227 protein-coding genes, 1 tRNA gene and 5 pseudogenes are annotated in these 230686 nt (G+C 41.6%); 148 read left to right on the top strand and 85 right to left on the bottom strand.

The annotated features are described in order from the left end of the window. Positions 1–14: 14 nt before the first annotated feature. The gene (locus tag HWQ39_RS24100) at positions 15–1256 is read right to left on the bottom strand and encodes a hypothetical protein (protein WP_292850541.1); all 1242 of its coding nucleotides are present in this window, start codon (positions 1254–1256) and stop codon (positions 15–17) included. 18 nt (positions 1257–1274) lie between these two features. Further along, positions 1275–2270, bottom strand: coding sequence for a DNA-processing protein DprA (locus HWQ39_RS24095; RefSeq protein ID WP_292850538.1), 996 nt, complete (start codon positions 2268–2270; stop codon positions 1275–1277). A 639-nt stretch (positions 2271–2909) separates the two neighbouring features. Here HWQ39_RS24095 and HWQ39_RS24090 point away from each other — a divergent pair. Further along, complete coding sequence (locus tag HWQ39_RS24090; RefSeq protein WP_292850535.1) at positions 2910–5150, top strand: ATP-dependent RecD-like DNA helicase; 2241 nt, start codon at positions 2910–2912, stop codon at positions 5148–5150. Between the two features lie 65 nt (positions 5151–5215). On the opposite strand, the gene HWQ39_RS24085 is transcribed toward HWQ39_RS24090, so the two are convergent. Then, a complete protein-coding gene (locus tag HWQ39_RS24085; protein WP_292850532.1) occupies positions 5216–5638 on the bottom strand; it encodes a hypothetical protein in 423 nt (140 codons plus the stop codon). Between the two features lie 72 nt (positions 5639–5710). Here HWQ39_RS24085 and HWQ39_RS24080 point away from each other — a divergent pair, with 72 nt between their 5' ends. Continuing rightward, positions 5711–6061 (top strand): hypothetical protein, encoded by a 351-nt coding sequence (locus HWQ39_RS24080; RefSeq protein WP_292850528.1) that lies wholly within the window; start codon positions 5711–5713, stop codon positions 6059–6061. Positions 6062–6128: 67 nt separating this feature from the next. Then, positions 6129–6536, top strand: coding sequence for a nuclease A inhibitor family protein (locus HWQ39_RS24075; RefSeq protein ID WP_292850525.1), 408 nt, complete (start codon positions 6129–6131; stop codon positions 6534–6536). 6 nt (positions 6537–6542) lie between these two features. On the opposite strand, the gene HWQ39_RS24070 is transcribed toward HWQ39_RS24075, so the two are convergent. Together HWQ39_RS24070 and HWQ39_RS24065 are read right to left on the bottom strand one after the other, a co-directional pair. Continuing rightward, positions 6543–7382, bottom strand: a complete 840-nt coding sequence (locus HWQ39_RS24070) for a DNA/RNA non-specific endonuclease (protein WP_292850522.1) — start codon at positions 7380–7382, stop codon at positions 6543–6545. Between the two features lie 80 nt (positions 7383–7462). Further along, positions 7463–7615, bottom strand: a complete 153-nt coding sequence (locus HWQ39_RS24065) for a hypothetical protein (RefSeq protein WP_292850518.1) — start codon at positions 7613–7615, stop codon at positions 7463–7465. 52 nt (positions 7616–7667) lie between these two features. Between HWQ39_RS24065 and HWQ39_RS24060 the strand changes: the two genes are divergently transcribed. Next, positions 7668–8513: a GIY-YIG nuclease family protein gene (locus HWQ39_RS24060; RefSeq protein WP_292850515.1), complete on the top strand. Its 846-nt coding sequence runs from the start codon at positions 7668–7670 to the stop codon at positions 8511–8513. 509 nt (positions 8514–9022) lie between these two features. On the opposite strand, the gene HWQ39_RS24055 is transcribed toward HWQ39_RS24060, so the two are convergent. Beyond that, positions 9023–9235, bottom strand: a complete 213-nt coding sequence (locus HWQ39_RS24055) for a hypothetical protein (protein WP_292850512.1) — start codon at positions 9233–9235, stop codon at positions 9023–9025. 1022 nt (positions 9236–10257) lie between these two features. On the opposite strand from HWQ39_RS24055, the gene HWQ39_RS24050 reads away from it, so the two are divergent. Continuing rightward, positions 10258–10803, top strand: a complete 546-nt coding sequence (locus tag HWQ39_RS24050) for a hypothetical protein (RefSeq protein WP_292850509.1) — start codon at positions 10258–10260, stop codon at positions 10801–10803. Positions 10804–10855: 52 nt separating this feature from the next. Here HWQ39_RS24050 and HWQ39_RS24045 read toward each other — a convergent pair whose 3' ends face one another. From HWQ39_RS24045 to HWQ39_RS24035, 3 genes are all read right to left on the bottom strand, one after another. After that, positions 10856–10996 carry a hypothetical protein gene (locus tag HWQ39_RS24045; protein ID WP_292850506.1) on the bottom strand — a complete coding sequence of 47 codons (141 nt, stop codon included), beginning with the start codon at positions 10994–10996 and terminating at the stop codon, positions 10856–10858. Between the two features lie 89 nt (positions 10997–11085). Continuing rightward, positions 11086–11469 (bottom strand): ribonuclease H, encoded by a 384-nt coding sequence (locus HWQ39_RS24040; RefSeq protein WP_292850503.1) that lies wholly within the window; start codon positions 11467–11469, stop codon positions 11086–11088. Between the two features lie 40 nt (positions 11470–11509). Next, on the bottom strand, positions 11510–12373 hold the full coding sequence (locus HWQ39_RS24035; RefSeq protein WP_292850500.1) for a DNA cytosine methyltransferase: 864 nt from the start codon (positions 12371–12373) through the stop codon (positions 11510–11512). Between the two features lie 18 nt (positions 12374–12391). On the opposite strand from HWQ39_RS24035, the gene HWQ39_RS24030 reads away from it, so the two are divergent. The 20 genes from HWQ39_RS24030 (at position 12392) to HWQ39_RS23935 (ending at position 22494) form a co-directional block, all read left to right on the top strand. Continuing rightward, positions 12392–12559 (top strand): hypothetical protein, encoded by a 168-nt coding sequence (locus HWQ39_RS24030; protein ID WP_292850497.1) that lies wholly within the window; start codon positions 12392–12394, stop codon positions 12557–12559. A gap of 79 nt (positions 12560–12638) precedes the next feature. Next, positions 12639–12998, top strand: coding sequence for a hypothetical protein (locus tag HWQ39_RS24025; RefSeq protein ID WP_292850494.1), 360 nt, complete (start codon positions 12639–12641; stop codon positions 12996–12998). A gap of 83 nt (positions 12999–13081) precedes the next feature. Then, positions 13082–13423 (top strand): hypothetical protein, encoded by a 342-nt coding sequence (locus HWQ39_RS24020; RefSeq protein ID WP_292850492.1) that lies wholly within the window; start codon positions 13082–13084, stop codon positions 13421–13423. Positions 13424–13575: 152 nt separating this feature from the next. Further along, positions 13576–13986 (top strand): hypothetical protein, encoded by a 411-nt coding sequence (locus HWQ39_RS24015; protein ID WP_292850490.1) that lies wholly within the window; start codon positions 13576–13578, stop codon positions 13984–13986. Between the two features lie 103 nt (positions 13987–14089). After that, positions 14090–14485 carry a DUF4326 domain-containing protein gene (locus tag HWQ39_RS24010; RefSeq protein WP_292850487.1) on the top strand — a complete coding sequence of 132 codons (396 nt, stop codon included), beginning with the start codon at positions 14090–14092 and terminating at the stop codon, positions 14483–14485. Between the two features lie 43 nt (positions 14486–14528). Further along, on the top strand, positions 14529–14912 hold the full coding sequence (locus HWQ39_RS24005; protein ID WP_292850484.1) for a hypothetical protein: 384 nt from the start codon (positions 14529–14531) through the stop codon (positions 14910–14912). Positions 14913–15033: 121 nt separating this feature from the next. Beyond that, complete coding sequence (locus HWQ39_RS24000) at positions 15034–15435, top strand: zinc-finger-containing protein (RefSeq protein ID WP_292850481.1); 402 nt, start codon at positions 15034–15036, stop codon at positions 15433–15435. A 138-nt stretch (positions 15436–15573) separates the two neighbouring features. Next, complete coding sequence (locus HWQ39_RS23995; protein WP_196509801.1) at positions 15574–15915, top strand: hypothetical protein; 342 nt, start codon at positions 15574–15576, stop codon at positions 15913–15915. 95 nt (positions 15916–16010) lie between these two features. Then, positions 16011–16280: a hypothetical protein gene (locus HWQ39_RS23990; RefSeq protein WP_292850477.1), complete on the top strand. Its 270-nt coding sequence runs from the start codon at positions 16011–16013 to the stop codon at positions 16278–16280. A gap of 161 nt (positions 16281–16441) precedes the next feature. Further along, the gene (locus HWQ39_RS23985) at positions 16442–16966 is read left to right on the top strand and encodes a hypothetical protein (RefSeq protein ID WP_292850474.1); all 525 of its coding nucleotides are present in this window, start codon (positions 16442–16444) and stop codon (positions 16964–16966) included. 206 nt (positions 16967–17172) lie between these two features. After that, positions 17173–17427 carry a hypothetical protein gene (locus tag HWQ39_RS23980; protein ID WP_292850471.1) on the top strand — a complete coding sequence of 85 codons (255 nt, stop codon included), beginning with the start codon at positions 17173–17175 and terminating at the stop codon, positions 17425–17427. Positions 17428–17501: 74 nt separating this feature from the next. Then, positions 17502–17984, top strand: a complete 483-nt coding sequence (locus HWQ39_RS23975; protein ID WP_292850468.1) for an SLOG family protein — start codon at positions 17502–17504, stop codon at positions 17982–17984. 40 nt (positions 17985–18024) lie between these two features. After that, the gene (locus HWQ39_RS23970) at positions 18025–18366 is read left to right on the top strand and encodes a hypothetical protein (protein WP_292850465.1); all 342 of its coding nucleotides are present in this window, start codon (positions 18025–18027) and stop codon (positions 18364–18366) included. Positions 18367–18485: 119 nt separating this feature from the next. Beyond that, entirely contained in the window at positions 18486–18827 is a 342-nt protein-coding gene (locus HWQ39_RS23965) for a hypothetical protein (RefSeq protein WP_292850462.1), read from the top strand. A gap of 29 nt (positions 18828–18856) precedes the next feature. Beyond that, positions 18857–19303, top strand: a complete 447-nt coding sequence (locus tag HWQ39_RS23960; RefSeq protein WP_292850460.1) for a hypothetical protein — start codon at positions 18857–18859, stop codon at positions 19301–19303. An 84-nt stretch (positions 19304–19387) separates the two neighbouring features. Next, positions 19388–19564: a hypothetical protein gene (locus HWQ39_RS23955; protein WP_292850457.1), complete on the top strand. Its 177-nt coding sequence runs from the start codon at positions 19388–19390 to the stop codon at positions 19562–19564. 58 nt (positions 19565–19622) lie between these two features. After that, the gene (locus HWQ39_RS23950; RefSeq protein WP_196509808.1) at positions 19623–20279 is read left to right on the top strand and encodes a hypothetical protein; all 657 of its coding nucleotides are present in this window, start codon (positions 19623–19625) and stop codon (positions 20277–20279) included. Between the two features lie 206 nt (positions 20280–20485). Then, complete coding sequence (locus HWQ39_RS23945; protein WP_292850450.1) at positions 20486–21025, top strand: hypothetical protein; 540 nt, start codon at positions 20486–20488, stop codon at positions 21023–21025. After that, the gene (locus HWQ39_RS23940; protein WP_292850448.1) at positions 21022–21330 is read left to right on the top strand and encodes a hypothetical protein; all 309 of its coding nucleotides are present in this window, start codon (positions 21022–21024) and stop codon (positions 21328–21330) included. Before HWQ39_RS23945 ends, HWQ39_RS23940 begins: the two co-directional genes overlap by 4 nt. A gap of 84 nt (positions 21331–21414) precedes the next feature. After that, positions 21415–22494: a DUF5131 family protein gene (locus HWQ39_RS23935; protein WP_292850446.1), complete on the top strand. Its 1080-nt coding sequence runs from the start codon at positions 21415–21417 to the stop codon at positions 22492–22494. 91 nt (positions 22495–22585) lie between these two features. Here the strand turns inward: HWQ39_RS23935 and HWQ39_RS23930 are convergent, their stop codons facing one another. The 6 genes and pseudogenes from HWQ39_RS23930 to HWQ39_RS23900 form a co-directional block, all read right to left on the bottom strand. Further along, entirely contained in the window at positions 22586–23032 is a 447-nt protein-coding gene (locus HWQ39_RS23930; RefSeq protein ID WP_292850444.1) for a thermonuclease family protein, read from the bottom strand. 54 nt (positions 23033–23086) lie between these two features. After that, positions 23087–23887: a hypothetical protein gene (locus HWQ39_RS23925; RefSeq protein ID WP_292850442.1), complete on the bottom strand. Its 801-nt coding sequence runs from the start codon at positions 23885–23887 to the stop codon at positions 23087–23089. Positions 23888–24178: 291 nt separating this feature from the next. Continuing rightward, positions 24179–25570, bottom strand: a pseudogene (locus HWQ39_RS23915) (YifB family Mg chelatase-like AAA ATPase); the annotation flags it as partial. 108 nt (positions 25571–25678) lie between these two features. Then, a complete protein-coding gene (locus HWQ39_RS23910) occupies positions 25679–26905 on the bottom strand; it encodes a pentapeptide repeat-containing protein (RefSeq protein ID WP_292850440.1) in 1227 nt (408 codons plus the stop codon). Positions 26906–27649: 744 nt separating this feature from the next. Beyond that, positions 27650–29125, bottom strand: coding sequence for a pentapeptide repeat-containing protein (locus HWQ39_RS23905; RefSeq protein ID WP_292850438.1), 1476 nt, complete (start codon positions 29123–29125; stop codon positions 27650–27652). A gap of 273 nt (positions 29126–29398) precedes the next feature. Then, positions 29399–30109, bottom strand: a complete 711-nt coding sequence (locus HWQ39_RS23900) for a pentapeptide repeat-containing protein (protein ID WP_292850436.1) — start codon at positions 30107–30109, stop codon at positions 29399–29401. Between the two features lie 262 nt (positions 30110–30371). On the opposite strand from HWQ39_RS23900, the gene HWQ39_RS23895 reads away from it, so the two are divergent. After that, positions 30372–31562 carry an FAD-dependent oxidoreductase gene (locus HWQ39_RS23895; RefSeq protein WP_292850434.1) on the top strand — a complete coding sequence of 397 codons (1191 nt, stop codon included), beginning with the start codon at positions 30372–30374 and terminating at the stop codon, positions 31560–31562. Between the two features lie 98 nt (positions 31563–31660). Here HWQ39_RS23895 and HWQ39_RS23890 read toward each other — a convergent pair whose 3' ends face one another. Then, positions 31661–33478, bottom strand: coding sequence for a tetratricopeptide repeat protein (locus HWQ39_RS23890; RefSeq protein ID WP_292850432.1), 1818 nt, complete (start codon positions 33476–33478; stop codon positions 31661–31663). A 165-nt stretch (positions 33479–33643) separates the two neighbouring features. Here HWQ39_RS23890 and HWQ39_RS23885 point away from each other — a divergent pair, with 165 nt between their 5' ends. Beyond that, positions 33644–33958, top strand: a complete 315-nt coding sequence (locus HWQ39_RS23885) for a hypothetical protein (RefSeq protein ID WP_292850430.1) — start codon at positions 33644–33646, stop codon at positions 33956–33958. Positions 33959–34041: 83 nt separating this feature from the next. Here HWQ39_RS23885 and HWQ39_RS23880 read toward each other — a convergent pair whose 3' ends face one another. The 3 genes from HWQ39_RS23880 to HWQ39_RS23870 form a co-directional block, all read right to left on the bottom strand. Further along, complete coding sequence (locus HWQ39_RS23880) at positions 34042–37203, bottom strand: plasmid replication protein, CyRepA1 family (protein WP_292850428.1); 3162 nt, start codon at positions 37201–37203, stop codon at positions 34042–34044. Between the two features lie 356 nt (positions 37204–37559). Then, positions 37560–37760, bottom strand: coding sequence for a hypothetical protein (locus tag HWQ39_RS23875; protein ID WP_292850426.1), 201 nt, complete (start codon positions 37758–37760; stop codon positions 37560–37562). 122 nt (positions 37761–37882) lie between these two features. Beyond that, on the bottom strand, positions 37883–38710 hold the full coding sequence (locus HWQ39_RS23870) for a carbohydrate ABC transporter permease (protein ID WP_292850423.1): 828 nt from the start codon (positions 38708–38710) through the stop codon (positions 37883–37885). Positions 38711–38894: 184 nt separating this feature from the next. Here HWQ39_RS23870 and HWQ39_RS23865 point away from each other — a divergent pair, with 184 nt between their 5' ends. The 5 genes from HWQ39_RS23865 to folE all read left to right on the top strand — a co-directional run bounded on the left by HWQ39_RS23865 (position 38895) and on the right by folE (position 43714). Next, the gene (locus HWQ39_RS23865; RefSeq protein WP_292850420.1) at positions 38895–39593 is read left to right on the top strand and encodes an aldehyde oxygenase (deformylating); all 699 of its coding nucleotides are present in this window, start codon (positions 38895–38897) and stop codon (positions 39591–39593) included. A 124-nt stretch (positions 39594–39717) separates the two neighbouring features. After that, on the top strand, positions 39718–40737 hold the full coding sequence (locus HWQ39_RS23860) for a long-chain acyl-[acyl-carrier-protein] reductase (RefSeq protein WP_292850417.1): 1020 nt from the start codon (positions 39718–39720) through the stop codon (positions 40735–40737). Between the two features lie 112 nt (positions 40738–40849). After that, positions 40850–41830, top strand: a complete 981-nt coding sequence (locus tag HWQ39_RS23855; protein WP_292850414.1) for an acetyl-CoA carboxylase carboxyltransferase subunit alpha — start codon at positions 40850–40852, stop codon at positions 41828–41830. 357 nt (positions 41831–42187) lie between these two features. Beyond that, positions 42188–42913, top strand: coding sequence for an SDR family oxidoreductase (locus HWQ39_RS23850; protein WP_292850411.1), 726 nt, complete (start codon positions 42188–42190; stop codon positions 42911–42913). Positions 42914–43006: 93 nt separating this feature from the next. Continuing rightward, positions 43007–43714 (top strand): GTP cyclohydrolase I FolE, encoded by a 708-nt coding sequence (gene folE / locus HWQ39_RS23845; RefSeq protein WP_292850408.1) that lies wholly within the window; start codon positions 43007–43009, stop codon positions 43712–43714. Positions 43715–43771: 57 nt separating this feature from the next. Here the strand turns inward: folE and HWQ39_RS23840 are convergent, their stop codons facing one another. Further along, positions 43772–44416 (bottom strand): phosphoribosylanthranilate isomerase, encoded by a 645-nt coding sequence (locus HWQ39_RS23840; RefSeq protein ID WP_292850405.1) that lies wholly within the window; start codon positions 44414–44416, stop codon positions 43772–43774. Between the two features lie 120 nt (positions 44417–44536). On the opposite strand from HWQ39_RS23840, the gene psaK reads away from it, so the two are divergent. From psaK to HWQ39_RS23820, 4 genes are all read left to right on the top strand, one after another. Next, positions 44537–44791: a photosystem I reaction center subunit PsaK gene (gene psaK, locus HWQ39_RS23835; RefSeq protein WP_292850402.1), complete on the top strand. Its 255-nt coding sequence runs from the start codon at positions 44537–44539 to the stop codon at positions 44789–44791. 276 nt (positions 44792–45067) lie between these two features. Further along, the gene (locus HWQ39_RS23830) at positions 45068–46264 is read left to right on the top strand and encodes a site-2 protease family protein (RefSeq protein ID WP_292850399.1); all 1197 of its coding nucleotides are present in this window, start codon (positions 45068–45070) and stop codon (positions 46262–46264) included. A 256-nt stretch (positions 46265–46520) separates the two neighbouring features. After that, positions 46521–47891: a ribosome biogenesis GTPase Der gene (gene der, locus HWQ39_RS23825; RefSeq protein WP_094349751.1), complete on the top strand. Its 1371-nt coding sequence runs from the start codon at positions 46521–46523 to the stop codon at positions 47889–47891. Positions 47892–48057: 166 nt separating this feature from the next. Next, a complete protein-coding gene (locus tag HWQ39_RS23820; RefSeq protein ID WP_292850396.1) occupies positions 48058–48975 on the top strand; it encodes an energy-coupling factor transporter transmembrane protein EcfT in 918 nt (305 codons plus the stop codon). Positions 48976–49238: 263 nt separating this feature from the next. On the opposite strand, the gene HWQ39_RS23815 is transcribed toward HWQ39_RS23820, so the two are convergent. Then, a complete protein-coding gene (locus HWQ39_RS23815) occupies positions 49239–49466 on the bottom strand; it encodes a hypothetical protein (RefSeq protein ID WP_292850393.1) in 228 nt (75 codons plus the stop codon). Between the two features lie 384 nt (positions 49467–49850). Here HWQ39_RS23815 and pipX point away from each other — a divergent pair, with 384 nt between their 5' ends. From pipX to HWQ39_RS23790, 5 genes are all read left to right on the top strand, one after another. After that, entirely contained in the window at positions 49851–50129 is a 279-nt protein-coding gene (gene pipX / locus HWQ39_RS23810) for a transcriptional coactivator PipX (RefSeq protein ID WP_069068710.1), read from the top strand. Then, positions 50126–50794 (top strand): YggS family pyridoxal phosphate-dependent enzyme, encoded by a 669-nt coding sequence (locus HWQ39_RS23805; protein WP_292850390.1) that lies wholly within the window; start codon positions 50126–50128, stop codon positions 50792–50794. The genes pipX and HWQ39_RS23805 overlap by 4 nt, the downstream gene beginning before the upstream one ends. Positions 50795–51161: 367 nt before the next feature. Then, positions 51162–51767 (top strand): cell division protein SepF, encoded by a 606-nt coding sequence (locus tag HWQ39_RS23800; protein WP_292850387.1) that lies wholly within the window; start codon positions 51162–51164, stop codon positions 51765–51767. 106 nt (positions 51768–51873) lie between these two features. Beyond that, complete coding sequence (gene proC, locus HWQ39_RS23795; RefSeq protein ID WP_292850384.1) at positions 51874–52692, top strand: pyrroline-5-carboxylate reductase; 819 nt, start codon at positions 51874–51876, stop codon at positions 52690–52692. A 127-nt stretch (positions 52693–52819) separates the two neighbouring features. Continuing rightward, positions 52820–55495, top strand: coding sequence for an RNA helicase (locus HWQ39_RS23790; protein ID WP_292850381.1), 2676 nt, complete (start codon positions 52820–52822; stop codon positions 55493–55495). A gap of 241 nt (positions 55496–55736) precedes the next feature. Here HWQ39_RS23790 and HWQ39_RS23785 read toward each other — a convergent pair whose 3' ends face one another. Continuing rightward, positions 55737–56117, bottom strand: coding sequence for a hypothetical protein (locus HWQ39_RS23785; RefSeq protein ID WP_292850378.1), 381 nt, complete (start codon positions 56115–56117; stop codon positions 55737–55739). 1095 nt (positions 56118–57212) lie between these two features. Between HWQ39_RS23785 and HWQ39_RS23780 the strand changes: the two genes are divergently transcribed. The 8 genes from HWQ39_RS23780 (at position 57213) to HWQ39_RS23745 (ending at position 65742) form a co-directional block, all read left to right on the top strand. Continuing rightward, positions 57213–57344: a hypothetical protein gene (locus HWQ39_RS23780; RefSeq protein WP_292850375.1), complete on the top strand. Its 132-nt coding sequence runs from the start codon at positions 57213–57215 to the stop codon at positions 57342–57344. Between the two features lie 22 nt (positions 57345–57366). Further along, positions 57367–58893, top strand: a complete 1527-nt coding sequence (gene bchB, locus HWQ39_RS23775; RefSeq protein ID WP_179065187.1) for a ferredoxin:protochlorophyllide reductase (ATP-dependent) subunit B — start codon at positions 57367–57369, stop codon at positions 58891–58893. Between the two features lie 423 nt (positions 58894–59316). After that, positions 59317–59637 carry a hypothetical protein gene (locus HWQ39_RS23770; RefSeq protein ID WP_292850370.1) on the top strand — a complete coding sequence of 107 codons (321 nt, stop codon included), beginning with the start codon at positions 59317–59319 and terminating at the stop codon, positions 59635–59637. Between the two features lie 502 nt (positions 59638–60139). Continuing rightward, a complete protein-coding gene (locus HWQ39_RS23765) occupies positions 60140–62485 on the top strand; it encodes a filamentous hemagglutinin N-terminal domain-containing protein (protein WP_292850367.1) in 2346 nt (781 codons plus the stop codon). Between the two features lie 643 nt (positions 62486–63128). Further along, a complete protein-coding gene (locus HWQ39_RS23760; protein ID WP_292850364.1) occupies positions 63129–63488 on the top strand; it encodes a Mo-dependent nitrogenase C-terminal domain-containing protein in 360 nt (119 codons plus the stop codon). Between the two features lie 22 nt (positions 63489–63510). Next, positions 63511–63783: a cupin domain-containing protein gene (locus HWQ39_RS23755; RefSeq protein ID WP_292850361.1), complete on the top strand. Its 273-nt coding sequence runs from the start codon at positions 63511–63513 to the stop codon at positions 63781–63783. A 740-nt stretch (positions 63784–64523) separates the two neighbouring features. Further along, complete coding sequence (locus tag HWQ39_RS23750; RefSeq protein ID WP_292716925.1) at positions 64524–64730, top strand: glycogen debranching protein; 207 nt, start codon at positions 64524–64526, stop codon at positions 64728–64730. Between the two features lie 454 nt (positions 64731–65184). Beyond that, positions 65185–65742, top strand: coding sequence for a methylmalonic aciduria and homocystinuria type D protein (locus HWQ39_RS23745; protein ID WP_292850358.1), 558 nt, complete (start codon positions 65185–65187; stop codon positions 65740–65742). 259 nt (positions 65743–66001) lie between these two features. Here the strand turns inward: HWQ39_RS23745 and HWQ39_RS23740 are convergent, their stop codons facing one another. Next, a complete protein-coding gene (locus HWQ39_RS23740; protein WP_292850355.1) occupies positions 66002–67018 on the bottom strand; it encodes a TrkA family potassium uptake protein in 1017 nt (338 codons plus the stop codon). 293 nt (positions 67019–67311) lie between these two features. Between HWQ39_RS23740 and HWQ39_RS23735 the strand changes: the two genes are divergently transcribed. Continuing rightward, positions 67312–68058, top strand: coding sequence for a creatininase family protein (locus HWQ39_RS23735; RefSeq protein WP_292850352.1), 747 nt, complete (start codon positions 67312–67314; stop codon positions 68056–68058). A gap of 140 nt (positions 68059–68198) precedes the next feature. Further along, entirely contained in the window at positions 68199–69236 is a 1038-nt protein-coding gene (locus tag HWQ39_RS23730) for a PDDEXK nuclease domain-containing protein (RefSeq protein WP_292850349.1), read from the top strand. Positions 69237–69255: 19 nt separating this feature from the next. Here the strand turns inward: HWQ39_RS23730 and HWQ39_RS23725 are convergent, their stop codons facing one another. The 3 genes from HWQ39_RS23725 to HWQ39_RS23715 form a co-directional block, all read right to left on the bottom strand. After that, complete coding sequence (locus HWQ39_RS23725) at positions 69256–69906, bottom strand: Uma2 family endonuclease (RefSeq protein WP_292850346.1); 651 nt, start codon at positions 69904–69906, stop codon at positions 69256–69258. Continuing rightward, complete coding sequence (locus HWQ39_RS23720; protein ID WP_292850343.1) at positions 69899–70150, bottom strand: hypothetical protein; 252 nt, start codon at positions 70148–70150, stop codon at positions 69899–69901. The genes HWQ39_RS23725 and HWQ39_RS23720 overlap by 8 nt, the downstream gene beginning before the upstream one ends. Before the next feature lie 102 nt (positions 70151–70252). After that, the gene (locus HWQ39_RS23715; protein WP_292850340.1) at positions 70253–74464 is read right to left on the bottom strand and encodes a CHAT domain-containing protein; all 4212 of its coding nucleotides are present in this window, start codon (positions 74462–74464) and stop codon (positions 70253–70255) included. On the opposite strand from HWQ39_RS23715, the gene HWQ39_RS23710 reads away from it, so the two are divergent. Beyond that, positions 74444–74947 (top strand): hypothetical protein, encoded by a 504-nt coding sequence (locus HWQ39_RS23710; protein ID WP_292850337.1) that lies wholly within the window; start codon positions 74444–74446, stop codon positions 74945–74947. The two genes, HWQ39_RS23715 and HWQ39_RS23710, sit on opposite strands and share 21 nt — an antisense overlap. Before the next feature lie 8 nt (positions 74948–74955). On the opposite strand, the gene HWQ39_RS23705 is transcribed toward HWQ39_RS23710, so the two are convergent. From HWQ39_RS23705 to HWQ39_RS23680, 6 genes and pseudogenes are all read right to left on the bottom strand, one after another. Further along, the gene (locus HWQ39_RS23705; protein WP_099101751.1) at positions 74956–75429 is read right to left on the bottom strand and encodes a hypothetical protein; all 474 of its coding nucleotides are present in this window, start codon (positions 75427–75429) and stop codon (positions 74956–74958) included. Between the two features lie 301 nt (positions 75430–75730). Beyond that, a complete protein-coding gene (locus HWQ39_RS23700) occupies positions 75731–78016 on the bottom strand; it encodes a PhoD-like phosphatase (protein ID WP_292850334.1) in 2286 nt (761 codons plus the stop codon). A 96-nt stretch (positions 78017–78112) separates the two neighbouring features. Then, the gene (locus HWQ39_RS23695; RefSeq protein ID WP_292850331.1) at positions 78113–79504 is read right to left on the bottom strand and encodes a malic enzyme-like NAD(P)-binding protein; all 1392 of its coding nucleotides are present in this window, start codon (positions 79502–79504) and stop codon (positions 78113–78115) included. A gap of 188 nt (positions 79505–79692) precedes the next feature. After that, positions 79693–79833, bottom strand: a pseudogene (locus HWQ39_RS23690) (Uma2 family endonuclease); the annotation flags it as partial. Positions 79834–79845: 12 nt separating this feature from the next. Next, positions 79846–82014 (bottom strand): PAS domain S-box protein, encoded by a 2169-nt coding sequence (locus HWQ39_RS23685; protein ID WP_292850329.1) that lies wholly within the window; start codon positions 82012–82014, stop codon positions 79846–79848. A 562-nt stretch (positions 82015–82576) separates the two neighbouring features. After that, a complete protein-coding gene (locus HWQ39_RS23680; protein ID WP_292850326.1) occupies positions 82577–83545 on the bottom strand; it encodes an AraC family transcriptional regulator in 969 nt (322 codons plus the stop codon). A 277-nt stretch (positions 83546–83822) separates the two neighbouring features. Here HWQ39_RS23680 and HWQ39_RS23675 point away from each other — a divergent pair, with 277 nt between their 5' ends. The 11 genes from HWQ39_RS23675 to HWQ39_RS23625 all read left to right on the top strand — a co-directional run bounded on the left by HWQ39_RS23675 (position 83823) and on the right by HWQ39_RS23625 (position 93038). Continuing rightward, a complete protein-coding gene (locus tag HWQ39_RS23675; protein WP_366932296.1) occupies positions 83823–84251 on the top strand; it encodes a cupin domain-containing protein in 429 nt (142 codons plus the stop codon). Further along, on the top strand, positions 84235–84372 hold the full coding sequence (locus tag HWQ39_RS23670; protein ID WP_236556818.1) for a hypothetical protein: 138 nt from the start codon (positions 84235–84237) through the stop codon (positions 84370–84372). The genes HWQ39_RS23675 and HWQ39_RS23670 overlap by 17 nt, the downstream gene beginning before the upstream one ends. After that, the gene (locus HWQ39_RS23665; RefSeq protein ID WP_292850321.1) at positions 84365–84781 is read left to right on the top strand and encodes a cyclophilin-like fold protein; all 417 of its coding nucleotides are present in this window, start codon (positions 84365–84367) and stop codon (positions 84779–84781) included. Before HWQ39_RS23670 ends, HWQ39_RS23665 begins: the two co-directional genes overlap by 8 nt. Positions 84782–84924: 143 nt before the next feature. After that, positions 84925–85422 (top strand): cupin domain-containing protein, encoded by a 498-nt coding sequence (locus HWQ39_RS23660; protein WP_292850319.1) that lies wholly within the window; start codon positions 84925–84927, stop codon positions 85420–85422. A 57-nt stretch (positions 85423–85479) separates the two neighbouring features. Continuing rightward, positions 85480–86253: an SDR family oxidoreductase gene (locus tag HWQ39_RS23655; protein ID WP_292850316.1), complete on the top strand. Its 774-nt coding sequence runs from the start codon at positions 85480–85482 to the stop codon at positions 86251–86253. Between the two features lie 146 nt (positions 86254–86399). After that, complete coding sequence (locus HWQ39_RS23650; RefSeq protein WP_292850313.1) at positions 86400–87491, top strand: alpha/beta hydrolase; 1092 nt, start codon at positions 86400–86402, stop codon at positions 87489–87491. An 83-nt stretch (positions 87492–87574) separates the two neighbouring features. Further along, positions 87575–88300: an SDR family oxidoreductase gene (locus HWQ39_RS23645; RefSeq protein WP_292850310.1), complete on the top strand. Its 726-nt coding sequence runs from the start codon at positions 87575–87577 to the stop codon at positions 88298–88300. A 145-nt stretch (positions 88301–88445) separates the two neighbouring features. Next, complete coding sequence (locus tag HWQ39_RS23640; protein ID WP_292850307.1) at positions 88446–89441, top strand: aldo/keto reductase; 996 nt, start codon at positions 88446–88448, stop codon at positions 89439–89441. Positions 89442–89525: 84 nt separating this feature from the next. After that, positions 89526–90326 carry a carboxymuconolactone decarboxylase family protein gene (locus HWQ39_RS23635; protein WP_292850304.1) on the top strand — a complete coding sequence of 267 codons (801 nt, stop codon included), beginning with the start codon at positions 89526–89528 and terminating at the stop codon, positions 90324–90326. A 31-nt stretch (positions 90327–90357) separates the two neighbouring features. Next, complete coding sequence (locus tag HWQ39_RS23630) at positions 90358–91977, top strand: Na+/H+ antiporter (protein WP_292850301.1); 1620 nt, start codon at positions 90358–90360, stop codon at positions 91975–91977. A gap of 53 nt (positions 91978–92030) precedes the next feature. Further along, positions 92031–93038, top strand: coding sequence for an aldo/keto reductase (locus tag HWQ39_RS23625; protein ID WP_292850298.1), 1008 nt, complete (start codon positions 92031–92033; stop codon positions 93036–93038). 501 nt (positions 93039–93539) lie between these two features. Here the strand turns inward: HWQ39_RS23625 and HWQ39_RS23620 are convergent. The 4 genes from HWQ39_RS23620 to HWQ39_RS23605 form a co-directional block, all read right to left on the bottom strand. Continuing rightward, on the bottom strand, positions 93540–93980 hold the full coding sequence (locus tag HWQ39_RS23620) for a hypothetical protein (RefSeq protein WP_292850796.1): 441 nt from the start codon (positions 93978–93980) through the stop codon (positions 93540–93542). Between the two features lie 83 nt (positions 93981–94063). Beyond that, complete coding sequence (locus tag HWQ39_RS23615) at positions 94064–94918, bottom strand: DUF72 domain-containing protein (protein ID WP_292850295.1); 855 nt, start codon at positions 94916–94918, stop codon at positions 94064–94066. 229 nt (positions 94919–95147) lie between these two features. Further along, a complete protein-coding gene (locus HWQ39_RS23610) occupies positions 95148–95795 on the bottom strand; it encodes a pentapeptide repeat-containing protein (RefSeq protein WP_292850292.1) in 648 nt (215 codons plus the stop codon). A 147-nt stretch (positions 95796–95942) separates the two neighbouring features. Then, on the bottom strand, positions 95943–96437 hold the full coding sequence (locus HWQ39_RS23605) for a hypothetical protein (protein ID WP_292850289.1): 495 nt from the start codon (positions 96435–96437) through the stop codon (positions 95943–95945). Positions 96438–97418: 981 nt separating this feature from the next. On the opposite strand from HWQ39_RS23605, the gene aroF reads away from it, so the two are divergent. From aroF to HWQ39_RS23575, 6 genes are all read left to right on the top strand, one after another. After that, positions 97419–98288, top strand: coding sequence for a 3-deoxy-7-phosphoheptulonate synthase (gene aroF, locus HWQ39_RS23600; RefSeq protein WP_292850286.1), 870 nt, complete (start codon positions 97419–97421; stop codon positions 98286–98288). 133 nt (positions 98289–98421) lie between these two features. After that, positions 98422–98676, top strand: a complete 255-nt coding sequence (locus HWQ39_RS23595) for a TIGR02450 family Trp-rich protein (RefSeq protein ID WP_292850793.1) — start codon at positions 98422–98424, stop codon at positions 98674–98676. 867 nt (positions 98677–99543) lie between these two features. Then, positions 99544–100410, top strand: a complete 867-nt coding sequence (gene bchL / locus HWQ39_RS23590; protein WP_196528135.1) for a ferredoxin:protochlorophyllide reductase (ATP-dependent) iron-sulfur ATP-binding protein — start codon at positions 99544–99546, stop codon at positions 100408–100410. Between the two features lie 32 nt (positions 100411–100442). Further along, a complete protein-coding gene (locus tag HWQ39_RS23585; RefSeq protein ID WP_292850283.1) occupies positions 100443–101228 on the top strand; it encodes a DUF5331 domain-containing protein in 786 nt (261 codons plus the stop codon). 177 nt (positions 101229–101405) lie between these two features. Next, positions 101406–102809, top strand: coding sequence for a ferredoxin:protochlorophyllide reductase (ATP-dependent) subunit N (locus HWQ39_RS23580; RefSeq protein ID WP_292850280.1), 1404 nt, complete (start codon positions 101406–101408; stop codon positions 102807–102809). 162 nt (positions 102810–102971) lie between these two features. Further along, the gene (locus HWQ39_RS23575; RefSeq protein ID WP_292850277.1) at positions 102972–103886 is read left to right on the top strand and encodes a nucleotidyl transferase AbiEii/AbiGii toxin family protein; all 915 of its coding nucleotides are present in this window, start codon (positions 102972–102974) and stop codon (positions 103884–103886) included. A gap of 87 nt (positions 103887–103973) precedes the next feature. Here HWQ39_RS23575 and HWQ39_RS23570 read toward each other — a convergent pair whose 3' ends face one another. Next, entirely contained in the window at positions 103974–105371 is a 1398-nt protein-coding gene (locus HWQ39_RS23570) for a hypothetical protein (protein WP_292850274.1), read from the bottom strand. Positions 105372–105553: 182 nt separating this feature from the next. Here HWQ39_RS23570 and HWQ39_RS23565 point away from each other — a divergent pair, with 182 nt between their 5' ends. The 3 genes from HWQ39_RS23565 (at position 105554) to HWQ39_RS23555 (ending at position 106359) form a co-directional block, all read left to right on the top strand. Beyond that, entirely contained in the window at positions 105554–105688 is a 135-nt protein-coding gene (locus HWQ39_RS23565; protein ID WP_292850271.1) for a hypothetical protein, read from the top strand. A 178-nt stretch (positions 105689–105866) separates the two neighbouring features. Continuing rightward, positions 105867–106118 carry a hypothetical protein gene (locus HWQ39_RS23560; protein WP_292850269.1) on the top strand — a complete coding sequence of 84 codons (252 nt, stop codon included), beginning with the start codon at positions 105867–105869 and terminating at the stop codon, positions 106116–106118. Next, positions 106099–106359 carry a Txe/YoeB family addiction module toxin gene (locus tag HWQ39_RS23555; protein WP_292850266.1) on the top strand — a complete coding sequence of 87 codons (261 nt, stop codon included), beginning with the start codon at positions 106099–106101 and terminating at the stop codon, positions 106357–106359. Before HWQ39_RS23560 ends, HWQ39_RS23555 begins: the two co-directional genes overlap by 20 nt. Positions 106360–106537: 178 nt before the next feature. Here HWQ39_RS23555 and pyrE read toward each other — a convergent pair whose 3' ends face one another. Then, the gene (pyrE, locus tag HWQ39_RS23550) at positions 106538–107161 is read right to left on the bottom strand and encodes an orotate phosphoribosyltransferase (RefSeq protein WP_292850263.1); all 624 of its coding nucleotides are present in this window, start codon (positions 107159–107161) and stop codon (positions 106538–106540) included. Positions 107162–107261: 100 nt separating this feature from the next. Here pyrE and HWQ39_RS23545 point away from each other — a divergent pair, with 100 nt between their 5' ends. After that, complete coding sequence (locus HWQ39_RS23545; protein ID WP_292850260.1) at positions 107262–107696, top strand: hypothetical protein; 435 nt, start codon at positions 107262–107264, stop codon at positions 107694–107696. 116 nt (positions 107697–107812) lie between these two features. Here the strand turns inward: HWQ39_RS23545 and HWQ39_RS23540 are convergent. Further along, positions 107813–107885: transfer RNA gene (locus HWQ39_RS23540), tRNA-Ile, on the bottom strand. 297 nt (positions 107886–108182) lie between these two features. On the opposite strand from HWQ39_RS23540, the gene HWQ39_RS23535 reads away from it, so the two are divergent. Together HWQ39_RS23535 and HWQ39_RS23530 are read left to right on the top strand one after the other, a co-directional pair. Further along, a complete protein-coding gene (locus HWQ39_RS23535; protein ID WP_292850257.1) occupies positions 108183–108884 on the top strand; it encodes a hypothetical protein in 702 nt (233 codons plus the stop codon). 125 nt (positions 108885–109009) lie between these two features. Continuing rightward, positions 109010–110404, top strand: a complete 1395-nt coding sequence (locus tag HWQ39_RS23530) for a hemolysin family protein (RefSeq protein ID WP_292850254.1) — start codon at positions 109010–109012, stop codon at positions 110402–110404. A 34-nt stretch (positions 110405–110438) separates the two neighbouring features. Here HWQ39_RS23530 and queC read toward each other — a convergent pair whose 3' ends face one another. Continuing rightward, positions 110439–111116, bottom strand: a complete 678-nt coding sequence (queC, locus tag HWQ39_RS23525; RefSeq protein ID WP_292850251.1) for a 7-cyano-7-deazaguanine synthase QueC — start codon at positions 111114–111116, stop codon at positions 110439–110441. Positions 111117–111453: 337 nt separating this feature from the next. Between queC and HWQ39_RS23520 the strand changes: the two genes are divergently transcribed. The 6 genes from HWQ39_RS23520 (at position 111454) to rdgB (ending at position 118381) form a co-directional block, all read left to right on the top strand. Beyond that, positions 111454–112536 carry a Gfo/Idh/MocA family oxidoreductase gene (locus HWQ39_RS23520; RefSeq protein WP_292850248.1) on the top strand — a complete coding sequence of 361 codons (1083 nt, stop codon included), beginning with the start codon at positions 111454–111456 and terminating at the stop codon, positions 112534–112536. Positions 112537–113132: 596 nt separating this feature from the next. Beyond that, on the top strand, positions 113133–113756 hold the full coding sequence (locus HWQ39_RS23515; RefSeq protein ID WP_292850245.1) for a DedA family protein: 624 nt from the start codon (positions 113133–113135) through the stop codon (positions 113754–113756). 239 nt (positions 113757–113995) lie between these two features. Beyond that, positions 113996–115150 carry a ParM/StbA family protein gene (locus HWQ39_RS23510; protein WP_292850242.1) on the top strand — a complete coding sequence of 385 codons (1155 nt, stop codon included), beginning with the start codon at positions 113996–113998 and terminating at the stop codon, positions 115148–115150. 5 nt (positions 115151–115155) lie between these two features. Next, a complete protein-coding gene (locus tag HWQ39_RS23505) occupies positions 115156–115635 on the top strand; it encodes a plasmid segregation centromere-binding protein ParR (RefSeq protein WP_179065455.1) in 480 nt (159 codons plus the stop codon). 650 nt (positions 115636–116285) lie between these two features. Then, on the top strand, positions 116286–117722 hold the full coding sequence (locus tag HWQ39_RS23500; RefSeq protein ID WP_292850238.1) for a phosphoglucomutase/phosphomannomutase family protein: 1437 nt from the start codon (positions 116286–116288) through the stop codon (positions 117720–117722). Between the two features lie 80 nt (positions 117723–117802). After that, positions 117803–118381: an RdgB/HAM1 family non-canonical purine NTP pyrophosphatase gene (gene rdgB, locus HWQ39_RS23495; protein WP_292850235.1), complete on the top strand. Its 579-nt coding sequence runs from the start codon at positions 117803–117805 to the stop codon at positions 118379–118381. A gap of 152 nt (positions 118382–118533) precedes the next feature. Here rdgB and HWQ39_RS23490 read toward each other — a convergent pair whose 3' ends face one another. The 4 genes from HWQ39_RS23490 to HWQ39_RS23475 form a co-directional block, all read right to left on the bottom strand. Further along, on the bottom strand, positions 118534–118872 hold the full coding sequence (locus tag HWQ39_RS23490) for a P-II family nitrogen regulator (RefSeq protein WP_012410794.1): 339 nt from the start codon (positions 118870–118872) through the stop codon (positions 118534–118536). A gap of 356 nt (positions 118873–119228) precedes the next feature. Further along, positions 119229–119837 carry a hypothetical protein gene (locus HWQ39_RS23485; protein ID WP_292850232.1) on the bottom strand — a complete coding sequence of 203 codons (609 nt, stop codon included), beginning with the start codon at positions 119835–119837 and terminating at the stop codon, positions 119229–119231. A gap of 206 nt (positions 119838–120043) precedes the next feature. Beyond that, positions 120044–120877 (bottom strand): bifunctional hydroxymethylpyrimidine kinase/phosphomethylpyrimidine kinase, encoded by an 834-nt coding sequence (thiD, locus tag HWQ39_RS23480; protein ID WP_292850230.1) that lies wholly within the window; start codon positions 120875–120877, stop codon positions 120044–120046. 96 nt (positions 120878–120973) lie between these two features. Further along, positions 120974–121138, bottom strand: a complete 165-nt coding sequence (locus tag HWQ39_RS23475) for a hypothetical protein (RefSeq protein WP_292850227.1) — start codon at positions 121136–121138, stop codon at positions 120974–120976. Positions 121139–121748: 610 nt separating this feature from the next. Between HWQ39_RS23475 and HWQ39_RS23470 the strand changes: the two genes are divergently transcribed. From HWQ39_RS23470 to HWQ39_RS23460, 3 genes are all read left to right on the top strand, one after another. Then, positions 121749–121970, top strand: a complete 222-nt coding sequence (locus HWQ39_RS23470; RefSeq protein WP_292850224.1) for a hypothetical protein — start codon at positions 121749–121751, stop codon at positions 121968–121970. Between the two features lie 71 nt (positions 121971–122041). Then, positions 122042–123577 (top strand): hypothetical protein, encoded by a 1536-nt coding sequence (locus HWQ39_RS23465; RefSeq protein ID WP_292850221.1) that lies wholly within the window; start codon positions 122042–122044, stop codon positions 123575–123577. A gap of 412 nt (positions 123578–123989) precedes the next feature. Beyond that, complete coding sequence (locus HWQ39_RS23460; RefSeq protein WP_292850218.1) at positions 123990–126515, top strand: choice-of-anchor D domain-containing protein; 2526 nt, start codon at positions 123990–123992, stop codon at positions 126513–126515. Between the two features lie 172 nt (positions 126516–126687). Here HWQ39_RS23460 and HWQ39_RS23455 read toward each other — a convergent pair whose 3' ends face one another. Both HWQ39_RS23455 and HWQ39_RS23450 read right to left on the bottom strand, forming a co-directional pair. Then, positions 126688–127512 (bottom strand): M90 family metallopeptidase, encoded by an 825-nt coding sequence (locus HWQ39_RS23455; RefSeq protein WP_292850215.1) that lies wholly within the window; start codon positions 127510–127512, stop codon positions 126688–126690. 174 nt (positions 127513–127686) lie between these two features. Continuing rightward, the gene (locus tag HWQ39_RS23450) at positions 127687–128304 is read right to left on the bottom strand and encodes a hypothetical protein (protein WP_292850212.1); all 618 of its coding nucleotides are present in this window, start codon (positions 128302–128304) and stop codon (positions 127687–127689) included. A 155-nt stretch (positions 128305–128459) separates the two neighbouring features. Here HWQ39_RS23450 and HWQ39_RS23445 point away from each other — a divergent pair, with 155 nt between their 5' ends. The 4 genes from HWQ39_RS23445 to HWQ39_RS23430 all read left to right on the top strand — a co-directional run bounded on the left by HWQ39_RS23445 (position 128460) and on the right by HWQ39_RS23430 (position 130874). Next, positions 128460–129215 (top strand): TspO/MBR family protein, encoded by a 756-nt coding sequence (locus tag HWQ39_RS23445; RefSeq protein ID WP_292850209.1) that lies wholly within the window; start codon positions 128460–128462, stop codon positions 129213–129215. A gap of 309 nt (positions 129216–129524) precedes the next feature. After that, on the top strand, positions 129525–129893 hold the full coding sequence (locus tag HWQ39_RS23440) for a Crp/Fnr family transcriptional regulator (protein ID WP_292850206.1): 369 nt from the start codon (positions 129525–129527) through the stop codon (positions 129891–129893). Between the two features lie 186 nt (positions 129894–130079). After that, positions 130080–130445, top strand: a complete 366-nt coding sequence (locus tag HWQ39_RS23435; RefSeq protein WP_292850790.1) for a Lin0512 family protein — start codon at positions 130080–130082, stop codon at positions 130443–130445. Between the two features lie 90 nt (positions 130446–130535). Further along, a complete protein-coding gene (locus tag HWQ39_RS23430; RefSeq protein WP_292850203.1) occupies positions 130536–130874 on the top strand; it encodes a hypothetical protein in 339 nt (112 codons plus the stop codon). A gap of 144 nt (positions 130875–131018) precedes the next feature. Here the strand turns inward: HWQ39_RS23430 and HWQ39_RS23425 are convergent, their stop codons facing one another. Both HWQ39_RS23425 and HWQ39_RS34465 read right to left on the bottom strand, forming a co-directional pair. Beyond that, on the bottom strand, positions 131019–131363 hold the full coding sequence (locus HWQ39_RS23425; RefSeq protein ID WP_292850200.1) for a hypothetical protein: 345 nt from the start codon (positions 131361–131363) through the stop codon (positions 131019–131021). A gap of 228 nt (positions 131364–131591) precedes the next feature. Next, entirely contained in the window at positions 131592–131840 is a 249-nt protein-coding gene (locus HWQ39_RS34465) for a transposase (RefSeq protein WP_366932295.1), read from the bottom strand. A 212-nt stretch (positions 131841–132052) separates the two neighbouring features. Between HWQ39_RS34465 and HWQ39_RS23420 the strand changes: the two genes are divergently transcribed. The 4 genes from HWQ39_RS23420 to HWQ39_RS23405 all read left to right on the top strand — a co-directional run bounded on the left by HWQ39_RS23420 (position 132053) and on the right by HWQ39_RS23405 (position 135275). Then, the gene (locus tag HWQ39_RS23420; RefSeq protein ID WP_292850197.1) at positions 132053–133237 is read left to right on the top strand and encodes an AbrB family transcriptional regulator; all 1185 of its coding nucleotides are present in this window, start codon (positions 132053–132055) and stop codon (positions 133235–133237) included. A 100-nt stretch (positions 133238–133337) separates the two neighbouring features. Next, positions 133338–133616, top strand: coding sequence for a hypothetical protein (locus tag HWQ39_RS23415; RefSeq protein WP_292850787.1), 279 nt, complete (start codon positions 133338–133340; stop codon positions 133614–133616). Positions 133617–133706: 90 nt separating this feature from the next. Next, entirely contained in the window at positions 133707–134366 is a 660-nt protein-coding gene (locus HWQ39_RS23410; protein ID WP_292850194.1) for a phosphoribosylanthranilate isomerase, read from the top strand. A gap of 93 nt (positions 134367–134459) precedes the next feature. Then, positions 134460–135275 carry a DUF1838 domain-containing protein gene (locus tag HWQ39_RS23405; RefSeq protein WP_292850191.1) on the top strand — a complete coding sequence of 272 codons (816 nt, stop codon included), beginning with the start codon at positions 134460–134462 and terminating at the stop codon, positions 135273–135275. A gap of 181 nt (positions 135276–135456) precedes the next feature. On the opposite strand, the gene HWQ39_RS23400 is transcribed toward HWQ39_RS23405, so the two are convergent. Further along, on the bottom strand, positions 135457–136086 hold the full coding sequence (locus HWQ39_RS23400) for a retropepsin-like domain-containing protein (protein WP_292850188.1): 630 nt from the start codon (positions 136084–136086) through the stop codon (positions 135457–135459). Between the two features lie 435 nt (positions 136087–136521). Here HWQ39_RS23400 and HWQ39_RS23395 point away from each other — a divergent pair, with 435 nt between their 5' ends. Further along, positions 136522–136662, top strand: a complete 141-nt coding sequence (locus tag HWQ39_RS23395; RefSeq protein WP_292850185.1) for a hypothetical protein — start codon at positions 136522–136524, stop codon at positions 136660–136662. A 43-nt stretch (positions 136663–136705) separates the two neighbouring features. Here HWQ39_RS23395 and HWQ39_RS23390 read toward each other — a convergent pair whose 3' ends face one another. Further along, positions 136706–137644 carry an NAD-dependent epimerase/dehydratase family protein gene (locus tag HWQ39_RS23390; protein WP_292850182.1) on the bottom strand — a complete coding sequence of 313 codons (939 nt, stop codon included), beginning with the start codon at positions 137642–137644 and terminating at the stop codon, positions 136706–136708. 291 nt (positions 137645–137935) lie between these two features. On the opposite strand from HWQ39_RS23390, the gene HWQ39_RS23385 reads away from it, so the two are divergent. From HWQ39_RS23385 to HWQ39_RS23350, 8 genes are all read left to right on the top strand, one after another. Further along, complete coding sequence (locus tag HWQ39_RS23385) at positions 137936–139078, top strand: glycosyltransferase (protein WP_292850179.1); 1143 nt, start codon at positions 137936–137938, stop codon at positions 139076–139078. 111 nt (positions 139079–139189) lie between these two features. After that, positions 139190–139948, top strand: coding sequence for a sugar transferase (locus tag HWQ39_RS23380; RefSeq protein WP_292850784.1), 759 nt, complete (start codon positions 139190–139192; stop codon positions 139946–139948). 482 nt (positions 139949–140430) lie between these two features. Continuing rightward, the gene (gmd, locus tag HWQ39_RS23375; protein WP_292850176.1) at positions 140431–141510 is read left to right on the top strand and encodes a GDP-mannose 4,6-dehydratase; all 1080 of its coding nucleotides are present in this window, start codon (positions 140431–140433) and stop codon (positions 141508–141510) included. Between the two features lie 23 nt (positions 141511–141533). After that, positions 141534–142478: a GDP-L-fucose synthase gene (locus tag HWQ39_RS23370; protein ID WP_292850173.1), complete on the top strand. Its 945-nt coding sequence runs from the start codon at positions 141534–141536 to the stop codon at positions 142476–142478. Positions 142479–142550: 72 nt separating this feature from the next. Further along, positions 142551–143126, top strand: coding sequence for a 5-formyltetrahydrofolate cyclo-ligase (locus HWQ39_RS23365; RefSeq protein WP_292850170.1), 576 nt, complete (start codon positions 142551–142553; stop codon positions 143124–143126). A 38-nt stretch (positions 143127–143164) separates the two neighbouring features. Beyond that, positions 143165–144175: a catalase family protein gene (locus HWQ39_RS23360; protein ID WP_292850167.1), complete on the top strand. Its 1011-nt coding sequence runs from the start codon at positions 143165–143167 to the stop codon at positions 144173–144175. 372 nt (positions 144176–144547) lie between these two features. Beyond that, positions 144548–144769 (top strand): hypothetical protein, encoded by a 222-nt coding sequence (locus HWQ39_RS23355; RefSeq protein ID WP_292850164.1) that lies wholly within the window; start codon positions 144548–144550, stop codon positions 144767–144769. 48 nt (positions 144770–144817) lie between these two features. Then, positions 144818–145654 carry a carbohydrate ABC transporter permease gene (locus HWQ39_RS23350; RefSeq protein WP_292850161.1) on the top strand — a complete coding sequence of 279 codons (837 nt, stop codon included), beginning with the start codon at positions 144818–144820 and terminating at the stop codon, positions 145652–145654. Between the two features lie 80 nt (positions 145655–145734). Here the strand turns inward: HWQ39_RS23350 and HWQ39_RS23345 are convergent, their stop codons facing one another. Further along, positions 145735–146388: a sugar transferase gene (locus HWQ39_RS23345; RefSeq protein WP_292850158.1), complete on the bottom strand. Its 654-nt coding sequence runs from the start codon at positions 146386–146388 to the stop codon at positions 145735–145737. Between the two features lie 450 nt (positions 146389–146838). After that, positions 146839–150891 (bottom strand): hypothetical protein, encoded by a 4053-nt coding sequence (locus HWQ39_RS23340; protein ID WP_292850155.1) that lies wholly within the window; start codon positions 150889–150891, stop codon positions 146839–146841. 529 nt (positions 150892–151420) lie between these two features. Here HWQ39_RS23340 and HWQ39_RS23335 point away from each other — a divergent pair. The 3 genes from HWQ39_RS23335 to cobT all read left to right on the top strand — a co-directional run bounded on the left by HWQ39_RS23335 (position 151421) and on the right by cobT (position 154497). Further along, the gene (locus tag HWQ39_RS23335; RefSeq protein WP_179065484.1) at positions 151421–152122 is read left to right on the top strand and encodes a Crp/Fnr family transcriptional regulator; all 702 of its coding nucleotides are present in this window, start codon (positions 151421–151423) and stop codon (positions 152120–152122) included. Between the two features lie 374 nt (positions 152123–152496). Beyond that, a complete protein-coding gene (locus tag HWQ39_RS23330) occupies positions 152497–153237 on the top strand; it encodes a DUF2232 domain-containing protein (protein WP_292850152.1) in 741 nt (246 codons plus the stop codon). Positions 153238–153306: 69 nt separating this feature from the next. After that, complete coding sequence (cobT, locus tag HWQ39_RS23325) at positions 153307–154497, top strand: nicotinate mononucleotide-dependent phosphoribosyltransferase CobT (protein ID WP_292850149.1); 1191 nt, start codon at positions 153307–153309, stop codon at positions 154495–154497. A gap of 447 nt (positions 154498–154944) precedes the next feature. Here the strand turns inward: cobT and HWQ39_RS23320 are convergent, their stop codons facing one another. Further along, entirely contained in the window at positions 154945–155316 is a 372-nt protein-coding gene (locus HWQ39_RS23320; RefSeq protein WP_292850146.1) for a hypothetical protein, read from the bottom strand. A 336-nt stretch (positions 155317–155652) separates the two neighbouring features. On the opposite strand from HWQ39_RS23320, the gene HWQ39_RS23315 reads away from it, so the two are divergent. Then, positions 155653–156810 (top strand): extracellular solute-binding protein, encoded by a 1158-nt coding sequence (locus tag HWQ39_RS23315; RefSeq protein ID WP_292850143.1) that lies wholly within the window; start codon positions 155653–155655, stop codon positions 156808–156810. 285 nt (positions 156811–157095) lie between these two features. Here HWQ39_RS23315 and HWQ39_RS23310 read toward each other — a convergent pair whose 3' ends face one another. Beyond that, positions 157096–157290, bottom strand: coding sequence for a hypothetical protein (locus tag HWQ39_RS23310; protein WP_179065434.1), 195 nt, complete (start codon positions 157288–157290; stop codon positions 157096–157098). 422 nt (positions 157291–157712) lie between these two features. Between HWQ39_RS23310 and HWQ39_RS23305 the strand changes: the two genes are divergently transcribed. Then, complete coding sequence (locus tag HWQ39_RS23305) at positions 157713–158270, top strand: SRPBCC family protein (RefSeq protein ID WP_292850140.1); 558 nt, start codon at positions 157713–157715, stop codon at positions 158268–158270. A 181-nt stretch (positions 158271–158451) separates the two neighbouring features. On the opposite strand, the gene HWQ39_RS23300 is transcribed toward HWQ39_RS23305, so the two are convergent. The 4 genes from HWQ39_RS23300 to nagA form a co-directional block, all read right to left on the bottom strand. Then, entirely contained in the window at positions 158452–159447 is a 996-nt protein-coding gene (locus tag HWQ39_RS23300; protein WP_292850137.1) for a glycosyltransferase family 2 protein, read from the bottom strand. 273 nt (positions 159448–159720) lie between these two features. Further along, positions 159721–162339 (bottom strand): ATP-dependent chaperone ClpB, encoded by a 2619-nt coding sequence (gene clpB / locus HWQ39_RS23295; protein ID WP_292850134.1) that lies wholly within the window; start codon positions 162337–162339, stop codon positions 159721–159723. Between the two features lie 585 nt (positions 162340–162924). After that, the gene (locus HWQ39_RS23290; protein ID WP_292850131.1) at positions 162925–163932 is read right to left on the bottom strand and encodes a class I SAM-dependent methyltransferase; all 1008 of its coding nucleotides are present in this window, start codon (positions 163930–163932) and stop codon (positions 162925–162927) included. A 99-nt stretch (positions 163933–164031) separates the two neighbouring features. Next, positions 164032–165195 carry an N-acetylglucosamine-6-phosphate deacetylase gene (gene nagA, locus HWQ39_RS23285; protein WP_292850781.1) on the bottom strand — a complete coding sequence of 388 codons (1164 nt, stop codon included), beginning with the start codon at positions 165193–165195 and terminating at the stop codon, positions 164032–164034. 92 nt (positions 165196–165287) lie between these two features. Here nagA and purE point away from each other — a divergent pair, with 92 nt between their 5' ends. The 4 genes from purE to HWQ39_RS23265 all read left to right on the top strand — a co-directional run bounded on the left by purE (position 165288) and on the right by HWQ39_RS23265 (position 168352). Beyond that, entirely contained in the window at positions 165288–165806 is a 519-nt protein-coding gene (purE, locus tag HWQ39_RS23280) for a 5-(carboxyamino)imidazole ribonucleotide mutase (RefSeq protein ID WP_104905015.1), read from the top strand. A 96-nt stretch (positions 165807–165902) separates the two neighbouring features. Then, entirely contained in the window at positions 165903–166202 is a 300-nt protein-coding gene (locus HWQ39_RS23275; RefSeq protein ID WP_292850128.1) for a putative quinol monooxygenase, read from the top strand. 161 nt (positions 166203–166363) lie between these two features. Next, positions 166364–167143 carry a class II glutamine amidotransferase gene (locus tag HWQ39_RS23270; RefSeq protein WP_292850125.1) on the top strand — a complete coding sequence of 260 codons (780 nt, stop codon included), beginning with the start codon at positions 166364–166366 and terminating at the stop codon, positions 167141–167143. Between the two features lie 435 nt (positions 167144–167578). Continuing rightward, complete coding sequence (locus tag HWQ39_RS23265) at positions 167579–168352, top strand: sulfite exporter TauE/SafE family protein (RefSeq protein WP_292850123.1); 774 nt, start codon at positions 167579–167581, stop codon at positions 168350–168352. A 75-nt stretch (positions 168353–168427) separates the two neighbouring features. On the opposite strand, the gene HWQ39_RS23260 is transcribed toward HWQ39_RS23265, so the two are convergent. Further along, a complete protein-coding gene (locus HWQ39_RS23260) occupies positions 168428–169567 on the bottom strand; it encodes a sulfate ABC transporter substrate-binding protein (protein ID WP_292850778.1) in 1140 nt (379 codons plus the stop codon). 782 nt (positions 169568–170349) lie between these two features. Between HWQ39_RS23260 and HWQ39_RS23255 the strand changes: the two genes are divergently transcribed. The 6 genes from HWQ39_RS23255 (at position 170350) to HWQ39_RS23230 (ending at position 175709) form a co-directional block, all read left to right on the top strand. Further along, on the top strand, positions 170350–171504 hold the full coding sequence (locus HWQ39_RS23255; protein ID WP_292850120.1) for a sulfate ABC transporter substrate-binding protein: 1155 nt from the start codon (positions 170350–170352) through the stop codon (positions 171502–171504). A 93-nt stretch (positions 171505–171597) separates the two neighbouring features. Further along, positions 171598–172458 carry a sulfate ABC transporter permease subunit CysT gene (gene cysT / locus HWQ39_RS23250; RefSeq protein ID WP_292850117.1) on the top strand — a complete coding sequence of 287 codons (861 nt, stop codon included), beginning with the start codon at positions 171598–171600 and terminating at the stop codon, positions 172456–172458. Then, positions 172445–173320, top strand: coding sequence for a sulfate ABC transporter permease subunit CysW (cysW, locus tag HWQ39_RS23245; RefSeq protein ID WP_292850114.1), 876 nt, complete (start codon positions 172445–172447; stop codon positions 173318–173320). The genes cysT and cysW overlap by 14 nt, the downstream gene beginning before the upstream one ends. Before the next feature lie 149 nt (positions 173321–173469). After that, on the top strand, positions 173470–173736 hold the full coding sequence (locus HWQ39_RS23240) for an NIL domain-containing protein (RefSeq protein WP_292850111.1): 267 nt from the start codon (positions 173470–173472) through the stop codon (positions 173734–173736). Positions 173737–174617: 881 nt separating this feature from the next. Further along, entirely contained in the window at positions 174618–175262 is a 645-nt protein-coding gene (locus HWQ39_RS23235; protein WP_292850108.1) for an NIL domain-containing protein, read from the top strand. A gap of 195 nt (positions 175263–175457) precedes the next feature. Next, entirely contained in the window at positions 175458–175709 is a 252-nt protein-coding gene (locus HWQ39_RS23230; protein ID WP_292850775.1) for an NIL domain-containing protein, read from the top strand. A gap of 6 nt (positions 175710–175715) precedes the next feature. Here the strand turns inward: HWQ39_RS23230 and HWQ39_RS23225 are convergent, their stop codons facing one another. Both HWQ39_RS23225 and cysE read right to left on the bottom strand, forming a co-directional pair. Then, positions 175716–176306: a Crp/Fnr family transcriptional regulator gene (locus HWQ39_RS23225; RefSeq protein ID WP_292850105.1), complete on the bottom strand. Its 591-nt coding sequence runs from the start codon at positions 176304–176306 to the stop codon at positions 175716–175718. A 129-nt stretch (positions 176307–176435) separates the two neighbouring features. Beyond that, complete coding sequence (cysE, locus tag HWQ39_RS23220; RefSeq protein WP_366932297.1) at positions 176436–177164, bottom strand: serine O-acetyltransferase; 729 nt, start codon at positions 177162–177164, stop codon at positions 176436–176438. A gap of 241 nt (positions 177165–177405) precedes the next feature. Here cysE and HWQ39_RS23215 point away from each other — a divergent pair, with 241 nt between their 5' ends. After that, complete coding sequence (locus tag HWQ39_RS23215; protein WP_292850102.1) at positions 177406–177861, top strand: Rrf2 family transcriptional regulator; 456 nt, start codon at positions 177406–177408, stop codon at positions 177859–177861. A gap of 18 nt (positions 177862–177879) precedes the next feature. Next, positions 177880–178842 (top strand): cysteine synthase A, encoded by a 963-nt coding sequence (gene cysK / locus HWQ39_RS23210; protein WP_292850099.1) that lies wholly within the window; start codon positions 177880–177882, stop codon positions 178840–178842. 364 nt (positions 178843–179206) lie between these two features. Here the strand turns inward: cysK and HWQ39_RS23205 are convergent, their stop codons facing one another. Next, positions 179207–179917 carry a cadmium resistance transporter gene (locus tag HWQ39_RS23205; RefSeq protein WP_292850096.1) on the bottom strand — a complete coding sequence of 237 codons (711 nt, stop codon included), beginning with the start codon at positions 179915–179917 and terminating at the stop codon, positions 179207–179209. Between the two features lie 200 nt (positions 179918–180117). Between HWQ39_RS23205 and HWQ39_RS23200 the strand changes: the two genes are divergently transcribed. Further along, complete coding sequence (locus HWQ39_RS23200; RefSeq protein WP_292850070.1) at positions 180118–180780, top strand: cadmium resistance transporter; 663 nt, start codon at positions 180118–180120, stop codon at positions 180778–180780. Positions 180781–180853: 73 nt separating this feature from the next. Here the strand turns inward: HWQ39_RS23200 and HWQ39_RS23195 are convergent, their stop codons facing one another. The 3 genes from HWQ39_RS23195 to HWQ39_RS23185 all read right to left on the bottom strand — a co-directional run bounded on the left by HWQ39_RS23195 (position 180854) and on the right by HWQ39_RS23185 (position 183648). Beyond that, positions 180854–181636, bottom strand: coding sequence for a pentapeptide repeat-containing protein (locus HWQ39_RS23195; RefSeq protein ID WP_292850067.1), 783 nt, complete (start codon positions 181634–181636; stop codon positions 180854–180856). Continuing rightward, positions 181587–182195, bottom strand: a complete 609-nt coding sequence (locus HWQ39_RS23190; protein ID WP_292850064.1) for a histidine phosphatase family protein — start codon at positions 182193–182195, stop codon at positions 181587–181589. The genes HWQ39_RS23195 and HWQ39_RS23190 overlap by 50 nt, the downstream gene beginning before the upstream one ends. Positions 182196–182850: 655 nt before the next feature. Continuing rightward, a complete protein-coding gene (locus HWQ39_RS23185; protein WP_292850062.1) occupies positions 182851–183648 on the bottom strand; it encodes a sulfite exporter TauE/SafE family protein in 798 nt (265 codons plus the stop codon). 741 nt (positions 183649–184389) lie between these two features. On the opposite strand from HWQ39_RS23185, the pseudogene HWQ39_RS34460 reads away from it, so the two are divergent. From HWQ39_RS34460 to HWQ39_RS23145, 7 genes and pseudogenes are all read left to right on the top strand, one after another. Continuing rightward, a pseudogene (locus HWQ39_RS34460) lies at positions 184390–184957 on the top strand (iron-containing alcohol dehydrogenase); the annotation flags it as partial. A gap of 168 nt (positions 184958–185125) precedes the next feature. After that, positions 185126–185731 (top strand): TetR/AcrR family transcriptional regulator, encoded by a 606-nt coding sequence (locus HWQ39_RS23170; protein ID WP_292850059.1) that lies wholly within the window; start codon positions 185126–185128, stop codon positions 185729–185731. Positions 185732–185742: 11 nt separating this feature from the next. Continuing rightward, the gene (locus HWQ39_RS23165) at positions 185743–186132 is read left to right on the top strand and encodes a tautomerase family protein (RefSeq protein WP_292850057.1); all 390 of its coding nucleotides are present in this window, start codon (positions 185743–185745) and stop codon (positions 186130–186132) included. 114 nt (positions 186133–186246) lie between these two features. Then, on the top strand, positions 186247–186690 hold the full coding sequence (locus tag HWQ39_RS23160) for a thioesterase family protein (protein ID WP_292850055.1): 444 nt from the start codon (positions 186247–186249) through the stop codon (positions 186688–186690). A 92-nt stretch (positions 186691–186782) separates the two neighbouring features. Continuing rightward, a complete protein-coding gene (locus tag HWQ39_RS23155) occupies positions 186783–187706 on the top strand; it encodes an NmrA family NAD(P)-binding protein (protein WP_292850053.1) in 924 nt (307 codons plus the stop codon). Positions 187707–187844: 138 nt separating this feature from the next. Then, on the top strand, positions 187845–190199 hold the full coding sequence (locus HWQ39_RS23150; protein ID WP_292850766.1) for a CHASE2 domain-containing protein: 2355 nt from the start codon (positions 187845–187847) through the stop codon (positions 190197–190199). Between the two features lie 77 nt (positions 190200–190276). Further along, entirely contained in the window at positions 190277–191227 is a 951-nt protein-coding gene (locus tag HWQ39_RS23145) for a DUF928 domain-containing protein (RefSeq protein ID WP_292850050.1), read from the top strand. 103 nt (positions 191228–191330) lie between these two features. Here the strand turns inward: HWQ39_RS23145 and HWQ39_RS23140 are convergent, their stop codons facing one another. The 3 genes from HWQ39_RS23140 to HWQ39_RS23130 form a co-directional block, all read right to left on the bottom strand. After that, positions 191331–192896: a serine hydrolase gene (locus HWQ39_RS23140; protein ID WP_292850047.1), complete on the bottom strand. Its 1566-nt coding sequence runs from the start codon at positions 192894–192896 to the stop codon at positions 191331–191333. 316 nt (positions 192897–193212) lie between these two features. Beyond that, complete coding sequence (locus HWQ39_RS23135; RefSeq protein WP_292850044.1) at positions 193213–193953, bottom strand: RNA methyltransferase; 741 nt, start codon at positions 193951–193953, stop codon at positions 193213–193215. A gap of 164 nt (positions 193954–194117) precedes the next feature. After that, complete coding sequence (locus HWQ39_RS23130; protein ID WP_292850041.1) at positions 194118–194471, bottom strand: hypothetical protein; 354 nt, start codon at positions 194469–194471, stop codon at positions 194118–194120. A gap of 171 nt (positions 194472–194642) precedes the next feature. Between HWQ39_RS23130 and HWQ39_RS23120 the strand changes: the two genes are divergently transcribed. The 5 genes from HWQ39_RS23120 to HWQ39_RS23100 all read left to right on the top strand — a co-directional run bounded on the left by HWQ39_RS23120 (position 194643) and on the right by HWQ39_RS23100 (position 198326). After that, positions 194643–195635: an ATP-binding cassette domain-containing protein gene (locus tag HWQ39_RS23120; RefSeq protein WP_292850039.1), complete on the top strand. Its 993-nt coding sequence runs from the start codon at positions 194643–194645 to the stop codon at positions 195633–195635. Beyond that, entirely contained in the window at positions 195632–196450 is an 819-nt protein-coding gene (locus HWQ39_RS23115) for an ABC-2 family transporter protein (protein WP_292850036.1), read from the top strand. Before HWQ39_RS23120 ends, HWQ39_RS23115 begins: the two co-directional genes overlap by 4 nt. 206 nt (positions 196451–196656) lie before the next feature. Then, positions 196657–197403: an ABC-2 family transporter protein gene (locus HWQ39_RS23110; protein WP_292850034.1), complete on the top strand. Its 747-nt coding sequence runs from the start codon at positions 196657–196659 to the stop codon at positions 197401–197403. A gap of 16 nt (positions 197404–197419) precedes the next feature. After that, positions 197420–197656, top strand: a complete 237-nt coding sequence (locus HWQ39_RS23105) for a penicillin acylase family protein (RefSeq protein WP_292850763.1) — start codon at positions 197420–197422, stop codon at positions 197654–197656. A 226-nt stretch (positions 197657–197882) separates the two neighbouring features. Continuing rightward, complete coding sequence (locus HWQ39_RS23100) at positions 197883–198326, top strand: hypothetical protein (RefSeq protein ID WP_292850031.1); 444 nt, start codon at positions 197883–197885, stop codon at positions 198324–198326. 174 nt (positions 198327–198500) lie between these two features. On the opposite strand, the gene HWQ39_RS23095 is transcribed toward HWQ39_RS23100, so the two are convergent. The 3 genes and pseudogenes from HWQ39_RS23095 to HWQ39_RS23085 form a co-directional block, all read right to left on the bottom strand. After that, positions 198501–199184, bottom strand: a complete 684-nt coding sequence (locus HWQ39_RS23095) for a class I SAM-dependent methyltransferase (RefSeq protein ID WP_292850028.1) — start codon at positions 199182–199184, stop codon at positions 198501–198503. Then, positions 199181–199402: pseudogene (locus tag HWQ39_RS23090) on the bottom strand (phosphotyrosine protein phosphatase); the annotation flags it as partial. The gene HWQ39_RS23095 and the pseudogene HWQ39_RS23090, both read right to left, overlap by 4 nt. Positions 199403–199571: 169 nt before the next feature. Next, positions 199572–199679: pseudogene (locus HWQ39_RS23085) on the bottom strand (phosphotyrosine protein phosphatase); the annotation flags it as partial. Positions 199680–199843: 164 nt separating this feature from the next. On the opposite strand from HWQ39_RS23085, the gene HWQ39_RS23080 reads away from it, so the two are divergent. Beyond that, entirely contained in the window at positions 199844–202450 is a 2607-nt protein-coding gene (locus tag HWQ39_RS23080; protein ID WP_292850025.1) for a U32 family peptidase, read from the top strand. Here HWQ39_RS23080 and HWQ39_RS23075 read toward each other — a convergent pair. Next, complete coding sequence (locus HWQ39_RS23075) at positions 202445–203068, bottom strand: Uma2 family endonuclease (protein WP_292850022.1); 624 nt, start codon at positions 203066–203068, stop codon at positions 202445–202447. The genes HWQ39_RS23080 and HWQ39_RS23075 overlap by 6 nt on opposite strands. 83 nt (positions 203069–203151) lie before the next feature. Then, positions 203152–204063, bottom strand: a complete 912-nt coding sequence (locus HWQ39_RS23070; RefSeq protein WP_292850019.1) for a LysR family transcriptional regulator — start codon at positions 204061–204063, stop codon at positions 203152–203154. 155 nt (positions 204064–204218) lie between these two features. On the opposite strand from HWQ39_RS23070, the gene HWQ39_RS23065 reads away from it, so the two are divergent. The 4 genes from HWQ39_RS23065 (at position 204219) to HWQ39_RS23050 (ending at position 207263) form a co-directional block, all read left to right on the top strand. Then, positions 204219–204998 (top strand): trans-aconitate 2-methyltransferase, encoded by a 780-nt coding sequence (locus tag HWQ39_RS23065; protein ID WP_292850016.1) that lies wholly within the window; start codon positions 204219–204221, stop codon positions 204996–204998. A 54-nt stretch (positions 204999–205052) separates the two neighbouring features. After that, positions 205053–205622, top strand: a complete 570-nt coding sequence (locus HWQ39_RS23060) for a hypothetical protein (RefSeq protein WP_292850014.1) — start codon at positions 205053–205055, stop codon at positions 205620–205622. Positions 205623–205813: 191 nt separating this feature from the next. Continuing rightward, a complete protein-coding gene (gene rd, locus HWQ39_RS23055; RefSeq protein ID WP_292850012.1) occupies positions 205814–205978 on the top strand; it encodes a rubredoxin in 165 nt (54 codons plus the stop codon). 49 nt (positions 205979–206027) lie between these two features. Then, the gene (locus HWQ39_RS23050; RefSeq protein WP_292850009.1) at positions 206028–207263 is read left to right on the top strand and encodes an NAD(P)/FAD-dependent oxidoreductase; all 1236 of its coding nucleotides are present in this window, start codon (positions 206028–206030) and stop codon (positions 207261–207263) included. 169 nt (positions 207264–207432) lie between these two features. Here the strand turns inward: HWQ39_RS23050 and HWQ39_RS23045 are convergent, their stop codons facing one another. Further along, complete coding sequence (locus tag HWQ39_RS23045; RefSeq protein ID WP_292850006.1) at positions 207433–207918, bottom strand: SMI1/KNR4 family protein; 486 nt, start codon at positions 207916–207918, stop codon at positions 207433–207435. Between the two features lie 401 nt (positions 207919–208319). On the opposite strand from HWQ39_RS23045, the gene HWQ39_RS23040 reads away from it, so the two are divergent. Together HWQ39_RS23040 and lpxD are read left to right on the top strand one after the other, a co-directional pair. Beyond that, positions 208320–209411, top strand: coding sequence for a hypothetical protein (locus tag HWQ39_RS23040; RefSeq protein WP_292850003.1), 1092 nt, complete (start codon positions 208320–208322; stop codon positions 209409–209411). Between the two features lie 229 nt (positions 209412–209640). Next, the gene (gene lpxD, locus HWQ39_RS23035) at positions 209641–210693 is read left to right on the top strand and encodes a UDP-3-O-(3-hydroxymyristoyl)glucosamine N-acyltransferase (protein ID WP_292850000.1); all 1053 of its coding nucleotides are present in this window, start codon (positions 209641–209643) and stop codon (positions 210691–210693) included. 200 nt (positions 210694–210893) lie between these two features. Here the strand turns inward: lpxD and HWQ39_RS23030 are convergent, their stop codons facing one another. Continuing rightward, positions 210894–211799, bottom strand: a complete 906-nt coding sequence (locus HWQ39_RS23030) for a CoB--CoM heterodisulfide reductase iron-sulfur subunit B family protein (RefSeq protein ID WP_292849997.1) — start codon at positions 211797–211799, stop codon at positions 210894–210896. Positions 211800–212219: 420 nt separating this feature from the next. On the opposite strand from HWQ39_RS23030, the gene acpP reads away from it, so the two are divergent. From acpP to HWQ39_RS23005, 5 genes are all read left to right on the top strand, one after another. Continuing rightward, positions 212220–212474 (top strand): acyl carrier protein, encoded by a 255-nt coding sequence (gene acpP, locus HWQ39_RS23025; RefSeq protein WP_292849994.1) that lies wholly within the window; start codon positions 212220–212222, stop codon positions 212472–212474. A 253-nt stretch (positions 212475–212727) separates the two neighbouring features. After that, positions 212728–213978 carry a beta-ketoacyl-ACP synthase II gene (gene fabF, locus HWQ39_RS23020; protein ID WP_292849992.1) on the top strand — a complete coding sequence of 417 codons (1251 nt, stop codon included), beginning with the start codon at positions 212728–212730 and terminating at the stop codon, positions 213976–213978. 318 nt (positions 213979–214296) lie between these two features. Then, the gene (tkt, locus tag HWQ39_RS23015; RefSeq protein WP_292849990.1) at positions 214297–216324 is read left to right on the top strand and encodes a transketolase; all 2028 of its coding nucleotides are present in this window, start codon (positions 214297–214299) and stop codon (positions 216322–216324) included. A 124-nt stretch (positions 216325–216448) separates the two neighbouring features. Next, a complete protein-coding gene (locus tag HWQ39_RS23010) occupies positions 216449–216742 on the top strand; it encodes a hypothetical protein (RefSeq protein WP_292849988.1) in 294 nt (97 codons plus the stop codon). Positions 216743–216752: 10 nt separating this feature from the next. Then, positions 216753–217163: a type II toxin-antitoxin system VapC family toxin gene (locus tag HWQ39_RS23005; protein WP_292849986.1), complete on the top strand. Its 411-nt coding sequence runs from the start codon at positions 216753–216755 to the stop codon at positions 217161–217163. A gap of 92 nt (positions 217164–217255) precedes the next feature. Here the strand turns inward: HWQ39_RS23005 and HWQ39_RS23000 are convergent, their stop codons facing one another. Together HWQ39_RS23000 and HWQ39_RS22995 are read right to left on the bottom strand one after the other, a co-directional pair. Beyond that, positions 217256–217597, bottom strand: coding sequence for a hypothetical protein (locus HWQ39_RS23000; RefSeq protein WP_292849984.1), 342 nt, complete (start codon positions 217595–217597; stop codon positions 217256–217258). Between the two features lie 64 nt (positions 217598–217661). Then, positions 217662–217853 carry a hypothetical protein gene (locus tag HWQ39_RS22995; RefSeq protein WP_292849982.1) on the bottom strand — a complete coding sequence of 64 codons (192 nt, stop codon included), beginning with the start codon at positions 217851–217853 and terminating at the stop codon, positions 217662–217664. Between the two features lie 157 nt (positions 217854–218010). On the opposite strand from HWQ39_RS22995, the gene HWQ39_RS22990 reads away from it, so the two are divergent. Together HWQ39_RS22990 and HWQ39_RS22985 are read left to right on the top strand one after the other, a co-directional pair. After that, positions 218011–218133 (top strand): hypothetical protein, encoded by a 123-nt coding sequence (locus HWQ39_RS22990; protein WP_292850814.1) that lies wholly within the window; start codon positions 218011–218013, stop codon positions 218131–218133. Between the two features lie 496 nt (positions 218134–218629). Next, positions 218630–219034 carry a hypothetical protein gene (locus HWQ39_RS22985; protein WP_292849980.1) on the top strand — a complete coding sequence of 135 codons (405 nt, stop codon included), beginning with the start codon at positions 218630–218632 and terminating at the stop codon, positions 219032–219034. A gap of 190 nt (positions 219035–219224) precedes the next feature. Here HWQ39_RS22985 and HWQ39_RS22980 read toward each other — a convergent pair whose 3' ends face one another. After that, complete coding sequence (locus HWQ39_RS22980) at positions 219225–219422, bottom strand: hypothetical protein (RefSeq protein ID WP_292849978.1); 198 nt, start codon at positions 219420–219422, stop codon at positions 219225–219227. Between the two features lie 367 nt (positions 219423–219789). Then, positions 219790–220395 carry a DUF3318 domain-containing protein gene (locus HWQ39_RS22975; protein ID WP_292849976.1) on the bottom strand — a complete coding sequence of 202 codons (606 nt, stop codon included), beginning with the start codon at positions 220393–220395 and terminating at the stop codon, positions 219790–219792. A gap of 232 nt (positions 220396–220627) precedes the next feature. On the opposite strand from HWQ39_RS22975, the gene HWQ39_RS22970 reads away from it, so the two are divergent. Beyond that, on the top strand, positions 220628–220888 hold the full coding sequence (locus tag HWQ39_RS22970; RefSeq protein ID WP_292850760.1) for a hypothetical protein: 261 nt from the start codon (positions 220628–220630) through the stop codon (positions 220886–220888). 82 nt (positions 220889–220970) lie between these two features. Here HWQ39_RS22970 and HWQ39_RS22965 read toward each other — a convergent pair whose 3' ends face one another. The 5 genes from HWQ39_RS22965 to HWQ39_RS22945 form a co-directional block, all read right to left on the bottom strand. Beyond that, positions 220971–222626 (bottom strand): iron uptake porin, encoded by a 1656-nt coding sequence (locus HWQ39_RS22965; protein WP_292849974.1) that lies wholly within the window; start codon positions 222624–222626, stop codon positions 220971–220973. 127 nt (positions 222627–222753) lie between these two features. Next, a complete protein-coding gene (locus HWQ39_RS22960) occupies positions 222754–223383 on the bottom strand; it encodes a Crp/Fnr family transcriptional regulator (protein WP_292849972.1) in 630 nt (209 codons plus the stop codon). A 371-nt stretch (positions 223384–223754) separates the two neighbouring features. Continuing rightward, positions 223755–224423 carry a phosphate signaling complex protein PhoU gene (gene phoU / locus HWQ39_RS22955; RefSeq protein WP_292849970.1) on the bottom strand — a complete coding sequence of 223 codons (669 nt, stop codon included), beginning with the start codon at positions 224421–224423 and terminating at the stop codon, positions 223755–223757. 28 nt (positions 224424–224451) lie between these two features. Then, positions 224452–225777 (bottom strand): ATP-binding protein, encoded by a 1326-nt coding sequence (locus HWQ39_RS22950; RefSeq protein ID WP_292849968.1) that lies wholly within the window; start codon positions 225775–225777, stop codon positions 224452–224454. Positions 225778–225830: 53 nt separating this feature from the next. After that, a complete protein-coding gene (locus tag HWQ39_RS22945) occupies positions 225831–226583 on the bottom strand; it encodes a response regulator transcription factor (protein ID WP_292849966.1) in 753 nt (250 codons plus the stop codon). A 445-nt stretch (positions 226584–227028) separates the two neighbouring features. On the opposite strand from HWQ39_RS22945, the gene HWQ39_RS22940 reads away from it, so the two are divergent. Continuing rightward, positions 227029–228012 carry a hypothetical protein gene (locus tag HWQ39_RS22940; protein ID WP_292849964.1) on the top strand — a complete coding sequence of 328 codons (984 nt, stop codon included), beginning with the start codon at positions 227029–227031 and terminating at the stop codon, positions 228010–228012. Positions 228013–228065: 53 nt separating this feature from the next. Then, a complete protein-coding gene (locus tag HWQ39_RS22935) occupies positions 228066–229145 on the top strand; it encodes a hypothetical protein (protein ID WP_292849962.1) in 1080 nt (359 codons plus the stop codon). A 703-nt stretch (positions 229146–229848) separates the two neighbouring features. On the opposite strand, the gene HWQ39_RS22930 is transcribed toward HWQ39_RS22935, so the two are convergent. Next, positions 229849–230331, bottom strand: coding sequence for a hypothetical protein (locus HWQ39_RS22930; protein ID WP_292849960.1), 483 nt, complete (start codon positions 230329–230331; stop codon positions 229849–229851). Positions 230332–230686 lie beyond the last annotated feature (355 nt).

Below are 230686 nucleotides of genomic sequence, written 5' to 3'. Positions count from 1 at the left end.
GCGATCGCAATGCCTCAAATACCATTAGGCCACTGCCAATCATCATAAGCTTGCAGCTTAGAGCCTATCTCTTCATAGGCAGAAGGACTTAAAACACAGTTTTTATAAGGATGTCTAACAATTGAACCAGGTAATGAGAATTGATTGGGCTGGAATGGATTAAAATTTTCTATACTAACAATTTGCTCATAGTCTTTAATAATTGTCTTCAGTAACGATAAGCAGATTACATTAGCTCCTGTTTTTTCTATGAAAATACGAGCAGCTTCTAAGGAATAACCTTGTGTACAAAAATCGTCAATAAGTAAAACTGTCTTACCTTTTTTCAAAGGAGGATTTGTATAAATTTTATTATCCCCATAAGAAGGTAGTTTATTAATATAAATAGTATTCAATTGATTTAAATGATCAATTGTTTCACCCGAACTTCTTGCATAAGCTGATTTCCTCGAAGTAGTATGTCTAAAAATTAAGTCTTTTAAATATTTTTTTCTAAAGCATTTAGCAAAAGCTACTAAAGTTTCTTCCATTACAGTAGGTGTAGAACCCTTTTGATGACCAGGGTAAGGAGCAATATAGTCTATTCGTTCGTGTAAACCAGAAAAGTATACAGCAGAAAGTAAATACTTTATCCAAAAATCGGGGTGGCCTCTGCCAAATTTTGCAGCCTCTCGTGCATCATTAGAATAAATAGAATATTTTTCTTCACGAGTACCATAAATTCCTAGAGCATAGTATTCTAAATTTTGATGATTGATGGCGAAATTCCAAAATTGTTTACGCAAACAAAATATATCAATAAATCTAGCAACGTCTTTTGGTGAATCAAACTCAAAACCATAGTAATTTGTTTGTGAATACCATATAGCATTTAAAAATAATAAACCGCCATTAACTGCGGTCTTCATATCAGCATCTGTATTCCCCAAATAAATAGTTTCATTCTTATTCCAACCCATGACATTTAAAACGTGGTTAATAGAATCTTTTAAAGGTTTACGAGGTGTACTATGAATATTTGCAATAAACCATTGAAATTGCCCCCATTGACTTGTTAGAAAATCTTCTAGTCTTTGACCATTGATAAACCAATCACGATTTGCTAATACAACTGGTTGAATATCATTTTGATGTAGGAAATTAATTAGACGACCTGTTTCATTTAAAATCAATGGGTCAATTTGTGCATCATCTTCCCTGCCAGTCGCTAGGATATTGTCAATTCCTAAAATAATTCCTTTCAATATCTGAACCATATTTATTGAGTTTAGTTTTTAGTTGAAATCAAAAAGGGATAATTGCTGAGGGTGATTATCAAGGGCTTGTTTATTCTTAAACTCTGGAGTTTCATTCTTAGCTTCCTGACCATTTATACTACTCTGCAATTCTTCTTCTGCTTCTTGGGAGTGACCTGCAAAACAATTCTTTTTAGTTAAAGATTCATGGAGAGCAGTTATAAATTTTGGTTCTTCACCTGGAATGGTAAAAATATCCGCACCTAATTTTTTAGCAAGTAACAATTCACTGTGAGAATCAGACCAATCAGGTAATTTAAGGCACACTATTCGCTTTTGAGCTTTGTGTGCAAATCTAACTGTGTGTGATGTTCCGCCTTTTTCTTTCCACTCCACTGGTATAATAACGTCACTCAAGCCTGCTTGCAAGCGATTACGATGCACAAAGTTTTCAGCACTATAGCTTTGGTGTGGTAAATACTCTGAGACTATTGCACCGCCATTCTTGCAAATTTCCTGGCGCAATTTTTCAGAACCAGCAGGATAGTTTTGAAGTATACCAGTTCCAATAAATGCAATTGTAGGAACTTTTGCTCTGATAGATTTTTTGTGAATTATTTGGTCAATACCCAATGCTAATCCGCTAACTGTAACCGCATTAAAGTACTGAAGACAGGCTCCAACGTAATTAGCAAGAAATAACCCATCTTCCGAAGGGTTTCTTGTGCCTACAATAGCTAAAGCTGGTCGATGCAAGATAGAAATATTCCCTTGAACAAACAGCCATTTTGGAGGGTCAGATATTTCATGCAGAGATTCAGGAAAATTCTCTTGCCCAAAATGAATAACCTTTATGCCTTGAGCATCAAGTTGATGATAAAGTTTAACGCCTTGTTTCCATAATTCATCACGCTTTTTTAGCCAGTCTTCGCCTATTTGGTTGGCGATTTGGCTAGTATTTTTACATTTAGCTTGCACCAAATAATTTATAAATTCAGCGCTTGATTCTGCCCTAAGTACCTGCTTAAATCCCAATCCCGATAGAGCAATACTTCTAACAGTCCAATATCCCACACCATGTAGCAATGACAAAGTAAGTAGAGATATTGTCTCACTTACCCAAAAATCTATCTTGCCATTGCCATTACCATTCGTCATAACAAAATAACCGGATTAGTCAGCCTTTGAACTGCTTAACTTCAGCCTAAATATTTTAACTCCTATAGTAAAGCACTAAGTTTAAGTTACACTTAATTATTACATAAGTACTACAATTGTAGAGCATAGCTCATACGTTGTGTGATCTCCTACTTTCCCCTAGAACCAAAGCAGTTAACAAGTTATTCTCGTGGAGATGCGATCGCACTCCTACAACTACTCCATCTTAATCCCCGCCACTTCCATCATCACTAATCGCCCCACAATCCTTTAGAAGATACAAGCAAGTCAAAGTTGCTAAACAGCAATGATACAGAGTACCTAATCTAAGCGATCGCTTAGGTGAGTTGAATAAACTAGTGCTATACCGAAAATTCCCAACCGGGTAGGCTTCTTGAACCGTAGGCATCGCTATTCCCTATACTATTTTAGTACATAAATACTATAAAAAGCTCACCCTATGACTTTTCCAACAGTGAGTATCGAGTATAATAGCTGCGCCGTTTCCTAAAAGTGATGTCCACTACGCCCCTGCCAAACCAGCAACAAGTCAACGCAACTCTCAAACATGAATCAATTACCGGAGTAGTAGAACGCCTGACCTATTACAGTCAAGAGTCAGGTTATACTGTGGCACGTTTGCAACGCTCTGGTGCTAAGGAACTAACTACAATTACTGGTAGCTTTGCAGATATCCAGCCAGGACAAACGCTGCAATTAACTGGTTTTTGGCGCGAACATCCCCAATATGGTTTGCAGTTTCAAGTTGTTAATTATAAAGAAACCAAACCTGCAACTCTCACAGGAATTGAGAAGTATTTAGGTAGCGGTCTAATTAAAGGTGTGGGGCCTGTTACTGCGAAACGGATTGTTGCTCATTTTGGGATAGAGACTCTAGATATTATTGAAAACCAAATTGAGCGCTTGAGCGAAGTCAACGGCATCGCCAAAAAGCGTATTGCCATGATTCAAAGAGCCTGGAATGAGCAAAAAGCCATTAAAGAAGTGATGGTATTTCTGCAAGGTCACGGCGTTAGCACCACTTACGCAGTCAAAATTTACAAGCAATATGGTGATAAGTCCATAGATACAGTTACCCATAATCCTTACCAGTTAGCGACTGATATCTATGGCATTGGTTTTTTAACTGCTGATAAAATTGCCCGTAATTTAGGCGTTCCCGCAGATTCCGAGTTTCGCTACTGTGCTGGACTTGTTCATGCTTTAAGTGAAGCAGCAGAAGACGGACATTGCTACTTACCTCAAACAGAATTAATTGAATCGGTGACTAAACTGCTTACGACTGCTGACCATCAACCAACAGAAGATGCAATCACACAGTCTATCAAAGATATGGCTTTGAAAGATGAGCTAATTAGAGAACGTGATGCTGATAAAACACTCAATTGCTACAAACCTACTTACTTTTACACTGAACAAAACCTAGCCCAATTGGTACGAGAACGCCTCACCTACCCCATCAGTTCTGATATTCCTCGCGTCCGCATTTGGTTGGAGCGTTTTAGCCACGCAGTAAAAGTTTCACTATCACCTGAACAGCAACAAGCAGTAGAGACGGCTGCTTACTCTCGATTCACCGTCATTACAGGTGGCCCTGGTGTCGGTAAAACATTCTGCACTAGCACCATAGTCAGTTTGTGGAAGGCAATGGGTAAATCAATTGCCCTGGCTGCACCAACTGGACGCGCTGCCCAAAGATTAGGCGAGATGACGGGACTGGAAGCTAAAACCATTCACCGTCTGCTGGAATTTGACCCCAAGACTAGGAGTTTTAAACGCGATCGCACTAACTCGTTACCCCATAGTGCAATTATTGTAGACGAAGCTAGTATGCTCGACTTGTTTCTAGCGTATTCTTTGGTTCAAGCTGTGGCAGACAATGCCCAACTGCTGTTAGTGGGAGATATTGACCAATTGCCATCGGTAGGTGCGGGTAACGTGCTGGCTGACTTAATTAATTCGAGAAAAGTACCTGTGGTGCGCCTCACTCAAGTATTTCGCCAAGCTGCTACTAGCAAAATCATTACTGCATCGCATCTAATTAACCGGGGGCAATATCCCAATATCGAATCAATTTCTGACACACCTCAATCTGATTGTCTTTGGCACGGTGGAGGATTACAACCAGAACATGGGGTACAGGCAATTAGCGAATTGATTACTGATTTGGTTCCTCGGCTTGGTTTTAACCCGGCGACTGATGTACAAGTGCTTGCACCAATGTCACGGGGATTAGTCGGTACACGCAATCTCAATAATGTACTGCAACAGTTAATTAATCCACCTAGCCCTGAAAAAATTGAAATTACCAGGGGTGGGACTATTTTTAGAGTTGGTGATAGGGTTATTCAATTAACCAACGATTACCAACGCGAAGTTTTTAACGGCGATGTGGGATTTATCACCACAATAGATACCGAGGAACAGGAAGTAATTGTCCAGTATCAAGAGCGCGAAGTTACTTATGATTATGCTGACATGAATGAGCTTGCTTTAGCCTGGAGCGTTAGCATACATAAGTCGCAAGGTTCTGAATACCCAGTAGTGATTTTGCCTTTGTACACCCAACATTACATGATGCTGACTCGGAATTTACTTTATACAGGGTTAACCCGTGCCAAGAAACTGGCGATTATTATTGGCAGCAAGAAGGCAATCAGTATGTGCGTTCGTTCTACAAAGTCCCAAGAGCGATATACCCAATTGCAGCAGAGGTTACAAGCAGCATTACAATGATTGCGCTCCCACTCTTGACAAACTGTAACTATAGAAACATAAAACCAAGAACCAATGTGAATCAATTAATTCAGCCAAAATCCACCTATTTTTCCATCTTTGAGGCTAAGTTTAGCTAAAACATCATCACTGCCATCTTTAAATGTCAGTTTCCATAAATAAACTTGATACCCTTGCTGATTCAGATTTCCCAAGAAAACTGCTGAATACCCTTTTTTGATGCGAGGAGCCAACTGTCCACTAACTTGTGTAAATGTTTGCCTTGTAATGCCTTCCTTGAAAGCAGCATTTCCTTGAGATATAAACTGAGTATAGTTGTTTTGTTCAACAGCATTTATCAGGCTTGTAAAAGTTATTTGCACAGACTGTTCTGGTTGATTACTATGAGTTGGTTTTACTTGCTCGTTCACAGCTTGCACGTTTTTTACAGCTAAAGTCAAAGGTGACATGATAACAACTGCTGCAACTACCAATCCAATCTTATTCATTTATTTTGTTTACCTCCTTGAAAACTTATTTAGTTAAATATATTCGTAAAAGCAGGGTATTAAACTGGTATTATGCCAAAAATCCCAGAGTGCGATCGCTGTCTCCTTTACGCCCAGAACCCCCACATCATCTGTGTCGTACATCCGACGGGGGTAGATGGTAACAGTTGCCTAGACTTTCGAGAAGACCCTAACGCCGAATCGGTAGAACTGTGGGAGCCAGAAGGGGCAACCTACTATAATGGCGAGTTGATTTTGCAACCCAATCAGCGATGGACTAGAGAGGAACAGTTAGAACTCATCAACACTCACCCAATGTTTACTGGCAAATGCCCCCAGTGCGGTGCATCCTTTGATCGCAACTGGTCAGCACGGGTGCATTGGGATTGCTCGGAATGTGGTTGGATGGATGATAGCGTGTAGAGGTTGTTGCAGCAGCTTCAACTTTTAGGATGATACTTTGTGAGGTGCGATCGCTCTATTATGGCTTATGACTAAAACTAATTCAGAAATCCTAGACCAGCTTCGTACAGCAGCTGATGGTTTACTCATGATGAGTGAATCTGAGTACCCGTTTGAGATTATTTTATGGGAAGGAGTTGCACCCCCCATAACACCTGAAATAGTTTTGCAGCAAACAGATCATGACCAAGATACGCCAGTTGAAATTGTGCCAATTGACGACTTTTTTAGTACTGCAACTACTCCCCAAGATTGGCATGAGGATGAAGAAAAGGCTACAGTTGCTAGGTTCCAAACGCTTGTGCAAACAATTAAATTGAGCTTAAAAAACCCGCAGGTGTATCGCGTGGGAAGCATCGAAATTGATGCTTACATCGTTGGCGAAACTCCAACAGGTAATCTGGCTGGTCTTGCTACTAAAGTTGTAGAAACTTAACTTGACTTACTGATTATCAACTGTACTTTCAATAGTTGCTTGAATATTTGGGGCTACACTAGACAAGAAATCGTAACCCGTTAACTTTTCTAATTCATCAACACTGACTCTGTAAGTTCTCCAGTCATTGTTAATTTCTTGTTCATTTGGTATGTTCACCGCAATGACGCGGGTGTTGGCGGTAATACCTTCAAGCCCAGAGCCAGGGCTGTCTAATACAACAACGACTTTCCAAGTGGATTGAGGAACTGTCACCTTACCCTTAAGAGGTTCGCCTTGACTACCAAAAGGCCCTGCAACAATGTAAAGTTCTTTTCCAAGGCTTACCAGTCCTCGACAATAATCTTCTAAATTCCCCCAAGTGTTCCGGTTGTTGTCCGGTGTCTGGGGCATCATGTTGCTCATTAAAAAGGTGGCGGTGTTATCCTCTACTGTTCGGGTGCGATCGCCCGATGGTGCAATGTGACCCTTATCGTATCCTGAACCTGTGTAAGCACTGGGAGTTATCCGTACCCAACCAGCAGGTAGTGTGCTGTCAGGGCGGAAGTTGTTTTGGCGTTCTGCATCACCCAGCCATGATTTATTTAACTGCCAAGCTACCCAGTTGGCAGTTCCCTTGCTTTGGTTGTAGGAAAGTGCATACTGAAGCTTCACCATTAAGTAATTATCTGGAGTAATGCTCGTTGGAGTTGCACCGCTAGGATTTCCCAGGAGCAAATGAATGCTTATTGATGGTATTGATGGTGTGCTAGTTGTATTAGGCAGTGGTATCTGGGTTTGTGCTGGCGAACACCCAATTAAAAGTGCAAGTAAAGCAGCTACACTCCAAAAATGACGGTTCAGCATAAATTTTCGTACTCTTAAAGATTTATTTCACTTTCTGATTGTATTTCCAGAGTTCTACTTAGTTTTGGTATGACCTGTACTTAACGCAAGCGATCGCCTATGGTGCGTTCGTGTTTCCTCTCTACATGCTGAACACGAAGGCTTATAAATCTGCGATCGCTCAAATGGCGCTTATTGCGATTCTCTTTGAAACCTACGCGATGGCACAGAGTCACTACCGGAGGCGATCGCATACAGGGGTTCCAGTGGGAATCCTAAGAATAAAGGGATTGCTGGTCAAGCTGTATGGAATGGAAAGATTGGTTAAGCGTTGCATTTACTGAACGGTATTGTCTACCATCATGTTCGGGAATCTATGTGATTGTAGATGCAAATGACTATGTTTGGTATGTTGGGCAAGCTGCCAATATTAAGGCTCGTTGGGCGGGGAAAACACATCATCGTTATCCACAATTGATTCGCTCAAACAAAAAACGCTCTTACAGAATCTATTGGAAAGAACTTTCAGTTGATTTGTTAACTGAAAAAGAGAAGTATTATATTCAAATGTTTAAGCCGGAACTCAATGGTTGTAAAGTCAAAAAATATTTGCCTAAACAGCCACAAGTTGAGCGTGAAATAAAAGGTTTATTAAAAATATTAAATAATCCCACATACTTGTTTCCGGTGGTTCGTTCCGTAGTTGCTGGTGGGTATGAAGATAATGGTATTCACTGCATAATTATATTAATCAATGCCAATGATACAAGGCTATTGTTTCAATCGATGCAAAAAAGACATCCTCCCCAAGTAAAGAATGCTTGGGGCTTGTATAAGTCATACTGTGGCAAAAACGAGCAACTTTATCAATCCAGTTCGGTAAGAGCGTATAGTTTTTTTAACTATAGATTTGAATTTCTTGAATTACCAAATATCATATTCTACTTAGAAGAAAATTTAAGCATCTCCGAACGTTATGTAGGTATTATCGAAATGCTTGGGGTACAATTGAAAGCCTTTAAGTATTTAGATATATTCAACGAATTACCAATTGAAGATGAATATATATGTACTAATTCTGAAGGGAAGAAATGCCTGACAAATTTAGATTACCTAAAATACCGCCACCGTGCAATCAAGCGCTTACAGTAGAATGCTTAACCTGCATATTATAGCTTAAGATTGATTTTTATAACAGAAAAGTATTAAAATTTTAAGAACTTCCAGAACTTGAACTGACGATGACGTTTAACCATTCTCTGTATTCAGGTAATTGGTCAGAAATTGCCACTGGAATTAAGCTTGAAGCTGGGTGGCGTATTTTATATCATTAGGGTGCTAAATCAAATGTTTCACTAGGGCAGTTGTCTTGGTTGTAGGTAAGTATGGACGATGTTCAAGAACTAATCGCTATCAAAGAAGAACTGGAGCAAATTAGCGATCGCCCTTAAAAAATTCTTACAGAAAAAAACGTATCTCAAGAGACTTTGGCATCGTTTTGATTTATTAGTATATCTCGGTTTTAGACTTATTTATTCCTCAAAAATGTTTAAGTCTCGTTAACAGGTTTTTCTAAAACATTGGTACTTTTATCTTTAAAAAAAACTGACGAGAAAACTTAGTTTCTCATCAGCCGTGTGCAATTATTTGAGCAAGTCAGGCTACGATTTGCACGCTTCTACTAACAGTCGAATTTCACGAAGCAACAAGGCGAGGCAAACCATTGTTCCAATTGCAATTCCACCCATTGACAACTGCTGTTGTATACCAGGGTAAAGAATCGAGTTAGTTGATTCCGCCGATTGCTCGGTGTAAGTTGTGTTTTTTGAAACGGAGTTCTCTAAGTCTATCTGTGTTGTTTGAGTTTTATTCATGTGTTTTTATTCCACAATTCAAAGTTCTTATCGAACGTACTCTATCAAGCTGCCAAGCTTAATAATTGAATTGTAAAGCTATAAATTGCATTTTTATAAAAATAAATAGGTCTATTAAGATGGTCACATTTCTAATGAAAATCGACCATCTTAACAGACCTAAAGTGATATTTTTTAGATTTGACTAATCTTTAAGTGAACCTTCAAAATTTACTAAAGTAAATCGCTTTTGCTAAGTCTTAGCATGAAGTGAGCATTTAGCTAAATAGTTCACCAATGAAATTTGAAATATGAAAAGAGAGTGCCAGTATTCGTTGAATGAATTCTCAGAGTTATTTACATCTAATACTGTAAGTTTGGCAGCTTGATAAGTATTGGATTTCAAACACTAGAATGATAAAAATTGCACTCTCCAAGGCTTAGAGGTTATTTGAGAAGTATTTTCCTTGTTACTTTAGGCACTATCCTATCCCCCTTTTTAAGGTGGGAAGCGAGTTAAACTACCCTTTTTTAAGGGTGATTTAGAGTAATCTAAAACTTTTGATACCAACAAGAATACTTTTAAAATATTGTCTTAGAGCAAACACTCTGTTGTTCTTGAGTGATGGTTTATAGTTATGTGACGCAAGTAGTTAACAAAGCGATAAACTAAGCTAAAAGCTTGTGTGTTTTTAGGAGAGATGATCAACGAAGAGAGAGCCAATTCCCATTTGTCATATACAAATATATAGTTAAAAGTCTTGTTAAAAGCAAGACTATAAAACCGGAAAAGAATAAAGAAAAGGGAATTAAGATTAGATTTCATCTTTTTTTTCATCTCTTTATTTTGTTGAATCACAACTCAATAAGCTTAATAACGATATTAAAGTAAGTCATATTTTAAGTCAAGCTCATTTAAAGCTCATTTTATAAGTTCACTTTAGATGGTTCTAATTTGACCTCAATTTAACATTTCGTAAGTGGTACAATCAAGCGTAAGCTTGGCAGCTTGATTTGTATAGTAAGCATTGAATGATAATTCGATGACAAATAAACGTAATCGCAACACTATTGCACTATCGAAAGATGGTATAACAGTTGTTCGCAATGCAGTAAATAGAAAAGGTTGGACTCAAGAAATATTGTCTGGGATGGCGGCAACATCTATCTCGACAATTAAGCGTCTTCTTGCTGGAAAAGCAGTTGAGCAAGCTTGTCTTTTGAGCTTATTGCGCTCTCTAAGTCTAGAACTTCAGGAAGATTACATTGTTAGAAAAACTAACTCTGTACACTCTCTTTTACTGACAACAGTTACTCCAGAAGAATTACTTTTTCAACTGGATAACGCATTTAATAACTCTCAATCTCGATTTCTGATGACTGGAAGATTTACCGAAGATAAACGGCCCCAAATCGAGCTAGCACTACGCCACTTACAAAGTCTCTTACTCGACACCGAAATAATTTTTGGTGAAGATAACGGATCAGTTGTAGTTACTGGAAACTTTTCTGAGGAGAACGAAGCACATATTAAGATGACGATATCTTACCTAGAAAATCTGTTTACCTCTTGCAAGGTAACTTGGTAACAGTTAGCTGCTATGCTCAAGCTCTTTGAGGTGCTGTAATGTGTCCATGAAGCTAGGTGGAGCGATCGCTCTGCTCTGGTGTCAGCGCTGTTGAAATTGCCCCTTTTAATCCCCGTTGTAGGGTGTCAGTGTAGAAAAAGTTACGATAGCATCTTTGATGACAATAACAAGCGTGAATTTTGGCAGTAGTCATAGTGCTAGTGACTAAAAATTAGTGATTGAAAACTAGAAAGAATCTTAATATAAAAAAACCACCCACTAGGGTGGCATAAATCACTTTAACTAGTTCGTGTGAGATTTAGCGATCGCGTCGCACTCCTCAAGTTGAGGTAACGAGTTTCGCTTAACCCAAGTCCAGGTTATGTTGTGAATATCGGCGGCTACATCAATTTCTTGCCATAGGTCGAGATTGACTTTCCGTTTCCAGCCTTTAGACATGGTGTTGACCAAGTACTGGGAATCAGAAATTATCTCGACATCACAAGCGCATTTGAGAGCGCGTAGTCCAGCCAAAGCCGCCATTATTTCCATGCGGTTGTTAGTAGTTTCCTCAACACGACCACTAACGGTTTTAGGTGGATATTTCTCTGAAGTTAGAATAGCGGCATAACCACCAACGCCAGGATTACCCGCACAAGCACCATCACAGTAAATAGTGATTTTCATTTCCTTGAGACACAACAACACCACCTACAAGCGACAGCACTTAGCCTAATAACTCTGCCAAAAACTTCACTCTCATCAATGCGATCGCTGCTTGAAGTGGAACTATGGAACGTCCGACTAAATTTATTATTTCTCTTCTACCTCGGCTCATCGGTTGAACTCCAGACTCAACTGGTGGTGAATTTTCTTTCCACCATCCTGAATAAGACAATCCAGCCAAGTAGCTGGAAACGCCATCATCCAGAGGCACAGATAAGGGCTGAGTTTGAGGGTATTTGATAATCTGCCTTGCGATCGCAATGTGTTCTCTAACTTGTTCGTCCCAGCATCGCCACCCTTGCCGTTGCTGCAAGGATAAGTAGTTGGCGTGGGCAACAACAAATACTCGGTTTCGCCTGTGTGGTGCGCCAAGCTCCGCCGCCGAGATAAGCTCAATTTCTGTTTGATAACCTGCCATTGTGAATCCGGCAATAGCCGCTCGAAGTCCTCTGTAGATAAATCCTTCAGGCTGCTCCACAACCACGAACTTTGGCCGCCCGAAGCAGATGCACCGCAGAGATTCATACCACAGGCTTGATTCTGGGTGTTCAAGTCCTGTTCGTTTTCCGGCATTGCTTGTCCCGGTACAGGGAAATGAGATGAAGTAGACATCAGCTTGTTCTGGAGTTGGTTGATAAGTTTTGATGTCTGAGTGAATGGGAATATTCGGGTAGTGCGATCGCAATACTTTCTGTGCAGTACCTCTAATTTCTACAAACTCAAACGTATTAAAGCAATTAAAAGCATAAATATCACTGACGATTTCCGCCGCTAACTCCCATGCCCCAATACCTGCAAAAAAATCAATACAAGTCAAAGGAAATGATAATAAACGCTGTCGCTTTGAGGGAGTGATTTCTATCATTTCGTGAGGTTTACTATCATGCAAACTCAGCAAACATTGAGTAAGTCTGATTTGTTGGAACTAGTAGCAAAGATTAACTTACTTGCAAGTTTAGAACAAGATGAAAATCTTTCTTTAATCTTGTCCGGTGCTAGTCTGTCAATCCAAGACTACTTGTTCCTCAAATCAAAACAGAACATTAACTAATTAGCGCCAACTAATTAAGTGGGGAGAGAAGCAGAACTCCCCACAGTTTTAGAATACAGGGTGTTAGGCTAATTTTAACATGAACAAAATAAAATTTTCAGGCATTGAATGTCAAGTTTTAGAATCTTCACCACATGGTAATTATATTTTGATTAAATTGAGTAAACGCATTGCAATATGTGGAACTTATAGCAATCAATTTAACTGGGAAGAGTCACCAGATTTAGATTCTGGATTTACTAGCTTTATCACTTATATTGGATTAAGGAATGAGCTAGAGTTTCCAAGATTTAGAGACTTGGCGATCGCTCACAATGGCTACTTTGACAAAGATGATGGCAAACCCAGAAAAGCAAAGCGAGTACCAGGGTTTTTACTTGAAATTAAGATACGTGGTTTCCAGCCAGAATCAATTGTTGAGTTAGTGAAATTAGGATAACAAATGGCAATAGCGTTATTGAACAAGCAGTAATGCTATTGCTGTCGCTTTTAGGTTTTGATTAAATTTAAGAGGTCAAGACAATGATTGGAGAATTATTTACTACTGGAGTTAGCATCAAACAGCAGTACCCTGGTGATGAAAACAAATGGATTGCAGTTATTAGATATGAAGATGAAAGCCATGCTAACTTGCATGGTGTACAAGGAACCTTACAGAACAAATACGGTGATGATCTGCTGAATGCTATAAAAACTGTTTTGGCGGATAGCGAAAAGATGGGAATTAAAATGATGACTTTACCTAACAGCAATCCTAGCCTATATGTCAAAAACTTATTTGTAAACAATCAAGAGACTTGGGAACAGATTAATTTAGCTGCTGATGCACTGAACTTTGAGGTTATGAACTGCCTCGATAAATAACAAACAAGCATATAGCGTTATTAGTGAATCAATAACGCTAACTGTTTTGATTTTGACAAATGCTTTATATATTATTGATTTGTAATCAGTGATTACTTGGTGCTGAGGCGCTGTCGCGTAGAGGTGTCGATTTAATTTGGAGATTAATTAATATGACTGCTACTGAAACTATCACAGTTATTCTTGAGCAATTCGACCCCAATAAATTCAGATTAGAGAAAGTTGGTTTTAGACTTTCAGACAAATGCTTTAATGTCTGCGGTGGATGGGGCGATGACGATGATTTACGGTATTCCCGTCTCTACAGAGGTCAATGGACTACTGAACAAGTTCGTCAACAACTTTGGCAAGAAATCAAGCAATATCTACCACGTTACAAAGCTGGAGAATTGAAGCTCTATGGCGAAGAACCAAGGTGGTATCGAGGCAAGTGGTTCAAAGCAATTATGTTCTTAGTTGAAGCTGCTAAAGAGCATGGTTATGTCAAGCTAATTTATGCTAGCGATCGCCCCCACGCAGAAATGATTAAACGCTGTGTTGAGTGGTTATTGACTCAGGTTTAGTGCTTGATACTTGCTGATGAATGTCATGGATACGCTAAACAAATAGTTACAGTTGCCCCTATGTTGGGGCGCTGTAACTATAAATTATTAAACTAGGTGAATTATGAATCTCATCAAAGTTGTAAATGGCAAAACTCACGGCTTTGTCGGTGAAAGTAAAATCTACATTGGTAGAAAAAGCCAACCTTATTCACTACCCCAAAGTCCGTTACACAATCCCTACATAATGGGCAAAGATGGCGATCGCCGCGAGGTCTGCCAAAAGTTTGATTTGTACCTTTGGAAGAAGGTTAAGCTCTGGTCTGAAACTGGTGAATGTGACGACACTGTGATGGAAATTAAAGATATTGCTTGTCAGGTTAAAGAACGTCGTGCCAATAAAAACAACGGCGAGGATGTTGAGGATATTGAACTAACTTGTTATTGTCATCCTTGGCAGTGTCACGGCGACGGAATTATCAGATGTGTGAATTGGATTTTGCAGCAAGGTTTGGTGTAATTGGCTGTCGCTAGAAAAAGTTGATTTGATTTGGTATAACCTAATGACTATAGTAATGATTTCTGGTAGTCGGTCTATTAGAAGCTTGCCCAAAGAAGCGATCGCCTCTATCGACAAAATCATCGAGCTTGGCTTTGAGATAATTATCGGTGATGCCCCAGGTGTTGATGCTTTAATTCAGCAATATCTCAGACTCAAAGATTATGAGAAAGTGACGGTTTATTATGCAATGTTCAACGGTTTGGGATGTCCCAGAAATAGTAACGATTACTCGACTATTGGTGTTGCTGGTAATTACGTCGATAGAGATACTCAACTTTGTGCGATCGCTAATTACGGTTTAGCAATATGGGACGGACGTAGTAAAGGTACTCGTGACAATATTGCTAAAGTCAAGCGCACTAAGGTAATTGCTGTAATTGTCTGATTTAATAGCTTCAACTTCCTGTGGTGTTGGAGCTTTTTATTTTTAGAGATCGCAATGCTTAAGTCAATTAGGTTGCTATCGCTTAAGGAGTATGGTTTTATTTTAAATTTAGGTGAAAATAATGAAGGAAATAATTCAGGGTAAAATTTGTCCTTACTGTAACAAACAAACTGAATTTGTTGATAGCTCTGTAATCTACGGCAAGTCTTACGGAATGATTTACCTTTGTCGTGATTGTGATGCTTATGTCGGATCTCACAAAGGTACAAACATAGCTTTAGGAAGCCTTGCAAATAGTGAATTAAGAATGCTAAGAAATCAAGCTCACGCTCTTTTTGATCCGATGTGGAAAGCGAAAATGAAGCGCGATCGCTGTAGTAAAACTGAAGCTAGAAAGTCTGGTTACAAATGGTTAGCTCAACAAATGAGAATCGATAGAAAAATTACACATATTGGAATGTTTGACGAAGAACAATGTAAACTTGTAATTGAGATTTGTTTGCCATACTACACTAGTAAATGATTTTGTGATAATCCTAATTTAATTTATAGAGCTTAGATAGTTAACGATCGCCCAGATAATACATATACCTAGAGTTTTTCGGTGAGGGCGCTGTCGCGCAAGGGAAGTGACGTTTTTCTCTTTTTGGAGATTTTCATTATGGCTATCAACATTCTTTCTAAATCAGTTAAAAGACTTTCTCAACTCAAAGATGCTATTCGTATCCTTGCTTGGGAACAGTACAAGATTGAGAATAAAGAAGTTAAAGGCTTAGAAGGTTATCAATTATTTGCTGAAGAATGGCAAGCTCACGAGATTCATGATATGAGTCAAATTGAGTTTGATAAGTTCATTGCAAATTTAGGTTATACCGAGGCTGATTTAGTCGCAGAAAGAAGTAGGTATTACAACAAGCGTAACCAAATCAATGGTACAGCTAGTGTTCCTGCGACTCCTCAAGATATTGAAATGGATAATAGTGATAATTATCCTCCATACTAATATCTGCTTTATTAGTTTGATTTGAAAGTCCTAGTTCCCCTTGTGGGAATTAGGTCTTTTTTTTATTCAATTGCAGCAACTATTGAGGATTTATCATGGCAATCAAAATACCAGCAAAGTTTGGTTCTAAATTACCTCCTGAAGAACCTGGATCTGGCGGTGTTAACTTCAATAAACTTAACCAAAAGCGTAGGCTTGAAAGAGAACATATTAAGCCAGTTCTCGAAGAGAATTTATTTGCTCTGTATCATCATCATTGTGAAATATTTATCAGTAGCAAGTACGTAGGTGCTGGTTACGGCATCTACAGCGATCATAGAGATGCTGACTATGATGAAATTGGCAAGATTCTAGTAAAACTGTAGTTAAGAGAGCCTCTAATTTCCTATGTGGAAATTAGGGCTTTTTTTATTCGATTTATTGGTGGCGTTCGCCCAGAATTAATACTATTCAGCTTGCTATTTTTTTAAGTTTATCACTAAGGCTGCTGTCGCAGATGGAATTTGATTTAGTATATGAGGCTTTTATGAACTGTAAACCCAGCGCTCTCAAGTTAGTTAGCAGAGTTAAATCTGAAACTTTAACTGATTTAAAAAGCTTTTGTAGAAGAAGTATTGAGCTAATGTCTTGTGATGTTTCTAGTTATGCTAAAGGTAGATACCGACTTTGGTTGTTTCATGAGTGTAATCTCAAGACTGGTAAAATTACCAAAGGCTATTATGACGATCGCCTATGGAATTTCTGTCAGAGAGTTTATTCTGGAACTAACATCGGGTTACTGACTTTCGGTGGTAAAGTTGGTAATATCCAAAGTACAGGATTGATTCAACTACATCGAGATCATTCTTATAGTCAAGTAATTGCTAGAACTGTAAATCTTGGTAGTTGTATATTTAACTATGATGGTAAAGATTATCAACTTAATGATGGTGATATCATTGAGTTTAATTGTAAGAAGCTTCATGGAGTAACTAAAATCTTGAGTGAAGAAAGATTTAGTATTAATCTCTGGAAGTTGAATGAAGTTAAAGGTTATAAACCAGTAGTTTAGTTTGAGTATATCCAGATCCTATTATGGATTTGGATATATTTACAGTGAAGAATATGGCATAATTGGCCCGGAATTTTATTTACCTAAATTTTTAGTAAATGACAACAGTCTAAATAGATTGTTTTTTTAACGCTATCGCCTATTGACGATGGTGTTTTTGTAATATCATTATGTCACAATATACTGAATATCATGAAGCTCATGGAATGCCAGTAACACAAACCAAATATGAACCTGAGTATTGGGAATTAGAAGATGTTCAGGAATATGAAAAGCGAGATAATCAAATGCAAACAAACTTATCAATGGCTCTTAATAGTGCTTTATCTGCAAAGTTCCAAATCGAAAATCTGAATAATCCAACGACACCTTATAAAGTAAGGATTGAGTTAATTAACAGACTTCTTGACAGCACTATTAAATCTATTCAGCAAGTTCAAGGATTATATGACATAGAATAAACCCACTAGTCCCTAGCTAGGGACTTTTTTTTAGTGCTATCGCTTATTTGTAGTGTTGTCTACTTTCAAGCACTATGAAAGCATTTTTCACTGGACATCGAGATATTTATGATATCAAAGATGGAATTAATCAATTGATTGATTTTGCTTTGGATAAGGGAATAACTGAATTTTTCAATGGTATGGCTATCGGGATTGACCAATTAATTGCTCAAGTTTTGATTGAACGAGAATTAAATTGGACTGCTGTTATTCCTTGCCAAAACCAAGACAGATTGTGGAATCTTCAACAGAAAGTTAAATACAAAAAACTGCTGAAGTCTGCATCAGAACAGATTGTACTTTATCCAGAATATACACCGGGTGTCATGCAAGCCCGTAATCAATGGATGGTCAAGCATTCTGATATCTGTCTGGCTGTTTATGATGGACGGCTGACTGGGGGTACTGCATTAAGTGTGAATATGGCGATCGCTCACAACCTCCCAATCATTAATTTGAATCCCAAAACCTTGGAAATTACGCTAATTGAACCCAGACAACTAAGTTTATTCTGATGCTATCGCTTCCCGATTCCGTTGTGTTTTGGGAAGCAAGTTGGAAAATACTTCTTGTTTTAATTGGATTGTCAGAAATAATTTTGTAGACGCTGATTTTTGGTTAGTTAATAAGGGTAGTTTAAAAGATTTAGGAAAACCCATCAATGAATTTAAACCATATTATACAGGGCTAAAGTGTCCGGTCTTGATATTACCTGATTATGGATATTATCTCTGCGTTTATTTCCAGACAATTGGTTTTTGGCAACAATACGGTATTGGAACAACTAACTACAAAAATCTGAGAATTGCAGATATTCGTAGGGTTTTTAATGAATTATCTAAACAACATTCAATGAATAAAAAAATAGTGAACATCCCTTCATCACTACTGGCGTGATTTTACTGCATTTATTGAAGATAGTGTAACGCTACTCTAATGTTATTTCACAGTATCAGAGCAAGTTACTTGTTATTGATGCTGTCGCTTTTTGATGTTGATTTTTTGGAGTGACTTGCATGGTTTATCTAGAAACTCTCTGTACTTTTACCCAGACTTGCAAGAAGTACAAGAGTTTCATTAATCCCGCAGAATTCCAAAAGTATCAAAGCAGTTCTTCTACTTCAACAATATTAATTATGACAACTCAAGATTTTCTAACCGCTCTATCTTCTGCCTACTGGGAAATTGATTATTACAAATTCCTAAAAATGACTGGATTTGTTGATAGTCAATACTCGCTTGAAAAATTCAAGCTATTTCAACAAAGTGCTAAAGGCTTAACTCAATTTGACGCAAAAACTTTGGAGTCTTTAATTAATACTGAAACAAAAAAGACTGCCGAAGCAGCCTCTGTGTAAAGAATTGTTTTTTTCGATACTATTCTACCATGCAAATTCTACAACATTTATTGACCCTGCGTTCAAAAATTAATGCAATTCAGCATGAAATTGACGCATTAATGCCCGATGCGATTGTCGAAGCTTTGCAAGTTGCTAACGATAACAAAAATCAGACAGTGTATCGAGAAGAGAATAACGGGAAAATTGTTTTGGTATTCAAGAAACAGTTTCCCACTGCCAAGGATGACTTGAAATTGAGTCGATTGGAATCCGATATTACTGGAGCGATAACCAAGCTCAATGAAAAGCATTCGGCTGAGATTCAACAAATTGATTCTGAGATTGGGCAGTTGCAAGAAGCGATCGTCCAGTTGGAGAGCAAAAAGCAAAAACTGTTATCCAGTCGTTATGTTTCTCGGCTTAAAAATGAGTACGAAAAATATCGTCAGCAAACTGCTTTTTTGTCTCCAAATTTGTCAGTTTATTTGAATTAAAATGTAAGCATAATGTAGAGGTGAATTCCTCTACAATTGCATCAATGCTGTCGCTTTGTGGTTTTGATGTTTTAATTATTGAACATGGAAACAACGCAACTCAATGATGTTATTGCAACATTGATTAACCATTACAGCATTGCCGAAGTGCTTAACGAAATAATCAAAGTCTGTGAAATAGCTAACGCTAATAATCCTGGCTTTGGTTGGGATTCAGATAGAGAAGCGATCGCTGGAATATTACCAGTGATTAAAAACTAATTTGTTGATTTTGTTGATTTTGTGAATTTTGAAGTGATGTAGTTTTTGAGGAAATTAGATGACATTCTCAGTATTTGGAACGAAACCGAGTGATTCGATTTGCTTGCCTGAAATTCCCTACTCAGCACGTTTAAACTGTAAGCTTGGCGGTATTTTTGTCGGGGGTCAAGAGGACATTCATCGTAGAACTAGCTCGAATGAAACGGTTGACATTGCAATTATAAAAGTCAGCAAGTATTTTGGTAGTTTAGGTTTGGAATACGTTGGACAATGGATGCAGATATTCTTTATCCCGGCTCCGAATGTAAGTCCCAAAGTTTTACCGACTAACACTGTTTGCGTTGCTTATATCAAAAAGCAAAACATTTCAAATTTATTCGCCAAAGTTCAAGAAGTGATTGGTGAGGAAGACCCAGGTACAGGAATCTTTACTATTGGCTTTGAAAAACAAGCTGGTAAAGATAATTCAACTTACTACACTATTAACTTTGGCTGGCGCAAGCGGGAAGGTGAAGAGGAAAATAAGCAATTGCAGCAAATTGCTGGTTTTCTGCAAAGTAATCCAACATTAATTGACCTTGAAGGGACTCGCACTATGCAATGTTTAGATGGGCTTTCTACGACAGAAGTAGCTGCGATTGTGGGCGGAGTTGAAGAACTAGAACAGTTGCCATCTACGCCTAGTAAAAAGCAATTGAAAGGTACTAAAGGTTAGTATTAGCTACTTATAGTGCTGGGCTGGGAGCAATCCCGGCTCATTTTTTAATGCTGTTACTTGTGAAAAACAATTTTTAAATTAGGAAATATGGTTATAAAGATCGGTTAATTAACCGTTATCGCATTTCGTAGAGATCCTGATGCGATCGCAGTCTTTTTTTAATGCTGTCGCCTATCAGTGATGATTATTTATAAATTACTGCAATGGAAATAGATTTTAGTTGTCTAGATTGCAAACATCACGAGCATTCTTATAACACTCCAACTATGGGAGAAGGCGAACCAGAGTTGGAATTTTACTGTAATCATCCAAAAATATCCGAATTGGAGGTTGATGAGGAATCTGAACTTTTTAAAATTGCTCAGAACTGTTCTTGCTTTGAACCTACTGAGCTATTAAAGGCTGAATTAGATGATACTCATGAACCAACTAAATCATGCTTTCAATGTAAATGGATTTTCGCTAATCTTCCGGCTGAATTATTAGAACAGGAAAACTTTGATGATTCAGAATTTGAATGGCGGTGTGAACATCCTGAATGTGGAGAGGAAAACTCAGGGATACCAATCTCACCAGAGGATCTTGCACCCGATCCAAACTGCAAAGAATGTTACGGACGTGGAATAACTTATGCCGGAAGTGAAGGTTCTTTCTTTTGTGAATGTTTTCCTGATGAAACCAACCATTTACACGTAGCCGAATATCTTGCTAATCATTGTTCAAAATATGACGTTAAATTATGAAATTACTAACAGGATTTATACCAAAAGCATTGTTGACTGCAAACAAGTCTTATCGTCATAAGCTACCAAAGCAACGCTTGTTAGAGGTCATTGAGTTATTAGATGCTCATGGGGAACTGACAGATTATAACGCGCGGTTACTTGAAGCGATCGCACTATCACTGTTCTGGGATGAAAAAGCCTACCTCAAGTTTGAAGCTCTGGGTTCGGAACTGGCTGAAGAACAGTTTAATTTAGCCTTTATCAATTGTGAACATGATGAAGCTATAGCCTCACCAGAAAACCCTAGAAATTGGAAGAAGTAATAGTTAATGGGTTGGGAGCAGCAATCCCAACCTAATTATTAAATGCTATCGCTTGGTGAAATTAGTTATTATGGAGCGCAATAAATGAGTAAAGGTTCTGCTATCCAGTGGACTAAAGACACATGGCCAATTGTAACTGGCTGTGAGTTTGCAAGTAAAGGTTGCATAAATTGCTATGCCTTAAAGGATAGTTGGCGACTCGCGCACAATCCTAATCCCAAGGTTTCAGAACCTTACAAAGATACAGTTGTAAAAACGGCTAACGGCAAGCTGCAATGGTCAGGATTGGTAAAATGCCATCCTGATAGATTGGGCTGGATTCTGAACTGGGGAAGTTGGCAAGATTCTCATTTAGTATTTGTCTGCAACATGGCAGACTTGTTTCATAAGGATGTTCCGTTTGAGTTTGTAGACCGAGCGATCGCCTACATGATTTTGGGTGCTTGGAACAAATACCAAATCCTGACCAAACGCCCACAACGAATGATGGAATACTTCACCGCTCCTGATCGTATAGAGAAAATCCAAAATGCTCTAATTCTGGCTTGGGATACAGTTATGAACAATCCCAGCAGAAAAGTAAAGGCAATGCTTGAAAGTTCACTGCATAGTGACTGGTTGTTAAAACAAACCAAAAATCTCAAGCTACCGCTAGAGCATATTTGGCTGGGTCATTCTGTTTGCACACAAGAGGATGCCCAAGACATTGATTATTTGCTAAAAACTCCCGCAGCAGTACACTTTCTCAGTTGCGAACCTTTACTGGAGGAGGTTGATTTGTCGGAATGGTTAGGCGAGTTTATTGGTGAAGGTATATGTGATGGTTGTGGTGAACAAGGTAAACTCTATGCTATTAACGTTGCGCCCGTAGCTGGGGCGGCAATCTGTACTGAATGTGCGCCGCGTCCTGATTGGGTTATTGTTGGCGGAGAGTCAGGCGCAAAAGCTAGACCAACTTATCTTGAGCATTTACGATCGCTGGTCAAACAAGCTAACTTCGCTGAAGTCCCGGTATTTGTTAAACAACTTGGCGCTAAACCTGTGGCTCATTGGGATGAAGAAAACCAAGTTCTCACCATGCACAAGATTAGCGATCGCAAAGGTGGAATCTTAGAAGAGTTCCCCGCAGAATTGCAAATCAGACAATTTCCCGAAGCCCTATAAGAATTCAAAACGCATTTGGATTCAACCTGTTTTAGTCAATAGTTTTACTAAATGGCTAGGTTTATGGCTCTCTCCATTGGAGTGAGTCTTTTTATTTCCAAACCCCAAGACGTTTTTCTTTAGCAATTTGTTCAGCAAGTTTTAGAGAATCACTATTAGGGCAATTGTCCTGAGCGTTGAACTTAGCAAGTCCCTTAACCAATAATTCTTCTGATAGCATTTTTTCTTCCTCGGAAGCAGTAGGGACAAAGATTTCTGCTGCATTGCCAGAAAATATAGCTGATACAGATTTATTTTCTATTAAGGAATAAATTAGTTTTTTAGCTTCTGCTTGGTTTGCAGTTGCCACGACCACACCGCACAATTTCACCTGCCGAGTTTGATTGTTACAGACGAGAACCAGAGAATCCCCACTTATTACTTGCGTTGCTTCACACAATTTGCTGTTAGGTAGTTCATCTCTGGACAACAGGAACAATATCATTAACCCTAATAACCCTAAACCAAGTAGACACGCAACAATAGCAAGTTTTTTCATCTCTATCTCAATAAAACTGACTTATTTTTAACAATTTTTCATAAAGAATTAATTTCACTTATTAATTCTTTCGATAGGTATAACTTCTTCAAGGTTAAATACCCTAACTCCCAAATCAATACACAATATACCTAGCATTTGCAAGACAATGAAGATAATTAACCAACTTTTCAAACCACCAGGAATATTGTTAATAATTGCAGATACTCTAGATAAACTTTCGATTTTTTCTATATCCTTCCACTTTTCATTATCACCCTCTTGGTAAATCTCTACAGCTTTTAATCTGTTTAAAAACGAATTATGATCTGTGTAGATGATTTTTTCCATTTGTCTTAATTTTACAGACGCTTCTCTTAACTCTACTTCCAGTGTAATTAATGTTTCAATAGACTTACGCTGGTCAACTATAGGGTTTTCCACCAAAGCTTTGACTAACCATTCCAGTTGTTCAGTGCTACGTCGTTCTTCAACAAATTTCACTGCATCAGGAATAGCCTTTAATAAAATTTTATTTCGTTCGCTAGAAGCTTTTAAGTTTTCCTCTATAAGTTTGCGCTCAGTGATATCAATGGCTTGGCTAAAAATCAAGCTCTCCTGCCTCTTAGAACACACAAATAAACAAACTTCGTTATAGTAACATTCCCAATTTAGCTCTGTTCCCAAAGGCGAATCTACAAGATTTTTTATAATTTGTATTTGACTGTCGCATTTACTCCCAGCTGGCATACCCGGAACAGATTCTTTGTTCAAGTTAAATAAATCAGCTAGTTTTTGATTTACAGCAAAATATTTAAGATTCAAATCAATAATTGAGATGAATCCAGGCATTGAATCTAACTCAAAATTATTCATAATTCTAAAAAGATAAAAATTCATTTTATCCTATCAGAATCGTTATCTTTCACAACCAATTCCATCACCATCACGGTCAAACCCATGCGGGTCATTACCGACAACGCGGAAATTACGATATTCTATTTCTCCACAGTCTATGTCAGGCGCACCCACTGGAATACATAAATCAGGATATGACGGGTCACAATTGGAGGATTGCGATACTGGCTTAGGCGATGAATTTGGTTTTGGTTTGCTGTTCTGTCTGCGAAAATCCCAAGGCATCACAGGCTTAGTCTGGTTCCAGAATCCGAGTTTTTTGCTTTTGGCATCTGCCTCCGCAGACAACAAACTGTTTTGGCTAGTAGGACAATTTTTCAAGTATTGCCGATACACAACTGCTTGTCCTTCCTGAACCATAACAAGATTGATGTTGCGATTCTCTACAAATATCTCAGCAACAAACCTGCCATACCTATCTTTTTCCTTGATCGAGAATTTAGCTGGTTTTCCAACTGGTAGTAGCTGCTTGAGCCTATCCCGCGATCGCTCACCCCAAGGAGCCTGTTTCATCTCAGCAGCATCAATACAAGCTAGCCGAATAGTTGCTTTTTTGCTACCAAATTGGGCTGTTACCGTGTCGCCATCACCAACACTGATGATTTTCGCGGTGATTGGCCCAGATTGAGCCAGCACTGGCATTGACACCAAAAATAATGCAGCCGACATAGCAGCTGCAACAACAGTTTTTTTGTTCGTGATTAAACTTGGTATTGTGATATCGTTTAGGAAAAGTACACCTCTGTGAGATAGTGAAATTTCTCCAGGACGAGGAAAGCTACCACCGCCAACTAGAGAAGGCCCGGATGCCGAGTGGTGGGGACTGCGAAAAGGGCGATCGCGTACTAATGAACCACGATTTTTCAATAAACCAGCTACCGAATGAATGCGAGTCACTTCTAAAGATTCGGCAAAGGTTAAGGGCGGTAAAATTCCCGGTAAGCGTCTTGCTAGCATAGTTTTACCACTACCAGGCGGCCCGACAAAAATTAAATTATGCCCACCAGCCGCAGCAATTTCTAAAGCACGACGCCCATGAGCCTGTCCTTTTACATCATGCAAATCTGCGCCAAGGTATGATGCTTTTGCTATCTCCACTGTACTATCAAGCTGCACAGGTTTATAACGCCCCGGATTATTTAAAAAATCCACCACCTCAGATAGATGTTTGTACCCATAAACAGCCAAGCCTTCAACCACTACCGCTTCTTGGGCATTATCAGTAGGGAGAACTAAACCTGCGATTCCCATTTTTTGGGCTGCGGCGGCGATGGGTAAGACACCAGCCACCGGACGCAAACTGCCATCTAGAGAGACTTCGCCCAAAAATAGATAATCCCCCAACAAATCGGCGCTAACTTGCTCAGAAGCCGCTAAAATTCCGACACTAATGGGTAAGTCGAAACAGGGGCCTTCTTTGCGTAAATCTGCCGGAGTTAAATTAATAACTATTTTTCGCATCGGAAAGGCAAAGCCAGTATTTTTCAAAGTTGCTTTGACTCTTTCTCTCGATTCTTGAATTGCTGAATCTGGTAGTCCCAAGACAACAATTCCCGGTAATCCCCCTGACACATCGACTTCTACGCCTACTTTGACGGCATCGATGCCCACAATTGATGCACTCCAGACTCTAGCAAGCATTTCTTATATAACAATAAACCAATAGACATCTCTAGCAGATGAGTTAGTTGGTTGGCATTAGTGAAAGCACATAGATGATTTTGGGCAATTCATCAATTGCCCATCACATTATCGCCAGTGCTGGGGTATTTTCAGATTTTCCGGTAGGATGGTTGTGCGATCGCCAATTGCTTGTTCAATCTGCTGCGATTCTACATTTTCCGAACCGCTTAAGTTTGCTCCACAGAGGTTAGCTTCTTGGAAATTAGCTTCTTGGAGGTTAGCTGTACTCAGTAATACACTGTCTAAATTAGCTCCAGCCAGTTTTGCCCTTTGCAAGTTACTGCCAATCAAGTTTGCATCTTGGAGATTGCTACCCTCAAGGTTGGCTTCTTCTAAGTTAGCATCACAAAGAATTGCTCCTTCCAAGTTAGCATCACAAAGAACTGCACCTGCCAAATTGGCATCACAAAGAACTGCACCTTCCAAATTGGCATCATAAAGAATTGCTTGAGAAAGGTTCGCTTTTCTGAGGACTACGCCTTGGAGATTGGCTTCTGGGAGGATGGCTTTTTGCAGGTTGGCTTCGTAGAGGACTGAACCACAAAGATAGGTTACTGATAAATCTGCTTCCGAGAGATTGACTCGTGTAAAATTGACCCATTGCAAGTTAGCTCCGACAAACATCGCCCTTGAGAGGTTAGCTTCCGTTAAGTCTGCATTACTCAAGTCTGTATTGCGTAAATCAAGTTTCTGATTGATTGGATCTTTGTATGAATCGCGTCGTCCAATGACAGTTAAGGCTGTTTGAATATCTGTAGGAAGTTTGGATGATTGCCTTGACTCGTCCTCATATTCCTGATTCGCCGAGGCATTTTCGCGGATAAAAGCAGCGAGAATTTCCATGATTGTCCAATGGTCTTTTGGAGAATCTTTGGCAATTCGTTCTAAAGCATAAATTGCCGCAAATCGCGTCTCAATCTTTTCATTTCCCAATTGTTCAATTGCTTTAGAAAAGCGTTCGGGAACAATTTCTTGTGGAGTTACTTGGGTATGATTGATGCCATTTCCGATATTTTTATCCCAAGCTAGTGTTCCAGCCAGAAGTTGGGTTAACAGACTGTGATTCTCATCTAGAGAGAGTCTAGAGGTATAGTAAGCATTAATAATTAATGCCAATCCTCCAATAATTATGGCAATAGTTGTTAATGCTTGAGTAATGTATTCGATTTTTTCTTGAGTTGAAAATTCTTGAATGTTTTCAAAAAATGAGAAAATTAGAGTGAATGATAAAATAAATATAATTGAGATAAATGCCAACAAAGTCGTGTGCCCATTGGTCTTTATGAAAGACATGTCATAAGTCTTCATATCCGACTCCTTACGGAAATAAATTTAGGTTGATTCTAAGAGTATCCGTAAAGTTATGATAGAGTAAAAACACGGATAAAATTGACCACCTATTAAATCTACGACATAAAAATTATCCATATACAGTCATCCTCAATCATTCGCGCTCGACAAGATCCTAAACTTTCTAAAGAAGTCAGGGATCGCATTATTCACGAACGATTAGCAGTTGGGACACAACATTTTTCTCTATGAACTGGAGTATTTCAGGCAATTAGAAAAACGATATTACTTGTGAGAAATAGTTTAAAATCTGTAACATTAACCAGGTTTATTTAATTACTCAGGTTGATCGCAAACCCCAAGTAGATTGGACTAAGTTAGAAATCACTGTGAGTAATTCTTCTGCTGCCCACAGGTTAAACGATGTGCTATTGAAACCCTGCTCTTATTGCGTATTGCTGATTGCATGGTTTCTCTCTCAACATTTCTTAAATACTATAGGCAAGATTGCTCTCTTCTATATTCTCCTACAAGCCATAGATAGCAGCAGTATTCTCATCTATTTCTTGTTTTTCGATAAATGAATAAATAATCCAATAAACAAATTTCTCAGTATGTCTGTGTTGTTATCAGACATAGCTTTCATCTTCCTCATTTCCAGAATTGTTACGGAGACTTTTGGTAAAAACTATAGCATTAAGTAAAACTGGTAGAATACGCCCAAATAACTAATGATGCTCTGATAACTTAACCAGACTGCCGCCAATGTGTCGGTGCTTCGATATAATCAGGTAGACGAGTGGTGCGATCGCCAAGTGCATCTCTAATCTGCTGCAATTCTAAGTTTTTTGCTCCTGTCAAAATTGTTCCTTCCAGCTTGACATCACTTAGATTAGTCTGTGAAAAGTTAGCTCCCATCAGGTTTGCCTGAGTTAGATTAGCTTGATAAAAGGTTGCCCTATATAAGTTTGCTCCAATCAGGTTAGCCTGATACAAGTCAGCTTCCGTTAAACTGGCTTCTGAGAGGTTGGCAAAATAGACTTCTGTTTGGTGGAGTTTAGCTGCATTCAAATTAGCCCCAGAAAGGTTAGCTCCATTTAAGTTCGCCCCACAGAGGTTAGCACCAATCAAACCCGTTTGCTGTAGGTTGGCTTTACCCAATTTTGCTCCTTGCAAGTTAGCTAAAAACAACTTTGCTCCAGAGAGATTAGCGACTTTTAAAGTCGCTTGTTGCAAGTTAGCTTTATAAAGGTTCGCTCCCTGTAAATTCGCTGCACGCAGACTTGCTCCAGAGAGATTAGCTGAACGTAGATTTGCTCCAGAGAGGTTGGTACGATTGAGGTTAGCCCAACAAAGGTTAGCTCCGTATAAGCTAGCTTTTAGTAATTTGGTTTCATAAAGAATCGACTTAATAAGTTTAGCGCCACTCAGGTCAGCCCCACTCAAGTCAGCCCCACGCAGGTCAGCCCCACTCAAGTCAGCCCCACGCAGGTCAGCTTGTTGCAGGTTAGTTTTTAGTAGGTCTGCTTGTCTAATGTCGGTATTACGTAAATCAAGTTTCTGATCTTTTGGGTCTTCGAGTAGATTACGTCTGCCGATAACACTCAGGGCTGCTTGAATATCGGTGCGTATTTTTGGCAATTCTTCATGAAGATTTTGATCTACCTGCGGTGTCGGACGCGACCCACCTCTACGCCTACTTGAATAAACTGCTCCTTGATATTCGGGGTTTTGTTGCTCACCTTTTACGTGGTGGATAGGTGCATTCTCTCGCACAAAGGCAGTGAGAATTTCCATAATTGTCCAGTGTTCTTGAGGAAAATCCTGAGCAACTCTTTCTAGGGCATAAATTGCACCTGTGCGGGTTTCAACCTTTTCATGACCAAGCTGGGCAATTGCGCCCATAAAGCGCTCTGCAATCAATCTGTCTTGATTGAGTTTGGCATTTTGCAGGCCAATTTCTAAGCTTTTCTCAGATGCGATCGCACTCTTTTGCATCGCTTGGGCACGCCTTGCTGCATAATAGGTATTAAACATTGCTGCCGATGCGAGAAAAACTATTGCAGTAGTTGTTAAAGCTTGGTTTCTATACTGAATTTTTTCTTGAATTGACAATTCTTTAATACTTGACAAGACAAAGAAAATTACAGTCAATGAGAAACCAAATATAAGTGTTATAGCGATCAACCAATTCAACAGAGGGTCTGTCTTTTTAGAAGACATGGTAAAAATTTTCCTTACAACCTAGAATTATTACTTAGATGTTGGGGAAAAATAGTATAGCATCTAGCAGAAAATTATAATAGGTGTCAAGACACTCGTTGAACTACGGAATAATATCGAATATACTTATAGATTACGGCATAAATAAACCACCCATTCCAAATCAATGGAACCCTTGCAGTACAATAATTACGGATTACACTGAAAATAAGAAATGGTGAGTTGGGAGTATGGAGTTAGGAAAATTAATCAAGCGGATATGATATTAGTATTTTAGTTAGAGAATTTGGTTTCTCTGAGGTTTGCCGCATCAAGTATGGCATCATTTAAAATTGCCCCATCCAATCTAGCTAGATATAAACTGGCACGATGCAGGTTAGCTCTAGAAAAGTTAGCTCTCTCTAGATTGGCTGCACTGAGGATTGCTCCTTCTAAGTTGGCTAGATATAAGTTAGCTCCTTCTAGATTCGCTGCACTCAGTATTGCTCCCGCTAGATTAGCTTCTCTAAGATTTGCCCCAGCAAGATTAGCTTGATAGAGATTTGTCTGTTGTAGATTCGCCCCATTTAAATTTGCTCCTCTCATGTCTGTGAAGCTCAAATCAAGTTGCTCATTTTCTGGGTCTTTGTTTACATCTCTTTTGGCAATAACAGTCAATGCTGCTTGAATATCTACACGAACTTTTGTTGATAGATTGCTTGTTACTTTCTCTTGGGGTATGTAAGGAGCATTTTTTCTTACAAAATTACTCAGAATGTCTATGATTATCCAGTGGTACTGTGGATGATTATGGGCAATTTGCTCTAAATCATTAATTACAGCTAGACTGTTTTCTATTGTGTTATTTCCTAGCTGTTCGCTTGCTATTCTTAAACGTTGTTTTGGCGACTGATGCCGAGTTTTTTTTACTTGCTTCTGGAAAATCGGTATCCACAAGAATATTTTTGATATTTGAATGTTATTTTTTGATAAAATATTTTTCATGATATGAGAAACATTAATAATTACTGAAAATCTCCACAAGGGCTAACAGCCTTTTTTACAATCTGAATATGCTAATTCAATAAACAAAATGAAAAATCTAACTATTGAGCGAATATAGGGAACTCTAAGAAATAAATTATCCAATATTGTGGGGTGGGTAACATGAGCGCCCAGTCTGTATGGCTCTCGTGTCGCCCACCCCACAAGAGTTAATTGCATATTTTTTTATTTGTCAGTCCCTTAACTAAAAATGAGTATTAAAATGCAGCAAAATACACAGCCAATAGTTAAAAAACTGGTGTTAATTGGTGGCGGTCATAGCCATGCTATTGTTATGAAAATGTTTGGAACAAAACCGTTACCAGGAATACATTTAACATTGATTAGTGCAGCATCAAAGACAGCTTATTCTGGAATGTTACCAGGACACATTGCCGGATTTTATAGCCACGATGAATGCCATATTGACTTGCAACCCTTGGCGAACTTTGCTCAAGCACAGTTATGTATTGACACGGTAGTTGCCCTAGACTTGAAAAATAACAAAGTTCTTTGTGCTAGCGGACTAGCGGTAGATTTCGATGTGCTGTCTATTGATATTGGCAGCACTCCCGCCACAATATCTGTATCAGGTGCGGCAGAATATGCGATCGCAGCTAAACCAGTATCGCAGCTATTAGAGCATTGGCGTGAATTAATTGAAGCTGTAGGTAAAAATCCTCAAGAACCAATTAGCATTGCGATCGCAGGTGGAGGCGCAGGTGGTGTAGAATTAGCGCTATCGATGCGATCGCGTTTACACCAGATTTTACATCAAGCTCAACAACCTATTCAAAACCTGGAAATTCATTTATTCCAGCGTGGACAAGAACTGATGCCCAATTATCATCAGTCAGTACGGCATCAACTTCAGCAAACTTTAATTGAGCAAGGCATTAAAGTCCATCTTGGTGAAACTGTGTGTAAAATTGCACCCATAACATCTAAGGAAACTAAAGAAGTATTTGAAATTAAATGTGAATCTGGGTTGAAAGTAGAGTGCAATAAAATCTTTTGGGTAACACAAGCATCAGCACCCGAATGGTTAAAAAACGCTGGACTAGGAACTAATAAACAAGGTTTTATTTTGGTAGAAGATACGTTGCAATCTCAAACGCATCCGCAGGTATTTGCATCTGGTGACATTGCCACAATGGTAAACCATCCCCGTCCAAAAGCTGGGGTATTTGCTGTTAGACAAGGCAAACCTTTATTTGAGAATTTGCAGCGAATTCTATTAGGTAAGTCGCTTAAACCTTATAAGCCACAGAAACAATATTTAAGTTTAATTGGTACAGGAGATAAACGAGCCATAGCCACACGAGGTATCATCACTTTACCACCCCACAAACTATTGTGGCATTACAAAGATTGGATTGACCGCCGTTTTATGGAACGCTTTCGCTTGGAATAATATCATGTCTAGAGACGCGATGAATCGCCGTCTCTACAAACGACTGATTATTGTAGAGATGGCGATTTATCGCGTCTTTGTGATTAGCGGCGTGTCATTCAAAGCTGTTCAATTAGCTCAATAATTTGCTGATAATACTGGATATTTCCTTCTTGGTAATACAAGTCTGCGGATTTCCAGAAATCCGCAATTGCTCTTTGAGAGTCTCCTAGATTGCGGTAGACATCTGCCCGAAGAATGTAAGCGGAAGCCCAATTAGGCTGACGCTGTAAGGCTTGGTTTAAGTCTGCAAGCGCTCCTTGTAAATCTCCCAGCAGAGAACGGCTACGACCCCGATTATACCAGTCTTCGGCAAAGCTGGGGTCGATCGCGATCGCCCGACTGTAATCTTCTATTGCCCCTTGATAATCTTCTAGGGCATAGCGAGCATTGGCGCGATCGCTGTAAAATGCAGCAGATTGGGGATTTATTTGCAATGCTTGGGTGTAATCTGCGATCGCACTTTCATAAGCTTCTAAAGCATAGTGGGTAGAACCTCGGTTGTAATATGCTTCAATTAAATTAGGATTAATTTTTAATGCTTGATTATAATCGGCGATCGCTCCTTGTTCATCTCCTAAAAGACGACGAGCATTTCCCCGATTGCAATAGGCTTGAGAAAAATCAGGAACAAGTTCTATGGCTTGAGTGTTATCGTCAATTGCTCCTTGTAAATCTTGCAAGGCTTCACGGGCAATACTCCGACCATAATAAGCTGCGGCTAATTTATCATTAATTTCTAATGCTCGATCGTAATCTTTAATTGCGCCTTTATGATCACCTAAAGAACGACGAGCTGCGGCGCGATCGCAATATCCTTCTGCTAAATTAGGATTGAGTTGTAATAAACGATTGCTATCTTCAATTGCACCTTGATAATCTCCCAATCGGCGAAGAGCATTAGCCCGAAAGCCGTATACTAAAGCTAGAGTCGGATTTTCTTGTAACGCTTGCTTATAATCTGCGATCGCACCCTGATAGTCTTCAAGAGTACTACGAACTAGACCACGCTCACAATAAGCTTGCACATCATCAGGATTCAGCTTTAATGCTTGGTTAAAGTCTGCAATTGCTTCATGATAGTTTTTGAGGTGAGCTAGCACAAGACCCCGATTATAGTACGCTCCGGCAAAGCTGGGATTGATTTTTAGGGCGTGGTTGTAATCTGCGATCGCACTTTGATAATCTGCTAAAGCGTAGTGGGCATTACCTCGGTTATGATAAGCTTCCGCCAAGTTAGGATCTAATTCTAATGCCTGGTTATGGTCAGCGATCGCTTCTTGATAATTGCCTAAAATCTGGTGGATGTTACCGCGATTGCTGTAAGCTGCGGCAAAATGGGGATGCCATTGTAAAGCTTGCTGAAAATCTGCGATTGCTCCTTGACGATCGCCACGTTCAAAACGAGTTACGCCCCGATTATGATAAGCGTTGGCAATATCAATATTGATGTTATCAGCTAATTGGGTACTCATTTCGATTGTTTGGATATAATCTGCGATCGCCTTATCGTAGTTTTCCAAAGCAAAGTAGGCATTTCCCCGGCTGTGGTAAGATTGCGCCAGATTGGGATCTAATTGTAGTGCTTGATTATGGTCAGCGATGGCACCTTGATAATCGGCTAAAAAGTAACGAGCATTAGCGCGGTTGTAATAGGCTATGGCAAAATTGGGATTGATTTCGATGGCGCGATTGAAGTTAGCGATCGCACTACGATAATCTTTGAGTTGACCAGTTAAAATCAGCCCGCGATTATGGTAAGCTTCGCCATAGTCAGGATTTAGCTTGATTGCTTGGGTGTAAGCTGCGATCGCGGCTTGATAGTCCCCTTGTAGATTGTGGTTTAATCCTTGGTTAAAAAAATCTTCAGCATTCATATAACTTTTTTGGCTTTTGACATTCTCTAGCCTAAAGCATCAGGATTGTTAGCGATATGTTTTCAAAATTATTCCAACTACTATTGTGACTGTTTCGAGGATGTTTCGTTTCAATCCTGCGAACAGGTTTCATTTATTTGAAAGTCTAATTAAAGCTTAACAGTTATGAACAGCATTATTCACCCCATTAGCTTTCGAGTCATTGAGCGCAAAATCACACCCGAAAGGTCTTACTGGCATTTTAGAAAAGGTAAAACTTTTTACAACCCATTAAATTTACCAGATGGTGATATTGAATTCATGTTTGGCACAACTAAAAAGAAAGTTGTTGTTGAGTTATTTCGGATTAATGGCGGAAAAGCCGGCTACTATCTAGCAGACTTACGCCAAAAAAAATACTACTACTGCGGGCAAGATTGGGATAGTGTGAGAGTGCAGTTGCGATCGCTTGGCATTGGCAGAGACGATCCAATGGAGTAGGCTATTACAAAACCCCTCTTGAAAAGTTCTTCAGGAGGGGTTTTAGTTAGTTCTATTTGCTTCTTAATGAAAACCGCTATATCTTAAAATAACGGCACAGTCGGCGCAGATAATCTATCGTCTACCTTTCCAGACTGAGTTTGCATAATTTCAAACTTCCAGTCTGAAGAATAATCAGGCAACTCATAGCCAAAACTTTTAACATGGGCTAACATCAACTCATCTCGTTGATGCCAAACAGCAAATATTTGCCCCCTACTATCATATAGTGTTTCTAAGTCAATTTTATAAACCTCATTTACTCGCTTCAACTTTAAACCCAACAAATTTAACAGTCGGCTAAGTATTTTTATTGCTGAAACCTGCTCTTTCTCCCCAACTAAATTAATCCCAAGCGCTCTTTTAATATGCTTACTATGCTGAAAAGCAACATTTTTTAGTAATATCAAATCTGGCTCATTCTCAATAAATTGTCGTTTTACTTCGAGAAACTGAAGCATTCCTAAAGCTCTCATCGCTTCCACTTTGAGCGTGTAAGTTTTTAAATCTGGGAGAAAAACTTTCCCTTCACCCCAAGACAATTGCTGATGCCATTCTTGCTCGTCTCTAACGTGAAAATATTCGCTTTCGTGAGTTAAATAATAGTGAATTAACAGTTGACGATAATATCCTTGCTCATCCTGCAATTTCAGCCACGGAGTAACTTCTACACCATACCTTTGTCTGAGAATATATTTGTTGATTTGATTACGCTCTCTATCAGTTAGAGAATGCTTCACTAACAATTGCTCATATTCGACATAATCAATATCTTTAGCATTGGCTACAGCAGTTGCTACTGATAATTGATTTTGCTGCTTAATATCTTTGATTTTACGTTTAATTTCTTTAGCTTTTTGACGGCTTTGTGTCCAATCTTTTTGAACTTTGACAATTTCTAAAACTAATCTTCTGCGGGTAGCTAAATCATCGGCGTCAGTAGCCAAAAATGCCAGGCGCAAATCTCGAATAATATTATTGTGAACTGCATTACTCCGCATCTGAATTTGATGCCCATCAGCAACTAAACCATCTTGCATAGATTGCCGATAGAGACGAATAGAAGCATTTACCCTTGCAGATAACTTCGCCCAAGTTCGCAAATGAATCGGGTCATAAACCAAAGGTAAATCCACATCTATTTTATGTAACGGACTCAGCAAAGCTAAGTTTTCTTTTTGATTTTCCTGATACCAATCAGATAGCAAGCGATAATTTGTACTCCCACTACCAATTAGACCAATACCTCGTTTAGCGCACCAGACAACACGCGGCACATCATCTCTGACTCTTGCTAAAGCTTGTCTTGCTTCCGAGTCAGCAATTACCCCTTGAAAAATGCCATAAACTCGGTCGAAATGTTGGACATCAATACTAATTCCTGTACCAAGGCTAGGGGTAACAAAAACGCCATCATATTCCGATATTTTTTGATTAATTGCAGCAATAAAATCAACTGCTGCGTGACCAGGTGTATTTGTAGTGTGACTACTAACTACCAGAGTTTTAGGAAATTGTCGCCGTAATTTTTGTAGTCGCTCTTTTAAATAACGTTCAATTGTTTCACAACTATAACGCCCAGCCCGACTATCGGTAGTAACATAACATTTACGTCCAGCAAGTAAATCTAATTCTAATTGATGAATTAACGGTGTTGGATTCGGCGAATCATAAAAAGTCACATCCCAGCCATGCTGAGGCTTCCATTGGTTGAGAACTACCCAAGGTGTTAATTTAATTCCTGCCAATCCCTGTAAATATTCCAGCGAAACATCTGATAAATCAGCATCTTGGGCAATTACTAACCCTCCAGTTGTTAAAACTGTAGCAATTAGTTGCTGGAATAACTTTAATATTTTTACACGTTTGTGCTTACAAGTATTACTGTTTAACAGATGCCATAGAGATTGCTCTACTTCATCTAAAATTACTATTGCCCCACGCCAGTTTTCTGGGTTAAGTTTCCAAATCGAATCCACACACAAGCCGAGAGATTGCTGAGGAAAAGGAGAGCGGAGGATAGGAGGAGCGGGGGTAAGTGTTTGAGCAATTTTTTTATCCCCATTTTCTTTATTTCTTCCCCATTGGATACCAATCTTTTCACACAAAAATCGTCCAAGTAGGATTCTATGAGTAATTAATAAAACTGGTTGTTTTCTACTTTTCGCTTGCTGAACAACGCTTTGCAATGCGGTAGTTTTTCCCGTTCCTTTGGCTGATTTTACTCCTACTAATCCAGAAGTTGGGAAAGGAATTTCACCTATATAAGGACGGTTGAAGGTGAGTGCAGCCGGAATGCTTAACTCGGTGTGTGGTTTGGTTTGAGCAAGATAAATTTCTAAATCAACACTTTGGCGATAAACTTTCTCGAAACTACTTGCACCTTTAGCAATAATAAATTCATCAACCCCTTTTTCCATTCCTGGAAGTTCGACGACTTTAACAGGGCAATTTTTTTGCTGGAATAAACAACCAAGTTGAGAAATAGCATTATTTACAGCAGCAATTGTCTTCGGTTGAGTTTCAAAATCAAAGCAGATGTAAAAGCTGCGTTTTGTAATTGCAAAGGCTGCTAAATCTGGAATTAGCTGACGACGGGTGACTTTACCAAACTCATCTTTAACAACCCGATAACCACTGGTAATTCCGGGAATGGCAATAGCTATATATCCTTGCGTCAACAAGGTAGCTGCTTTCTTTACACCCTCGCAGATAACCAGGGGAATATTCTGCTGCATTACCCATTGCCAAAAGCCTCCAGCTTCACCATCAGCATTAATGGAGATATTGTCAGGCATCGCCAGATTGTAACGTTCAGCGACTTGCTGCCACACTTGCAACGTTACCCGCAAACAAAACACCCGCGTTGGTGTGCTGGGAGGATGCTCGTATTTGATGGACTTGCCATTGTGATTTTGTCGGGGTTGATTTGGCTTAAAACATCCCCATTCCATCATTTGCCAATTATTCAGAGGGTCTAGTCCCGAACACCACCAACCACCTTCAGTGATATGAGCATAACGCTGCAACCATCCAGCTTTCAACATTCCGGTATTGGTGCGGGGGAGTAGCTCAGAAATCAATAGGTACTCATAAGCTGTTACGCCTTGGAGTGACTTAAAATTGAGTTGCACTAAGTGTAAGTCTATACTACTACTCTTGACTAATTCTTCAAGGTGTTGGGGGTGTAAATAGTGCAGATGCATAGGGAAAGGCTCGGAGGGAAAGTCAATGAGATTAAAACACTAACATGCATCTGCTTTTTTTTTATAAGAGAGATTGCGAGGCTTTAATGATGCTTTTTTTACTTCGTTACAGGAAACACATCGGTTAAAACTCTAATAGGTTATTCTGCCTATTAGATCCCCAAAGTAATATTTTTGTATTGTGATATTTGTGCGATTTTAATTTTGATTTATCAGTAAATTTTTGTGTAAAGGAATGCGATCGCCAGAGGCTAGCTACAGGTATCGGTATGATGAGCAAGGGATACACAATTAATACAATTTCTGGTATTCAAACTCTTGGAGTCACTGCCAATAATGCATTGGGCCACTGTTTATCAACTAGCATCATCAGATTCGAGTTGATTTTGGTCGAAATCACACTGCCAATGAATTCTCAATACTCTATCCTCGAATATGCCGTACTTCTCAAGTACTGAGTGTAAGTCAGCCTTTTGTAAGCTTTCACTCAATTTCTGCTGAATCTCTTGTTGTAACTGCTGTAATATTTGAGGGTCTATGACTGGTTGAGAACTCATAACTGTTTTCTTTCGTGAGGAGTGTACAGTTATTGCTCCAGTTTAGCTAGTCTGGATTACGCTAAATGTCACAAAAATTCATGTTTTCCTGCCAGACTTCTTTATTATGCCCAGTTTCACCACTAATTTTTAATGCCTGTTGCAGCAATACCCTGAATAAACTGACGCTGACCGATGAGAAATAGTACCATTACTGGAACTGTCGCGATCGTCACCGCCGCCATCATCAAGGGCCAATTATTTGTAAATTGCTCTTGAAACTCAGCCAACGCTAGTTGTACAGTCCTTAATTCTGGTCGTGTTGTAAACACTAAAGGCTTAAACAAATCATTCCACTCACCGATGAAGGTGAACAAAAACAACGTCACTAATGCCGGACGGGCCAAAGGTAACATTACCCGCCACAAAATTTGCAGTCGGTTCGCCCCATCTATAGCTGCGGCTTCCTCTAACTCCACAGGAATTGTCTGGAAATACTGACGTAATAAGAAAATCCCAAATCCGTTGACCGCAGTGGGTAAAATGAGTGCCCCATAAGTATTTATCAAGTGTCCCCACTTCAAAACCAAAAAGATGGGAATCACCAATAACTGAAAGGGAATCACTAAAGTTGCTAAAACGACTAATAGCAGTGCTTGGCGTCCCCGAAACTTCAATCGGGCTAGGGCATAACCAGCCAAAGCAGAAGTGACAATCTGAAACGCCGTCACCGCGATCGCTACCAAGGTAGAATTAGCAAACGCCAGTAAAAATTTTCCCTGTTGCCACGCAATGCGGTAATTTGCTAAAGACCAGTTATTTTTGGATAAATTTTCGGGGCTGGCGGCGGTTGGTGCAAAGGAGGTGAGAAAAACCACAAAGAGCGGTAGTAGAACCATAAATGCCCCTAGCAGTAAGACTACTAGGCTCAAAAAATCCCCAGATTTCAGATTCAGGTTTGGTTTAAACATAACTTGAGCCGCAAAGCATTTATATCGCTAGTACTAGAGCATTGCCCCCAGCAACAATTAATCTATAAAGATAGTCTACTTACTTGTTAAGTTAAATTAAACCACAGAGATTGTTACCCTCAGTTCATAGGGTAAATTGAATCCTGGCGTCAAATAATTCAGGTTTACAGGAGTAAACATAACCATGCCGCAGCTTACAGACGAATTTAAAGAATTAGATTTCAAGAGCGAAACATACAAAGATGCTTATAGCCGGATTAATGCGATCGTAATTGAAGGGGAACAAGAAGCCCATGATAATTACATCACATTAGCGGGACTGTTGCCGGAATCTCATGATGATTTGATTCGCCTCTCCAAGATGGAAAGCCGCCACAAGAAAGGATTTGAAGCTTGTGGACGCAATTTAGATGTCACCCCAGATTTGCAATTCGCCAAGGAATTTTTCTCTGGACTACACCAGAATTTCCAAACAGCAGCCGCAGAAGGAAAGGTAGTCACTTGTCTGTTGATTCAGTCTTTGATTATCGAATGTTTTGCGATCGCCGCATATAACATTTACATTCCCGTCGCCGATGCTTTCGCGCGCAAAATCACTGAAGGAGTAGTAAAAGAGGAGTACAGCCATCTCAACTTTGGAGAAGTTTGGTTGAAAGAACATTTCACAGAAGCTAAAGCTGAACTTGAACTCGCAAATCGCCATAACCTACCCATCGTCTGGAAAATGCTCAACAAAGTAGAAGGTGATGCCCACACAATGGCAATGGAAAAAGATGCTTTAGTAGAAGACTTTATGATTCAATACGGTGAAGCATTGAGTAACATAGGTTTTACGACTCGCGATATCATGCGCTTGTCAGCCTACGGACTTATAGCCGCTTAAAAAAGTTAGGAGTGAGGAATGATTCAGTGAGAAATTATGAGTCGTACTCCTAACTCCCAACTCCTAAATCCTAACTCTCCGAAATTTCCACGCTTCAAGACAGCATAAGCTTAATAATCACTACATGTTTGGTCTAATTGGACATCTGACTAGTTTAGAACACGCTCAAGCGGTAGCTCAAGAATTGGGATACCCAGAATATGCCGATCAAGGCCTAGACTTTTGGTGCAGCGCCCCGCCGCAAATTGTTGATACCATTATTGTCACCAGTGTAACTGGGCAACAAATTGAAGGACGGTATGTAGAATCTTGCTTTTTGCCGGAAATGCTAGCTAGTCGCCGCATCAAAGCCGCAACACGCAAAATCCTCAATGCCATGGCCCATGCACAGAAGCATGGCATTAACATCACAGCTTTAGGCGGATTTTCCTCAATTATTTTTGAAAACTTTAAGTTAGAACAGTTTAGCCAAGTCCGCAACATTAAACTAGAGTTTGAACGCTTCACCACCGGAAACACACATACTGCCTACATTATTTGTAAGCAGGTGGAAGAAGCCTCGAAACAACTGGGAATTGAAATGTCAAATGCGACTGTTGCAATCTGTGGTGCAACTGGGGATATTGGCAGTGCAGTGACACGCTGGCTAGATACAAAAACAGATGTCAAAGAACTTTTGTTGATCGCCCGCGATCAAGAACGTCTCAAAGCCTTGCAAGACGAACTAGGACGCGGGAAAATCATGGGTTTGACAGAAGCACTGCCCCAAGCTGATGTTGTCGTTTGGGTTGCCAGTATGCCCAGAGGCGTGGAAATTGACCCTACCACTTTGAAACAACCATGTTTGTTAATTGATGGTGGCTATCCTAAAAACTTAGCGACGAAAATTCAGCATCCTGGTGTACACGTGTTAAATGGTGGAATTGTGGAGCATTCTCTGGATATTGACTGGAAAATCATGAAAATCGTCAATATGGATGTTCCAGCCCGCCAGTTGTTTGCTTGTTTTGCCGAATCAATGCTGCTGGAATTTGAGAAGTTATACACGAACTTTTCGTGGGGACGGAATCAGATTACCGTAGACAAAATGGAGCAGATTGGTAAGGTGTCAGTAAAACATGGATTTAGACCACTGTTGGTTTAGTCATTGGTCATTAGTTATTGGTCATTAGTCATTTGTTATTTGCAAAGGACAAAGGACAACTGACTAAGGACAAAGGATAGATACTCATAACTCGTAATTCATAACCCCTACGATGGCAACTACTGAGCGTAAACCGCTACTGTTAGATTTTGAAAAACCCCTGGCAGAACTCGCAAACCGAATCGATCAGATTCGGCAACTTGCAGAAGAAAATGGCGTCGATGTTTCTGGTGAAATTCGCAAACTAGAGGCACGCGCTATGCAACTGCGTGAGGAGATTTTCAGTACTCTATCCCCATCTCAGCGATTGCAAGTCGCTCGTCATCCGCGTCGCCCCAGTACTCTCGATTACATTCAAGCTATTAGTGATGAATGGATGGAACTGCATGGCGATCGCTGTGGTGGTGACGATCCGGCTTTAGTTGGTGGTGTCGGCCGTCTGAGTGGACAACCTGTGGTGATGTTGGGTCATCAAAAGGGCCGCGATACTAAAGACAATATTGCCCGTAACTTTGGAATGCCTTACCCGGGTGGCTACCGCAAAGCCATGCGATTGATGGAACACGCCAATAAGTTTAGTATGCCCATACTAACTTTTATTGACACGCCAGGAGCTTGGTCTGGGGTAGAAGCAGAACACCAAGGTCAAGGAGAAGCGATCGCTTACAACTTACGGGAAATGTTTTGCCTGGATGTGCCAATTATCTGCACAGTGATTGGTGAAGGTGGTTCCGGTGGGGCACTCGGTATTGGCGTAGGCGATCGCCTACTCATGTTTGAACACTCCGTTTACACCGTCGCCACCCCCGAAGCCTGCGCCGCTATTTTGTGGAAAGATGCTGGTAAGGCTCCCCAAGCCGCCGTCGCTCTAAAAATTATTTCCCACGACTTGAAAAAGTTGGGAATTATCGACCAGATACTACCTGAACCCACTGGTGGCGCTCATTCTGACCCATTAAAAGCCGCGACCACTCTCAAGCAAGTGCTGATGGAAAATTTGGACGAACTCAATCGTTTAACCGCTCCAGAACGCCGCCAACTGCGCTACGAAAAATTCCGCAAAATCGGGATTTTTACAGAGGTTGCCCACTAAAAACACTGCATAATTATTGATTAGTAAAGCAGCAATGCTATAATTGCCTATGTGCTTAAAGATTTTTAACAATCTAGCCATAGGCATTTGCATGTTTGGCAAATCTACTCAATTTGATTGAGTGGGTTTCGTATTGTGTAAATAATCTAATTTAAATGTACGGCGTGGTTTTCCAGACAATGGTTTGTTGTGTTCACTGGTAAAACCCAACAATATGGGTACTATATGTTATGCATCATAGCATCTGCCTAATGAAAATCATCAGATTTTTAGATTCCTTTAATCTATCCAAATCGAGAAATGTAAATAATTGGATGGTAATAGGTTTTGGGAACTGCCAAAAAATTGGGAGACACCATGAGTGTTGAGCAAAGACGACGCGCCCTGATTACTGGGGCAAGTAGTGGAATCGGGAAAGCAACGGCTTTAGCGTTTGCAAAAGCGGGAATAGATATTGCCTTAGTCAGCCGTTCTTTAGATAAGTTGGAGGCGGTAAGAGAAGCCGTAGAGCATACTGGGGTGGAAGCGAAAGCTTACGCCGTAGATTTAGCGCGGATCTCCGAAGTCAAAGACAAGATCCAAGCGATCGCCCTTGACTTTGGTGATCTAGATATTCTGGTAAACAATGCTGGCATCGCCTATACAGGTACTTTGAGCGAAACTCCCCTAGAAGACTGGCAGCAGGTAATTAACTTGAATCTTACCAGCGTGTTTCAGTGCATTGTGGGGATTTTACCTTCAATGCGCGATCGCGGCACAGGCACAATTATTAACGTCGCCTCAATTGCCGCCAAGCAACCCTTTCCTGGTTGGGGAGCATACAGCGTCAGCAAAGCTGGTTTGATAGCCCTCTCTCAAACCCTGGCACAAGAAGAACGCACCCACGGCATTCGTGTCACAGCTATCTGTCCCGGCGCAGTCAATACTGAACTTTGGGATACAGAAACAGTCCACGTCAACTTAGACCGTTCCAAAATGTTAACCCCCGAAATTGTGGCCCAATCAATTCTTTACACTGTTCTTTTACCACAACAAGCAGTTATTGATGAATTGACCTTGATGCCCAGCGCTGGCGCACTCTAATTGCGAAGTTAGGAGTTAGGAGTTAGGAATTATAATTTTTAACTCATAACTCATAACTCATAACTAAATTCAAACCATAACCAAGACTGAATCATGACTATTGCTAGTTCCAACGGTTCCAATTGCTCTCAATCACCCCTGATTCCCGACTTGGCAGAAGCCATAACTCCTAGACCCGATCGCAATACTCATAACGGGCGACAAGCGGATGTGTTCCCGCCAAACGAGGAACAACTTGAGGAAATGAAGGATGCCGTGCGAGCAATCATATTGGGCGTTGGCGAAGATCCTGAACGCGAAGGACTCCTGAAAACACCCAAACGAGTAGCCGAGGCAATGCGGTTTCTTACCAGTGGCTACAACCAATCCCTTGAAGAACTCGTTAACGATGCCATCTTTGATGAAGGACATAGCGAGATGGTACTGGTTAGAGATATTAATTTCTTTAGTTTGTGCGAACACCACATGCTGCCATTTATGGGTAGAGCGCACGTTGCTTATATCCCCAACCAAAAAGTTGTTGGACTGAGTAAGCTAGCCCGGATTGTTGAGATGTATTCTCGCCGCTTGCAAGTGCAGGAGAGGTTAACCCGCCAAATTGCCGAAGCAATCCAGACCGTTCTAGAACCTCAAGGCGTAGCCGTTGTGATGGAAGCTAGCCACATGTGCATGGTGATGCGGGGCGTCCAAAAACCAGGTTCTTGGACTGTCACTAGCGCAATGGTTGGTGTATTCCAAGAGGATCACAAAACGCGCGAAGAATTTTTTAACTTAATTCGCCACCAAGCGGCATTTTTTTGAGTGCTGAGTTAGGGGTTAGGGGTTAGGAGTTAGGAGTTAATTCACAAATTATCACTCCTAACTTCTGAGTAACTCAATGTTCTTTAGACTCTGAAATAGAAGTGCGACTTTATCTAAATCCTTATCTCCTGGTGTCCGTTCCACACTACTAGATAAATCAATGCCGCTAGGATTAAGCTGAATTAGGGCTTCCACAATATTATCGGCTGTTAGTCCTCCTGCTAGAAACCAAGGGCAACTAGGGCTAAATTGTTCTAGCATCGTCCAATCTAAAGTTTTGCCTGTACCACCCAGTTGTTGCGGATGGTAAGCATCAAGTAATAAAGTATCTACGTATTTTGTGTAATTAGCTGCTGTCTCTAGATGCTCAAAACTGCGAATTCTCAGTGCTTTAATAATTTCGACATTGGGCAAAGCTTGACGTACTTGGTTGCAAAAAGTTGCTGATTCATCCCCGTGTAACTGCACACCAGTCAACCTAGAATCAGCAACTACCTGAATAATTTCAGAGATACTAGCGTTGGCAAAAACCCCAATTGTGTCAATATTTGCCGGTAGTTCTGCCACTGCTGCCCGAATTTGGGATGTAGTCACGTAACGAGGTGAGGTGGGCACACAAATAAATCCTAATGCCGTTGCGCCCAGAGAGGCGATCGCTATAGACTGTTGTGGTTGAGTAATGCCGCAAATCTTAACGCGCATGAAATCTAACAAATTTAAACTAATTATCAAAAAAGTCTAAACTATCTAAAAAACTTTTGGGCCTTGTAATTTTATAATCTTGTAGGTCTACGTTCACTTTTCTATTCAGGAGACAAAAGCTTGATTTCCTCTATTTTATTAGCAGTAGTTGCATCTGTTCCCCCTACACCTGTGTGGAATCCCACAGTAGGAATCATTATCAGCATCAGTAGCTTAGTAGTTGTTTTGCTAAGTACTAAGATCGAAAAACCCCTAGTTGGCCCCAAGTTTCCTATCCTGCCAATTAGTATTCCCACATTCGTTGCTGCTATGGCTTTTGGCCATATTATTGGCGTTGGCATCGTTTTAGGATTGACTAACATCGGTCGTCTATAGTTTTGTGATGACAGAGGTGTTACTTGTAACCCCGCTATCAATGCAAAACTCCTAAAAATGATTTTGGGCAGGGGCAGTAGGAAAGAAATAACTTATGACCCATGCCCAATTCCCAATTCCAGAGTTTTGCTCACAGGCGTTAATTGTCTATTCTAGAAATAAGAGCATTTCGTCACTTGTTAATACCGAATTGATGCTCAATATAAATGTGTATACAAATATGCATAGTATCTAGGTATAAGAAGTACTGGCGATATCTAGTTTTAGGGCAGTGCAATGCAAACAAATTGGAAAATTGGGTCATTATTTGGAATTCCCCTGTTTTTAGACCCGTTATGGTTTGTAATTTTAGGGTTGGCAACTCTTAACTTTGGGGTAGCTTATCAAGAATGGGGGCCTGTTATAGCTTGGAGTGCTGGAATAGTTATGGCACTGCTGCTATTTGGTTCGGTGTTGTTACATGAGTTGGGTCATAGCTTAGTAGCCCGATCGCAAGGCATTAGAGTTAATTCAATTACCTTATTTATGTTTGGCGGGATTGCTGCAATTGAAGAAGAATCTAAAACTCCTTTCAAAGCTTTTCAAGTAGCGATCGCTGGCCCTTTGGTGAGTATCATCCTATTTGTCCTACTCCGTCTAACAGCTATTGTGATTCCTGATACTAATCCTCTCAGTGTGATGGTTGGAGACTTGGCGAGAATTAACTTAGTGGTAGCTCTATTTAACCTGATTCCTGGCTTACCTCTAGATGGGGGGCAAGTGTTAAAAGCAGCACTATGGCAAATCACAGGTAATCGTTTTCAAGCCGTACACTGGGCTGCAAAGGCGGGGCAAATATTGGGTTATGGTGCGATCGCTTTAGGGTTTGTTGTAGATTTTGTCACCAGAGAGTTAGTAGTTGGTTTATGGATTGCGTTGTTAGGTTGGTTTGCTGTCCGCAACGCTAACACCTATGACAATATGACTACCTTGCAAGAAAGCCTACTCAAAGTCGTGGCGGCCGATGCAATGACTCGTGATTTTCGCGTCATTGATGCTGACCAGACTTTGCGTTCCTTTGCCGATTTATATCTCTTAGAAACCGCTCCCTCACAGGTTTATTTTGCTGCTTCTGATGGACGTTACCGGGGTCTAGTGTCCATTGACGATTTCCGTTTAACCCAAAGGGGTGAATGGGAAACCCAAACCTTACACAGCATAGTGCATCCGCTGACAGAAATACCTACCGTTGCAGAATCAACAACAATCGCGGAGGTCATTAACAAGCTAGAAAATGAGCAGTTACCGAGAATTACCGTCCTTTCTCCCGCTGGTACCGTAGCTGGTGTCATTGATCGGGGGGATATTGTGCGATCGCTAGCACAAAAGTTAAATTTGCAGATAACCGATGCTGAAATTAAGCGCATCAAGGAAGAAGGTAGCTATCCGCCTGGGTTGCAACTGGGAGTAATCGCGAAGTCGACTACAAATTAAACGTCACATCCTCGTCATAGGTTTGCAATAGATACGTCAAAAGCGTGTGTGATATTTAATTTGGTATTTGGTTACAAAATGCTTTTTTTGGGTAAAAGGTAGGTTTTCCTACCTTTTTTATTTTTCAAAGTATGGCACTACCAAACAGCCCATCGTAGACATCGCCTCAGATGATGGGAAATTATTAAAACTTCAAGTTTAAAGCGAGTAAAATGGAGGAACGTGATATACTACACCTCTCACTTACCCTGGTTTTATGGCACTGCCAATTGTTGCAATTATCGGACGCCCAAATGTGGGCAAATCCACCCTGGTTAATCGACTCGCCGGGGAACAAACGGCGATTGTCCATGATGAACCGGGAGTGACACGCGATCGCACTTATCTTCCAGCTTTCTGGAATGGTCGTGAATTTTTGGTGGTAGACACCGGTGGTTTAGTTTTTAATGATGATACCGAATTTTTACCACTGATTCGCCAACAGGCAATGACAGCCCTTGCAGAAGCTTGTGGCGCTATTTTTGTAGTCGATGGTCAAACAGGCCCCACATCGGCAGATTTAGAAATCGCTGAATGGATGCGCCAACAACCCGTCCCTGTACTACTAGCTGTAAATAAATGTGAATCGCCAGAACAAGGCTTAATGCAAGCTGCCGAATTTTGGGAATTGGGATTGGGCGAACCTTACCCCATCTCCGCGATTCATGGCAGTGGCACAGGAGAGTTACTCGACGAGTTAGTTAATCACATCCCTGCGATTGAAGACATTCCAGACACGAATGAAATCAAAGTAGCAATTGTGGGACGCCCGAATGTGGGCAAATCGAGCTTACTCAATTCTTTTGTCGGGGAAGAAAGGGCAATTGTCAGCCCTATTTCCGGCACTACCCGCGATGCTATTGATACTGTCATTGAACGAGAGGGACAAACCTACCGTTTGATTGACACCGCCGGCATTCGCAAAAAGAAACACATAGAATACGGCACAGAATTCTTTAGTATTAACCGTGCTTTCAAAGCGATTCGCCGCGCTGACGTGGTTTTATTAGTAATAGATGCCGTAGATGGAGTAACCGAGCAAGACCAAAAATTAGCTGGGCGGATTATCGAAGAAGGTCGAGCTTGCATCATCGTTGTTAATAAGTGGGATGCTGTCGAAAAAGACTCTTACACAATCTACGACTACGAAAAAACTCTGCAATCACGGTTACATTTTACCGAATGGGCAGAAACAATTTTTGTGAGTGCCTTGTCAGGACAACGGGTAGAAAAGATTTTAGAATTGGTGAAAACGGCGGCGGAATCACACAAACGCCGTGTCAGCACATCAGTGATTAATGAAGTTTTAACAGATGCCGTCAGTTGGCATTCACCGCCAGCATCCCGTGGTGGGCGTCAAGGGAAGATTTATTATGGTACACAAGTCAGTAGCCAACCACCAACGATCGCACTATTTGTCAACGACTCGAAACGCTTCAACGACAACTACCGCCGCTACATTGAACGGCAATTTCGTCAACAGCTAGGATTTAAAGGCACACCAATTATTTTGCTGTGGCGGAGCAAAAAAGTCCGTGATGCCGAAAGTGGTAATGTTAATAGAGCAACTCGCGTCAAAATAAGTTAGGAGTTAAGAGTTATGAGTTAAGAGTTAAGAGTTATGAGTTAAAGTCAAAATTGCTAACTATAGAACCCTATCGACTTGAGTTTGATAGCGGCAGAAGGTGAAAGTTATGAGTTAAAGTCAAAACTCCTAACTCCTCACTCCTAACTCCTAACTCTATAACTCTAAAATGGATTTATTGCGATCGCTGCCACTTGGACTTTATTTAGAACAACCCCAAACTTGGCTACATAAAATCGATCCGCGAGTCAAGTTCGCCTGGTTGATGAGCTTTTTAACAAGCTATGTTTTAGCCAACAACTTTTGGCGGGTGCTGCTGGTGGTAGTATTGATTCTTGCTACCTTGATTGCGAGAATTCCTCGACGCGTATGGCAGCAGCAAATGGGTTGGTTATTAATGCTATCGTTTTTTGTGCTAGCGATCGCAGCTATCAGTCCTGATGGACTGGGTGTAGATTATCAGTCACGCTTGCCAGCTAATGAACAAATCTTAACCCAGCCCGCAAACTCTAATAATATTAAAGAGCCACCAGCCGAGAAAAAAGCATACAGCTATGTGCTATTTCACAAAGGCCCGGTTAAAGTGACTCGCTACTCATTGAGTTTGGCGGTACGTCTGAGTACACTTATATTTACGGTTATTTACAGCACCAACCTCTATCTGCTGACAACTGCACCAGAAGAAATTACATCTGGGATAGAAAGCTTAATGCAACCCTTACGACGCTTCAAGTTGCCTGTCACAGAAATTGCTTTAACTTTAACCTTGTCCTTGCGCTTTATTCCCTTGGTTTTAGAAGAAGTGCAAAATTTATTTCGTTCCGTGATGACAAGGGCAATTAATTGGAAAAAGCTGGGATTAAAAGGAGCATTCAAGGTTTGGATGACAGTCGCAGAGAGACTTTTAGAAAATCTCCTTTTACGAGCCGATCAAATGGCGAATGCCATGATGGTAAGGGGTTTTACCAGTCCTAATGAGCATCGAGTGCAGTGGCACGACTTACGATTAAAAGGGCGTGACTGGCTGGCGATCGCAATTTTAATCTTATTCTGGGGAATCCGTCTAGCTATAGGAACTCAGGCGTAATTTTGCACCGAGAAAATAGTAAGAGGTAATACAGCAGAATTCAGGAGTCCGAAGTAAAACATTAAATCGCCGTCTCTACCAAATACTGATTATTGTAGAGACGGCGATTCATCGCGTCTCTTGCCTTAACCGAACAGTATTGAGATGTAGGTAACGATATGGTAGGGTAATTTGAACAGCTATCCAGCCATAAAATTGATCCCCTATCATTTCCTGTAGATTTTAGATATTAACCAGCCTTACTCGAACACTACAAACTAATCTTAAGATTTTTGACTGATACCCTTACGAATCTCTGCACAATGCTCAGGCACAAATTCCACCACTGAAAATACTGGATAATCAATAGACCTTTTGCATAAATGGTAGTTTTCTTTCCAGTACCCAATCCCCAATCCCCAATCCCCAATCCCAATTTTGTGCCATTGGGCGACAGTTGTGGCAGTATGGAAAGAAGTTGAAAAATTCGTCGTTGCCGTTGGGAACTTCAAAGGGTGTTTTTCCTTCCTACGTCGAGCTTTCAACAAGAGGATCGGGAATATTTTGTGCCTTGTCCTTACAGATTGGTAAATCGAACTCACCAAAGCAGATGGTGATATTTGTCGAACAGCCTCTACTCTTGGAATCTACGCTTCGCGGCTTCTGTTCCTCTACTCTTTGAATCTACGCTTCGCGGCTTCTGTTGTACTATTGCGCTTCACTACCACTAGCTTCATCTGCCCATTAGGAACTAGATCAAGGTCTTCGTAACCGCAGTTTCGCATTTTAACCAAATATTCTGACGAATGTTGGTATTATCGTCTGAATGTTTGGAATTTACTGCGAAAAGATATATATACTTCCAACTTCCACCTTGACTACACCTTGACTCTTAAATGAATCCAGAAAACGCAGAAACTTACATAAACCATCCAACTTGGGGTTTACTCTACAAAATCTGTATGGTTGATGAAAACCAGGATTTGTTCACCACACTTTATGCCCAGCGCTTATTTTTTTTGGTGGCAAATGACGTTAAAGGTGTCAAATTCCAGTCTCTAGGACGTACTGAGGCAAGAATGATGTTGGAAAATCGCTTACGTACCCTACGGCGTAGTGGGCATTCTCAGGAGTACGATCAGCTTCAGAGTGTTTTCCAGCGCACCTTCCAATGAACAGTTCGATTTCCGAACGTATTGTTACTATTCGCTCCTCACTACCAACGTCAGTCAAACTGATTGCTGTTAGCAAGCAAGTTTCTGCCGAGGCTATTCGGTCTGCATACAACGCCGGAATTCGTGATTTCGGGGAAAGTCGTATCCAAGAAGCTGCCAGCAAACAAGCCGAGTTGCAAGACTTACCGGATATTACCTGGCACTTTATTGGACATTTGCAAGGCAATAAAGCCAAAAAAGCCATTGAGCAATTCCCTTGGATTCACTCCGTTGATAATTTGAAGCTGGCACAGCGCTTAGACCAATTGGCGCAACAGCTAGGAGTGAGTCCCCAAGTTTGCCTGCAAGTGAAAATTCTCCCCGATCCCAGCAAGTCTGGTTGGAGTGTGCCAGAACTTTTAGCTGATTTACCCACACTGAATCAATACAAAAGTTTACAAATTCAAGGTTTGATGACAATTCCACCTTCAGGATTAAAAGATTCCGAAATTCTCAGTGTGTTTAATCGCAATCGTGAGCTAGCCAAAGAAATCCAAGAGCAAAATTGGTCGCATATTAAAATGCAGCACCTATCTATGGGTATGTCAGGCGACTACAAACTGGCAGTGCAAGCAGGCGCAACGATGGTACGATTAGGAACAATCTTGTTTGGCGATCGCTATTAGCCAATTAATCATCAGCCTTACAGGGCAGTATTAATAGAAGCTAAGGATTTGTTGACAAGAATTTTCTTACAGACTGGTGCAATCCGAAACAAAGGATATAGTATTGACAAGAGCAATCGCCAGGGGAAAATGGGGTATAAAGAAGTTTCCTTCGGATAAACCTTAGGATATAATTTTGACTCGTTATTATGTTTAGGCGATGCACAGACCTTTCCAATAAGTGTCGGTTCATCGCCAAAACCCGTAGTATGGGCTACAACTAGCAATACACTTGCTGAAGTATCCACCGATGTAGCGGTCGCTCCTATCTCAACTAATCCTCAGCCAAGTCAATACAGGCTATTCGCACCAGGAGAGTACACACACAATGAACAACATTTTTTCTAAACTCAGAGACTTTGTAGGTCTAAATGAGCAAGTGGAATACGAGTATTACGAAGAAGAACCAGAAACAGAGAATAATAATTACCAAAATCTGTATCAGCAAGAAAATCCCCAACCAGCACCACAAGAAAGCACAGCCGCTCAAAATCGACGCTGGCGGGAACCAGTGCCTACAATGGGAGATGATATGACAGCAGGTCAAAAGCCAATGGGGAATGTGATTGGTATGCCAGGAGCAATTAACGGGATTTCGGAAGTTTTAGTACTCGAACCACGCACCTTTGAAGAAATGCCCCAGGCAATTCAAGCGTTGCGCGAACGCAAGTCAGTGGTATTAAATCTGACAATCATGGACCCAGATCAAGCTCAACGAGCAGTAGATTTTGTTGCAGGTGGTACTTACGCACTAGATGGACATCAAGAGCGCATCGGTGAGAGCATCTTTTTGTTTACACCAAGTTGTGTCCAAGTTAGTACCCAAGGTGGCGTTCTTCATGAAGTACCACAACCACCAGTACGTCCTTCCCGTCCGACAACAGGTACTCCAAATCAAAGCTGGGGCAACGAAACTAACCGGATGGCACAATAAAGTTAAATTAGTAGTTAGTCCTTTGTCCTTTGTCATTTGTCCTGGGTTTTGCTCATGGTGACAAATGACAAACGACTAATGACCAATGACTAATGACCAATGATTAATGACTATAAAATTTGGCTTAATTGGTGGTGGGGTAATGGGAGAAGCGCTCTTATCCCGCCTTATCGCGCGTGGAATTTATCAATCATCAGAAGTCATAGTTAGCGAACCGCTACCTTCACGCTTAGATTTTTTAAAACAGCAATATGGTGTTGCTGTGACTACAGATAATAGCCAGGTTTTCACGGAAGCAAAAGAAGTTCTATTTTTGGCAGTGAAGCCCCAGGTATTTAGTGCGATCGCTCAACAATTAGCAGATATTGATATTCTTAATAGAAAACATTCACCTCTAATCATTTCTATTTTGGCGGGTGTGCCCTTAAATCAGCTAGAAGCTGCATTTGTGCAATTGCCAGTGATTAGAGCAATGCCCAACACCCCGGCCACTGTGGGAGCAGGAGTTACTGCAATTTGTTCAGGTGCATATACCAATGCCAAGCATCACCAAATAGCACAGCAAGTTTTTTCTGCTGTAGGCGAGGTGGTGGAAGTGTCAGAAGGGCTGATGGATGCAGTTACAGGCCTATCTGGTAGCGGCCCCGCTTACGTGGCACTGTTAGTAGAAGCACTTGCAGATGGGGGAGTCGCCGCAGGTTTACCTAGAGCGATTGCCAATCAACTAGCCTTGCAAACCGTACTAGGAACAGCGAAACTGTTGCAAGAAACCAAAATGCACCCAGCAGAACTCAAAGATCGTGTTACCAGCCCCGGCGGTACAACCATTGCTGGGATTGCCAAGCTAGAACAGGCAGGATTTCGTTCCGCTTTAATTGAAGCGGTCAAAGCTGCCACAGAGCGATCGCAAGAGCTGGGAAAATAATTAAGAGTCCTTTGTCATTTGTCCTTTATCCTTTGTGAAAAACTAATGACAAATGACAAATGACTATTAACGAAGTTGACAAAAGACTCGTTAGTATAGTAAACAATCTGGTTGCAAATGTGATTGAGTGAATTATCCTGCACCGTCTCCAGAACTTGACTTAGGGTCTATATTCCCCTTTGATCTGGATCAGTTTCAAAAAGAAGCGATCGCGTCCCTAAACGCCGGACGCTCCGTTGTTGTATGTGCCCCTACAGGTTCGGGCAAAACATTAGTCGGGGAATACGCTATTTACCGCGCCTTGGCGCGAGGAAAACGTGTATTTTATACCACTCCCCTAAAAGCGCTATCGAATCAAAAATTACGTGACTTTCGAGAAAAATTCGGGTTTGATCGAGTCGGTCTGTTAACTGGAGATGCCTCCATTCACAGGGATGCACCGATTTTGGTGATGACCACAGAAATTTTCCGAAATATGCTCTACGGTACACCCATTGGGCAAGTAGGCATCTCATTGGTAGACGTGGAAGCGGTAATCCTTGATGAATGCCACTACATGAATGATCGCCAGCGCGGTACTGTTTGGGAAGAATCAATCATCTATTGTCCCCGTGAAGTGCAACTAGCAGCCTTATCAGCAACGGTTGCCAATAGCGATCAACTCACAGACTGGCTAAATCGCGTTCACGGCCCAACAGACCTGATTTACTCCGATTTTCGCCCAGTTCCCTTAGAATTTCACTTTTGCAATCCTAAAGGGTTATTTCCCCTCCTGAATGATAGCAAAACCAAAATTAACCCCCGGCTTCAAAAGAAGAAGGGGAAAGGGGGAGAAAGGGATAGAGGGAGAAGTGGTAGACCAGAAGCTCCGGGTATAATTTTTACCCTCAGCCAGTTAGAGCAACGGGATATGCTACCAGCGATTTACTTTATCTTCAGCCGTCGGGGATGTGATAAAGCGGTGGCGGAAGTGGGGGATTTATGGCTGGTAAATAGTGAAGAATCCCAAATTTTACGGGAACAAATTGATGACTTTTTAGCCCGTAATCCTGAAGCTGGGCGTTCTGGACAAATTGCACCCCTATACCGGGGAATTGCTGCCCACCACGCCGGGATTTTGCCTGCTTGGAAAGCATTGGTAGAAGAACTATTTCAGCAAGGGCTGATTAAAGTAGTGTTTGCCACTGAGACACTAGCGGCGGGAATTAATATGCCTGCTCGGACAACGGTAATTTCTACCCTTTCCAAGCGTACCGACACTGGGCATCGCCTATTAAACGCTTCAGAATTCCTGCAAATGGCGGGACGAGCCGGGCGACGGGGGATGGATAAACAAGGTCATGTGGTGACAGTCCAAACTCCCTTTGAAGGAGCTAAAGAAGCTGCGTATTTGGGAACATCCAAGCCAGACCCCTTAGTAAGCCAGTTTACGCCCAGTTACGGCATGGTACTCAACTTGCTGCAAACCCACACTCTAGAGCAAACCAGGGAACTGATAGAGCGCAGTTTTGGGCAGTACATGGCCACCTTGCATTTAAGACCGGAATATGATGAGATTGCCGAATTACAAACCCAATTAGCTCAACTACACGAGCAAATCGCCGCAGTTGATGAAAATGAACTGGCTATTTATGAAAAATTGCGGCAACGGCTGAAAGTGGAACGCCAGATATTGAAAACCTTACAAGAGCAAGCACAAGAAGATCGCCAAGAAGAATTGGTGATGATGTTGGGCTTTGCGGTGTCAGGAACTCTGTTGAGTCTCAAAGGCAAAAATATCACCGTGTCTTCACCCGTAACCGCAGTGTTAGTCGGAAAATCGCCTGGTTCTGGTCAAGCTCCTTACTTGGTATGCTTGGGGCATGATAACCGTTGGTATGTGGCAACTACAGGGGATGTAGTTGATTTGTATGCCGAACTGCCGCGAATTGAGGTGCCGCCTGATATGCTACCACCGCCAGAGATGCCCTTGAAGCCAGGACAGTCGCGCCGTGGTAATCAAGAAACATTTGCGATCGCTGCTCATATCCCCAATCCGCTAGAATCTTTGCATCTGGCCCCAGAAGTAGCAGAACAACTCAGTCGCACTACCGCCGTCCAAGAGCAATTAGAAGCTCATCCCCTACATCAATCAGGCAATGCTGCCACGCTTTTCAAGCGCCGCGCCCGCTATGTCGAACTAGAAGCCGAACTCGAACAGTTGCAAGGGCAAGTCGAGCAACACTCACAACGTCATTGGGAAGAGTTTCTGAATTTAATCGCAATTCTGCAACACTTTGGCGCTTTAGATAACTTAGTTCCCACAGTATTAGGGCGAATCGCTGCTGCCATTCGAGGCGAGAATGAATTGTGGCTGGGTTTAGTATTCGCTAGTGGCGAATTGGATAACTTAGATCCACATCATTTAGCAGCAGCAGCAGCAGCTCTAGTGATGGAAACGCCCCGTCCAGATAGTAAGGTTAACTTTGACCTTAGCAATGAAGTGGCAGAAGCCTTAGCAAAATTGCGGGGAATTCGCCGTCAAATGTTCCAACTACAACGGCGGTATAACGTAGCGCTGCCTATATGGTTGGAATTTGAATTAATTGCCATAGTGGAACAATGGGCGCTAGGAATCGAGTGGACAGAACTTTGTGAGAACACCACTTTAGATGAAGGCGATGTGGTGAGAATTTTACGCCGGACGTTGGATTTATTGTCGCAGATACCCCATGTCCCCCATTTGCCAGACTCTTTCCAACGCAATGCCTATCGAGCAATGCAGCTGATTGATCGATTCCCGGTGAATGAAGTGGTTGAATAAACAAGACGCTCTGACGCACACAGACTACTTGAGAATTTATGCGTCTTTTTCTCTCAGGACTTAAGCAAAATTAGACGCTGTAGAGGCAATTAATGAATTGCCCCTACAATGAATTTACATTTAACCAAATAATAGTAGTGGTACTTCGTTAAAAATGCTTTTTTGGTTTTGTATATCTTCTATACGTGATTAATCACGTGTATCTAACAAAAGTTATAGTCGCTATCAACGCTATTCAATCTTAGTACACCAAGTTTCCAGTACCCTGCAACTGACGCAAAGAATTTATACATAATGGGCAGTCGCAGCCAAATACCCTAATTGCAGCATCGCTTTCCTCTTCAGTAAAGTTCAACATGGCAACATTTCGATCTGATACTGATGTGACAATAGTTGAGGAACGTGTAGAGGTATACGGTTGCTTTCTCTCTGAATCTCGAATGCACACAAAATCGTTTCCACCATGTGGGTTAGTGATACAGGTACGACCGTCTTGTGTGTGCATCAATCGCTGCGTAATACTACCACTGGCATGGGCAGGATGAAATGCCACCAGCGTAGACATCATCGACACAAAAATTGAGGAAGTGGAAAGCAAATTCAGAAGAATTTTTTTGTTCATAGATTTCATTGAAAAAATTGTCTACTAGCTTAGGGTATTCGATTCACTTTCAAACTTCAAGTGAATTTTTCCTGAGAATATTTTGCTTGACACTTATTACCTAAGAAAGTTCCATATTTACACAGTTTGATCGCTAATTAGGTAGGTATAAATAAACAATAATACTCATAAGCAAGACTTTTCGCCAGAGGTCACGCTTATATGTACTCAGCGATTAGCTTCATGAAGCTAGTAGGCACTTAATCGATAAACTGGTCTAGCTAAATATTATTACCTTAGTTATTGGCAAAAATGATAAATAGAAGCCAGAAATTGCTATATTTGATGTGAATAATCGAAGTTTTGTATAAGTACTTGCGGCAACCAGGGAAGGAGCTGTTCCTGTTAGGTATGTATTGAAATTAACTAAGAACTGGTATTATAAACAAAGTTACCGGAACATTAAGATTTTTTTACATAAACAACAGGAATATTGTTTATAAAAACACTCGTTGAAAACCCTTGAGTAACAAGTAAGTAACAAGCGGTACACGCCATATTACGTAGTTTCGGCTGCGTGATGAAAACGGGTTGAGTTGTTCACGCCTCAGTCACATTCTGGTAAAATTAGGTTTAACAGGAACGGTAATCAACCTGTATAAAAACCTAAATGCCTAACAGCAATCTGTACCTTGACAATTGAAGATATGGGGTTCTATTCCATAGTTCTAGTTCCTACCCAGGAATAGGTAAAATCTTCATGGGGACTAGGCGATACAGAATTTAAACAAACAAAATTTGGAATTAACCAACTACCGAGGGGCACTCGGAAAGTTAACGCTTGAGGAGAAAACCACCTCTGGTTTAGATACCGCAAGGGGTCTAATCTAAGTGGACTCGTTAGAATCAAGAATCCCCGTACCTTTAGGTCTAGGAGTGTCAAATAGATAGCCTCATCCCAAGCATTAACTGAGTTTTAGCCATATCACCGCCCCGAAAACCCGCAACAAACCTTATTTTTTCTTAGCCAGTAGGTTTGAGAAAATCAGAAACGATTTAATAATCAAGCACTTATAAGTAGATGGGCTGAATTAAATATAATAAGACCCCCTCCCCTTGGCTTTAATCTTACTCCCCTTCTTTGCCAACGGCACGCGACGCGATGCCTACGGCGGTAAACTACGCACTGAAGGGGTTGGCGATCGGGTCTATCGGATATTTTTTACGCCCACTTACTTAGTTATTTGAGTTGACAAGGGAAAACATAAACATGAAATTGGCTTACTGGATGTATGCTGGCCCAGCCCACATCGGCACTCTCCGAATCGCTAGTTCTTTTAAAAATGTTCATGCGATCATGCACGCTCCCATTGGCGATGACTACTTTAACGTCATGCGCTCCATGTTATCGCGGGAGAGAGATTTCACTCCGGTGACAACCAGTGTTGTCGATCGCAACGTTTTGGCACGCGGTTCCCAAGAGAAGGTGGTAGATAACATTGTCCGTAAGGATGCCGAGGAACACCCAGATTTGATTGTGTTAACTCCCACCTGCACCTCTAGCATTTTGCAAGAGGATCTGCACAACTTTGTCGAACGAGCGCAGCTGGAAGCAAAGGGAGATGTAATGCTGGCGGATGTAAACCACTACCGTTACAACGAACTGCAAGCCGCCGATCGCACTTTGGATCAAATCGTCCAATATTACATTGAAAAAGCCCGCAAGCGCGGCGAGTTGCCTGAGGGCAAAACAGCAAAACCCTCAGTTAACATTATCGGTACTACCACCCTTGGTTTCCACAATAATCACGACTGCACCGAACTCAAACGGCTGATGGCTGACTTGGGGATTGAAGTAAATACTTTAATTCCCGAAGGTGCTTCGGTGAATGACTTGAAAAAGATGTCCCAAGCCTGGTTTAACCTGGTGCCTTACCGTGAACTCGGTTTGACTACAGCCCGTTACCTGGAAGAACAATTTGGCACACCTTATATAGACATTACTCCAATGGGTGTAGTGGAAACTGCCCGTTGTATTCGCAAGATTCAACAGGTAATTAACGCTCAAGGTGCAGAAGTTGACTATGAAAACTTCATCAATGAGCAAACCCTGTATGTATCTCAAGCTGCTTGGTTCTCCCGTTCCATTGACTGTCAGAACTTGACTGGCAAAAAAGCTGTGGTCTTTGGTGACAACACCCACGCCGCCGCCATTACCAAGATTCTGGCGCGAGAAATGGGGATTCACGTTGTTTGGGCTGGTACCTACTGTAAATATGATGCAGATTGGTTCCGCGAACAGGTTAGCGAGTATTGCGATGAAGTGTTAATCTCCGAAGATCATGGTGAAATTGGGGATGCGATCGCTCGTGTCGAACCCTCCGCGATTTTCGGCACTCAAATGGAACGCCATGTTGGTAAGCGCTTAGATATTCCTTGCGGTGTAATTGCTGCACCAATCCACGTCCAAAATTTCCCCATCGGTTACAAACCATTTATGGGTTATGAAGGGACAAATCAGATTACAGATTTGATCTACAATTCCTTCACTTTGGGAATGGAAGATCACCTGTTAGAAATCTTCGGCGGTCATGATACTAAAGAAGTGATTACTAGAGGGATTTCTGCTGATTCTGACCTCAACTGGACAAAAGATGGTCAAGCAGAATTGAATAAGATTCCGGGATTTGTTCGCGGTAAAGTGAAGCGAAATACTGAGAAATTTGCCCGCGATCGCGGTTTCAAGGAAATTAACGCTGAAGTGTTATACGCCGCCAAGGAAGCTGTCGGAGCCTAGTTTAGAGTTGAATTGAGAAGATTCAGGGGTGAGGAGTTATATATACTCTTTACCCCAATTTTTTGGAAATAATCCCGCCTCATTACCATAACAGCACTTACGCAGGGAAACACTACGCGATACGCGATCGCTTGCAATGACAAAAAACCTTTCCTTTGCGTAAGTAAATCCTGAATGTTTTCAAGAAATTCAACAAAAATAGATGAAGTTTTGTAACAAAGTGCGTAATTATTACTAGCCAAGCTGATTTTATAATTACGAGAGTTCGCAAGAGCGTTAGAGGCCTAATGCTTTCGTGCCATTCTAAACTCTGTCTGTATCGTTGATTTCTTTATTGCCAAACTGTACTAATTGAAGTCAATTGAAATTAGTACATACAAGATATGTTCACACATTTATCATTCTGCAAGGAAAGTAAAATTCATGGAATCTCAAACTTCACAGCAAGCAGTTATTGATCCTCAAAAATTACAGCAGTTACAAGACGAAATTCAGCAGGAATTTCATGAAATTCTGAAGAATACTAAATTCAGTCAGATACTCAAAGATTACGGTATATCAGCACAAGAAGTTCTACAATTTCAGTACACACTCGATTTAACTAAACTCCAATCTAGTGATACTGGTGGAGACGCGCAAGTTCAGAAATCTTTACTAGCAATTCCAGGTAAACATATCAAATTAGCGGGTTGTACTTGTTGGTCAAACGATCTAGATAGATTTGTTGATTGCCCGTGCCATTAATACTTAACAGTTTTGTAAACTTAAATACCAAAGTAAGCACCTCTAAAATTAATTAGCAATATTCCCAGTAATTAAGTTGGTAATAATGCTACCTACTAATGAGCAAGCTTATTAATATTTAAGTTAAAAATATTGCTCTTAATAGGGGAATTAAAAAAATTTCGTAGAGGCGCAATAATTTTGTGCCTCTAACCTGATATTATTTGGAACGACCAATATTTTCATATTTAAAAAAATACCAAAACGTATATTAACGATTTGAATATCATAGTTTATTGAGATAGATATAGTTATATAGTTAATTTATTAAATATAGTTGCTAATATGTTTAGATTAAGATTTTTTGATAAAATTTTAGATTGAAAATATCCGATAAATCACCGTCAAGACAAAAGACTAATTATTGTAGAGACGGCGATTCATCGCGTCTTTTGCCTGAACCGAGCAGTATTGATAGAGGCACAGCGTCACCATCATTTTTTAGAGGAGTTTATTATTCATCATGAGTATTTTGTGTGGCAGGTTTAAAGGGTTAGGAATTTTAATAAGTGGGTCAATAGCTTTCTCTGGAACTTCTGCTATTGCCCAAATCACCCCAGATGCTACTCTACCTAATAATTCTCAAGTTACAACACAGGGCAATCTCACAAATATTGAAGGTGGAACCCGCTTAGGAAGCAATTTATTCCACAGTTTTAAAGAGTTCTCTGTACTCAACGGGACTACGGCTGAGTTTAAAAATACTGAGGGGATTCAGAATATTATTAGCCGAGTAACAGGTAATTCAATTTCTAATATTGATGGCATCCTTAAAGTTAACAGCGCAGCTAACCTGTTTTTAATTAATCCCAATGGGATTATTTTTGGTACTCATGCTTCTTTAAACATCGGTGGTTCCTTTATTGCAAGTACAGCGAGTAGTCTCAACTTTTCCGATGGTACAAAGTTTAGTACCATAAATCCCCAAGCCACGCCCTTGCTGACAGTAAGTGTTCCCATTGGTTTGCAATTTGGAGCAACTGCGGCTCCCATCCGCAATCAATCCCAGGCAGCTAGTCCTGATGGCAAAATTAATATCTTTCGGCAACCAGTTGGTCTAAGAGTGCTGCCAGGCAAAACCTTGGCACTTGTGGGTGGTGATATCACATTCGAGGGCGGCAATTTAACAGCAGCGTCAGGACGAATTGAGCTAGGCAGTGTAGCTAATAATAGTCTGGTCAGTCTCAAACCAATGAACCAAGGTTGGGTCTTTGGATATGAAGGTGTAAAGAATTTCCAAGATATTAAATTAATTCAACGGGTGACTGTTGACGGGCTTAAAATTCCATCTCAGGTAGATACTAGTAATAGACTTGGTAGCGGCGGTAGTATCCAGGTACAGGGCAGGACAGTAGAACTAAGTGGCAATCTTGTGAGCTTGATAAGTCAAACCAGGGGTAACAGAAATGGAGAAGATATAACCATTAATACTAGGAAATTAATTGTTCAGGATGGCGCACAAGTAAGTACTTCTACTTTAAGTAGCGGTGGAGCGGGAAATTTGATAGTGAATGCCTCTGAGTCCGTGGAGTTAATTGGTAGCACCTTACCAAATACTATTACTGGGTTTCTTGGTATAACGGCTGGTACAGGAAAGGCGGGTGACATTAAAATCAACACTGGGAGATTGCTGATTAAAGATGGGGCAAGAGTAACAGCAGAGTCTAGTGGAATAATAGATAATTCACAAGTGATTCCATCTGAAGGAAGAGGAGGAAACATAATTGTTAACGCCTTGGATTCAGTAGAGATAGCTGGAACCTCAGTGACAGATAACGCCAGTGGTTTGTTTGCTTCGACTCTAAGTTATGGAAATGCGGGACAAGTAAATATCACCACAGGGAAATTGATTATCCGCGATGGAGCTGAAATAAATGTGAGTGTTAAAGTTCCAAATACTGCAATTCCTACAGGAAATGCAAGTAATCCAGGCATACCAGGCGCACTCAACGTAGCTGCTAACTCCATATTTCTGGATCAAGGGACACTCACATCTAAAAGTGATTCAGGTAGGGGCGGTAACATTACACTACAGGTGCGGGACTTGTTACTGATGCGCCGCAACAGCCAAATATCCACTAATGCAGGGGGTGATAAAACTGGCGGTAATATCACCATCTATGCACCAAACGGCTTCCTTGTGGCCACTCCCTTTGGAAATAACGATATCACTGCCAACGCCAACCTTGGACCTGGTGGTAAAATCACAATCACTGCTAAGAACATATTTGGTTTTGTGCCGCGTACCCGTACAGACCTAGAGAGGCTGTTAAACCCTAAAGAGCCACTAGACCCAAATAGGCTGCCAACAAGTGATATCACTGCATTTTCTCAGCAAAACCCTTCATTAAATGGCACTGTACAAATCAACTCACCAGATGCTGACCCCAGTAAAGGATTAGTAGAATTGCCCGTAAATCTAGTTGATGTTTCGGAGCAAATTGTTGCTGGTTGTAATTCTAGTAGAGCAATAGGAAGGAGTTCATTTATTACTACTGGGCGTGGAGGACTAGTAGCCGATCCCACAGAGCCATTGATCGCTGATGATGCCGTGTTGGCAGATTGGATCACACTCTCCCCAGAACCTCAGAATCGTGCTGAAGGTATTCAGAAAAAAGTGGTTGCTCAGGCGCAGCGAAATACAGAAGAGAAATCACAGAAAGTGAAGTCTGTCAATGAACCTACTCAAATTGTAGAAGCCCAAGGGTGGATTATAGATGCTAATGGGAACGTAGTTCTGGTTTCTCAAGTACCCACAGCAATGCCCCATAACTCCTCGCTCACCGCTACATCTTGTGCTGCTCGTTAAAATATTAGTTTGGATGAGTTTGGACTTAGGGACTGACAAATAAAAAAGTATCCAATTAACTCCTGTGGGGTGAGCATCTTGCCATTAGCGTTAAGATGCCCACCCCACAATATTGGATAATTTATTTCTTGGAGTTCCCTTATCAAACGATTTATAGCTACTTATTAGATAATATCTAGGTTGGCTTGTGTAGTATATAAGACAAAAATATAGATATTCAATGCCCTAAAATCGAGAGATGTTAAAGGTTAATTCTACCGAAGTGTATAGGGGGTAAGAATAAAACTATATTTGCCTGCCATAAATTACATCTCTAGATACTAGGCAGTTTCAAAACCAAGCATTTACATCTAATATATAAGATTACTATCTTACAGATTAGAAATTCATAAGTTAAAGAAATGCCATTTTTATATTTTCTTTGTTATTTTGTATTTAACGGGACAGTTCTTCATGATTTGGTGGGTTTAAATAACAATTAGTTAAACAATTTCCCCTCCAAAAGATGGATGTAAATTGTTTGCATTGTGCTTACTTTGCTTCTGAATCTACAAGCACAATCTAAATTGTCCAGACAGATTACATGGTAATATTTTGAATCGGCAAATAGTTCATCTACACAAGGAAAACCTTGCCTAAAGCTATGCTTAAAACAAATAATCAGCGTATTTTTCTGACTGCTTTTATTAAACCTTTAGAAGAAAATAATCAAACACTTAGCAAAAAGCAGTTTACTCAACCTAAATTAGATTTACTGCAACCATTACGTCAATGGCTGGATCAAATTCAGATTCAGAATCGGAAATTAGCCAAATTTATTGCTAAACTAATACCTGCTCAGTGTCCATTCGAGCGTGATATCATACTTTTTGGTCGCAAAATAGGACACATTCCACCAATGTGCAAACTAAATCCACTTTATAATGAACTTGTTTACTTGCGTTTTCGGGCTTTGTGTTATCTAGTAGATCAGTGTGGAGAGGATATTCAATCCTACTGTTGAACATAACTAGAGAAAACACGATATGGAAATTAAAATCGAGCATCAACCTAGACTTGAATATCTCAATGAATTGAGTGTATTTAAATGGGGAATTTGGAAACTTCCTTTTTCCAAATTCCCTTGGACTTATGATTCTCAAGAAACTTGCTACTTTTTGGAAGGTGACGTAGTTGTGACTCCTGATGGTGGACAGCCAGTGCAAATGGGTAAAGGTGATCTAGTTATTTTTCCCGTTGGTATGTCCTGCACATGGGAAATTACAAGGGACGTGAAAAAACATTATTATTTTGATTAGCGATCCCTTATGCTTTTTGATTATTCATAAAACTAAGATTTGATAACTCAATTTTGATTTTTATTAGAGAGAGGCTCGCAACGAGTATCATCAGATAAAGTTGTAGAATCAGTAATTTGCATCTATCAATATCTGTCAAAACTCGTTACAACTCTATCCCTTAAATAATATTGCAGTAGTTATAGAGTCCCGAATTTTCAAAAGAGACAGTTGGCGAATATAGTATTTCACAATCTAGTAAGGGACATCCGCAGGGGCACGGCAATGCCTCTGCGGGTATCAACTTTGAAATTTCTTTAAAACCCAATAGGTTCAGTTAAGGATAATTGGTCTTTGAAGACGCGATTTATCGCGTTTCGACATGAGGGTTTTAGGCTTATTTGAACTGTATTGCTTTAAAACCTCGTTTCTAGCCTCCGGCTGGAAATGCTTCTCCTGGCGGCTCTGCTGCTAGCAAGAGAGGCGGAGCCTCTAGACGGCATTCTCAGTCTCCGACTGGGAACGAGATAATATCTAAAAGCTGGTTCTAGGCTTGCTTTTATGTTAAGTTGACACCTATTGATTTTTGAACAGATACGTAGGGTGCGTTAGCGACAGCGTAACGCACCCTACGTATCTGTTCAAAAATCAAACCTGATTACTATAGTAATTGGGATTAGTTTACTATAAATAGTTTTGATTTTAATAGTATTCTAAAATTACAAATGGCTTTTTTGCTAAAGTTTTTGAGGTAATATTCTATGACTATTTGGGTAAATGAGCAAATCGATCCGTCTGGGATGATTCATGCCTGTATTGCCACTTGTAATGAATCTCAAGCTAAAGATTGTCATGATTCTTTTGAGAATAATTTGACGGAGACGCAAAAGGCCGCAGGTTGGGTAGCGCGTTTGCGGACAGTCGATTCTTGGGATGAAGTTCCAGTGAATTCTTTAAAACTTAATTAATTGGGTGTTATGCAAAGTAGGCTGCATAGCTGAATGCCTTTATTTTTTCTGCTTGCCTTTGGCAAAAGTCTCACAGGCTTTGCTTAACTAGATATCTGTCTAATCAAGTTTTGCTGACAGCTATATCATTTTGGTTTTGACTGCAAATTATATGGGATGGAGGTTATTTTTTGGGATTTTGATTGACCATTTTTCAGGCGCGTAGGCGTAGCTCGCCATAGGCATCGCTTGTCTATGACATCTGCACCTATGCCAACGCTTACAGCGATCGCAGCAAATCCCATTAAAACAGGTTAATAAAGGTTAAAATTCGGATTAAAATTCTCAAATTATTAGTAACTACTTTGAAAAAAAGCAGCATATTAGAGAAAAATGATGATTTTTTGGAACTTTTAAGAGTTATTATCAATACCAGAGATTAAATTAAAAATTTTGTATAAACCGAATCAATTTAGTGAACTATCCCAAGGTTTACACTTCGGAGCAAGCCTGTCCGATTAATTTAGTTGGTGAAGCGGGACAAGCGGTTCAAATTTCAATTCATCCTCCCAGTCAATATATCTGTGCCAACTGCGAACGGATATTACCAGATTGGAAACGACAGCCATTTTTACGGGTAGTGATTGTTTTACAACAATCGCGTTATCAATTAGTTGAAAAGACAGCAGAGGTAGAGATAGAGAAAGAACGCTTGCGAGAAAAGTTTATGATATTTGGCTGCGATTTAGCATTTAATCTGCGCGATCGCAGCTACTTAACTGACTTAATCGACCCTCGTACAGGCTACCCTTTACTCTCCCATCCCGGAGCAATCCCCCACGATGACACAGCAGTTGTCAAAGCTTTGCTTAACTATCCAGTGATCAAAAATCAATGCCGTGTACTAATTCATCCCGATTGGGGTGCAGCAGTTTATCCTAGCATTTTGATATCAGAAGCTCCCCCAATTGTGATCGAATGGGTTACAAAAGGCATAGCAGCTAGGCATGGGTGGAGAGAAATTGATTGTTAGTCATTTGTAATTTGTCGTTGAGCATTGGTTAGGAAAGCCATTGATTTTCAGTGTTTGAGTTAAATATAATGTATCAAAAGATGTGTTATTTAGTAATGACTAAAACACAGCCTAATCACATCAAAATTTGTCTAGCCCAACCGCAAGATAGAAATCAGATTTTTGCAGTGGATATTAACTGGTAAGTGAACTACAAAATAAAGCACCAGATAGAAGAATAAAACTACTTATTAATGAAATATTTACCAGCTTACCCAACTCAACTATTTTTCGGTCGCCGCAGTTTCTTGGAATTAATGGGGCCGAGAATTTGATTCAGACTCCGTAACTGTTCTGCTGTACCCATACCAATTAGCCGATCGCCTGGCATTAACAACGTGTCACCAGTGGGGCCACCGATGAGAGTCCCGTCAAGACGGCGAATTGCCAGGACTAATGCCCCAGATTGCGATCGCAATCTCGCTTTTTGCAAACTCTGACCCACAAAAGGACAAAAAGCCGGGTCGAGTAAAAATTCTTCCATATACAACTGACGGTCTGCACCTGTCAAAATTCCATCTACAAAGTCTAAGACTTGGGGTCTGAGAGCCGCAGCAGCCATACGTTTTCCACCAGTGATATAGGGGGATATGACTTCATCTGCACCACCGCGTCTTAATTTCTGCAAAGCTTCTTCTGTACTTGCCCGGGCGATCGCCCGAACTCCCGAATTCAGTGTTTTAGCCGATAAAACAATGTATAGATTTTCGGCATCCGAAGGGAGTGCTGCAACGATACAAATCGCCCGTTCAACGCCAACTTCTAAGAGTGTGTCATCTAATGTAGCATCACCTTGGTATGCTGTATAACCTTCAGTCTGCGCCCTTTGTACCGATTCCATCTCCGAATCAATCACCACAAAAGGTACACCTTCTGCCCGAAATTCCTTGGCAATTTGACGACCAGTCCGACTAAATCCACAGATGATGTAATGTTCTGATAGGGATTCCATTAACCGCCTCTGTTGCTGTAGCCGAATTCCTTCTTGAAAGTAGCCTTGAATGATCGCTTCTGTAAATCTGTTGACAATGTAACCGATATTGACTACACCCAATAAAATCAAGGCAATTGTAAACAACCGTCCTCGGCTACCGAGTGGGTGAGTTTCTCCATATCCCACAGTCGCTAAGGTGATGACTGTCATGTAAGCCGCATCTTCCCATGACCAGCCTTCCACTAACCAGTACCATAAAGTGCCAATAATGAAAACACCGCCGAGAGCGATCGCCCCAGCCATTAACTCCTTTTGGATACGTTGATATTTTTGCTCAAGTGTTGAGAATGAGGTAACAATAGTACTTTTAACCTACTTTTTCTAGTTTTCTGCTAGCATTCGTCCTTTTTAGTATATTTAAAGTAACTAAGTGGACAAGAGTAAATCAGGCGCATCAGAGATTATTTTATTTTTAATTGAGAAATTTATTTTAGAATATACCCGGCTAAAACTACCTTATGGCTGCCCTAAAACAGTATGGGTAAAACCATTTGAAAGTTAATCTGCTTATTTACCAGCAAAGGAAATCGTCAAAAATGTTACTGCATTTAAGTACTTGGCAAGAAGTCGAAGCTTATTTACAGCAGTCAAAGGGGATTATTTTTCCTATTGGTTCCACAGAACAACATGGGCCAACGGGGTTAATTGGTACTGATGCTATTTGTGCAGAAGCGATCGCAGCTGGTGTAGGTGATGCAACCCAAGCGATCGTTGGCCCTACAATCAATGTGGGCATGGCACTGCACCATACTGCTTTTCCTGGCTCAATCAGTCTGCGTCCCAGCACTTTGATTCAAGTAGTACGAGATTATGTAACTTGTTTAGCCAAAGCTGGTTTTAGCAAGTTCTACTTTATTAACGGACATGGTGGGAATATCGCCACCCTGAAAGCGGCTTTCTCAGAAACTTACGCGCACTTAGAAGATTTGCAGATTCCCAATGCTCAACAGGTGCAATGTCAAGTGGCAAACTGGTTTATGTGCGGTTCGGTATATAAGCTAGCTAAAGAATTATATGGGGATCAAGAAGGCTCTCATGCAACGCCAAGTGAAGTAGCGCTCACTCAGTATGTTTATCCAGAAGCGATTAAGCAAGCATACCTTTCACCAGAAGTTGCAAGGGGACATCGGATTTATAGCGCTGCTGACTTTCGAGTGCGTTATCCAGATGGACGTATGGGTTCAAATCCGGCTTTAGCAACGCCCGAACACGGTAAGCAATTTTATGACTTGGCGGTGAAAGAACTTAGCAGTGGGTATTGGGAATTTGTGAACGCTGAGTAAAAGTCATGGAAAGAGATTGTAGAGATGCGAGTCAAATTGCGTCTCTGCACAACATCTTATGAAAAAAGTTATTTGATAAATCGTAAAATAACACAATGCAGTAATTCTTAAAACACAAAAACGCAGTTGAGAAGGATATCGTGATTAACGGCTACGAAAACACTCTCGCTGATTTAATTGAACTTCTAGAATCATCTCGTCGTGCAGCTGCTCGTTCAGTAAATGCAATCATGACGGCTACTTACTGGCAACTTGGGCGACGGATTGTAGAACTTGAGCAGGGTGGAGAGAAGCGAGCAGAATACGGAGCAGCAGTTATAAAAAGGCTTTCAGGAGATTTAACAGCCAGATTTACCAAAGGTTTTTCTGAGCGTAATTTAGAGTTAATGCGTCGTTTTTATCTGGAATGGCAAATTTCGCAAACACTGTCTGCTGAATCTAATTTATCAACTTTAGCTCAAGGATTTCCTTTACCTTGGTCACATTATGTTCGTCTTCTTTCAGTTCATGACTTGAAAGCTAGAGAATTTTATGAAACTGAAGCACTACGCGCAGGCTGGAGCGAAAGACAACTAAAAAGACAGATAGAAAGTAAATTTTATGAACGAGTAGCCCTGTCAAAAAATAAAACTGCGTCGCTGAAAAAAGGTGAAGAAAAGCAGGTAGAAGATATCTTAACCCCTGAACAAGAACTTAAAGATTCATTTGTCTTAGAATTTTTAGGATTGAAGGATGAATATTCAGAAAGTGATTTAGAACAAGCATTAATCGATAAGCTGGAATACTTTTTATTAGAATTAGGAAGTGAATTTGCTTTTGTAGCTCGTCAGAAACGTTTGCGCGTTGGCGATGAATGGTATCGGGTAGATTTATTATTTTTTCATCGGCTGCTGAGATGTCTGATAGTAATTGATTTGAAGCTGGGGAAGTTAACGCCGGCTGACACTGGACAAATGAATTTTTATGTAAATTATGCTAAAGAACATTGGACATACCCTGGAGAGAATCCGCCTGTTGGGTTGATATTGTGCAGTCAAAAGGATGAAGCTGTGGCACATTATGCATTAGAAAATTTACCCAATATTTTAGCCAGGGAATATCAGCTAAAATTACCTGATGAAGAAAAGCTGGCTGCACAGATAGAAGAAGCCAGAAAGTCTATAGAAGACAAAATGTAACTTTGTCAATTGCCAACGATCAATCCTCCTTTTGCTGAAACTGGCTCAATAACCAAGCTCCAACTTCAGATTGACTCATTTCACGACTTTGGCGTAAAGCTTCTTCTAAAATAGACATCGCCAATCCAGGCAATACCTGTGATTCTTGAATACGTTTACTGCCTTGATCTGCGATCGCATAGGCAATGATTTCGGCATTTTGAACATCCACTACCCAATATTCAGCAACGCCTAATTCTTCGTAGAGCGATCGCTTTGTACCCAAGTCATCCAACAGAGATGTTTTCGCAATCTCAATCACTAAATCCGGTGCTGGGTAGCGATCGAGGTTGACAATTCCTGTACCTGCTGGGATAGTTTGGGCGCGTTCTCTGAGATAATACGCCACATCAGGCTGACAATCCCGAACACCAGTTTTACGAAAGGTGGTTGTGTCTAAACCTGTGGCTGCAATGCTTTTAAGTGCTGCAAATAGAGTCACTGCAAAAATAATTACAACATGGTCTTTACCATGATCAAAACTAACTGGTGGCATTTCCAGCCTCATGTGTCCTTTGTAGTAATAGCTTTTTCCCTTCTCGTTGAGCAAGTTAGCTATCGCTTCCTGATACTCCTGCCAAGAAGCACAAATCCATGTATCTGTCGGTAACTGGGTTTGAGTTTCACTCATTGTCTAACCCTTCTGCGTTCTGTTTCTGATAGTAATCAAATCTCCTAGCTAAATCAGTAGGTAGTTTTTGCCATTCTTCATCAGGGACTTGGGCAGAGATTTCAGCTACCAGTTCCCAAATAGGCATAGCGTCTGGGTCAAAAGACTTGGATATCTCGCTGAAGTTGATGGTAGTTGACAGGTTTTTAGAAACATCTGACGGAGATATCGGCGTATGTTCCGGTTGAAAATTTTGTTTTACCATTGTATTATTTTTACCTGCTTCTTCCATATCTGAGTTTGGATGAGCAGGGTTAGAAGGCGATCGCCCGTTAGTAAAAAAGACATAAGTAAAAAAGACATAAAGCTATTGTTTCTTCTTAAATTTTGGAGTCAGATGCTCTGGAATGTTCTCTAACTGAATTGCATTACAACCAAATTTATAGGCCATTTCAATAGACCTTCCTGCTCCAAGAGCATCATAAAATCCGGTAGCAAACTTGATTGCAGCTGTATCTCCAATTGCGTCACCCATCCCAATTACATAGTCAATATGTTGAACAATTGCCTCTGCTTGCACTTCCGAATAGCAAGCATTGAGGAGAACGCATTCGACGTGTTCAGTACACAGTTCAAATAAATTTGCTAGAGCAGTTGTACTCACTAGCTTTGATTTTCCAGCTTCGTCTTCTATCACTAGTCCTTCATCGCCTGATCCATGTCCACAGAAATGGACAATTTGTGGTTCAGTCTCTAATAAGGCTCGACGTAAATCATCAGTCCGAACAGCCCATCTCTGCTCTAGTTTAAATTGGTCACCCTTCTGAGATCGACGTAATCCCTCATTAATTTCACGCACTTCCTTATCCAGGCGTAATTTTGCCTGATTAACCGGACTTGATGCCACAATCAGAATTGTTTTCATACTCTTTGATTCCTTCTTGCTCACAATTTGAAGAATCTGTTCTGGTTGAGGTGGTTGCCAATCTTTGCACCGCTTAACATTCTGAGCGTTTCGCAACGTTCTTTTAAGCCACATTAGTTTAGGGAACTGGTCAGCAATACGCTCAATCTCAATACACGCCTGAGATGTCCCAGTTTCCCTAAGTTGTGTCAAAACACTTTCTCTTAAGTTAGCAATGCTCTCTTTAACGCCCATATCGTCAGCAAGAACCTCATTGCTGTGATCAGGATCTTCAGCATGAGGATACTGACAAACTAGCCAGATGTATAAATCTGCTAGCTGTGTTTCAGTCAGCTTTAAATGGAAACCATGCACGTAGCGATTAGCAACTGTTTCAAATACTGTCCTTCCAAAGTTTGTATCTTGCTGGATAGCTGACCAAACAATCACCCAGCTATTAGGTTCTGAACATTCGACTAATACCCTACCTGCAACTACAGCTTTATGGTGTGCTTCTTCTTCTAAAGGTAGAGGAATAGAAACAAGAGACTTAGCAAACTCTCTAGCTCCAATCGATTTATGCTTTAAAAGTTCTTTAAATAACTGTTCCAGACATTTATATTTAATTGCGGTATCCTTAGCCTTTTCTAGAAGAACCGCTTGGAAACTATCATCCCAGCATTTTTCAAATTTATTAAGAATGAGTATAGGATTATCTTCCCCGTTTTTCTTGTCAATAATTGATACCAGCGTATTTAAGGTTTCAATAGGAGCTTTCAGATATGCCTGCTTTACTAGCTCTTGATAGTCTTTATAGTATTGTTCTCGTTGAGTGTTGTAAGGAAAGCCAACGATAATAGATGCCCATCTTTGCCAGACAGTAGATAGTAGGGTATCTAAAATTTCTGGAGTTTCCTGCAAAAGCAACAAGAAAGCTTGAAAGCCTGCTGATTCTGGTTCATTAAACAAGTTTGTTTCTATGCAGTCCTTTGCTACTTGACTGTATTCTTCAATATACTTTTTACCACCATTAATGATTCTGTCACGAGTTTTTAGATCAGCTTCTTGCCATCCGGGAAGTTTTGTTAAATCTGATTCAAACCCTTCTTCAGAAAATTGGCTATCTGAATTGAGAGTCATCACTGTCGTAATTTGCAACCAAGCTGATAGATTTCCTGACTCTAGCTGCTCTAGAAATAAAAGGACTCGCTCTTTAGGTAGTGAAGCTATAACAAGGTTTTGTCTAGATTCCTCTTGATCTTGCATACTTTGATACTCCAACTCCAGTATCTCAGCTTGATCTGAGTTTAGATCACTTGTTGCAAAATAAGGTGCAAATTCTTCATGCAAGATATTATTAGTTTGGCTAGCTGTAAAAATAGCATCTTTCTGCTTTACATCTTGACAATTAAATTTCCACTTAATTAGTCTTGCCCAAATTCGCTCTTCTTGAGAATGAATATTTTGAAGTTTTCCGAGCATCCAAAAAACATCTTCTGTTAAAAGAATATTTCTTGTTAATGAACTCCATAAAAAATATATATTTTCTCCTGTTTTAGAGACTATCAGCACTGCCTGTTCGATTAGTTTGCGCCGTTTATTGATATCATTGATAAACGAAGATTCAAATTTTGTTTGAAGTTCGTTGTCGCGAGTGATGACTCTCTGATGTTCTCTCCACTGTATTAGAGCGACTTTAGTAAAACTTTCTGCTATATCAGGCAAGTCAAAATTTTCCCAAGCTTTTAGGAGTATGGCATTGCCAAGTCTTTCAAATGGGTGTCCAAAGCCTCTAATACCTTGTTTTTCTACCCAATTAAGAGCAACTAGCAAATCAGATGGCTGTAGTTTTGGTACTAGTTCAAAGTCAACAAATACTCCATACGAGCTTAAAAAGTTTCTCTTCTTCCGTGGAGTTAAGACATTAAACAATTCCTCTACTAGCAGATGATCTGACCAAATTGCTCTCAAAGCATATCCTTTAAGTTGGTCATCCTCATCTTCTGGAAGTTGTCCACAAGCCAGTGGTTTTAATTGCAATTTTGCACTTGCATTACCAACTGTACAGATTGCGTTTGCAGCACTAACTCTGAGGTAAATTGATTGGGATGAATCAAGTGCTAGGTTTACTAAATCTCCCTGAAGTTCATCTACCTTACAAGCCTCAATAATGTCTATTGCTATACGAGATGCATCAATTTGGTTGCTATAATCCTGAATATAGGGACGTAATTGTTCAGTAAGCCCAGAATGTTTAAGCTTCTCGTATCTTCGGTAATTATCACCGCTTGAATACAATAGCTTTCCCTGCTCGTACTGTTTTAGTAAGTTATCAACTATTGCAGCTTGAAGATTTGCATCTGTGGGTATGTCGCTTCGCAACAGTACATCAGGATCAGTCTTCATTATTTCCTGAAGTACGTCAGTCCTCATACTAGCTAGCCATGCTGCTGTTTCATGAAGTTGTGGAATTAATTTATGTTCAGGATCTTTATATGAAACAATTAGACTCATTACCCGCTCTAAAGGTGTTTGATGCTGAATCAAGTACCATGCAGCCAGAAACTCAGCATAGGTTTGGTGTGCCCATCCCATAAGACTTAATTCGCCACGAGATGAGAATAAACCAGTATCTAAAACTTCTTCAACAGCTTCTTCATTAATTTCAAACTCTCTACCTTCAACGCTTTCGATTCCTTGGCACATCTTCTCAATAAGCACGTAATTGTCATCATCTGGAACATCTCTCTGAATACCAGTCTTGATAACAGATTTCTCGCCAAAAATCATGATCGCTGCAATCCTAGCCGCAACAATCAAACGTTGTTGTCGAAGAAGATTGCCTTTTAGTTTTGATGCAATACGACTGTCATTTCGTTCTTCACATAGCCAGCTACATCCTTCAAGATAAAGTTCATGCAGGCTTTGACTAGGAGGAAATTGACCATTATGACGATGATAAATTTTGAGAAGAAATTTTAATGTAATTGGCTTAATAGCCAAAGGCACAACATTTTTATTTTGAATTTCTTCTAGAAATGCTTCAGCATCGTTGATGCCTTCAATCTTTGCTGCTTTACTAACATCCACACGTCGAAGTGGAGCTAGTTTATAAATCCCTACACCATCCTCACCCCAAATTTTCTTCAGTCCTTTCTCTAAAACAGGTTGCCAAACTGCTGTCCTACAGGCAATCCTAAGATATAAACGCTCCGCCTGACTGCGAATATCTCTTCGATTAAACTTGTCAACCAATAGTGTTGCTAGGGTATCTATCCGTAGCAGACACTCATCAAGACTATCTAGAAAAATATACAACTGATGCGTACCCTTTAGCCAGTCAGTAAACTCTAAACTTTTAAATAATTCTTCAACTAAAAAATCTTCTGTTCTATATGAGCGGAGGTTTAACAGAATAACTTGATTACCTGCTGCTTCAATCTTGCTTATGATTTTTTCTTGTTCTGACTCTACGGCACAGGTTTTACCAATACCTGGTTCACCCAAGAGCGCTAAACATCGTAAGTCTGATATAGCCTCAAAGGTTACTAAATGTGGATTGTATATTTTGCCCCATTTTTCTTCTGGGTCGCACAGATAACCACCATCAGCTAGATTAATAGGACGTGACCGAGGACACCAGAATCGCTTCCATTGGTAATCTTGATTTGGCATTTTCACCGACAAGAGGCTGAAAATATTTTTACTATATTAACCTCACTAACCCTTAATAATGTCACTTCAGATATGAGTGTTCGGGGTAAATGCTTGTGCGATCGCTTTCAAAATCTCAACTTTCAACCTCTGAACTCGGAAGTTGCACCTTTTTGCTCGAACGTTGCGCCTCTGAACTCGGAAGTTGCACCTTTTTGCTCGAACGTTGCGCCTCTGAACTCGGAAGTTGCACCTTTTTGCTCGAACGTTGCGCCTCTGAACTCGGAAGTTGCACCTTTTTGCTCGAACGTTGCGCCTCTGAACTCGGAAGTTGCACCTTTTTGCTTGAACGTTGCGCCTTTGAACTCGGAAGTTGCACCTTTTTGCTTGAACGTTGCGCCTTTGAACTCAAAAAATGAAGCTCAGAACTCGAAATGTCGTGCTTTTAACTTTAACATCCAAATTCTGAACTTCAACGTTGCACGTTTTAAATGCAAGTACTGAGCTATTTTCTACAACGCTGCTTTTTGAGACTTGGATTTTGCAGGTTTACGAGCAAATCGTTGCCCCATTTCCACAACTACTGCATCTAAACCCGCGCCCTGTCCACTGGCTTTTGCATAGTTATACACCTGCAACGCGGCTGCATAAGCTTCACTACCGACTGCAAGAGATGTATCATCGACCAACTCTTGTAACTGCGTCAACGACAATAACACCGGATACAACGCTTCAAATAATTGCACATCCTTCCGCATCTCTTCTAAGTCAAACGATCGCGGTAAAAACTCTGGATTCTGCGCCGCCACCTCTAATGCTTTACTCACAAACGCCCGACTCTTATCTCCCATCTTGGGTAAAGTCTTGCGATCGTCGGCACTCAAATCAACCAAAAATGGTAGCTTTTCTTTAATGGTGGTAATGGCTTGCAACACAGCATCTCTGTCTGTTTGTGCCAATGTTGCACTAATTGGGGTCGTAGACATAGAAATCACTCTCCAGTAAGTTTCTTTCATCTAGAGTGCCCAGATATACAACCAAAATCAATACGCTTGCTTTGCTTAAGACTTGATCCTCCCTATCCCTCCTTAAAAAGGAGGGAATTAGAGCAAGCCTTTATAAGCTGTTGCGCCTGCAAATTGCATCACAAGCATGACTAGGCAAAACCTGTAAATCCTCTCCCTTGCTCCCTGCACCCTGCTCCCCTGCCGCCTCAATGTGCAAACTATAATCACAACAGCTTATTAAGCCCCACTTTTTAAGGAGGTTTGGGGGGATCTTCCGAGTTCATCGTAACAATGACTGATTCGGCATTAACTCGCTCTCAAAACGGCTGTAAACAATTTGGATTGGATACCAAGAAGAAAACCAGTACAAATCTTGAATAACTTTGCCAGAACTACTCTCATCTGCTAACTCAAAGTGAACCAGAGCTAAATTATTTAATCCAACTACTTCTCGTCCTTCCTGAAACCAACGAAATTTCCAAAACATCAGGGGTTGTAACCATTTCCATTTAGCATGTTCGGCTCGTTTCCAGGGAGCTATCAACGATAATATATCTGCTGTGCAATCATATCTCTGAACACTGTTTCGAGGTACCCATTCCAGCACACAATGCCAGTCAGAGTTGGTCAACATCTGGCGATTATGGTGTAATTCTTTCTCTGAAATTTCTACCATATTGGGTGGGTTGTTCCACCCGATCCAATGTCGCACCTTTTCTGGTAGCAGCCAATCTTTCAATCGTGTATGAATCAGCCGCGTCGAAATCTCTTCATTTTTCAAGGCACTAGCGGTTAACTGCACTAATACAGACTGCAATTTGGAATGGGTGTGTGCATAAGACAAGTGAGCAACAGAACTGTAGTGGATATCCCCGGATAAAATAACTACTTGTTGACGTTCCTCAAACAAGGTGGTTAGAAATTTTGCCAGTGCTTCAACATTAATGTTCCAGGCATCTCCAACATCAGTTGAAAACACTTTCTCCTGTTTTAAATGCCAATGATGAATCCAATCAATCACTTGCAATCCAAATACATTGGTGGGTGCAATCACGAATGTGGTTTTAATCTGAGTTTGTTCAGCGATTTCTTGTAAAGGCAAAACTAGTTGTTGTTCAAAGGCTTTTGGACACAACAGCATCGGCGGCGCAATTGGTTTTTGATCGGCTGGATAACCCCGCCAAGTACGTGTATCCAGCACAATTACTTCATGGCGATCGCTCCTGACTGTGTAATGCCAAGTTAGTGCTTCAGGATGTCGATCTAGAATGAATACAGGGCCGTCTCGGACTAAAACAGGTAAGTCTGTGTGGGGATCGTTAGCCGGCATACCTACATAACGCGCGATCGCTTCATCAGCCTTTGCATCTCTCCCTTGGGAAGCTGACCAAGCTTGGGCAGCCGCCAACAGCTTTTCACCTGATTTCCCTTCTACAAATTGCCCTGGTGTATTGCCCCACCCTTGAAACACCGTATAAGCTAACAAGGCATTTTGGACTATTCGTCGCCCCAAGGGACGCCCCAATACTCGCAAACACCAAGCTTGGTTTAAATTCCAGTCATCAGTAACATCATGGTCATCAAAGATGCTGTACATGGGAATATTGGCAAGGGCGCGACGCACTTTCCAAAGCGTATAAATGAATTGTCGCAAATGCTTGACTGCCCGATTCCAGTCTTTGATAGCATGGCGATCGCGCATTACTTGCTGTCCTTTGGGAAATGTTAGCGGCCAGCACACTGGCGACCAAGCTAGTAAATAAGTAGCGTAAAACTCGCCCAGGCTGAAAAGATGACTGGTAACTTTCTCAGCTTTATTATGTAATCCTGCCGTCAAGCCAGCTTGATTTGTCGCTACATCAGCCCGTTCTCCAGGGGGTAGTTGCTGGGGAGTACAATACACTCCATGCACCGGAAGTTGTTCTTCCCAACCCAAAAGGGCATCGCCAAGAGTACTAGCAACCCACAACGATGGATCGGCGATATCATCTCCGTAAATTTGATCTCCCGTGAGGAACAACTGGTGGGGGCGGTTTTGGGGTTGATTTGCTGATGCTTGAATTAAACTGTCGAGAATCGGCAGTGCATCAAACCCATGACCATGAGGTTTACGGCAGGAAGCATGGACAATTTGCAAATCTTGCAGATGGTTTGGCGGCAGAGTAAAAGTTGGTTTTTGATGATCGAAGTAGCTAATGCTGACTTTCGGATGAGAGTTTGAGCATAATCCTTGTTGCATTTGCAGGGTTTGGTCAGCAATAGTAAATCGGAGGTCGTATGCATAGATGTGACCTCCCGTGAGGCAATCTCCAATTTTAGACCGAGCCGCGATCGCAACTACATGAAGATGCTTACCCAGAGCAACGGTAGAGCGTTCTCCCTCAAATAAACAATTTCCTAGTGCTTCACCATCATTTGTTGTGTCATAAACCTTAAGTTCTACCTGACAAGACTGTTTCACTGCTACCCATACCGTCACTGACTCTGGCTCAGTATGTTTGAGGATTGGCCCCGCTAAAATCAGTGGCAGTTGTTGTAAAAACTCGTCCCCAACTTGATACTTCATTGCAAACAGTTGACAGAATGGTGGTGTTTTGGATGATTATGCTTTATTTATAATCCAATCACCAAATGGGGACGAGTGTATTTGGAAGTCCCTTAATTAGTTCCGAGCAATACCTTCTTCCCGCGCTGCACGTTGCACAGCAGCAGCAACAGCAGTGACGACACGCTCATCAAATACTGAAGGAATAATGTGTTCCCGATCCAAGTCTGAGGGCTTGACTAAGGAGGCGATCGCACTTGCGGCTTCTAAGTACATTTTGATGGTAATTGTCTGTGCCCGACAATCTAAAGCACCACGGAATACGCCAGGAAAAGCGAGGACATTATTGATTTGATTTGGGTAATCACTGCGACCGGTCGCAATGATAGCAACATCTTGACTGATTAATTCTGGCTGAATCTCTGGAATCGGATTTGCCATTGCAAACACAATTGGATCTTTGGCCATCGATTGCACCATTTCTGGTGTCAAAACTCCCGGTGCGCTGACTCCAATAAACACATCTGCCCCTTGCATTGCACCCGCTAATGTGCCCTGACCTTTCACCGCAAATTCGAGTTTTTCCTCTGTCAAATCGGTGCGACTGGTAGAGAGAATCCCTTTAGAGTCACACATCCAGATTTTTTCTGCCCCAGCTTTACGAAGTAACCGAGCGATCGCTACTCCCGCCGCCCCAGCACCATTAATCACAATCTTGATTTCTGCTAAGGATTTATGTACCAGTTTCAGCGAATTAAACAACGCTGCCAAGGTGACAATTGCTGTACCGTGCTGGTCATCGTGAAAAACTGGGATATCTAATTCTTGGCGTAATCTCTTTTCAATTTCAAAGCAGCGAGGTGCAGCAATATCCTCTAAATTCACTCCCCCAAACACCGGAGCGATATTCTTAACTGCTTGGATAATTTCTTCTGTATCTTGGGTAGCGAGACAGATGGGAAAAGCATCTAGCCCGGCAAATTCCTTGAACAGCATTGCTTTACCTTCCATTACTGGTAGGGCGGCGGCGGGGCCGAGATTTCCCAAACCCAAAACGGCACTACCATCGGTGACAATGGCAACAGTATTTTGTTTGATGGTTAAGTTGTAAACTTCTTCTGGATCTTGAGCGATCGCTGTACAAATGCGACCGACTCCGGGCGTGTAAGCCATTGCCAAATCGGAAACACTCTTCAGGGGAATTCTGCTGGTAATGCTGATTTTGCCACCACGATGCAAATTAAAGGTGCGATCGTAGACACTGAGTAACTTGATGTCTGGCAATGCTTTGACTGCTTGCACAATGGTTTCAGCGTGTTCAGTACTCGCAGCATCCACAGTCAGATCGCGGGTAGATTCTTTGCGGGTTTGCTCGATTAAATCAATTTGACCGAGATTACCGCCAGTGGTGGCGATCGCCTGTGTCACCGATGCCAACATCCCTATACGATTGGGAATCTGCAAGCGCAGTGTCAAACTAAAACTAGAATTCGGTGTGAGGTTTGCCATATTGATTTATGATTTTAAGTTTTAAATTTTATATTGAATTGAGACGAAAACTAAAATCTGAGCTTTCTAGTCAGTGGAAACAATTTTTATTTATACCAACGCGTCTACTAATATAAATGAGTAACAATTTAGTAATTGTACCCAAATACACCAGATATTTTTTAAAAATTTTATTGTCCCTTAGCTGGTTTATTTATCAACAGTAAAACATCAGACTGTGGTTCATTGTCTAAATCTAAGCGCACAGTAGGATTATCGCCTAGAGCTACGCCTGGGGTGAAAACTTGATACACTCCCAGCCAAGTAATTAACTGTCCATGAGGTTGACCGAGGTGTTTTAACTAGCCATCTCCCATAACTGATTTCAGTTCTTGAGACAGGGAATGTGTGTCTCTGAATGTAGAGGCAGGCAAGTACACTGTAAATTGAGTACCTCTGCCTACTTGACTATAAACATTGACAAAACCACCGTGATTTTTAATAATACCCAATGCCGTAGAAAGTCCTAAACCTGTACCTTTGCCTATCTCTTTAGTGGTGAAAAATGGTTCAAAAATCCGTTGCTGGACTTCCGACGACATCCCCATACCAGTATCCGTCACCACGATCGCAATATAAGAACCTACTTTCGCATTGATGTTTATCTGGGTAGAATGTTCGCCAATCACCAGATTTTCCGCCGCAATCCTTAAAATACCGCCATTGGGCATAGCATCGCGGGCGTTGATTACCAAGTTTATTAGCACCTGATGCAGTTGAGTAATGTCTCCACGAACATACCAGAGATTTTTCGGGATATCTATCTGGCAAACAATGGATTTGGGGAATGTTTGAGCGATAATTTGCTCAATTTCTGCCATCAATGGCTCAATTTGCACAATTATCCGTTTATCTTCAATACCCCGTGCAAAAGATAAGACTTGCTTGAGCAAATTAGCACCGCGTTTCACATTATTTTCTAAAGTTTGCAGTATTTGCTGACTCTGCGAATCGGGCAATTTCCTCTGCAACAGTTGAACTGACATTAAAATTGGAGATAGTATATTGTTGAGGTCATGGGCGATACCACCAGCTAGAGTACCGATACTCTCCAAACGTTGCGATCGCAGAAGTTGAGCTTCCAGTTGTTTTTGCTGCGTAATTTCGGTGTTCACACTCAAAATGGATTTGGGTTGTCCATTATGATGTCGGATCAGTGTCCACCGACTTTCAACGATAATTATTTTGCCTTCCCTGGTTAGTTGATGCAACTCACCCCGCCACTCACCTGTATTTATCACCCTCAAGTAAGCATCTTCTAACTCTGGTGAAATCTCTATATACAAAACTTGTAAAACATTTTCCCCCATAACTTCCTCAGCCTTCCAGCCATATAGACGTTCAGCACCTTGATTCCAAAATAAAATTTGGTTGTGGATATTTCGCACCAGAATCGCGTCAGTTGATACATCCAGCAGCGCTGCTTGTTCGCGGATTTTCTGTTCTGCCTGTTTTTGCTGGGTTATATCTCGCGTCAGTGCCAAATAGATGAACGTGCCATCAGATTCGTTACGCAGTGGTACAGCATGAGTTTCCATGTAGCGATGAGTACCTTGAAATCCCACGATTTCAAACTCCAAAGTCCCCTTATTACCTTGGCAGACACTTTTATGCAGGTCGGCAAAGGCGGCTTTATACTCTGGTAAAATTACAGCATCAATTGGTTTACCAATTAATACATCAGCACTTTCCACTTCCATTATTGCCAACCCTTCTGCATTAATTTCTAAAAGGGTGCCATCTCTGGCAATTAACTGGATGCATTCTGGTTCTGCATCTATCATCGCTCGTAAACGATTTTCGCTTTGGCGTAAGGCCAGTTCCGTTTGCTGAAGTTGCCTGATATAACGCCACAACAAATCATATAGCAGCGCCACCAGCACCAAATCCACAATAGCAGCGATAAAAAATGTCACTATTGCCTTTTGAGAACTTGCTTGTGACTGCTGCATCTCTTGGTGTAACAACTTTTGCTCTGCTTTTAAAGAGTCGTGAATCAGTTGTTGGATTTCTTTACCGATTTGCCGATCTCGATCGGATAAGATTAGTTGCCGAACTGCTTCTAATTCCTGGTTTTGTCTGAGGTAAATTTCTTGTTGGAGAATTTTCAGCCTGGTGGTAATTTTTGGTTCCAGCAAAGAAATCCACTGCTGCTTTTGATGATTTTTAGCAGTTAGCTTAGTGAGAATCTGAATATTGCTATTAGTTTGTTGATCAGCTGCAAGATAGGTTTTTAGATCATCTGCATCTGCTGTAATTAGATAATTACGTTGTGCAGTTTCAGTATCTTTAAGTGCAAATTGGATACTTTCAACTTGGGTAATAAATTGATATGAGTCTGTTACCCGTTGCTGATTGTGAATCAGCTTCACAGTGTTGCTATATGAAACTACAGCATTAGTAAATATAACTGCCAATGCTAGGACAAATATTGCTTTTAGCTTTTGGACTCGATACCATTTTTTGCTCATGCGATCGCCCCTTCTGCCGCAGATTACCTCCATTAGTTAAGATTAAAGATTAAAAACAAATACTGAGAATATTTTAAAGATTCTGATAACATTGGTAGCAAAATACAATCTAATATAGTTGTAAATATCTGGATTTTTTGGGATGATGATTTATACATAATAGTCACAAATAAATCCGCTAATTTTTAATATAAATTCATTGAAAGCGACGGGAAACTCCATCCCGCAAGTGGCGCGGAGAGGGATAGTCGCCCCGTCGTTTGGGGCAAACAGGGCATTGAAAGAGGCAGAGGGGCGGGGTGCGGGGGGCGGAGGGGAAAACTCTTATCCCCTGCTCCCAGCAAGAATTGCCTTATCCCAACGATAATTATTTACGCCGACCTACTTAATAGACATCTCGAGAAATTAAATATGCGTTACCCATAACCCTTGTAGAGACAGCGATTCATTGCATCTCTTGACTTCGAACGTTGAGACTGTTGGGAAATGGTGCAATTGCGATCGCAACAAGTCGTTTTCTCCATGATGCGGCAAAAAGGTACGCAACAGTTTTCTGAATTCTTCAATATATTGAACTAGCAGTCTCCCTAGCAGCTTCTCGCAGCCGCTCCACATCGCGCATTGGTGGCGCACCAAAGAGCCGCTTGTACTCTCGGTTGAAGTGCGAGGCATCATCATACCCTACTCGATAAGCAGCACTGGTAGCGTCAAGGTTTTCCCCCAGCATCAGACGGCGAGCCTCCTGGAGCCGCAGTTGCTTCTGGAACTGCAAGGGACTCATTGCCGTGACAGACTTGAAGTGATGGTGAAAGCCCGAAACACTCATTCCCATTTCTCGGGCGATGTTTTCAATCTTGATCGGCTCGTTAAAGTCTTTACGAAGTCGCTCGACGGCTCTGGCGATGTGGTAAGTATAGCCACCGAGAACTGCAATATGACGGAGCCGATTACCTTGCTCTCCCATCAGGAGTCGGTAAATGATTTCCCGCTTAATCAGTGGTGCGAGAACATGAGCTTCCGCAGGGGAATCTAAAAGCCTGACAAGCCGCACCACAGCGTCCAACAGATTTGCATTCAACGGACTTACGTTGATCGCTTTCACATCACCAGAGTTGCGCGATGAGGGATACCCTGCCTCAACCATCACTGAACCAACAAGGGTGGGGTCGAGATCGAGGCGCAGGCTAAGATACGGTTGCGCCTGGGACGCTTCCAGAATTTGGCTGGCAATCGGTAGTTCGACCGTACCCAGCAGATAATGCATCGGGTCGTACTGATAGCGATCGCTACCCAGAAGAACTTCTTTGCTGCCCTGAGCGATCGCACAAAAGGCAGGGATAGAGACACTATGAAGGCATTCCGAAGGCGAGGAGGCGCGATTGAAGTGCAAACCTTTCATTGGCTCAATCGTCCCATCATGACGAATCGCCTGGGCAATCCGCTCAGTCAGTTCGTCTCTGTAGGCTTGCGCTCTGTCTGCCTCGCGCTTTGCCTGCGGGTTGTTCATTAAATTGATATTGGCAGTGTTCATTTCTAAGTTTGCAGGATTGTACAACAATCTTAGACGATCGTCCTATTGCTTGCCCTTGAAAATGCTTAATATGAAGCTAAAGCAAGGAAAAATGATTTCAGCTTCTTATAGGCACTCTGCATTTTTATTCAAGATAAAACTCAGTTTTGATTGGGCAAGAGACTTGCCTACTAGCCATCAAAATGGCATCAAGGCTAACCTTGCTACTTAAAAAATCCATCCCTATTGATAGAGAAGCGATAAGTGCTCAATCTCTACGATTGGGACAGCCGCCCAAATGGCATCAAGTGAAGGAATTAAGAAAATGGACATTAAACGAAGTGGCTCGCAGCCTTCCGCCAAAGGGCAGGCTGAGTATTTTACCGGCACTGTCCGCGTTGACCCCCTGTTCGAGGCACACGAGCCAGCACGCACGTCTGGTGCCAGTGTCACGTTTGAGCCTGGTGCTAGGACAGCATGGCACACCCACCCATTGGGACAAACCCTAATCGTGACGGCTGGCTGTGGACTTATACAGCGATGGGGCGGTGCGATCGAGGAAATTCGACCGGGAGACGCGATCTGGATCTCGTCGGGTGAGAAGCATTGGCACGGTGCTACAGCAACCACGTCCATGACGCACATCGCCATTCAGGAATGGCTCGACGGCAAGCCTGTGGACTGGCTGGAGCATGTCAGCGACGAGCAGTATGAAGGAATATCTTAATGCTTTTGAGATGGTTTTCCATCAAGGGGAAAAACTGCCAGCAGAGAATGCTGATTTTGGTTCTCGCCCTAGTGATGTCCCTGAGTTACTCAGCCTGCCGTGCCGACAACAGTATGACTAGCAGTGCCTCGTTGAAGATGCCGACTGAAATATCAACCAAGCAGGCAGACAGGATGAAAATAAACATCAAGGCCAAAGATAAAGTAGTTACAGCCACTTTAATCGACAGCAAAACTACTCAGGATTTTATTTCCCTGCTGCCATTAACGCTGACGTTAGAAGATCACGCGAGAACCGAAAAAGTCAGCGATCTGCCAAAAAAATTATCTACAGAAGATGCACCCCCAGGCAGCGATCCTGCTGTTGGAGATATTGCTTATTACGCTCCTTGGGGAAATTTAGCGATATATTATCGAGATTTTGAATACTCAAACGGACTCGCGATCCTCGGAAAAATAGACGGTGGCATCGAGGCATTGAATGTTCCTGGCTCTGTAGAAGTGACAATCGAGCTTGTCCAATCGCAATAAAGAGGGCGACAGGCAGATCACCCTCCTGAGGCGATGGGTCAAGGAACTCAGAACATTTCGCCCCATACCCAATGCAAGTGATATCCAGGTCAGTCCATCTTCCCTAGAGATTGTTTAGTAAAAACTGAAAGTTGGAGACGGAAATGAAACTCCTTGCGACAACTATCGTGTCATTTTCCCTGCTTACTTTGGCGTTTAATAGTGCGGGTCAGACACAAGTCTCATCAGACAATGGCACACGGATAGTGGAGATTACTCGGAAAGGTTCGCAGCCTTCTACTAGAGGATCAACCGAATATTTCACAGGTTCCGTCCGCATCGATTCCCTGTTTTCAGCACGCGACCCGTCACGCACGGCTGGCGCTAGTGTAACCTTCGAGCCTGGTGCTAGGACAGCATGGCACACCCATCCATTAGGACAGACCCTGATTGTGACTGCTGGGTCTGGTTATGTCCAGCAATGGGGCGGACAAATTCAGGAAATCAGACCAGGTGATGTTGTCCGAATTGCGCCCGGACTGAAACACTGGCACGGAGCTACAGCCACCACAGCCATGACGCACATTGCCATTCACGAAGAACTCAATGGCAAACCTGTGGACTGGCTGGAGCATGTCAGCGACGAGCAATATCCCAACTGATCTCCGCATCTAGTGGTTTTAAGACCTTGTTAGGTAAAGAATTGAAGGAAAAAAATTATGACAACGAACGAAAATGGAAAGTACACAGGAAAAGTTGCGTTTGTGACTGGAGCCGCGAACGGCATTGGTAGAGCTACGGCGCTGGCATTTGCCCGTGAGGGCGCTAATGTAGTGGTCGCTGACATTTCAGAACAGGGCAATCAAGAAACGGCCCGCACGATCGAAGAACTCGGCGGACGAGTGCTTGCCGTCAAGTGCGATGTGACGCGAACCGAGGACGTGAAGGCGGCTCTTTCCAAGACCATTGAGACCTTCGGGCGGCTGGACTTTGCCTTCAACAACGCCGGTGTGGAGCAGAAGAATGTAGCAACAGCGGAAATCAAAGAGGAAGAATGGGATCGGATCGTAGACATCGACCTGCGCGGCGTTTTTCTGTGCATGAAGTATGAAATTCCGCTGCTACTCAAGCAAGGGGGTGGCGCGATCGTGAACACATCATCGGGTGCCGGGGTCATAGGCATTAAGGGCGGAGCCGCATACACCGCCGCAAAACACGCCGTGATTGGACTCACTAAGTCGGCGGCTCTCGACTACGCCTCGCAGAACATCCGCGTCAATGCCGTTGCCCCCGGTTACATTGACACACCGATGATGGTTCGCTTCACTGGTGGCACTGCTGAAGGAAAGGAGAAGGTGATTGCGGAGGAGCCGGTCGGAAGGATGGGTCAGCCTGAAGAGATCGCCAATGCCGTCCTCTGGCTGTGTTCGGATGCGGCTGCCTTCGTCGTCGGACACACCTTAGTCGTCGATGGCGGTCAAACGGTGCAGTGAGCTTCGTCGCCAACCGTGACGCCGTTGTGGGGAAAGCTTGAACAAGGATGTGCGCTACGGCTTCGTCATCGACATGGCCCCGCTGAAGGCAGACGCACCAAACCGAAGCTAACCCGCTAAATAAACCCACACATACGGAGAACTCAATGAAACACCTCGTTCTAATACCAACCCTCTTGATTGGTGCAACCTACGCAACGGTGGCATTTGGGCTCGACAAAACACACGTCTCGCGTCAAAGTCCCCAAGCACCTGTACAGCAGTCCTCTGTGGTCGCGGGAGCGGACAACTTCTATAAGAGCGACAAGGTTACTGTGCAGAAAGTTACGTTCAAAAACCAATACAATATGCAGGTTGCCGGGAATCTCTTCATTCCCAAAACTTTGAATCAGAACGCCAAGAATCCGGCAATCATTGTCGGGCACCCAATGGGCGCAGTCAAAGAACAGAGCGCAAATCTGTATGCCCAAAAGCTGGCTGACCAGGGATTTGTCACCTTGTCCCTCGATTTGTCCTTCTGGGGCGAAAGTGAAGGGCAGCCCCGCAACGTTGTTTCGCCGGATATTTATGCCGAGGATTTTAGTGCTGCGGTCGATTTTCTAGGCACTCGGCCATTCGTTGACAGAAACCGGATTGGCGTTCTTGGGATTTGCGGCAGTGGGAGCTTCGTGATCAGCGCCGCCAAGATTGACCCGCGGATGAAGGCCATTGCAACGGTAAGCATGTACGACATGGGTGCGGCCAGCCGTAACGGGCTTGGGCATTCTACGACCCTCGAACAGAGAAAGAAAGCGATCGCAGAGGCGGTTGACCAACGCTATGCCCAGTTCACGGGCGGCGAAACCAAATACACTGGCGGGACGGTGCATGAACTGAACGAGAACTCCACCGCCATTGAGCGTGAGTTTTACGACTTCTACCGCACTTCCAGAGGCGAACACACCCCCAAAGGTTCGTCGCCGAAGCTGACAACGCACCCGACGCTTACCAGCAACGTCAAATTCATGAACTTTTACCCGTTCGATGATATTGAGACGATTTCGCCTCGTCCCATGCTGTTCATCACGGGTGACAATGCACATTCCAGGGAGTTCAGCGAAGATGCCTACAAGCGCGCAGCCGAGCCAAAGGATCTCTACATCGTTCCGAGTGCGGGACATGTCGATTTGTATGACCGGGTGAACCTTATCCCCTGGGACAAGCTTCAGTCCTTCTTCAATCAGCATCTCAGTCGGTAAGCGAGCAACTGGGCAAGTCCGAAGAAAGCGGAACTCAGTAGTTACTCAACAAAAAGAGGAATAAGATGATTAAAGACAAAGTTGTGATTATTACCGGCGCATCATCAGGGATTGGTGAAGCAAGTGCAAAATTGCTTGCAAGCAAAGGCGCTAAAGTCGTATTGGGCGCACGACGCGAGCAACAATTGAGACAACTGGTTGATGAAATTCAAACAGCTGGCGGTCAAGCAGTCTATCAAGTGATGGATGTGGTTAACCCATCTGATAACGCCCAGATCGTCAAGCTTGCCAAGGAAACATTTGGAGGCGTCGATGTTATTTTCTTGAACGCTGGCATCATGCCCACTTCTCCACTTTCTGCACTGAAAACTGATGAATGGAATCAAACGGTTGATATCAATATCAAGGGTGTACTCAATGGTATTGCTGCTGTGTTGCCAACATTTGTTAGCCAAAAGTCTGGGCATGTTATCGCAACTTCATCGGTTGCTGGATTAAAAGCTTATCCAGGTGGTGCGATCTACGGTGGGACGAAATGGTTTGTACGCAATTTCATGGAAGTTCTACGCATGGAGTCTGCCCAAGAAAGGACTAACATTCGTACTGCGACAATTTACCCTGCCGCAATTAACACTGAGTTGTTAGATCAGATTACTGACCAAGATGCGGCTGAAAAAATGACAGCGTTGTATAAGCAATATGGCATCTCACCGGATCGAGTAGCCAATGTTGTGGCGTTTGCGATTGACCAGCCAGAAGACACAAACGTGAACGAATTTACGATTGGCCCAACCACGCAGCCTTGGTAAGGATAGTGCTGGTGGTTAGACTGAGTGCGATCGCGTGCCGGAGGCATATCGCCTGCTCAAGTCCGATGTGAAGTACCGCTTCGCGATCGATATGTCTTCCCTTAGATATAAATAACCGAGGTGAAACCTCAAAGGAGAAATCAAAATGCAAACGCGCAAACTTGGAAACAGCAATTTAGAAGTCTCGGCGATCGGGCTGGGCTGCATGGGAATGAGCTTTAGCTATGGTCCGGCTATGGACAAGCAGGAAGCAATTGCCCTAATCCGAGCGGCTGTTGCTCGCGGTGTAACATTTTTCGATACTGCTGAAGTTTATGGTCCATTTACAAACGAAGAACTCGTCGGCGAAGCCCTTGCTCCCGTCCGCGACCGAGTGGTAATTGCTACTAAGTTCGGGTTCAAACCCGCTGCCAACGGCGAATCGAGGTGGAGTGAGTTGGATAGCCGACCGGAACACATCAAGGAAGCCGTCGAGGGTTCGCTCAAACGACTCAAAGTTGAGGCGATCGACCTGCTATATCAACATCGGGTTGACCCAAACGTGCCAATTGAAGATGTAGCCGGAGCGGTGAAGGAGCTAATTCAAGAAGGTAAGGTTAAGCACTTTGGTCTTTCGGAAGCAGGTGTACAAACCATTCGTCGTGCCCACGCCGTTCAGACTGTAACAGCACTCCAGAGCGAATACTCGTTGTGGTGGAGGGAGCCTGAAGCGGAAGTGATACCGACCCTGGAGGAACTCGGAATTGGGTTTGTTCCTTTTAGTCCTTTGGGTAAGGGCTTCCTCACGGGGAAGATCGACGAGAACACCAAGCTGGATGAGTCCGACTTCCGCAACACCATCCCTCGCTTCACGTCCGAGGCCCGGAAGGCGAACCAAGCACTGGTCGATCTGCTCGGCAGCATGGCAGAACCAAAGCAGGCGACACCGGCTCAGATCGCACTTGCTTGGCTACTGGCTCAGAAGCCGTGGATTGTGCCGATTCCGGGTACCACGAAGCTACATCGCCTAGAAGAGAACATTGGGGCAGCCTCAGTCGAACTCACACCCGCCGATCTGCGTGACATTGATGACGCTGCCTCCCAGATCGCGGTGCAAGGGGCGCGGTATCCCGAAAAGATGGAGCAAATGACGGGTCGCTAAAACGCTGTCCAGAAGAGTTGGAAAAAAGAACGGGTTTGTAAACGGAATCGTTAACCACAGAACTTTGGCTCAAAGGAGTTAAGTATGACTAATACACCGCAAAAGGACAGAACTCAATCCTCACAGAAGATCAGTGAAGCAGCCCACAAAAATCACGAAGAACTGTTTCCAAACTACAAATCGACCCTGAAAGTAACTGACCCTGAACTGATCGAAGTGTTTGATAACTTCGCCTTCGATGAAGTGATTGCTCATAGTAAGCTGGATACAAAGACAAGAGTGATGCTGATTCTGGCATCTATCATTGGCTCTCAGGCTGTGAGCGAATTCAAAGTAATGGTGGGCGCTGCACTCAATGTCGGAGTAACGCCTATCGAAATCAAAGAGATTGTGTATCAGGCGGTGCCTTATGTGGGTATGGCAAAAGCATTTGACTTTATCCATACCACGAATGAAGTGCTGACGAGTCGGGGCATTCAATTACCTTTAGAAGGGCAATCGACCACCAGCCCGGAAACCCGCTACGACAAAGGGCTGGCAGTACAGAAAGCCATATTCGGCGAGGCGATCGATCGAATGTATGAGCGATCGCCTAAAGACCAGCTACACATTCAAAGGTTTCTGTCTGCCAATTGCTTTGGCGATTATTACACCCGCAATGGCGTAGACATCAAAGTTAGGGAGCTGATTACACTGTCCATTCTCATTGCCCTGGGCGGGGTTGAATCACAAATCAAGGGGCACATTCAAGGCAATCTGAATGTCGGAAACGGCAAAGACATACTACTGGATCTAATTACACAATTGTTGCCTTGGGTGGGATATCCTCGAACACTGAATGCTTTGCAATGCTTAAATGAAGTCGTGAATAAACCCAACTCTTAATCACGTTACTCCTCTCTTCAACACCGGCTTCATGCAAGACATCTTCATTCAATATATTTGCCTGATCTTGATCATTCTCGGATTGGTCATGATTGCGAATAAGCTGCGACTGGCTTATCCGATCGTGCTTGTACTGGGCGGACTCGCGCTGAGTTTCATCGCTCCGTTTTCAAATATCACCATTAACCCAGAGCTAGTTTTCCTGATCTTTCTTCCACCCTTGCTGTATGAAGCAGCGTGGCAAGTCTCGTGGAAAGAATTCTGGAAATGGCGAGGGCTAATCATCGGGTTTGCTTTTCCGATCGTCATCTTAACGTCATGCGTAATTGCAGTGGTCTCCAATGCGCTGATTCCCGGTTTTACTCTAGCGATGGGCTTTCTGTTGGGTGGCATTATCTCACCGCCTGATGCCGTTTCTGCGACGACGATTATGCGGCGGGTCAACGTGCCGAAATCCCTGGTCAGCCTTGTCGAAGGCGAAAGCTTGCTTAACGATGCCTCGTCGCTGATTGTGTTTCGTTTCGCGTTGGCGGCAGTTCTCACCGGACAGTTTCAATTTCAAGCAGCAGCCGTCAACTTCGTTTTCGTGATTTTAACGGGAATCGCGATCGGTCTGGTTGTGGGATTGATTTTCTATGGCATTCATCGTTTATTACCCACAACGTCCAGCATCGAAATTGTCCTAACCCTGGTTACGCCTTACTGTATGTATTATGCTGCTGAACACTTTCACTGTTCAGGCGTGCTAGCGGTCGTAAGTGGTGGATTGCTCTTATCCAGCAAGCGCGATCGTTTTCTGAGTTACCAAAGCCGGATTGAAAGCGTAAATGTATGGGCGAATCTGGTCTTTGTTTTGAACGGGCTGATTTTTTTGCTCATCGGACTCGAATTGCCGTTTGTCGTCCGGCAGCTTGGAAACATTAGTTTAGGCAGTGCCGTTGGGTATGGATTAATCATCGCGATCGTGCTGATCGGAACAAGGCTGCTTTGCACACTAGGAACTTCTGTTTTGATGAGAGTCATGAGCCGCTTTATCACGGTGTCAGACCCGAATCCAGGATGGAGAGGCCCGCTGATTTTCGGTTGGGTGGGAATGCGCGGTGTGGTATCGCTAGCATCCGCACTTTCCGTCCCGCTCCTCACTCAAGCCGGACAGCCATTTCCCTACCGTGAGCTAATTCTCTTCATCACGTTTATCGTCATTCTAATCACCCTGGTTTTTCAAGGGTTAACGCTTCCCTGGCTGATCCGCACAGTAAACCTCAAAGATAGGTTCACCCTCATCCCTGAGCAACACCAGCAGATCATCATTCAAAAGAAATTAGCACTGGCTTCGCTTCGATTTTTGGAAGAAAAATACAGCGAAGAGCGGGCGCGAAACGAACACTTGGATAATCTGTTCTCGAAGCTTGAAATCGATCTGAAGGTTTTTGATCGCGAACTCTCTGAATCAAATCTCGCTTGGCAAAACTCATTAAAAGACTATCAATCCATTTACCTGGAAGTGCTGGAGCGACGACGAGATTTACTGAACAAAATGAATCGCCGTGCCGAGTTTGATGAAGCGTTGCTCAGGAAGTATCTTTTATTGACCGACGTGGAAGAATTCAGAGTCCGGGAGATAGGTGCACAAGAATCCGGCACCGAGTGAGAGGAAACGATCAACGGTAAACAATATCAGTTATACATTAAAGGAAAAAAACAATGCAAAAGCGCAAACTGGGGAACAGCAATCTAGAAGTCTCGGCCATTGGACTGGGCTGTATGGGAATGAGCTTTTCTTATGGCCCACCCAAAGACATACAGGAAATGACCGCCCTTTTGGGAGCCGCCATCGATCGCGGCATTACATTCTTTGACACCGCCGAAGTCTACGGCCCGTTCACCAACGAAGAGCTTGTGGGCGAAGCCCTTGCTCCCTTCCGTGGACAAGTGGTGATTGCCACCAAATTCGGGTTTGATATTAATCCTAATTCCGATCCGCGCGGAATGACGGGTGCGCCCGGATTGAATAGCCGACCGGAGCATATCAAGGAAGCCGTGGAGGGTTCGCTCAAGCGACTCAAGGTCGAGACAATCGACCTGCTCTATCAGCACCGAGTTGACCCGAACGTGCCGATCGAAGACGTAGCAGGAGCGGTGAAGGAACTGATTCAGTCAGGTAAGGTGAAGCACTTTGGACTCTCGGAAGCAGGAGTGCAAACGATCCGTCGCGCCCACGCGGTTCAGCCTGTGACGGCACTCCAGAGCGAATACTCGCTGTGGACGAGAACTCCTGAAAAGGAAGTGATACCGACCCTTGAGGAACTCGGAATCGGCTTTGTCCCTTACAGCCCGTTGGGTAAGGGCTTTCTCACTGGCAAGATCGACGAAAGCACGACCTTCGACAGTTCCGATTTTCGCAGCACCTTGCCTCGCTTCACGCCAGAAGCTCTCAAGACGAATCAAGCGCTGATTAATCTGCTCGGCAGCATCGCAGAACAGAAGCAGGCGACACCTGCTCAGATTGCGATCGCCTGGCTGCTGGCCCAGAAGCCGTGGATTGTTCCGATCCCAGGCACCACAAAACTGCATCGCTTGGACGAAAACATCGGCGCAGTCTCAGTCGAGCTCACGCCCGACGATCTGCGTGATATCGATGACGCCGCCTCCAAAATCGCGGTGCAAGGAGCTAGATACCCCGAAAAGCTGGAGCAAATGACTGGTCGTTGAACGGTAAAAAATGTGTTCTATAGTTCAATACAGTTCAGAATGAGCAACAAAACTCTTGTAGAGAATGCGATTTATCGCGTCTCGAAAACCCAAAATTGTTGCCAGTAGCCCTTAACCCAAGCGTATTGTTCTTAGCTAAGAAATCTAGAATAATCAAGTTTTCTCTCAGCCAAAGCCTGCTGCAAACACAACCCGGTTCGTTATTATGCTGACAATTGCGGAAATGGCATTCTTGCGCCAAGGTTTCGATGTCTGCAAAAGTTTCTTGCAAACCTAGTTTTCATGTATTTGAACCACATCTGTCGTCAGGGCACAGCAATGCTGTGCCCCTACCGTGTGGTCTATTTACCTGAAAATAGCTGTGAATTCAGGACTTACAGCAGATTTCAGGTAAATCAGGTACAAAGTTTACTAAAAAAGTCATATACCAAAAGATTTTCAACCCAGTTAAGAGTTCCCTGTCCCCTGCTGTATACCATGTCTGACTCACTTCTACCTTTTTCAAATAGCTCTTTGCCCCACATGTCGCCCATCAAACCCCTGCTTAATCCAACTCAAACATTCATATTCGGATTTGAATAACTTTGGAGCTGCAATATTATTCAATAACTCTGGTGGGTAATGGTCATAAAAATATTTGTCTTCTTCTTGAAAAATAATAATCAAATTATTTCGATAAATATAGCGAGACTTAAAACTATCTCCCCGATGAACAAACTCCGAATTTTGATCGATATGCTCTTTAGCAATATCAATGATGTTACTAATACTGCTTCCATAAAGACCTACTGGGTTTTCTACTTTATGAAATTTGCTCCTGTGAGCAATTTCAGATATTAAGTTATACGAATAAATCTCGTAATTATCTGCTTTGCTAAAAACAAATGGAATGATGAGATATCCTTTATATGAGACTGATTTTTCATAAAGAAGACGACTCATCTCAACCTCCTTTGCTAAAACTGATTTTAAAAAATTCGCTTTCACAGAAAAGTGTTACAACACCAATTATCTACTAAATATACTCACCATAAACTGAGTTGATTAGGGGGATGCTCAAGGTTATTCCAAGGTAGGGGTGGAACTGATGTCCCACTTTGTTCCAATAGCTGTTGGAAGTGACGGGCTGTGCTGGGCGATCGCGCTTCTATTGGACAATGGACAAAGAAATAAATTCGCACTCCCATCTCTAACCATTGCTGAATCTGTCTTACCCACTCTTCCATAAATGGCTGATTCACTGATAAATTCGGATGAGAAATAAACCGAATCAGAGTAAAAGGTGCTGTCACACTCAATTGCAACGGTAATTTAGGTTTACGTCGTTCCGATTGCAATTGTGGGTCATCATCTCCACTATAAATGGGGCGCGAATCTAATAATACTCGTCCTACACTTAACTTTTCTAAAAGTGCCGTCAAATTACTAGCATGGGGTTCCTGGAACCAGTCGGGATGCCGAACTTCCAGCGCTAGGGGTACTTCTGTATGCGGCCAAGCTTCCAGAAAGTTGGTCAAATCGTCAAGTAATGCAGGTGCATAACTGGGTGGTAACTGAGCAAAGATTGGGCCAAGATGCTTACCTAAAGGGCGCATCCCCTCCAGAAATTTTAAAGCAGCCGGAATATAAGGTTGTAGCAAACCTTGATGGGTAATATCTCGTGGTAATTTTAGACAAAATTCAAAACCTGCTGGTGTTTCGGCAGCCCAACGGGTTACAGTTTCTTGGTTAGGCACGGCATAAAAGGTAGTGTTACCTTCTACAGTGGTGAAGCGACGACTGTAGAGATGGAGAAAATCGGCAGTGCGAGTGCCTTGGGGATAGAGTTCGCCCACCCAACCTTTATATGCCCAAACAGCACAACCGATAAAAAAGTTCACAGTGCTTAAAAGCCTTGATGTATCATCACATTCAATTTTACAGGTAGGTTGTAGGCATAGATCAGACTAGTACCGCAAGGCGGAAGTCATGCATTCAAAAGGTTCATATATCAAGGCTTGTATCTATTTGAAATGGTATATTTATTTACGCCGTGCTGTACTAGGTTAGATTTTCAACTTCAAAATGCTTGAGTAATTCATACACTCTATGTCATAGCGCTGCCTTAGCTTATTGATATATTGAACCATCAGGCATAATTGCTCCTGCCAAGTTAGTGCCAACTAATTTAACTAGAAGACGCTCACCAGAGCGAATCCGCGCTCCCGTCAAGTCGGCTCCTCGCAAGTCAGCTCCACTGAGATCCGCTCCAATCAAATTAGCAGCGCGTAAATTCGCCTCCCTGAGATCCGCTAAAAGTAGGTTTGCTCGAAATAAATTTGCTTCAGATAAATTCGCACCTCTGAGATTGACTTTGTGCATAAAAGTATCGCTAAGATTAGCACCGCTCAAATTGGCATAACTCAGATTTCTGCCAGATAAGTCTTTATTGCTCAAATTTGCCCGACTGTAATCTTTGCCACTCAAGTCTGAGTTTTGCTTCGGAGGTTTCTGGGTTGTTGGAGATGGTTTTTCCTGTTGAGGTGGCGGTGAATTATGTGTGTTTTGATGTTTGGTTTTTAGAGAACGCAACTTTTCACGAGCTTCATTTATGGCTTTCAGCTTGTCTTGTGCTTTCTGCTGTAAACGGAGATTTTCTTTAGGAATGCGATCGGGATGCCAAACAAAGACTAAATCTTTGTAAGCCTGGTTCACTTCTTCAAGTGTTGCTCCAGGCTCTAATTCCAAAACTCTATAGTACCGCTCCAGATCGCTCATACGATATTTTGGTGGACAATCAACTTAATTATGAGTGATGGAGCCATCTATCCGCTGCATCTTTTGTTATTGTTTATGGGCATTGGGCATTGGGGGCTGGGAAAGAGGAGGCAGAAGTTCTTTAATTTTGAATTTTGAATTGATTTCTCATCTCCCCATCTCCCCATTCCTCCATCGTGCGATCGCTCTCAAATATGCTGCAACTGGAATCTGATAGACTTCAATAAAAATCCAAACAATAATTGATAGATGTGATAAAAAAGTTAATATCGTCCAAATATATGGCATCCAGGTTATAGGTTCCTTGAGATTAGCAGGAAAATAGTAAGCGACTATACCAATTAGAGTCGTGGGCAAAATTACAAAAACTGCTGCTGCTAGTCCATAACCCCAACCTAATTCCACACCTTCTAACTGGCCTTCTGTCCAATTTAACCCATTCCAACGCCAAGTTAAGGGTGGTTGCCTAGAAGGCATCTTGATTTGCTGTAATTCTAAGTTGACTGTAAAAATTTCTTGACAAAAGTCACAAGCCATAGCTTCCATCAATGGCATGTGAGAAATCTTACCTATCCGACAGACTGGGCAGGGGTAAGCTCCATAATAGTCGAAAGATTGGGCTAAGATTTTGGAACTAGGCATAATGAAATTGATGATCCTAAAAATTTGATCTGGTCAATGAGGACTTTGGTAAGAATAATGTATGGCGATTGTCAATTGTCTGCAATAAGCTTTCAGAAGATGAGGTCATAAGTCAGGAGAATTATATATTTTAACTTTTCAATCTTGGCTCTTTTAACTTCTGGTGGTTCGGAAATATCGAGGGTTGATGTTGGGTTACACTACGTACCTCTACGAGAAAGCAAGCTACCACCCAACATACGAATGATTAAATTTCATACTCTTTTTGTGGCGGACTGTACTTAGAGTCCTTGCTGATTTACTTGAGTTGGCTGTATTCTATCCATTAGAGAAAGTCTTTACATTCTTTTTCACCAGATGTCTAATGACAAGCCGCTTTCTTCGTCTACGCAAACAAGCAATTAGTACTTGACTATATAATTAGTACAGAGCGTGATTTGGAATTTTGCAAAGCTTTACTAGTCTTGATCCCCACAGTTGTACTGAGTCTATCGCTTTTTTATAGTTTGTGGAGGTGTTGACACCGCTTGTTCTTCCTGATAATGTTACATTAGATAGGTATAGTTTTTAGAATTTCCAGCAAAAGCCCCACAAATGCTTAACACAAATTCCTACTTTTATTTTTGGTTTAGGGTGGTTCACCGGGAGTGAATTAAGTTTCCTAATGGAAACCCCCCGGTGAACCGCAGAGCGAACTCTGCGGTTTTTGTTTTTTTAAGGAGAATTTCATTGTCATGACTTATTTCACTAGCTGGTTTTATAGCTTTTACTTTTGGCCCAAACTAAATTCCGGGTAAATAGCGTCATGCCAATGAATCAGAACGCGCCCGGAACTCTTAAAGGTTTCGGGCTTTTTTATTGTTATCGGGGACTGGGGAAGAAGCAAGGGTGCAGGGAGCAAGGGAGAAAAGTTTTCCCCCCTGCTCCCCGCCCCCTGCCTCTTTTCAATCCCCAATCCCTCACTTTTCAGGAGATAAAACCATGATTAACGCTAGACTTGCCGCACAATCTCATCCTAATCACCAGACGATCGTTAAAATTTCAGAAAAAGTCGCTTTTGGCGGTGAAGAACTCGTAATTATCGGCGGGCCTTGCACTGTTGAAACTTTAGAGCAAATGGAGATAGTCGCCCAAAAGCTATCTACTGCATCAGTACAGGGGTTGCGTGGCGGTGTCTACAAACCCCGCACATCTCCTTACGCTTTCCAGGGTATGGGTGAAGCAGGATTAGAGATTTTGGCAAGGGTGCGATCGCATTACAATATGCCGGTTGTCACTGAGGTGATGTCAATTTCCCAAATTGAAGTAGTCGCCGCCCACGCTGATATGCTTCAGGTTGGTAGCCGCAATATGCAAAACTTCGACTTGCTCAAAGCTTTAGGACAAGCTGGTAAACCAATATTACTCAAGCGTGGTTTAGCAGCAACTATTGAAGAATTCGTTATGGCTGCTGAATATATTCTCAGCCACGGAAATCCTGATGTGGTGTTGTGCGAAAGAGGTATCCGCAGTTTCGATGATTACACCCGTAATGTCCTAGATTTAGGGGCAGTGGCAGCACTCAAGCAAATCACTCATCTGCCTGTAATTGTAGATCCTTCCCATGCTGTCGGTAAACGAGAGTTGGTAGCACCTGTGGCTAGGGCTGCGATCGCTTGCGGTGCTGATGGATTAATTATTGAATGTCACCCGGAACCTGAAAAATCTGTTTCTGATGCCCGTCAAGCACTTTCTCTAGAAGATATGGTGCATTTAGTTAATAGCTTAAAGCTTGTGGCAACAGCCGTAGGACGCAGTATATCAGATGTTGGGGCAGGCTTGAAACCTGCCCCGATTTTTTGTGCGGCTTAGATTTCAGTTGGGGCGATTGCTTGGATCTGTGAGTCAAAAAATTTCTTTTGGCTTAAAGACAAACAGCGATCGCTTTCGTGAACTACCTACACTTTTAGTAAATTGTTCAATTTATTTTTACATAATGCCTTTAATGACTAAAAAACAAAAATTTCCTTACCTAGTTGGTTCTAAGTGGACAGCACAGCAAAAAGTTGATGGCTGGAGACACTTCCAAGTTGTCAATCGTAAAAATCAGGCTAAGTGGGTTTACGCCGAAATGGTTGCTGCTTGCGATCCGAAAGTCCGTTTTTGGATAAATGCCAAATTATTACAAGATAACTCTCAATGGCAAGCTGGCTGGCAAACATTACAGGAAATCCACAGACTTGAAACTGAGGTGTCCTGATTACCTTAAATAGTCCGACTGAAAGAAATTTTAGGACTTACGCACACTCTAAAATTGTTCTCTTAGCCCACCTCCGTGGGCTTTGCTTTGTGTAGCCGCGAATTCTATGAGACTTTTGGCGAATTAATAGGGGGTCTAACCCATCATTCCTCATTAGTCTGATTTAAGTCCGTTGAAACGGACTTAAGCTATTAGCCCGAAATTTATTTCAGGGCGGGAAAGCAATGCCAAACCAATGTTTTAGGGGTAAGGGGTCAAACCCGCCGTGAATTGACCAACAGTTTCATAGAATTGCCTTGGCTTTTGGAAAACATTTGGCAAATTAATAATTTTTTACAAAATCAGCCTAACTTACTCTCAAGCAGCAATTAAATGGTCTTGGCTACTATCTGAAAACTAGCGATTTATCTGCGATACCTTCTCTACGAGAGGCTTCGCTAACGCAAATTCCGGTAATATTTCCAGCATCAGGCTGCCTATACTTCTCTTTCACCTCGTCCCTGAGCCCCAATGCCTTGAAAACACGTTGTCATAACATCAGCTAATTCTATGAAAAGCATTCAAAAAAGCCAGTTTTATATTTTTGTATTTTGTAACTATTTTTATAAAAATAATTAATAAAAAGTTTTTTTGAGCTATTTTTAGAGTTTTTAAAGTCTTTAGGGTTCATAAAAACCTAAATAAACTTAATTAAGCTTTAATTCATCGAATAAGACCGTTTTACAGATTATGACCCACTTTCTTTTCTAGGTAATTTGCCCAATAATGAAATGACATCAACAAACCTCACGCATCGCCATCTCAGGAAAGGTGAAGGCAAATGTTTGAGCCACAAGTTTGACAAGAAGCTATAAGAGGGAAACAACAGTGAAACTAGCAGTCTACGGAAAAGGTGGTATCGGTAAATCCACAACTAGCTGTAATATATCCGTCGCCCTAGCTAAACGTGGCAAAAAAGTGCTGCAAATTGGTTGCGACCCCAAACATGACAGTACCTTTACCCTGACTGGGTTTTTGATTCCGACAATTATCGACACCCTCCAAGAAAAGGACTATCACTACGAAGATGTCTGGCCAGAAGATGTGATTTATAAAGGCTACGGCGGTGTTGATTGCGTAGAAGCGGGTGGGCCACCAGCTGGTGCTGGATGTGGCGGATACGTAGTTGGCGAAACCGTAAAATTACTTAAAGAACTCAACGCCTTTGATGAGTACGATATAATTCTTTTCGACGTTCTGGGTGACGTAGTTTGCGGTGGTTTTGCAGCACCACTCAACTATGCAGATTACTGCCTGATTGTTACAGACAACGGCTTTGATGCTTTATTTGCTGCCAATCGGATTGCTGCTTCCGTCCGCGAAAAGGCAAGAACTCACCCACTACGTTTAGCTGGGTTAATTGGTAATCGCACCTCCAAGCGCGACTTGATTGAAAAATATATAGAAGCTGTGCCCATGCCAGTTTTGGAAGTTTTACCTTTGATTGAAGATATCCGTGTTTCTCGTGTGAAAGGGAAAACTTTGTTCGAGATGGCAGAGCAAGATCCTTCCCTAGACTACGTTTGCGACTACTATCTCAACATCGCCGACCAAATTCTGGCGCGTCCCGAAGGTGTTGTACCTAACGATACACCAGATCGGGAGTTGTTCTCTTTGTTGTCCGATTTTTATCTAAATCCGGGTAAACCCCAGGTTCCTAATTCAGAAGAGGAACTAGACTTGATGATTGTATAAATCACCAAGTTCTCAGGATGGGGGACAATAATATGGCTTTCTTTCACAGTTTTACAGATTCAATAAAGCAAAAGTGGTTGCAATTTTTCCAGAATAATCGAGACTGGATTACCCTGCACATGGAAGTAGAATCAGTGTACACCCCTGACGGTGGGAAGCGACCACCTTCTTACCTCATCCTGGGAGTTCTTAACGCCCTAGAGCCAAAGCTAGCGCAGTTAATGTTGCCCTTTGCCAAGCTCAATCCTGACGCCGATACCCTAATTGAAGTGCTGGATTTGCATTTTGACCCAGATTTAGCTCTCGGTAATCGCTTCGTTGGCAACCCAGATGTTGAGAGATACGTAGAAGAAGCGGCAGCTATCGTTTACGAAAAGCCTCAAGATGAAACATTGACACATTCTCATACAAATGGCTTTGCGGCGGCGGTAGTTCCAGAATTCGCAATCCTGGATTCCGATAATGAAAGTCTGGGGATTGGCGAGTTGGAGGAAACTGAAAATGCCTTTGGCGATATTTCCTTAACCAACGGACACGGCTCAAAAAATGAGTCTCTCCAAATCTCTAGTTTAGAAGCAGATGAGTTTGGGGAAATTGCTTTCGATTCAACAGCTGGAATCGAAGTAAAGCTGGATGAAGAAGAGGCGCTTGAAGATAGTCCACTAGATGAGAATGCGTTTAAAGACGTGTTATCAGATGTCTGGGGTGATGAAACAGCTTTACAAAAGGCTGAAGAAAATAACGATTTTTTGGGGGAAGAACTGCCAGCAGGCGTTTTTGATGAATCAGAAATTGCCCGCCTCTTCCCCAATGCTTAATTATTGCCGTTCTTCGCAATTTTAAGTTTTAGATTTGGGGTTTTGGATGAGGAATTAGGGAAATTGTCGTTAGACAGCGGATACTTTTGTTGTCCCAGCCTTCAATCCAAAATTATCAATCTAAAATACTGAAATTGGTTGAACTGCCATTAAATATCAAGGGGAGAAAAAACCAAAATGACTGTCGCTCAACAACCAGAAGCTTTAAGCTTTGAATGTGAAACTGGAAATTACCATACCTTTTGTCCAATTAGCTGCGTGGCGTGGTTATATCAAAAAATTGAAGATAGCTTCTTTTTGGTGATTGGGACAAAAACTTGTGGCTACTTCCTGCAAAATGCGATGGGGGTGATGATTTTTGCTGAACCCCGCTATGCAATGGCAGAGTTGGAAGAAGGCGATATTTCCGCACAACTGAGTGATTATGAAGAGTTAAAGCGGTTGTGTTTGCAGATAAAACGCGATCGCAATCCGAGTGTAATTGTCTGGATTGGCACTTGCACCACCGAAATTATCAAAACAGATTTGGAAGGTTTAGCACCGAAGCTAGAATCCGAAATTGGGATTCCCATCGTTGTAGCGCGGGCAAATGGTCTAGATTACGCCTTCACCCAAGGGGAAGACACAGTATTGGCTGCTATGGCAAACCGTTGTCCTGATAAGGCTCCGGTGGCGGAAACAGAGAAAATTGAACGGAATGCGATCGCTAAATTGCTCAACTTCGGTAAGAAAAAAGAAGATGTCGCCCAAGATGAATCTGAGTACGTGGATCACCCACCCTTAGTTCTCTTTGGCTCCCTTCCCGACCCCGTAGTTACTCAGTTAACCTTGGAACTGAAGAAACAAGGCATCAAAGTTTCCGGCTGGCTACCCGCAAAGCGCTTCACCGAACTGCCAGTATTGGAAGAAGGGTATTATGTCGCTGGTGTCAACCCATTCCTCAGCCGCACAGCTACCACCTTAATGCGCCGCCGCAAGTGTAAACTCATTGGCGCACCCTTCCCCATTGGCCCCGATGGTACTCGCGCTTGGATTGAGAAAATCTGTTCGGTGTTTGGTATTACTCCCAAGGGTTTGGATGAACGGGAAGCACAAATTTGGGCAGGGTTGGAAGATTATGTGAAACTGATTCGCGGGAAGTCTGTATTCTTCATGGGTGATAACTTGTTGGAAATTTCCCAAGCAAGATTCTTAATCCGTTGTGGGATGACTGTTCACGAAATCGGCATTCCCTACATGGATAAGCGCTATCAAGCTGCTGAGTTGGCATTGCTGGAGAAAACTTGTCAGGAAATGAATTCACCTCTGCCAAGGATTGTAGAGAAGCCGGATAATTACAATCAACTTCAGCGAATTTATGCGTTGAAACCAGACTTGGTAATTACAGGTATGGCTCACGCTAATCCGTTGGAAGCACGGGGTATTAATACAAAGTGGTCTGTGGAGTTCACTTTTGCTCAAATTCACGGCTTTACGAATGCGCGTGACATGTTAGAGTTGGTGACTCGTCCGTTACGTCGGAATAATAATTTGAAAGACTTGGGTTGGGATAAGTTGGTTAGAGAAGAGGCGAAGATTTAAGTTTGGATTTGGATTTAGCAACAGTATATGATAAAGGCGAACTTTTTGAGTTCGCCTTTTTTGTCTCACAAAGGCGCAAAGGAAGATCGCCTAAAAATAGTTACAATCAGGTGGATATCGCTAAATCATAACTTAGATAAAATTTAACCATTAGAGTTAATTATGCTTAAGCTAAATCCACAAAAGTTACCATTTCTAGAGTCTATTGGTTGGCAGCTAAAAAATGTATATCAAATGAGTGAGAAAGAGATTGTTCAATTGTATCAACGTAATTGGCATCATCAAACTACCTTCAACAATTTAAAACAAGAAGAAAAGGATTTTGTTCATTATTTAGCAAAAAAATATAACTCTTGGATATTACCGGATTTTGAAATGTTTCATCTTGCTCATCATAATAATATACTTAAAATAGTTAATGCTTTCAATCCAGAAGTTTTCAAAAAAGCTTCTGCATACTTTGGCGGTGGTACACTTTTGGCATTAGAATATGATGAATACAGGCTTAGTAAAGATATTGATTTTCTCTTCCCTTATGCAACTGAAAATTATAGGTATTTAAGAAATTTGATTTACAATGAAGGAATTGTAGCATTATTTCAAAGTACAACAGATATCGAATTAGGTGACAGTACAATAAATCAATATGGTATTCGTTTCCCTATTGTAGTTAATGAAACAACTATTAAAGTAGAAATTGTAGCTAATGGTATTTTTACTTTAGACTCTCCTATTTATCCCAAATGGACAAAAATACCTTGTCTGAGTATAAGCGATAGATTTACATCAAAACTAATGGCTAATGCTGACCGATGGAACGATTCAAGTACACAATCTAGAGATTTGATTGACTTAGCAATATTGCGTGTAAATAACGAAATCCCCGCACGTGCGATCGCTAAAGCTGAAGAAAGCTACGAAGTAAAAAAGCCATTAATTAAAGCCATCACTAATTTCAATGAAAAAGAAAGATATAGAGAGAAATGTTTTCAGGAGTTAAACATACTTGAAGAAAAATTTCCCATAATAATGGATGGAATAAATTGGCTTCTTGTTGACTTTGAATCTATGAATTAAGAGGAATTGTAGCGTTTTTAAACGCAGAGGGACGCTGAGTCTTACTAGATTTAATTTGCTACGAATAAATGAAATGCTGTATTTAGTTCACATGGAAGGCTGTAACTTTAGAGATTTGCATGGAATTATATACATTAATTCTGCACCGTCTGGTTTAATCTCTGTAGACGGAGTTAATTTAAGCCAGTCATGAAAACTGATTCCTAATTGGGATATTGCTTGTACTTCTGTTTGGTAAGATTCAAAGCGGCGATTGGTTTCAATCATAGATTCCATTACTTCAAATACTTGGGGAAGACGTTTGTAAGCTTCTTGCTTCAAATCATCCTGACTAGGCCCGAACCAACCTGCTTGAACCTCAACGCGAGTTAAAATTGCTGCTGGCAATGAATCTAACCATTTGTTAGGGTCTTGTGCCATTTTAAATAAATTCTCTCGTTGCAGATCAAACACAGCATTTTCATCTAAAGTTGGGTCAATCCATTGGTAAATTCGTGTTAGTCTTCGCAAATCAATCTGACCTTTGAACTGAGGTTGTAAATATGCTCCTGGGTTAGAAGTGAGCAAAAGGTCAACATATTTTTGAATACGAGAACGGATAACTCTAGCACCTTCTTGGAACCGACGAAGTGCTGTATCATGTTCCTCTAATTCTAAATAACAACGTGCTTCAGCTAGGTAGGCTAAAGATAAAGTTAGCAAATACTCATCAGCAATTTGGCTTTTTTGCTCAATTTCGATATCTGTATATTCAGTATAAATATGCTCTGCTTCTAGGAAACGATTAATAGCTTGCAAAGCGCTACTTCTACGATTTTCAGGTTTAGTCATCGTGAAGGCATTAACTGCCAAATCAATTGCAGCACGAAAATTAGCATAGAAACTAAGGTCTATTTTACGGTTGACTTTGTTCAATAGTTCTTCCGCTTGTTTTAGGCGTTTTTCTAACTCATTGAGACGCTGTGCTATTACAGCAAAGCCCATTACTGAAACACCTAGATTAAGCATGCTAGCAGCAGTAGTTACTTGCAAAATTCCTTGAATTAATTGCAGATTCTGTCCAATTTCCCCTAACTGATTTTCAATCCCGCCTAAACGTCCATTGACATCGGCGAAGCCTTTCCCAGAAATAGCTGCATTAGCGACTGTTCCAATCAGATTTACCCCTGAAACAGCTATATTACCTAAACTTGTTTGTTCAACTCCGCCTAAGCGTCCACTAACATCAGCTAATCCTTGTCTTGTAGCAACAGCATTTGCCCCAGACGCAACAAGATTTGCACCGGAGAAAACAAGGTTGAGTAAATTGTTAGGGGAAGAACTTAGTGCTGGAATTGGAGAGTTATTGGGTTCCCTTAACCAGGTAACAATATGTTTACTTGTTGCGTCTATAATTACACCCCCAACCCTTACAAAAGTTCCATCTTGCAGTCCTTTGGCAATCCAACTAGCAAGTGTAAAAGTTACTGTCAATGGTATAGTCATAATCTTCTCTTAATTACTAAAATATTTACACTTTACTCAGTATTCCCCTATTGATATGTTGTCTAACAATTCAGCTAATACTAATGCGAGTTCTATTATGTCTAATAGCGATCGCTCTTTTTAACTAGAAGATGCAGAGCGATCGCAGATACAATCATAAGTAAAAGGCAAGCAGGTAGAAAATGGCTGAAATTGACTGCGCTATCACTGAACTAGCTATCGATTCATTACCAGATGAGAAGGTTTTAGCTTTGTGCGATACGCAGATGGAAACTCAGCAGCAAGAGGTTTTCAGTGAGTTGCAAGCGCGTCACTGAGAGGGACAGCTTAATGATGCAGAAGTTCATCTAGTTGATGAACTGAACTTCTGCAAGTCTACCGACGTGGCTTAATAAGTAAAGCAAGAGCTTTAAAAGTGGCTGTCGAATGCGGCTTGAAACCAGCCCTCAATTAAAAGTTACAATAAGGTGGTAAATATCGGAGTAAATAAGAATTATGCTTAGTGGGATTAAACAAAAAGCTGTTGTTGGAAAAGACGGCAGGATTGAACTTTTAACAACGGAACTACCAGAAGGAACAGTCGTAGAAGTCATTGTCCTAGTTGAACCATCAACTGAAGAAGATGAAACTAACTATCTTTTGAAATCAGAGACTAACAAAAAACATCTGCTCAAAGCTTTGGAGAATGTAGAAAAAGGAAATCTTATTTATGTAGATTTAGATGAATATGAAAAAAATTACCTTTGAACCAGAAGCTTTTGAGCAATTAGGTCAGTGGGCAACAGAAGACAAGAAAATTTTCAAGAAAATATTGGAACTGATTAGAGATATACAAAGAGATCCTTTTGCGGGGATAGGGAAGCCAGAACCATTAAAATATGAACTACAAGGTTACTGGTCAAGGCGGATAACAGATGAACATAGATTAGTTTACAAAATCGAAGAAAATTTATTGATTATTTTGACTTGCAAATATCATTATGAGTAATAAAAATTATTGAGGCTGGGATATTATTTTAGTTCAGGCGATCGCTCTTTTTTAACTAAAGTATGTTTGCTAAACAATTAAAACCAAATAGATTTACTAAAATCGATAACTAAAACGAATATTTTATGTTCAGAAATTATACCAATTCGTAATTACGAATTGGTATAATTCCCTTTATTTATAAATTCGCAAGTTGTCGGTAGCGTTTCTGAACTTCCTGAATCGAAAACAAAGTTTCAAACTTCAACCCAGCTGACTGATACAACTCACCTCCCCCTTGCTCTCTGTCTACTAGTGAAATTACTTGATTTACGGTATAACCTGCATCCTTAAGACGCTCAACCGCTTTCAGAGCAGATTGCCCAGTTGTCACCACATCTTCCAAAACTACTACTTTTGCACCTTCAGGTAAACTAGGGCCTTCTATATAAGCTTTCGTCCCGTAACCCTTGGCTTCCTTGCGAATAATCAGCGCTGGTATCGGTCGGTTTTCATAAACCGAAACTACACTCACTGCTGTCACCATTGGATCAGCGCCCATTGTTAAACCACCTACAGCCTGTGTATCTATAGGTAGCAAAGGAAACAGTAAACGTCCGACAGCCAAAGCGCCTTGAGGGTGAAGTGTTACCTGCATCTTATTGACATAATAAGAACTACGTAGGCCAGAAGCGAGAACAAAATCACCTTCTTGATAAGCTAGTTGAGAAAATAAATCTAGTAGCTTGTGGCGCAAAATAGTCAAATCAGGAGTGGTTGCCCAAATATCTGAGTGGGTAAGAGTTTCAGTAGGATACGTCATTACAAAACATTAAAAATTGTGCTACACCAAAGGTTGAACTTATCAGAGTTCTGAACTTAAGCATAAATTAAGATTGCCCAAAAATTGAGGAGTCAGAAACGTGGGTATAAAATTCAAAACCTTTGGTGGTTTATTAGTGCTGCTTGCTGCTGGTATCGCTTTTCCCTCTGTTGCATCTGCCCAAACGGCAACACCCAATTATGAAACGACGAGTGATGTCTTTGAACGAGCTTATTTTAGTCACGATCGCAATTTCTACGAAAATGGCAGCCTCAAGCGTCAGCTAGACTCATTACTCGGATCTGGTTCCAGTTTCGGTGGTTCCTTCCCAGAAAATGAAATTGCTCACGATGCTGAATTGGTTAACACTTTATATCATGATGTCCTGACTCAGCAAGTTGGCAATGATCCTTATATTCGCACTCCTGATTTACCAAATCCTTATGACACATCCCTGATGATGTCTCCTCGTTTGAATAACAACAAACTCAAACTAGGAACTGAATTTAGGTTTGAAACTTTACCATCTCGGTAAGATTAGGGAGCGGGGAGGATGGCAGAATAATTACTAACCAACATTTCAGCAACGCTCACTACAAGTGCCCGTGCCCAATGCCCTATACCTTCTATTACTAATTTTCGATGATTCAGTGCGCCCTGCTGGAATCGAACCAGCCTTAAGGCGAATTATGAGTTCGCTGCCTCCCCAATCGGCCAAAGGCGCATGTTTTGCTGGGTTTCAGGTTGCTATGAGTAAATTGCTTTAACTCTTAGGTCAACTTTTTTTGCTAATTATTAGGGTGAGGAAAATAACTCACGCACTGAGTTTAGCCAATTCCATGATTATATCACAATTTTCCTGCTTGTGAAGAGTGGACAATAATTTCCCAGCTTTTTATACTACATAATTTGATCATAGATATAGTGCAAACTAATATTGATTAAGTTCCTTTAAGGATTGAGGTCAAAAGCTTCACTATTCTTAAATAGACCAGCATTCTATTGTGATAGCTTGTCAGCGATGAAAATAAATTCTACTGTACTTCTTACTTTGATTTTGCTAATTCTGATGATGGGAGCCGGCTCTGTGAGCGCGTTTTTGGGCTTTGAACTAGGGAGTTCAGCACTTAAAGGCGTTACTACACCAGATGGGCGTCCCGCAACCAAATTTGCTAGCAATAAGGCAAATAGCTCCCAACAAGGGGGGCTAGTACTATTAAAAGAGGAAGAGATTCTGAAAATTGTCAAGGCACGAGTTGAGGGTAAGACCAAAGCAGCTAAATCTGAAAAGCTAGAGGAAGATGATGAAGAAACCAATAGCAGCAAGCAGAAGCCAGAGGAAAAACCCCCAGAAGTGGTTGAAGAAAAACCCCTACCAGGTTTTCCCGTTACTGCCCAAAGTCAGGGTGTAACCATGATTGTGCAATCTGCTCACTACTCTGGTGGTGATTTGCTACTAAAAGTGAAAATGCAGAACAAAGGTAAGGATTCTGTGCGCTTCCTATATAGTTTTTTAGATGTTACCGATGACAAAGGACGAACCCTAAGTGCGAGTACAGAGGGCTTACCAACAGAATTGCCTGTAAATGGGCCAGCGTTTTCAGGTACAGTGAGCATTCCCACAGCTTTACTTGATGATGTCAAGAAAATATCACTTGCTCTTACCGATTATCCTGCTCAACAATTGAAGCTAGAGGCATCGAATATTCCGGTAGGAAGGTAGATTGGGCAAGTGGAGATTTTAGATTTTAGATTTTAGATTTTAAATTGGGGACTTGGTACTAAGCAATTTACCTAGATACCCAAAACTAAATCCAAAATCCAAAATCCAAAATCCAAAATCCAAGAATGGGGGACGTGAGTTTTACACGAGCTTTGGCAGTGAGTGGTTTTCCTAATTTAATTTGGACAGACGTGGCGCTGCGGTTGTTATCAGTGCTACTACTGATTGCCATAAATGCCTTTTTTGTGACGGCGGAATTTTCGATGGTCAGCGTGCGGCGATCGCGTATTCACCAGCTAGTTAAGGCTGGGGATATTCCTGCGATCGCAGTAGAAATGCTACAACGCAGTATTGACCGACTGTTATCTACCACCCAGTTAGGTATTACCCTCTCTAGTTTGGCGCTGGGATGGATTGGCGAAAGTACGATTGTGGTGCTGGTGAATGCCTGGTTGAGATCCTGGCCGTTACCAGTTAGCATGACCATCTTCCTGGCACATTCCCTATCAATTCCCATCGCCTTTTTCTTAATTGCCTATTTGCAAATTGTGATCGGAGAACTATGCCCCAAATCCTTAGCCATGTTGTACTCAGAGCAGCTAGCGAGGTTTTTGGGGCCTTCAGTAAAAGCGATCGTGCGTTTTTTTGGCCCCTTCATCTGGATTCTCAACCAATCAACTCGTTTTTTATTGCGGATTTTTGGCATCCAATACACAGGTCAAGGCTGGAGGCCGCCTGTGACTCCCGAAGAATTGCAACTAATTATCTCTACAGAATGGGGATCTACTGGGTTACAGCGTGCAGAGCGAGAATTGCTCAATAATGTTTTTGAGTTTGGCGATGTCATGGCCCAAGATGTGATGATCCCCCGCACCAGTATTATTACCCTGCCAAAAGATGCGACTTTCCAAATATTACTTAGGGAAATGGCTTCTACTGGTTACTCTCGCTATCCTGTCATTGGCGAATCTTTAGATGATGTTCGCGGCATTGTTTATTTTAAAGATTTGGCACAACCTTTAGCTGTAGGAAAACTCAGTTTAGAGACACAGATTCAACCTTGGATGCGTCCCGCCCGGTTTGTTCCAGAACACACACCTTTGAGTGAACTTTTGCCCATGATGCAGCAAGAGAAACCCGCTATGGTCATGGTAGTGAATGAATTTGGCGGTACTGTGGGATTGGTGACAATCAAAGATGTCATTGCCGAAATTATTGGCGACGCAAGCGAACCTGAAAACAGCGACGACTTATTGATTCAGATGTTAGATGAGCAGAAATTTTTGGTGCAAGCACAAATCAACCTCGAAGACCTCAACGAAGTTTTGCATCTCAATTTGCCCCTGACCAGAGAATACCAAACACTAGGGGGCTTTTTGCTGTACGAGTTACAGAAAATTCCGGCCATTGGCGAAATATTCTATTATCAAAATCTCGAATTCACTGTGATATCAATTGTTGGGCCACGCCTACATCAAATTCAACTGCAACGGTTAGAAGAGTTAGGAGTTGAGAGTTAGGAGTTATGAATTTTAACTCCTCACTCCTCACTTTTCAAGAAGCATACGTCAGTGGATCAATAAGTCCCAATTCGGCAAAAGCTGCTAGCCGCAAGCGACAAGAATCACATACACCACAGGCGACATCTCCAGCAGCATAGCAAGACCAAGTTAGCTCCCAAGGAACTCCCAGTTGGTTCCCCAGTTGGATGATTTCGGTTTTTTTCAGGTTGATTAGGGGTGCGACAATCTTAATTGGTTGTCCCTCACGCCCTTGTTTAGTTCCCAGGCGAAAAACTTCTTGCATTGCTTCGATATAGTCGGGGCGACAATCAGGATATCCTGAATAATCGAGGGCATTAACGCCGATATAGACACGCTCTGCTGCGATCGCTTCGGCGTAACCAAGAGCAAAGCTTAAAAAGATGGTATTACGAGCCGGAACGTATGTGACAGGAATATTTTGAGACATTTCATCCAGCGATCGCGACTGGGGTAAATCAATGGTGTCATCGGTAAGCGCCGAACCGCCCCATTGTCGTAAGTCAAAATTAACAACTTGATGTTTTGCGATCGCAGCTTTTTGAGCAACAGCAAGGGCTGACTTTAACTCTTGTCGGTGTCGCTGCTGGTAATCAAAGGAAATAGCATGACATTCACAGCCATCAGCTTGGGCTTTATACAAAATTGTGGAAGAGTCCAATCCCCCAGATAACAGAATTACAGCTTTCATCTCAGTTGCAAATTTTGGATTTCAAATCGCCAAATCAAACCTTAACAAAATGCCAGAAAGCAATGCCAAGAAGAATTTACACTTAGGTCTTACGAATTTTTTACAGTTAATCAAAAGACATATTTTTTTGGAGAAAGTGGAAAATCCCAAACAAACCCGAAATATCTATACAAAAGATATTTGGATTACGGGAACCGATCACAAACTTTGAAATTCTTCATAAACATAGGCTCTATGTTACCATCTGGATGGTTTTAGACGGATCGTAACTGGCTTTCGAGTATAAACGCCAACGGCCGTAGCGTCTCTAAATTTGGTGGTTGAGGAGAGAATAATAGTGCAAGATAGCATGTCAGTGGCAGAACCGAATCCATACACACAGCGAAACCAGCCACGACCAATCCGCATAGGCGTGATTGGAGTGGGTAACATGGGACAACACCACGCTCGCGTACTGAGTTCAATGAAAGATGTTGAACTAGTCGGAGTGGCAGATATTAACGTCGAGCGAGGATTAGAAACTGCCAGTAAGTATAAGGTGCGTTTTTTTGAAGATTACTGTGACCTGCTACCCCTTGTGGAAGCAGTTTGTGTAGCTGTTCCCACCCGTCTGCACTATGCTGTGGGCATCAGCTGTCTGTTAGCGGGAATTCATGTTTTGATTGAAAAACCGATCGCAGCCAGTATTTCAGAGGCAGAGTCTTTAGTCAATGCTGCGGCAGAGTCTCAGTGTATCCTGCAAGTGGGTCATATTGAGCGTTTCAACCCAGCTTTTAAAGAACTGAGCCAAGTACTGAAAACAGAGGAATTGCTGGCGCTAGAAGCCCACAGAATGAGTCCTTACTCAGATCGGGCAAATGATGTTTCGGTTGTGCTGGATTTAATGATCCATGACATCGACCTACTTCTGGAATTAGCTGCTTCCCCAGTCACAAAATTGACTGCTAGCGGTACTCGCTCCTTAGACTCTGGTTATTTAGATTATGTAACCGCCACCTTGGGGTTTGCCAATGGTATTGTTGCTACTCTGACTGCCAGTAAAGTCACCCACCGAAAAATTCGCCGGATTGTCGCCCATTGCAAAAATTCATTTACTGAGGCAGATTTCCTCAAGAATGAAATTTTGATTCATCGGCAAACCACTGCCAATTCTCTCACCGACCACCGACAAGTACTTTACAGGCAAGACGGTGTAATTGAAAAAGTCTACACCAGCAATATTCAACCTCTAAGTGCAGAATTAGAGCATTTTGTCAACTGTGTACATGGTGGCAATCAGCCCTCAGTAGGCGGTGAACAAGCTCTCAAAGCCCTTAGACTAGCAAGTTTGATTGAACAGATGGCACTGGAAGATCGAGTTTGGAATCCCTTAGACTGGCAATCGGAACCAAGAGTACAATCATTGACTCCGACAGCCTAGAAGAAGAGGGGATGAGGGGGATGAAAGGGATGAAAAGGACAAGGTAAAACTTTTTTCCTTCTCTGTTCCTGCTTCCCCACAGCATCAACTCAGAAAAAAACCCTAAAGTATGTTTTGAAATTTGTCATCAAAATCTTTAGATCCTCCCTAGTCTTTCAAAAAAATGACTAAGGGGGATCTAAAAAATTAGAAAATAAAACCTAGTGGTTCATGTCATTAATTAAATTGTGATAAATAAGGGTGAGTAGATCCCCGACTTATTGAAGAAGTCGGGGATCTACTCACCCCGCAAAATTAATGAAACACTTAACTTCCGCTTGTCTGACTCTGTTTTTCAGTTCAAACTGGTTCCCAGCCTCCAGACTGGGAAACCTTCGCTGAGGCTGCGCCTCCTCTTTTTTGGCAAGAGGCAGAGCCTCTCAAAATACGTTACCAGCCTGGAGGCTGGTAACGAGGCTACATAAGTATTTGGGCTTTTCTTAGTGCCATTCAGCCAAGTTACCTTGACTCTAATAATCCAGAACAATTACCTTTTAAAAAAGCTAAGGCGGAATCTCAGTAACAGAACTAGTACAGTAATTTCAGGAATTGACTTAATGCTTGAATGGATAACTAATACTATCAACTATTTTGGCCATTGGGGAATTGCCCTACTAATGTTCTTAGAGAACCTTTTTCCCCCCATTCCTTCAGAATTGATCATGCCACTAGCTGGATTTACAGCAAGTCCATATCAACCAGGAGGTCCAAAGCTGAATATCATTGGTGTGTTTTTTGCAGGACTTTTGGGTTCTGTATTGGGCGCACTTGTTTGGTACTATCCAGGTAAGTTTTTGGGCGAAACCCGTTTGAAAGCTTGGGCTGATAAATATGGCAAATGGCTGGCTATTTCTAGTAAAGATATCACCAAGGCCAAAGTGTGGTTTGATCGACAAGGTAGAAAAGCAGTATTAATTGGTCGTCTTGTACCAGGAATCCGCACCTTGATTTCTGTTCCCGCAGGGATCAGCAATATGCCTTTGCTACCATTTTTGTTTTACACAACATTAGGTAGCGCAGCTTGGGTGGGTTTGCTAACATACTCAGGATACGCGTTGGGTAGTCAGTATGAACTTGTGGACAAGTATCTTGCTCCTGTATCCAAAATCGTACTTGGGGGTTTGGTTTTGGCATTTATTTTCTGGATATCCAAGCGCCAGTTAAGACGTACTAGAAGATGAAACACGGACGCTTTTGGTTTGAAAGCAGTGAAAGCAGGGGTTACATCTGGCCAAAATTCGCCTACACTATGCCAAATAATACTAGATGTGCGTTGGCAGAGCTTACCGGAGATATCGCCGCAATTAATTTTTGGCGTATTTCTAGCTACACTTGACGCAACCTAGAATTTCTGGTTGCTCGCATTTTTGTAAGATGAGCATGACAACTTTTTACAGTTAAGTTTGAACTAGGAGCTTTCATGACAGACCAACCTTCCGCCGCTACCCCTATTAATGCCGCTGCTATACCGATGAATAGAGTGTCGGCATCCACTCCCATAAATGCTGTTAATAATCCTAACCCAAGCACAGGAACGGTTTCAGGAAAAACCATTCTCAGTGTTGATTTAGGCAGAACTTCCACAAAAACTTGTGTGAGTCGCGAACCTGGTAATGTGGTGTTCGTACCTGCCAACGTCAAGCAGATGTCAATAGAGCAAGTACGCGGCGGTGTTTTTGAAGCCCGCGCTACTGACCCCCTAATGGATTTGTGGCTGGAGTATCAAGGCAATGGATATGCCGTTGGTCAACTGGCGGCAGATTTTGGGGCGAATTTAGGAGTCGGACAATCTAAGGTAGAGGCTGCACTGGTAAAAGTGTTAGCAAGTGCTGGCTACTTTAAACTCAAAAATGATATCTCAGTCGTGCTAGGTCTGCCTTTTCTTTCTTTAGAGCAATTTGAAAAGGAAAAAGCACAGTTGATTAGCCAAGTAGGTGGCCCTCATGTGTTGAACTTCCGAGGCGAATCTGTGACGCTGAACGTCAATAAAGTTTGGGTCATGCCAGAAGGCTACGGCAGTTTGCTGTGGTCTGAAGCTCAACCCAAGAAAAACCCTGGCAGTCCTGATTTTACAAAAATATCGGTGGCGATCGTCGATATTGGACATCAAACCGTCGATCTTTTGATGGTAGATAACTTCCGTTTTGCTAGAGGTGCTTCTAAGAGCGAAGACTTCGGGATGAATAAGTTTTATGAATTGGTATCCGCCGAAATTGAGGGAGCCGATAGTCAATCTCTAGCGCTGATTTCCGCTGTTAACAAACCCAGAGGTGAACGCTATTACCGTCCTAAAGGCGCTAGCAAGCCCACCAACCTAGATGATTTTCTTCCTAACCTTACGGAGATGTTTTCTCGCGAAATCTGTAGCCGTGTGCTAGCGTGGTTGCCAGAACGCGTCACCGATGTGATTCTTACTGGCGGTGGTGGTGAGTTCTTCTGGGACGACGTTCAACGTCTGCTCAAAGAAGCAAAGATTAATGCTCATTTAGCAGCACCTTCCCGTCAGGCGAATGCTTTGGGGCAGTATATTTATGGAGAGGCACAATTATCCTCCAATCGCGCTGCTAGGGCATAAAGCTGATGTTCCAATGGTCAAAAAAGGTAGTTAAATCCGTCACGTTCAACCCAGAGCTTGCTGATGAAAGCTTGTTAGCGCAAGTAGAAAGTTATTTGGAAAAACAACCAGACAAGACTTTCAGCGACCTCTGTAAAGAAGCCTTATGGCAATCTTTATGTGTACCGGAACCTGTACAACCTGCTCCACAAACGGCAGTAACAACACCGATTGATCAACAAATCGGTGAACTGCAACGTCAAGTGGCTGGACTTGAGGAACGTTTTTTTGCCAAGGGATCTAATCGTTTGGAGGCGATGGAACATCATCTACTGCAACTTTCTCAACAAGTTGCACAACTGGCGCTCATAGTCAACGATCGATCGTTCATTCCGTCTCCAAGTCAATTAGAAGTAGTAAATAATACTTCTTATACTGTTGCTACCCCTCCTCAAGAGGTTGACCCCGTAATCAGTCGCCTTAGTCAGTTTCTCGATGATTTTTAAGGAACAATCAGGTTTGTGAGCAGTTTTTGCTCATATTAGCAATCCTTAATAGTATTAACTATTAAGGATTATTAATGTTTATATCTAGAAATAGATTTGTGTAGGTAGGGCGATCGCTCATATTAGTGAATCATCATAAAAATCTCAGTTTATCTATTCTGGTATTCTTGTTATGTGATGCCAAAACCTAATTTACAAACAAATTTTGGTTAACTCTTACTTAGATAGCATCATGGCTAATTCTTACACTACTTTCCTCAGAACGCCATAAGAAATTAATTAAGGCACTTAAAATTCCTTTTTTCTGGGCAACCGAGAGCGTAGGAGGATATATTTATATTCAGAAAGCCGCTATTACCCCCATGAGAGAGAAAGAGGCTACACCAGAATTTGCCCTCTCTATGTTGAAAAAAACTAAAAGTGTGAATAGTCAAAATACTTTTCAGATCGAAGCCAAATCTCCGTTAGAAACTCTCTTAAAGATTAAATAATACAATTCCCTACTGCCCAAGCTTCACCAGCAGCTATAATACGCAAATTTGCTGGACTTTGTATTGAATATTATTAGTACATATTATTACTAGATTCTTTTTTTACTCTGCACACTGTATAAATGCTAGAATCCTCAAGTAGACAGTTAGGATACTTAGATGCCAGTTGTAACTAACTCAATCAAGTTTGGTACAGACGGCTGGCGGGGCATTATTGGTGATGAGTTCACCTTTGAACGCCTAGCCCTGGTCGCGCCAGTTGCCGCAAAAGTATTATATGATACGTATTTTTCCACGGTTGGTAGCCGGACAATAATTGTCGGTTACGATCGCCGATTCATGGCTGAAGACTTTGCTCGTGCTGTTGCCGATACTGTCAGTGCTGTGGGATTTGATGTGCTACTAAGCGAGAGCTATGCCCCAACCCCAGCTTATAGTTGGGCGGCAAAAGAACTCAATGCTTTAGGGGCACTGGTAATTACAGCCAGCCATAATCCTGGTAAATATTTGGGTTTAAAAGTCAAGGGTTATTTTGGTGGATCGGTACCGCCAGAAGTCACAAAAGAGATCGAAGAGCAGTTATTGGTGGGAGTACCACTAGCAGCTACCCCAGGTAAGCAAGAAAAATTCGATCCTTGGCCTAGTTATACCCAAGCGTTAGAACGTAAAGTTGATATTGCCAAACTTAGAGAAGCGATCGCATCTGGTAAATTGACATTATTTGCCGATGTCATGCATGGCGCTGCTGCTACTGGATTGGCAAGACTACTAGGCAATCAGGTTAAAGAAATCAACAGCGATCGCGATCCCCTATTTGGCGGCGGTGCGCCGGAACCCTTGCCTAAATACCTTTCAAAGCTATTTGAAGTCATCAAGACTCATAGAGAAACCGATAAATCAGGTTTAACGGTGGGGTTGGTATTTGATGGTGATTGCGATCGCATTGCAGCAGTGGATGGAGAAGCAAACTTCCTAAGTTCCCAAGTCTTAATCCCGATATTAATCGACCATTTAACCCTGCGGCGCGGTTTTACTGGAGAAATAGTCAAAACTGTTAGTGGTTCCGACTTGATGCCCCTTGTAGCGGCACTACATAACCTCTCAGTATTTGAAACAGCAGTTGGTTATAAATATATTGCTGACAGAATGTTAGCAGCAAAAGTGTTATTGGGTGGCGAAGAGTCGGGAGGAATTGGCTATGGCAGCCATATTCCCGAACGTGATGCACTGCTGTCAGCCTTGTACGTGTTAGAGGCGATCGTCGAATCTGGTTTGGATTTAGGTGAGTATTATCGATACTTACAGAAACAAACCGGGTTCACCTCAGCTTACGATCGCATTGATTTACCCCTAGCAAATATGCAAGTGCGATCGCGTCTTTTGCAACAACTGCAAACCCAACCCTTAACGGAAATTGCAGGGAAAGCAGTGATTGATTGCCAGACAATTGACGGCTATAAATATCGTCTAGCTGATAAAAGCTGGTTAATGATTCGCTTTAGCGGGACTGAGCCAGTTTTACGCCTCTACTGCGAAGCCTCGACAATTGAGCAAGTGCATCAAACTCTTGCTTGGGCGAAACAGTGGGCGGGGTAAAATTTATTATTAGTCATTTGTCCTTTGTCCTTGGTAAATGACCAATGACTAATATACCAATGACCAATGACTAATTACCAATGACCAAATTACTTGTAGTAGCCACAGGAAATCCAGGTAAGCTGCGAGAAATGCAAGCTTACCTGGAAAATTCTGGTTGGGAATTAACCCTCAAACCTGAAGAATTGGAAATTGAAGAGACGGGCGAAACCTTTGCCGCCAACGCTTGTCTAAAAGCGTCACAAATTGCTAAAGCTACGGGAAATTGGGCAATTGCCGATGATTCAGGCTTGCAAGTAGATGCCCTAAATGGCGCACCAGGGGTTTATTCTGCACGTTACGCCAAAACCGACTCAGAACGCATTGCTAGGATATTGAGCGAATTAGGCAATGAGGTAAATCGGCAAGCTCAATTTGTCTGTGCAGTAGCGATCGCTCGTCCTGATGGTGCGATCGTATTACAATCTGAAGGTGTTTGCCACGGCGAAATTCTCCATGCCCCTCGTGGGGATAGTGGTTTTGGCTACGATCCAATTTTTTATGTGCAAGAGTTGCAATTGACTTTTGCCGAGATGACGCGGGAGTTAAAGAGGTCAATTAGCCATCGAGGCAAGGCTTTTACAGCTTTACTTCCACAGTTGGAGAGAGTTAATAATTAGGAGAGACGCGATTAATCGCGTCTGTACAAGAGTTAGGAGAGATGCGATTAATCGCATCTGTACAAGAGTTAGGAGTTATGAATTTTGCTAAATCTTGATTCATTATTCCTGACTTATAACTTTTAACTCTTAACTCTTAACTCCTAACTTTTTTAAACTGCTTCTGTGTTCTTTTCGCCAGTACGAATCCGAATCACCTGCTCAACAGGCGAGATGAAAATTTTCCCATCGCCGATTTCACCAGTGCGGGCAGCAGCAATAATTTTGTCTACCACCATATCAACCTGATTATCGTCAACTACAATTTCCACTTTGAGTTTTTGCAGAAACTCAACGGTGTACTCAGAACCGCGATACCGTTCAGTTTGACCTTTCTGCCGTCCGAACCCCCGAACTTCAGAAACAGTCATGCCAACAATACCAGCGTTAACTAAAGCGATTTTTACCTCATCTAGCTTAAATGGGCGGATAATAGCTTCTACTTTTTTCATCTTTTTAACTCCTGACTTCTACTAGCTTCGTTTATATATCTAACCAGATCCACTGTCTGAAGCTGTAACCAGCAGTGCTTTTCCTAAAAGATATGTAATAATTACCACTTTTTAAAAATGTAGATACTTTGCTTAGGGTTTGGGACATGAGAACCAGTAAGGATTTATTTGGATAATCTTTGAAGTTCTAGCATAAGTAAGTTGCTGTAAACTTAGCATTTTATGTAGCTTTTATAACTCAATAATATATCAACTCCGCCATTTAGCAAATTTGGTCGGATATTTAGAGAGTGATTGCAGACAAATTGCACGGTAGCCCGAAAGCGTGCTAATGCTGCTGACTGTGGGAATGTCAACTAACGTTTCTGATGTTCAAACAAGGGACGCACAACGAAATATCCAGCACTAAAGGCAGTCAGCATAATTAACAAGATGGTAATAATTAACCACCAGCCATTGATTCCCTTGGTATCTGGCTCAGTAGTGGAATAATAATAACTTACTTGTTGCTCTTCTATAAAAACTGGTTCTGGTATGGGGAAATTTGTTTCCGTTGCAGGTGTAGAAAAGTCTTGGCGGCGACTTTTTTCGGGTGGGGCTTTGGGTACAGATGGACGCGAACGAGAAACCTGCTGACGTGGACGCGCTGATGCTACTGGTTGTTTGGCAGCACTTTGAAAGTCACCAGAAGCTTGGTTAGCTTGATGATAACTGGATGTAGTATGGGAATCAACAAAATTTTGCAAACGGGAAAAAGATTCAACTACTTTGGTAATTTCTTGGCGCAATAGTTGATTTTCTTGTGCCAAATGCTGATTTTGGGTGGTGAGTGCATTTAGCCTCGCCTGTGCTGCTTGCAACTCTGTTGACAATTCCCTATATACAGATAGTGGTACAGAGGGAGGGTAGGCTTGAGTAGTCGGTATTGGCGAATTTCTGTGAACAGAACCTATGGTTGTTCGCATTGGGGGGTTGGTATTAAAAATCAAGGTAATTAGATCGTACAGAGATGCTAACAGAGATAGTCAGCCCTCAAACTATGCCCAAGAATAATAGAAAAATGCCGAAAGGGCAAAGATTTCTTATTGGGGATTGGGTATTAGGGATTAGGGATTGGGGATTGGGTATTAGGTACTAAGAAAACTTTTCTCTAATTCCCAGTCCCTAGTCCCTAGTCCCCAGCCCTCAGTCCCAATAATGGAAAGAAGTGTCCCACAGGGCCTTGCCCTTCACCAATATCTAGGGCGTAAGTAAGTGCAGTAGTTACATACTCCTTTGCCTGTTGTACTGCTTGCCACAAGTCTTTTCCCTTAGCTAGATTAGCAGCGATCGCAGCCGATAGTGTACAACCAGTACCGTGGGTATTTTTTGTTTCTACTTGCTCGCAAGTCAAAACTTCCAACTTGTCCCCATCAAACCAGATATCAACACCACGCAAGTCTCCCTGCATACCTCCACCCTTGACTAAAACAGCCTTCGTCCTTAAAGTCTTGTGAATAATTTCAGCAGCCTTCTGCATATCCTCCAAAGAATTAATTTGTAAACCGCTCAAAATCTGGGCTTCATAGCGATTAGGCGTGATTATAACCGCTTTAGGAATCAGCGTATGGCACAGAGTCTTCACTGCATCATCATCAATCAATTGTGCCCCTGTACGTGACACCATTACTGGATCAACAACTAGATTCTTGATTTGTAAAGCTTCCACTTGTTGGGCCACAGCAAAGATAATTTCCTGATTAAGCAACATACCCGTTTTGGCAGCTTGTACGCCAATATCCTCAACTACTGCCTGAATTTGCGCCACAACAGCCTCCCTTGGCATGGCATCAACCCTCCTCACTCCCAAAGTATTTTGTGCCGTGACACAAGTTATGGCACTAGTACCGTGGACACAGTGAAAAGCAAAGGTGCGTAAATCAGCTTGAATTCCTGCACCCCCACCGCTATCTGAACCAGCAATGGTTAAAGCAACAGGTATTCTGGACTTGATATCAGTGTTCATATTATGAAGATTAGGTAAATTGGCGTCACGTCGCTTTTCTACGAGACGCCAAGGGCGAACGTTCCGAATTCAAAATTCTTGCATTATTGATCCCCTTCAAGGAGGCAGTTCTTGCTGGAGGGAGGAGGCAGAAGGAACAATTAGGTGGGGATTCAGACCCCCCATGCCAGTTCCTTTATGCAGGGTTTCCCGTCCACCGGACTGGCTCCAAATTGCGCTGTGTAGACGGCGGGGTTTTAGACCCAAGTTCGCTACGGTCACGGGCTGTTCTTGCTGGAGTTAGTATTCCCTCCAGCAAGAACAGCCCTCTACCTCTCCTGATAAATAAATTTATGGGCTTGAAAAAGGCATCGCTTTCTTTAAAAATATTTAGCTCAACTTCATCAAATCCTCGCACAAAGCGCTTTCTATTCTGATATCACTCTGGAAATTAACAGGACTCCACCAAATATTTCCATAGTTTTTTGGATTTTGTTGTAAGAAATCTTACTATGTTCCGGGCATTTACTGATAACAAGTGCTATTTGTAAAGGTTACTTTTAACTAAGTTCACAAGGCTCAGTTACACCGCTTATAACAGGTTCGACTAAGTTGTTACATTAGTTCCCCTAAGTTAAGGGATCAACCTACTAAAGTTTCAACCAATTTAACTTTGACCACTATAACTTTAAGTCCCCAGTTATCAGTTAGGGGTGCATTTTACCATGCCAATTTGGCAACCTCCTGATCTAAAACAACGGATAAAGTTTAGAAGAATTATTATGCCAAATATCATCGCCATATCAAATATAGCAGATGGTAAAACTGGCTTGCAAACAGATGAAGATCCGATTCAATTTTACTCGAGCCAGCCTTGTTAATCAGGCGATGTTTGACAACAACCCTAGAGACGAAGCATCTACCTACTAATCGTCCGATTACCCTCAACAAAACCCTGGCGATTGACGGTATTAATACCCCTGGTTCAAGCATCAAGGTAGACAGCAAAAAAATTCAATTTTACAACAGTGTTTCTAGAACTGATGCAATCTTAAGTTGCGATCGGACAACTATGACTGTCTTTAAAAGTTCGATAGATGACCTATTCAAATAACTACTTAGCAACTGAAAAAAGTTGTTGAGAGTGTACTACCAATTCACCTTATACACATTTGAAGTAAACAGATGGCTGGCACAACATACTACATTTCTGGAACAGGCAATGATAATAGCAATGGCTTGACTACAACAACTCCCTTCCGCACAATAGCCAAAGCGCTTTACCTTCCCCAGTTGAAAGCAGGCGATACAATCCTTGTCATGAATGGGACTTACGGTAGCGTAGGGATGATATTTAATAAAAATGGCTCACCAAACAACTGGACAACAATCAAAGCCTATGCAGGAGCTACGCCTAAGATAAAAACGACGGCAAGTGGGATGAATATATTTAGTTCATCATACGTTAGGGTTGAAGGACTTGTCTTTGAAGGCAATCGGCAAAATATTACTCTAGACTACGCCTTACAACAGAAAAATAATCTCAGCAACCCCTTAACTAATGCCAATGGAATTTATGTAGCATCTTGGAAAAATAGTCAGGGAGTGGGTGGTAGTAATCCTCATCACATTGTCATCACTGGTAACACAGTTAGTAACTTTTCAGGTGCGGGTATTGCAATCAGTGATGCAGACTACATCACAGTTGAGAAAAATATTGTGTCAGGAAATGCTTGGTATTCGCCTTATGGTAATCAGGGAATTACTGCTCTTCGTAGTTTTAATTTGGATAACAATACTACTGACTACAGAATGATTTTTGGAGGTAACATTGTCTACGATAATCAAAGTCTGGTTCCGTGGTACGCAGCTGGTAAAATAACTGAAGGCCACGGTATCATGCTTGATACTACTATTCAAGCTAAAGGCGGTGTACCTTATACAGGGAAAGCTTTGATTACGAATAACATAACTTACCATAATGGTAGTTCTGGTATTAATGTTTTCAAGGCTAACCATGTAGATGTCATTAACAACACAGCCTATAAGAATAGCCGTGTTCTCACAAATAATGGAGAAATTGGTGTTTCTTACTCAGATAGTGTACGTGTCTACAACAACATTTTGTATGCAGGCAACAATCAAAATGCCAATTCCATCAAGTACGCTACAAATGTAACCTTTGATCACAACCTTGTTTATAACTCCAACATATTTCAAGCTTCAGATAATTTAAAGGCCACAGGGTTGGTGAATATTTTGGGTAAAGATCCCCAATTTGTTAATGCGGTTCAAAGTAATTTTGCGCTCAAACCTGGAAGTCCTGCGATCAATGCTGGCTCAAATGCTTTCAATAGCATCACTGGTAATGGTACTGGCATTGCAGCGGTTGATCTTGGTGCATACCTTCATATTGGTACATACCAAGTTCCTACCCCAGGAATTCAAGCTCTCAATGGCATAGTTGAGATTGCAGATGGCAGTACTACCGGGATTAATTTTGGTGACACCATACTTGGCAACACCCTAATAAATAAAGCCTTTGCCATCAATAATACTACTACACCTGCACTCAACCTGAATAATCTTCAGCTTATCGAAGAATTTAGTTTGGTTGGTACTCTTCCGACGAGTCCCGCATTGCTCGCAAGTTCCGCGATTTTTGTCCTCATCATCCTTGCCCGAAATGTATTTCGGGCATTTTTGAAAGATTATTTTTGATGCAGTGTGAAAAACCGGAATCTAGGTTTTATAGAGAATAGCGATCGCAGCTACTACAGATGAAGATACGATTCCATTCGACCTCCAGTTTTGCTAATCAGACAATATCTGATAACCAATCTATAAATCATCAAATAACTACGCGCTAATCGTCCGATTACCCTCAACAAAACCCTGACGATTGACGTTATCAATATCCTTGCTTCAACCATCATCGGTTGACAAGAGAAAATTTTTCAGTTTTACAACAGTGTTTCTATAACTGATGCGATTTTAAGTCGCGATCGGATAACTGTGACTGTCTTTAACAGTCCAAATAGATGACCTATTCAAATAACTACTTAGCAAGCAAAGAAAGTTGCTGAGAGTGTATTACCAATCAATTTAACTTACACACATTCGGAGAAAACAAATGGCTGGCAAAACATACTACGTTTCTGGAACAGGCAATGATAGAAGTAATGGTTTAAATGAACAAAACGCGTTTCGCACTCTGACAAAAGCCGTGTCTCAACTGCAAACAGGTGACACACTCTATGTCATGAACGGAACTTATGACAAAGGATTTACGCTTTTTAACAAAAATGGCTCATCAGACAACTGGACAACAATCAAAGCCTATCCAGGAGCTACGCCTAAGATAAAAACGACGGGAGGTGGGATGAATATATTTAGTTCATCATACGTTAGGGTTGAAGGACTTGTCTTTGAGGGCAATCGGGAAAACATCACTCTAGAATATGCCCTACAACAGAAAAATAATCTCAGTAACCCCTTAACTACTGCCAATGGAATTTATGTAGCACCTTGGAAAAATAGCCAGGGAGTAGGTGGTACTAATTCTCATCACATTGTCATCACTGGTAACACAGTTAGTAACTTCCCAGGTGCAGGTATTGCCTTGAGTGATACAGACTACATCACAGTTGAGAAAAATGTTGTCTCAGGAAACGCTTGGTATTCGCCTTATGGTAATCAGGGAATTACCGCTCTTCGCAGTTTTAATTGGGATAACAATACTACTGACTACAGGATGATTTTTCGAGATAACATTGTCTACGATAATAAAAGTCTTGTTCCGTGGCATGTAGCTGGTAAAATCACTGAAGGACACGGTATTATGCTTGACACCACTATGCAGTCTAAAAGTGGTGTAGCTTATACAGGCAAGGCATTAATTGCAAATAACATAGTCTACAACAATGGTAGTTCTGGCATTGACGTTTTTAAAGCGGTTAATGTAGACGTTGTTAATAACACGGCTTACCAAAATAGCCGTGTTCTCACAAATGATGGAGAAATTGGTGTTTCTTACTCAGACAATGTACGTGTCAACAACAATATTCTGTATGCAAGCGACGGTCAAAAAGCTAATGTAATCAAATACGCTACAAATATAAATTTTGATCGCAACCTTGTTTATAACTCTAATGTCTTCCAAGCTTCAAGTAATCCAAACGCTACAGGGTTACAGAATATTTTGGGTAAAGATCCTCAATTTGTGAATGCTGCTGGAAAGAATTTTGCACTTAAACCTGGAAGTCCTGCTATCGATGCTGGTTCCAATGCCTTGAATGCCATTACTGGAAATATTCCTCTGGATGGTGATGGCAATGGCACTGCATTGGTTGACATTGGTGCATACGAAGCTCCACGCATCATCATTACTGCTCCAGAAATTCAAGTTCTCAACGGTACAGTTGATATTGCAGATGGCAGCACTACAGCGATTAACTTTGGTGATGTCACCGTTGGTAATACCCTGACCAAAACCTTTACTATCAAGAACACCGGTACAGCTGCACTCAACCTGAGTAATCTTCAACTTCCCAATGGATTTAGTTTAGTTGGGACTCTTCCGACGAGTGTGGCTGCTAATGCTTCTACGACTATATCGGTGGCACTCAACACCACTACACCCGGCACCTATAGTGGCACTCTGATTTTAGGCAACAACGATAGTAACGAAAGCCCCTTTGACTTTGTTATTAGTGGCATAGTTAAACCCAGAGTTATTAATGGTACATCTGGCAATGACATCTTTATTACCCGAAAAAACAATGGCAATGACATCATCACCGATTTTGGTGGTGTAGGTACTAGCTCAAACCCCTCATCTGTGGTGATTACCAAAGTAGATACCTTGCAATTTATTGGGGCTGGCTTGACTGCAAGAAATCTGCAATTAACTCAAAATGGCGATAATTTAGAAGTCACCTTTGAAGATGTGGCTAATACCAAAGTCAGTTTACAAAACTTTCAATTAGAAAACCTGGAGAACTTAGCCGCATCGACAACACAATCCGCCATCGGTAATATCCAATTTGACGGACAAGCCAGTGTTAGCGACAGCTTTGATATAATTAGCGCCAACTCTAATCCAACTAGCATTTTCAACACAAATACCGTTACTTTCCTTAATGACTTGAACAATAACATCGTCGGTTTTGACAACTCAAATGATGTGATTAATGGTCAAGGGGGCAATGACATCATCGATGGGAAAAGTGGTGATGATCTGCTGCGGGGTGGTGCTGGCAATGATCTTCTCACTGGTGGACAAGGCAATGATACTCTTGTGGGTGGTATAGGTGCTGACTCTTTCATCTACAACACCAATGCTGCTTTTATTAGCGCTGCTGTGGGTATTGATGCGATCGCAGACTTCAATCACTCTGAAGGTGATAAGATTGTTCTAGATAAGACCACCTTTAATGCCATTACTTCTGTTGGTGGAACGGGTTTTAGTAACGCCAGTGATTTTCAAATCACTAGTTTAGGGGCAGTTAGTAATGCTGTAATTATCTACGACTCTACAACTGGGCAATTACTATACAATCAAAATGGTAGTGCTGCTGGTTTCGGCAGTGGTGGTCAATTTGCACAACTGACTGGTAAGCCTACTCTTACTGCTTCCGATTTCATCATTCAAGCATAATCCAATACGGTTTAATTAAGGGTTATTGATGTAGATAATTGGTTTTTGAAGACGCGATAAATCGCATCTCTACATCAGGGTTTTGTTGCTCTATCTGAACTGTATTGACTTATAGGGGACGCAATAAACATATTGCGTCCCTACAATTTATTGACTTGCAATCTGCTGTAGTTTAAACCCATTGCACAGGATTTAATTTATAGTAACGTTGTAATTGCTCATAAAGTGCCGGATGCTTGGACAACAATTGGTGAGGTTTTTCAAAGAATGTCTCAGTCGCCACGGCAAAAAATTCTGCGGGATTTGTTGCGCCATAGCTATCCATTACCGTCTTTACGCCTTGTAGAAGATCGTTACAAAGTTGCTGATATGCTTCTGTCATCACCTTTGACCAAATAGGATAGTCTGAGTTATGTTGCAGTATAGGAACTCCCTCAGCTTTACCATCTTCTTGATCCAACTGATGGGCGAATTCATGAAGTACAACGTTACGTCCATCCCTCCAGTTAGCAGTGTCTTGTTTCACTTGTTCCCAAGATACTACTACTTGATCAGTTGTCCACGATTCGCCTAATCTTGCCACACGCCTTTCTTCAACAACATAATTTCCAATAGCAGTCGTTTCCTCTACAAAATAAGCATTGGGATATATCAGAATTGAACGAAGTCTAGGAAAGTACTGCCCACGTTCATTAAGTAGGAGTAAACAGGCAACAGCCGCAAGAGTTAGTTTCATTTCTTCTGTAACTTGTAATCCTCTACAGCCAATAAATTGCTTTTCTGCTAAAAACACTTGAATATGTCCCTGAAGTCGTCTGATCTCATCAGTAGAAAGACAAGGATAAATAGGAAGATTATTCTCAATAATGGCACTCCAAAGGAGAGGAAAAGGACGATGCTTAAGACGGTTTCTTCGCCTTTTAACTAGAATGGGATTGACTAAAATCCCAACAATAATTAGCCCAATTGTGAAAAAGATAACTATTGTTTTAATCATTAATTTTTGAACAGGTTACAAGTGGTGAGCCGAAAGATCGTCATAAAGGCACTTGTTTTGTATTGTCGGTAGCAAATACTGAAAAATGTTAAGGCTATTGCTGTGCAGTCAAAGGCACAAATAAAGTGCATGGAAAAACTCTTGCCAGTTGGAGACATTGAGCAAAATAAGCTACTAGCTACAATAAGCTAGATTGCTTAATCCGGGAGTATTTACTAAGTCAGTATTGGCTATCCAACCATTACCAGATAACTCTCCAGGGAAACTTCTGGAAAGGTCGATTTCTACCCAAATGTAATTTTCAGATTTGTATGACTTAACTATATTACCTGTAACCAAGTTTACAAACACGACTGCGTTGGGATTAAGTGTTGTAATAAAAGCTCCTTTTGTACTTGGTTGGCGAAGTAAAGTTACAGGTTGTACAATTTGCCGACATGCACTACCAATGGTAGGTTTAGTCCACAGGGTTTGAGCGTTGTTCTTCGTCTGACAAAATGTAAGCACAGCAGTTTGAATAAATCCTGAAGTAGGAGATTTGATTCTGACAAATCTATCTCCACTAGCTGGTATATATGCTAAATTAATCTTTGTTTTTGCCGACAATATTCTGATAGCCTTCGATGATGTTGAAGGTTCTTGAAAAATTGGAGTATCTACTTTAGTTGCACGACAACTCGACTGTGAAGAATTGGAGGTAGTCTGTGTGATTTGAGCAAATACAGGTACACCCAGAGGGAACGTAGCAATCTTTACTAGAGTAAAAATATACAATAACTTCTGAAATTCCACGTTGTTTCCTAAATATCACTTATAAAAAACTCTACATTAGATTCGCAACTTATAAACTCGGACGTTAAAAGAGTCTAAAAAAATTATTTTTAGCTATTAGACATCATATAATGACTGATTACTACTAATTACCAACTAGGCCCAATCTCTTAATTATGAATAAATCCAATAATACGGGAATACTTGAAAAGTTGGTCAATACAGTGATGGGAGTAAAAAGTCTTAATCAACAACGGTCTTCAAATACATTAATAGCTACTACACAAGAATTAGATATCAGAGCAGTTTTAGTTTATACACTAGGAACTATCTTACAAATATTAGTGATGATTGTTGTGTTACTGTTTATGGAAAAATTAGTAATGCTGATTGATAACAATTCTTATTTTCCTAATTGGTTAAGTACTATATTGACTGGATTATTTTTGGCGCTATTGAGTATCCGTTCCCGAATTTTTTCTCTTTTAGATAATACCCGTTCTCGTCAGACTTATGACCAGGTAATCAGACCAAGATGGTCTCCTCCACCTTTAGCATTTCCTATAGTTTGGATGATAATTGCGGTTTTACGGGTAATTTCTTCTGTATTAGTTTGGCAGCAAATGAATCACCAATTTTTAGTGCTACCTTTAATTTTGTTTGTGGTACATCTGGCTTTAGGAGATACTTGGAACACGATTTTTACTGTAGAACGGAGATTAGGTGCAGCTGTTCCTGTCGTTATTTTAGGCCCTTGGTTATCTGCTGTAATGGTGACGGCAATTTATTGGCGAACTAATTATGTGGCGGGAATGACTTTATCATTTTCTTGTGTATGGCTAACTTTAGCGGCTGTATTGGTATTTAGAATTTGGCAATTAAATGGCTCTGAGCCACTGTATCCTTTAAAACTAACGCTTTTGGAGAAATAAATCCTCAAAATTCACCAGGACAAGAAAGCAAGCAAGGAAAAATATCACTTGACTTTTGAGTATGTGCCCAGAGTCTCGCTTGAACAGAAATATCTTCCGCGATCGCACTGCTTACTATACCAGTCCTTAATCACTTGTGAATTTTCACAAATCAGATGAGATTGCTAGATGACGTGAAAAGTCAGGGGACTAAATCAGGAATTTTGCGGAGGTTGAAAGTTAATCAACAGAAAGTAGTATACTTCTCTGGGTTCGCCTAAAGCTATCTAAAAGTTTCGTTTAAAAACAAAGAATTTTGGGGTTGCTCTAATGCTAAGTCCTGTGGTAACAGTCAGTATCTTTCAAAAACAACCCGATCCTAAAGCATTTTCGGCAGGCCAAGTCATCTTTGAAGAAGGACAGCCTGGTGATGAAATGTACGGCATTCTCGAAGGAGAGGTGGATATATTAGTCAATGGCAAGATTGTAGAAACCATTGAAACAAGCGAAGTTTTTGGTGCCGGGGTACTTGTAGGAGTAAAAAATAGAACTTACTCAGCTATTGCCAAGGTAGATAGCAAGCTAGGTTTCCTCGATCGCGAAGGGTTTCTCTTTGCCGTTCAGGAAACACCCGTGTTTGCTCTACAGGTGATGAAAAGTTACTCAGAACGTCTGAGTCGCTTGCAGCATATCATCTAAAGCACCTTAAAAGGTAGGAGTAAGAGGTGCTGACAAGTGTATGTTTCCCACTGGGAAGCGTCCAGTAGAGAGCGGTTTGCAGGACACCAAACCTCTGATTTTGTCAGATAGTGCGGTGTTCTCCCAAGTGGCTTCTCTGGCTTCTGCCTATTTTGGTGAAAAATGCGGAATTTACCTGAGGTAGCAATGGCACGTAAACGGTTGATTATTGAAATGGGGATGGGAATAGATCAGCATGGACAAGAACCAACAGTAGCAGCATCTAGGGCAGTACGTAATGCGATCGCTCACAATGCTTTACCTGGTGTTTGGGAAGTTGCAGGTTTAAGTCATCCCAATGAAATGATTATAGAAGTTCAGGTAGCAGTGCCATACCCCGAACAAGTTAGGGAAGAAGAGGTACTCGCGGTTCTACCATTTGGTCGAAAAACTCTCATCGTAGAATCTGGGGGGATGGTAGTTCAAGGACGGGCTATTCCCGAACTTAATGATAAAAATGACGAAATGTTGATTGCGATCGCAGCTGTTACAGTTCTAATCGAAAATGATTAACTGAGGCTCTGCGCTAAACTAAAAAATATTGGGATAGAAATCTCTGGCAGTAAGTTCAATACACCAATAATCTTTACCACTGCGGCGATCATGTCTCAAGAGTATAACGAATCACTCCAACTTCAGGAAATCACCAAACTCAAGCCGAAACACTTTGCTGATTTAGTCCGATCGGCACAATTGGTTTTCGACCCCACAGCTGGAGTTTCGGGAAGAAATATCACAGTTGACTGGGAACAATTCGGAATTCCCCATGATGTAGTGGATAATCTCAAATTACTTGGTCAGCAGTACCAGTATGCATCTCCTCACATCCCCGTTGAAGTCATTTGGAGTAAATTAACTCCAGAAACTCGTATTTGGTTTGTTGAAAATAAAGATCGGTTGTGGCAGCTTGAAGAAGCTTTCCCAGCCCTCGATGAAGATTAAACGGCTGAACCGTTTAGAAAGGAATACCAAATTATTTATAGGGGTACGACGGCTGTTGTACCCCTATCCCTTATATAGAACCCATTTGAGATCTATACAGGATGGCAATCGAATTTGGCTGAACTACGAGCTAAGTTACAAATTTTATAGATTGATCGTCAGGATTTTTTTCTTGCTTTTTTTGTCGCTCAACACGACTGTATTGTAGGGTAATGTATCCGTTCCCAGCGGAATTGGCAGCTTAAAACTGGGGCTTTTATGATCGAGTTCGCCTAAATCAATGCTTTTCGTTATATCGCCATCTGTTGCAAGATTTGCGGTAAGTTCGCCTTTATAATCTTCAATTAAAAAGTCTCTAAAGAAAACGACTGCCCCACCCTCAGGATCTATACCAAGGATGACCGTACCGCTGAAAGTTGTGCCTTTTCGTTCTTCATCAACCGTTGCCACTGTGATTTCCGAGGGGTCTTGACCGGACTTATCTGCCATAAACTTTTTTCTCTTGCGAATTCTCAACAATTGAAAATGATTTTACAAGAGCGCTATGGGCGATCGCAAAACTCTCAGGACGTATTTCTGCATCGGTCTTGCAAATGTATAGCCAAGTTACTTCTGGTTATACGCCTAATTGGAAGATTGAGTAGGGGCTGAAAGCAGCAACGCTTCGTTGCTGCTTTTTTTTACCTGTTCACGCACAAGTCCTAAGTAAGACACTCATCAGTTCCTCGAATACCCCAGCAGCTCGCCACCGAATGCAAGTGCCAATAGACGGTGGAATAAGGGGGGAAGTATGCAGGGTAAGTCTTGCCAATTGCACCCATTTTTCAGTTGGTAGAGAATTCCATTGAAGATCTCTCGCAATGTCGGGTTGGTCGGTCGAGTCTGCTTCTTAGTTGGTAAAATCTCAAGCAATAAGGGTTCAAAAATTTCCCATTCTGCATCAGTTAGGTCGCTGGAATACGCCATTAGCATTGGATTTTAAATGCTCAGGAGTACCTTAATTCAAAATCTCCTAAGATGTCAAATGGGTTCTATATAAAAATTATTGTTTGAATGTAACACGCGATAAATTTAGACTTAGTAGACTGTGGCATTGTTAATTTGACAGACTACTAGTTATCTTGTGCGATCGCATTAGTTTGAGTACATCAGTTAAATTAATAAGAAAGCTTGTATAGATGAATCAAAGCCCAAGTGTGACTCCCAACCTGGAAGAACATACTCATGAAAATCCTATTGTTACCAAACAGCAGTTATTTGCAAAGCAACTAATTGTCCTTGTGTTGGAAATGCTTCTGGCACTACTTCTGGGTTTACTCCTTGCCAAGTTCCAAATTGGCAGGATTGCCTGGATATTCGGGGGGATTGCCGCTGGTACACTAGTTCTTCAAGGGTGTCGAATTTTTTATCAATATTCCCCCCAACCTAACCGCACTGCTAGAAAAGTCGGAATGGCACTTGTCGGCTTAACTGTTGGCGCTTCTAATACCCACGCTAATCTAGCTAGTGTTGCTTCTAGTATTCCCATTTTTATTTTTCTTACCTTGTTTCTGCTGCTGAGTGGTAGCTGTATTGGTTACATTTACTCCCGTATCAGTAAAACCAACCTATTGACAGCAATGCTGGCTACAGTTCCAGGTGGTGTAGGAGTTATGGCAGCGATCGCTGCTGATTACAATAAAAATGTTAGCTTGGTTGCCCTAGTTCAGGCGATTCGCGTCACCTCTGTAGTTGTTCTAATTCCCTTCATTGCTAAGACATCAACTGGTAGTTACTATCCCCAAACACTCTCAATCAACAGTACTTGGCTCAATCTCGATCCATCTCAACTAGAATTACTCTTGTTAGTACTGGTAATCACTGGATTAGTAGTTTATCCAGCGATATTGTTTAAAATTCCTGCTGGTGATTTCTTTGGTGCATTGTTGATTGGCATCGGGTTTAATCCTTTGCTACATTCGCTGCCTTTTGTGGGTGATATTAGCTTTAGTCCGCCGCCTTTAATCAACTTATTGGGTCAAATGCTCTTGGGAATTACCATTGGTGAATATTGGGGAGATAAACCCAACTTTAGAAAGCAAACTATTGGCTATGCCTTGATATCTGTAGGCATGACCCTCGTAGCCGGAGCGATCGCTGCTATACTTGCGATGCAATTAACCTCTTGGGATTGGTTAACCTGTCTGCTAGTCACAGCACCAGGAGGATCGGCAGAAATGATCCTGGTTTCTCTGGCATTGAACCATAATGTTGAAATTGTGACAACTGGTCATTTAGTGCGACTAATTGCGATTAATAGTTCCCTACCACTTTGGTTGTTTTTATTTCGCCGTCTGGATGAGCAATTTTCTGAACCAGTTTAATTGATTTGGGGGTTGGGGACTGGGGATTGGGCGAAAGAGTTAAGTAGTTTTTATGCTTGCTCACGAGTATTAAAGGCTCGTTGACGGAGTTCAAAGACTCATTAGCGGAGTTCAAAGGCTCGTTAGCGGAGTTCAAAGACTCGTTAGCGGAGCTAAAAGACTCGTTAACGGAGTTCAAAGGCTCGTTAACGGAGTTCAAAGGCTCGTTAGCGGAGTTCAAAGACTCGTTAACGGAGTTCAAAGGCTCGTTAACGGAGCTAAAAGACTCGTTAACGGAGCTAAAAGGCTCATTAACGGAGTTCAAAGACTGATTTTTATATTTCAAAATATATCTTTTCTGCCCTTCTACCTCTCTGCTTTTCTGCCCCTTTTCCTTTAAACTATCAGTTTTAAGGCTTATTCTAAATCTAGATGTTGCCGTTTTTGTCAACTACTTTTAAGAAACTAGGGCTTTGGGAGTTAGGAAAGAATGGAAAGAACTGCAAACCCAAGAGTCAAAATTTGCTGTATCAGCAGCATAGAAGAAGCATGGATTGCTATTCGTTGCGGTGCATCTGCACTCGGTTTGGTTTCTTATATGCCGAGTGGCCCTGGTGTCATCTCTGAAGAACTAATCGCCAAAATTGCGGCTTGTGTACCACCCCCAATCGCTACTTTTTTACTTACTTCTAGCCAAGATGCCCAAGAGATTATTCAGCAGGTAAGGCGCTGTGGGACAAATACTGTGCAAATCTGCGATTGCTTACAATCAGGAAGCTATCAAGATATCCGAGATGCCTTACCTGGAATCTCCATTGTCCAGGTAATTCACGTCACTACCGAAAAATCTCTAGACGAGGCAATCAGTGTAGCGCCCTACGTAGATGCAATTTTATTAGACTCTGGCAATCAATCACTGCTGATTAAAGAGTTGGGCGGTACAGGACGCTTACATGACTGGAACTTGAGCGCTAAAATCCGTGAGCAGGTAAACGTGCCAATTTTCTTAGCTGGAGGGTTAAAACCTGAAAATGTTGGGATCGCAGTTGATCGAGTTGCTCCTTTCGGACTAGATTTGTGTAGCGCGGTTCGTAGCAATGGCAAATTAGATGAGAATAAACTGAAGCTGTTCTTCGAGCAATTAAAATAGGGCATGGAGCATTAGTTTTTGACAAATGACAAAGATGCAACTTGAATTCTGATAGCTTATTCTTTTGTTATCCAAACACAAAGGATGCTCTAGATGGTTGCCCAAATCCAAGAACTTGAAGCCCAGCACTGGGTTAAAACTCGTTCTTCCCTCGATCCTACTGAATCTACTTTCCTGATTTGGAAAGGTAAAATTTACGCTTTTATCCCCGGTGAGAAAAGACAACTCCTGTTTAAAATCCTGGGATTGAGTCTTAGCCGATGTATTCCCACAGCAGAAGGTAGCTGGGATTTTACTTCTAGGGAACTAACTTACTACCTCAACCCAAAAACAGATGAGGTTTTATCCAAATGGGAGAATCCTTGGACAGGCGAGACAGTTCCGGTGATTCACGTTGCCAATAATCCTGTGCAGGGAAGGTTTGAGGGAAATTTCCCCGCACAAGTAGATGGTGACAGCACAACCTTTGTTTTTGATATATTTCCCTATTACCCTAATCCCTTAGCAGACGATCCCAAATTTGCTGAATATAGCCCAAATCCAATTTATCAGGCAGCGGAATTGTTTAAATTAACAGTGCCAACCGCAGATTTATTCAATCCAGCACTTTCCTCGGTTTCTGAACTCAAACTGAGTTGGGATAGAATTGGTCAATGGCTTCCTTGGATGAAAATGGGCGATCGCCCTGGTCAACTGATCTATAGTGCTGTTGGTAGCAAAGTCAATGGTTTAACAGAACTGCCCTCAGTGCTGCAAGACGAAATTAATAACCGTATTCCTCTATATAAACAAGCCCCAAAAGAATTGATATATGGAGAAGATATGACTTCCTGGTTATACTTCCAAAAGCATTTTCCAGCTTACTTGGCTGGTGAAATCTTCCCGCTTCCCCAAGCAGAAGAGTTGTAAACTAGCTGGAAAGCAACATCTAAAGTTGGTTTCTGAGGATAAAATCAACCTTCACTGTTGCGTCAGCTTCCCGCAGGGTACGAGATTTCAGTGACTCCAAATTATAGCGGTTCTTAATTGCATAGAATACAGACCATTTGTAGGGGCACAGCAATGCTGTGCCCTATTGTATATTGCTTTTTTATAATTTCAAATCTTCACGCCATGTAAAAATAATTTGCTCCTCAGCTTGCCTAAATTCAATATTAAATTTATCAAATACAACTTCTCGCCCTAAAAGCAATTGTTCTCCGCCTGTATTAATTTGTAACCATGCGACAGGAGTAATAAAATTGTGTTCATCAATTGTCATTTCGACATTACGTAAAACGTACTCAATGCCACCTATAGTTTCTGCCAACAAAGTTGATTCTGAATCAGCCAAAGCATAGCCTAAGTCTTGACCAACTTTTAATGAAATTAAACTTAATTCAGCACCACAATCTACTAACATTGTTGTATTAGATTCTATATCTCCGTGTTTTAAAATTACGCTATAATTTGGTTGCCAATCATGGCGAACAACGGTGCGGAAGCGAATTGGTAAAATTTCTATAGAAGCAGTGCGACGCGGAACTAGGTAAATTAAAAAAGGCTGTTTTGCAGCATTAGCTAATGCTAAAACTTCTCGTAAGTTTTCGCTATGAGCAATTATTCCATTTGTATTGTAAGCGATATATTGATTTTTATATAAATCTAATAACATCTGGCGGTTACGATTCAACCACTTAAGTATTTCGTCTCTTTCTCTTTTAGAGGGCGTTGTGTTCATATATTTAATGTTTTTTGCGTATATAGAACAGCTTAACAATACTATTTTTGTTAGTTGTATAAAAAATATTATTTGTTTTGATAACGAAATAAACAGTATTATTTTGGAAGGAATTAATAAAAAGATTAAAAAGACAAAATACTCTGGTGAATATAGATTTGAAACCTTGGAAAGTTTTAGAATCGATGCTATTAAATTGTCTTTAATTTTGAATTTTGTTAGCGTTAGCGAGTCCGCGTATCCTGACAGGGAAGCAAGCTACGCTTTTAGCGTCTCGTAGAGAGCATCATTTTGAATTTTGAATTGTTAACTTTACTTGTTGTTGCGATCGCACCTACTGTATCTCCCACCATAAAAAAATAAGTCTTTCCCCACCAGTGTGGATGCCGGGTTTGGAACTAGGCTTAGGACTCTGGCAAGGTTCTTACCAGGGAATTGAGATTATGGCTACGTTCGTATGATGCTAGTGAGAATTGGCTTCCCACACCCCTAGAAAAACTAGAACGAGAAAGTCAACATGCTAACAGATTAGCAGCACAACTGCGAGAGTTTGGCGTTAACCCTGATGAGTTATGAAGATGCAAGGGGCATATCGCTATCTGCCCCTAAATAGCTTTACTCACAACGCTTGTAAAATCTCCTCATCTACAGAGAAATCAACATCAGCTTTGTCTTTTGCATTAGCCAAATAATCATTTTCCAGAGAGTCTTGTAACCCAGAAATCAAATCATATTCAGGATGCCAGTTTAATTCTGTTTGCGCTTTATTCACCGAAGCAAAGAAATGCTGCACCCGCATTGGAAAAGCTTTGCGCTTGCCAAAATCAAACTTTTTCGGGTCGTAGTGGACGATTTTTACAGTATCGGGTGATTTACCAGCCGCTACAGCACTAGCACGAGCTAAACCGTCAAAAGTGACAAAGCGATCGCCAGAAATATTATAAATCTGTCCTATGGCTTGTTTATTGCCCAAAACCCTAGTCATTGCTAGTGCCAAGTCTTTTACATGACCTAGCTGGGTGATATGCAGGCCATTTCCGGGGATAGGAATGGGGCGATCGCGTACAATTCTGTCAAAAAACCAGCCTTCCAACTCATTATAATTACGAGGCCCATAAATATAAGTAGGGCGAATCGAAGTGAAAGGCAATCCCAATTGAGCTAAGTAAGTTTCTGTTTCATGTTTGCCCTTATGCCGACTTTTGGGATCTACTGGATCGCCCTCTATATGGGGCAATTGGTCAGATTTGAGATAAACTCCCGCAGAACTCATATACACAAAATGTTGCACTCGGTCTTGAAAAATCTCTGCTAGTGGTTGAGTATCAGTAAGTTCACGCGCGTTATTGTCAAAAATGACATCAAAGTTTTCTTGTGATAACTTTGCCTTTAATTGAGTAGCATCTGTGCGATCGCCTATAATTTGTCCTACTCCCTGTAAAGAAGGTGCTGGTCGATTCCCACGATTGAACAACACCACCTCATGTCCTTGTTCCACTAGTAATTGAGTTAAATAGACACCAATGAACCGAGTACCACCCATAATCAGAATTCGCATAAATTCACCCTTTATATATCAGTTTTCATCAAGAGATTCGGGAGTAGAGTAAGGGACTGGGAGCAGGGAGAAGAATTTTCCCCTCCGCAAGAGCAGCACCCTGCCCCTCTGCCTCTTTTCAATGCCCAATGCCCAATCTGAGATTATCAGGTTGCAGCATCCATCTGGAACCTCTCAGAGAAAGATACCGTCTTATGTGCTAATCTGGGGCGCTTCCCATTCATTAATCACAAGAGGAAACTTTTCAGTCGGAGTCTAAGAAAACTATCTTCAATTTTGAATTGTTTAGCTGTGCCCTTGAAATATGCTCTAGTTCATGAGTGGCTGACACCCAAAGCCACTGGTGGTTCAGAACTCGTTGTACGAGAAATTTTGAATCACATTGATGCTGATTTGTATGCTCTCATCGATTTTGAATCCAGCAATAAAGAAAGTTATTTATATAAGCGTCAAATTGGCAAGACGTTTCTCCAAAACTTTCCCTCTGCCCACAACGGTATACAAAGATACTTGCCTTTGTGGCCTTTGGCAATTGAACAACTTGATTTGCGGCATTATGATGTAATTCTGTCTTCATCTCACGCTGTTGCCAAAGGAATCCTGACCGCTCCCGAACAGATGCATATTTGTTACTGTCACAGCCCTATGCGCTACGCCTGGGACTTGACTTTTGATTATCTGCGCCACAGCAAACTAGGTAGTGGCTTACCTGGGTGGGTGACGCGATATTTATTACATCGTTTGCGCCAGTGGGATGTATTGAGTGCCAATCGCGTTGATTACTTCATTGCCAACTCACAGCATACAGCTCGGCGGATTTGGCGTTGCTATCGGCGAGAAGCAACAGTCATTTACCCACCAGTGAATATTGCAGAATTTCCATTTTTGTCTGAGAAAGAGGACTTTTACCTGACAGTTTCTCGGTTGGTAAGTTACAAGCAAATATCGTTGATTGTCAAGGCTTTTAATCAACTAAAACGACCGTTAGTAGTCATTGGTACAGGAGATGAAATGAACAAGATTCGCGAGATGGCAAACTCCAACATCCAAATACTGGGATGGCAACCTGATAATGTGGTAAAAAAATATATGTCTAAGGCTAAGGCGTTTGTATATGCAGCCTGTGAAGATTTTGGGATTGCCCTAGTGGAAGCACAGGCCTGCGGCACGCCAGTGATTGCTTACGGTGCAGGAGGCGCTCTAGAAACAGTGCGAGATATCCACTCTTGTGTGGATACAGGGACAGGTATATTTTTCAGAACGCAAACAGAGGCGGCTTTAGTGGAGGCAGTAGAAAAGTTTGAAATATATCAGGGTTCGTTCAGTTCCGAGTATATGCGATCGCACGCCGCACAGTTTTCACCGCAAATCTTTGCCGAGCGTTATCTAGACTTTGTAAACAAATGCAACGAAAAAAGACCGTTTTCGCAATGATGGTCTTGGTTAGCGTCTTATTTTTTTAGGCTTTTGGCAATTTCCCCCAGAAGAACCTCATTTTGGCTTTAATATTGGGACTATGTGTGGTGTGGATTATTAAGGAGTATGATGACTGCCCAGAGCTCACTCCTCTCCGGCAAGCGGGGCGTACGACAAGACACTAAAGCGTCTACGCGTACTTTCTTAAAACGCGGTCAAAAAACAAAGACGCCAAAAGTTAAACCCAAAGGTTTATCTTTTCAGGGTTTAAACGGAGAGTTTGCTAAACGACTGTTCGATATAGTGTTTTCACTGTCGATATTAATTTTGTTCTTCCCCGTCTACTTAATTTTGGCTTTGCTGATTGCCTTCAGCTCAGAAGGCCCAATATTTTATGTCCAGGAACGGGTAGGAAAAAATTACAAAGCGTTTAATTGTATTAAATTCCGAACAATGGTAAGCAATGCAGACGAAATCCTCATGCAAATGATGGAAACATCGCCCGAATTGCGACAAGAATTTGAAAGCAGTTTTAAGCTGAAACAAGACCCCCGAATAACCAAAATTGGTCAATTTTTGCGAATTACTAGCTTAGACGAATTTCCCCAGTTCTGGAATGTTTTAAAAGGGGACATGAGTGTAGTCGGCCCTCGACCCTTAGTAGCAGAAGAACTGCCAAAATACGGTTGTCACATTGATGAGATTTTAACAATCCGTCCAGGAATTACTGGTTTGTGGCAGGTATCTGGGCGTAATGATATTCCCTACTCTCGGCGAGTCCAAATAGACCTGCATTATGTCAAATTTCGGAATTTCTGGCTTGATTTATGGATCATCTTGAAAACTGTTGATGTGGTCATTTTGCCCAAAAATAACGGGGCATACTGAGTAGCTACTTAGGGTCGATTCTGTGGGGCAGTCAATGCCCCTAATTAGCAATTATTTCTTTAAAACTAAAAAATTGTTTATATTTTATGTATTTTTACTTAACTCAGAATTCTCTGAGTGTTTATCAGTGATTCCTTTTGCCCCGATTTAGACTTTTGCCAAAAGTCTAAATTTCAAATACCTATTTGATTCAGTCTTCACAAAATCAGAGATATGTGAAGTTTTGACAAAAATAACAAGATATACGAAAAGAATCTTAATTTATTTGGTAGAGGAAAAATATACGTAATTATAATAATCTTGCTCTATTAAGGTTAGACTTACGTGTTAAATTACTTTTTATTAAGTATATTTATTTACGGAAAAATTTTCATAGCAATAATAACTCGTAGGTTTCCCATTAGGCAATTGAGCAATTAGTTGCTAGGTTGTATCAGATTGGCTGTAATTTTTTAATCAAAGACAATAAGGTATAATTGAGCATGACGCAACAGAAGCGAGCGTTAATTACTGGTATTACTGGTCAAGATGGTTCATATCTGAGCGAGTTTTTGTTGGAACAAGGTTATGAGGTTCATGGCATCATTCGTCGGACTTCTACCTTCAACACAGACCGCATCGATCACATTTACGAAGACCCCCACAAAGATGGAGTGCGGTTGTTTCTTCACTATGGAGACTTGACAGATGGTACGACGTTGCGGCGTATTTTAGAAGAAGTAAAGCCAGTAGAGATTTACAACCTCGGCGCTCAATCCCATGTTAGAGTCAGCTTTGATTCACCAGAATACACGGTAGATGCTGTAGGAATGGGAACGCTGCGTCTGTTGGAAGCAATTCGAGACTACCAACATCGTACTGGTATTCAGGTACGATTTTACCAGGCAGGTTCTTCAGAAATGTATGGTTTAGTACAAGCAATACCTCAAACTGAGACAACGCCCTTTTATCCCCGCAGTCCTTACGCATGTGCGAAAGTTTACGCCCACTGGCAAACTGTAAACTATCGTGAGTCTTATAATTTATTTGCTTGTAACGGTATACTTTTTAACCACGAGTCACCACGGCGGGGTGAAACCTTTGTAACCCGTAAAATTACTAGAGCCGTGGCTGGCATCGTTGCTGGTAAGCAGAAAAAGATTTACATGGGTAATCTAGATGCCAAGCGAGATTGGGGCTATGCGAAGGATTACGTCAAAGCAATGTGGTTGATGTTGCAGAAAGATCAGCCAGAGGATTACGTAATTTCTACTGGTGAAACTCATTCAGTGCGCGAGTTTTTGGAACTAGCATTTAGTTATGTGAATCTCAATTGGCAAGATTATGTAGAGTTTGATGAGCGTTACCTCCGTCCATCTGAGGTAGAACTGTTGATTGGCGATTCTACCAAAGCACGCCAGAATTTAGGCTGGACACCATCAGTAACCTTTGAAGAACTAGTTTCATTAATGGTAGAAGCAGACTTACAAGCATTGGGTCACACTTCACCTAATGGTAATGGTTTGCAATTTCCAAATGATATTGCGACTATTCGTCAACAACTGGGCGCTTTACACTTCTGATTTGCACCAGAGAGGATAAAAATATGACTGCCTTAGAACTAAAAAATAAACACATTCTCGTCACCGGTGGGTCGGGGTTTCTAGGTCGTCAGGTGATAGATCAACTGTGTAAAGCTGGGGCTGATCGTGAGAAGATTACGATACCGCGATCGCACGATTCCGATTTGCGTGTATGGGAAAATAGCCAACGTGCAGTTGACCAGCAAAACATCATTATTCACCTAGCAGCTCATGTGGGTGGTATCGGTTTAAACCGCGAAAAACCCGCAGAGTTGTTCTACGATAACTTGATTATGGGAACCCAGCTAATTCACGCTGCCTATCAAGCTGGAGTAGAAAAATTTGTTTGTGTTGGTACAATCTGCGCCTATCCTAAATTCACTCCCGTGCCATTCAAAGAAGATGATCTTTGGAATGGCTACCCAGAGGAAACCAACGCCCCTTATGGAATTGCTAAAAAAGCACTTTTAGTTCAATTGCAATCTTACCGTCAGCAGTACGGTTTTAATGGGATTTATCTACTGCCAGTAAATTTGTATGGCCCAGAAGATAACTTTGACCCTGGAAGTTCCCATGTGATTCCAGCATTAGTTCGCAAAGTTCACGAAGCCCAAATTAAAGCAGAAAAGCAACTTCCAGTTTGGGGTGATGGCAGTCCCACCCGTGAGTTTCTGTATTCAGAAGATGCAGCTCGGGGGATTGTTTTGGGGACTCAATTATATAACGAATCGGAACCAGTTAACTTGGGAACCGGTGATGAAATCTCCATCCTTGATTTAGTAACTCTAATCGCCGAATTGATGGAGTTTAAGGGGGAAATTGTTTGGCAAACTGACAAGCCTAATGGTCAACCCCGTCGCTGTTTAGATACTGAACGGGCAAAGCAAGCCTTTAATTTCATGGCTCAAGTGAGTTTTGAAAAAGGGCTAAAAAATACCATTGAGTGGTATCGTCAACACGCTGCATAACTATGTACTGATGAGTATAAGGTACTTAAGCTGGGCAATGCTCAGCTTATTTATTTGCAGCTATAAATTTTCATGGACAAAGTTAATCATCAATTAAATAAAGCAGAACTACGCCGCACTTTACTCAAAACACGTCAATCAATGTCCGTTGGAGAATGGAGAGAAAAAAGCGATCGCTTATGCTCTCATTTACAAAACTCTACTTTGTTTACGCAAGCAAAAACAATCCTCGCTTATTTCAGCTTTCGCCAAGAACCTGACCTCAGTCCCTTATTTGCAAACACTAAATATCGTTGGGGATTTCCTCGCTGCGTTGAGAAATCTCTGTGTTGGCATATTTGGACACCTGATGATTCTGTCCAAAGTGGCGCTTATGGTATTACGGAACCTCACCCCGACGCTCCAATTTTAGATGCTGCGGAAGTAGATTTGATTCTCGTTCCTAGTGTAGCTTGCGACTATCAAGGTTATCGCCTCGGTTATGGCGGCGGATATTACGATCGCTTGCTCAGTTTACCGCAGTGGCAGACAAAGCCAACTATCGGAATTGTCTTTGATTTTGCCTATTTGCCCCAAATACTTATTGAACCTTGGGATAAACCACTACAAGCTGTTTATACGGAAACCGGATTGACTCAGAAAGGCTGAAGGATTCAGGATAATGAAGACACATTATCAAATGTTTTATGACTAACCCAACATTATCGACCACTGAGCAGGAAGCAATAATTGACGAGATTATAACAGGTAGTCTCCAAGCTCAACAAAAAAATGGCCCAGATCTCCGCCAAATTCATACCAAAAGTCATGGACTCCTTTCGGGAGAGTTTATTATTGAACCGAATCTTCCTGAAGGCCTGAGAGTAGGTTTATTTAAAACGCCCCAAACCTATCCTGCATGGATTCGCTTCTCTAGCGGTGGTTCGCCTCAAAAGCGTGGTAAATTCAACTCCGATAGCCAGCCTGATGTTCGCGGTATTGCCATTAAGGTGATGAATGTGGAGGGGCAGAAAGTGCTGGATGATGAAGAAAAAACTCAAGATTTTATACTCAACAATTATCCTACTTTTTTGGCCAAAGACGTTCGTGATTACGCGGATCTCTCCAAAGCAGGTAGTGGACAACTTACTCCAGAACGGCTGGAAGAACTTGGTTACGCTTTTGCTATCTTGCAAAAAATTGGCAGTCAGAAGGTAGGAAATCCGCTTTTGATTCAATATTGGAGTATGGCTCCGTTTAAATTTGGTAGTCGCATTGTCAAATTATCTGTCAAATCTCAACAGCCAGAACAACCACCAGAAACACTTCCAGAATCGGAAAATTATCTGCGAGAAACGCTAGTCAAATATTTGACTCAAGAAGGTCGAGAAGCCTCTTTTGACTTCTTCATTCAGTTTTATGTAGATGATGAAAAAACGCCGATTGAAGACCATATTAAAGAATGGCAAGAAGCAGATTCACCGTTTATTAAAGTTGCAACTGTCCGCATTCCTAGTCAGAAATTTGACTTTGAAGAACGCAAACGCTTAGATGAGGGTTCGCTATTTTCCCCTTGGCATACACTGCTAGAGCATGAGCCTGTTGGAAGTGTGAATCTCTCTCGCAAGAGGCTTTATAGCGAACTTGCAAAGTATCGACGAGAACAAATCGCCCAACGTTTGCGGGAACCACAACCTTATGTAGCAGTTGAAGATTAACTACTGTGAATTGGCTTCAAACTGTAGGATGATAGGCTATAAGCTTACTTGATTAGATACGATTTTTGGTGTTGCTAATTTGATGTATAAAAGTTATAAATTTTGCAACCAAAACTCTTGTAGAGGCATAAAATTTTATGTCTCTACATCTATCTATATGGATTTAGATTCTGACTTATTGAATTGAAGAAGTCGGCATTGCTTTAACCAGATTTTTGATGATAGGCTACGATAAAATTAACCAAATTCTTAAGTAAAGCCATGTCTGATTTAATTCAGTATGTCACTAACGCATAGAGAGAAAAAGTTGGAGTACTATTAGATTTAGAAACTTACCAACAGCTAACCAACTTATTTGTAGATTCTGAATGATTGATTGGTTTAAATCTAGATGAGTTGCAAGCTTTGGCGGAAAGTTATTTATCTCCCAAAGCTCAGATACAGTTACAGGAATTATTAATTAAAAACTCTGAACATGATTTGTCACATGATGAAACCAAAACCTTAGACAGATTATTGGCGCAGGTTGACCAATTAAATATCCTTAAAACTAGAGCTAGATATACCTTAAATATTTTTAAAAATAAACAGTAAGTAGGGTGAGTGTTTACATTCCTAAAGATAATTTCCTATATTAATCAAATGCTGAACTGGAAAAAATCACGATCGCAGATTCTACTAATGTATGCAGTGTTGGGAGCGATCGCACTGTTGATGCTCTTTCCTTTACTATGGCTAATTAGTACAGCCTTAAAATCGCCTACGGAAAATATTTTTCAGTCGCCGCCACAGTTGCTACCCAGTCAACCGACACTAAATAACTTCTCTAGTGTGTGGAACTCTCTACCTTTTGGGCAATACCTGTACAACAGTACTTTGGTGTCAGTAATGACTGTAGGCTTAAATCTGCTGTTTTGCGCTTTAGCTGCCTATCCGTTGGCAAGGTTGTCGTTTGTGGGGCGAGACTGGATTTTTGTAGCGATTGTCTCCACGATTATGATTCCCTTCCAAATCGTGATGATTCCTCTTTATATTTTGACAGTCCAGTTGGGTTTGACAAATAGTTATTTGGGGATGATTTTTCCCAGTTTAGCTTCTGCCTTTGGCATTTTTCTGTTGCGCCAAGCTTTCATGAGTGTCCCCAAAGAAATAGAAGAAGCCGCCCGTATGGATGGCAGCTCAGAGTTAGGATTGTGGTGGCATATTATGTTACCGGCAATTCGCCCAGCACTGGTAACTTTAGCTATTTTTGTATTTATTGGTGCTTGGAGTGACTTTTTGTGGCCTTTAATTGTCATCCAAGACGAAAATTTATACACTCTTCCCTTGGGAGTCGCAAAGCTAGCAGGTACATTTTCCCTTGATTGGCGGTTAGTAGCTGCTGGCTCAGTCATTGCGATCGCCCCAGTATTATTATTATTTCTGTTTTTACAACGCTACATTGTACCCACAGAAACAGGTAGTGGTGTCAAGGGGTGAAGGGGGCAGGGGGCAGGGGAAGCAGGGGAAGCAGGAGGAGACAAGAAGAATAACCAATTCCCCATTCCCCAATCCCGAATTCAATAAGCACCAGTCTTTTTAAATACCACCCAGATAGTTTTAATAATCAGACTCAGATCATAAGTTACAGACCACTTGCGTTGATAATCTATATCCATTTTGACAATGGTTTCAAAGTCTGTAATGCTCGAACGTCCATTAGCTTGCCATTCTCCGGTAATACCTGGTTTGACTCGTAATCTATCCCAGTGGTGTAGATCGTAATGGCTGACTTCATCAGGAGTCGGTGGACGAGTACCAACTAAACTCATATCCCCTAACAAAACATTCCAAAATTGAGGAAATTCATCTAAGCTAGTACATCGTAAAAATTTACCTACAGGAGTAATGCGAGGATCGTCAACAGATTTAAAGATGTGACCTTTAGCTTGATTTTTAACCAAATGCTTGAGTTTATCAGCATTGACAATCATGGAGCGGAATTTCCAGATGCGGAAAGTTTTTCCGTTCAAACCACAACGAATTTGAGAATAAAATATTGGACTTGGCCCATGAATAAAGGTAACAATCACCACAGGAATTGCTACCATAAATGTGATTATCAGCCCCACAATGGCTCCAACAATGTCAATTAATCGTTTTCTCACGCTCAAAGTTGACGGGTGTGAAGGCTGTTGCAAACAATTAACTGAATAAAGGTAAAGATTATTCACAGGGGCTAACTTATTTCATAACAGGAATCTTTTCATTAGTAGTCTAGACATAGACATGATTGTTAGGCGATTTTTAGTGCTTTTGTCCCTACTACTGAGTGTTACTATACATAGATTTCAACCAATGGAAAAACCGAAAAATCAAATTTTACAGAATCTTTCAATTAAAGTCATAGATTGTGAATCTACAGTATTTTTCTATATTACCTAAATAAAAATCCTACTATCGTACACATCCAAAAAATTACTGTGCTGAAGTACTACTAGTATCGCAAGGCGGAATTAAAAATGAAAAATGAAAAATGAATACAGCGTAAGCGTTTCATTGATTTGGAATAAGTGGTTTATTTACGCCGAACTGTACTAGTACTTTGCTAAATTCCAAATGCTCATAACATAGGCATTTGGAATTTTGGGTAGTATTCTTATTTCTAGCGTCATGTACCAGTTTCAATGAGCAACCTCTAAAGCGAGATTAACTGTATATGCTTCCTCCAATGATTGCTGATTACTAGCTTTGATCGCATCTAGATAGCGACGCAAAGATAACAGTTGTTGGGAATTTGGACGATAAGTAAGACTCCCTTGTTTTTCAAAAAGTGATGCAGTAGCGATCGCTTGATAGTCAGGATTTTCTTGCGAACTCTGGGTGAGCCAGGTTGAATCTGTGATTGAAGGTATTAAACCCGAAGGCAGTTCACCTTCCAAAAAAGCCAGCAGCCTTTGCTGACAAATGCGAGTATTGATCCCACGACCCTCAAATAACTGAATAACTTCACCGAAAGATAAGGGTCGATCTGGTAGCAGCCGCAGCAATTCTGTAAATAAGAAATAATCAGTGTATTGTTGCCTGGGTATATCTAAAATTTGGGGATGCAGAGGCAGCATCGCCAAACCATAAGCAACCCGACTGCAATTAGGAGCGCCGTTGTCACCGAGATATGAATCTTGAATAATCTTAGCGCTGGGGAGTTTTTGGCGTAACCAGCGATTCACCGTCCCGACACAAGCCACCCCGCCAGTTAGAATCGCTTGATTAATGGCTTCTGTGGGAATGCCACGAGCTACCAATAACTTGTTGAGTTCTCGATTTAGGCGGCGCACAAAGGGGATAAATACCTGGCTTTCTAAGTCTCGTCGCTGCAAAATCCACTGCTGATCAGCTAATTCTAGGGTAAAAGAGTCTTGGTGTTGCAAAATCAGCTTTAGTGCTAGTGCTGCATCTAATACCGCCTGTCCCAGTAGAGAACTTTCTAGACGTTGCTGGAGGCGAATTCGAGCGGTGATATCTGGTTCTCCGACTCTGGGTAGTTCTAATTCTTCTAACCCTAAAGTCTGCCAATGCATTTGATCTAAACCGGGAATTGACGGTTGCCATTGCCAAGGATTACTGGTGGTAGTTTTGCGCTCGCTTGGTGTTTCTGAGCGTGATTGTCGAGATTTCGGTGGCAATAGCAGCTGGCAAATAATATCTTCTTCAATTCCTTTACCAGCATAAGCAAAACTGTGGAGCATGAAATCATTGTATGTCAATTGCGCCAAGCTTTCTGGTACATTCACCAGCAGCATTTCTGTGGCAGTTGTCCCAATGTTAATCACCAGGGTGTTGCCAATAATCGGCTGTTCGCTAGTTTTTGCTGGACGATCGCCTTGACCATCGGTTAATTTTACTTGCTCACCGTTAGCTGCATCGAGTTCTGGGAGTAGACTAGCGATCGCTTCTTCAACAAAAAAGACTTGCTGCGGATGTTGAATGAGCTTGCTAGTGAGTAAAGCTTCTCGCACATTAAAGCGGTATTGTTCCGACCAGCTAGATGGACAGGTGCAAATGACACCCGCAATATTATTGATAATCTGGGGAAAATTTTGTTCGCAGATCCCAACTGCGGCAGCCATTAAACTAGGGGTGGTAGAAGTTTTTTCAGATTTGAGGGTTAATAGTAGCTTAGAGAGCGATCGCACAATCCAAATCAAAGGGCCTGCCGAAAATTCATTTAATTGCAAAACAGGTTCCCATTTCTGTCTTTCACTCTTGTAGGGAATAGCTACTTGCAAATAGGGCTTCAACTGCGCCGAGTAGAGATTATTGATCGTCGAATCTGCTGTTGATCTCGGTGTTGCAGGAGTGGTGGGGGAGCGATCAGGCACTTTATCTTGAGCAACAGCCGCAGGTGTCGTCTGCTCATGTGTTTCGGTACTTTCGTTTTCACCGTGGGGTATAGAAGCTGTAGGCAGATAAACTTCTGTTGGCAAACGAAACGATTGCTGGAACGAACTTGTTCCCGGTGGATTTTCTGCTGACCAGTAGATAGGATGTACAACAAAAGTAGAGCGATTTAATAAGGCGGCAGAAATTCCTGTTGTACCTAAATCAATTCCTAAATACCACACTGGTTCTATAACATTAGGTGCAACCTCTGGATTATTTATAGAGTTGGAAGTTGTTGCTGAAGAACTTTCTTGAACAGGAGTTACGACTTCCTTTTTTTTGTCAGCTTCTATCTGGGGAACTGCCAAACTGGAGAAAGCAGCCGTTGAAGTATTTTCAGCTATTTGGAGATTTTCAGAGGAAGTTGTGGGGATTGTGTCTTGAGTTGTATCAAGTATTTCCGAGAAAATATCCAAATTGGTGGCTGGTTGTGAATCAGAATTTAGCTGCCGATCGAAATTAGCCAAATCCCGATCTAATTGCTGCAACTGTTCTTCATCTAGGGAAATATCAGGTACGGCTGGAGCCTGGTTTGACTCACTAGAAAGCAAGTTTTCTTGGGGTGAAGCAGCAATGTAGTTATCTGAAGTCGGTTCTGGTTGATCGTCGTTAATTAATACTTCCGATGTAGCGATATCTTCTTTGTCAGTCGTTTCGCTTTCCTGTAGGGATACATTAGGCTTCTCTTCTCCTGTCGGAGACGCTGCACGAACGGGAGGTTGCGCGTAGTTTTCTTCCTCGTCAGGATATGCCAACGTGATTTCTGCGACTTCTGGAGTAACTGGTGCTGTAGTTGTGACATCCTCCACGAAAGATAATACTTCTAGCGATCGCTGCTCACTACTTGTATCAGGCAATAGCTCAGTTAGGGTATTAATTGTATCAACACTAGCTGGCTGATTGTCGAGTTGCGTGGGTAAATTGTCTATTTGTGGGGTAGAGAAGCTCAGAGGTGAGTCTAGATCGGTATCCTCTTCAAAAAATAGTTCTTCTTGTGGCTCTGATGAATCTGTAGTTTCTCCTAAAGTTTCTTGGGTTGAAAAACCCGTATCTGGTAATACAACCGCAGAATCCCCAGTTGGAGTTACAGACGGGGAGTCTGTGAAAGCAGATAAGTCACTTGTCGCAACATCGAGGCTGGGATTATTAACATCACCAGCACCAAACAAACTGGCGTAAAGTTGGTCTACTTCATCACCAATTAACGCAGAAATATCTTGCGGTAATTCGGTCGGGGTTTGAGAAGATTCAGACGAGTCTAAACCAAGTTGCAACAGCGCTGCATCTAAATCTTCCGTGACTGTAGTCTCCTGTTGCTCAGAATTAATAATGAGTGGAGATGAAGTTTCTGGTTGTATCACTTCCAAGGGGTGGGGCGCAACTTCAGCAGCGATCGCGGTTGGTTCAGGCAATGATGGTAGTGTCTCAGATTCTATCCCTAAAAAAGATTGCTGGGAACTAGGGGATTCTTGCTGCAAATGCTGGGTCAAATTATTGAGAAAGCTGGCCATCAGCTGTTCACCCTGCATCCCCTTGCTATGCATTCTTGCCAGTGCTTGCGACAGAGATTCGTAATAAGTATTAATGTTGCGCTGTAGTGCCTCAAAGACTACATTCACCGTCCCATCTAGTGATAATAGGCGCTGATCCAAATCCCTAGCTAGCTGGGTTAACCGCTCCACACTATCTGGTGATTCTAAGAAAGGTTGAGTTGCAGAGGTTGCGTGATCAATTTTTCCTGAAGAACTGACGGAATTTTCCCCCGTCTTTCCGACCACTGGTGTTAAAGTTGGCACAAGTCGACTCATGAGTACTTGTAAAAACTCGGTAATCATTTGCTCCTGGTTAGTCAACTGCTGCGCTAGGGAGTAGTTTTGCAAACGCTTTTGTTCTAGCTGGCGAATTTCCTGTATCAGGTTGGCTCGTTCTTGTAAGAGCAATTCTAATTCCGATCGCAACGGCTGAATCAATCTCGAAAATTCATTTTTTAATTGTCTGGCGTCAACAGTACTTTGTTCCTGATTGGGTGAGAGCTGCGGTAGTGGATACTGGTTGCGATCAATAAATTTTGTTAACAAAGGGGATCGCGATTCTTCAGAAGACTGATTTGGGATGCCGTTCTCTAATACTTCTTTTTCTTGTAACCTCACCAAAAAGTCGCGAATTCGTTCTAAAACTTCTTTAGGCTCCTGCACCTGACCAGAAAAAAATCTAGATAGGCGCTTGCCACCACTGGCAAGTAAATTGTCAATGTCTGCGATCAGCTTTTGAATTTCATCAGTACTGGAAGTCACTTTTATTACCTTATGGAGAAAATTGTCTCAACTAATATAACAAGTACTTTACAATCACTATTCGCGCAGCGTCTCCCATCAGACAAGTTTTGAGTGGCAAAAACCGCTGCTTGGACTTGTGACTGTCATTATGTTATGGATTACTGGCAGCCGTGGCAATCTTCAGTCAGCCTAGAAGCTTCGTTTTAGAGGTGATTAGTTGCCTATTTTTGAAAATCGCTAAAATACCTGAGCAATAATTTACTCCCTTTAGTATCATTGATGTTGTTTGCCTATATTCTGAACTAATCAAGTTTGCAGTGCAGCTAGCCCCTAAGTAATACAACCGCCGGCTATAAACTACTTTTTGCAAAACTTTTACTCCGTTTAAACTTATAGGTAAAGATTATTTAGAAAAATGTTCTCGCCGCTTTCTTGTGTAGCATAGTTTAGTTTTCTCTTTGAAAGGGAACTGTGCAATGATCGCTGAGGCTAAAAATGGCGCTCTTGTTTGTTGTGTGTACATAGCAGCTTGAATAAAGATGTTGTAATGGAAGACCGATATAGCTTGCAAGCACAGGCTAATCCCTGGATGATCACCTCCGCTCCCTTTTTTCAAGGGTTGCCAGAAACGGCTGTGGAATCAGCCCTCATCCATCTTGTCACCCGCACTCACCCAGCCAATCAGGTAATTCTGCTGGAAAATGACTGGGGCGGTTCTGTGTATTTTATTATGGACGGATGGGTAAAAATTCGCACCTACAATCTGGAGGGTAAAGAGGTAACGCTGAATATTCTTGGCAAAGGAGAATTATTTGGTGAGATGGCGGCGCTAGATGAAGTGCCTCGCTCTACAGATGTGATTACCTTAGCACCAACGGTAATAGGCAGTATGCCTGCTCAAGATTTTGTCAAGCTGCTTCAGATAGAACCCTTGGCAGGAGTTCGATTGGCGCAATTAATGGCCCGACGTTTGCGGCAAGTAAATCGCCGATTGCGGTTGCGGGAATCTGATAGCCAGTCAAGGGTAGCAGATACGTTGTTATTTTTGGCAGAAGGACAGGGAAAAAAAGGGCAAACAGGAACAGAAATCCCCAATTTACCTCATCGGGAATTGAGTAGCTTGAGCGGACTGGCGCGGGAAACGGTGACGCGAGTCTTGACAAGGCTAGAAAAAAAAGGCTTGATTAAACGGGATCAAGATACTATTTGTATTCCCGATTTGTCAGCCTTAGAAAGAATGATCGTTTAGTAGGTAACGCCCTTTCCTTCTCCAACTTATCTACGAGATGATCGAACAGCTAAGAAAAGTTGTCGAGAAATGGGTACTGGGTACTGCAAAAGAAATTCTTTTAAGATTTGGTTGAGATATAAATCCCCATCCAAATTTTCCCAGTTACTAATAGTCTGTCCCATTAATTTTGCAGGGCTACTAGATCCCTGACTTCTTTAAGAAGTCGGGGATCTGAACACCACTAACCTCTCAAAACTTTTGGGACAGACCACTAGCCTTTAGTACACTGCGGCATAAATAAACCACTTACGTTGTATTAATTTTTAATTTTTAATTTTTAATTCCGCCTTGCGGTACTAGTCCCCAATCCCCAGTTTAAGAACTTGTCAGATATGAGTATTTTAGATTCTCTCCCAAATGAGCCAGAGGAAGATCCATCTCCTGAATCTCCAACTCCTCAGAATCATTGGTTAGATAAAGAACAGCAGTTAATGCCTCCTCAACTCAAGGCTGATGCGCCCTTAAGGATGGTAGAAACGGCATTTTTAGCCAGTACCGCTAGTTTAATTTGGTTTATTAATTTTTACTTTCCCTTGGGGCCAGTTTTGCGGATATTTTTTCCGGTGCCGATCGCTTTAGTTTATCTACGTTGGGGCAAACGTGCAGCATGGATGGCAGCACTCACCTGTGGATTACTGCTGACAGTACTTATGGGGCCAGCCCGTAGCTTGCTGTTTGTCATGCCCTACGGGTTCATGGGCGTGCTTTTAGGAGCGATATGGTATCGTCGTCGTGTTCCCTGGATTGTTTCTATCACCTTGGGTACGCTATTGGGTACTTTGGGAGTTTTTTTTCGGCTATGGTTGCTGTCTGTTTTGTCAGGTGAAGACCTGTGGATTTATGTGATTACCCAAGTGACAGAGTTCATTGAGTGGGTATTTTTGAAGCTGAGTTTGTTGGCGAGTCCCAGTGTATTTTTGATTCAAGTAGGAGCGATCGCTTTAATCCTACTTAACAACTTTATCTACCTTTTTGTAGTACACCTGGCAGCATGGTTGCTTTTTGAGCGCTTGGGCAACCCCATTCCCCGCCCACCCCACTGGGTACAAGTCCTCATGGATTATGAAGGATAGTGAGGAGTTGTGAGTTAAAAGTTATAAATTAAACTTCTAACTCCTAACTCCTAACTCCTAACTTTCCAAATGATTCGTATTTATACTCAAAAAGAACAAGGTGAAGAATGGCTACGACGATATCGTGGTTGTCTACCCGTATTTGCCTGTGTTTTAGGATTTACTGAAACTGGTTTAATTCCTGGAATTTCAGCAGCCGGTCGCACTCCAGAGGATCGGAAATATACTGCTTGTGCTGATGCCGAGTTTTTGTATTACGGGCCAGAACATAAAGCCCAATACCCCCTACCACCATTAGCGGCTGGGGCTTCGCCCGTGCTGATTTCTCGCGCCGTCTTTGAGTCACTAAAAATACCAGTTCATTTATTTAATGCTGGTTTATCCCAGCCTCCTGCCGTGCCAGTAATTGATTTGGGTGGCGCTCCTGCTAAGTGTTTAAGTGGAGGTGCTGCTATGGAAATCACAACTGTACACCACTTACTTGAACAAGGACTACTTTGGGGAGAACGCCTTGCTGCCAATATCCAACAGGGATATCTGATTATTGGTGAGTGCGTCGTCGGAGGTACTACAACTGCCCTAGCAATCTTAACTGGTTTGGGTATAGATGCTGCCGGAAAAGTTAACAGTAGCCACCCTGTTTGTAACCACACACAAAAGTGGGCACTAGTGCAAACTGGACTGGAGAAGATGAGGGGCAGCAGGGAGCAGGGAGCAGGAGGCAGGGGGCAGGATGAGATATTCCAATCGCAAATCCAAAATTCTGTAGATCCTCTAGAACTCGTCGCCGCCGTGGGCGATCCCATGCAAGTAGTGGTAGCTGGGATGGCGATCGCAGCTAGTCGTAGTTGTGGTGTAATGCTGGCTGGAGGGACGCAAATGTTAGCGGTTTATGCACTGATGAGTGCGATCGCTCAAGCTTACGCCTTATCATGGCAGCCAGAAGAAATAGTTGTAGGCACAACTCGCTGGGTGGCAGAAGACCCTACTGGCGCTACAGTTGATTTAGCCCTCAACTTAGGAAAAACCAGCTTAACTGAGAGTGGAAGAACCCCTCCCTTATTAGCAACTCATCTTAGCTTTGCTGATTCTCGTTATCCCCAACTGAGAGCTTATGAGCAGGGCTTTGTGAAAGAAGGTATAGGTGCTGGAGCCGCCTGCATAGCCGCCCATCTTAGCCAAGATTGGCAGCAACATCAACTTTTGGCAGCCATTGAAGCCCAATTTGAACGACTAAGTACTGCCTTGAACCAAAGTTAAAGTCTTGTTTCTTGAAGAGTCAGCAGTTTGCCAAAATAGTCGTAATAGCTTAATGGTTGATTCGGTGCGGGTTGCAAAATGTCAATTTTTGCGAAAGCTGTTTGGTTTGTAGTTAACCAATTTGATAACAAGAAAAAGCACTAATGATAAAAACGCAGATTAACAAGAAAATCTTGGTTTTGCAACGATAGAATACGTTAATTACATTAGTCTCAGAGTTGTTTTTTTTATTTCATAGTGAGGTATTGACTAAAAACCTATAGGTAGATATATCACACTATTACGTAAAGATATGTAATAGTGTGTTTAACTTTTTTATCTATTTGATGGCTGGATTAATTACTTGTATCTAAGTATATGCCTATAAAACCATCACTCGATATTTAACCTAAAGGCTTGTCTTCCCTACCTCAATCCATTTTTTAATTCGTTGAACTCAGGTTAAATTTAATGAATTCTCTCTCTAAGTAATTGTTCTTCTAAAGCCGCAATGCGATTGTATGCTGCTGTTAATTGTGCTGTCAGTCGTTGTATTTGAATTTCTGGTGTGATGTTATCTCCACTTTGACGATGCATGTCTAGATAAATACCATCTGTCAATACATCCTTGTGTTCCATTTCTGGATTTAAATTATTACGTCCTTTGAACTGATAGCCCCCAGCCACCCCATTTCCGTGATAATTATCCTTTGCTTGTGTACTCGCTAAAGAACACTCTGAAAAAGCTTGAGTGACTTTACCATCAAGCTGCTCAATTACTTGGCATAGGGCATCCAGCTTTTGGCTTAAAGTCAGGATTTGCTGCTCTAATAGCTCCATTTAATACCTTTATCCGTATATTTTCTCTATGTTATTCAATTTACTCCCAATCTTAACGATACTTATGGATTATTTAAGTATTGATAATTTTTGATGGAAATCTAAATATAAGTAAAGTTTCACCATAAGCACCACTAGGGAATTTTATGGTGAAACTTTAGTTTTTAGGCTAGCTTTTTGCCAAAAAACTCGCTAATTTAAGTTAAATATGCAAAATTATCGGTTTTATAAGCAAAAAATACCGATAATTCTCCAACTCCACTTTTTCAGGTAGTCGGCGACTGGTGAATCTCTGCTTAATATTAGGTATAATCAAAAATCTCAAATCCCAAATCAATGGATCGACGGTCTTTTTTGCTAGGTACAAGCACATTGGCACTTTCACAACTGCTTTTTGGCTGTGGTGGAAACAACCAGACGCAACTAAAAGTACAGTTATTAAAAGGTTCTATACCTGGTCAGGTGGTGAATCAGTTCCACAAAGATTTGCAGCAACAGGTGCAGTTAAAGTTTGCTCCAGTTGAGCGGATACAGGATTTATTTCAGCAATTACAAAGTTGGCAGCAAAAACCCAAGACTACCGATGAGCAGGGATGGAGACGCTTTATACCCTTTAGGCAAGGTCAAAAAACACCTGAGGCAGACCTAGTAACATTGGGGGATTACTGGTTAACAGCCGCTATTGAGCAGAAATTGATTCAACCACTCCAAGAAGTACAGGGAAACCAATTAAAACAGTGGTCTACTTTAGATGAAAAGTGGAAGAAATTAGTAACGCGCAACGACCAAGGTAATTTGGATACTCAAGGGAAGGTGTGGGGTGCGCCTTATAGGTGGGGTAGTACGGTGATTATTTATAACCGTGACAAGTTGCAAAAGTTGGGATGGACGCCCAAAGATTGGAGTGATTTATGGCGAGACGGTATGCAGCAGCGCATTTCCCTACTCAATCAACCACGAGAAGTTATTGGCTTGGTCTTAAAGAAGCTCGGAAAATCTTATAATACAGACAATCTTGACCAAGTACCAAACTTGGAAAAGGAATTACAGACATTAAATCAACAAGTGAAGTTATACAGTTCCAATCACTACTTGGAACCTCTAATTATGGAAGACACTTGGCTAGCGGTTGGTTGGTCAAGTGATGTGCTGCCAATTTTGGGACGTTATCCGCAACTTGCCGCAGTGATCCCTCAGTCAGGAACAGCGATGTGGGCAGATTTATGGGTACGTCCCGCAGGGATTGCTAAAGGTACTTTATCAGATCAATGGATTGATTTTTGTTGGCAACCAAGCACAGCTAAACAAATTTCGGTGCTGACTAAAAGTAATTCGCCAATCTCTACACATATTACCGCTTCCGATATTCAAGAACCATTATGGAGTTTGTTAGAGAGCGATCGCAATGTTTTCGATAAAAGTGAATTTTTACTTCCCTTACCACCATCAGCAATAAAACAATACGAGTCTTTATTCGCCAAAATTAAAGTTTAATTGGGAATTGGGCATGAGGCATTGGGTATTGAAAAGAGGCAGAGGGGCGGGGTGCTGTTCTTGCTGAGGGGAAAACTTTTCTCCCTTGCTCCCTTGCTTCTTCCCCAGTCCCCAATCCCCAATCCCCAATCCAAAGATTACTAGTACAGGACGGCGGAAATAAGCCAAGTATTAGATGGCCAAGACTTTACCCTTATATGTCTACTTAAAAGGTTTGGCCATTGTTTTATTAAAATAGTCGATAAATTCAAGAATTCGAGTTTTGAGGTCATCATCTGTCTCTTGTTAAAAACGCCACCAAGTTCTTTGGGCGTAACTGATAATCCCGATCGCGATCGCCCCTAGTAGCAGTAGCCAAATTATGCCACCTGGAATAAAAGTAAGAATACCAAATCCTCTCAGTACCCAGACGGCGACACTAATGCCGAGAAGGATACCAAAAATCTGAATTAATCTACGATTTAAAGAAGATTGACTCACCTAATTTTCCTCTCAACTCAACAGAACATTACACTTGATATTGACAATTAAGATATGAAATTACGATGAAGTTGCAGTTTCATCAGAAATAACAGGTAAAAATGGAGAGACGGTATCCAAATTTTGGAGTAAGGTGCTTGATATTAGCTTGTGTTTGTGCCATTCTAGCTGTTAATAACGCAGTTTTTCATCTACAAGTATTCTTTCGATAAATTTCACTTAAGTATCAATTGTGTTGATTGTGATAAGAAACACATTTTTTAGAGTAACGTGAATGAAATAATTAGCGGAAAATCATCGTTTCCGGAAAAGATAAGCATTAGACTGGAACTAAATTAAATGGGTTGGATCTAAATCAAGCTTTATGGCTTGTGGTTTCAACTCAATTTAGGTGGATGAGTTGAGGAGTAACTTAAATCATTATGTCTGCGTCTTATATATCAGACTCAATTATTGCAGGTTCAGATATGGCTTGGAGTCAAGACAAGCAAAAGTTATTGATACAGGGTGAAATTTTGGTAGAAACGCGATCGCACAAGTCATCAGGTGGCTCAGTGACAGCGTGGATGTATGTGCCGATGGTGCGATCGCATGTTTGGCAGCAATTAACTGATTACCCCCGCTGGGTGCAATATTTTCCCGATATCACTAAGAGTGAGGTAGTACAAAAAGGTGAGGTCAAACGTCTGTATCAAGCAGCACAAAAAGCCTTTTTCTTTTTCACGGCTCAAGTGGAAATTTACCTCAACGTTGTAGAAGTGCTGGGGCAGCAAATTCAATTTCGTATGGTAAAAGGGACTTTTGAGGATTTTGACGCAAATTTAGAACTCAAAGATTGCGGTAACGGCACAATACTTGCTTATACTGTGCAAGCCACACCTCTGATTCCAATTCCATCTATTTTCATTCAACAAGCAATGAACTTAGAGTTGCCTGCAAATATGCGTAAAATGCGACAAGTTATGTGTAAGAATAATTGAAGAAGAATTCAGAATTCAGGAGCGGAGCCGGAGACGTTTCCGTTAGCTCCGGTCAGAATCAAGATGCTTGATAGCGACGCGCAAAGCGAATCCTTGAGCGTCTGACTAGCTAACGCAATCAGTGGTGGGTTCCAAGAAAATCGGCGCGATTCCCGCCGATTTAGTCATTGGTTATTCATTCTTAGTCATTGGTACTAATAACTTCGATTTCCCTACGGCTTTTTATGAAAAAGAGCAAACGCGCAGCATGTCGCCATACAGGCGATCTTTTTGTAGCTGTGGGATGAGTTAAGTCTCCAATGATTGCCGTCTTATGCTTGAAATACGAAATCGATTTCATGAATCGATTCATAATCGATTGAGGTAATCGTTGCGGATACTTAGAAAAATAGAAAATTCTTAATGTAATAAAAAGTATGATTCGATTCAAATGTATTTTCCATTGCTCAATTAATGGGAGTGTTTTAGCATACTCCTTAAACAAATGTTGGATTCGCGTTTCATTTGTTCCATTTATAGAATCATCAAAAGTTTTCGTTCCTGGATAATATCTAAAATTTCCCCAAAGTTCATTAAAATATTTCACATGAGCTACTTTAACTGCTTTCAGTAAGAAATCTATATCCATTACATAATGCTCTTCAACTTTGTAGACTCCAATTTTTTGATGTAATGATTTGTGGTAGAAGTAAGCCGATGGATTAACCGGAAAAGTAACATCAATCATGCCATCATCATTAATTTGCTTTTCCATCAATAAATCAACTGGTTGTAGTCGTTTAGGTTTATTAATCTGAATTAAGTTGTTTCGATGATCCCATATATTACAATTACCAACAATCAAAGTAGGTTCTGGTAGATTTGTAAAGAGTTCTGAAATGCGGCTAAGAACATTTGGCTCATAGAAATCATCAACATTTAAAATGCCTATAATCGCTCCTTGCGCCATAGCAATTCCTTTATTCATCGCATCTGATTGCCCCTGGTCTTTTTCAGAAATCCAGCGGATGTGGGGATGTTGATTGGCGTAATGTTTGATAATATCTATTGTCTTGTCCGTTGAGCCACCATCGGCGATGATATGCTCAACTTCTGCAAAATTTTGGTTGATGACATTTTGAAGGCAAGATTCTATAAATTTCTCACCGTTATAAACTGGTGTAATTATACTAATCATTAGTTATCAAGGGGGACTGGGGACTGGGGAATGGGGACTGGGAAAGAGTTTCCCAATTCTTTTGATGAACATAATTTAGCGCAATACAGTTCAGTTAAGGGCTACTGGCAACAATTTTGAGTTTTCGAGACGCAATAAATCGCTGTCTCTACAAGTGTTTTGGGCTTATTTGAACTGTATTGTAATTTAGGGTTCCCACTTTTCCCCTAAAATAATTCAAAAACCCGATCTCTATCAGAAAACGGGTTTTTGGGTGTGATTTATAAGGTGTAATTATCCAGTAAAGACCTCAGCGGGTAAACGGCTAAACGATAGCCTTTCATTCTGCACATCTACAAAGATCGTGTTACCGTCGTTGAATTCGCCGCGCAAGATGGATTTAGCAATTTGCGTTTCTAACTCTCGCTGAATCGCTCGCTTCAATGGACGCGCCCCATATACTGGGTCGTACCCTACTTCTGCTAAAAAGTCAAGTGCAGCATCCGAGAGTTTCAGGGATATTTTGCGATCGCCAAGTCTTTGGCGCAATCTTTCTACTTGCAATAGCACAATTTGCCGCAATTCCCTCTTATCTAAGCCGTGGAAGATGATGATTTCATCAATTCGGTTGAGGAATTCTGGACGGAAGCTATTTCGCATCGCTTCCATTACCCGACGGCGCATTTCGTCGTAATGGTTGTTATCTCCGGCGACATCAAGAATGTACTGCGAACCGATGTTACTGGTCATGATGATAATAGCGTTCTTGAAGTCCACCTTATGACCTTGGGCATCAGTGACGCGACCATCATCAAGAATTTGCAAGAAGATATTAAAGACATCCGGGTGCGCTTTCTCGATTTCGTCGAAGAGAATCACTGAGTAAGGACGGCGGCGAATTGCTTCTGTAAGTTGTCCGCCTTCTTCATAACCTACGTATCCTGGAGGCGCACCGATTAAGCGGGAGACGGCGTGTTTCTCCATATACTCTGACATATCGATTCGCACCAGCGCATCTTCACTATCGAACATATATGCCGCCAACGCTTTCGCCAATTCGGTTTTACCCACACCTGTCGGCCCAAGGAAAATAAAGCTGGCGATGGGACGATTGGGATCGGCTAATCCAGCGCGCGATCGCTGAATTGCATCCGCTACAGCTGTGACTGCTTCTTCTTGGCCAATGACGCGGTGGTGCAGTTCATCTTCTAAATGCAACAGTTTCTCTTTCTCAGATTCCACCAATTTGCTGATCGGAATCCCTGTCCATTTAGAAATAATTTCGGCAATATCTGCTTCGGTGACTTCTTCCCGTAATAGTGATTTACCACTTCTTTGAGCGCTTGCCAATTCAGCTTCTACTGCTTCTAATTGACGATGCAAACTGGTTAAATTGCCGTATTTCAACTCAGCAGCACGGTTAAGGTCATAGTCGCGTTCTGCTTGTTGAATCTCTAAGTTAACCCGTTCAATCTCTTTTTTCACAGACTGAATTTTGTCAATAATATCTTTTTCAGACTGCCATTGAGTATTCAGGGTTCTTTGTTCTTCTTTGAGATCGGCAATTTCTTTTTCTAATCTTTCTAGGCGTTCACGAGAAGCGGCATCACTTTCTTTTTGCAGCGATAGCTTCTCCATTTCTAATTGCAGAATCTTCCGATCAATTTCGTCGAGTTCTTCTGGTTTGGAGGTTATCTCCATTTTTAATCTCGCGGCGGCTTCGTCTACCAAGTCGATGGCTTTATCAGGGAGGAAGCGATCGCTAATATAACGACTCGACAATATCGCCGCTGCAACTAAAGCACTATCAGAAATCTTTACCCCGTGGTGGTTTTCATAACGTTCTCTCAAGCCGCGCAAAATCGAAATACTATCTTCTACACTGGGCTGATCGACATAAACTTGCTGGAAGCGTCTTTCTAATGCCGCATCTTTTTCGATATATTTGCGGTATTCATCTAGGGTTGTCGCCCCAATACAACGCAATTCGCCCCGCGCCAACATCGGTTTTAATAAGTTACCAGCATCCATCGCGCCTTGGGTTGCACCAGCGCCGACAACGGTGTGAATTTCATCAATAAATAAAACAATATTGCCGCCAGACTCGGTAACTTCCTTTAATACTGCTTTCAGGCGTTCTTCAAATTCACCCCGGAATTTTGCCCCTGCAATCAAAGCACCCATATCTAAAGCGATTAGCTTGCGGTCTTTGAGAGATTGAGGTACATCACCGGCGATAATCCGCTGTGCTAGTCCTTCGGCGATCGCAGTTTTACCAACACCTGGTTCGCCAATTAGCACAGGATTATTCTTGGTGCGGCGAGAGAGAATTTGCACCGTCCGACGAATCTCATCATCTCGCCCAATTACTGGATCGAGTTGACCTTTACGCGCAGCTTCGGTGAGGTCACGCCCGTATTTTTCCAGTGCTTCGTATTTGCCTTCTGGATTTTGATCGGTCACTTTTTGGCTCCCCCGAATTTGTTTAATAATATTTTTTAGCTTGCCTTCGTCTAAACCGAATTCTTGGAATAAAGCTTTGCCAAAGCGGTCATCTTTAGCGTAAGCCAGCAATAAGTGTTCAATTGAAATATATTCATCTTGAAACTCTTTGCGATATCCATCGGCTCGATCTAGAAGTGTATCCAAGCTGCGCCCTAAGTATACCGAGGTACTATTACCTGATACTTTTGGCTGACGTTGAAAAAATTGTTCAGTGCGATCGCGCAGTTTTTGAAGATTAACACCCGCTTTGGTGAGAATTCCAGTTGCTAGACCATCTTGTTCTAGCAACGCCTTCATCAGGTGTTCGCTTTCAATTTGCTGTTGTTGATATTGTTTAACAATATCGGGGGTATGGGCGATCGCTTCCCAGGCTTTTTCTGTAAATTGGTTAGGATTAGTAGGTTGCATAGGCTTTTTCAGGAACGTAGAGGCGCAGCAGCTTGTCAGAGGCTACTACCAGAACACCAACTCAATAAAATTTCTGTTCTCACATAGATATTGTAAGAACAGCAGAGCGATCGCCTAGATCGGTGTTCACGTCTTGTAAAAGTCGTATTTTCCCGTAGTTCCGATTTTCCCATGTGCAATTCTTGTTCATTGCACAACAAACAGAGCAACTTATAGAATAAAAAATAGATACGCGCTGCCCATAACCATTACCATAGAACTCATGCTGTCCTGTGCAGGAGAGGCAGGCATTAATGAACATGACTAAATCTTCCCTTGCCACCTGCTGATGTTGGTTAGCCTTACTAAGTATACTGAGGCACTAAACTCTATGACGCAAGGCTTCGATTTTCTCAGCTTTTCAAAAATTAAATAGGAATCCGGTGTTGCTCCCTTTGTGGGATGAATTGAGATTTTTTTGGAGCGAGCGCTCTAAATTAAATCAGTCAATTCTTGCCCAAATCTTTTCAAAGTTCATCGTCAAGATCAACTTTACCTTGCAACCATAATTCAATAACCTCTCTCAAATCTGATATTTATTTATCCCTATCTATCTGGTTTAATACAATAGATGAAAAAAGAAAAACCTTGGTTTGTATTTTCCGAAAATCCAACACTGTTAATAAATTCTAGTTTGCTAAATTTTTTGGTTTTTAAACTATAGGGCATGGGAGAGACAGCTAAGGTTTTTTTGATAATAAAACCAGCTTTTTGAATTTTTGCAATCAATTCATCAGGTGTATATTCAATCTTATGTTCAGGATGTACAAATCCTCTACGTACCAAAAGCTTTGTAAGCTGGCGATTTGGGGTATCTAGACAAAATGATCCACCTGGCTTAATGACTCTAAAGACTTCTTTAATTACTTTTTCGGCTTCTTCTTCTGTTACATGCTCAATGCTTTGTCCTGACCACACAAGGTCAACGGTATGTTCTGGAAAATAAGATAAATCTGCCATTGAGCGATAGATATAATTAATTTTTGTAAGATTATCTGGAGTTATGAATTGCTGGGGATGTTCCTCAGAATGCAGATAGTAAATTCTTTCCTCCTGTGGTAGATCAACAATATCCAACTGTTGAGGTTTGTAGGGATAACCCATGACCATGAGGGAACCTTCTGGGGAACCAAGGCAAGAACCTCCTAAATCGAGAATATACTCAGCAGGTGGCAATATTTCTTGTACCAGTTTGAGTCTTGCAAGGTGATGTGACTCGATGCCTGTTCGAGCAAAGAGTTTTTGTTCAATCCCAATTGGTAACATTAAATAAGAAAGAATAATCTGAATTCTTGAAAAATTGCCTTGGTCAAGATTATCTGTGTAGAATGAAAGCTCTTCCTCTGAAATTGGAACAGATAAAAAGTATGCATATACTAAATTGACAAATTCTGCATTATTTGGTGAGCGCCAATTAGATAAGTAGAACAACCCTAGAAAAACAGAAAACCGAAGTATACGCATTATATCTTCAGGATAATATCTGGCATACCTGAAAATCTTAGAAAATAAAACACTATATTTAACTATCATTTTATTTGGATATTTAGTCATAGTAAGCACTTGTATACGAATTCTAAATTATATGTGAAAATATCTGAAAAATTTCAATTAACAATAGGATAAGCTGTACCCATACCTCTGACGCGAAATTTAGCCCAATAATCGCTGCCAAGTTAGTTCCTTTGTGGTTTCATCCCCATGCCAGTGTAATAAATTTGCGGCTTGACTTTTGCCAATTTCTGGTAAACCAATCGCTTGTCTAGGTGCATCTGTAGCTAGTAAAATAGCAGTCTCCACATTACAAATCCCCCACTTCACCAAATTCTGTACTCCTACTAATAAAGGTAAAGTCGTCCCCGATAACGTGCCATCGGCGAGTCGTGCTGTACCATTTTTAATTTCAATTTGCCGACTGTCCCAAGGATACACGCCATCGGGTAGCCCCAGGGGTGAAAGGGCATCGCTGACGAGGAACAACCCTTTTTCGTAATCACTGGCACGGAGTAATATTTGCAGCATCGTGGGCGAAACGTGTTCACCATCAGCAATAAAACCACACATGACATTAGGATGGGTAATTGCTGTCCCTAATAATCCTGGTTCGCGGTGATGCAATGGTGGCATGGCATTGAAGGCATGAGTTACCATCGTTGCGCCGAGTTCAAAGGCAAGTTGCCCTTGGGCAGATGTTGCCTGAGAATGCCCTAAACTAACGGTAATCCCCAAAGAACGCAAATATGGAATTACTTCACCAATGGGATCTAACTCTGGCGCTAAGGTGATGACTTTCACGATATGGGCATAGTCCCCCAAAACCCGTTTTACCTCTTCAATTGTGAGGGGTAACAAGTACTCTGCCGGGTGTGCGCCACGCTTTTGGTAATTCAAAAATGGGCCTTCTAAATGTACTCCCAGAATCTTGGCACCTGCTTGTTGACTGGGAATAATATCAGCAATAACAGCAAGCGATCGCTGAATCTTTTCTACTGAAGTTGTCACAAGTGTCGGCAAAAATCCATCTACCCCGACATCCCACAAAAATTGCCCTATTTTCTGGAGTACATGAGCATTTTCAACCTTCAAATCAGGAAATGCCAAACCCAATGCACCGTTAATTTGCAAATCAACGCCACCCAATGAAATCCAGTCGCCAGCTACATCTATTACGGATGCACGGCTATCCGCTTTTACTCCACCCATTGGCAAAATTTGCTCAATTATGCCCTCTGGATTAACCAAGAGCATCTGCAAATCTTTGTAACCAGGCACTCTAGCATTGATAATATCTACAGGATTTTGTGTTGCTTGGATCATCACACTGGCGAGAAGAGAGCTAAATCTCATCCGATTTTAGATGAAACAATCAGCGATTAATCCAAAATCCAAAATCCAAAATCCAAAATTCTATGACTCCCTTAGTTGGTATTATTATGGGCAGCGATTCCGATTTGCCCACTATGAAAGATGCGATCGCAGTTTGTGAAGAATTTGGCGTTGAGAGTGAAGTGGCGATCGTTTCGGCTCACCGTACCCCAGAACGCATGGTGCAATATGCTCAACTTGCACACCAACGCGGCATTAAGGTAATTATTGCTGGTGCTGGTGGTGCTGCCCACCTCCCTGGAATGGTAGCGTCTTTAACTCCACTTCCGGTGATTGGTGTTCCTGTACCCACTCGTAACTTACAAGGTGTAGATTCTTTGTATTCTATTTTACAGATGCCTGGTGGTATTCCTGTAGCAACAGTCGCGATCGGTAATGCCAAAAATGCCGGTCTTTTAGCAGTCCAAATCCTCGCAACTCATCAACCAGAATTGTTAGAAAAAGTGCAACAATATCGCCAAACCTTGTGTGAATCGGTAATTGCAAAGCAAGCAAAATTAGAACAATTAGGCTATGAACAATATTTACAGCAGATGTTTTAACAAAAATTAACACCATCACCACAGGGGAACAAAGAAAGAGAAAGTCTTTTCCCAATGCCTCATTCCCAATGCCCCATGCCCAATGCCCCATAACAAATGACAAACCAAACTATTCGCATTGTTGCCCGTATTACTGCTTTGCCTAACAAAGTAGAAGAACTAAAAGCTGTACTGTTGGAACTCATTGAGCCAACCCGCCAGGAAGCAGGTGCGATCAAGTATGAACTTTTGCAAAACCAATACGACCAAACAGACTTTACTTTTGTAGAGGAATGGACTTCATCAGAAGCCCTGAATACTCATCTAGATTCACCCCATTTCCAAGCGGCAGCAGCTAAACTCGAAGGTTTAGTGACTGCTGCACCAGATATTCGCCGCTACCATCTTGTGGCATAGTGCGATCTTGCTAACTACAAGCAGACTCCTTATTTTTGGCGATAATTTGGAGTATCTCAGCTTTAAATTCTAAGATTGAAGCGATCGCTCCAGAATCAAGGCAGCATTCTGAAGTATCTTGATCCTGAGGCCTTAGTCAAAAATTGAGAGCTGCAACATCCATGTGCCAACTGCTCGGAATGAATTGCAATGTTCCAACGGATATTTGCTTTTCTTTTGAAGGGTTTTCTGCACGGGGAGGAAAAACGGATAATCATAACGATGGTTGGGGCATTGCTTTCTTTGAAGGAAAGGGATGTCGCATGTTTTTAGATGCTCAACCTTCTGTTGCTTCTCCGGTAGCGGAGTTTGTACGAAGTTATCCCATTCACTCAACCCATGTCATAGCCCATATCCGCAAAGCTACTCAGGGTGAAATTGCCCTACACAACTGCCATCCTTTCCGCAGAGAATTGTGGGGTCAGTATTGGGTGTTTGCCCACAATGGTAATTTACCAAATTTTGATCCAGAAAATTTGGGCTTTTATCAAGCCGTAGGTAACACCGATAGTGAAAAAGCATTCTGTATGATGCTAGAAACATTGCGATCGCGCTTTCCTGAGGGTAAGCCTGACATAAAGAAACTATACCCTGTGCTGCAAGAAATTACTGATTTGATTGCAAAATTGGGTATATTTAATTACTTGTTATCAGATGGAGAACACTTTTTTGCTTATTGCTCAACCAATCTCAGCTACATTGTTCGCCAAGCGCCCTTTGCTGCTGCCCATTTAATTGACCAAGACATGACCGTAGATTTTCGAGAGGTGACTACTGAACGCGATCGCGTTGCTGTCATTGCGACAACACCCCTCACTGACAACGAAGTTTGGACAAAAATTCAACCGGGAGAATTACTAGTTTTTCAGGACGGGTTGCCTATGAAATATGCATTCACTTAATAATAAGTAGTTGTTGAATTTTGCCCATTTAGATTATTTCTAGATGGGTTTTATTTTTCACGGTGTTCATATTAAGTAATTTGTAGCTATTTCCAGATAAATAGACTCGCTCTAGCAATTCTATTTAATTTACTTTTTACTGAGAGGCTCATATCCCCGACTTCTTGAAGAAGTCGGGGATCTTTTTGTTATAGATGTACATTAATTTGTAACTTACCAATTTATATAATTTTTGCCCAACTTAGTTGTTATAAGCTTATATAAAATACCGATTTTATTGGTATAAAATTTATGTCTTTACACTGAAATATATTTATATTAATATAGTCAAGAAAAGGCTGTAACTCATATTAAACAAGAGTTTTAGATATTTTTGTTTACTGCAAACATCATTGCAGAAAATGTATTCTTAACAACATAAAATAAAATTCTCTGATGAATGCTAGCCAATTACTGCTCCTCATTGCAATTTTCTTTCTCACAAGTATCATAAGTGTCATTACAGGAAGCACTTCTTTAATTACTGTCCCTGTAATGTTGCAATTGAGTATTGAACCGCGTATTGCTCTTGCCACTAATATGCTGGCATTAACCTTTATGAGTGTTGGTGGCACATTGCCTTTTATTGGTAAAAAAGCAATTGACCGTAATCGTTTGCCAATCATGATTGTCTTAACGCTTTTAGGCTCAATTATCGGTGCATTACTTGTTTTAGTTGTACCTTCAAAATCGATGCCTCTAATTATCTCGATTTTGATGATTGTGGTTGCCGTGTTTTCAATCACCAATCGGAAAGCTGGAATCGTTTTAAGAATAGGGAAACCGTCACCAATAGCAGAAATTGGTGGATATATAGCAACTTTTGTGCTTGGTGTTTATGGTGGTTTCTTTAGTGGTGGCTATGTCACTATGCTCACAGCAGCTTATGTCAGCCTATTTCGGATGACATTTGTACAGGCGATCGCAAACACAAAATTTATCAATATTTTTTCTTCGCTGATTGCCACCATTATTTTCTTTACACAGGGAATAGTTGATTACAAACTAGGTATTATTCTGAGTATTACTATGTTCATTGGTGGAATTGTTGGATCGCGGTTTGCCCTCAGACTTAGCAACTTCTGGTTACGGCGTATATTTCTCACCACAGTAATTGCTCTTGCACTCAAGACGTTATTTGATTTTGCTGCATATTCACCAAAAATCTAAATACTTAACAAGCTGTTCATAAAAATTGCACTCATGAACAGCTGTTGAATAAAAATCTAGATCAGAAAGACTATATTAGCGTTGCCCACTTTGTATTTTGTCGAAGATTGCGCCGTCCTCGAAAAACTTCTTCTGAATCGTATCCCAGCCTCCTAAGCTCTGAACGTTATAAAGCTTAGATATCTTAGGAAATTTATTCTGTACTTCTTTTGTTACAGCAGAATTAACAGGTCGAAAACCAACTTTGGCAAACTCACGTTGAGCTTCTGAACTAAAAAGAAACTTGACAAAAGCTTCCGAAACCTCTCTGGTGCGATGCTTATCAACATTTTTATCCACAACTGCTACTGGCCCATCTATAGAAATGTTCACCTGGGGAACCACATAAGAAGGTGAAGTTTTTCCTTGTTGTGCTGCTAAGATAATCTCGTTTTCGTAGTTAAGCAGAACATCCCCTTGACCTTTCTTGTAAAATACATCGCTAGATTCCCGTGCATCTTTGGGTAACACAGGGACATTCCGAAAGACTTGGGTAACATAGTTAAGAGCTTGCGCTTCACTTCCACCATTTTTAACGATCGCGCCCCATAAAGCCAGGAAGTTCCACCGCGCACCTCCTGAAGTCTTGGGGTTGGCTGTAATCACCTTCACCCCTGGTTTGGTTAAATCACTCCAGTTCTTGATGTTTTTCGGATTACCTTCACGAGTTTCAAGAGCAACTACCGAGTGGGTAACAATTGAGTTATTCGGAGCTTCCTTTTCCCAACCTGGTTTAATCAGTCCGGCTTGTTCAATTTTTTTGGTATCTAAACCTAGTGCCAAAGCGACAATATCCGCATCTAATCCGTCAATTACTGCACGAGTTTGAGAGCCAGAACCACCATAGCTCTCTCTAATTACTACATCTTGACCTTTTTCGCGTTTCCATTTGGCTACAAATTGCGGAATGATTCTCTCGTAAGCAGCTTTGGTAACTGCATAAGACACCAGAGTTATTTCAACTTTTTTACTGCCTTGACTAATCAATTGAGATTTTTGATTAACAGAAATATTCTCAGAATTAGTAGCCGCCGCATAAACAGGAATAAAGACGCTGAAACTTAAGCCAGTTGCTAACAACAGCGCTGAAGTTTGAGTTGAGACAGGTTTTGTATGGGAAAATAGTTGCTTAACTATGCCTAAAATTTGTAACTTTTTGAATTGCAGATGTGTCATGGAAGTTGGATGTTGTGTAGTTGCTTGATCAAACAACGGTAATTCGGTCAAATTACCGTTGTTTGTCTTGAGAAAGAGATTATCAGATTAATTCTGAAAATTCAACTATTTTTTATACTAAAAATTTTGGTTTTTCTACAGGAAAATTCGTAGTAAGATTATGTAAAATATATCACGAGAATATTCAGTAAAAGCCGAAGTCTTTGGCAGAGATATGTTAGCGCAGCAGGACGTTAGCTTAAGGGGGCGATCGCGATCGCGTCTCGTAGAGAAGGCCAAGTCTAATTTTGCGTCTTTACAAGAGTTCTGCATAACGCATATTTAATTTCTGGAAATGTCTTAGCAAGAACAAATTGAGGGTTTAAGCAGACTTATAAATATTTTATTTTTTTAGAGAATGAAAGAGCATTAGAAATTAAGGACTAGGGAACAGAGGATTAGAGGATAAGTTTCAGAAACTCAGTCCCCATAAGAATTTAGCGGTTCCTGCTGTAGTCCCATGCCCTGGAGCCTTTGATGCCCAATACCTAATTCCATAGCAAGTTGCTTGATATCCCAGAGAGATAATTGCGATGCCTACGGCAGGCTGCGCCTACGCAATTTGATAGTTGAAATTGAAAGCATTTTTAATTGTTCACAAAACTGGTAGGGTCTCCATGTTCTTGGTAAAGAATATGGGGTTTTTTGGTGTTTACAACTAGATACATGGAATCATCCAGTATTATAAACAGTATATAGCTGTATTCCCATCAGTTATCTGTAGATTTCGTGGAGGAAATGGAATGAGTTTATGGCAACGCTCAGTGAAAAAATTACAAGCGATCGCTGAACATAGAACGTATCGGTTCAGACTAAATTCGCTCAAAGGGTTTGTATCACTCTTTTTGGTAGGGACTGTATTGAGTGTAGCCCTTGCTGCCTGCTCTGGTGGAGGAACTGGGAATACTTCTTCCTCTGAAACCCCTAATGCTAGCGCTAGTCCTGTGGCTGCAAGCAAAGATAATGTTGAATTAACTCTAGTTTCCTTTGCTGTCACCAAAGCAGCTCACGAAGCAATTATTCCGAAATTTGTAGAACAGTGGAAGAAAGATCATAATCAAACTGTCGTCTTTAAGCAAAGCTATGGCGGTTCTGGTTCCCAAACTCGCGCTGTTATCGACGGTTTAGAAGCAGATGTTGTTCACTTGGCGCTAGCTGGAGATACGTCAAAGATTGAGAAAGCTGGATTGATTCAACCAGGATGGGAGAAAGAAGTTCCCAACAATGGTATTGTCTCCAAATCAGTTGCAGCATTAGTTACTCGTACAGGCAATCCTAAAGGCATCAAGAACTGGGCAGATTTAGCCAAAGATGGTGTCAAGTTGATTACTGCTAACCCCAAAACATCAGGCGTTGCTAAGTGGAATTTCTTAGCCCTATGGGATTCGGTGATTAAAACAGGTGGCGATGAGGCAAAAGCTACTGACTTTGTGACTAAAGTTTATAAAAATGTGCCAATCTTGCCTAAAGATGCACGGGAAGCTACTGATACATTCACCAAGCAAGGGCAGGGTGATGTCTTAATCAACTACGAAAACGAAGTTATTTTGGCACAGCAAAAGGGCGAAAAGGTTGAGTATATCGTTCCTGATGTGAACATATCCATCGACAATCCGATCGCCGTGGTAGATAAAAACGTCGATAAGCATGGAACCCGCGAAGTTGCAGAAGGTTTTGTGAAATACCTCTATAGCCCAGAAGCACAGCAAGAGTTTGTCAAATTGGGATTCCGTCCTGTAGATGAGACTTTAGCCCAAACTAAAGAAGTCACAGACAAATTTCCCAAGGTGAAAACTTTGGGTACAGTTGCAGACTTAGGTGGTTGGAGTGAAATCGATAAGAAGTTCTTCGCAGATGGAGGTGTGTTTGATAAGATTCAAGCCGCAAATAAACGGTAATTAGTCATTAGTCAATAGTCGGTGGTTAGTAAAAAAACAACCGACTATTGGCAAAAAACTTCTTTGTGAATTTTAAATTTTGAATTTTTGACTATGACGACTGTATCTCCTTCTGTGGAAGTTGAACGCAAAACACCGTTTTTGAAGAGATTGGAGCGGGTTTCTTGGACTTGGGTAGTCACCATTGTATACCTGACAGTTATGTTGCTGATCCCCATAACTGCTATGTTCCTGAAAGCGGGTACAGAACCTCCATCTAGGTTTTGGGCGATCGCAACCAGTGATATCGCATTAGCAACCTACAACGTAACTTTTTTCACAGCAATATTTGCTGCCTTACTCAATGGCGTATTTGGAACTCTGATTGCTTGGGTTCTAGTCCGCTACGACTTTCCCTTCAAGCGCTTGATTGATGCCACAGTAGATTTACCCTTTGCACTCCCAACATCGGTAGCAGGGTTAACATTGGCAACAGTTTACAGCGATAACGGTTGGATTGGTTCGCTACTAGCACCACTGGGAATTAAGGTAGCTTTTACCCGCACGGGAGTAGCGGTAGCAATGATATTTATCTCACTACCTTTTATTGTGAGAACTGTGCAACCTGTACTTCAGGAAATGGAACATGAAATTGAAGAAGCCTCGTGGTGTCTAGGTGCTTCTCAATGGCAGACATTCTGGAAAGTGATTTTGCCACCTTTATTTCCCACAATTTTGACTGGTGTTGCCTTGGGTTTCTCCCGTGCAGTTGGAGAGTATGGTTCGACTGTAATTATCTCTTCCAATACGCCCTATCAAGATTTAATCGCACCCGTGCTGATTTTCCAACGATTAGAGCAGTATGACTATTCTGGTGCAACAGTAATTGGCATAGTTTTACTATCAATTTCGTTGGTACTGTTATTGGCAATTAATTTCTTACAAGCATGGGCAAGGCGATATGACAGTAGATAAGCCAAGTTTTCATTCATCTGCATCTGTATCAGATACAGCCAAGCCTAAAGAGCAGAAGAGTTGGGTGCCAATAGTTTTGATTGGGATAGCGATCGCCTATTTAGCCTTAGTTCAATATATCCCGGCAATTAATGTATTTGTCCAAGCTTTTAGCAAGGGTGTTGGGCCATTTCTATCCAACCTGACGCGACCAGCTTTTCTCCATGCAGCTTGGTTAACATTATTGCTGGCTGTGATTTCTCTACCTTTAAATACTGTATTTGGCTTATGTGCAGCTTGGGCGATCGCTCGTCATAAATTCCCTGGACGCGCCATAGTTTTGAGCATTATTGACCTACCATTTTCGATTTCGCCCGTAGTTGCAGGATTAATGATTGTGCTACTTTACGGACGCAATGGATGGTTTGGCCCTTGGCTCCAAGCCCATGATATCAAGATTGTCTTTGCCTTTCCAGGTATGGTATTGGCTACAGCCTTCGTGAGTATGCCCTTTGTGGCGCGGGAAGTAATTCCTGTTTTAGAAGAGTTTGGTAAGGATCAAGAAGAAGCTGCTAGAACTCTAGGTGCGAAAGATTGGCAGATATTTTTGCGCGTCACTCTACCTAGTATCCGTTGGGGCTTACTTTACGGTTTAATTTTGACCAATGCCAGAGCAATGGGTGAATTCGGCGCAGTTTCAGTAGTATCTGGCAACATTGCTGACCAAACCCAGAGCCTACCACTGTTTGTAGAAGATGCTTACAAACAATACGAAACTGAAGCGGCTTTCTCTGCGGCTGTACTATTAGCATTGCTAGCAGTCGTAACCTTAGTGCTGAAGGAAATTCTGGAACGGAAAACCCGCATTAAAGACGTTGATTAGAAAAATCCAGAGATTATAGTTATCCTTTGAATAGGATACAAGCAAATCATGGGAAATGGTACGATCTACCTAGTACCTATCAGGAAATTACCATTAGGACTGAGGGTAGTTTTGTACCAATCCCAATCAGGGATTGAAATAATTCAAATATGACTACTGATAATACACTTACAAATAAACGGATTCGACTCAGAATTCCGAAAGATTATCACCAGGAACCTGTCATTTCTCGCCTGGTGTCTAACTACGGACTGATTGTGAATATTACGGCAGCAATTTTGGGAGCCAATGCTGTCGGTGATGGTTGGTTTGACCTTGAACTACAAGGAACAGATGCACAAATTCAGAGCGGGTTAACTTATCTCCGCGATTTGGAATTAGAAGTCTGGGATGATAATAAAGCAAGTGATTGGTAACGAAAGTTGACCAAACAAGGCAAAAGTTAAAAGGCACTCATAAAGAAAAAGAAAATGTTTTCAGAGCGACTAAATTCATTTATGGAACTAAGTAAAAACATTTGTTTCAAGCAAAGAGTGCTTGCACAAGTAAAAAGTCAAAATAAATAAATAAATTTGTCTTTATTTTTACTTTTTACTTGGTTATTTTTACTTTTTCAAACGTCTTTATTAAATCCCCTCAATTTATTTATGGGGATTATTTTTTTGCTTTTACTTTTTAAGCTCTTAAAGGTTGTTTGAAAAGTGTTTCGCTGTGACTTTAGGCACTTTAGATCCCCCCTAACCCACGCCAGTCGCTCCACTTGGGGAGACCCCAATACCGCGCTGGCTCCCCTTAAAAAGGAATCAAAGTCCCCCTTTTTAAGGGGGATTTAGGGGGATCTAAAATTTTTGATACCGACAAGAGGACTTTTCAAACATCCTCTTAAAGATTGGGGAACTCCAAGAAATAAATTATCCAATATTGTGGGGTGGGCATCTTGCCATTGGTGTCAACTTAACTTGAAACGGGCGGTTAGAAACCTATACAAACAAAACCCACCTCCGTGGGTTTCAAGCATCTGTCACGATCATTTTTCAAATTGTATTACTTTACGTAAAGTGAGCAAAAATTACGTGAATTTACCCATTGTTTTTTTGTGGTCTTTGTGAGACTCTCCTTTACATAACAATTAAATGCGATAAACCGATAGATTTACCGTATTTTATCAAAACCAGAAATATGAAAATCTTGATGAGACTGACATTCAACCAGGTACAGCATCAGCAAGAGTTTCTGCCGAACCCAAAAATTGCGTAGGCGTAGCCCACTGTAGGTATCGCGATTGGGAATTAATCTGATGTCTGAAAGTAAATCTTTAGAACCCGCTTCAGTCCACAGTCGAATCCTTGTGCCTCAACGGTATCATAGGCAACCTGTAATTTCTCGACTGGTGTCTCGTTATGGTTTAACTGTCAATATCAAAGCTGCATCCCTGACATCCGACAGTGACAGCGATGGCTGGTTTGATTTAGAACTTTCAGGAAATCCTCAAAAACTGACAAATAGCCTATCTTACTTGCAAGGATTGGGAGTGAATTTGCTGCAACTAGCGATCGCCAACCAAATTCAATCCAACCAGCACACTCTACCTTTCCCAAATCCAGCTAGCAAACTGAGTCTCAAAGATTCTACATGGCTGACAAATCAATGGCAAGAACAATTCCAGCAATGGATTTCTCTGGGTCAAACCAATCGATTGCGTTTGCAACTGTGCATCTTAAAATCTTATTACGAAGAACCGGTGATTTCTGAGTTAGTTTCTCGTTATGGATTAACAGTCAATATTACCAGTGCCATACTTCAACCCGATACCCAAGATGACGGCTGGTTTGACTTGGATTTGTGGGGGAGAACAAAGCAACTTTACTCTAGCCTGAGTTATTTAGAAAAACTGGGACTACCGATTTGGCTGGATTTGTCTAGCATTTATAGCGATCGCTAAGTTAATAATTCGTAATTTGTAATTCAAGGACAATTTGGCTGGATTTGTCTCGGTAGCGATGTCTACAATGGGCTACGCCTACGCTAATTAAAAAATTATCACTATCCAATGGTAGCACGAAATAACCAAAAAACCAATTCTCACACCAGATTATCACTGCTTTTTTCATAGACTGAAAAAAGCCAAGTCACTCAGATTCGTCTGCGAATACATATTCCCAAAAGCTATCTACAAGCGCCCGTAATTTCGCAGTTAATTTCTGCTTACGGGTTAGTAGTTAATATTACCAAGGCTATGCTACAACCAAATACAGATAGCGAAGGATGCTTTGACATTGAACTGCGGGGAACAGTGGCACAAATTTCTAGTGGTTTAGCTTACCTGGAATCTCTAAACCTTAGAATTGTCGGCAAGCCCAATGCTGACGGCGATAGCTGGTGTTACTGAAATAATCTAAATTTCGTAGTACCAAATTTCTTCTTCTTTTAGGACAATTCGATGCAGAGAGAGACGATCAATCAAGCCCTCTTGCTCAAACTGTCCGAGAACGCGAGTAATGGTAACACGAGTTGAACCAAGCATTTCCGCCAGGTCTTCATGAGTCAGACGCATATCTATTAAACGCCCCTTCTCAACTTCCGAACCAAACTTTTTAGATAACCATGCCAACAGCTTGATGAGCATAGTATCCACTTTTTTATGGCTACGAATGATCATCAATTCTTGAGCTTGTTGGATATGGGCAAGTAGAGTTTCTGTTAATTCAGTCCACTGTTCTAAAGGTAAGACTGTCGCCTCTACTTTAGTTAAGCATTCCATCTGATAAGGTTCTAATTTTGACAAAGTTCTACCAACAACGTCCCCAGGGCCCCACAATCCCAGAGCAACGGTTGTACCATCTTCCAAATAGGTAAAAGTCCTAACAAAACCCGTTTCAATCTTCCAAAGACCGTTTTGATGCTCTGGTAGAAATGACCTACGGGCAAAAATTTGCTTAGTATTATTACTGCTTAGACTAGATAAGCTTGTGTACAAAGACACCATATTACAAACACTCTTCTCCGATAAACTAACCGTAGTATTACATTTATATCAGGTTATAAGAACCTATGGGTATTTTAAAATGGGGAGTTGGGAGTTAGGAGTTATTTGCCCAATGCCCAATTCCCAAAATTAAATTCCTGCACCATCCAGAAAATCTTCAATCATCCCATCAGAATTTTTGCTCTTAGACTTGTTGGTTACTTCGTCACCAAGTTCAGTTGGGGATAAACTTGATTGATCTGACAACTGCTCGAACTGTTTCTCTAGAGACTTGACACGTTCAAATAAAGCACGGATAACTTCAGCTTCTACGTCGCGGACTTTATCATGATCCAGCACATTGGTAGACGAGTTGTTCTGACGAGTCACACGCCCTGGAATCCCAACTACAGTAGTGTTACTGGGGACATCTCGTAGTACTACTGAACCGGCTCCAATACGGACGCGATCGCCAATTTGAATATTTCCTAATACCTTTGCACCCGCTCCCACAACCACATGAGAGCCTAAAGTCGGATGGCGTTTGCCACTTTCTTTCCCAGTGCCGCCAAGGGTCACACCTTGATAAATCAGAGCATAGTCACCCACGATCGCAGTCTCACCAATCACTACTCCCATCCCGTGGTCAATAAACACTCCCTGACCAATTAATGCCCCAGGATGAATTTCAATTCCGGTTAAAAACCTACTAAGATGAGAGATGAGTCTTGGTATAAAGGGAATTCCAATTTTATATAGCCAGTGTGCCAATCGATGGCATATTAAGGCTTGGAGTCCAGGGTAACAGAACAATACTTCTAGCCAGTTACGGGCTGCTGGGTCACGCTCAAAAATGGTTCGCAAATCAGTTAGTAGCATACTCTGTTGAGATTTTTGTTGGTAGGTGAGGTTCTGAAAACAGAAACTCAGGATGATTCCCACAAAAAGATTCAAGTAATTTATGGGAATTGTGTCAGATTGCAATCTACGGTAAGTCGATAGAGTATAGTGTTTTTGTGGGTAATAAGTGGGATGCTATCACATTCCACAGTTGAAAAAAATTAATTTCGCGTAAACTGCGATAAGTCCCTCAAATCACCGTAGTATATTGAGTACAGTCTTGAATAGCCAAAACTACGCTCTCTTGGATCTGTCTTCCAAAGTGGAATATGCACTGCTGGCACTTTTAGAACTGGCAAGCCACCACGGAAAAAAACTTCCTTTAACCATGAGCGAGATCACTGCCAAGCAACCTATACCTGAGCGCTATCTGGAACAAATTTTGACCAACCTCCGGCGTGCAGGTGTAGTGCAGAGTCAACGCGGCTCTAAAGGAGGTTTCGTTTTAGTTCGTGAACCTTGGCAGATTACAATACTTGAAATTGTCACTTTGGTAGAAGGTGAGCGGAAAGAGAAAGATACATCTGACTCTCCGACTCTGGAAAAGACTCTGGTTTATGAAGTTTGGGAGCAAGCTAATACTGCCTCAATAGAGGTTTTGGGTCGTTATACACTCCAAAACTTGTGCGACGAAAGAGAAACTCGCGCCCAACAGAGTCCAATGTATTATATTTAGACACGACGGAGTACCCCCATGCGGATAGCGAAAGATATCACAGAGTTAATCGGCCGAACTCCTTTAGTTCAATTAAACAAGATTCCCCAAGCTTCAGGAGCGGTTGCTCGGATTGTGGTGAAGCTAGAAAGCATGAATCCAGCATCTTCTGTGAAAGACCGGATTGGCGCGAGTATGGTGGAAGCGGCAGAAGAAGCAGGTTTGATTCACCCAGGGAAAACCATTTTAGTAGAGCCGACTTCTGGAAATACAGGAATTGCGCTGGCGATGGTGGCGGCCGCTAAGGGTTATCATCTCATTCTAACGATGCCTGACACAATGAGCCACGAAAGACGCTCTATGCTCAAAGCTTATGGCGCTCAATTAGAGTTAACGCCAGGGGTAGAAGGGATGCGAGGAGCGATCGGTCGTGCAGAGCAGATTTTAGCTCAAACGCCCAATGCTTATATGTTGCAGCAGTTCCGCAACCCTGCTAACACGAAAGTTCACGTCGAAACCACAGCAGAAGAAATTTGGAATGACACCGATGGAGAAGTAGATATTCTCGTGGCGGGAGTGGGTACTGGTGGGACGATTACGGGAGTTGCAGAAGTTATTAAAGGACGGAAACCGAGTTTTCAAGCGATCGCAGTTGAACCAAGCAGCAGTCCAGTATTAACAGGTGGTAAATCAGGGCCTCACAAAATTCAGGGTATCGGCGCGGGATTTGTCCCAGCAATTTACCGTCCAGAAGTAGTAGATGAAGTGATTCAGGTAGCGGATGAGCAAGCGATCGCTTACAGTCGTCGCCTCGCCAAAGAAGAAGGATTGCTATCGGGGATTTCTACTGGCGCTGCTTTATATGCAGCTATTCAGGTGGCACAACGACCAGAAAATGCAGGTCGCCTCATCGTGATGATCCAACCTAGCTTTGGTGAACGCTACCTCAGTACCTCACTATTTAAAGACCCAGAAGAAAATGAGTGGTTGAGTAAAGTTTAATTCTCCATACCAAATTTTAGATTTTAGATTTTGGATTTTAGATTTTTATATCTTGCACCAGGCGACTAGAAGTCGCGGCTACACTAGACAAAACCTGCCTCCGCAGGTTGAAAAACCTTGATTTTGCGTTAGTTTGCGTAGATGGACTTAGTTTGTATAGCCCCGATTTCTAAGGGACTTACCAAATAAAAAAATATTCAATTAATTTTTGTGGGGTGGGCAACATGAGCGCCCAGTCCATAGGGCGGGCGATACGCTCACCCCACAATATTGGATAATTTATTTCTTGGAGTTCCTTAATCGCTAGGGCTAGGTGCAAGATGTGAGGATTTTTAATCTAAATCAAAATCTAAAACTGGCTTGGTCAACTACTAGAATTTTCGCTAATTTCACCGGCACTTTGATTATTTTTTACTAAAATCATTAAACAGACACTACTAGCAGCTAGCTTTATTGGACTTAAAGCTTCACTTTTTAATACAATAAAAGTGCCTAATGCTATAAGAACAAAAGGCACAAGATTATTAACGTAACGAGTCAATACATCAGCTATGACTCTGTTATTAATTAATCTGTATGCTGCGTAGCACCAAACTCCTAATAATAGAAAAAATAATCCAATAATTACTAAAAAACTCTCTAAGTTGCAGCTAGCAAATAAAGGAATATAGACACTAATATTATCGCTACCATTGGCAATTGTCACGGCTGCCATACTATAAACTTGCGGAGAAAAAAAACTAGTATTTTTTGACGCTTCATCTGCTTCTGTTGTATCTACAACTTCTTTTGTTGAATCTTCCTCCCGATTTACTAAGCTACTGATACCTATAGACATTGGTAGTAAACCAAGTAATCCAATCCAGCTTTTTGAGAATACTAACCCACCAAATAAACCAGGAAGACTCAGAATTAACAGAACTGTAAAACCTAGAAATTGACCAGCAACTATATGCCGGGGTCGAAAGTTAGGATCTCTTTGGGAAAAAAACAACAATAGAATAACAATATCATCAATATTAGTGGCAATGAACGTAATCGCCCCTGTAGTAATTGCAGTAAGTAACTCGTTCATATTTTAAAAGAAATATAGACATACTTCGTCTAATGCACAATTTTTTTGCTTGCCATTGCTTGCATTGGAATCTGAATTTTTGCAATAAATCTCGTAAATCGGTGAAATTCATTGAATAATCACTTTCTCTATATTAAAGCTTAGTTGTGCCAGAAGGTTAATTTGGTATGGTTATAAATCGTAGATTCTAAAAATCCAGCATGAGTAAGCTAGAGACAGCTTTCAGTGAAGGTATAATTGCCTTCATCGCTACCAATATAGATGACATCATTATTTTGTTAATATTTTTTTCACAGGTAGATGGTAATTTTCGGCGGCGGCATATCTTACTCGGCCAATATCTGGGTTTTGCAGCCATTATTATCGCTAGCTTACCAGGATTTTTTGGTGGATTAGTTATACAGCGAGAATGGATAGGATTGCTAGGATTGCTACCAATTGGGATTGGTATTCACCACTTAGTATATAAAGAAGAAGATACTATAACAGTTCAGACAGTCAGTAGTGATTTTAACCAGCCCACATCTACTAACCCGGTATTGTCTTTTATTTTGAGTGTTTTACACCGCCAAACTTATAAAGTGGCAGCAGTCACGATCGCTAATGGTGGTGACAATATTAGTGTATATGTCCCTTTGTTCGGTGGTCACAATCTTGCCAGCTTGGGAGTAATTATAAGTGTATTTTTTATCATGGTAGGGATTTGGTGTGCGATCGCTTATTTTTTAAGCCGTCAACCTACCATTGCTAATATTTTAAGTCGCTACGGTAACGCTGTTGTACCTTTTGTGTTAATTGGCTTGGGTCTGTTCATTATGTATGACCGAGGTACATTCACTCTACTACCTTGGGTGAGAAGTTAATCAATGGTGGATGCTGGCTTGGGGATTGAACGATTAGGAATACTGAAAAACCTCAATTCTGCCAATTGTAACTTCAGCGATCGCTAAGTGAAGATTTATATCGTGAGCCATTAGGCATAATCGCACCTTCCAGGAAAGCGTTACTCAGTTCAGAGTCGCTGACTTTAGCATTCTTGAGATTAGCACCAGTTAGATAAGCTCCTTCCAAATTGGCACCACTCAAACTAGCATCTCTCAAATCTGCACCACTCAGATTGGTATGACTCAAATCTGCACAAATCAAATTAGCGCCACTCAAATTTGCACTACTAAGATTAGCCTGATTCAATCGAGAAAAACCCAGTTTTGCATAACTTAAATTTGCACCACTAAGTTTAATCTGACTGAGATTAGCATTATCTAAATTGGCATAGCTGAGATTGGCATTAGTAAAATCGCTTTCCATTAAATTAGCTTTACTGAGATTGGCATGGGAGAGATTAATATCTACTAACTCTGCACCAGGAGCATCCAAACCTCTTAAAGAAACACCATCCTTATTCAAATCTTGCAGCGCCAAAATTCTGGCATAACTAACTTTCACACCGTGTGCTGCATCAATCGTACTCCAGGCTTGATAATGAAATTGTTTTCTGCGATCTGGAGCTTCCTTAATGAATAGAACTAGCGCCACCACCAAACTGATAGTGTCAGCAGCACCCAAAGCCTTTGCCAGCAGCGAATTATCATCGACAATTACAACAACTACGGTAAAAATGACTACTGAAACTATACAGACTAACCATGTTGGTGCTATCCAGAAAGTATCAATAAGTTTCTTGAAAATTTGTTTGAGGACTAGTCGGTGGTAAATCACTTAAATAAAGTGCTAAAGGCTCCAATACATATTGGTGGCACACTACTAAAACAGTTTCACCCCGTTGCAAGTGCGGTACAATCCGCTCATCATAGAATGAAGCAGCGCGTCCGTAAACTTGGGCAATCTTTTCGCCAGCCGGAGGTGCTTCGTTATGGGAATGCAACATTTCCTCAAAGCCTTCGTAGCCAAGAGCAAGACGAAGTAGATTTAGGTTACGACCAGCAAAAATGCCAAAGGATTTCTCGCTAATCCGATGGTCAATCTCAACAGGAATATCGGGCGACTTCATCGCCTGACTTTCGGCAAGAGCGATTTCACAAGTTTGCCGCGCCCGTCTCATGTGAGACACGTATACTGCGTCAAACTTAATACCTTTTTTTTTAATGTCGGCACCTGCACGGCGTGCCTGCAACCTACCAAATGCGGTGAGGTCAACATCCAGGACTCCTGCAAAAATGTTGCGTTCGTTGCTGGTGCTTTCACCATGCCGAATAAAATAGACGCGTCCTGGATAATCATCCTTAGACGCGCTGGCAGAATTATTAGTTTGTAACACAGTTGCAATTGTTAATAGTTTTAAGTCCGACTACCTTAACCTTCTTCCATTACTTTCGCCAACTAAAAATCGAAGCTAACTTTTAAACCTTATATTAGGAAAAAAGTTTAAACCTTGATTTTATAACACAATGTTGTTAATCATGCTTTTTTTGTAAAAAGTCTTATGGAATAAGAATTATGATTTTATTCTTTGGCCAAAGGATTAAAGAGTATTAAAGTACAATAAGGCTAAGTGACAAATTTATCAATGGCTTTTTTAAAAGTTTTTTGGCAAGTTAAATAAAAATTGAAGAATATTTAAAAACTATAGAAACACCTACTAGTAAAGGTTGACGGAAATAAACAGATCGTATTGCTGGAAAAATTGATTGTCAGGTTAATAACCGTTTTGTGGGCGTTAAATCCAATATTTTCCGAGCGCACCCGCATAACGTGGGTTGTAAGAGAGGGTAAACGAAAGAGAAAGTGATAAACACTAACTCTACGTTTTTCGATTCGACCATGACCTTTATTGATTATGAAAATAGTAGAAGCAAAACTTTATGTTAAACCCAGTTTCAAAAACTGATTAGATTAACAGTACGAAAGTCAGTGACCAACCATTGGCAGATTTTAGCGCCTAGTAAGGACTTTTCAAACATCCTCTAAGAGTGTCAAACCTGATGAACTAATTTCCAACTCACCATCATCAAAATGGCATAAATGATAAACCGTAACGGACGTTGTGGGGCTATCTGGCAGACTTTAGCACCTAGTAACACCCCTGGCACAGAGCCTAGCCATATAGGCACTACCAAACTCCAATCAACTGTTCCCAGGCTGAGATGACCAAGGGCTGTAAACAGCAGTAAAATTGCTGCGTGTGAAATATCAGTACCCACTAACTTCCGGGCATCAAGGCGGAAAAACCCAATCAGCACTAGGGCAAACATTGAACCTGATGAGACGCTAGTTAGACCGACAAAACAGCCTAAGATTGCTCCCAAAGTAATTGTTATAAATCGACCAAAGTTAGTTTCTAAGTCTAACTTTGGCAGTTCGGGTAAATTAAATTTTGGGAAAAAAGTCAATAACAACAATTGCACTAGTGCTAAGGCTGTGACTAGCAAAATCATCCCGCCAAGCAAACGGAGCAAGATGCTATCTATGTTGTAGTCACCTGTATGTTTAATGAAGTGCAAAATCCCCACTCCGAACAATGAGCCTGGAACACTCCCGAAGGCCAGCCATTTGACAACTTCTGTGTCAAGGGTTTTCTGTTCCCAATGCTTGACGCTACCAACAACTTTCATCAATGTAGCGGCCACAACATCAGAACTCACAGCGATAGAAGGCGGAACCTGAAAAACAAAAATCAACATTGGCGTGATGAGAGAGGCTCCACCAATTCCCGTTAAACCAACGATGATGCCAACAAAAAAGCTTAAGAACGGTAGTAATAGATAGTGCATACTCTTCGGGGGTTTCAACAATTAGTTATTAGTTATCAGAATCTTGTTGAGTCTCCCACTTCTACAAGTGAGCAGCCTCAGTTAAGGTTTAAATCCCCAAACGAAGCCTTGATAACTTTTTACTGACTTAACTACGAGCAGCTAGAATTTAAATTCAGCTTTAGCTTCACTGCTAGAAAGCAGCAAGTCAGCCAAACTATAGCCCAGTGGTAGACAGAGCTAGTTATGATGAGTTATTGTGTTTCTCAAGAGATGAGTGACACAAAGGTTATCCAGCTAAAAGTTAGGGCAGAGGATTCCTGGATAACTTCAAACCTATCTGGAAGTTTTTGCAAGCATGACAACTCACATTTAGCTCAAACAGACTTTGATAACTGCTTATGGGTCAGTTGCTCTGCTAAACTCAACTTCTAACTAGGTTTTTCTGCGGTTTTACATGTAAAAGCACGTAAGGCGATGCACTTACCGTATTTTACTCGTAATCATGATTAAACGTCCAGCGTATTTGCGTTGTATATCGCTCAATTATCTAGTTAATACTCCGCAGTCAGTTAAACTTCTTAGGACTGGTTGTTAGAAAAATTACCTACAAGTTAATCACCATAGGGATAATTCACCAGAAGAGGACAAGGAGAATAATTAAACTACACCATTCCCTAGACGTAGGTTGGGTTGCGCTCCGCTCCACCCAACATATATCAGGATGTTGGCTTTGGCAAAGCCTCCAACGCCACTTACTACAACGCGTACACCCATGTGATGGAACAGTATTTGACTTATCCAGTTAATGCACCACTACAAGACAGATTAGCTGAATCAATTTTGAAAACGCTAATTGAGGAAGGGCCAAAAACGCTAGCGAATCCTCAAGACTACGATGCACGGGCTAATGTGATGTGTAAATGGGTTAATTGGTGCAGGAGTACCCCAAGATTGGGCAACTCACATGATTGGGCACGAATTGACAGCACTGCATGGTTTGGATCATGCTCAAACTCTGGCTGTTGTACTACCTAGCACTTTACCAATTAGGCGCGATCGCAAATGGCAAAAACTCTTACAGTATGTCGAGCAAGTTTGGGGAATTGTCGATGGTAGTGAAGAAGAACGGGTTACTGAAGCGATCGCTAAAACTCGTAATTTCTTCGAGTCTGTTGGTGTACGCACGCGCTTGTCTGATTATGGTGTTCGACTCGATACTATTCCTGTAATTATTGAGCGCTTTGAAAAACGCGGTACTGTAGCTTTGGGAGAATATAAAGATGTTAATTCTCAGGTGATTGAACAGATTTTAACTCTCTCAGCATAGGATTAGAGATTGGGTATTGGGGACTGGGGAATAGGGAAATAACTAATGCCGAGTGCCTCGTTTATTGACTTAGCGCTGAAAAATGCTTGACTTACAGGCAAATCTCATGGTAATTTAAACAAACCGTTCGGTCTGTAATATTTTATTTACAGCAATCCCCAATCCCCAATGTCCAAAGGCGAAGAAACAAAAAGCAGAATTCTCCAGCAAGCAGCCGAACTGTTTAACCAACAGGGGTATGCAGGATCGTCGATGTCTGACATTATGCGTGTTACTGGATTGCAGAAAGGAGGAATTTATAATCACTTTCAAAGCAAAGATGATCTCGCGCTACAGGCTTTTGATTTTGCGATCGCTCATATCAGACAGCATACTAGATTAGCATTACGAAGCAAACGCCACGCAGTAGAACGGCTGCAAGCAATCATTGGGGTATTTAGTAGCTTTACTGAAAATCCACCGATCAAGGGAGGGTGTCCATTGCTGAATACTGCTGTAGAGAGTGATGATGCTCATCCGGCATTGCGAGAACGCGCTCAACAAGCGATGAACTCGTGGCTGCATCTAATTTATCGAATTATTGAAACGGGAATTGAAAAGGGTGAAATTCGCCCGGAAGTGAGTGCTGATGAAATCGCTACCATCATCATTGCAACGTTAGAAGGAGCCGTAATGATGAGCAAGCTTTATGGAGATTCAATTCACATGCACAGAGTAATTAATCACCTGAATCAATACTTGGAAACTCACCGAAACAGTACTCAGTACTCCTGAACTTTAAAGGTATGGCACAAATCAAGGTATATGGTTTAGCAGAAAAATTAAATCCTGTAAAAATAGAGCTATCAAATATAATCCATGCCTCTGTTATTCAGGTTTTACAGCTTACCCCTGAAAAAAGATTTCACCGTTTTTTCCCATTGGATAACTCAGATTTTTACTATCCATCTGATAGATCAGACAACTATCTGATTATTGAAATTAGTATGTTTGAGGGGCGAACAGTGGAGACAAAAAAACAGTTGATTCGCCTGCTGATTGAAAATATTAATGAAAAATTGAATATTGCTGTGTATGACATTGAAATCACAATTTTTGAAACGCCTAAATATAACTGGGGTATTAGAGGTTTACCTGGTAACGAGCTAATCTTAAACTACAAAGTAGAACTTTAAAACTATATGTACACAATGTATTATTAGATAATTAAATAATTATTCATATCTAAAATAGATGAATATTTTTACCATTTTGCCAACCAATCGGTCTTAAAAATTTTGGGAGAAATAATGCTAGTAAATAACAACTTACATAGACCATTTGAAGTAGTATTGGCGATTCCTGTAAGAACTTATGATATTGATTTTATGGGAATCGTGAGTAATATTGTATATATCAGATGGCTAGAGGATTTACGTTTAAAATTTTTAGATGAACATTGGCAACTCAATCAACAAATTGAGCAAGGATATACACCGATTATAGCTGGAACAGAAATTGAATATAAACGTCCGATAAAGATGATTGATAAAGTAATTGGACGTTTATGGCTGAGTAATTTAGGACGGTTGAAGTGGACTGTGCAAGCTGAAATTTTATCTAACAATGAGTTAGCAGCAGTAGCTATCCAGAAGGGTGGTTTTGTCAATTTGCAAAATAGTCGTCTTATTCCTATTCCAGAGGGATTACAGAAGAAATATTTACAGTATCAACAAGGGATTCAGAAAATTTAACAATTAGGAATGCCTTTGATATTTTTTTGAGTTATTACAGACTGTTCGGTCTGTTATGAGTAAACGCTTTAATTTCCTGAAGGAGATTTGAAATGAGTAAACCAAGTATCCTAGTTACAGGTGCTACTGGACGACATGGTGGCACTGGCATTCGCATTGTGGAAATTTTGAGGAGCCAAGGCTTCTTTGTAAAGGCTATGGTTCGCCGCAAAGACGAGCGTAGTTTACTTCTTGAAAAGATGGGAGCAGAAGTTGTGGAGGCAGATTTTCACAACTATCCCTCACTTGCTCAAGCGCTTGCAGGTGTAAAACAGGCCTACTTTTGCTATCCAGTAGCCAGTGGTATTGTTGAAGCAACAACTAACTTCGCCGCCGTGGGGCGTGAATCTGGACTAGAGTATGTTGTCAATAACTCAATGGGAGCATCACATCCAGTTAGTCCCAGTCCCTTGGCAAGAGCGCAATGGATGTCAGAGCAAATTTTGACCTGGGCAGGGTTCGATTGCGTACATCTGCGCGGTGGGTTTTTCTTTGAAAACATCTTGCTTTTTAGTGAGCAGTCCATCATCACTCAAGGGCGAATTGCTAATTCCTTTGGAGATAATTCCATAACATGGCTGGCAGCTGAAGATATGGCACAAGTGAGTGCAAAACTGCTCTCGACAAAAAATACTTCCTTTGGCTCTGTTGTGCCGATTACTGCAAATGAGCGCATACCTTTGGCTGAGGTGGTTCGCATATTTTCCAGCGTTCTAGGTAAACCAATTCAGTTTGAGAATTTAGAGTTTGACGAGTGGCGCAAGCACCTTAGAGAGAATCCTCGGATTAATCCAGAAATGATTGAGCATCTAATTGGATTGGCAAAGCTGATTCAAAGGCAAAATGCTATGCCGCTTGTGAACACTGTGGAGCAGATTACAGGCAAACAACCAATATTATTGGCTGAATTTGTTCAAAAGCATCGTGAACGCTTACTCAACAAAATTGCTCAAGTTAATTCGGCAACATTTGAATAAAAATCTATGTTGAGGATAAATAACTAGTTATTAGCTATTCTGCCTCCTGCCTCCTTCATTCCCTAAAGCAGGTAAAATTGCAAGTGTTGGGGGGATAAAAATCATGGATGCTTCTCTGGCTGAGGCGGAGAAATGACAGTGACTAAATTGGTAGTTTTGAAATTTGGCAAAGGGAGCTTTGAGACTGGGTTTCCAGTTACTCTCCAGATTGGAGAAGAAAACAGTCGCCCTGAGAGTGAAGTTATCGGCGAACTTCCGCCAGAGAGAGAATTACCGCTAAATTTCAATTGTTGGCAAGGGATTTATCGTAACCTAGATTTTGCTGCTCGTCCTAAAGGGCTACCAAAACAAAAGCTGTTAATTTCAAACGATCGAGAATGTATCGAAGTAGCTCAACAGTTACGCGATCGCTTTAACTATTGGTTGCAATCAGAATCTTTCCGCCCGATCCGCGAGAAATGGCTCGAAAAGCTTCAGACATCTGATATCATTCGGGTAATCTTGCAGACTCAAGACTATCAACTTCAAAAGCTTCCTTGGCATGTTTGGGAGTTAATAGAGCGTTACCCAAATGCAGAAATTTCCTTCAGTGCCACTATCTATGAAAAAGTCAATTTTTCCCCAATATCAACTGCGAATGTAAAAATTTTGGCATTATTAGGCGATAGTTCTGGAGTCGATATAGCCACAGATCGTTTACTTTTAGAGCAACTACCTAATACAGAAATTCACTTTCTTGTCGAACCATCTTGTGAAGACTTAACAGATAATCTCTGGCAGCAAAATTGGGATATTTTATTTTTTGCCGGACATAGTTCAAGTCAAAGTACAGGAGAAACTGGCCAAATCTACATTAACCAAACAGAGAGTTTGACAATTAGTCAGTTAAAGTATGCTCTCAAGCAAGCAGTTGAGCGCGGTTTAAGGTTAGCAATTTTCAACTCCTGTGATGGTTTAGGACTAGCGCGAGAATTTGCTTCTTTGCAGATTCCCCAGTTGATTGTTATGCGTGAACCTGTACCAGACCGCGTAGCGCAGACATTTCTCAAACATTTTTTGCAAGCTTATGCTGGAGGTAAATCGCTTTATCTAGCAGTGCGCGAAGCTAGAGAGAGATTGCAAGGATTGGATGGACAATTTCCCTGTGCAAGTTGGCTACCTGTGATTTATCAAAATCTCGCGGAGATACCACCAAGTTGGCAGGAGTTGATTGGGCATGGGGCATTGGTTTCTCCGACTGAAATTCAAAATTCAAAAAATGTCGGTAAGCATTCAAAACTTCGTTTTTTTTGGGTTGGTTGTGCGAGTTTAGTCATTAGTAGTTTAGTTGTCGGTGTACGATATTTGGGAATGCTGCAAGGATGGGAGTTACAAGCATTCGATCAGTTGCAGCGACTACGCCCAGACGAACAGCCTGATTCTCGCTTGTTGGTTGTGACAATTACGGAAGAAGATGTACAATCACAGTCTCAAGAAAAACCTCAAGGTTCTCTCTCCGATGAATCGCTGTTGAAATTGTTGGAGAAATTAGAAGTATATCAACCACAAGCAATAGGATTAGATATTTACCGCGATCGCCCTGTTAAGCCAGAGTTACCAGAACTTGCAAAACATTTACATAACAGTAAACATCTAAGTGCAGTCTGTCGAGTTAGCGATCGCCAATCTGAGCATCCCGGCATCAAATCCCCACCGGAAATACCACTAGAACGCTTAGGTTTTAGTGATTTAGTCCTCGACCCAGATAACATTGTCCGTCGTCATTTGCTAGCATTAACACCGCCGCCCTCTTCACCTTGCAAAGCCCAATATGCTTTCAGCGTACAAGTAGCACTGCATTACTTAGCTGCTCATAATATTTCTCTAAAATTTAGTAGCGATGGTGCTTGGAAACTGGGTAAGACTACTTTTCAACCACTTACAGCACACACCAGCGGCTACCAAAGTATTGATGCTTCAGGACACCAAATTTTGTTGAATTACCGCACCCAGCGATCGCTACAGAAATTTGTGCCGCAGGTGACATTAACAGAAGTACTAGCAGGAAAAATTAATCCTAGTACAGTAAAAAATAAAATTATTCTGATTGGTACAACAGCCGAAAGCTTTCAAGACTACTCATCCACACCTTACATCACAAATGAAGGTGCGATCGAGAAAATACCAGGTGTGATTTTACAAGCGCAAATGATTAGTCAATTATTAAGTGCAGCTCTTGATGGGCGATCGCTTTTATGGGCTTGGTCGGTTTGGCAAGAAATAATCTGGATTTGGGGATGGTCGATAACAGGGAGTTTATTGGCTTGGTACGTTCGACCGTTATTTTATTTAGGGATTGCAACTTCAATTGCGATCGCCAGCCTCTACGGAGTATGCTTTGTTATTTTAATTCAGTGCAGCGCTTGGATACCGTTAGTTCCCTCTGCGATCGCTCTCATTAGTAGTATTATCCTAATTGCCTATTGGATAAGAGATTTTTCCCACTCTGCGTAAACTACACATATTTTTGTGATTACTAAATTAGGAGGCAGGAGATAGGCCAGCCAATACGGTTCGGTTAAGGTTTTTTGATGAAAATTCTAGATTGCAAAGACGCGATAAATCGCCGTCTCTACAATAATCAGTCTTTTGTCTTGACGGCGATTCATTGCGTCTCTTGCTTTAACCGAACCGTATTAAATTACGAACTACGAATTACGTTAGCGAGTGATCGTTCGCTTTTAGCGTCTCGTAGAGAGCGTCATTACAAATTACAAATTATGTTTCAGCGACTAGCTTTATTAACTGCATTCAGTGTGATTTTCATTAACTGTCTGAGTACTTTGCCAGTCTTAGCGCAAAAATCAACGTCAATTCACTTTAACGCACCACCGCCACCACCCAATCGCGGTCTACCAGGAAAGCGAGGGGAAGGAGCCTCACGGGGAGATTGTAATGCACTTGGTTTACCTTTAACGGCTCTTGTGCCAAGCTATGAACAACGCTTGCAAGGTGCAGGAGAAACTACGATTACTCAGGTGTTGGGCTTAACTAGTGTAGAACAGCCCAGCTTTTGGTTCTATGTTCCCTATAACCAATCTTCGATTCAGGCGATTGAATTTGTTTTGCAAACCGATCAAAATAAAACAATGTATCGCACAAATATTTCAGTACCCCCAATACCTGGAATTGTTCGAGTGCAACTACAAAACACTACAACTTTATTAGAAACCGACAAGCTATATCACTGGTTCTTCAAAGTTATAACTACATGTAACTCTAGCCAATCAGTAACATTGAATTTTGTAGAAGGCTGGGTGCAACGTGTGAACTTAGATGTAGCATTACACGAGCAATTTAAACAATTGTCACCACAGCAACAAGCAGCTATCTACGCAAAAAATGGCATTTGGTACGATGCTTTGACAACGCTAGCAGAACTCCGCCTTACAGGTTCCCAGGATTCGGGACTAACTGAAGACTGGAAAAATCTACTGAAAGTAATTCAATTAGAAGAAATGGCTACACAACCCCTTCTCTAATGTGAATTAGACTTGAATTTTCACGGAATAATTATTTTTTAAATCTCACTTATAACGGAATTACGGTCATTAAAAAGAGAAATAAAATCAGCGTCATTACGAATTATCTTGGAGGATAATACTGAGGATTCATCACTGGAGATTGATAACCGTTTGCCGGTACAGTACTTCCCATACCGTTGGGTACAGGAGTGACAACAGGAGGCTGATAAATGCTCATGGGAACTGTGCCTGTTGTACCGTTAGGAAAAGCAGGATTCATAACCTGGGGCTGATAACCATTTGCGGGTACTGTATTTGTAGTAGTGCCGGGTGTGACAGCATTCTGGCTAAACTCTTGGTAAGCTAAACGAGAAATTGAGCTAATCAATTTTTCGGCGCGAGGATCGTTTTCGGGGCGTTGTACCATAACGGAAGCGATGTAGCGCTTGCCAGTTGGAACAACAATTAAACCTGCATCTGCCAACATTGTGCCGATATCGCCCGTTTTGTGGTATGCTCTAGCGCCTGTTCCTAAACCTGAGGGTAGGAGAGTATCTTTCTGGGTGCGGCGCAAGATATCGAGCATGAGATCGCGTGATGGCGCACTCACTAAATTTCCCTGACTTACAATCGCCATCAAATTTCCTAATTCCTTGGGACTAGTAGTGTTTGTCCCTTGCAAATCTGGGAGTTGATTGCGGATTACCGTGGTTGTCAATCCCCAACTGCGGAAACGCTGGTTTAAAGCGTCTATTCCTCCCAGTCGAGCAATCAGCATATTTGTTGCTGTGTTGTCGCTGATTGTAATCATTTTAGTGACAACTTCCAGAGCGGGGTACTGGGTTCCCGGTGGTTTGTATTGCAGATTTCCCGAACCGCCAGCTACCATATCCTGTTGCATGGTTAGCATTTCATCCAGGTGAATTTTCCCTGCATCCACATCCTGGAAAAAGGCAACCAAAATCGGCACTTTAATCGTACTGGCTGCCGGAAAACTGGTAGAGCCATTGATATCTACATAACTACCTGTATCCAAATCTACTAAGAAAACTCCGGGTGTGAGATTTGGGTTAGTGGCCGCCAAATTTTGCACGGCATTTTTCAAAGAGGTAATTTCTTGAGATAGATATAGACTTGAAGACGCAACTGGAGGAGTTTGGGAAGGTTGTGGCTGCGATCGCACCACATTACTATTAGATTGCGATGTCGAACTTGTGCTGATGCGATTTGCTGGGTCTAATACTGACAACGCCGTGCCCACAATTGCACCCATCCCCACACCCACAATCAATAATCGCAAAACATACAATATGGTTTTGGCCATTGGCTTTAACCGGGTTTTCCGCGATGAGCGCCTGTTTGGTTTTGGCTTTTCCATCCGCACTGTTTTAACCATCACAGCACCCGGTCGGAAGGGAGGAATTTTTCCCTTTGCACTAGGTATTGATTTTACTGCCGTTGGCATGACTAACCCCGATTTTACCCTACGTGTAGCACCAGGGATTGGGGGAGAAATGATTTGATTTTTTGAGCGTGTTAGCGCCCCTTCTCGTCCATTTGTAGTTGGCGGCTGGCTGTTAGCTTTAACTTTCTTCTTCACCACTTTTTGAACTTTTTGTGGCGGCTGGCGGCGATTTAAGGGTTGACGCCGCGAGAAAGCTGTTAGTTCGTCACTTGACTCTGACACAGTTACTCCTTGTGACCCACTTGACTGTTTTCTTGCAGACTCCTGACCGAAGAGGCAGGGGAGCAGGGGGCAGCGGGCAGGGGAGAAAGATACTCGAATTCACCTGCAAAGAGGGTTTCAAGCCCCTAAATTTATTTATGGGGTTGTCCCCCTGCTCCCTGCTCCCTGCCCCCTTTCCTCTTCTCTGACCCAAAACTTAATCTTTAAGCAATATTAATACTCAAATTCTACTTTGCCACTAAGTAACATTTTTGTGTTTAGTTTAAGCGATATTAAATATTTTGGGGGGATGATTGCGTATATATTAAACGAATAATTACAAGTTTTCACCATCCCTCTGGTTTTTCAGCGCCCATTCTACCTGCTGCAAAATTCCTCGCAACATGGCTACTTCCCCAGTCTTCAGGTGAGCGCGATTATATAGTTGGCGAAATTTGCCCATACGACTCGCTGCTGTATGGGGATACACATAACCAATTTTCAGTAATAGTGATTCTAATTGCTGGTAGTATCCTTCCACAACATCTATGGTTGCGAGTTCCGTTTCGGGTAAGGTTTGGGTATCAAGTTGCTGGGCAGATTGTGACAATTCATAACAACAGATTGCTACAGCAGTAGCTAAATTCAGGGCGACATAATCTTGACTTGTGGGAATACCAACAAACCTCTGTGCATAATTTAATTCTTCATTGCTTAATCCTCGGTCTTCTCTGCCAAAAATCAGGGCTGCGGGTTTTTCTGGTTCCTCCAGTAACCAGGGTAGTGCAGTGCGGGGGTTTTCTAAGGGTGTTTCTAAACTGCGAATGCGGCCAGTGGTAGCGATCGCCCGTACACATCCGTGCAATGCTTCTGGTAAGGTTGCCACTATTACCGCAGATTCTATAATTTCCTGAGCGTGAACAGCCATCATCAAAGCTTCCGTCGAAAGCGGATCGCATTGGGGGTTCACTAATACTAAATTATATAGACCAAAATTTTTCATTACCCTGGCGATCGCGCCGATATTTATCGGCCCAGCTGGTTCTACCAACACAATTCTTAATCCAGCCAAGCCCATTTTTTGCCTCCTGCGATCGCACCAGTACTTACAGACTAATTTTCAGCGTTATGCTTATGCTGAAGAGTTTCCTTGAAATCATTTTAGCTGTGTAAGTGAATGCCTGCGTCAGGTCTGAAAAGTTCAGCGCAATCTTTGCCGTTGGGCTAGTCGTTCGTCGCTATTTAGAAGTTGCCTGCTTTAATCATCACAACTAAGTGTTCAATACGTTCATACTCATCTAGTTCTTTCAACTCCGTGGGTGTAAGTTCACCTGCGTTACTGCGTGTTAACAAGGTACGCAACCGTTCTTGCATTTCGGGAGTAGGTTTAAATTCAGCAATTTGTTCAGGAGTGAGGTTGCTAGTCAAAAAATTTAAGATGTATCGGTAAACCTGTGCTGGTACAGCTGGTTGTTGGAGACTCAATGCAAGTAGTTCAGGTAAGCGTAGACACAAAGTGGCTTGCCGCAAGGCATCGCCTACTTGTGCTAGTTGTAGAGATAATTCCTCTGATACTTCTACGGTAATTCTTGGCATGGGGATTGCATTGGCAATTTACTTATTATTAAATGATATATCTCGAAATTTTTCATTAGTCTGGCGATCGCGCCAACATTAATCGCCCCAGCTACTACCAAGACAATCCTTAATCCACCCAAGCCCATCTTTTACCTCCTGCCTTTCTTCGCAATAACAGACTAACAAAATATGTCTCACATTCTTGTCGAAAATCTCAGGAAGACTTTCTTTGTGTCTGAACGTTCCTCTGGGCTTTTCGGTTCAATACGAGGACTTGTGCAGCGAAAAACTAAAGAAGTTTATGCCCTCAAAGGAGTTTCGTTTTCCCTGGAACGGGGAGAACTTGTAGGATACATTGGCCCAAATGGAGCCGGTAAATCGACCACGATTAAAATTTTAAGCGGTATTCTCGTACCTTCTAGTGGAAAATGCCTAATTGGCGGACGAACTCCTTGGAAAGATCGAATCAAGCACGTTAATCGTATCGGTGTAGTGTTTGGTCAAAGAACACAACTCTGGTGGGATTTGCCAGTGATTGAGTCTTTCGATTTGCTGCGGGATATTTATCGCGTTCCCCAATCTGAGTACCGCCAGACACGCGAAGAAATGATTGATTTGCTTGGTCTTGGAAGCTTTCTCTCGACTCCGGTGAGACAGTTAAGCCTTGGTCAAAGGATGAGATGTGACTTTGCAGCCGCCATGCTTCACAGACCGGAAATTCTTTTTCTTGATGAACCCACCATTGGGCTTGATGCAGTTTCAAAACTTGCAGTCAGAAAATTTATCAAAGCGCTGAATAAAACTCATCAAGTGACCACCATCCTAACTACCCATGATATGGATGATATCGAGGCATTGTGCGATCGCATAATTATTATTGGTGGAGGTGAAATCCTTTGTGATGGAACTCTCGCAGCACTGCGTTCTCAAGTTTCCTCGCGTCGGTACTTAAGAATCGACCTAGCAAAGGATGATTTCTTCTTTGAGCAAGAAGGAGTCAGTATTATCTCTAAAGAAGGTCGCACTGTAACTCTATCCTTCGATCCCACAAAGCTTTCTGCTGCGTCTTTAATTAGCCAAGTTACCTCGCAATACGAAGTAGAGGATCTTTTTGTGGAAAATCCACCCATTGAAGAGATAGTTGCTGAACTTTATGCAATTTCAGCCGGAATCGTCCCATGAAAGCATATTGGTCACTGTTTGTTGCTAGATTTACACTGCTGTTGCAATACCGTGCTGCTGCTTTGGCTGGCGTTGGAACTCAGCTTTTCTGGGGGTTAGTGAAAGTAATGGTTTTACAGGCATTCTTTACTCATGCAACCTCTGCTCAACCTATCACTTTTCAACAAGCTGTAGGATATGTGTGGCTGGGACAGGCATTTCTGATGGCGATTGTCCCTTGGGGAGGTGATAGAGATATTCAAGAACTCATCCGAACTGGTGCTGTCGGATACGATCTTCTGCGACCCACAGACCTTTATAATTTTTGGTTTACTCGCGCTTTGGCACTTCGCACAACGCCCCTGATACTTCGTGCTATTCCGCTTCTTGGTGTCACAATTTTTATTTTTCCCTTTTTAGGGCTTGCCGAATGGTCGCTTGCTTTTCCACCTTCATTAGCTTCTTTTTTTGCCTTTTTTATCTCTTTTATTGGCGCAATTTTACTTTCGTCTGCATTAACTATGCTTCTGACTGTATCAATGATGTGGACAATTTCGGGCGAGGGAATTAATAGTATTCTACCTACTCTTGTAACTATCTTCTCTGGCATAATTGTTCCATTGCCACTTTTTCCTGAGTGGAGCAAGCCTTTTTTGAATGCACTTCCTTTTTCAGGACTAATCGACAAACCTTTTCGTCTTTTTACTGGTAATCTTCAACCAAACGCACTATTTAATATTTTGCTGCATCAAACTTTCTGGATAGTTGTCATTGTTATTATTGGGCGTATCCTTGTGAAATATGGCATTAAAAAGCTTGTAATTCAGGGGGGATAAGTAAATAATTCGTACCTCGGCTTCTCTACGAGATGCTACGCGTAGCTTGCTTCTCCGTAGGAGTACGCTCGGCAACCTAATTCGTAATTCGTAATTTTTTTAGCATGAATATAGGTTAGGTAATTTATTTAGATAAAAATTACAAAGCGACTATGAATGATTTTTTGCTTTACCTTCGATATATTTCTGTATCTTTCAAGTCGCAGATGCAGTACAAAGTTTCTTTCTGGCTGCAAGTCATAGGGCAGGTTTTAGTAACTGCCGTTGAATTTTTTGGAGTCTGGGCACTTTTTAGTCGTTTTAATAGTATTGGTACGTGGGCTTTAAATGAAGTTGCTCTCTTTTATGGAATAATTAATATTTCTTTTGCTTGTGCTGATGCCTTTGGAAGAGGCTTTGACTCATTTTCAACAATAATTAAAAGTGGAGACTTCGACCGTTTACTTGTTCGTCCACGCACCACAGCACTTCAACTTTTAGGTAAAGAGTTTACTTTGAAACGAATCGGAAGATTTTTTCAAGGAATGGTTGTTATGGGGTGGTCACTTTCATCACTCCACATCCCTTTAACTTTTAAAACTTTATGGCTTTTGGGTACTTCATTTATTGGTGGAGTTGCACTCTTTGTTGGCATTGTTATTATGCAAGCAACCATCACCTTTTGGACTATTGAATCTCTCGAAATTATGAATATCCTCACTTATGGAGGAGTCGAAACGGCTCAGTATCCTCTTGCAATTTATAACAAGTGGTTTCAGCGATTCTTTACTTTTTTGATACCGCTTGCTTGTGTCAGCTATTTTCCTTTACTTGCTGTACTTGAAAAAGAAGATACTTTTTTAGTGCCTTTGTGGTTTTGTTATGTTTCACCAATCGCAGGCATTATCTTTCTGATAGTTGCGCTCAAGCTTTGGAAGATAGGAGAGCGATACTATTGTTCTACTGGCAGCTAGTACAACAAAATTTTAACTGTATACTCAGGCGTATTTTAAATGGGCAGATTGTCCCTACAACGTTTCTGGCCTTTCCTTTGCGGGAATGATTGGGGTAATTATCGGTCATAGCGATCGCATTGCCTGGGGTGTCACCAATGTACAATCTGATGTGATGGATTTATACCATCCAAGGTTATATTGCTACTGCTTGAATACCACCAGATGTTATGGGACTCAAAGAACGTTACAGAAAATACGACTGTCACACTGAAATTAATTCCAAAATTAGTAGAGTAAAGGACGACACGACTATCTAATTTAAAATGGCGTTATTTGCGTGTAATTACATACACATTATCGAAAAAATGAAGTATAAAGTAACAGGGCAGAAAGAAGGTTAAAACAGAAATAAATATTCTTTTTAGAAAAAGTATTTTCGCAGATCATCCATTCTACTGTCCAGCTTTCACGAAACATAGTTGGAGATCATAGAACCTATGCAACTCATATTTAAGCAAAGTTTTATACTTTCAGTTACTACTGCGATCGCTTTATTGTTTGCAGGTTGTGGCGAAAGTAAAATTGCTCAATGTAACAAAGTCATAAAAGTTGCCAATCAGGCATCTACTCTAGGTCAAGAATTCGCTAAAAATCCCAATCCGGCAAAAGGTTCCAAAGCTTTAACTGAACTTGCTGGTAAAATAGACCCACTTGCCACAGAGATGAAAGCAGTAGAAGTTAAAGACGAAAAATTGCAAGGTTTCCAAGGACGCTTTCTCACACTCTATCAGAATATCAGTAAGGAATTGAATAATGCAGCAACAGCCATAGATAAAAAGAATCTACCAGCAGCAAAGGGCTTTTTAGTATCTCTGCAAAAAAGTAGTAGCCAAGAAAGTTCAATAGTCAGCGAAATTAATAGCTACTGTTCTGGCAAATAATCAATTCTGCACCAAATCCTTGTAACAGATATAGCGCTTAAAATAATTTGTAATTCCTAATCAAATTAGTTGGGGTATAAATCCCCAACTAATTCAAGACCACCAATTTTATTAGCGCGGACTTAAACCTAAAAATTACATTAGCGCACTAATAGCAAGTCCGCCAGGATCATTCTAATTAGTTGGGCGATAACCACCAAAAACAGCAAAGCTAAAATTTTTGTACCAGCAATCAACATTTTGAAATCCAGCCGCTTCTAGCCAGCTAAGTTGAATATCAAGGGTTGCCATGCGATCGTATTCCATACGTTTTTGTGCAGCTTTGAGATCCTGCTCTGAGATATTCTTGGCGCGGACAGAATCTAACCAGTGTTGACGATAAAGTTTTTCTAAATCAGGCGTTTTGCCAAGAACCTGATCGGCGTTGACAAATATACCTCCAGGATTGAGAACATCATAAATCCGTTGATAAAGAAGTTTTTTATCAACATCTGACAGATGATGAATTGATAAGGCTGAAATTACAATATGATATGAATCACCTAAATTAGTGTGAACGTAATCACCAATTAATATTTTGGGAGATTTACCCATTTGGCTAAATCTAAACTTAGCTTTCTCTAACATCTCAGGGGCTAAGTCTAGTAAAGTAAACTCTGCATTAGGAAAGACGGACTGAACCATCCCTGAGTAAAGTCCAGTACCAGCACCCAAATCTAGAATCTTCAGCGGTGTGGTGTCGTCACCTGAGATAATTTCAACGGCTGTTTTATAAAAGTCATCAAAACGGGGAATTAAAATACGACGTAAGTTATCGTAATCTACTGCGGCGGAATTAAATGCTTCTTGAATATTCATTGTCTAATTTTTAACAGTGGTAAAACTTTTTGTTTTAATAACTCAATTAAAGCTGGTTCCATATATTCATAGTCATCTGGGATATCTAAACATATAACTCTTTTATCTTTAAGCAAGGGCTGAAAGTTTTTCGAGAGTTTATTTTTATGAGATTTTTCCATCACAAAGATAATATCAGCCCATTGAATAGCCTCTGTTGATAATGGTACTTCAGCAGAATGGTCTTAGAGGTTGTTTGAAAAGTAGTTAGCTGTGATTTTAGGCACTTGGAGATCCCCCCTAACCCCCCTTAAAAAGGGGGGAACCGGAATCAAAGTCCCCCTTTTTAAGGGGGATTTAGGGGGATCTCCAAGGGTTGGGCGTATACAAAAGAACTTTTCAAACAACCTCTAAGCTTGCGGAGTCCGTTTCAAGTCCTTCATATTCAGAAAACACAGCCTCGGCTGTAGGACTTCGTAATTTATTCTGGCTACAGATAAATAAAAGCTTTTTCATTAATTAAGTAGCCTCTTGCCGATCTAACTCTAAAAAAAGTTCTTTATCTTTGACAAAGATGGAAAATCCAAATGTCTCACCATTTTCAAAATAACAAAGCTTTACCCCTTTCCTTGCTAACTTAGATAAAATCACTATGGTACTAGTTAACCCTCCCAACCTGAATGAAAAGCGATCGCTCCCCTTCCCAACCCTCCCTTCAACGTCCTGAACTACTTGCACCAGCAGGTAACTGGGACTGTGCTAAAGCTGCTGTGGAAAATGGAGCAGATGCGATTTACTTCGGTTTGGATCGGTTTAACGCCAGAATGCGGGCACAAAATTTTACTGAGGCAGACTTACCCCAATTGATGACATTCTTGCACCGCCGAGGCGTAAAGGGTTATGTCACTGTCAACACACTAATATTTCCCAAAGAACTAGCAGAAGCGCAGCAATATCTCCGCACAATTATTGCCGCAGGTGTAGATGCGGTGATTGTCCAAGATATTGGGATATGCCGCCTCATCCGTCACCTCTCCCCTGATTTTCCTATCCATGCTTCCACCCAAATGACCATCACTAGTGCGGTGGGGGTGGAATTTGCCAAATCCCTCGGATGTCAATTAGTTGTGCTGGCGCGTGAATGTTCTCTCCAGGAAATCAATAAAATACAGCAGCAGATTGCCCTACAAGAAACTTCGCTGCCCTTGGAAGTGTTTGTTCACGGTGCTTTGTGCGTGGCCTATTCTGGTCAGTGTTTGACTAGTGAGGCTTTAGGTGGACGTTCTGCTAACCGGGGTGAATGTGCCCAAGCTTGCCGGATGCCCTACGACTTAATCGCTGATGGGGAAGTTGTAAATTTAAAAGAACGCAAATATTTACTCAGTCCTCAAGACTTAGCAGGGTTAGATGTTTTGCCCGATTTGGTGAAATCAGGAGTAACTTGTCTCAAAATTGAAGGTCGCCTGAAAGCTCCAGAGTATGTTGCTAATGTCACCCGTGTTTATCGGCAAGCCTTGGATGGAGTGATGGAGGAGATCCCCCCTAGCCCCGCTTCAAAAGGGGGGGACATAGCCCCACTTGTTAAAGGGAGTTGGGGGGATCTTCCGCTTAATCAACAACGGGCAACAGATCAAGAATATTACAACCTAGAAATGGCATTTTCTCGCGGACTCTACACGGGTTGGTTTGGCGGGATTAATAATCAGGAATTAGTTCATGCCCACTTTGGTAAAAAACGTGGGGTTTATTTAGGTGAAGTCAGCCGCATTCACAACGAAGAAGTAACAGTCAAATTGGAAGCGCCTCTAAAACCAGGGGATGGAATTGTGTTTGACTGCGGTCATCCAGAGGCGAAGGAAGAAGGCGGCCGAGTTTATGGGGTAGTTTCCAAAGGTAAGGAAAGTGTGCTGACCTTTGGTAGAAATGACCTAAACTTACGCCGAGTGCATATAGGCGATCGCATTTGGAAAACCAGCGATCCAGAACTCGATAAGCAATTACGTCAAAGTTTTGCAGGCGAGAACCCCCAATTTCAGCGTCCGATTGACTTGGAGATTTATGGCGAAGTTGGTCAGGTGTTGATTGCGATCGCCCGCGATAAATTCGGTAATATTGTCCAAACTGAGTCTGCAATTTCACTCGTAGAGGCACACACTAAACCCTTGGATACAGACCGTTTACAAGAACAATTCGGTCGTTTGGGTAACACCCCCTTCTGTTTGGGAACCCTAACCAACCGCCTCAACGGTGCGATTATGCTACCCGTCAGTGAGTTGAACCGGATGCGGCGAGAAATAGTTGCACAGTTGGAAGAATTGCGGAGTCAACCCAAACGCTGGCAATTACTTTCTAATATCTCTTTCCAAGACTTACTCCCCTCCTCATCTCCCTCATCTCCCACCCTACGGGAAGCTAAAGCTACATCCCCCTCACTCATCGTCTTAGTACGAAACCTCAAGCAACTCCAAGCCGCCCTCAAAGCTGGTGTTGAAACACTCTACTGTGAATTTGAAGATCCCCGCGCCTACCGAGAGGCAGTACAGCTAGTACGCCAATCCAGACAACAATCCCCACTCCCCACAATTTGGGTTGCACCACCCCGAATTACTAAACCAGGAGAAAACTGGATTTTGCAGCAAGTACGTGCTTGTGAAGCAGATGGCTATTTGATACGGAACTATGACCAACTGCAATTTTTTGCCGCAGACCGTTGTATCGGAGATTTCTCACTCAACGTTGCTAATCCCTTAACAGCAGATTACTTTCAGCAACGCTTTGGTTTAGAACGACTGACGGCATCTTATGACCTGAATATTACTCAACTTCAAGACCTGCTCACCTGTTGTCCTCCCCAGTGGTTTGAGGTGACAATCCATCAGCATATACCGATGTTTCACATGGAGCATTGTGTTTTTTGTGCCTTTCTATCAACGGGTACAGATTATACAAACTGTGGACGGCCTTGTGATAAGCAAGAAGTTAAATTAAAAGACCGTGTAGGCACTGAACATATCCTCAAAGCAGATGTCGGTTGCCGCAATACTGTATTTAACGGCACTGCTCAAACCGGAGCCGAGTACGTACAACGTCTGATAGAACTGGGATTGCGTCACTTCCGCATTGAGTTTGTGGATGAGACACCAGAGCAAGTGAGTAAAACAATACATCGCTACCGTCAACTACTGCAAGGTGAAATTACAGGTTCCCAACTCTGGCGCGAGTTGAAGTTGCAAAATCAACTGGGCGTGACTCGTGGCCCTATGGGAGTGTCTGCACTGCGGTCATAATTGATTTTCTGAACGCCCAGCTTGAAAAATCTGTTCGGCGGTCAAGTTTAATTCTGGGAATGTAGGGGATATGATGCGGTCATTTCTCCGAAACAGATTAACTTGATACTCACCATCCACTAAATAGTAAACGGAAACAGTCGGTTGTTTGGGATTACCTATATACCTTCTACCGCCCAAAGCTAAATAATCAGTAATCCAGTATTCAGGAACGCCAAAAGTTTCGTAGTCAACCAGCTTGTGTGCATAATCATCTTTCCAATTAGTGCTGACGACTTCAATAACTAAGGGAACCGACGCAGCTTGAGTAACTGTTGAAGACTTTTTCCACATCGGTTCTGCTAAAAGATTCTTTTGATTTATCACTATCACATCAGGCGAATAACCTGATTCTTTGTCAGGAACCTTGACTAGTGCTTGCTTGGGTATAAGGTAAGGGAGACTCAGCCGTTCAAATTCCACGTTTAGTTTTTTAGCTAAAAAACCGTTAATCTCTTCATGATCGCCTACTGGCTGCATTTCAACAATTACCCCATCGTGTAGTTCATAACATCCGCCGTCTGGCTTCCAATTGAGGAATTCTTCAAAAGCGATCGTTTTTGGTAAGGCTTGAAACATCACACGTACTCCTATCCTCTATTTATATTTATATATCTCAAAATTGTTTTCATTATTTTTCTTATTGTTGTAAGCCGCCATATTCACCACTGCTGGGCAGTTTGTTTAACTATCTCCACAAGCCTCAGCACGGTTGGGGATGTCTCGTTTTTTCGCCAAATCATGGCGATCGCTACGCCAACGTCTGCAACCAACCCTACTTTTGGGCTAGGTTCTTGTAATGTTTTATAAACTACGCCAATGCGTTGCAGGTTTTGTAAAGATGCTGGGACGATCGCAATACCCATCTCGGCTGCTACCAAACTAACAATCGTCTGCATCTGAATGGCTTCTTGAACAACCTTGGGGCTAAAGCCTGCTTGCTGACACAGACTGATAATTAAGTCATAAAGTCCTGGTGCTAATATCCTGGGAAATAAAATAAATGGTTCATTGGCTAGCGATCGCCAATAAATATCAGATTGATTCGCTAACAAATGTGCTTCAGGTAATGCCACCATCAGAGGCTCTTGAAAAATTGTTTCGCAACTAAATTTATTGTCTTCCACAGGTGGACGCAGAAATCCTACATCCATTCGACCTTCTCGCAACCACTTTAACTGTTGATCTGTAGTCAGTTCATGCAACTCGATGCTTACACCAGGAACGTGACTCCGAAAAGTTCGCAGGATCGTTGGCAAAATATTATACGCCGCCGAACTGACAAAGCCGACCACCAATTGTCCAATTTCGCCCCGACTTGTTTGCCGCCCGACTTGGATTGCCTGTTGTAATTGCCTCATAATTTGCTGAACTTCACCCAGAAATACTTGCCCCGCTTCTGTTAAGCGTACATTTCGTTTCGTGCGGTAAAACAGTTCAAAACCCAATTCCTTCTCTAGTTGACGAATTTGTTGGCTTAGGGGAGGTTGAGCAATATGTAATCGTTCTGCTGCCTTTCCAAAGTGTAGTTCCTCTGCCAAGGTGACAAAGTAGCGCAGGTGTCTTAGTTCCATTTGTTACCTGAATTCATATCTTTAAAATATTAGTTAAGGTGAAAATATATATTGGACATAATTAAAAATCTTTTTTACTGTGATGAATAGGCGGCGATCAACCCAAGGCACATGGTTGATGATCGAAAAATTAACACTCTGTAATTTCACCATTTATGAACAATCTATCGATCGCTAATAATAATTGGGATACTGCTCTTTATGAAGATAAACACACCTTTGTCTGGCAGTATGGTGAAGACTTACTCAAACTCCTTAACCCCAAATCAGGAGAATCCATTTTGGATCTTGGCTGTGGTACTGGACAACTCACAGACAAAATTGCCCAAGCTGGTGCTGAAGTCTGGGGAATTGATAGCGCACCTGCGATGATTGAAAAGGCAAGAGAAAACTATCCCCATATCCGCTTTGACGTTGCGGATGCGACAAATTTTCAAGTTGAACAGCCCTTTGATGCTGTGTTTTCTAACGCTGTATTGCATTGGGTGAAAGAAGCAGATAGCGCGATCGCTTCCATACACCAAGCACTAAAACCCGGAGGGCGTTTTGTCGCAGAATTTGGTGGTAAGGGAAATGTGCAAGCGATCGTCACAGCCTTATACAGCGCTTTAGAATCCATTGGTATCCCCCAAACACAAGTAGAGAATCCTTGGTATTTCCCCAGTATTGGTGAGTACACCACTCTACTAGAACAACAAGGCTTTGATGCCACTTATGCTATTCTATTTTCTCGTCCCACTCCCTTAGCAGAGGGAGAAACTGGCATCGCAAACTGGATTAAAATGTTCGCTGGCTCTTTCTTCGCCGGACTTTCACCTGAGCAACAAATAAAAATAATTCCCGTCATTGAGGAATATCTGAAGCCAACACTATATCAACAAGGAATTTGGACAGCAGATTATCGAAGAATTCGCATCGTTGCCGTTAAAGTTTAATTTGTGCGAATTTTAACTTATACTTTCATGACAAATTATGAATTAGTATCAGTTATGCATATACCCAAATTGTTAGATGCCTTCTCTAGGAGACGCTCCGCGAATGGCGGGCGCAGCCAACACCAGACATCATTTTCATTACTATTAGCCATTAGCCTTACCACTTTACTAGCTCCGCCCTCACTAGCACAAACGCCCCTAATACCGTCACCTTCTAGTGCGCCTTTAGAACTAGACTTATTGACCAAGCCAAAAGACTATGTAATCACAGCTACCACCATTCATCCAGAACGATTAACCGTTCCTAGTTTATGGTGGGCACAACAAAACTCTGAGAAAAAGCTATTGGATAATTGGATAGCATATCCAGCTTCAGAAAAAGAACCTGCACGAGTAGACTTGATCGTAAATCAGCAAATTTGGAGCTTACTAGAGTATGTAGAACGCTACGACTTTGTAAATCGCTTGGGTACTGCTGCCCGAAACTTTGGTTACAACGTCCGAGTGTTCAATTATCAAAAAGAACCCTTAGCAACCTACACTTGCAACTTTAGTACAAGTCCAGCTTTATGCAGTATCCAAACGACTGTTAAGAACAAGATAGGGTTCCAGCGTTCACTTTAGTAAGCACGGCGGAAATAAACCAAGCATTATTGTGAGAAACTAAGAAAGTAGAGTCAGCAGATTATAGAAACACTCGGTAAGAAGCGGCTAGCCATAGTCTCCAGTGAAGAATTGTAGCATCCTTATTTTCACTTACTGCCAAAAGTATTTAATAGGCAAGCAATGCCAACAATTTATTAGGGAAAACAAACATGGCAAAGTATATATGTACTGTTTGTAACTATATATATGACCCAGCAGAAGGCGATCCAGATAGCGACATAGCACCGGGAACAGCCTTTGAAGATATACCAGATGATTGGTTATGCCCAGTTTGTGGTGCCACAAAAGAAGAATTTGAACTAGTTGAAGAGTGAAGATAACCGCTAGCCTAGTAAAGTACGTGCTATTGAGAAATTTTAGAACTTGCTACCGTTACAAATTGTAGTTATTGGGGGTGGGGCCGCGGGATTTTTTGGCGCGATCGCTTGTGCTAAAGCCAATCCTCAAGCCGAAGTTACTTTACTCGAAGCCAGTCGCCAACCCCTCGCGAAAGTGCTAATTTCTGGCGGCGGACGCTGCAACGTGACTCACGCTTGCTTTGAATCTGAAGAATTGGTGCAAAATTACCCCAGAGGTGCAAAAGCTTTGCGGGGTGCTTTGACTAGGTTTGGGCCTCAAGATACAGTAGCTTGGTTTGCTACTCACGGAGTTTATCTCAAAACTGAAGCTGATGGGCGGATGTTTCCTGTTACCAATACTTCAGAAACCATTGTGGAATGTTTGATTAAAGCGGTGGCGAAAGCTGGGGTAAAACTCCGTATTGGTACGCATGTAACTTCGGTGAGAACCTCAGCAGATGGGGGGTTTGATATTCTTTTGAAGTCGGGAGAAACGATTAAATGCGATCGCCTACTTCTGGCGACTGGTAGCAGCCTTGCAGGTTATAAAATTGTCCGAGAGTTAGGTCATGAAATTGAACCGCCAGTACCCTCATTATTTACCTTCAACATTGTCGATCAAAAATTGCGGGAATTGGCTGGAGTTAGCGTCAACCCTTCCCAGTTGCGCTTATCTACGGGTGGAAAATCCCAATTACAACAAACTGGGCCATTGCTAATTACCCATTGGGGTTTAAGTGGCCCGGCTGTTTTGAAGCTTTCGGCTTGGGGTGCGAGAGTTCTACACGAAAACCGCTATCAAGCCACATTATTGATCAATTGGCTACCTGGTTTGCACCAGGAACAAGTGCGAGAAAAAGTTTTAGCAGTTAAGGATGAATGGGGAAAGAAAACGATCGCATTGCATCGCGGCGTTGATCTCCCGCATCGTCTCTGGCAATATATCATTGCCCGTGCAGGTATTACCATAGAAGATCGTTGGGCAGAAATATCTAGTAAAACTTTAAATCAACTAGTGCAAGAACTTACTCAGGGACAATACTTAATCAACGGCAAAGGAGCCTTCAAAGAAGAGTTTGTTACCTGTGGCGGTGTCAACCTCAAAGGAGTCAACTTCAAGACGATGGAAAGTCGGTTAGTTCCTGGTCTTTATTTTGCCGGAGAAATCTTAGATATCGATGGCGTTACTGGTGGGTTTAACTTCCAAAGTGCTTGGACAACCGGTTATTTAGCAGGCATAGCAATGGCAAATAGCGATTAGTATCATCACAAGAATTATGACAGTTTAAGAGAGTTAGTAGTAAGCACTTTACTGCTTAGAAAATAAGGAATAAAGTGCTTACTAACAACTTATTCAATTTAAATTAATGTAGCAGATTACTATAAAGTTTATTGTTGAATTTTATTCTCAAAAAGATAACTTGCAAATTTTATCTTAGTCCCCTCTTTATCAAATATTCAACTTCTTCTACAAGTGCCTCTATCCAATCCATTACAGATTTACTGGACTCTTTGATTGTGATGCCATCGTCATGTAGAAAATAAACAGAACAGTCATCTTGTCCATTGGCAATAATAAACCACGGATCTCCATGTAAAGCACAGATACAGAAAGCTTTTTCTGGTAAGCGTGTACATTTTTCTCCCTCAGCAATGGACTCAATGATAATCTCTTGCTGCCACTCATTCATTTTAATAAGTTGGTCGAAATAAAACTCAAATTCCGATCCTCTAACAAGCTTTCCAGCATTATGCCCAAGTAAGCCTAAGATTTCCCTGTAAGTTCTTGGTAAAACTCCATAATTACTCTCAATGTATGCAATTTCCTCTGGGGTACATCCTTGTAGCTCTTGCTCATTGTTTACTACTCCACTAGTAAACAAACGCTCTTTTAATTCTTGGATATTATTAATCATTTCAAAACTCGAACTTTAGAGAAAATAAATAAACTCTATCTTAATTATTAATTATGTGGCTAGTACAAAGTACCAAAAATAAAGCTGCTATTCAAAATTACTGTATTAGATCAGAAAGAGGGTTAAAAACAGCAACGAAATACTTATCAAGTTAGATTTTAGCATTAATGTGTACATTGTAGCATAGTCCTACTCTTAAAGCTTACTAGCAACAGAGTCTCCGTGTTAACCTCAGCTATTTACCTGTTCTTTAAGAACAAGCGATCGCTACTTAACTATATTTACTTATCAAAATTCGTACTAATGTTCTAGCATTTCCCACCTTGCCACTATACATTCACACCAGCCACCCTAGAGAAGTCAAAATTTTCAGGGTGTATTCGTTTTTTCATAAAAAATATATGAACACTGCTAAAAATACGGTGTCTGAAATTACGTTGCAGGGTAGCCAGTATATGTTGCATGGTTTTCCAGTGCTTGGTGTTCCAGATGAGGAGCGTGCCGTAAAATACTTTAGTCTCAATCCATTTCTACCAAATGCCCAGAATCGTTGTCCAATTGAATGTGCCTATTGTGTCTGTCATCAAGACCGTGACTGGCATCACTATCCACAAAATTTTCAGGATGTCTCAGCACCAGTTGACCTGCTTGATTCTTTGCTAAACTGCATTTTTGCTACCCAGGAGGGACAAAAGGGCTTTCCGATTTCACTATGCGACTACTCTGATCCCTTTATTCCAGCCCATCGAGAACGCGTACTATCAATTTTGGATGCACTGATTGACCGCAAAGCTGCCAACATAGTTTACATCACCACCAAAGTCCATCCTGGTCAATCTTTTCTAGAGCGACTCAAAAAAACTTTAGAGCGGCCTCATTCACTTCGGGTTACTGTCTTTGTTAGTTTACCACCCTTAAAATCAGGCTATGAGCAAGCCTCAATTCAAAGTCGGATACAGTTGTTGCAAGATTTAGTAAACCTTGGCATTCCATATTGTTGGTATCTGCGCCCACTGGTTGAAGAGTGGTTTGATGAAGCTTTAATGTGGCAATTAGCACGCATATTATTACCCCATGTTTCCCATCACGTTATTTTGTCTGGGCTTGTCATGTCTGAAGAGATTGAAACGAGTCTGTTAAAACAGGAATTAATCGTTCCTGAATGGGATCGTACACAACCAGGACGTAAGCAATACTTGTCATTGGAATTTGAGTCAAAATTGCGCTCAATTCTCAGCACTGTTGCTAGCGAGCAAAATACTTCTCTGGGCCCAGTGATGGGACATCGGCTATGCGGTAGTAACGGTAATCAGGCCTATGGCTGCTTGATGTGCGCCAAACAAAACCGTTATTGTCAGCTTTTTCAACTTCATCACTATGGTGAAACGATCGCCGCTGAAGATAATCAACGCCTCAAGACACTACTGAGACAAAATTCCCAAAAAGTAGGCTCATCTTTACAACGAGAGCCATCGACAGAAGAATGTCGGTGAAGTATTTCAACCTGAAGCGAAGTAACTCATCCCCGGCTTCAAGCCGGGGGATTCGAGTCATTAGTCATTAGCACCAATGACTAAATCGGCAGGCGGCTATCCCGGACACCCCTCTTGTTGGGATGGGATTCCCGCCGATTTTCGGTTAGGAAGGGTCTATGTATTGGAGCATAAAGAGGGAGAATAGAATGATCTTGCTATCGTAGATCAATTTTGAATACACCCAACAATGAAGTTCAGCGAAATCCTCCGCCAATTTGGTGACACGGCTACCCATCATAGCCTGACTAACGACTCAGACCGTGACCCAGAGATTACAGGGGTAGCAGCTATTGATGAAGCTACCAACGGTACTATCAGCTACGTTGAAGGGGCAAAATTTGGGTCTTTTATCAGCAAAACCAATGCTACTGCTTTAATTTTGCCCCAGGACGAAAATTTGCAGGTGCTTGCAAACGAGAGCGGTATTCTCTGGATAGCAACCTCAGATCCGCGACTGTTATTTGCCAAAGCGATCGCTCTTTTTTACCAACCATATCGCCCCATTCCAGAAATTCATCCCACCGCTGTAATTCACTCTACGGCCAAAGTTGGCAGTGATGTTTATATTGGCCCCCATGCTGTGATTCAACAAGGGGTAGAAATTGGTAATGGTGCAATAATTCATCCTAATGTGGTGATTTATCCAGATGCCAAAATCGGCGATCGCACCATCTTACACGCCAACTGTACCATCCACGAACGCACCCGCATCGGTGCCGATTGCGTCATTCACAGTGGTGCTGTCATCGGTGCAGAAGGCTTTGGTTTTGTTCCTACCCGGACTGGTTGGTTCAAAATGCAACAATCTGGCTACACAGTTCTAGAAGATAGCGTCGAAGTTGGCTGCAATACTGCCATTGACCGCCCAGCCGTTGGAGAAACACGCATCGGTAGCAGTACAGTCATTGATAACTTAGTCCAAATAGGTCATGGTTGCCAAATCGGTTCTGGCTGTGCGATCGCCGGTCAGGCTGGTATGGCTGGCGCTGTCAAACTTGGGAATCGGGTAATCTTAGCTGGGCAAGTAGGAATTGCCAATCAAGCGAAAATGGGTGATGGTGCGATCGCATCGGCTCAGGCTGGCGTTTTACACGATGTTGCACCGGGAGAAACTGTCTCTGGAACTCCAGCCATTGCTCACAAAAAATATCTCAGAGCATCTGCTATTTATAGTCGCCTGCCAGATATCTATCAATCGCTGAAACAATTGCAACGTAAATTCAAAAATAGCAATGATTAAAATGATATAGCAGTTTTCTTTTGCATGAAGTACAAAGCTCAGATTCCCGATTTCTTCAAGAAATCGGGAATCTTTTTATCGTAAATTAAAGGGTTTAAGAACCTGCAATCTACATGTAGCACCCATTTCAGTCGGGGTTTAAATTCCCATCTGAAATGTCTTTAATTTTGAATTGTTAATCGTATGCCACCACCAATAAATTAAAGTCCTAATTTTTCCAACACTGGCTTTGTGGAGACAACATGACGTTCTAAACCCAGTTCTTTTGGACTAACCCCAAGTGCTAAAGCAATCAACTGGGGTAAATGCAACACTGGTAAACCTAGCTTCTGTCCAATCACCTTTTCTACCTCTGGCTGACGGGAATCTAAATTTAAGTGGCACAGAGGACAAGGCGTAACTATACAGTCAGCACCAGATGTTAAAGCATCCTGAATATGCATCCCCGCCATTTTGAAAGATTGGGTAGTGGCATAACTAGAAAGCGGCCAACCACAACATTGTGTCCGACCTCGGTAATAAATAGGTGTTGCACCCACCGCCCGAAATACATTTTCCATTGCTTCTGGTTGGAAGGGGTCGTCATAAGGCATAGATTTTTGGGCGCGGAGGAGATAACAGCCATAAAAAGCCGCACATTTTAATCCACTTAACTTCTGGGTGACTCGTTTGGTAATTTCCTCTAAACCGTAATCTGTTACTAAGGCATAAAGAAGATGTTTAACGTCAGTACTACCGCGATAAGGCGAACAACCTTCTTTATGCAGTAAGCCATTAACTTGTTCAATGTAGGCAGGATTAGTTGTTTGGCATTCCTTTAGGTGTTCATTCACATGACCAATGACACCTTGACAAGTGCTGCAATGGGTAAGTAAGGGCAGATTTAATTCTTCTGCTAAAGCGATATTTCTGGCGTTGACTGTATCTTCTAGTAGTTGGGAATCTTCTTTAAATATGCCGGAACCGCAGCAAGCAGCTTTTTTAAGTTCAACCAATTCAATACCCAGTGCTTGGGTAAGCGCTTGGGTTGACTGGTAAAGTTCCCGACAGGCCCCTTGGGCAACACAACCAGGGAAGTAAGCGTATTTGAGTCTCTGAGATACCATAGAAGTATGCTTGGGTTAGAGCGATCGCTCTAAACAATAACTGTTTTATCATCCCTTGTTAGCATTAAAGTTCTGATGTTTGACGTTTAGCAACCCTTTAACCATCTAGGTTAAAAGCTGTAGCATCGCCATATTCTGATTGCTAGCAAGGCTGTAAATACCGATCGAGACATTGTAAAAAATTTTAGCAATAATTGGAAAAACAAAGTATTTACACAGTATCGGTGATGGCGTAGCCTGCTCCACTGCCAAATTTTTCCAGAAAGCTTACCCCTGTTTATTTTAGGAATGGCAGAGGTTTTCTCACAGAAAAACTCTTGACAGTATACGGGCGATCGCGCTTGACGATAAGATGTATATGCTAAAAACAATATCTCCTCTAAAGAGTAGATCGTAGCAAGTGGTTAAGGACTTTTATTTATGAGCCAAGTGGAACTTTTTGAAAAGGTCAAGAAAATCGTCGTCGAACAATTGAGTGTTGAACCCCCTGATAAAGTCACACCACAAGCCAAGTTCATGGAAGACCTGGGAGCAGATTCCCTGGATATTGTTGAGTTGGTGATGGCCTTGGAAGAAGAATTTGAAATCGAAATTCCCGACGAAGCTGCCGAGCAGATTACATCGGTTCAAGACGCAGTAGATTACATTAATAACAAAGTTACCGCATCAGCTTAATTGGGGATTAGGGATTGGGGAAGGTGGGGCCCCCTCTGGGGATAAGGGGTAATGGGGATTGGGAAGATTTTTCCCCGTACCTAGTCACCTTTGGATAACGCTCTTAACGTAGCTAATGCCAGTCGCTCTAAGTCTGGAAATCCGACGCCAGTCGTTCATAAAGGAAACCTTTAAGACCGTGCTGGCTCACCAGTACCTAGTCGCTAGCCTCTAATTTTTTGCCTGCTGCTTTTTCGCCATTTTTAACTGAATCATGACAGATCATACACGTAAACGCGTTGTTGTAACTGGTGTTGGCGCGATTACACCTATAGGTAACACAGCAACAGAATATTGGGATGGATTATTAAGTGGACGCAATGGCATTGACTACATCACATTATTTGATGCGTCTCGCCATGATTGCCGGATTGCTGGTGAGGTGAAAAACTTCGATCCGCATGATTACTTGGAGCGTAAAGAAGCCAAGCGCATGGATCGGTTTTCCCAGTTTGGGGTTGCGGCAGCACAACAGGCTCTATCTAACGCGGAGTTTGTGATCAATGACCTGAATGCAGAGCAGGTCGGTGTCATGATCGGTTCTGGCGTTGGTGGCATTAAGGTATTAGAAGACCAGCAAACTATCTACCTCAACCGTGGCCCCGATCGCTGTAGTCCATTCATGATCCCGATGATGATCGCCAATATGGCCGCAGGATTAACGGCAATTCACACGGGTGCGAAAGGGCCAAACTCCTGCCCCGTAACTGCTTGTGCTGCTGGCTCCAACGCCATTGGAGACGCTTTTCGCTTAATTCAAGGGGGATATGCCCAAGCGATGATTTGCGGGGGAACAGAGGCAGCTGTCACACCATTGTCGATAGCTGGGTTCGCCGCCTGCAAGGCACTCTCTTTTAGCAATGACGATCCAGCCCATGCTTGCCGTCCCTTTGACCGCGATCGCAACGGATTTGTCTTAGGTGAAGGTTCAGGAATTTTAATTCTAGAAGAACTACAACACGCCATCAGTCGCGGCGCTCACATTTATGCTGAAATGATCGGCTATGGCATGACCTGTGACGCCTACCATATCACCTCCCCTGTACCCGGTGGACTCGGAGCGGCTAGAGCCATCGAACTAGCCCTCAAGGATGCCGGCATAACTCCCGAACAGATTAGCTATATTAACGCCCACGGCACTAGTACCCCAGCTAATGATTCAACTGAAACCTCAGCAATCAAAAAAGCCTTGGGAGAACATGCTTATAAGGTGGCAATTAGTTCCACCAAATCGATGACAGGTCATCTATTGGGCGGTTCTGGCGGGATTGAAGCAGTAGCAACAGTACTCGCGATCGCTAATGACCAAATTCCCCCGACAATCAATCTGGAAAATCTCGATCCAGAGTGTGACTTAGATTACGTGCCTCACTCTAGCCGCGCTCAAAAAGTTGAGGTAGCAATATCCAATTCTTTCGGGTTTGGTGGTCATAATGTCACATTGGCTTTTAAGAAATACGTTTAAAAGGAGTCAGGAGGCAGAAGGCAGGGGAAGAAGCAAGGGAGCAGGGAGCAAGGGAGGAGAGTTTTCCCCTCTGCCCCCCGCACCCTGCCCCTCTGCCTCTTTCAAATGCCCAATGCCCAAAGTATCAGAACATTCGGATATAAAGTAAGCGTTCAGCATGACCCAATTATCAGCTTGATTTATCACCACAAACTCAGGAGATCCCGCTTGTCCATCCACAAGCGGGAGTGGGATGATGAAGATAGTGTGGGGAATCTAAAATTACCCCAGCAAAAGAATCTACGAAGAGTCCTAACCCGTCGCTAAAAACAAGAGATTATGACTGTTGCAACCCAATCCGCCAAAGAATTGTCCGTCGAAGAACTGGCTATTAACTCGATCCGCTTCTTGGCTATTGATGCCGTAGAAAAGGCAAAATCGGGACACCCAGGACTACCAATGGGCGCGGCTCCGTTTGCTTTTGTACTTTGGGATCGCTTTTTACGCTTTAATCCCAAGAATCCCAAATGGTTTAACCGCGATCGCTTTGTCTTGTCTGCCGGTCATGGCTCAATGTTGCAGTACGCCCTGCTCTACTTGACAGGCTACGACAGTGTAAACATTGAAGATATTAAGCAATTCCGTCAATGGGGTTCTAGAACTCCTGGACACCCAGAAAACTTTGAAACAGAAGGTGTGGAAGTCACAACGGGCCCCTTGGGTCAGGGAATTGCCAATGCAGTCGGTTTAGCGATCGCCGAAGCTCATCTGGCTGCTAAGTTCAACAAACCCGATGCTAAAATTGTTGACCACTATACTTACGTAATCGTGGGTGATGGTTGTAACATGGAAGGCGTTTCTGGTGAAGCTGCTTCTTTTGCGGGACACTTGGGATTAGGTAAACTAATTGCTCTGTACGACGACAACCACATCTCGATCGATGGTTCTACAGATGTATCATTCACCGAAGATGTTTCCAAGCGCTTTGAAGCTTATGGCTGGCACGTCCTCCATGTCCAAGATGGCAATACCGATTTAGCCGGAATTGAAAAAGCGATCGCTGAAGCAAAAGCTGTCACCGATAAGCCAACTTTGATTAAGGTGACAACCACCATCGGTTTCGGTTCCCCCAACAAAGCAAACACAGCTGGTGTTCACGGTGCAGCCCTTGGTACAGACGAAGTTGCCTTAACTCGGAAAAATTTGGGTTGGGAATACGAGCCTTTTGAAGTTCCAGAAGCAGCCCTGAATCACTTCCGCAAAGCAGTTGAGCGCGGTGCTAATTACGAAACTGAGTGGAATAAAACATACGCCGACTACAAAGCGAAGTATGCCCAAGAAGCAGCTGAATTTGAAAATTACATTAGTGGCAAACTAGCCGACGGTTGGGATAAAGTACTACCAACCTACACCCCCGAAGACAAGGGAGTACCCACCCGTAAACACTCAGAAATTTCTCTGAACAAACTAGCGGCTGTTGTCCCTGGGCTAATTGGTGGATCGGCTGACTTAACCCACTCCAACTTAACCGAACTCAAAGGTATCGGTGATTTCCAAAAAGGAGAATACCAAAACCGTAACATCCACTTTGGTGTCCGGGAACATGGTATGGGCGCGATCGCTAATGGCATAGCCCGACATGGTTCGGGGTTGATTCCCTATGCAGCCACCTTTTTAATCTTCACCGACTATCAGCGTGCTGCCATCCGCTTATCTGCCCTCTCCCGCGCTGGCGTGATTTGGGTAACAACCCACGACTCAATTGGACAAGGTGAAGACGGGCCAACACACCAACCAATTGAAACCATCGCCTCCCTACGTGCTATTCCTAACCTGACAGTAATTCGTCCCGCAGACGGAAACGAAAGCTCTGGGGCTTACAAAATAGCAATTGAAAGGGCAAGCCAAAACGCTCCTACCCTATTAGCGTTCACTCGTCAAAATGTCCCCAATTTGGCAGGTACATCGGTTGAGGACGTGGCTAAGGGTGGATACACCGTGGTAGATAGCGAAGGTACGCCTGATATCATCCTGATTGGCACTGGTTCCGAATTGAGCCTCGCCGTCACCGCAGCCGAAAAACTCAAAGCTGAAGGCAAGAAAGTCCGTGTTGTCTCACTACCCGCATGGGATTTGTTTGACGCACAAGATGCAGCTTATAAAGAGTCCGTTCTGCCGAAAGCTGTCACCAAGCGTTTGTCTGTAGAAGCAGCTAGTAGTTTCGGTTGGCACAAGTACGTTGGTACTGAAGGCGATACTGTTAGTATCGATCGCTTTGGTGCTTCCGCTCCTGGTAATGTTCTCCTAGAGAAATTTGGTTTCACAGTTGATAATGTATTAGCTAAAGCAAAGGCATTGTTGGGTTAATAGCAACAGAATATTCTCAAAATTTTGTGGGGTGGGCATCTAGCCCGCCTTTTTTTACATGGAGGGGGCACTGAGGAAGATTAACTATAATTGAATAAATCACTTAAAGAATTTAGAAGAAGTTATGCAGGAAGTTTCGGGTAAAAGAGATATAGCGATCGCACGGTTATCAAAAATCGTCGATAAGTTAATTCAAAATAATAGTCTCTATCAAGAAAGATTAGATAAACAGGAAATTATTCAACATTTAGTTAATTTGTTGGATAAGTTTTCACCGGAATTTATAAATGCTCTTTCTGATGGTGAGTTAACAAACAGAATTGATAGTATTTTAGTAATAGAGGCAGTTTCGGGGACATTAAATGATTTAACACCAGAGCAAATAGAGATGTTTGATGCCGCAGTAGAAAGGAGGTAGGAATAAATAAATGGGCTATCTTCTCGACACGAATATATTAACGGCTATTTTGAAGAAGAATCAAAAGGTAAATAGTAAGCTGGAGGAGTTGCGTTTTCTGGGAGAAGATGTATTTATAAGTTGTATAACCTATTTTGAATCAAAAAGAGGATTGCTTTATGCAAATGCAACCAGACAGATATCTGATTTAAATAAATTCTGTGGAATTTATAGAATTTTATTTTTAGATGATTTAGAAATTATAGAAAAATCCTGCGAAATTCATGCAGAATTAAAAAGAAAGGGTAGGAAAATACAAGAGGCTGATGTATTGATAGCGGCTACAGCGATCACACGTGGTTTAATTTTGGTTTCTAATGACTCTGACTTGCTGCGAGTTGAAGGACTAAGCTTGGAGAATTGGCTATCAACAGATTCTTAAAAATAAGAGCTTCGTCTTTAATTGTATTTACATTTGTCCTTATGACACTCGTGTTTATAAACCGGATTTTTCTGAAAACTCGGTTTATAGTCCTAAATTCCTACTAACTTGTCTAAAATAGCCCTAGCGCGAGAATCGTTTACTCCTCCTGCTGTCCGATAAAAAACCTCCCATTCATCAGAAGTAATTTGTAAATACGATTTGTATTTATCTGCTGATGCTCTCAGCTTTTGTTTGTAATCTGGATAGGAATAAATTTTAAGGTAGCGCCCACGATTACCTGTGCGACGAACCTTTATTTTCCACTCACGATTATAGCTGTCACATAAAACTGCTTCTCCCAAATAATGTTTACCGTTATGGCGTGTGTTGTCGAATAATTTACTAGCATCTTGGGCAATTTCTTTACCAAGCAAATATAAATCTAATATCATTACGTTTTCCTCCAAAAGTATTTCAAAATAGGGATTTTAAATTTAATTCCCCTGATTGCTCAATTTAAAAACAATTTGAAAGCGAACTTAGTGATCCAAAAACTGACTTTCTCATCCCGTAAATAGCTAATCCAGCAACTACAGCAGTCCCGGCAAATCCTACTAAACCTATTCCGTAAGCAGTTCTTCCAATTGCTAAACCTGCGCCTACTGTTGCAAAGGTAGATGCTTCATTAATATTTTGAATGATATTCACGTTTTTGAACTCTAAATGACTTTTTATCAGCTTATTTAATTTTTTGAGGTAATGCTACCAAATAAATACGTAATTAAAATCAAAATTTATTATTGATAGCGCTTATTGTTGACAGATTCTACTGAGTCAATCTTGCAGAAGTTGCATTCTGATGGACATGGAATTAGGAATTTGGCAAGGTCGCTATCAGAATCTAGAATTATCCTGGTTGTGCTGGTGGGATAGTCAGGGTAAGTTGCAACAAACAGGATGGGAGCGATCGATGTCTACGACGGGCTAGGACTACGCAACGCTTGACTGCTAAACTAAGAGAATTAAATAATTCGTAATTCGTAATTACGTTTTATGACGGGGATTTAGACCCCGACACAAAACGTTCTGCCCGTAGAGGCAGGGGACTTAAACCCCCAAACTTTGTTAAGTATTAACCCCAACGAGTTAGTTTAATTATTTTGCCAACTATCTTGAGATAGATAGAGTAAACACTACGCGCTTTTTCACGGAAAATCCCTTGGTAGGAATGAAAAATCCCAACTGCATATTTTATTTATTTTGTCAATATGTAATCCCTACTATGTCTAAATCAGCAAGGCCTTCTGTAGAGTGAATCTATATTCATGCTTTCAGTGGATGTAGTTAGACTTTGCAAATGCAATGATATATGTGTACTCGAACAATAAAGAGTTGCTGTTATTCAGATGAAAAAATCAGATTTTATCAGATTCCAGTAACTTTGGTTTTTAGCCAATTGTTTGATGTTTTGAGAAGGTAATACAATGAATAAAATCCTAAAACGCACACTTCTACCCAGCCTTATGGCTGCAAGTTTAGCTGGTGTAACTTTAGTTCCCGCAAAACCCGCTGCTGCTGATGACCAAGTACTGAGAGATGCAGGTATTGGTGCTGTTACCAATGTTGTCACTGGAGCTGTTAGGGGAAATGGTGGTGTATTAGGCAATGCTGTTAAGGGTGGTGTGACTGGTGCAGCCGTAAATGGCGCAAATGGTCTGAGAAACACTCGCGGTCGCCGTCACCGGAACGCCGCTCAAGATATCGGAGTCGGTGCAGGGGCTAGCGCAGTAACAGGCGTAGTTACTGGCGATAGCAGAGATACCCTGGGCAATGCTGTTGATGGTGCCGCTGTCGGTGCAGCAATCCATCTATTAACCAATGGTAAATAATTCGTAAAGTCATCAGCGGAAATATTTTCCAACGGTTAACGAACTTATCCCTCCCTAGTTCCTCTCCCTCCTAAAAGGAGCAAGCCAACCTCTCTTCCTTAGTAAGGAAGGGAGGTTAGCAGGTTAGATTTATATTAAGATATATGTCAACTGTCAAAATCGTATGATGTTAGACTTAATACACCTAATACTAAGACCTAGCCTTCAACGCCTTTCTAAAGTTTCGACGATAGGATTGATTTGTAATAAACAAAGCTGGCCATAGCAAAGATAAACGAATCCGATTACTCAAGGCTGGATTAAAATTAGTCCGCTCAAACCCATTCCAGAATTTCAAAACGCCGACTCCGTAAACGACTATCAAGGCAAAAATAATAAAGTTACCCATTCCCATCAACTCCGTTAGTAACTGACAGAATTTAACTTAAGTTTTACCACACGAGGTAAGCACTTCATAACCAACACCGAGAAGGTATCAATAAACTCCTCAGTCTCTAACATCTAAGTTAAGTTAAATACACATTCTCTTATTCCAGTGTAGAGTAGCTTCACCCTTTGCAACTAGTTATCAGTGGTGGCAAGCTAGTCAAAGGACATAAAAAACATCATTTCATCGATAATTTTTTGTTTAACATTGTTAATTAAAAATGAAATTTATTTAGCTCAAAAATGTTGCCACAGATTGCTATTACAATCTGAGGTAAAACTTATTAATGTATCAAATAATCTCCTGATTCTTTAATTTTTGCCAATTTCTACTTATCGTAGCTTTCTGGTATACCCACTGATGATAAACCTGCGATCGCTCGTAAATTTTGGCAACGAATCAACTCGGTAAAATTGAAACTGGCACGCCCTTCAATTTTGGCTACCGCTTCAATTGCAGATAATAGGTGCTGTGCTGCTTCAGCTTCCGAATAACCGCGTCTCTGTGCTATTTTAATTGCAGCAGCATCGGCATTTAACTCTGACTCTTGAGATTTATTAGTACGCCAGATCCGAAAAGCTGCGATCGCACTTAATCCCCCAGCTACAGCTACACCCACTACGTCTGACTGTGCTGCTTCCAAGAATCCGCCTAACAACCCGGCTAATACCACACCTTGATAAATATCGGGTTTAAACCACTTTACCCCCGTTAACCAGCTAACTATTTGCAATAGCAGCAAGTCTCGTTGCGCCTTTGTCAAGCGACGCCACAAATCGAAATTAATATATATCGGTCGCGCCTGATTCCAGGGTTGGGGAAAAGAGGCGTCAATCACTTTTGCCTGTTCTGGCTTACTAACAAGTTTTGTCGTCATCCGACCAGAAGCAGGCATCACATCTAACAAACGGCGAATTTCAACATTTGGCTCCATAAGTTTAATTATTAGCCATAATGTGCATAGTAACTAGTTATGTAAAAAATAAACTTTTCGTGTTAACCTTTGACTTGTGAGATGCGATCGCGGTCTTGAATAGATTCAAATCAAGCCATAAAAATATTGATTAAGCAGTTTGATCGTGTGGCGGAATTTTATAGTATTGGTTTGCCGCCCAATTCAAAACCTCAAAGTTTTGGATCGCAATTTAGACTACACTTGTAACTACATGGATGCTTTTGCTCCCCTCCCGCCTGAATGGACAAATCAGGCAGTACACGCATACAATTTTTGCTGTCCTAACTGCCGCTCAAGTAGCTTAGAAGCTGAAAAAGTTTGGCTAAATCGGCGATCGCCTGTACTTACAGAAGACCGTCGTCGCAAATGGCAAGAGTTCTACTACTGTCACTGTGGTTCTGTATGGTGGGCTTGGAGTAGCGATCGCCCCCCAAAAGATATACCCAATCAGCCAGATTATAATCCGATATAGCTAATTTTCTTCCTAAACAAAACCCCACCTTTCCGTGGGGTTTTGTTTATTTAATTTTCAGTTTTATACTTCATCCCCAATTTTAGAAGGTGAAGGTAGTACGTAGAGTACCTACATATTCAGTGTCGTTAGCGTTGTTGTTCTCTGGATTGAAGATTACTAATAACCCAGGGGTAACGGCAATATGATCGCTGACCTGGAACCGATAAAGGGCTTCTGCATGATAAGTAGTGCCAGCTTCCTTAACAACACCACCGCCGCCGCCGGTGACTTTGGGTGGTTGACCGAAGATCAGACCCAAGAGATTACCTTCTCTACCGAAGTCTTTTACACCAAGAGTAGCAGCCCAGTAAAAAATATCTGCATCTCTTCCAGAACCGTCTAAAGCATCGGCAACAGTGTAACCAGCCCAACCACCAAGAGTAAACTTAGAACTTGGTTGGAAGTTAAGTTCTACACCGTAGTTATTGGAATCAGTGCGAGTACCAGCGCCAAAAGGAATATTGGCAAAGGCACTACCTGTACCTTTGAATAGTCCACCACCGGCAGTGGGAGCAGTTTGATAAGTGCGGGCGTAGCTGAAACCGATATTGAACGCTTTGCTGGGTTTGAAAGATAACTGACCGAAAATGGTATTGTCACCATCAAACAGCCCATTATTATCTGTAGGGTTAGCGGCACTACTAGTAAGACCGTTACCAGCTAGATAAGCGCCTGTCAAGCTTATAGGGCCATTAGGATTAAAGCTAACTGTCAAACCAGCACCACTAGCACCTTGGCGATAAATCGGGCTGAAACGTCCGTAGCGAGAAATCGCACCTCTACCAGAACTAGAAAAGTCGGGGTTGAAGTTATAAGCATTCTCCCATAACTCACCACCGCTGGCGTCAACCTTGACACGTATTGCGTCACTAAAATTGAAAGCATAGTTTATTTTATCTATGCTCACACTGTTGTCCGCAGTGGCTACATCATAGCCCAAGCGGGTCTGGTTAGTACCAGTACCAGTTGCACCAGCGTTACCGATCGCACCAGCATTGGAGATAATATTCCCAGCAGTTAACCGAATTTGTAACTGGTCTTTACCAGTGAAACTGCTATACAAGTTCAAACGAACTCGATCCCCAAAAGTTGTGTTGGAATTCAAGTCGGTTCGGGGGGATACAGAACCAGAAGGAAGCGCTCTAGTATCACCAAAAGCCTGTGAAATGTCGAAAATTGCTTCCCCAACCAACTTGGTGGTAGTAGAGAACTGATTAGCTTCCAATTCAGAAGTACGGGCTTCTAAACCATCCACACGACCGCGCAGAGTTGCTAGTTCAGCAGAATATTCTTCTTGTAAGCGCTGTAAAGTAGCTAAATCTTGTTTGCTGACCAAATCGGCTGTAGCTGTTGCAATTAATTCGTTAACCCGATCTAAACAGGCATTCAAACCTGCGGCAAACTCGTAACGGGTCAAAGCACGGTTCCCACGATAAGTACTGTTGGGATAACCTGCAATACAGCCGTAGCGCTCAACCAAGGATTGTAAAGCTTGGAATGCCCAATCTGTGGGCTGCACGTCCGAAAATTGCGAAACTGATGTTACTTGATCTATATTATTAGACTCTTGAGCTTCAGATAACTGGGAAACATTTGTTTCGTTAACTTCAGCAGCTAAAGCACTATTCGCAGCAAAAAATGCAGCAGCTAGAACAACTGGACTAACCTTAAAAAGATTCCAGAATCGTTTTGTCATGTTATCTACTCTCACTCACACCTACTAATCCAATGACGGTAAAATGCTTAAAGCACTTTACTTTCAGGAATTTTACACACAATCACAGCGACTATTATACCTCTATCCTGTGAGAAATACAAGTCATTTAATATAGTGCTGAACTATAATTTTTAATTAATTTATTTGGTAAGCGCAAAATAATGCGGCGTTTGTGACGTAAGACTGTTCCTTCTTCCTCCAACTGTTGTAGGAGTCGGGTAACTGTTACTCGTGTAGTATTTAACACTTCAGCAATATCTTGATGGGTAACATTTAAATCAATTAATTTGCCCTTATCTATATCACGTCCAAATTTTTCACTTAACCATACCAAAAACTGCCATAAACGCAGCGAAATTGGTTTGCGATGCACAATACTTAGTAGATCCTCTGCCTGTTGAATATGAGACAACAAAGCATTAATATCTTGATGCCACAAATGAGGTGGCACAATGCTTACTTCTACGCCAGTGAGGCATTCAATTTGGTAAGGCTTGACCCTAGACAAAGGATAGCCAATCAGATCCCCTAGCCCCCAATAACCAAGAGTGATGAATGTTCCATCTTCACTCCAGGTTAAGGTACGAACTGCACCATGCTCAATACGCCAAAGTACATCATTTTGAGGTGGAATTACTTCCCGACGTGCAAATATCTGCTGGGGTAATTGTCCGCTGAATGCAGAACTATTTGATACGGCAGAAGAGTTTGAAGTAGGACTTGTGGAATACATCATTAACCGTAACTACACAATTATCAGGGAATCTTGCTATTTTTAATGATTAAGAAACTCTAATAATTTGCATCAAAATCTACCTGTATATATGAAAGTTTATTCTTCTCCATTAGAGCTAGAAAGTAAGTCCCAATATTCTGATACCAACAGCTTCTTATTTGGTGTATCTATCAGTGAGATAGATCGGGAGTTTTTAGTTATTTACTTGTTACTTTAATTGTGCAAGTTTAAGAAAAGGTAAGCTTTTAGTAAAATATTTAGTTAAATTATTTTTTTTACAGCTATTTTCAGGTAAATAGACCACGCCGTAAGGGCACTGGATTCAGAACCCCAACTTCTTGAAGAAGTCGCGGATCTGGCCGACACGTCAATTAAGAACGTTGGCCAGTAACAATATATGCCACCCTTTGACCAATATTAGTGGCATGATCTGCCATACGTTCCAGACAACGAATTGCCAGTGCTAGTAGTATAATTGGCTCGACAACACCAGGCACATCTCGTTGTTGGGCTAAAGTCTGATAAACGCGATCGTAGGCATCATCTACAGTATCATCTAGGTGCTTTAAACGGCGTCCACCGGCTTCATCGAAATCTCCCAAGGCCTTTAAACTAGTTGCTAGCATCGCCTGAGCGTGAAGGGACATAGCTTCAATTTCTGGCATTGACGTATGAGGCGCATAAGGAAAAATTTTAATCGCAATCTCAGCTAAATCCTCAGCATAATCACCAATGCGCTCTAAGTCTCGCACCAACTGCATAAAGGCACTTAAACAGCGCAAATCTGGAGCCGTAGGCGCTTGCAGCGTCATAATCGCCGTACAGTCTGACTCGATTTGACGATAAAAGCGATCGATTTTTTTATCTAATCGGGGAAGTTCTTCAGCTGCTGTTAAGTTACGAGCAAATAACGCTTGGTGGCTGAGGCGAAACGATTGTTCTACCAAAGCACCCATGCGTAATACATCCCGTTCTAAGCGCCTAATGGCGCGTGCTAGTTGTGGTCTTTGAGGATTGGGAGTATAATCGACGGCTTTCACACCTGTTGTCTCAAAGGTGAAGATATTACTAACTATAGTCTTGGCTTAGGGAGTTTGCCATAACTTCAGGAAATTGGATCTGCATCCACGCACCACCGGTTTCTGGATGGTTCATCGCTTTGATTGAACCACCGTGGGCGATCAGAATTTGCTCAACGATCGCTAATCCTAATCCATTGCCAACGATCGCCCCAATAGAGTTACTATCTTGGGGGGAATGGGTTCGGGCTTTATCTCCTCGATAAAATCGCTCAAAAACGTGGGGTAAATCTGCCTCGGAAAACCCGACTCCAGAATCAATCAGATTTATTTCCAAGATTTGGGAAACAGCATCGCTCTCATTATTATCTGTTGAGCGGATTTTTGCTTGGACGTGAATGCTTGTATCAGAAGGACTGTACTTAATGCTGTTATCTAGCAAGTTGAGAAAAACTTGGTAAATCCTGGCTTTATCTGCCTTAATCCACAGATTTTCAGGGCCAGAATAAGAAAAAGACAGATGTTGACGCCCTGCCAAGGGTTCTAGAGTTTCCCAAACAGATGTAATGAGCGATCGCAATTCTACAGCTTTGGCTTGCAATTGGATATTTGGGTTTGCTTCCATTTGGGTAAGGTCTAACCAGCTTTGCACTAAGTTAATCAGTCGATCGACTTCCTGCATCAAACGGTTAACCCAACGATTTAAAGGTGGTTCTAAGCGGTTTTGTAAAGTTTCTACAACTAAGCGAATCGAAGTTAGCGGCGTTCTCAGTTCGTGTGCTAAATCAGAAAAAGAGCGATCGCGTATTTGATTTATATCTAATAGGGGTTGACGATTTTCTAAAAAGACTCCCACTTGTCCATTGGGTAAAGGCAAGCTAGAAGCCCGCAAAGCCAGAGGTTTGATTGTTGCCATCTCTGCTGCATCATCACAAGATGGATGAAATATCCATTCTCCCGTCTGTGGTTTTTGCAAATCACGAGTTTGCTCAATTAAATGGTCGAGTTCATAAGACCGTACTAACTCCAATAACAAGCGCACCTGTTCTGGTTGCCACCTTTGCAGATACAAAATTTCCTGCGCCTGTCGATTGCACCACAGCAGTTGATTTTCCTCATCCACTTGCAAATATCCCACTGGTGCAAAATCTAGCAGGTCTTGGTAAGTTTGCAACGACTGCTGTAAATCTTGCCGTTGCTGCTTCACCATCGCTATTTCTTGCCGCAACCCAGGAATTAACAGCAGTCCCATTTTGTGAGAATGGGAGGTTAACGGTCGGAGTAAGCGCCCCAGGTAGCGGTTAAGTTGAACCTGTTGCCAAATCCAAAACCCAATGCCTACCGCTAAACCCAGAAAAAATCCCAATAAAAGCATTTGAGTTGTTAGTTTTTTGGTGACTACTAAAAACTAACAACTATCCCAACTAATTATCCAAACCTATAGCCAAAACCTCTTACAGTCACAATATATTCGGGATGGCTAGGGTCTTGCTCTAATTTTTCGCGCAACCACCGAATATGAACGTCTACAGTTTTACTATCGCCGACGAAATCCGGCCCCCAAACCTGATCGAGCAATTGTTCGCGTGACCATACCCGACGGGCGTAACTCATAAACAGTTCCAGCAAGCGGAACTCTTTGGGAGAAAGACTCACTTCTTGACCGCGAACCAGCACGCGACATTCTTGGGGATTCAAGGAGACATCCTTAAATTTTAATACTGGTATTTGGGGTAAATTACTTAGGCGTTGGCGGCGGAGTAAAGCGCGACAACGAGCCACTAATTCACGCATACTAAAGGGTTTGGTCAGATAGTCATCAGCGCCCACCTCTAACCCCAAAACCCGGTCAGTTTCACTACCCTTAGCACTAAGGATTAAAATAGGTACTGGGTTGCCTTGATGACGCAGCAAACGGCAAATATCTAGCCCGTTGATTTGCGGTAGCATCAAATCAAGAATGACCAGATCGAAGGGGAGTTCCCCTGAATTGGTTTCAAAACTTTTGAGATACTCGATAGCAGACCGCCCATCGGGGGCAGTTATCACCCCATAACCTTCTTCTTCCAGAGCTACAGCTAGCATTTCCTGGATTAATTCTTCATCTTCTACTACTAAAATACGGCTGGTTTGTCCAATGTCCGTTCTAGCAGAATATTTGGTCGATTCAGTGGTGTACATTGATATCACAAAAGTCTAGGACTGTGCTTGTATCAATTAGGATTATTGAATCTATTATCTCGCCTTACTGTAACCGCGCTTCTGCTAAGGTTAATTTTTTTAGATTTTCTTTACAAAAAGTAACATACACCACAGTAGTCTCCTAATCGTCAATCATTATGGCTACAAGCTTCTAATAATTTGTCTTGACAAGAGGAGATTCGCTTAAGTATATTTATCATAGTACAAAAATACTATAAAACCTCAAAGGGAAAACTATACCTGAAAAACAAAAGGACACATCTATGGAAAATTCGTACCCACTTAAGTGTCGGATGTGGATCATTTCAGTATTTCCACTGCGTTAAAAATGTTGATTCAAAGGCTACTCTGATGTCTGCATAGGGTAGTCATTGGTATGGCTTGCTACCCAATAAATCATTTGCCTATTGAAGGGAGTTGAAAGATGACTACAGTTGGAGTCAAGGACAGCAAACAACAACTAATGCAAGCATTTCAACAAATTATTATCCAAAGAAAAAAGCTGGAATCTAAAATAGCAACCAAACAAGAGGAAGCAGAAAAGGCAAAAAGTCAAGAGATTCTGCAAGCGGCTTCTGCATATACAGTTGATAGTATTGTCAAAGGTTTAGCTGATTTACAATTGGAGTTTGGCAGTATTCTTAACGCATTATCTGAAAAATTAGCTCAAGAAAATTCTAAGTTAGATGAATTGAACCGAGCTATAGAAATTGAAACTCAACGCCTACAAGAACTGCAACAGATCAGAGTTGTTGCGGATACTCTAGACGTTTTAAGTCAAGAACACCAAGAAAAATTAAAAATCCTCGAACAAGATACTATTAGTAAAAGGGAAGCACTAGAGAAAGAAATTACAATTAGGCGCAAGGAATGGCAAAAAGATCAAGCAGAGTATGAAGAAAAACTCCAAGCATATAATGAGTTATTAGCCAAAGATCGCCAGCAAGAACAAGAAGAATCTCAGTATAAGTTAGAAACTACTCGTAAACTCAATAGAGACAGCTACGAAGCGATAAAGCGCCAACAACAAAGGGAAATACAAGAAAATTCTCAAAAGAAAGAGAAAGATTGGGCAGAACGAGAAAAAATATTTGCTGAACGCCAACCACTCTTTGCAGATTATGCACAAAAAGTAACTACATTTCCTAACGAATTGGAAGAAGCCGTTAAGAAAGCTAGAGAAGAAGCAATTAAAGAAACAAGCCAAAAATCTAAAATTGAGGCTGATTTATTTGAAAGAGAATGGGAATCTAACAAACAGAGCTATGAACAAAAAATTCAATCTCTGGAAGAAACTATTAAGAAACAGTCTGAGCAAATAGAAAGTATTTCTGCTCAATTGCAAACTGCATTAAAACAAGCACAAGACTTAGCTATGAGGGCTTTTGGTAATTCTAATCCTAAATAGTTGTGAGTCTATAGCATCTTAATCATCTTTAATTCCTGAAGAGGAGGTTTGTTGTGGTGGGGAAAAAACCGACTGATAAGAATACTAAAGTAGAAATTCTTCAGGCGTATGAGGAGTTAGCAAAAGAAAAAGCAGCACTGAAATCGGAACTCGATCAAGTTGGCAAAGAAAACCAGTCTGGAACTAAAGAACAGCCTAAATTAGAACAAAAAACAGCTATGAATCAGCTTTCTAGTGTCCAACAAAAGATGAATAATACAATTGAAAGCTTGGCGAAGATTCAATTAGGTTTTGGCAGTGCTGCTAATGAATTATCAGAACAGCTAACCACAAAATCCTCTAAGTTGGAAGAAATTAGGCGAACTTTAGAAGAAGAAAATCAACAATTAAGGCAGTTGCACAATTTAGAAATTTCTGATGATATCTTGGATACTCTCATCCAAGCCTATGAAGATAATACTAAAGCTTATGAGGAAGAATATACCCGACGTTCTGAAGTATTATTTCAAGAAATACTAGAGCAAAGGAATGCTTGGGGAAAAGAACAGGAGGAACAGCAACGGGCGATAAAAGAACGGAATGAAAACTTGAATAAAACTCGACAACGCGATGCTTCGGAGTATAAGTATAATTTAGAACTCCAGCGGCAACTGCAAAATGACGAATACGAACAAGAGCAGAAAAGGCTATATAAGCAACTGGAAGAATTACTACAAGAGACAGAAAAGCAATGGGCTGAACGGGAGAAAGCGATTTCTGAACGAGAGAAACAATTTGAAGAGTTAAAAGCTAAGGTAGAGGCTTTTCCGAAAGATAAAGAAGCAGCCATTAAAAAAGCTACCGAAGAGGGCAAAGGTATTGCTCACTACCAAGCTAAAATAAAATCAGATTTATATTCTAAAGAAGTGGAAGGGCAAAAGCGTTTCTATGAACAAAGACTGCAATCTTTAGAACAAACTATTACTAATCAAGAAACGCGAATTCAAAATCTTTCTAAACAACTTGAATACGCTCTCAAACAAGTTCAGGATTTAGCTGTTAAAGCTATTGAAGGTACTTCAAATGTTAATTCATATCAGGCAATCAAAGAAATAGCTTTAGAACAGGCAAAGACTCAAGCGAAAAATAAATAAGCTCATTGATTTTTGATGGTAATTTTAGAGACTTAATTGCACCTAAGTCTCTATAGCAATCCTGAGTTATTTGTAATCAAAAATATCCCCGACTTATTAAATAAGTCGGGCATTTGTTGGTTGGTATTGAATTTTGAGGAGCGTACCCCTTTGGGGATCTTGCTGGGCGCAGCGTCTCCAAGAGTTGCTACGTGATGCTTTTATTCGGTTTTCTTTGGTTTTTTGATGTCTGGGGGAGGTTGTATTTTCTTCTTCTTTGTTCCGCTAGCTTGTGTTTGATTCAATGCTTTATTGGAATTTTGTTCTTGACTAGACATAATATTAATGTTTTAAAATCTAATACAATATTATATACATTACGGGTATTCTTGATTACATCAATATATCACAGAAAATTTAAGTTTAACTAAAAAAAGTTATTAGATAATCTAAATCAACTAACTGTTGGGGTTTTCTTGCCGATCGCAGCTTACGTAGTTGGGCGATCGCACTGAAAATATACTGACTATTCATAAAACAGATATGCTAAATAAAATTCAGGAGCGGCTCTGGCTCTGCTCCTGAATTCTGACTTTTGAATTCTTCTTCAACTGGGATCATGGTTGATGATGTACACTTTTTTATTTTCCTGGAACTTGTATATCTTCCAAAACTAGATGCTCCCCAGAGTTTTTTCAAAAATCAAATAGGATTCTTGCATTTATCAAGTAGTTGCTAAAGCTGGTTCTGTCAAAAAATACTTGAGGTTTTCTTGCTGGGTGGCAAAATTTAAATATTTAGATACCATTTCTGGTGTTAGCAACTCAATCATTAATCTGTTTTCTACCCAGAACTCAATCACATCAAAGAACGAATCGCGGTTACAGCGCACTACACGCCAACCTTCACGAATACCGATTTGTTCAATTTCTTGCTGACTAATAGATACAGAGATAGCTGCATGAATATCTGTATACCTGGCAGTAATAGCAGTATGCACAAATACGCATTCTTCATCACCTTCACCAGGTTCGATTTGAGAACCTAAAGGATAAAGTTCAATGGCTGTACCGTATTCATCAAAAGGTATAACCATATAGCTTCCTGGGTTAGGAGGGAAGGAAACAGCTTGTGCTTTTAAGATTTCTGCCAGAACTTGGGCAACGTGGTTAGGGTTTTTAACAGCAATTGAAATATGGTGAATCATGGAATAACCTCAGTTCGATATTTTATAAATTACGAAACAATCGGGGAAAACTAGGGGAATCAGGGGATAGAAAAATTCTAAATCTAAGCGTATTGGGTTCTATACAACTTGAATGCTCATTAGACATCTCCAAAAAAGAATGTAGAGACGTAGCAATGCTACGTCTCTACAAGGGTTCTGGGTAACGCATCTTTAATTTCTGGAAATGTCTATTAGCTTATTGAGGTTGCCCGTAATTATGGCTGGGAGCATATCAACTTTGTTAGAACAAAAGAACTAAACAGGCTCTAAAGCTAGGCGTTACAGCAATTTTCAGGTAATTGAACCACAAACTACGGTAATGTAAAGAGATAGT

Origin of the sequence: Nostoc sp. NMS8 (assembly GCF_017115045.1) — a bacterium.
GTDB lineage: Bacteria > Cyanobacteriota > Cyanobacteriia > Cyanobacteriales > Nostocaceae > Nostoc.
The sequence above is the reverse complement of the archived record's forward strand: the minus strand, read 5'-3'. Positions and strand labels throughout refer to the sequence as shown.

What these genes read in the sequence shown, in the direction of transcription:
- HWQ39_RS23060 (WP_292850014.1), top strand. Translation starts at nt 205,053, where the DNA reads ATGCATATACCCAAATTGTTAGATGCCTTCTCTAGGAGACGCTCCGCG.
- HWQ39_RS23510 (WP_292850242.1), top strand. Translation starts at nt 113,996, where the DNA reads ATGACAGACCAACCTTCCGCCGCTACCCCTATTAATGCCGCTGCTATA.
- HWQ39_RS24000 (WP_292850481.1), top strand. Translation starts at nt 15,034, where the DNA reads ATGAAGGAAATAATTCAGGGTAAAATTTGTCCTTACTGTAACAAACAA.
- HWQ39_RS24060 (WP_292850515.1), top strand. Translation starts at nt 7,668, where the DNA reads ATGGAATGGAAAGATTGGTTAAGCGTTGCATTTACTGAACGGTATTGT.
- HWQ39_RS23265 (WP_292850123.1), top strand. Translation starts at nt 167,579, where the DNA reads ATGAATGCTAGCCAATTACTGCTCCTCATTGCAATTTTCTTTCTCACA.
- HWQ39_RS23940 (WP_292850448.1), top strand. Translation starts at nt 21,022, where the DNA reads ATGAAATTACTAACAGGATTTATACCAAAAGCATTGTTGACTGCAAAC.
- HWQ39_RS23110 (WP_292850034.1), top strand. Translation starts at nt 196,657, where the DNA reads ATGCAGTACAAAGTTTCTTTCTGGCTGCAAGTCATAGGGCAGGTTTTA.
- HWQ39_RS23895 (WP_292850434.1), top strand. Translation starts at nt 30,372, where the DNA reads ATGCAGCAAAATACACAGCCAATAGTTAAAAAACTGGTGTTAATTGGT.
- HWQ39_RS23715 (WP_292850340.1), bottom strand. Translation starts at nt 74,464, where the DNA reads ATGCCAAATCAAGATTACCAATGGAAGCGATTCTGGTGTCCTCGGTCA.
- HWQ39_RS23170 (WP_292850059.1), top strand. Translation starts at nt 185,126, where the DNA reads ATGTCCAAAGGCGAAGAAACAAAAAGCAGAATTCTCCAGCAAGCAGCC.
- HWQ39_RS23100 (WP_292850031.1), top strand. Translation starts at nt 197,883, where the DNA reads ATGCAACTCATATTTAAGCAAAGTTTTATACTTTCAGTTACTACTGCG.
- HWQ39_RS23605 (WP_292850289.1), bottom strand. Translation starts at nt 96,437, where the DNA reads ATGCCTAGTTCCAAAATCTTAGCCCAATCTTTCGACTATTATGGAGCT.
- HWQ39_RS23995 (WP_196509801.1), top strand. Translation starts at nt 15,574, where the DNA reads ATGGCTATCAACATTCTTTCTAAATCAGTTAAAAGACTTTCTCAACTC.
- HWQ39_RS24100 (WP_292850541.1), bottom strand. Translation starts at nt 1,256, where the DNA reads ATGGTTCAGATATTGAAAGGAATTATTTTAGGAATTGACAATATCCTA.
- HWQ39_RS22985 (WP_292849980.1), top strand. Translation starts at nt 218,630, where the DNA reads ATGAATAAAATCCTAAAACGCACACTTCTACCCAGCCTTATGGCTGCA.
- HWQ39_RS23075 (WP_292850022.1), bottom strand. Translation starts at nt 203,068, where the DNA reads ATGTTTCAAGCCTTACCAAAAACGATCGCTTTTGAAGAATTCCTCAAT.
- HWQ39_RS24090 (WP_292850535.1), top strand. Translation starts at nt 2,910, where the DNA reads ATGTCCACTACGCCCCTGCCAAACCAGCAACAAGTCAACGCAACTCTC.
- HWQ39_RS23490 (WP_012410794.1), bottom strand. Translation starts at nt 118,872, where the DNA reads ATGAAAAAAGTAGAAGCTATTATCCGCCCATTTAAGCTAGATGAGGTA.
- HWQ39_RS23930 (WP_292850444.1), bottom strand. Translation starts at nt 23,032, where the DNA reads ATGAAAAAACTTGCTATTGTTGCGTGTCTACTTGGTTTAGGGTTATTA.
- HWQ39_RS23960 (WP_292850460.1), top strand. Translation starts at nt 18,857, where the DNA reads ATGCAAATTCTACAACATTTATTGACCCTGCGTTCAAAAATTAATGCA.
- HWQ39_RS23235 (WP_292850108.1), top strand. Translation starts at nt 174,618, where the DNA reads ATGTCTGAAAGTAAATCTTTAGAACCCGCTTCAGTCCACAGTCGAATC.
- HWQ39_RS23320 (WP_292850146.1), bottom strand. Translation starts at nt 155,316, where the DNA reads ATGGAGCTATTAGAGCAGCAAATCCTGACTTTAAGCCAAAAGCTGGAT.
- HWQ39_RS23445 (WP_292850209.1), top strand. Translation starts at nt 128,460, where the DNA reads ATGAATAAATCCAATAATACGGGAATACTTGAAAAGTTGGTCAATACA.
- rdgB (WP_292850235.1), top strand. Translation starts at nt 117,803, where the DNA reads ATGACCAAATTACTTGTAGTAGCCACAGGAAATCCAGGTAAGCTGCGA.
- HWQ39_RS23805 (WP_292850390.1), top strand. Translation starts at nt 50,126, where the DNA reads ATGAACAGTTCGATTTCCGAACGTATTGTTACTATTCGCTCCTCACTA.
- HWQ39_RS23650 (WP_292850313.1), top strand. Translation starts at nt 86,400, where the DNA reads ATGAAACACCTCGTTCTAATACCAACCCTCTTGATTGGTGCAACCTAC.
- HWQ39_RS23955 (WP_292850457.1), top strand. Translation starts at nt 19,388, where the DNA reads ATGGAAACAACGCAACTCAATGATGTTATTGCAACATTGATTAACCAT.
- HWQ39_RS23980 (WP_292850471.1), top strand. Translation starts at nt 17,173, where the DNA reads ATGCCAGTAACACAAACCAAATATGAACCTGAGTATTGGGAATTAGAA.
- HWQ39_RS23990 (WP_292850477.1), top strand. Translation starts at nt 16,011, where the DNA reads ATGGCAATCAAAATACCAGCAAAGTTTGGTTCTAAATTACCTCCTGAA.
- HWQ39_RS23785 (WP_292850378.1), bottom strand. Translation starts at nt 56,117, where the DNA reads ATGAACAAAAAAATTCTTCTGAATTTGCTTTCCACTTCCTCAATTTTT.
- HWQ39_RS23130 (WP_292850041.1), bottom strand. Translation starts at nt 194,471, where the DNA reads ATGCCAAGAATTACCGTAGAAGTATCAGAGGAATTATCTCTACAACTA.
- HWQ39_RS23435 (WP_292850790.1), top strand. Translation starts at nt 130,080, where the DNA reads ATGGCACGTAAACGGTTGATTATTGAAATGGGGATGGGAATAGATCAG.
- HWQ39_RS23890 (WP_292850432.1), bottom strand. Translation starts at nt 33,478, where the DNA reads ATGAATGCTGAAGATTTTTTTAACCAAGGATTAAACCACAATCTACAA.
- HWQ39_RS23240 (WP_292850111.1), top strand. Translation starts at nt 173,470, where the DNA reads ATGACTACTGATAATACACTTACAAATAAACGGATTCGACTCAGAATT.
- HWQ39_RS23985 (WP_292850474.1), top strand. Translation starts at nt 16,442, where the DNA reads ATGAACTGTAAACCCAGCGCTCTCAAGTTAGTTAGCAGAGTTAAATCT.
- HWQ39_RS23665 (WP_292850321.1), top strand. Translation starts at nt 84,365, where the DNA reads ATGACTAGCAGTGCCTCGTTGAAGATGCCGACTGAAATATCAACCAAG.
- HWQ39_RS23255 (WP_292850120.1), top strand. Translation starts at nt 170,350, where the DNA reads ATGAGTTTATGGCAACGCTCAGTGAAAAAATTACAAGCGATCGCTGAA.
- HWQ39_RS22980 (WP_292849978.1), bottom strand. Translation starts at nt 219,422, where the DNA reads ATGGGTAACTTTATTATTTTTGCCTTGATAGTCGTTTACGGAGTCGGC.
- HWQ39_RS23040 (WP_292850003.1), top strand. Translation starts at nt 208,320, where the DNA reads ATGAACACTGCTAAAAATACGGTGTCTGAAATTACGTTGCAGGGTAGC.
- HWQ39_RS24085 (WP_292850532.1), bottom strand. Translation starts at nt 5,638, where the DNA reads ATGAATAAGATTGGATTGGTAGTTGCAGCAGTTGTTATCATGTCACCT.
- HWQ39_RS23575 (WP_292850277.1), top strand. Translation starts at nt 102,972, where the DNA reads ATGCTTAAGCTAAATCCACAAAAGTTACCATTTCTAGAGTCTATTGGT.
- HWQ39_RS23555 (WP_292850266.1), top strand. Translation starts at nt 106,099, where the DNA reads ATGAAAAAAATTACCTTTGAACCAGAAGCTTTTGAGCAATTAGGTCAG.
- HWQ39_RS23660 (WP_292850319.1), top strand. Translation starts at nt 84,925, where the DNA reads ATGAAACTCCTTGCGACAACTATCGTGTCATTTTCCCTGCTTACTTTG.
- folE (WP_292850408.1), top strand. Translation starts at nt 43,007, where the DNA reads ATGACTATTGCTAGTTCCAACGGTTCCAATTGCTCTCAATCACCCCTG.
- HWQ39_RS23135 (WP_292850044.1), bottom strand. Translation starts at nt 193,953, where the DNA reads ATGGGCTTGGCTGGATTAAGAATTGTGTTGGTAGAACCAGCTGGGCCG.
- HWQ39_RS23260 (WP_292850778.1), bottom strand. Translation starts at nt 169,567, where the DNA reads ATGACACATCTGCAATTCAAAAAGTTACAAATTTTAGGCATAGTTAAG.
- HWQ39_RS23580 (WP_292850280.1), top strand. Translation starts at nt 101,406, where the DNA reads ATGACTGTCGCTCAACAACCAGAAGCTTTAAGCTTTGAATGTGAAACT.
- HWQ39_RS23925 (WP_292850442.1), bottom strand. Translation starts at nt 23,887, where the DNA reads ATGAATAATTTTGAGTTAGATTCAATGCCTGGATTCATCTCAATTATT.
- HWQ39_RS23700 (WP_292850334.1), bottom strand. Translation starts at nt 78,016, where the DNA reads ATGAAGTATCAAGTTGGGGACGAGTTTTTACAACAACTGCCACTGATT.
- HWQ39_RS23535 (WP_292850257.1), top strand. Translation starts at nt 108,183, where the DNA reads ATGAAAATAAATTCTACTGTACTTCTTACTTTGATTTTGCTAATTCTG.
- pyrE (WP_292850263.1), bottom strand. Translation starts at nt 107,161, where the DNA reads ATGACGTATCCTACTGAAACTCTTACCCACTCAGATATTTGGGCAACC.
- HWQ39_RS23095 (WP_292850028.1), bottom strand. Translation starts at nt 199,184, where the DNA reads ATGAATATTCAAGAAGCATTTAATTCCGCCGCAGTAGATTACGATAAC.
- HWQ39_RS23695 (WP_292850331.1), bottom strand. Translation starts at nt 79,504, where the DNA reads ATGGCAAACCTCACACCGAATTCTAGTTTTAGTTTGACACTGCGCTTG.
- bchB (WP_179065187.1), top strand. Translation starts at nt 57,367, where the DNA reads ATGAAATTGGCTTACTGGATGTATGCTGGCCCAGCCCACATCGGCACT.
- HWQ39_RS23065 (WP_292850016.1), top strand. Translation starts at nt 204,219, where the DNA reads ATGAACAATCTATCGATCGCTAATAATAATTGGGATACTGCTCTTTAT.
- HWQ39_RS23030 (WP_292849997.1), bottom strand. Translation starts at nt 211,799, where the DNA reads ATGGTATCTCAGAGACTCAAATACGCTTACTTCCCTGGTTGTGTTGCC.
- HWQ39_RS23850 (WP_292850411.1), top strand. Translation starts at nt 42,188, where the DNA reads ATGAGTGTTGAGCAAAGACGACGCGCCCTGATTACTGGGGCAAGTAGT.
- HWQ39_RS23865 (WP_292850420.1), top strand. Translation starts at nt 38,895, where the DNA reads ATGCCGCAGCTTACAGACGAATTTAAAGAATTAGATTTCAAGAGCGAA.
- HWQ39_RS22970 (WP_292850760.1), top strand. Translation starts at nt 220,628, where the DNA reads ATGGATGCTTTTGCTCCCCTCCCGCCTGAATGGACAAATCAGGCAGTA.
- HWQ39_RS23205 (WP_292850096.1), bottom strand. Translation starts at nt 179,917, where the DNA reads ATGAACGAGTTACTTACTGCAATTACTACAGGGGCGATTACGTTCATT.
- HWQ39_RS23800 (WP_292850387.1), top strand. Translation starts at nt 51,162, where the DNA reads ATGAACAACATTTTTTCTAAACTCAGAGACTTTGTAGGTCTAAATGAG.
- HWQ39_RS22945 (WP_292849966.1), bottom strand. Translation starts at nt 226,583, where the DNA reads ATGTACACCACTGAATCGACCAAATATTCTGCTAGAACGGACATTGGA.
- HWQ39_RS23750 (WP_292716925.1), top strand. Translation starts at nt 64,524, where the DNA reads ATGACTATTTGGGTAAATGAGCAAATCGATCCGTCTGGGATGATTCAT.
- HWQ39_RS24030 (WP_292850497.1), top strand. Translation starts at nt 12,392, where the DNA reads ATGCAAACTCAGCAAACATTGAGTAAGTCTGATTTGTTGGAACTAGTA.
- HWQ39_RS23225 (WP_292850105.1), bottom strand. Translation starts at nt 176,306, where the DNA reads ATGGTGTCTTTGTACACAAGCTTATCTAGTCTAAGCAGTAATAATACT.
- clpB (WP_292850134.1), bottom strand. Translation starts at nt 162,339, where the DNA reads ATGCAACCTACTAATCCTAACCAATTTACAGAAAAAGCCTGGGAAGCG.
- HWQ39_RS22975 (WP_292849976.1), bottom strand. Translation starts at nt 220,395, where the DNA reads ATGGAGCCAAATGTTGAAATTCGCCGTTTGTTAGATGTGATGCCTGCT.
- HWQ39_RS23655 (WP_292850316.1), top strand. Translation starts at nt 85,480, where the DNA reads ATGACAACGAACGAAAATGGAAAGTACACAGGAAAAGTTGCGTTTGTG.
- HWQ39_RS23005 (WP_292849986.1), top strand. Translation starts at nt 216,753, where the DNA reads ATGGGCTATCTTCTCGACACGAATATATTAACGGCTATTTTGAAGAAG.
- HWQ39_RS24015 (WP_292850490.1), top strand. Translation starts at nt 13,576, where the DNA reads ATGACTGCTACTGAAACTATCACAGTTATTCTTGAGCAATTCGACCCC.
- HWQ39_RS23945 (WP_292850450.1), top strand. Translation starts at nt 20,486, where the DNA reads ATGGAAATAGATTTTAGTTGTCTAGATTGCAAACATCACGAGCATTCT.
- der (WP_094349751.1), top strand. Translation starts at nt 46,521, where the DNA reads ATGGCACTGCCAATTGTTGCAATTATCGGACGCCCAAATGTGGGCAAA.
- HWQ39_RS23640 (WP_292850307.1), top strand. Translation starts at nt 88,446, where the DNA reads ATGCAAACGCGCAAACTTGGAAACAGCAATTTAGAAGTCTCGGCGATC.
- HWQ39_RS24075 (WP_292850525.1), top strand. Translation starts at nt 6,129, where the DNA reads ATGACTAAAACTAATTCAGAAATCCTAGACCAGCTTCGTACAGCAGCT.
- HWQ39_RS23630 (WP_292850301.1), top strand. Translation starts at nt 90,358, where the DNA reads ATGCAAGACATCTTCATTCAATATATTTGCCTGATCTTGATCATTCTC.
- gmd (WP_292850176.1), top strand. Translation starts at nt 140,431, where the DNA reads ATGACGCAACAGAAGCGAGCGTTAATTACTGGTATTACTGGTCAAGAT.
- HWQ39_RS23165 (WP_292850057.1), top strand. Translation starts at nt 185,743, where the DNA reads ATGGCACAAATCAAGGTATATGGTTTAGCAGAAAAATTAAATCCTGTA.
- queC (WP_292850251.1), bottom strand. Translation starts at nt 111,116, where the DNA reads ATGAAAGCTGTAATTCTGTTATCTGGGGGATTGGACTCTTCCACAATT.
- HWQ39_RS22950 (WP_292849968.1), bottom strand. Translation starts at nt 225,777, where the DNA reads ATGCTTTTATTGGGATTTTTTCTGGGTTTAGCGGTAGGCATTGGGTTT.
- HWQ39_RS23365 (WP_292850170.1), top strand. Translation starts at nt 142,551, where the DNA reads ATGGACAAAGTTAATCATCAATTAAATAAAGCAGAACTACGCCGCACT.
- HWQ39_RS22965 (WP_292849974.1), bottom strand. Translation starts at nt 222,626, where the DNA reads ATGACAAAACGATTCTGGAATCTTTTTAAGGTTAGTCCAGTTGTTCTA.
- HWQ39_RS23455 (WP_292850215.1), bottom strand. Translation starts at nt 127,512, where the DNA reads ATGATTAAAACAATAGTTATCTTTTTCACAATTGGGCTAATTATTGTT.
- HWQ39_RS23965 (WP_292850462.1), top strand. Translation starts at nt 18,486, where the DNA reads ATGGTTTATCTAGAAACTCTCTGTACTTTTACCCAGACTTGCAAGAAG.
- HWQ39_RS23155 (WP_292850053.1), top strand. Translation starts at nt 186,783, where the DNA reads ATGAGTAAACCAAGTATCCTAGTTACAGGTGCTACTGGACGACATGGT.
- HWQ39_RS23935 (WP_292850446.1), top strand. Translation starts at nt 21,415, where the DNA reads ATGAGTAAAGGTTCTGCTATCCAGTGGACTAAAGACACATGGCCAATT.
- HWQ39_RS24045 (WP_292850506.1), bottom strand. Translation starts at nt 10,996, where the DNA reads ATGACTACTGCCAAAATTCACGCTTGTTATTGTCATCAAAGATGCTAT.
- HWQ39_RS23410 (WP_292850194.1), top strand. Translation starts at nt 133,707, where the DNA reads ATGGAAAGAACTGCAAACCCAAGAGTCAAAATTTGCTGTATCAGCAGC.
- aroF (WP_292850286.1), top strand. Translation starts at nt 97,419, where the DNA reads ATGATTAACGCTAGACTTGCCGCACAATCTCATCCTAATCACCAGACG.
- HWQ39_RS24035 (WP_292850500.1), bottom strand. Translation starts at nt 12,373, where the DNA reads ATGATAGAAATCACTCCCTCAAAGCGACAGCGTTTATTATCATTTCCT.
- acpP (WP_292849994.1), top strand. Translation starts at nt 212,220, where the DNA reads ATGAGCCAAGTGGAACTTTTTGAAAAGGTCAAGAAAATCGTCGTCGAA.
- HWQ39_RS23145 (WP_292850050.1), top strand. Translation starts at nt 190,277, where the DNA reads ATGAAAATTCTAGATTGCAAAGACGCGATAAATCGCCGTCTCTACAAT.
- HWQ39_RS23160 (WP_292850055.1), top strand. Translation starts at nt 186,247, where the DNA reads ATGCTAGTAAATAACAACTTACATAGACCATTTGAAGTAGTATTGGCG.
- HWQ39_RS24020 (WP_292850492.1), top strand. Translation starts at nt 13,082, where the DNA reads ATGATTGGAGAATTATTTACTACTGGAGTTAGCATCAAACAGCAGTAC.
- HWQ39_RS23185 (WP_292850062.1), bottom strand. Translation starts at nt 183,648, where the DNA reads ATGCACTATCTATTACTACCGTTCTTAAGCTTTTTTGTTGGCATCATC.
- HWQ39_RS23720 (WP_292850343.1), bottom strand. Translation starts at nt 70,150, where the DNA reads ATGGTAAAACAAAATTTTCAACCGGAACATACGCCGATATCTCCGTCA.
- HWQ39_RS23440 (WP_292850206.1), top strand. Translation starts at nt 129,525, where the DNA reads ATGCTAAGTCCTGTGGTAACAGTCAGTATCTTTCAAAAACAACCCGAT.
- HWQ39_RS23860 (WP_292850417.1), top strand. Translation starts at nt 39,718, where the DNA reads ATGTTTGGTCTAATTGGACATCTGACTAGTTTAGAACACGCTCAAGCG.
- HWQ39_RS23900 (WP_292850436.1), bottom strand. Translation starts at nt 30,109, where the DNA reads ATGAAAAATATTTTATCAAAAAATAACATTCAAATATCAAAAATATTC.
- cysT (WP_292850117.1), top strand. Translation starts at nt 171,598, where the DNA reads ATGACGACTGTATCTCCTTCTGTGGAAGTTGAACGCAAAACACCGTTT.
- HWQ39_RS24070 (WP_292850522.1), bottom strand. Translation starts at nt 7,382, where the DNA reads ATGCTGAACCGTCATTTTTGGAGTGTAGCTGCTTTACTTGCACTTTTA.
- HWQ39_RS23315 (WP_292850143.1), top strand. Translation starts at nt 155,653, where the DNA reads ATGGATCGACGGTCTTTTTTGCTAGGTACAAGCACATTGGCACTTTCA.
- HWQ39_RS23045 (WP_292850006.1), bottom strand. Translation starts at nt 207,918, where the DNA reads ATGATTAATAATATCCAAGAATTAAAAGAGCGTTTGTTTACTAGTGGA.
- cysE (WP_366932297.1), bottom strand. Translation starts at nt 177,164, where the DNA reads ATGCTACTAACTGATTTGCGAACCATTTTTGAGCGTGACCCAGCAGCC.
- HWQ39_RS24080 (WP_292850528.1), top strand. Translation starts at nt 5,711, where the DNA reads ATGCCAAAAATCCCAGAGTGCGATCGCTGTCTCCTTTACGCCCAGAAC.
- HWQ39_RS24025 (WP_292850494.1), top strand. Translation starts at nt 12,639, where the DNA reads ATGAACAAAATAAAATTTTCAGGCATTGAATGTCAAGTTTTAGAATCT.
- HWQ39_RS23120 (WP_292850039.1), top strand. Translation starts at nt 194,643, where the DNA reads ATGTCTCACATTCTTGTCGAAAATCTCAGGAAGACTTTCTTTGTGTCT.
- HWQ39_RS23360 (WP_292850167.1), top strand. Translation starts at nt 143,165, where the DNA reads ATGACTAACCCAACATTATCGACCACTGAGCAGGAAGCAATAATTGAC.
- HWQ39_RS23515 (WP_292850245.1), top strand. Translation starts at nt 113,133, where the DNA reads ATGCTTGAATGGATAACTAATACTATCAACTATTTTGGCCATTGGGGA.
- tkt (WP_292849990.1), top strand. Translation starts at nt 214,297, where the DNA reads ATGACTGTTGCAACCCAATCCGCCAAAGAATTGTCCGTCGAAGAACTG.
- HWQ39_RS23855 (WP_292850414.1), top strand. Translation starts at nt 40,850, where the DNA reads ATGGCAACTACTGAGCGTAAACCGCTACTGTTAGATTTTGAAAAACCC.
- HWQ39_RS23765 (WP_292850367.1), top strand. Translation starts at nt 60,140, where the DNA reads ATGAGTATTTTGTGTGGCAGGTTTAAAGGGTTAGGAATTTTAATAAGT.
- HWQ39_RS23595 (WP_292850793.1), top strand. Translation starts at nt 98,422, where the DNA reads ATGACTAAAAAACAAAAATTTCCTTACCTAGTTGGTTCTAAGTGGACA.
- HWQ39_RS23875 (WP_292850426.1), bottom strand. Translation starts at nt 37,760, where the DNA reads ATGAGTTCTCAACCAGTCATAGACCCTCAAATATTACAGCAGTTACAA.
- HWQ39_RS23290 (WP_292850131.1), bottom strand. Translation starts at nt 163,932, where the DNA reads ATGACTAAATATCCAAATAAAATGATAGTTAAATATAGTGTTTTATTT.
- HWQ39_RS23070 (WP_292850019.1), bottom strand. Translation starts at nt 204,063, where the DNA reads ATGGAACTAAGACACCTGCGCTACTTTGTCACCTTGGCAGAGGAACTA.
- nagA (WP_292850781.1), bottom strand. Translation starts at nt 165,195, where the DNA reads ATGATCCAAGCAACACAAAATCCTGTAGATATTATCAATGCTAGAGTG.
- HWQ39_RS22930 (WP_292849960.1), bottom strand. Translation starts at nt 230,331, where the DNA reads ATGATTCACCATATTTCAATTGCTGTTAAAAACCCTAACCACGTTGCC.
- HWQ39_RS23755 (WP_292850361.1), top strand. Translation starts at nt 63,511, where the DNA reads ATGGAAATTAAAATCGAGCATCAACCTAGACTTGAATATCTCAATGAA.
- HWQ39_RS23010 (WP_292849988.1), top strand. Translation starts at nt 216,449, where the DNA reads ATGCAGGAAGTTTCGGGTAAAAGAGATATAGCGATCGCACGGTTATCA.
- thiD (WP_292850230.1), bottom strand. Translation starts at nt 120,877, where the DNA reads ATGAACACTGATATCAAGTCCAGAATACCTGTTGCTTTAACCATTGCT.
- HWQ39_RS22960 (WP_292849972.1), bottom strand. Translation starts at nt 223,383, where the DNA reads ATGATGTATTCCACAAGTCCTACTTCAAACTCTTCTGCCGTATCAAAT.
- HWQ39_RS23000 (WP_292849984.1), bottom strand. Translation starts at nt 217,597, where the DNA reads ATGATATTAGATTTATATTTGCTTGGTAAAGAAATTGCCCAAGATGCT.
- HWQ39_RS23330 (WP_292850152.1), top strand. Translation starts at nt 152,497, where the DNA reads ATGAGTATTTTAGATTCTCTCCCAAATGAGCCAGAGGAAGATCCATCT.
- HWQ39_RS23425 (WP_292850200.1), bottom strand. Translation starts at nt 131,363, where the DNA reads ATGGCAGATAAGTCCGGTCAAGACCCCTCGGAAATCACAGTGGCAACG.
- HWQ39_RS24050 (WP_292850509.1), top strand. Translation starts at nt 10,258, where the DNA reads ATGACAAATAAACGTAATCGCAACACTATTGCACTATCGAAAGATGGT.
- HWQ39_RS23880 (WP_292850428.1), bottom strand. Translation starts at nt 37,203, where the DNA reads ATGCATCTGCACTATTTACACCCCCAACACCTTGAAGAATTAGTCAAG.
- HWQ39_RS23735 (WP_292850352.1), top strand. Translation starts at nt 67,312, where the DNA reads ATGTTACTGCATTTAAGTACTTGGCAAGAAGTCGAAGCTTATTTACAG.
- proC (WP_292850384.1), top strand. Translation starts at nt 51,874, where the DNA reads ATGACTATAAAATTTGGCTTAATTGGTGGTGGGGTAATGGGAGAAGCG.
- HWQ39_RS23670 (WP_236556818.1), top strand. Translation starts at nt 84,235, where the DNA reads ATGAAGGAATATCTTAATGCTTTTGAGATGGTTTTCCATCAAGGGGAA.
- HWQ39_RS23770 (WP_292850370.1), top strand. Translation starts at nt 59,317, where the DNA reads ATGGAATCTCAAACTTCACAGCAAGCAGTTATTGATCCTCAAAAATTA.
- HWQ39_RS22940 (WP_292849964.1), top strand. Translation starts at nt 227,029, where the DNA reads ATGACTACAGTTGGAGTCAAGGACAGCAAACAACAACTAATGCAAGCA.
- HWQ39_RS23870 (WP_292850423.1), bottom strand. Translation starts at nt 38,710, where the DNA reads ATGTTTAAACCAAACCTGAATCTGAAATCTGGGGATTTTTTGAGCCTA.
- HWQ39_RS23740 (WP_292850355.1), bottom strand. Translation starts at nt 67,018, where the DNA reads ATGGCTGGGGCGATCGCTCTCGGCGGTGTTTTCATTATTGGCACTTTA.
- HWQ39_RS23840 (WP_292850405.1), bottom strand. Translation starts at nt 44,416, where the DNA reads ATGCGCGTTAAGATTTGCGGCATTACTCAACCACAACAGTCTATAGCG.
- HWQ39_RS23505 (WP_179065455.1), top strand. Translation starts at nt 115,156, where the DNA reads ATGTTCCAATGGTCAAAAAAGGTAGTTAAATCCGTCACGTTCAACCCA.
- HWQ39_RS24055 (WP_292850512.1), bottom strand. Translation starts at nt 9,235, where the DNA reads ATGAATAAAACTCAAACAACACAGATAGACTTAGAGAACTCCGTTTCA.
- HWQ39_RS24010 (WP_292850487.1), top strand. Translation starts at nt 14,090, where the DNA reads ATGAATCTCATCAAAGTTGTAAATGGCAAAACTCACGGCTTTGTCGGT.
- HWQ39_RS23335 (WP_179065484.1), top strand. Translation starts at nt 151,421, where the DNA reads ATGGAAGACCGATATAGCTTGCAAGCACAGGCTAATCCCTGGATGATC.
- HWQ39_RS23380 (WP_292850784.1), top strand. Translation starts at nt 139,190, where the DNA reads ATGACTGCCCAGAGCTCACTCCTCTCCGGCAAGCGGGGCGTACGACAA.
- HWQ39_RS23485 (WP_292850232.1), bottom strand. Translation starts at nt 119,837, where the DNA reads ATGCGAACAACCATAGGTTCTGTTCACAGAAATTCGCCAATACCGACT.
- HWQ39_RS23625 (WP_292850298.1), top strand. Translation starts at nt 92,031, where the DNA reads ATGCAAAAGCGCAAACTGGGGAACAGCAATCTAGAAGTCTCGGCCATT.
- HWQ39_RS23705 (WP_099101751.1), bottom strand. Translation starts at nt 75,429, where the DNA reads ATGTCTACGACCCCAATTAGTGCAACATTGGCACAAACAGACAGAGAT.
- rd (WP_292850012.1), top strand. Translation starts at nt 205,814, where the DNA reads ATGGCAAAGTATATATGTACTGTTTGTAACTATATATATGACCCAGCA.
- HWQ39_RS23565 (WP_292850271.1), top strand. Translation starts at nt 105,554, where the DNA reads ATGGCTGAAATTGACTGCGCTATCACTGAACTAGCTATCGATTCATTA.
- HWQ39_RS23685 (WP_292850329.1), bottom strand. Translation starts at nt 82,014, where the DNA reads ATGAGCAAAAAATGGTATCGAGTCCAAAAGCTAAAAGCAATATTTGTC.
- HWQ39_RS23820 (WP_292850396.1), top strand. Translation starts at nt 48,058, where the DNA reads ATGGATTTATTGCGATCGCTGCCACTTGGACTTTATTTAGAACAACCC.
- HWQ39_RS23975 (WP_292850468.1), top strand. Translation starts at nt 17,502, where the DNA reads ATGAAAGCATTTTTCACTGGACATCGAGATATTTATGATATCAAAGAT.
- pipX (WP_069068710.1), top strand. Translation starts at nt 49,851, where the DNA reads ATGAATCCAGAAAACGCAGAAACTTACATAAACCATCCAACTTGGGGT.
- HWQ39_RS23405 (WP_292850191.1), top strand. Translation starts at nt 134,460, where the DNA reads ATGGTTGCCCAAATCCAAGAACTTGAAGCCCAGCACTGGGTTAAAACT.
- HWQ39_RS23460 (WP_292850218.1), top strand. Translation starts at nt 123,990, where the DNA reads ATGGCTGGCAAAACATACTACGTTTCTGGAACAGGCAATGATAGAAGT.
- HWQ39_RS23760 (WP_292850364.1), top strand. Translation starts at nt 63,129, where the DNA reads ATGCTTAAAACAAATAATCAGCGTATTTTTCTGACTGCTTTTATTAAA.
- HWQ39_RS23400 (WP_292850188.1), bottom strand. Translation starts at nt 136,086, where the DNA reads ATGAACACAACGCCCTCTAAAAGAGAAAGAGACGAAATACTTAAGTGG.
- HWQ39_RS23585 (WP_292850283.1), top strand. Translation starts at nt 100,443, where the DNA reads ATGGCTTTCTTTCACAGTTTTACAGATTCAATAAAGCAAAAGTGGTTG.
- HWQ39_RS24005 (WP_292850484.1), top strand. Translation starts at nt 14,529, where the DNA reads ATGACTATAGTAATGATTTCTGGTAGTCGGTCTATTAGAAGCTTGCCC.
- HWQ39_RS23620 (WP_292850796.1), bottom strand. Translation starts at nt 93,980, where the DNA reads ATGAGTCGTCTTCTTTATGAAAAATCAGTCTCATATAAAGGATATCTC.
- HWQ39_RS23885 (WP_292850430.1), top strand. Translation starts at nt 33,644, where the DNA reads ATGAACAGCATTATTCACCCCATTAGCTTTCGAGTCATTGAGCGCAAA.
- HWQ39_RS23950 (WP_196509808.1), top strand. Translation starts at nt 19,623, where the DNA reads ATGACATTCTCAGTATTTGGAACGAAACCGAGTGATTCGATTTGCTTG.
- HWQ39_RS23830 (WP_292850399.1), top strand. Translation starts at nt 45,068, where the DNA reads ATGCAAACAAATTGGAAAATTGGGTCATTATTTGGAATTCCCCTGTTT.
- HWQ39_RS23570 (WP_292850274.1), bottom strand. Translation starts at nt 105,371, where the DNA reads ATGACTATACCATTGACAGTAACTTTTACACTTGCTAGTTGGATTGCC.
- HWQ39_RS23390 (WP_292850182.1), bottom strand. Translation starts at nt 137,644, where the DNA reads ATGCGAATTCTGATTATGGGTGGTACTCGGTTCATTGGTGTCTATTTA.
- HWQ39_RS23275 (WP_292850128.1), top strand. Translation starts at nt 165,903, where the DNA reads ATGACAAACCAAACTATTCGCATTGTTGCCCGTATTACTGCTTTGCCT.
- HWQ39_RS23430 (WP_292850203.1), top strand. Translation starts at nt 130,536, where the DNA reads ATGTCTCAAGAGTATAACGAATCACTCCAACTTCAGGAAATCACCAAA.
- HWQ39_RS23300 (WP_292850137.1), bottom strand. Translation starts at nt 159,447, where the DNA reads ATGATTAGTATAATTACACCAGTTTATAACGGTGAGAAATTTATAGAA.
- cysW (WP_292850114.1), top strand. Translation starts at nt 172,445, where the DNA reads ATGACAGTAGATAAGCCAAGTTTTCATTCATCTGCATCTGTATCAGAT.
- HWQ39_RS23560 (WP_292850269.1), top strand. Translation starts at nt 105,867, where the DNA reads ATGCTTAGTGGGATTAAACAAAAAGCTGTTGTTGGAAAAGACGGCAGG.
- HWQ39_RS23420 (WP_292850197.1), top strand. Translation starts at nt 132,053, where the DNA reads ATGAATCAAAGCCCAAGTGTGACTCCCAACCTGGAAGAACATACTCAT.
- HWQ39_RS24040 (WP_292850503.1), bottom strand. Translation starts at nt 11,469, where the DNA reads ATGAAAATCACTATTTACTGTGATGGTGCTTGTGCGGGTAATCCTGGC.
- HWQ39_RS23635 (WP_292850304.1), top strand. Translation starts at nt 89,526, where the DNA reads ATGACTAATACACCGCAAAAGGACAGAACTCAATCCTCACAGAAGATC.
- purE (WP_104905015.1), top strand. Translation starts at nt 165,288, where the DNA reads ATGACTCCCTTAGTTGGTATTATTATGGGCAGCGATTCCGATTTGCCC.
- HWQ39_RS23725 (WP_292850346.1), bottom strand. Translation starts at nt 69,906, where the DNA reads ATGAGTGAAACTCAAACCCAGTTACCGACAGATACATGGATTTGTGCT.
- HWQ39_RS23910 (WP_292850440.1), bottom strand. Translation starts at nt 26,905, where the DNA reads ATGTCTTTCATAAAGACCAATGGGCACACGACTTTGTTGGCATTTATC.
- HWQ39_RS23675 (WP_366932296.1), top strand. Translation starts at nt 83,823, where the DNA reads ATGGCATCAAGTGAAGGAATTAAGAAAATGGACATTAAACGAAGTGGC.
- cysK (WP_292850099.1), top strand. Translation starts at nt 177,880, where the DNA reads ATGCGGATAGCGAAAGATATCACAGAGTTAATCGGCCGAACTCCTTTA.
- HWQ39_RS22990 (WP_292850814.1), top strand. Translation starts at nt 218,011, where the DNA reads ATGGAATTAGGAATTTGGCAAGGTCGCTATCAGAATCTAGAATTATCC.
- HWQ39_RS23465 (WP_292850221.1), top strand. Translation starts at nt 122,042, where the DNA reads ATGGCTGGCACAACATACTACATTTCTGGAACAGGCAATGATAATAGC.
- HWQ39_RS34465 (WP_366932295.1), bottom strand. Translation starts at nt 131,840, where the DNA reads ATGGCGTATTCCAGCGACCTAACTGATGCAGAATGGGAAATTTTTGAA.
- HWQ39_RS23305 (WP_292850140.1), top strand. Translation starts at nt 157,713, where the DNA reads ATGTCTGCGTCTTATATATCAGACTCAATTATTGCAGGTTCAGATATG.
- HWQ39_RS23680 (WP_292850326.1), bottom strand. Translation starts at nt 83,545, where the DNA reads ATGAACACTGCCAATATCAATTTAATGAACAACCCGCAGGCAAAGCGC.
- HWQ39_RS23530 (WP_292850254.1), top strand. Translation starts at nt 109,010, where the DNA reads ATGGGGGACGTGAGTTTTACACGAGCTTTGGCAGTGAGTGGTTTTCCT.
- HWQ39_RS24065 (WP_292850518.1), bottom strand. Translation starts at nt 7,615, where the DNA reads ATGCGATCGCCTCCGGTAGTGACTCTGTGCCATCGCGTAGGTTTCAAA.
- HWQ39_RS23115 (WP_292850036.1), top strand. Translation starts at nt 195,632, where the DNA reads ATGAAAGCATATTGGTCACTGTTTGTTGCTAGATTTACACTGCTGTTG.
- HWQ39_RS23610 (WP_292850292.1), bottom strand. Translation starts at nt 95,795, where the DNA reads ATGAGCGATCTGGAGCGGTACTATAGAGTTTTGGAATTAGAGCCTGGA.
- HWQ39_RS23350 (WP_292850161.1), top strand. Translation starts at nt 144,818, where the DNA reads ATGCTGAACTGGAAAAAATCACGATCGCAGATTCTACTAATGTATGCA.
- HWQ39_RS23080 (WP_292850025.1), top strand. Translation starts at nt 199,844, where the DNA reads ATGAAAAGCGATCGCTCCCCTTCCCAACCCTCCCTTCAACGTCCTGAA.
- HWQ39_RS23905 (WP_292850438.1), bottom strand. Translation starts at nt 29,125, where the DNA reads ATGTCTTCTAAAAAGACAGACCCTCTGTTGAATTGGTTGATCGCTATA.
- fabF (WP_292849992.1), top strand. Translation starts at nt 212,728, where the DNA reads ATGACAGATCATACACGTAAACGCGTTGTTGTAACTGGTGTTGGCGCG.
- HWQ39_RS23370 (WP_292850173.1), top strand. Translation starts at nt 141,534, where the DNA reads ATGACTGCCTTAGAACTAAAAAATAAACACATTCTCGTCACCGGTGGG.
- cobT (WP_292850149.1), top strand. Translation starts at nt 153,307, where the DNA reads ATGATTCGTATTTATACTCAAAAAGAACAAGGTGAAGAATGGCTACGA.
- HWQ39_RS23200 (WP_292850070.1), top strand. Translation starts at nt 180,118, where the DNA reads ATGAGTAAGCTAGAGACAGCTTTCAGTGAAGGTATAATTGCCTTCATC.
- HWQ39_RS23500 (WP_292850238.1), top strand. Translation starts at nt 116,286, where the DNA reads ATGCCAGTTGTAACTAACTCAATCAAGTTTGGTACAGACGGCTGGCGG.
- HWQ39_RS23270 (WP_292850125.1), top strand. Translation starts at nt 166,364, where the DNA reads ATGTGCCAACTGCTCGGAATGAATTGCAATGTTCCAACGGATATTTGC.
- lpxD (WP_292850000.1), top strand. Translation starts at nt 209,641, where the DNA reads ATGAAGTTCAGCGAAATCCTCCGCCAATTTGGTGACACGGCTACCCAT.